The organism is Yoonia vestfoldensis SKA53 (assembly GCF_000152785.1).
In the GTDB taxonomy this organism is placed as follows: Bacteria; Pseudomonadota; Alphaproteobacteria; order Rhodobacterales; family Rhodobacteraceae; genus Yoonia; species Yoonia vestfoldensis_A.
On record NZ_CH672414.1, the window covers coordinates 2,669,350 to 2,890,318 of the forward strand.

General features: G+C 61.3%; 236 protein-coding genes, 1 tRNA gene, 1 pseudogene and 1 other annotated feature (1 of these 239 cut by a window edge). Of the genes and pseudogenes, 123 read left to right on the forward strand and 115 right to left on the reverse strand.

The genetic code is table 11. The features are described 5' to 3' along the window. The first annotated feature begins 218 nt into the window (after positions 1-218). Genes rplB through rplP form a run of 5 tightly spaced genes read left to right on the forward strand, consistent with a single transcriptional unit; the run spans position 219 to position 2,868 of the window. Complete coding sequence (rplB, locus tag SKA53_RS12930) at positions 219-1,061, forward strand: 50S ribosomal protein L2 (RefSeq protein ID WP_007206608.1); 843 nt, start codon at positions 219-221, stop codon at positions 1,059-1,061. Between the two features lie 2 nt (positions 1,062-1,063). After that, the gene (rpsS, locus tag SKA53_RS12935; protein ID WP_007206609.1) at positions 1,064-1,342 is read left to right on the forward strand and encodes a 30S ribosomal protein S19; all 279 of its coding nucleotides are present in this window, start codon (positions 1,064-1,066) and stop codon (positions 1,340-1,342) included. A gap of 3 nt (positions 1,343-1,345) precedes the next feature. After that, the gene (rplV, locus tag SKA53_RS12940; protein WP_007206610.1) at positions 1,346-1,726 is read left to right on the forward strand and encodes a 50S ribosomal protein L22; all 381 of its coding nucleotides are present in this window, start codon (positions 1,346-1,348) and stop codon (positions 1,724-1,726) included. Continuing rightward, positions 1,726-2,442, forward strand: coding sequence for a 30S ribosomal protein S3 (gene rpsC, locus SKA53_RS12945; protein WP_007206611.1), 717 nt, complete (start codon positions 1,726-1,728; stop codon positions 2,440-2,442). The genes rplV and rpsC overlap by 1 nt, the downstream gene beginning before the upstream one ends. A 12-nt stretch (positions 2,443-2,454) precedes the next feature. Continuing rightward, positions 2,455-2,868: a 50S ribosomal protein L16 gene (gene rplP, locus SKA53_RS12950; RefSeq protein ID WP_007206612.1), complete on the forward strand. Its 414-nt coding sequence runs from the start codon at positions 2,455-2,457 to the stop codon at positions 2,866-2,868. 103 nt (positions 2,869-2,971) lie between these two features. Here rplP and SKA53_RS12955 read toward each other — a convergent pair whose 3' ends face one another. Beyond that, positions 2,972-3,151 carry a hypothetical protein gene (locus tag SKA53_RS12955; RefSeq protein ID WP_007206613.1) on the reverse strand — a complete coding sequence of 60 codons (180 nt, stop codon included), beginning with the start codon at positions 3,149-3,151 and terminating at the stop codon, positions 2,972-2,974. 113 nt (positions 3,152-3,264) lie between these two features. Then, the gene (locus SKA53_RS12960) at positions 3,265-3,885 is read right to left on the reverse strand and encodes a 2OG-Fe(II) oxygenase family protein (RefSeq protein WP_007206614.1); all 621 of its coding nucleotides are present in this window, start codon (positions 3,883-3,885) and stop codon (positions 3,265-3,267) included. A 207-nt stretch (positions 3,886-4,092) separates the two neighbouring features. Here SKA53_RS12960 and rpmC point away from each other — a divergent pair, with 207 nt between their 5' ends. The 27 genes from rpmC (at position 4,093) to SKA53_RS13095 (ending at position 23,010) form a co-directional block, all read left to right on the forward strand. After that, the gene (gene rpmC, locus SKA53_RS12965) at positions 4,093-4,299 is read left to right on the forward strand and encodes a 50S ribosomal protein L29 (protein ID WP_007206615.1); all 207 of its coding nucleotides are present in this window, start codon (positions 4,093-4,095) and stop codon (positions 4,297-4,299) included. 4 nt (positions 4,300-4,303) lie between these two features. Next, positions 4,304-4,534, forward strand: a complete 231-nt coding sequence (rpsQ, locus tag SKA53_RS12970) for a 30S ribosomal protein S17 (protein ID WP_007206616.1) — start codon at positions 4,304-4,306, stop codon at positions 4,532-4,534. Between the two features lie 79 nt (positions 4,535-4,613). Continuing rightward, positions 4,614-4,982, forward strand: coding sequence for a 50S ribosomal protein L14 (rplN, locus tag SKA53_RS12975; RefSeq protein ID WP_007206617.1), 369 nt, complete (start codon positions 4,614-4,616; stop codon positions 4,980-4,982). A gap of 2 nt (positions 4,983-4,984) precedes the next feature. Then, positions 4,985-5,290, forward strand: coding sequence for a 50S ribosomal protein L24 (gene rplX, locus SKA53_RS12980; RefSeq protein ID WP_007206618.1), 306 nt, complete (start codon positions 4,985-4,987; stop codon positions 5,288-5,290). Then, on the forward strand, positions 5,290-5,853 hold the full coding sequence (gene rplE / locus SKA53_RS12985; RefSeq protein WP_007206619.1) for a 50S ribosomal protein L5: 564 nt from the start codon (positions 5,290-5,292) through the stop codon (positions 5,851-5,853). The genes rplX and rplE overlap by 1 nt, the downstream gene beginning before the upstream one ends. Positions 5,854-5,873: 20 nt before the next feature. Then, positions 5,874-6,179: a 30S ribosomal protein S14 gene (gene rpsN, locus SKA53_RS12990; protein WP_040482981.1), complete on the forward strand. Its 306-nt coding sequence runs from the start codon at positions 5,874-5,876 to the stop codon at positions 6,177-6,179. 12 nt (positions 6,180-6,191) lie between these two features. Further along, positions 6,192-6,584 (forward strand): 30S ribosomal protein S8, encoded by a 393-nt coding sequence (rpsH, locus tag SKA53_RS12995; RefSeq protein ID WP_007206621.1) that lies wholly within the window; start codon positions 6,192-6,194, stop codon positions 6,582-6,584. A gap of 9 nt (positions 6,585-6,593) precedes the next feature. Beyond that, positions 6,594-7,127 carry a 50S ribosomal protein L6 gene (rplF, locus tag SKA53_RS13000; RefSeq protein WP_007206622.1) on the forward strand — a complete coding sequence of 178 codons (534 nt, stop codon included), beginning with the start codon at positions 6,594-6,596 and terminating at the stop codon, positions 7,125-7,127. A gap of 11 nt (positions 7,128-7,138) precedes the next feature. Next, complete coding sequence (gene rplR, locus SKA53_RS13005) at positions 7,139-7,504, forward strand: 50S ribosomal protein L18 (protein ID WP_007206623.1); 366 nt, start codon at positions 7,139-7,141, stop codon at positions 7,502-7,504. Positions 7,505-7,630: 126 nt separating this feature from the next. Further along, complete coding sequence (gene rpsE, locus SKA53_RS13010; RefSeq protein WP_007206624.1) at positions 7,631-8,215, forward strand: 30S ribosomal protein S5; 585 nt, start codon at positions 7,631-7,633, stop codon at positions 8,213-8,215. A gap of 3 nt (positions 8,216-8,218) precedes the next feature. Next, complete coding sequence (gene rpmD, locus SKA53_RS13015) at positions 8,219-8,407, forward strand: 50S ribosomal protein L30 (RefSeq protein WP_007206625.1); 189 nt, start codon at positions 8,219-8,221, stop codon at positions 8,405-8,407. 267 nt (positions 8,408-8,674) lie between these two features. After that, positions 8,675-9,163 (forward strand): 50S ribosomal protein L15, encoded by a 489-nt coding sequence (gene rplO / locus SKA53_RS13020; protein WP_007206626.1) that lies wholly within the window; start codon positions 8,675-8,677, stop codon positions 9,161-9,163. A 105-nt stretch (positions 9,164-9,268) separates the two neighbouring features. Then, on the forward strand, positions 9,269-10,630 hold the full coding sequence (gene secY / locus SKA53_RS13025; RefSeq protein ID WP_040482982.1) for a preprotein translocase subunit SecY: 1,362 nt from the start codon (positions 9,269-9,271) through the stop codon (positions 10,628-10,630). Beyond that, positions 10,627-11,205, forward strand: coding sequence for an adenylate kinase (locus SKA53_RS13030; RefSeq protein ID WP_007206628.1), 579 nt, complete (start codon positions 10,627-10,629; stop codon positions 11,203-11,205). Before secY ends, SKA53_RS13030 begins: the two co-directional genes overlap by 4 nt. Positions 11,206-11,405: 200 nt before the next feature. Beyond that, positions 11,406-11,774, forward strand: a complete 369-nt coding sequence (gene rpsM / locus SKA53_RS13035) for a 30S ribosomal protein S13 (protein ID WP_040482983.1) — start codon at positions 11,406-11,408, stop codon at positions 11,772-11,774. Between the two features lie 13 nt (positions 11,775-11,787). Then, positions 11,788-12,177, forward strand: a complete 390-nt coding sequence (gene rpsK, locus SKA53_RS13040) for a 30S ribosomal protein S11 (protein WP_007206630.1) — start codon at positions 11,788-11,790, stop codon at positions 12,175-12,177. 114 nt (positions 12,178-12,291) lie between these two features. Then, positions 12,292-13,308 carry a DNA-directed RNA polymerase subunit alpha gene (locus SKA53_RS13045; RefSeq protein WP_007206631.1) on the forward strand — a complete coding sequence of 339 codons (1,017 nt, stop codon included), beginning with the start codon at positions 12,292-12,294 and terminating at the stop codon, positions 13,306-13,308. Between the two features lie 184 nt (positions 13,309-13,492). Continuing rightward, positions 13,493-13,912 carry a 50S ribosomal protein L17 gene (rplQ, locus tag SKA53_RS13050; RefSeq protein ID WP_007206632.1) on the forward strand — a complete coding sequence of 140 codons (420 nt, stop codon included), beginning with the start codon at positions 13,493-13,495 and terminating at the stop codon, positions 13,910-13,912. Between the two features lie 85 nt (positions 13,913-13,997). Then, complete coding sequence (locus SKA53_RS13055) at positions 13,998-15,308, forward strand: replication-associated recombination protein A (RefSeq protein WP_007206633.1); 1,311 nt, start codon at positions 13,998-14,000, stop codon at positions 15,306-15,308. A gap of 31 nt (positions 15,309-15,339) precedes the next feature. Beyond that, positions 15,340-15,699, forward strand: a complete 360-nt coding sequence (crcB, locus tag SKA53_RS13060) for a fluoride efflux transporter CrcB (RefSeq protein WP_007206634.1) — start codon at positions 15,340-15,342, stop codon at positions 15,697-15,699. After that, on the forward strand, positions 15,696-16,751 hold the full coding sequence (locus SKA53_RS13065; protein ID WP_007206635.1) for an RluA family pseudouridine synthase: 1,056 nt from the start codon (positions 15,696-15,698) through the stop codon (positions 16,749-16,751). Before crcB ends, SKA53_RS13065 begins: the two co-directional genes overlap by 4 nt. Continuing rightward, positions 16,744-17,421, forward strand: coding sequence for an HAD-IA family hydrolase (locus tag SKA53_RS13070; RefSeq protein ID WP_007206636.1), 678 nt, complete (start codon positions 16,744-16,746; stop codon positions 17,419-17,421). Before SKA53_RS13065 ends, SKA53_RS13070 begins: the two co-directional genes overlap by 8 nt. Then, on the forward strand, positions 17,418-18,143 hold the full coding sequence (locus tag SKA53_RS13075) for an ATP12 family chaperone protein (RefSeq protein WP_007206637.1): 726 nt from the start codon (positions 17,418-17,420) through the stop codon (positions 18,141-18,143). Before SKA53_RS13070 ends, SKA53_RS13075 begins: the two co-directional genes overlap by 4 nt. Positions 18,144-18,347: 204 nt before the next feature. Beyond that, on the forward strand, positions 18,348-19,367 hold the full coding sequence (locus SKA53_RS13080) for an amino acid ABC transporter substrate-binding protein (RefSeq protein ID WP_007206638.1): 1,020 nt from the start codon (positions 18,348-18,350) through the stop codon (positions 19,365-19,367). A 126-nt stretch (positions 19,368-19,493) separates the two neighbouring features. After that, positions 19,494-20,708 (forward strand): amino acid ABC transporter permease, encoded by a 1,215-nt coding sequence (locus SKA53_RS13085; RefSeq protein WP_007206639.1) that lies wholly within the window; start codon positions 19,494-19,496, stop codon positions 20,706-20,708. 1 nt (position 20,709) lies between these two features. Continuing rightward, positions 20,710-22,203 (forward strand): amino acid ABC transporter permease, encoded by a 1,494-nt coding sequence (locus tag SKA53_RS13090; protein WP_007206640.1) that lies wholly within the window; start codon positions 20,710-20,712, stop codon positions 22,201-22,203. A 12-nt stretch (positions 22,204-22,215) separates the two neighbouring features. Continuing rightward, positions 22,216-23,010 carry an amino acid ABC transporter ATP-binding protein gene (locus tag SKA53_RS13095; protein WP_007206641.1) on the forward strand — a complete coding sequence of 265 codons (795 nt, stop codon included), beginning with the start codon at positions 22,216-22,218 and terminating at the stop codon, positions 23,008-23,010. A gap of 40 nt (positions 23,011-23,050) precedes the next feature. On the opposite strand, the gene SKA53_RS13100 is transcribed toward SKA53_RS13095, so the two are convergent. The 11 genes from SKA53_RS13100 to SKA53_RS13145 form a co-directional block, all read right to left on the reverse strand. Beyond that, positions 23,051-23,566, reverse strand: a complete 516-nt coding sequence (locus tag SKA53_RS13100) for a SixA phosphatase family protein (protein ID WP_007206642.1) — start codon at positions 23,564-23,566, stop codon at positions 23,051-23,053. After that, entirely contained in the window at positions 23,563-24,201 is a 639-nt protein-coding gene (locus tag SKA53_RS13105; protein ID WP_007206643.1) for a hypothetical protein, read from the reverse strand. Before SKA53_RS13105 ends, SKA53_RS13100 begins: the two co-directional genes overlap by 4 nt. A gap of 2 nt (positions 24,202-24,203) precedes the next feature. Beyond that, entirely contained in the window at positions 24,204-25,058 is an 855-nt protein-coding gene (gene argB / locus SKA53_RS13110) for an acetylglutamate kinase (RefSeq protein WP_431607686.1), read from the reverse strand. A 17-nt stretch (positions 25,059-25,075) separates the two neighbouring features. Then, positions 25,076-25,723: a ribosome biogenesis GTP-binding protein YihA/YsxC gene (gene yihA, locus SKA53_RS13115; protein ID WP_007206645.1), complete on the reverse strand. Its 648-nt coding sequence runs from the start codon at positions 25,721-25,723 to the stop codon at positions 25,076-25,078. A gap of 15 nt (positions 25,724-25,738) precedes the next feature. Beyond that, on the reverse strand, positions 25,739-27,556 hold the full coding sequence (gene yidC / locus SKA53_RS13120; protein WP_007206646.1) for a membrane protein insertase YidC: 1,818 nt from the start codon (positions 27,554-27,556) through the stop codon (positions 25,739-25,741). Between the two features lie 155 nt (positions 27,557-27,711). Beyond that, on the reverse strand, positions 27,712-27,867 hold the full coding sequence (locus SKA53_RS15605; protein ID WP_007206647.1) for a hypothetical protein: 156 nt from the start codon (positions 27,865-27,867) through the stop codon (positions 27,712-27,714). Further along, positions 27,860-29,248: an amidase gene (locus SKA53_RS13125; RefSeq protein WP_007206648.1), complete on the reverse strand. Its 1,389-nt coding sequence runs from the start codon at positions 29,246-29,248 to the stop codon at positions 27,860-27,862. Before SKA53_RS13125 ends, SKA53_RS15605 begins: the two co-directional genes overlap by 8 nt. Further along, a complete protein-coding gene (locus SKA53_RS13130; protein ID WP_040482984.1) occupies positions 29,235-30,656 on the reverse strand; it encodes a TRAP transporter large permease in 1,422 nt (473 codons plus the stop codon). The genes SKA53_RS13125 and SKA53_RS13130 overlap by 14 nt, the downstream gene beginning before the upstream one ends. A gap of 43 nt (positions 30,657-30,699) precedes the next feature. Next, on the reverse strand, positions 30,700-31,281 hold the full coding sequence (locus tag SKA53_RS13135; RefSeq protein ID WP_007206650.1) for a TRAP transporter small permease subunit: 582 nt from the start codon (positions 31,279-31,281) through the stop codon (positions 30,700-30,702). A gap of 76 nt (positions 31,282-31,357) precedes the next feature. After that, positions 31,358-32,506, reverse strand: a complete 1,149-nt coding sequence (locus tag SKA53_RS13140) for a TRAP transporter substrate-binding protein (RefSeq protein WP_007206651.1) — start codon at positions 32,504-32,506, stop codon at positions 31,358-31,360. Positions 32,507-32,695: 189 nt separating this feature from the next. Beyond that, the gene (locus SKA53_RS13145) at positions 32,696-33,661 is read right to left on the reverse strand and encodes a 2-hydroxyacid dehydrogenase (RefSeq protein ID WP_007206652.1); all 966 of its coding nucleotides are present in this window, start codon (positions 33,659-33,661) and stop codon (positions 32,696-32,698) included. A 152-nt stretch (positions 33,662-33,813) separates the two neighbouring features. Then, positions 33,814-33,870, forward strand: a sequence feature (sul1 is cis-regulatory element that is thought to sense ions involved in sulfur or methionine metabolism; They are found in Alphaproteobacteria). A gap of 51 nt (positions 33,871-33,921) precedes the next feature. On the opposite strand from SKA53_RS13145, the gene SKA53_RS13150 reads away from it, so the two are divergent. The 4 genes and pseudogenes from SKA53_RS13150 to SKA53_RS13165 all read left to right on the forward strand — a co-directional run bounded on the left by SKA53_RS13150 (position 33,922) and on the right by SKA53_RS13165 (position 38,522). Then, complete coding sequence (locus SKA53_RS13150) at positions 33,922-35,412, forward strand: SulP family inorganic anion transporter (protein ID WP_007206653.1); 1,491 nt, start codon at positions 33,922-33,924, stop codon at positions 35,410-35,412. A 10-nt stretch (positions 35,413-35,422) separates the two neighbouring features. Beyond that, the gene (locus SKA53_RS13155) at positions 35,423-36,283 is read left to right on the forward strand and encodes a universal stress protein (RefSeq protein ID WP_007206654.1); all 861 of its coding nucleotides are present in this window, start codon (positions 35,423-35,425) and stop codon (positions 36,281-36,283) included. 315 nt (positions 36,284-36,598) lie between these two features. Then, positions 36,599-37,072: pseudogene (locus SKA53_RS15285) on the forward strand (SLC13 family permease); the annotation flags it as partial. Positions 37,073-37,151: 79 nt separating this feature from the next. Then, complete coding sequence (locus SKA53_RS13165; protein WP_347360064.1) at positions 37,152-38,522, forward strand: SLC13 family permease; 1,371 nt, start codon at positions 37,152-37,154, stop codon at positions 38,520-38,522. Here the strand turns inward: SKA53_RS13165 and SKA53_RS13170 are convergent. The 10 genes from SKA53_RS13170 to SKA53_RS13215 all read right to left on the reverse strand — a co-directional run bounded on the left by SKA53_RS13170 (position 38,485) and on the right by SKA53_RS13215 (position 49,140). Further along, a complete protein-coding gene (locus SKA53_RS13170) occupies positions 38,485-41,019 on the reverse strand; it encodes a cation:proton antiporter (protein ID WP_007206657.1) in 2,535 nt (844 codons plus the stop codon). The genes SKA53_RS13165 and SKA53_RS13170 overlap by 38 nt on opposite strands. A 90-nt stretch (positions 41,020-41,109) precedes the next feature. Continuing rightward, a complete protein-coding gene (locus SKA53_RS13175; protein ID WP_007206659.1) occupies positions 41,110-41,328 on the reverse strand; it encodes a DUF2805 domain-containing protein in 219 nt (72 codons plus the stop codon). Next, complete coding sequence (locus SKA53_RS13180) at positions 41,325-41,717, reverse strand: DUF4149 domain-containing protein (protein WP_007206660.1); 393 nt, start codon at positions 41,715-41,717, stop codon at positions 41,325-41,327. Before SKA53_RS13180 ends, SKA53_RS13175 begins: the two co-directional genes overlap by 4 nt. Next, a complete protein-coding gene (gene ubiG, locus SKA53_RS13185) occupies positions 41,714-42,418 on the reverse strand; it encodes a bifunctional 2-polyprenyl-6-hydroxyphenol methylase/3-demethylubiquinol 3-O-methyltransferase UbiG (RefSeq protein WP_007206661.1) in 705 nt (234 codons plus the stop codon). The genes SKA53_RS13180 and ubiG overlap by 4 nt, the downstream gene beginning before the upstream one ends. Next, positions 42,408-43,223 (reverse strand): methyltransferase family protein, encoded by an 816-nt coding sequence (locus tag SKA53_RS13190; protein WP_050752719.1) that lies wholly within the window; start codon positions 43,221-43,223, stop codon positions 42,408-42,410. The genes ubiG and SKA53_RS13190 overlap by 11 nt, the downstream gene beginning before the upstream one ends. After that, positions 43,213-44,151 (reverse strand): NAD(P)/FAD-dependent oxidoreductase, encoded by a 939-nt coding sequence (locus tag SKA53_RS13195; RefSeq protein ID WP_007206663.1) that lies wholly within the window; start codon positions 44,149-44,151, stop codon positions 43,213-43,215. Before SKA53_RS13195 ends, SKA53_RS13190 begins: the two co-directional genes overlap by 11 nt. Further along, positions 44,141-45,487 carry an ABC1 kinase family protein gene (locus SKA53_RS13200; RefSeq protein ID WP_040482986.1) on the reverse strand — a complete coding sequence of 449 codons (1,347 nt, stop codon included), beginning with the start codon at positions 45,485-45,487 and terminating at the stop codon, positions 44,141-44,143. The genes SKA53_RS13195 and SKA53_RS13200 overlap by 11 nt, the downstream gene beginning before the upstream one ends. 26 nt (positions 45,488-45,513) lie before the next feature. Then, complete coding sequence (locus SKA53_RS13205; RefSeq protein ID WP_007206665.1) at positions 45,514-46,941, reverse strand: UdgX family uracil-DNA binding protein; 1,428 nt, start codon at positions 46,939-46,941, stop codon at positions 45,514-45,516. Beyond that, positions 46,938-48,170 (reverse strand): putative DNA modification/repair radical SAM protein, encoded by a 1,233-nt coding sequence (locus SKA53_RS13210; protein WP_110549036.1) that lies wholly within the window; start codon positions 48,168-48,170, stop codon positions 46,938-46,940. The genes SKA53_RS13205 and SKA53_RS13210 overlap by 4 nt, the downstream gene beginning before the upstream one ends. A gap of 67 nt (positions 48,171-48,237) precedes the next feature. Beyond that, positions 48,238-49,140, reverse strand: a complete 903-nt coding sequence (locus SKA53_RS13215) for a LysR family transcriptional regulator (RefSeq protein WP_007206667.1) — start codon at positions 49,138-49,140, stop codon at positions 48,238-48,240. A 111-nt stretch (positions 49,141-49,251) separates the two neighbouring features. On the opposite strand from SKA53_RS13215, the gene SKA53_RS13220 reads away from it, so the two are divergent. Both SKA53_RS13220 and SKA53_RS13225 read left to right on the forward strand, forming a co-directional pair. Further along, positions 49,252-50,790 (forward strand): trimethylamine methyltransferase family protein, encoded by a 1,539-nt coding sequence (locus SKA53_RS13220; RefSeq protein ID WP_007206668.1) that lies wholly within the window; start codon positions 49,252-49,254, stop codon positions 50,788-50,790. Positions 50,791-50,800: 10 nt separating this feature from the next. Then, a complete protein-coding gene (locus SKA53_RS13225) occupies positions 50,801-51,697 on the forward strand; it encodes an NAD(P)-dependent oxidoreductase (RefSeq protein ID WP_007206669.1) in 897 nt (298 codons plus the stop codon). Between the two features lies 1 nt (position 51,698). Here the strand turns inward: SKA53_RS13225 and SKA53_RS13230 are convergent, their stop codons facing one another. The 9 genes from SKA53_RS13230 to SKA53_RS15455 all read right to left on the reverse strand — a co-directional run bounded on the left by SKA53_RS13230 (position 51,699) and on the right by SKA53_RS15455 (position 61,448). After that, complete coding sequence (locus SKA53_RS13230; protein ID WP_040482987.1) at positions 51,699-52,478, reverse strand: hypothetical protein; 780 nt, start codon at positions 52,476-52,478, stop codon at positions 51,699-51,701. A 27-nt stretch (positions 52,479-52,505) separates the two neighbouring features. Beyond that, positions 52,506-52,844, reverse strand: coding sequence for a hypothetical protein (locus SKA53_RS13235; protein WP_242601271.1), 339 nt, complete (start codon positions 52,842-52,844; stop codon positions 52,506-52,508). A 100-nt stretch (positions 52,845-52,944) separates the two neighbouring features. Then, positions 52,945-53,784 (reverse strand): dynamin family protein, encoded by an 840-nt coding sequence (locus SKA53_RS13240; protein WP_007206672.1) that lies wholly within the window; start codon positions 53,782-53,784, stop codon positions 52,945-52,947. Continuing rightward, complete coding sequence (locus SKA53_RS13245) at positions 53,781-55,868, reverse strand: dynamin family protein (RefSeq protein WP_007206673.1); 2,088 nt, start codon at positions 55,866-55,868, stop codon at positions 53,781-53,783. Before SKA53_RS13245 ends, SKA53_RS13240 begins: the two co-directional genes overlap by 4 nt. A 159-nt stretch (positions 55,869-56,027) precedes the next feature. Next, a complete protein-coding gene (locus SKA53_RS13250) occupies positions 56,028-57,293 on the reverse strand; it encodes a hypothetical protein (RefSeq protein WP_007206674.1) in 1,266 nt (421 codons plus the stop codon). Further along, a complete protein-coding gene (locus SKA53_RS13255) occupies positions 57,293-58,243 on the reverse strand; it encodes a PP2C family protein-serine/threonine phosphatase (RefSeq protein ID WP_007206675.1) in 951 nt (316 codons plus the stop codon). Before SKA53_RS13255 ends, SKA53_RS13250 begins: the two co-directional genes overlap by 1 nt. Continuing rightward, the gene (locus SKA53_RS13260; protein WP_007206676.1) at positions 58,227-59,051 is read right to left on the reverse strand and encodes an FHA domain-containing protein; all 825 of its coding nucleotides are present in this window, start codon (positions 59,049-59,051) and stop codon (positions 58,227-58,229) included. The genes SKA53_RS13255 and SKA53_RS13260 overlap by 17 nt, the downstream gene beginning before the upstream one ends. A 55-nt stretch (positions 59,052-59,106) precedes the next feature. Next, positions 59,107-61,158 carry a protein kinase domain-containing protein gene (locus tag SKA53_RS13265; RefSeq protein ID WP_007206677.1) on the reverse strand — a complete coding sequence of 684 codons (2,052 nt, stop codon included), beginning with the start codon at positions 61,156-61,158 and terminating at the stop codon, positions 59,107-59,109. Next, positions 61,143-61,448 (reverse strand): hypothetical protein, encoded by a 306-nt coding sequence (locus tag SKA53_RS15455; RefSeq protein ID WP_131494600.1) that lies wholly within the window; start codon positions 61,446-61,448, stop codon positions 61,143-61,145. The genes SKA53_RS13265 and SKA53_RS15455 overlap by 16 nt, the downstream gene beginning before the upstream one ends. 155 nt (positions 61,449-61,603) lie before the next feature. Between SKA53_RS15455 and SKA53_RS13270 the strand changes: the two genes are divergently transcribed. The 9 genes from SKA53_RS13270 (at position 61,604) to SKA53_RS13315 (ending at position 69,660) form a co-directional block, all read left to right on the forward strand. Then, entirely contained in the window at positions 61,604-62,575 is a 972-nt protein-coding gene (locus SKA53_RS13270) for a type I glyceraldehyde-3-phosphate dehydrogenase (RefSeq protein WP_040482988.1), read from the forward strand. A 108-nt stretch (positions 62,576-62,683) separates the two neighbouring features. Beyond that, positions 62,684-63,607, forward strand: coding sequence for an ABC transporter ATP-binding protein (locus tag SKA53_RS13275; protein WP_007206679.1), 924 nt, complete (start codon positions 62,684-62,686; stop codon positions 63,605-63,607). Further along, on the forward strand, positions 63,607-64,368 hold the full coding sequence (locus tag SKA53_RS13280; protein ID WP_007206680.1) for an ABC transporter permease: 762 nt from the start codon (positions 63,607-63,609) through the stop codon (positions 64,366-64,368). The genes SKA53_RS13275 and SKA53_RS13280 overlap by 1 nt, the downstream gene beginning before the upstream one ends. Before the next feature lie 48 nt (positions 64,369-64,416). Beyond that, positions 64,417-65,208, forward strand: coding sequence for a S49 family peptidase (locus tag SKA53_RS13285; protein ID WP_007206681.1), 792 nt, complete (start codon positions 64,417-64,419; stop codon positions 65,206-65,208). 160 nt (positions 65,209-65,368) lie between these two features. Beyond that, complete coding sequence (locus SKA53_RS13295) at positions 65,369-66,145, forward strand: SDR family oxidoreductase (protein ID WP_040482989.1); 777 nt, start codon at positions 65,369-65,371, stop codon at positions 66,143-66,145. A gap of 285 nt (positions 66,146-66,430) precedes the next feature. Next, entirely contained in the window at positions 66,431-68,299 is a 1,869-nt protein-coding gene (gene uvrC / locus SKA53_RS13300; protein ID WP_007206684.1) for an excinuclease ABC subunit UvrC, read from the forward strand. An 85-nt stretch (positions 68,300-68,384) separates the two neighbouring features. After that, positions 68,385-68,978: a CDP-diacylglycerol--glycerol-3-phosphate 3-phosphatidyltransferase gene (pgsA, locus tag SKA53_RS13305; RefSeq protein WP_110549038.1), complete on the forward strand. Its 594-nt coding sequence runs from the start codon at positions 68,385-68,387 to the stop codon at positions 68,976-68,978. Continuing rightward, positions 68,975-69,220 (forward strand): molybdopterin converting factor subunit 1, encoded by a 246-nt coding sequence (moaD, locus tag SKA53_RS13310; protein WP_007206686.1) that lies wholly within the window; start codon positions 68,975-68,977, stop codon positions 69,218-69,220. The genes pgsA and moaD overlap by 4 nt, the downstream gene beginning before the upstream one ends. After that, entirely contained in the window at positions 69,220-69,660 is a 441-nt protein-coding gene (locus tag SKA53_RS13315) for a molybdenum cofactor biosynthesis protein MoaE (RefSeq protein WP_007206687.1), read from the forward strand. Before moaD ends, SKA53_RS13315 begins: the two co-directional genes overlap by 1 nt. Here SKA53_RS13315 and SKA53_RS13320 read toward each other — a convergent pair. After that, positions 69,646-70,227, reverse strand: coding sequence for a DNA-3-methyladenine glycosylase I (locus SKA53_RS13320; protein WP_007206688.1), 582 nt, complete (start codon positions 70,225-70,227; stop codon positions 69,646-69,648). The genes SKA53_RS13315 and SKA53_RS13320 overlap by 15 nt on opposite strands. Positions 70,228-70,295: 68 nt before the next feature. On the opposite strand from SKA53_RS13320, the gene SKA53_RS13325 reads away from it, so the two are divergent. The 3 genes from SKA53_RS13325 to phbB all read left to right on the forward strand — a co-directional run bounded on the left by SKA53_RS13325 (position 70,296) and on the right by phbB (position 73,206). Then, positions 70,296-71,102: an EAL domain-containing protein gene (locus SKA53_RS13325; protein WP_007206689.1), complete on the forward strand. Its 807-nt coding sequence runs from the start codon at positions 70,296-70,298 to the stop codon at positions 71,100-71,102. A 143-nt stretch (positions 71,103-71,245) separates the two neighbouring features. Next, positions 71,246-72,421, forward strand: coding sequence for an acetyl-CoA C-acetyltransferase (locus SKA53_RS13330; protein WP_007206690.1), 1,176 nt, complete (start codon positions 71,246-71,248; stop codon positions 72,419-72,421). A 59-nt stretch (positions 72,422-72,480) separates the two neighbouring features. Then, positions 72,481-73,206, forward strand: a complete 726-nt coding sequence (gene phbB, locus SKA53_RS13335) for an acetoacetyl-CoA reductase (protein ID WP_007206691.1) — start codon at positions 72,481-72,483, stop codon at positions 73,204-73,206. A gap of 92 nt (positions 73,207-73,298) precedes the next feature. Here the strand turns inward: phbB and SKA53_RS15290 are convergent, their stop codons facing one another. The 3 genes from SKA53_RS15290 to SKA53_RS13345 all read right to left on the reverse strand — a co-directional run bounded on the left by SKA53_RS15290 (position 73,299) and on the right by SKA53_RS13345 (position 74,550). After that, positions 73,299-73,466 carry a DUF465 domain-containing protein gene (locus SKA53_RS15290; protein WP_007206692.1) on the reverse strand — a complete coding sequence of 56 codons (168 nt, stop codon included), beginning with the start codon at positions 73,464-73,466 and terminating at the stop codon, positions 73,299-73,301. A gap of 117 nt (positions 73,467-73,583) precedes the next feature. Beyond that, a complete protein-coding gene (locus tag SKA53_RS13340; protein ID WP_040482990.1) occupies positions 73,584-74,360 on the reverse strand; it encodes a tRNA1(Val) (adenine(37)-N6)-methyltransferase in 777 nt (258 codons plus the stop codon). Then, positions 74,332-74,550, reverse strand: a complete 219-nt coding sequence (locus SKA53_RS13345; protein WP_007206694.1) for a DUF2007 domain-containing protein — start codon at positions 74,548-74,550, stop codon at positions 74,332-74,334. Before SKA53_RS13345 ends, SKA53_RS13340 begins: the two co-directional genes overlap by 29 nt. Before the next feature lie 55 nt (positions 74,551-74,605). Here SKA53_RS13345 and SKA53_RS13350 point away from each other — a divergent pair, with 55 nt between their 5' ends. After that, entirely contained in the window at positions 74,606-75,604 is a 999-nt protein-coding gene (locus tag SKA53_RS13350) for a polyprenyl synthetase family protein (RefSeq protein ID WP_007206695.1), read from the forward strand. 79 nt (positions 75,605-75,683) lie between these two features. Here SKA53_RS13350 and SKA53_RS13355 read toward each other — a convergent pair whose 3' ends face one another. The 3 genes from SKA53_RS13355 to map form a co-directional block, all read right to left on the reverse strand. Next, positions 75,684-76,718, reverse strand: coding sequence for a TRAP transporter substrate-binding protein (locus SKA53_RS13355; protein WP_007206696.1), 1,035 nt, complete (start codon positions 76,716-76,718; stop codon positions 75,684-75,686). Positions 76,719-76,797: 79 nt separating this feature from the next. Then, positions 76,798-78,297 carry an alpha/beta hydrolase gene (locus SKA53_RS13360; RefSeq protein ID WP_007206697.1) on the reverse strand — a complete coding sequence of 500 codons (1,500 nt, stop codon included), beginning with the start codon at positions 78,295-78,297 and terminating at the stop codon, positions 76,798-76,800. A gap of 3 nt (positions 78,298-78,300) precedes the next feature. Continuing rightward, a complete protein-coding gene (map, locus tag SKA53_RS13365; RefSeq protein ID WP_424180421.1) occupies positions 78,301-79,092 on the reverse strand; it encodes a type I methionyl aminopeptidase in 792 nt (263 codons plus the stop codon). A 137-nt stretch (positions 79,093-79,229) separates the two neighbouring features. Between map and SKA53_RS13370 the strand changes: the two genes are divergently transcribed. From SKA53_RS13370 to SKA53_RS13385, 4 genes are read left to right on the forward strand one after another with little or no spacing between them, the layout of a single operon-like run. Next, on the forward strand, positions 79,230-79,952 hold the full coding sequence (locus SKA53_RS13370; protein WP_040482991.1) for a competence/damage-inducible protein A: 723 nt from the start codon (positions 79,230-79,232) through the stop codon (positions 79,950-79,952). After that, the gene (locus tag SKA53_RS13375) at positions 79,949-80,704 is read left to right on the forward strand and encodes a GNAT family N-acetyltransferase (RefSeq protein WP_007206700.1); all 756 of its coding nucleotides are present in this window, start codon (positions 79,949-79,951) and stop codon (positions 80,702-80,704) included. Before SKA53_RS13370 ends, SKA53_RS13375 begins: the two co-directional genes overlap by 4 nt. Next, positions 80,679-81,245, forward strand: a complete 567-nt coding sequence (locus tag SKA53_RS13380) for a peroxidase-related enzyme (protein WP_040482992.1) — start codon at positions 80,679-80,681, stop codon at positions 81,243-81,245. The genes SKA53_RS13375 and SKA53_RS13380 overlap by 26 nt, the downstream gene beginning before the upstream one ends. Beyond that, positions 81,242-82,165 carry an OmpA family protein gene (locus tag SKA53_RS13385; protein ID WP_007206702.1) on the forward strand — a complete coding sequence of 308 codons (924 nt, stop codon included), beginning with the start codon at positions 81,242-81,244 and terminating at the stop codon, positions 82,163-82,165. The genes SKA53_RS13380 and SKA53_RS13385 overlap by 4 nt, the downstream gene beginning before the upstream one ends. Before the next feature lie 5 nt (positions 82,166-82,170). Here the strand turns inward: SKA53_RS13385 and SKA53_RS13390 are convergent, their stop codons facing one another. The 7 genes from SKA53_RS13390 to ilvD form a co-directional block, all read right to left on the reverse strand. Then, on the reverse strand, positions 82,171-82,836 hold the full coding sequence (locus tag SKA53_RS13390; protein ID WP_242601272.1) for a GGDEF domain-containing protein: 666 nt from the start codon (positions 82,834-82,836) through the stop codon (positions 82,171-82,173). Positions 82,837-82,996: 160 nt separating this feature from the next. Then, the gene (locus SKA53_RS13395) at positions 82,997-83,902 is read right to left on the reverse strand and encodes a LysR family transcriptional regulator (RefSeq protein ID WP_007206704.1); all 906 of its coding nucleotides are present in this window, start codon (positions 83,900-83,902) and stop codon (positions 82,997-82,999) included. A 185-nt stretch (positions 83,903-84,087) separates the two neighbouring features. Beyond that, the gene (locus tag SKA53_RS13400; RefSeq protein WP_007206705.1) at positions 84,088-86,112 is read right to left on the reverse strand and encodes an NADPH-dependent 2,4-dienoyl-CoA reductase; all 2,025 of its coding nucleotides are present in this window, start codon (positions 86,110-86,112) and stop codon (positions 84,088-84,090) included. A gap of 107 nt (positions 86,113-86,219) precedes the next feature. Then, positions 86,220-86,585: a hypothetical protein gene (locus tag SKA53_RS13405; RefSeq protein ID WP_007206706.1), complete on the reverse strand. Its 366-nt coding sequence runs from the start codon at positions 86,583-86,585 to the stop codon at positions 86,220-86,222. 10 nt (positions 86,586-86,595) lie between these two features. Continuing rightward, positions 86,596-87,369 (reverse strand): DUF6478 family protein, encoded by a 774-nt coding sequence (locus SKA53_RS13410; protein WP_007206707.1) that lies wholly within the window; start codon positions 87,367-87,369, stop codon positions 86,596-86,598. A gap of 28 nt (positions 87,370-87,397) precedes the next feature. Continuing rightward, positions 87,398-87,982: a hypothetical protein gene (locus tag SKA53_RS13415; RefSeq protein WP_007206708.1), complete on the reverse strand. Its 585-nt coding sequence runs from the start codon at positions 87,980-87,982 to the stop codon at positions 87,398-87,400. A 4-nt stretch (positions 87,983-87,986) separates the two neighbouring features. Then, positions 87,987-89,720 (reverse strand): dihydroxy-acid dehydratase, encoded by a 1,734-nt coding sequence (gene ilvD, locus SKA53_RS13420; RefSeq protein WP_007206709.1) that lies wholly within the window; start codon positions 89,718-89,720, stop codon positions 87,987-87,989. A 108-nt stretch (positions 89,721-89,828) separates the two neighbouring features. Here ilvD and SKA53_RS13425 point away from each other — a divergent pair, with 108 nt between their 5' ends. The 6 genes from SKA53_RS13425 (at position 89,829) to SKA53_RS13450 (ending at position 96,275) form a co-directional block, all read left to right on the forward strand. Further along, entirely contained in the window at positions 89,829-90,734 is a 906-nt protein-coding gene (locus SKA53_RS13425) for a CPBP family intramembrane glutamic endopeptidase (protein WP_007206710.1), read from the forward strand. A 55-nt stretch (positions 90,735-90,789) separates the two neighbouring features. After that, a complete protein-coding gene (gene accD / locus SKA53_RS13430) occupies positions 90,790-91,710 on the forward strand; it encodes an acetyl-CoA carboxylase, carboxyltransferase subunit beta (protein WP_007206711.1) in 921 nt (306 codons plus the stop codon). A gap of 29 nt (positions 91,711-91,739) precedes the next feature. Next, complete coding sequence (locus tag SKA53_RS13435) at positions 91,740-92,981, forward strand: bifunctional folylpolyglutamate synthase/dihydrofolate synthase (protein WP_007206712.1); 1,242 nt, start codon at positions 91,740-91,742, stop codon at positions 92,979-92,981. Next, positions 92,978-93,484, forward strand: coding sequence for a hypothetical protein (locus SKA53_RS13440; RefSeq protein WP_007206713.1), 507 nt, complete (start codon positions 92,978-92,980; stop codon positions 93,482-93,484). Before SKA53_RS13435 ends, SKA53_RS13440 begins: the two co-directional genes overlap by 4 nt. 246 nt (positions 93,485-93,730) lie before the next feature. Further along, a complete protein-coding gene (locus tag SKA53_RS13445; protein WP_242601273.1) occupies positions 93,731-95,422 on the forward strand; it encodes a tetratricopeptide repeat protein in 1,692 nt (563 codons plus the stop codon). Then, complete coding sequence (locus SKA53_RS13450; RefSeq protein WP_007206715.1) at positions 95,409-96,275, forward strand: 4-(cytidine 5'-diphospho)-2-C-methyl-D-erythritol kinase; 867 nt, start codon at positions 95,409-95,411, stop codon at positions 96,273-96,275. Before SKA53_RS13445 ends, SKA53_RS13450 begins: the two co-directional genes overlap by 14 nt. On the opposite strand, the gene rsmD is transcribed toward SKA53_RS13450, so the two are convergent. Both rsmD and SKA53_RS13460 read right to left on the reverse strand, forming a co-directional pair. Next, complete coding sequence (rsmD, locus tag SKA53_RS13455; RefSeq protein WP_007206716.1) at positions 96,263-96,826, reverse strand: 16S rRNA (guanine(966)-N(2))-methyltransferase RsmD; 564 nt, start codon at positions 96,824-96,826, stop codon at positions 96,263-96,265. The two genes, SKA53_RS13450 and rsmD, sit on opposite strands and share 13 nt — an antisense overlap. Beyond that, on the reverse strand, positions 96,823-98,037 hold the full coding sequence (locus SKA53_RS13460) for an NAD(P)/FAD-dependent oxidoreductase (RefSeq protein ID WP_007206717.1): 1,215 nt from the start codon (positions 98,035-98,037) through the stop codon (positions 96,823-96,825). The genes rsmD and SKA53_RS13460 overlap by 4 nt, the downstream gene beginning before the upstream one ends. A gap of 88 nt (positions 98,038-98,125) precedes the next feature. Here SKA53_RS13460 and SKA53_RS13465 point away from each other — a divergent pair, with 88 nt between their 5' ends. Beyond that, entirely contained in the window at positions 98,126-98,617 is a 492-nt protein-coding gene (locus tag SKA53_RS13465) for a peroxiredoxin (protein ID WP_040482994.1), read from the forward strand. A gap of 30 nt (positions 98,618-98,647) precedes the next feature. Here SKA53_RS13465 and SKA53_RS13470 read toward each other — a convergent pair whose 3' ends face one another. From SKA53_RS13470 to SKA53_RS13500, 7 genes are read right to left on the reverse strand one after another with little or no spacing between them, the layout of a single operon-like run. Next, entirely contained in the window at positions 98,648-99,514 is an 867-nt protein-coding gene (locus SKA53_RS13470; protein WP_007206719.1) for a mechanosensitive ion channel family protein, read from the reverse strand. After that, positions 99,495-99,794 carry a 4a-hydroxytetrahydrobiopterin dehydratase gene (locus tag SKA53_RS13475; protein WP_007206720.1) on the reverse strand — a complete coding sequence of 100 codons (300 nt, stop codon included), beginning with the start codon at positions 99,792-99,794 and terminating at the stop codon, positions 99,495-99,497. The genes SKA53_RS13470 and SKA53_RS13475 overlap by 20 nt, the downstream gene beginning before the upstream one ends. Further along, a complete protein-coding gene (locus tag SKA53_RS13480) occupies positions 99,791-100,975 on the reverse strand; it encodes a GNAT family N-acetyltransferase (RefSeq protein WP_007206721.1) in 1,185 nt (394 codons plus the stop codon). Before SKA53_RS13480 ends, SKA53_RS13475 begins: the two co-directional genes overlap by 4 nt. A gap of 30 nt (positions 100,976-101,005) precedes the next feature. Then, positions 101,006-101,758 (reverse strand): glycerophosphodiester phosphodiesterase family protein, encoded by a 753-nt coding sequence (locus SKA53_RS13485; RefSeq protein ID WP_007206722.1) that lies wholly within the window; start codon positions 101,756-101,758, stop codon positions 101,006-101,008. Beyond that, on the reverse strand, positions 101,755-102,216 hold the full coding sequence (locus tag SKA53_RS13490; RefSeq protein ID WP_007206723.1) for a RidA family protein: 462 nt from the start codon (positions 102,214-102,216) through the stop codon (positions 101,755-101,757). Before SKA53_RS13490 ends, SKA53_RS13485 begins: the two co-directional genes overlap by 4 nt. Positions 102,217-102,271: 55 nt before the next feature. After that, on the reverse strand, positions 102,272-103,564 hold the full coding sequence (locus SKA53_RS13495) for an HlyD family type I secretion periplasmic adaptor subunit (RefSeq protein ID WP_007206724.1): 1,293 nt from the start codon (positions 103,562-103,564) through the stop codon (positions 102,272-102,274). Then, positions 103,561-105,300: a type I secretion system permease/ATPase gene (locus SKA53_RS13500; protein WP_040483316.1), complete on the reverse strand. Its 1,740-nt coding sequence runs from the start codon at positions 105,298-105,300 to the stop codon at positions 103,561-103,563. Before SKA53_RS13500 ends, SKA53_RS13495 begins: the two co-directional genes overlap by 4 nt. A gap of 166 nt (positions 105,301-105,466) precedes the next feature. Here SKA53_RS13500 and SKA53_RS13505 point away from each other — a divergent pair, with 166 nt between their 5' ends. Continuing rightward, positions 105,467-105,832 carry a hypothetical protein gene (locus SKA53_RS13505; RefSeq protein ID WP_007206726.1) on the forward strand — a complete coding sequence of 122 codons (366 nt, stop codon included), beginning with the start codon at positions 105,467-105,469 and terminating at the stop codon, positions 105,830-105,832. Positions 105,833-105,842: 10 nt separating this feature from the next. On the opposite strand, the gene SKA53_RS13510 is transcribed toward SKA53_RS13505, so the two are convergent. After that, positions 105,843-108,002 carry a transglycosylase domain-containing protein gene (locus tag SKA53_RS13510; RefSeq protein ID WP_007206727.1) on the reverse strand — a complete coding sequence of 720 codons (2,160 nt, stop codon included), beginning with the start codon at positions 108,000-108,002 and terminating at the stop codon, positions 105,843-105,845. A 270-nt stretch (positions 108,003-108,272) separates the two neighbouring features. Here SKA53_RS13510 and SKA53_RS13515 point away from each other — a divergent pair, with 270 nt between their 5' ends. The 5 genes from SKA53_RS13515 (at position 108,273) to SKA53_RS13535 (ending at position 113,089) form a co-directional block, all read left to right on the forward strand. Then, positions 108,273-108,611 (forward strand): P-II family nitrogen regulator, encoded by a 339-nt coding sequence (locus SKA53_RS13515; protein WP_007206728.1) that lies wholly within the window; start codon positions 108,273-108,275, stop codon positions 108,609-108,611. Positions 108,612-108,636: 25 nt separating this feature from the next. Then, positions 108,637-109,980 carry an ammonium transporter gene (locus SKA53_RS13520; RefSeq protein WP_040482995.1) on the forward strand — a complete coding sequence of 448 codons (1,344 nt, stop codon included), beginning with the start codon at positions 108,637-108,639 and terminating at the stop codon, positions 109,978-109,980. Positions 109,981-110,206: 226 nt separating this feature from the next. Further along, a complete protein-coding gene (gene dgcN, locus SKA53_RS13525) occupies positions 110,207-111,208 on the forward strand; it encodes an N-acetyltransferase DgcN (RefSeq protein WP_007206730.1) in 1,002 nt (333 codons plus the stop codon). Between the two features lie 58 nt (positions 111,209-111,266). Beyond that, positions 111,267-112,226, forward strand: coding sequence for an N-acetyl-D-Glu racemase DgcA (dgcA, locus tag SKA53_RS13530; protein ID WP_040483318.1), 960 nt, complete (start codon positions 111,267-111,269; stop codon positions 112,224-112,226). Next, the gene (locus SKA53_RS13535; RefSeq protein ID WP_007206732.1) at positions 112,223-113,089 is read left to right on the forward strand and encodes a D-amino-acid transaminase; all 867 of its coding nucleotides are present in this window, start codon (positions 112,223-112,225) and stop codon (positions 113,087-113,089) included. Before dgcA ends, SKA53_RS13535 begins: the two co-directional genes overlap by 4 nt. Here the strand turns inward: SKA53_RS13535 and SKA53_RS13540 are convergent. From SKA53_RS13540 to dapD, 3 genes are read right to left on the reverse strand one after another with little or no spacing between them, the layout of a single operon-like run. Beyond that, entirely contained in the window at positions 113,086-113,418 is a 333-nt protein-coding gene (locus SKA53_RS13540) for a hypothetical protein (RefSeq protein ID WP_007206733.1), read from the reverse strand. The genes SKA53_RS13535 and SKA53_RS13540 overlap by 4 nt on opposite strands. Beyond that, positions 113,415-113,696 (reverse strand): hypothetical protein, encoded by a 282-nt coding sequence (locus SKA53_RS13545; protein WP_040482996.1) that lies wholly within the window; start codon positions 113,694-113,696, stop codon positions 113,415-113,417. Before SKA53_RS13545 ends, SKA53_RS13540 begins: the two co-directional genes overlap by 4 nt. 1 nt (position 113,697) lies before the next feature. Then, positions 113,698-114,525, reverse strand: a complete 828-nt coding sequence (gene dapD / locus SKA53_RS13550) for a 2,3,4,5-tetrahydropyridine-2,6-dicarboxylate N-succinyltransferase (RefSeq protein WP_007206735.1) — start codon at positions 114,523-114,525, stop codon at positions 113,698-113,700. 83 nt (positions 114,526-114,608) lie between these two features. On the opposite strand from dapD, the gene SKA53_RS13555 reads away from it, so the two are divergent. Further along, positions 114,609-115,454: a TIGR00730 family Rossman fold protein gene (locus tag SKA53_RS13555; protein ID WP_040482997.1), complete on the forward strand. Its 846-nt coding sequence runs from the start codon at positions 114,609-114,611 to the stop codon at positions 115,452-115,454. A gap of 1 nt (position 115,455) precedes the next feature. After that, a complete protein-coding gene (locus tag SKA53_RS13560) occupies positions 115,456-115,941 on the forward strand; it encodes a gluconokinase (RefSeq protein WP_007206737.1) in 486 nt (161 codons plus the stop codon). 94 nt (positions 115,942-116,035) lie between these two features. On the opposite strand, the gene SKA53_RS15610 is transcribed toward SKA53_RS13560, so the two are convergent. The 3 genes from SKA53_RS15610 to SKA53_RS13570 form a co-directional block, all read right to left on the reverse strand. After that, positions 116,036-116,206, reverse strand: coding sequence for a hypothetical protein (locus tag SKA53_RS15610; RefSeq protein WP_007206738.1), 171 nt, complete (start codon positions 116,204-116,206; stop codon positions 116,036-116,038). Between the two features lie 51 nt (positions 116,207-116,257). Further along, positions 116,258-117,433: a 23S rRNA (adenine(2503)-C(2))-methyltransferase RlmN gene (gene rlmN / locus SKA53_RS13565; protein WP_040483319.1), complete on the reverse strand. Its 1,176-nt coding sequence runs from the start codon at positions 117,431-117,433 to the stop codon at positions 116,258-116,260. Positions 117,434-117,559: 126 nt separating this feature from the next. After that, positions 117,560-118,090, reverse strand: a complete 531-nt coding sequence (locus SKA53_RS13570; protein ID WP_007206740.1) for an invasion associated locus B family protein — start codon at positions 118,088-118,090, stop codon at positions 117,560-117,562. Between the two features lie 196 nt (positions 118,091-118,286). Between SKA53_RS13570 and SKA53_RS13575 the strand changes: the two genes are divergently transcribed. The 8 genes from SKA53_RS13575 (at position 118,287) to SKA53_RS13610 (ending at position 126,165) form a co-directional block, all read left to right on the forward strand. Then, a complete protein-coding gene (locus SKA53_RS13575) occupies positions 118,287-119,276 on the forward strand; it encodes an asparaginase (protein WP_007206741.1) in 990 nt (329 codons plus the stop codon). Between the two features lie 21 nt (positions 119,277-119,297). Continuing rightward, positions 119,298-120,086 (forward strand): exodeoxyribonuclease III, encoded by a 789-nt coding sequence (locus SKA53_RS13580; protein ID WP_007206742.1) that lies wholly within the window; start codon positions 119,298-119,300, stop codon positions 120,084-120,086. After that, the gene (locus SKA53_RS13585) at positions 120,083-121,108 is read left to right on the forward strand and encodes a zinc-binding dehydrogenase (protein ID WP_007206743.1); all 1,026 of its coding nucleotides are present in this window, start codon (positions 120,083-120,085) and stop codon (positions 121,106-121,108) included. The genes SKA53_RS13580 and SKA53_RS13585 overlap by 4 nt, the downstream gene beginning before the upstream one ends. 94 nt (positions 121,109-121,202) lie before the next feature. Beyond that, positions 121,203-121,658, forward strand: a complete 456-nt coding sequence (gene rsfS / locus SKA53_RS13590) for a ribosome silencing factor (RefSeq protein ID WP_007206744.1) — start codon at positions 121,203-121,205, stop codon at positions 121,656-121,658. After that, on the forward strand, positions 121,658-122,128 hold the full coding sequence (gene rlmH, locus SKA53_RS13595) for a 23S rRNA (pseudouridine(1915)-N(3))-methyltransferase RlmH (protein WP_007206745.1): 471 nt from the start codon (positions 121,658-121,660) through the stop codon (positions 122,126-122,128). Before rsfS ends, rlmH begins: the two co-directional genes overlap by 1 nt. 104 nt (positions 122,129-122,232) lie before the next feature. After that, the gene (gene gpmI, locus SKA53_RS13600) at positions 122,233-123,747 is read left to right on the forward strand and encodes a 2,3-bisphosphoglycerate-independent phosphoglycerate mutase (RefSeq protein ID WP_007206746.1); all 1,515 of its coding nucleotides are present in this window, start codon (positions 122,233-122,235) and stop codon (positions 123,745-123,747) included. Beyond that, the gene (locus tag SKA53_RS13605; RefSeq protein ID WP_007206747.1) at positions 123,744-124,811 is read left to right on the forward strand and encodes a murein hydrolase activator EnvC family protein; all 1,068 of its coding nucleotides are present in this window, start codon (positions 123,744-123,746) and stop codon (positions 124,809-124,811) included. The genes gpmI and SKA53_RS13605 overlap by 4 nt, the downstream gene beginning before the upstream one ends. A 13-nt stretch (positions 124,812-124,824) precedes the next feature. After that, positions 124,825-126,165: a S41 family peptidase gene (locus SKA53_RS13610; RefSeq protein WP_007206748.1), complete on the forward strand. Its 1,341-nt coding sequence runs from the start codon at positions 124,825-124,827 to the stop codon at positions 126,163-126,165. 63 nt (positions 126,166-126,228) lie between these two features. Here SKA53_RS13610 and SKA53_RS13615 read toward each other — a convergent pair whose 3' ends face one another. Continuing rightward, positions 126,229-127,872 carry an electron transfer flavoprotein-ubiquinone oxidoreductase gene (locus tag SKA53_RS13615; protein ID WP_007206749.1) on the reverse strand — a complete coding sequence of 548 codons (1,644 nt, stop codon included), beginning with the start codon at positions 127,870-127,872 and terminating at the stop codon, positions 126,229-126,231. 214 nt (positions 127,873-128,086) lie between these two features. On the opposite strand from SKA53_RS13615, the gene greA reads away from it, so the two are divergent. From greA to zapE, 9 genes are read left to right on the forward strand one after another with little or no spacing between them, the layout of a single operon-like run. Beyond that, positions 128,087-128,557 (forward strand): transcription elongation factor GreA, encoded by a 471-nt coding sequence (greA, locus tag SKA53_RS13620; RefSeq protein WP_007206750.1) that lies wholly within the window; start codon positions 128,087-128,089, stop codon positions 128,555-128,557. A 14-nt stretch (positions 128,558-128,571) separates the two neighbouring features. Beyond that, complete coding sequence (locus SKA53_RS13625) at positions 128,572-129,495, forward strand: hypothetical protein (protein ID WP_007206751.1); 924 nt, start codon at positions 128,572-128,574, stop codon at positions 129,493-129,495. Between the two features lie 3 nt (positions 129,496-129,498). After that, positions 129,499-130,434, forward strand: a complete 936-nt coding sequence (locus SKA53_RS13630) for an AEC family transporter (protein WP_040482999.1) — start codon at positions 129,499-129,501, stop codon at positions 130,432-130,434. Between the two features lie 9 nt (positions 130,435-130,443). Continuing rightward, on the forward strand, positions 130,444-131,274 hold the full coding sequence (gene fghA, locus SKA53_RS13635; protein WP_007206753.1) for an S-formylglutathione hydrolase: 831 nt from the start codon (positions 130,444-130,446) through the stop codon (positions 131,272-131,274). Next, positions 131,271-131,717 carry a YaiI/YqxD family protein gene (locus SKA53_RS13640; RefSeq protein ID WP_007206754.1) on the forward strand — a complete coding sequence of 149 codons (447 nt, stop codon included), beginning with the start codon at positions 131,271-131,273 and terminating at the stop codon, positions 131,715-131,717. The genes fghA and SKA53_RS13640 overlap by 4 nt, the downstream gene beginning before the upstream one ends. 14 nt (positions 131,718-131,731) lie before the next feature. Further along, positions 131,732-132,355, forward strand: coding sequence for an HAD family hydrolase (locus SKA53_RS13645; RefSeq protein WP_007206755.1), 624 nt, complete (start codon positions 131,732-131,734; stop codon positions 132,353-132,355). After that, positions 132,352-133,266: an ornithine cyclodeaminase family protein gene (locus SKA53_RS13650; protein ID WP_007206756.1), complete on the forward strand. Its 915-nt coding sequence runs from the start codon at positions 132,352-132,354 to the stop codon at positions 133,264-133,266. Before SKA53_RS13645 ends, SKA53_RS13650 begins: the two co-directional genes overlap by 4 nt. A 14-nt stretch (positions 133,267-133,280) precedes the next feature. After that, on the forward strand, positions 133,281-134,204 hold the full coding sequence (locus SKA53_RS13655) for an alpha/beta fold hydrolase (RefSeq protein WP_007206757.1): 924 nt from the start codon (positions 133,281-133,283) through the stop codon (positions 134,202-134,204). Between the two features lie 50 nt (positions 134,205-134,254). After that, positions 134,255-135,316 (forward strand): cell division protein ZapE, encoded by a 1,062-nt coding sequence (gene zapE, locus SKA53_RS13660; protein WP_007206758.1) that lies wholly within the window; start codon positions 134,255-134,257, stop codon positions 135,314-135,316. A 121-nt stretch (positions 135,317-135,437) separates the two neighbouring features. On the opposite strand, the gene SKA53_RS13665 is transcribed toward zapE, so the two are convergent. From SKA53_RS13665 to SKA53_RS13675, 3 genes are read right to left on the reverse strand one after another with little or no spacing between them, the layout of a single operon-like run. After that, positions 135,438-135,746 (reverse strand): P-II family nitrogen regulator, encoded by a 309-nt coding sequence (locus SKA53_RS13665; RefSeq protein ID WP_007206759.1) that lies wholly within the window; start codon positions 135,744-135,746, stop codon positions 135,438-135,440. Between the two features lies 1 nt (position 135,747). Continuing rightward, complete coding sequence (locus tag SKA53_RS13670; protein WP_007206760.1) at positions 135,748-136,725, reverse strand: sodium-dependent bicarbonate transport family permease; 978 nt, start codon at positions 136,723-136,725, stop codon at positions 135,748-135,750. A gap of 9 nt (positions 136,726-136,734) precedes the next feature. After that, positions 136,735-137,382 (reverse strand): carbonic anhydrase, encoded by a 648-nt coding sequence (locus SKA53_RS13675; protein ID WP_007206761.1) that lies wholly within the window; start codon positions 137,380-137,382, stop codon positions 136,735-136,737. A 112-nt stretch (positions 137,383-137,494) separates the two neighbouring features. Here SKA53_RS13675 and SKA53_RS13680 point away from each other — a divergent pair, with 112 nt between their 5' ends. From SKA53_RS13680 to SKA53_RS13690, 3 genes are all read left to right on the forward strand, one after another. Continuing rightward, positions 137,495-137,911 (forward strand): hypothetical protein, encoded by a 417-nt coding sequence (locus tag SKA53_RS13680; protein WP_131494601.1) that lies wholly within the window; start codon positions 137,495-137,497, stop codon positions 137,909-137,911. A gap of 70 nt (positions 137,912-137,981) precedes the next feature. After that, positions 137,982-139,358, forward strand: a complete 1,377-nt coding sequence (locus SKA53_RS13685) for a leucyl aminopeptidase family protein (protein ID WP_007206762.1) — start codon at positions 137,982-137,984, stop codon at positions 139,356-139,358. Beyond that, complete coding sequence (locus tag SKA53_RS13690; protein WP_007206763.1) at positions 139,355-140,170, forward strand: C40 family peptidase; 816 nt, start codon at positions 139,355-139,357, stop codon at positions 140,168-140,170. The genes SKA53_RS13685 and SKA53_RS13690 overlap by 4 nt, the downstream gene beginning before the upstream one ends. On the opposite strand, the gene SKA53_RS13695 is transcribed toward SKA53_RS13690, so the two are convergent. The 4 genes from SKA53_RS13695 to SKA53_RS13710 form a co-directional block, all read right to left on the reverse strand. Beyond that, the gene (locus SKA53_RS13695; RefSeq protein ID WP_007206764.1) at positions 140,167-140,625 is read right to left on the reverse strand and encodes a hypothetical protein; all 459 of its coding nucleotides are present in this window, start codon (positions 140,623-140,625) and stop codon (positions 140,167-140,169) included. The two genes, SKA53_RS13690 and SKA53_RS13695, sit on opposite strands and share 4 nt — an antisense overlap. Next, positions 140,622-140,789, reverse strand: a complete 168-nt coding sequence (gene hemP / locus SKA53_RS13700; RefSeq protein ID WP_081440159.1) for a hemin uptake protein HemP — start codon at positions 140,787-140,789, stop codon at positions 140,622-140,624. Before hemP ends, SKA53_RS13695 begins: the two co-directional genes overlap by 4 nt. A 124-nt stretch (positions 140,790-140,913) precedes the next feature. Beyond that, the gene (locus SKA53_RS13705; protein WP_007206766.1) at positions 140,914-141,252 is read right to left on the reverse strand and encodes a DUF2794 domain-containing protein; all 339 of its coding nucleotides are present in this window, start codon (positions 141,250-141,252) and stop codon (positions 140,914-140,916) included. 223 nt (positions 141,253-141,475) lie between these two features. Beyond that, a complete protein-coding gene (locus tag SKA53_RS13710; protein WP_040483002.1) occupies positions 141,476-141,742 on the reverse strand; it encodes an I78 family peptidase inhibitor in 267 nt (88 codons plus the stop codon). A 100-nt stretch (positions 141,743-141,842) separates the two neighbouring features. On the opposite strand from SKA53_RS13710, the gene SKA53_RS13715 reads away from it, so the two are divergent. Both SKA53_RS13715 and SKA53_RS13720 read left to right on the forward strand, forming a co-directional pair. Next, positions 141,843-142,955 (forward strand): S-(hydroxymethyl)glutathione dehydrogenase/class III alcohol dehydrogenase, encoded by a 1,113-nt coding sequence (locus SKA53_RS13715; protein WP_040483003.1) that lies wholly within the window; start codon positions 141,843-141,845, stop codon positions 142,953-142,955. Positions 142,956-142,984: 29 nt separating this feature from the next. Continuing rightward, positions 142,985-143,725 carry an NYN domain-containing protein gene (locus SKA53_RS13720; RefSeq protein ID WP_007206769.1) on the forward strand — a complete coding sequence of 247 codons (741 nt, stop codon included), beginning with the start codon at positions 142,985-142,987 and terminating at the stop codon, positions 143,723-143,725. Here SKA53_RS13720 and SKA53_RS13725 read toward each other — a convergent pair. Then, on the reverse strand, positions 143,722-144,345 hold the full coding sequence (locus SKA53_RS13725; protein ID WP_040483321.1) for a TetR/AcrR family transcriptional regulator: 624 nt from the start codon (positions 144,343-144,345) through the stop codon (positions 143,722-143,724). The two genes, SKA53_RS13720 and SKA53_RS13725, sit on opposite strands and share 4 nt — an antisense overlap. A gap of 413 nt (positions 144,346-144,758) precedes the next feature. On the opposite strand from SKA53_RS13725, the gene mbfA reads away from it, so the two are divergent. Then, positions 144,759-145,736: an iron exporter MbfA gene (mbfA, locus tag SKA53_RS13735; protein ID WP_007206772.1), complete on the forward strand. Its 978-nt coding sequence runs from the start codon at positions 144,759-144,761 to the stop codon at positions 145,734-145,736. Here the strand turns inward: mbfA and SKA53_RS13740 are convergent. The 5 genes from SKA53_RS13740 to SKA53_RS13760 all read right to left on the reverse strand — a co-directional run bounded on the left by SKA53_RS13740 (position 145,676) and on the right by SKA53_RS13760 (position 150,416). Beyond that, positions 145,676-146,311 carry a GNAT family N-acetyltransferase gene (locus SKA53_RS13740; protein WP_007206773.1) on the reverse strand — a complete coding sequence of 212 codons (636 nt, stop codon included), beginning with the start codon at positions 146,309-146,311 and terminating at the stop codon, positions 145,676-145,678. The genes mbfA and SKA53_RS13740 overlap by 61 nt on opposite strands. After that, positions 146,308-148,392 (reverse strand): molybdenum cofactor synthesis domain-containing protein, encoded by a 2,085-nt coding sequence (locus SKA53_RS13745; protein WP_007206774.1) that lies wholly within the window; start codon positions 148,390-148,392, stop codon positions 146,308-146,310. The genes SKA53_RS13740 and SKA53_RS13745 overlap by 4 nt, the downstream gene beginning before the upstream one ends. Next, positions 148,392-148,883: a molybdopterin-guanine dinucleotide biosynthesis protein B gene (mobB, locus tag SKA53_RS13750; RefSeq protein ID WP_007206775.1), complete on the reverse strand. Its 492-nt coding sequence runs from the start codon at positions 148,881-148,883 to the stop codon at positions 148,392-148,394. Before mobB ends, SKA53_RS13745 begins: the two co-directional genes overlap by 1 nt. Then, the gene (gene mobA / locus SKA53_RS13755) at positions 148,880-149,461 is read right to left on the reverse strand and encodes a molybdenum cofactor guanylyltransferase MobA (protein ID WP_040483006.1); all 582 of its coding nucleotides are present in this window, start codon (positions 149,459-149,461) and stop codon (positions 148,880-148,882) included. The genes mobB and mobA overlap by 4 nt, the downstream gene beginning before the upstream one ends. A 73-nt stretch (positions 149,462-149,534) precedes the next feature. Continuing rightward, positions 149,535-150,416 (reverse strand): formate dehydrogenase accessory sulfurtransferase FdhD, encoded by an 882-nt coding sequence (locus SKA53_RS13760; RefSeq protein WP_007206777.1) that lies wholly within the window; start codon positions 150,414-150,416, stop codon positions 149,535-149,537. A gap of 60 nt (positions 150,417-150,476) precedes the next feature. Here SKA53_RS13760 and SKA53_RS13765 point away from each other — a divergent pair, with 60 nt between their 5' ends. Both SKA53_RS13765 and SKA53_RS13770 read left to right on the forward strand, forming a co-directional pair. Then, entirely contained in the window at positions 150,477-151,199 is a 723-nt protein-coding gene (locus SKA53_RS13765) for an AzlC family ABC transporter permease (RefSeq protein WP_007206778.1), read from the forward strand. Beyond that, entirely contained in the window at positions 151,196-151,531 is a 336-nt protein-coding gene (locus SKA53_RS13770; RefSeq protein ID WP_007206779.1) for an AzlD domain-containing protein, read from the forward strand. Before SKA53_RS13765 ends, SKA53_RS13770 begins: the two co-directional genes overlap by 4 nt. On the opposite strand, the gene SKA53_RS13775 is transcribed toward SKA53_RS13770, so the two are convergent. The 3 genes from SKA53_RS13775 to SKA53_RS13780 all read right to left on the reverse strand — a co-directional run bounded on the left by SKA53_RS13775 (position 151,521) and on the right by SKA53_RS13780 (position 152,826). Then, on the reverse strand, positions 151,521-152,129 hold the full coding sequence (locus SKA53_RS13775; protein ID WP_007206780.1) for a hypothetical protein: 609 nt from the start codon (positions 152,127-152,129) through the stop codon (positions 151,521-151,523). The genes SKA53_RS13770 and SKA53_RS13775 overlap by 11 nt on opposite strands. A gap of 6 nt (positions 152,130-152,135) precedes the next feature. Beyond that, positions 152,136-152,276, reverse strand: coding sequence for an aa3-type cytochrome c oxidase subunit IV (locus SKA53_RS15295; RefSeq protein ID WP_007206781.1), 141 nt, complete (start codon positions 152,274-152,276; stop codon positions 152,136-152,138). A gap of 82 nt (positions 152,277-152,358) precedes the next feature. Beyond that, on the reverse strand, positions 152,359-152,826 hold the full coding sequence (locus SKA53_RS13780) for an Lrp/AsnC family transcriptional regulator (protein WP_007206782.1): 468 nt from the start codon (positions 152,824-152,826) through the stop codon (positions 152,359-152,361). Between the two features lie 105 nt (positions 152,827-152,931). Here SKA53_RS13780 and SKA53_RS13785 point away from each other — a divergent pair, with 105 nt between their 5' ends. Beyond that, a complete protein-coding gene (locus tag SKA53_RS13785) occupies positions 152,932-153,171 on the forward strand; it encodes a DUF6356 family protein (RefSeq protein WP_007206783.1) in 240 nt (79 codons plus the stop codon). Here the strand turns inward: SKA53_RS13785 and SKA53_RS13790 are convergent. Next, complete coding sequence (locus tag SKA53_RS13790; RefSeq protein ID WP_007206784.1) at positions 153,155-154,195, reverse strand: MBL fold metallo-hydrolase; 1,041 nt, start codon at positions 154,193-154,195, stop codon at positions 153,155-153,157. The two genes, SKA53_RS13785 and SKA53_RS13790, sit on opposite strands and share 17 nt — an antisense overlap. Next, positions 154,195-155,901, reverse strand: coding sequence for an acyl-CoA dehydrogenase (locus SKA53_RS13795; protein ID WP_007206785.1), 1,707 nt, complete (start codon positions 155,899-155,901; stop codon positions 154,195-154,197). The genes SKA53_RS13790 and SKA53_RS13795 overlap by 1 nt, the downstream gene beginning before the upstream one ends. Before the next feature lie 114 nt (positions 155,902-156,015). Here SKA53_RS13795 and SKA53_RS13800 point away from each other — a divergent pair, with 114 nt between their 5' ends. Continuing rightward, entirely contained in the window at positions 156,016-156,963 is a 948-nt protein-coding gene (locus SKA53_RS13800; protein WP_007206786.1) for an L-threonylcarbamoyladenylate synthase, read from the forward strand. 18 nt (positions 156,964-156,981) lie between these two features. Here SKA53_RS13800 and SKA53_RS13805 read toward each other — a convergent pair whose 3' ends face one another. Genes SKA53_RS13805 through ubiA form a run of 4 tightly spaced genes read right to left on the reverse strand, consistent with a single transcriptional unit; the run spans position 156,982 to position 161,004 of the window. Then, entirely contained in the window at positions 156,982-157,740 is a 759-nt protein-coding gene (locus SKA53_RS13805) for an NAD(P)H-dependent oxidoreductase (RefSeq protein WP_007206787.1), read from the reverse strand. A gap of 5 nt (positions 157,741-157,745) precedes the next feature. Beyond that, positions 157,746-158,072, reverse strand: a complete 327-nt coding sequence (locus tag SKA53_RS13810) for a hypothetical protein (RefSeq protein ID WP_007206788.1) — start codon at positions 158,070-158,072, stop codon at positions 157,746-157,748. After that, a complete protein-coding gene (locus tag SKA53_RS13815) occupies positions 158,069-159,982 on the reverse strand; it encodes an OmpA family protein (protein WP_007206789.1) in 1,914 nt (637 codons plus the stop codon). Before SKA53_RS13815 ends, SKA53_RS13810 begins: the two co-directional genes overlap by 4 nt. A gap of 56 nt (positions 159,983-160,038) precedes the next feature. Continuing rightward, positions 160,039-161,004 (reverse strand): 4-hydroxybenzoate octaprenyltransferase, encoded by a 966-nt coding sequence (gene ubiA / locus SKA53_RS13820; protein WP_007206790.1) that lies wholly within the window; start codon positions 161,002-161,004, stop codon positions 160,039-160,041. Here ubiA and SKA53_RS13825 point away from each other — a divergent pair, their 5' ends adjacent. From SKA53_RS13825 to SKA53_RS13840, 4 genes are read left to right on the forward strand one after another with little or no spacing between them, the layout of a single operon-like run. Then, positions 161,005-161,739, forward strand: coding sequence for a 16S rRNA (uracil(1498)-N(3))-methyltransferase (locus tag SKA53_RS13825; RefSeq protein ID WP_007206791.1), 735 nt, complete (start codon positions 161,005-161,007; stop codon positions 161,737-161,739). After that, on the forward strand, positions 161,736-162,575 hold the full coding sequence (locus tag SKA53_RS13830; protein ID WP_007206792.1) for a GNAT family N-acetyltransferase: 840 nt from the start codon (positions 161,736-161,738) through the stop codon (positions 162,573-162,575). The genes SKA53_RS13825 and SKA53_RS13830 overlap by 4 nt, the downstream gene beginning before the upstream one ends. After that, entirely contained in the window at positions 162,568-163,086 is a 519-nt protein-coding gene (locus SKA53_RS13835; protein WP_007206793.1) for a hypothetical protein, read from the forward strand. Before SKA53_RS13830 ends, SKA53_RS13835 begins: the two co-directional genes overlap by 8 nt. A 58-nt stretch (positions 163,087-163,144) precedes the next feature. After that, positions 163,145-164,515, forward strand: coding sequence for a glutamate--cysteine ligase (locus SKA53_RS13840; RefSeq protein ID WP_007206794.1), 1,371 nt, complete (start codon positions 163,145-163,147; stop codon positions 164,513-164,515). A gap of 58 nt (positions 164,516-164,573) precedes the next feature. Here SKA53_RS13840 and plsY read toward each other — a convergent pair whose 3' ends face one another. From plsY to SKA53_RS13860, 4 genes are read right to left on the reverse strand one after another with little or no spacing between them, the layout of a single operon-like run. Beyond that, complete coding sequence (gene plsY / locus SKA53_RS13845) at positions 164,574-165,179, reverse strand: glycerol-3-phosphate 1-O-acyltransferase PlsY (RefSeq protein WP_007206795.1); 606 nt, start codon at positions 165,177-165,179, stop codon at positions 164,574-164,576. Continuing rightward, the gene (pyrC, locus tag SKA53_RS13850; RefSeq protein ID WP_007206796.1) at positions 165,179-166,462 is read right to left on the reverse strand and encodes a dihydroorotase; all 1,284 of its coding nucleotides are present in this window, start codon (positions 166,460-166,462) and stop codon (positions 165,179-165,181) included. The genes plsY and pyrC overlap by 1 nt, the downstream gene beginning before the upstream one ends. Positions 166,463-166,484: 22 nt before the next feature. Then, the gene (locus SKA53_RS13855; RefSeq protein WP_007206797.1) at positions 166,485-166,988 is read right to left on the reverse strand and encodes a hypothetical protein; all 504 of its coding nucleotides are present in this window, start codon (positions 166,986-166,988) and stop codon (positions 166,485-166,487) included. Positions 166,989-166,991: 3 nt separating this feature from the next. Next, complete coding sequence (locus SKA53_RS13860) at positions 166,992-167,948, reverse strand: aspartate carbamoyltransferase catalytic subunit (RefSeq protein WP_040483007.1); 957 nt, start codon at positions 167,946-167,948, stop codon at positions 166,992-166,994. 104 nt (positions 167,949-168,052) lie between these two features. Between SKA53_RS13860 and SKA53_RS13865 the strand changes: the two genes are divergently transcribed. The 4 genes from SKA53_RS13865 (at position 168,053) to SKA53_RS13880 (ending at position 174,286) form a co-directional block, all read left to right on the forward strand. Next, positions 168,053-168,826 (forward strand): uracil-DNA glycosylase, encoded by a 774-nt coding sequence (locus tag SKA53_RS13865; RefSeq protein WP_007206799.1) that lies wholly within the window; start codon positions 168,053-168,055, stop codon positions 168,824-168,826. Then, positions 168,823-169,365: a molybdenum cofactor biosynthesis protein B gene (gene moaB, locus SKA53_RS13870; protein ID WP_007206800.1), complete on the forward strand. Its 543-nt coding sequence runs from the start codon at positions 168,823-168,825 to the stop codon at positions 169,363-169,365. The genes SKA53_RS13865 and moaB overlap by 4 nt, the downstream gene beginning before the upstream one ends. A gap of 71 nt (positions 169,366-169,436) precedes the next feature. Then, positions 169,437-170,891: an efflux RND transporter periplasmic adaptor subunit gene (locus SKA53_RS13875; RefSeq protein WP_040483008.1), complete on the forward strand. Its 1,455-nt coding sequence runs from the start codon at positions 169,437-169,439 to the stop codon at positions 170,889-170,891. Continuing rightward, on the forward strand, positions 170,891-174,286 hold the full coding sequence (locus SKA53_RS13880) for an efflux RND transporter permease subunit (RefSeq protein ID WP_007206802.1): 3,396 nt from the start codon (positions 170,891-170,893) through the stop codon (positions 174,284-174,286). Before SKA53_RS13875 ends, SKA53_RS13880 begins: the two co-directional genes overlap by 1 nt. Here the strand turns inward: SKA53_RS13880 and SKA53_RS13885 are convergent. Further along, positions 174,283-175,110: a protein-disulfide reductase DsbD domain-containing protein gene (locus SKA53_RS13885; protein ID WP_242601274.1), complete on the reverse strand. Its 828-nt coding sequence runs from the start codon at positions 175,108-175,110 to the stop codon at positions 174,283-174,285. The genes SKA53_RS13880 and SKA53_RS13885 overlap by 4 nt on opposite strands. Before the next feature lie 74 nt (positions 175,111-175,184). Here SKA53_RS13885 and SKA53_RS13890 point away from each other — a divergent pair, with 74 nt between their 5' ends. Beyond that, positions 175,185-175,754: a YqgE/AlgH family protein gene (locus SKA53_RS13890; protein WP_007206804.1), complete on the forward strand. Its 570-nt coding sequence runs from the start codon at positions 175,185-175,187 to the stop codon at positions 175,752-175,754. On the opposite strand, the gene SKA53_RS13895 is transcribed toward SKA53_RS13890, so the two are convergent. Next, positions 175,751-176,311: a TlpA family protein disulfide reductase gene (locus SKA53_RS13895; RefSeq protein WP_007206805.1), complete on the reverse strand. Its 561-nt coding sequence runs from the start codon at positions 176,309-176,311 to the stop codon at positions 175,751-175,753. The genes SKA53_RS13890 and SKA53_RS13895 overlap by 4 nt on opposite strands. Before the next feature lie 14 nt (positions 176,312-176,325). On the opposite strand from SKA53_RS13895, the gene argH reads away from it, so the two are divergent. The 5 genes from argH (at position 176,326) to SKA53_RS13915 (ending at position 182,153) form a co-directional block, all read left to right on the forward strand. Further along, positions 176,326-177,714: an argininosuccinate lyase gene (argH, locus tag SKA53_RS13900; RefSeq protein WP_007206806.1), complete on the forward strand. Its 1,389-nt coding sequence runs from the start codon at positions 176,326-176,328 to the stop codon at positions 177,712-177,714. After that, entirely contained in the window at positions 177,711-177,884 is a 174-nt protein-coding gene (locus SKA53_RS15615; RefSeq protein WP_007206807.1) for a hypothetical protein, read from the forward strand. The genes argH and SKA53_RS15615 overlap by 4 nt, the downstream gene beginning before the upstream one ends. A gap of 1 nt (position 177,885) precedes the next feature. Continuing rightward, a complete protein-coding gene (locus tag SKA53_RS13905) occupies positions 177,886-178,224 on the forward strand; it encodes a DUF2834 domain-containing protein (protein WP_007206808.1) in 339 nt (112 codons plus the stop codon). Positions 178,225-178,297: 73 nt separating this feature from the next. Next, on the forward strand, positions 178,298-179,566 hold the full coding sequence (gene lysA, locus SKA53_RS13910) for a diaminopimelate decarboxylase (RefSeq protein ID WP_007206809.1): 1,269 nt from the start codon (positions 178,298-178,300) through the stop codon (positions 179,564-179,566). Between the two features lie 43 nt (positions 179,567-179,609). Next, entirely contained in the window at positions 179,610-182,153 is a 2,544-nt protein-coding gene (locus SKA53_RS13915; RefSeq protein WP_007206810.1) for a TIGR02302 family protein, read from the forward strand. Here SKA53_RS13915 and SKA53_RS13920 read toward each other — a convergent pair. After that, entirely contained in the window at positions 182,144-182,950 is an 807-nt protein-coding gene (locus SKA53_RS13920) for a zinc-ribbon domain-containing protein (RefSeq protein ID WP_081440141.1), read from the reverse strand. The two genes, SKA53_RS13915 and SKA53_RS13920, sit on opposite strands and share 10 nt — an antisense overlap. Before the next feature lie 164 nt (positions 182,951-183,114). On the opposite strand from SKA53_RS13920, the gene SKA53_RS13925 reads away from it, so the two are divergent. The 3 genes from SKA53_RS13925 to SKA53_RS13935 are packed head-to-tail and all read left to right on the forward strand — an operon-like array spanning position 183,115 to position 185,413. After that, a complete protein-coding gene (locus SKA53_RS13925; RefSeq protein WP_040483325.1) occupies positions 183,115-183,789 on the forward strand; it encodes a cell division ATP-binding protein FtsE in 675 nt (224 codons plus the stop codon). Next, a complete protein-coding gene (locus tag SKA53_RS13930; RefSeq protein WP_007206813.1) occupies positions 183,786-184,679 on the forward strand; it encodes a cell division protein FtsX in 894 nt (297 codons plus the stop codon). The genes SKA53_RS13925 and SKA53_RS13930 overlap by 4 nt, the downstream gene beginning before the upstream one ends. Then, the gene (locus SKA53_RS13935) at positions 184,676-185,413 is read left to right on the forward strand and encodes a lysophospholipid acyltransferase family protein (protein WP_007206814.1); all 738 of its coding nucleotides are present in this window, start codon (positions 184,676-184,678) and stop codon (positions 185,411-185,413) included. The genes SKA53_RS13930 and SKA53_RS13935 overlap by 4 nt, the downstream gene beginning before the upstream one ends. Here SKA53_RS13935 and SKA53_RS13940 read toward each other — a convergent pair. The 6 genes from SKA53_RS13940 to dapA form a co-directional block, all read right to left on the reverse strand. Further along, entirely contained in the window at positions 185,410-186,372 is a 963-nt protein-coding gene (locus SKA53_RS13940; protein ID WP_007206815.1) for an acetyl-CoA carboxylase carboxyltransferase subunit alpha, read from the reverse strand. The genes SKA53_RS13935 and SKA53_RS13940 overlap by 4 nt on opposite strands. A gap of 75 nt (positions 186,373-186,447) precedes the next feature. Next, positions 186,448-187,407, reverse strand: a complete 960-nt coding sequence (locus tag SKA53_RS13945; protein WP_007206816.1) for an L-malyl-CoA/beta-methylmalyl-CoA lyase — start codon at positions 187,405-187,407, stop codon at positions 186,448-186,450. Between the two features lie 123 nt (positions 187,408-187,530). Continuing rightward, the gene (locus SKA53_RS13950; RefSeq protein WP_007206817.1) at positions 187,531-188,715 is read right to left on the reverse strand and encodes an aromatic amino acid transaminase; all 1,185 of its coding nucleotides are present in this window, start codon (positions 188,713-188,715) and stop codon (positions 187,531-187,533) included. Next, positions 188,715-189,581 (reverse strand): 3-mercaptopyruvate sulfurtransferase, encoded by an 867-nt coding sequence (sseA, locus tag SKA53_RS13955; RefSeq protein WP_007206818.1) that lies wholly within the window; start codon positions 189,579-189,581, stop codon positions 188,715-188,717. The genes SKA53_RS13950 and sseA overlap by 1 nt, the downstream gene beginning before the upstream one ends. 145 nt (positions 189,582-189,726) lie before the next feature. Next, positions 189,727-190,200, reverse strand: coding sequence for an SsrA-binding protein SmpB (smpB, locus tag SKA53_RS13960; RefSeq protein ID WP_007206819.1), 474 nt, complete (start codon positions 190,198-190,200; stop codon positions 189,727-189,729). Positions 190,201-190,223: 23 nt separating this feature from the next. After that, a complete protein-coding gene (gene dapA, locus SKA53_RS13965) occupies positions 190,224-191,096 on the reverse strand; it encodes a 4-hydroxy-tetrahydrodipicolinate synthase (protein ID WP_007206820.1) in 873 nt (290 codons plus the stop codon). Between the two features lie 147 nt (positions 191,097-191,243). Here dapA and SKA53_RS13970 point away from each other — a divergent pair, with 147 nt between their 5' ends. Next, positions 191,244-193,205, forward strand: a complete 1,962-nt coding sequence (locus SKA53_RS13970; RefSeq protein WP_242601288.1) for a lytic transglycosylase domain-containing protein — start codon at positions 191,244-191,246, stop codon at positions 193,203-193,205. Positions 193,206-193,234: 29 nt separating this feature from the next. On the opposite strand, the gene SKA53_RS13975 is transcribed toward SKA53_RS13970, so the two are convergent. Beyond that, positions 193,235-194,110: a DMT family transporter gene (locus SKA53_RS13975; protein ID WP_040483009.1), complete on the reverse strand. Its 876-nt coding sequence runs from the start codon at positions 194,108-194,110 to the stop codon at positions 193,235-193,237. Next, the gene (mnmD, locus tag SKA53_RS13980; RefSeq protein WP_040483010.1) at positions 194,094-194,780 is read right to left on the reverse strand and encodes a tRNA (5-methylaminomethyl-2-thiouridine)(34)-methyltransferase MnmD; all 687 of its coding nucleotides are present in this window, start codon (positions 194,778-194,780) and stop codon (positions 194,094-194,096) included. The genes SKA53_RS13975 and mnmD overlap by 17 nt, the downstream gene beginning before the upstream one ends. 47 nt (positions 194,781-194,827) lie before the next feature. On the opposite strand from mnmD, the gene SKA53_RS13985 reads away from it, so the two are divergent. Further along, entirely contained in the window at positions 194,828-195,856 is a 1,029-nt protein-coding gene (locus tag SKA53_RS13985) for an NAD(P)/FAD-dependent oxidoreductase (protein ID WP_007206824.1), read from the forward strand. A gap of 46 nt (positions 195,857-195,902) precedes the next feature. On the opposite strand, the gene SKA53_RS13990 is transcribed toward SKA53_RS13985, so the two are convergent. From SKA53_RS13990 to SKA53_RS14005, 4 genes are read right to left on the reverse strand one after another with little or no spacing between them, the layout of a single operon-like run. Continuing rightward, entirely contained in the window at positions 195,903-196,715 is an 813-nt protein-coding gene (locus SKA53_RS13990) for a bifunctional allantoicase/(S)-ureidoglycine aminohydrolase (protein WP_007206825.1), read from the reverse strand. A 13-nt stretch (positions 196,716-196,728) separates the two neighbouring features. Continuing rightward, entirely contained in the window at positions 196,729-197,487 is a 759-nt protein-coding gene (locus tag SKA53_RS13995) for a LamB/YcsF family protein (RefSeq protein WP_007206826.1), read from the reverse strand. Then, positions 197,471-198,508 (reverse strand): biotin-dependent carboxyltransferase family protein, encoded by a 1,038-nt coding sequence (locus SKA53_RS14000; RefSeq protein WP_007206827.1) that lies wholly within the window; start codon positions 198,506-198,508, stop codon positions 197,471-197,473. The genes SKA53_RS13995 and SKA53_RS14000 overlap by 17 nt, the downstream gene beginning before the upstream one ends. After that, on the reverse strand, positions 198,508-199,257 hold the full coding sequence (locus SKA53_RS14005; protein ID WP_007206828.1) for a 5-oxoprolinase subunit B family protein: 750 nt from the start codon (positions 199,255-199,257) through the stop codon (positions 198,508-198,510). The genes SKA53_RS14000 and SKA53_RS14005 overlap by 1 nt, the downstream gene beginning before the upstream one ends. A gap of 205 nt (positions 199,258-199,462) precedes the next feature. Here SKA53_RS14005 and SKA53_RS14010 point away from each other — a divergent pair, with 205 nt between their 5' ends. Together SKA53_RS14010 and SKA53_RS14015 are read left to right on the forward strand one after the other, a co-directional pair. Continuing rightward, a complete protein-coding gene (locus SKA53_RS14010) occupies positions 199,463-200,608 on the forward strand; it encodes an efflux RND transporter periplasmic adaptor subunit (RefSeq protein ID WP_007206829.1) in 1,146 nt (381 codons plus the stop codon). Continuing rightward, on the forward strand, positions 200,605-203,724 hold the full coding sequence (locus SKA53_RS14015) for an efflux RND transporter permease subunit (protein ID WP_007206830.1): 3,120 nt from the start codon (positions 200,605-200,607) through the stop codon (positions 203,722-203,724). Before SKA53_RS14010 ends, SKA53_RS14015 begins: the two co-directional genes overlap by 4 nt. Here SKA53_RS14015 and SKA53_RS14020 read toward each other — a convergent pair whose 3' ends face one another. Both SKA53_RS14020 and katG read right to left on the reverse strand, forming a co-directional pair. Next, positions 203,725-204,765 carry a flavin monoamine oxidase family protein gene (locus SKA53_RS14020; protein WP_007206831.1) on the reverse strand — a complete coding sequence of 347 codons (1,041 nt, stop codon included), beginning with the start codon at positions 204,763-204,765 and terminating at the stop codon, positions 203,725-203,727. 72 nt (positions 204,766-204,837) lie between these two features. Then, on the reverse strand, positions 204,838-207,039 hold the full coding sequence (katG, locus tag SKA53_RS14025) for a catalase/peroxidase HPI (protein WP_007206832.1): 2,202 nt from the start codon (positions 207,037-207,039) through the stop codon (positions 204,838-204,840). 139 nt (positions 207,040-207,178) lie between these two features. Between katG and SKA53_RS14030 the strand changes: the two genes are divergently transcribed. The 3 genes from SKA53_RS14030 to SKA53_RS14040 all read left to right on the forward strand — a co-directional run bounded on the left by SKA53_RS14030 (position 207,179) and on the right by SKA53_RS14040 (position 210,798). Continuing rightward, positions 207,179-208,096 (forward strand): LysR substrate-binding domain-containing protein, encoded by a 918-nt coding sequence (locus SKA53_RS14030; protein WP_007206833.1) that lies wholly within the window; start codon positions 207,179-207,181, stop codon positions 208,094-208,096. Between the two features lie 140 nt (positions 208,097-208,236). Then, positions 208,237-209,886 (forward strand): long-chain-fatty-acid--CoA ligase, encoded by a 1,650-nt coding sequence (locus tag SKA53_RS14035; protein ID WP_007206834.1) that lies wholly within the window; start codon positions 208,237-208,239, stop codon positions 209,884-209,886. A gap of 30 nt (positions 209,887-209,916) precedes the next feature. Next, positions 209,917-210,798 carry a bile acid:sodium symporter family protein gene (locus SKA53_RS14040; protein ID WP_007206835.1) on the forward strand — a complete coding sequence of 294 codons (882 nt, stop codon included), beginning with the start codon at positions 209,917-209,919 and terminating at the stop codon, positions 210,796-210,798. Positions 210,799-210,910: 112 nt separating this feature from the next. Here SKA53_RS14040 and SKA53_RS14045 read toward each other — a convergent pair. After that, positions 210,911-210,986 (reverse strand) — tRNA-Ala (locus SKA53_RS14045). A gap of 81 nt (positions 210,987-211,067) precedes the next feature. Then, a complete protein-coding gene (locus SKA53_RS14050) occupies positions 211,068-211,394 on the reverse strand; it encodes a TIGR02300 family protein (protein WP_007206836.1) in 327 nt (108 codons plus the stop codon). Positions 211,395-211,456: 62 nt separating this feature from the next. On the opposite strand from SKA53_RS14050, the gene SKA53_RS14055 reads away from it, so the two are divergent. Further along, positions 211,457-212,188, forward strand: a complete 732-nt coding sequence (locus tag SKA53_RS14055) for a M48 family metallopeptidase (protein WP_007206837.1) — start codon at positions 211,457-211,459, stop codon at positions 212,186-212,188. 31 nt (positions 212,189-212,219) lie between these two features. Next, entirely contained in the window at positions 212,220-212,870 is a 651-nt protein-coding gene (locus tag SKA53_RS14060; RefSeq protein WP_040483328.1) for a GntR family transcriptional regulator, read from the forward strand. Here the strand turns inward: SKA53_RS14060 and SKA53_RS14065 are convergent. The 7 genes from SKA53_RS14065 to sucC all read right to left on the reverse strand — a co-directional run. Further along, positions 212,867-213,349: a TerB family tellurite resistance protein gene (locus SKA53_RS14065; RefSeq protein ID WP_242601275.1), complete on the reverse strand. Its 483-nt coding sequence runs from the start codon at positions 213,347-213,349 to the stop codon at positions 212,867-212,869. The genes SKA53_RS14060 and SKA53_RS14065 overlap by 4 nt on opposite strands. 244 nt (positions 213,350-213,593) lie before the next feature. Further along, a complete protein-coding gene (gene lpdA / locus SKA53_RS14070) occupies positions 213,594-214,982 on the reverse strand; it encodes a dihydrolipoyl dehydrogenase (RefSeq protein ID WP_007206840.1) in 1,389 nt (462 codons plus the stop codon). 16 nt (positions 214,983-214,998) lie between these two features. Continuing rightward, a complete protein-coding gene (locus SKA53_RS14075) occupies positions 214,999-215,409 on the reverse strand; it encodes an MAPEG family protein (protein WP_007206841.1) in 411 nt (136 codons plus the stop codon). A 56-nt stretch (positions 215,410-215,465) separates the two neighbouring features. Then, on the reverse strand, positions 215,466-216,677 hold the full coding sequence (odhB, locus tag SKA53_RS14080; RefSeq protein ID WP_007206842.1) for a 2-oxoglutarate dehydrogenase complex dihydrolipoyllysine-residue succinyltransferase: 1,212 nt from the start codon (positions 216,675-216,677) through the stop codon (positions 215,466-215,468). Continuing rightward, positions 216,674-219,637 carry a 2-oxoglutarate dehydrogenase E1 component gene (locus SKA53_RS14085; protein WP_007206843.1) on the reverse strand — a complete coding sequence of 988 codons (2,964 nt, stop codon included), beginning with the start codon at positions 219,635-219,637 and terminating at the stop codon, positions 216,674-216,676. Before SKA53_RS14085 ends, odhB begins: the two co-directional genes overlap by 4 nt. A gap of 76 nt (positions 219,638-219,713) precedes the next feature. Further along, positions 219,714-220,595, reverse strand: a complete 882-nt coding sequence (gene sucD / locus SKA53_RS14090; RefSeq protein ID WP_007206844.1) for a succinate--CoA ligase subunit alpha — start codon at positions 220,593-220,595, stop codon at positions 219,714-219,716. Positions 220,596-220,651: 56 nt separating this feature from the next. Next, positions 220,652-220,969, reverse strand: the end of a protein-coding gene (gene sucC, locus SKA53_RS14095; RefSeq protein ID WP_007206845.1) for an ADP-forming succinate--CoA ligase subunit beta. Its footprint extends 876 nt past the window's final position; 318 of the gene's 1,194 nt are visible here — the last part of the coding sequence; its start codon lies off the right edge, out of view; the stop codon is at positions 220,652-220,654.

Consider the following 220,969-nt stretch of genomic DNA (forward strand, 5'->3'; position numbering starts at 1 on the left):
ACCCTACCTCTTGCCACCCCCCGACCTCCCCGCTATACGCCAGCAATCACGGCCTCGGATTCGTTCCGGGGCCTTGTGTCTTATGCGCAGGCCAGGGTTTACCCCGGCAAACGTAGGTCGGGGTTCACCCCGACAACCCTTCACTTGGGGACCTTCGGGGCCCTGTAAACCATAGTCCCGGACCTGTCCGGGACGCCAAGCAAACGGAAGAAGCTAACATGGCATTAAAGTCGTACAAACCGACGACGCCAGGCCAGCGCGGGCTGGTGCTGATCGACCGTTCGGAGCTTTGGAAAGGTCGCCCTGTCAAGGCCCTCACAGAGGGTCTGACGAAATCGGGCGGACGGAACAACACCGGACGGATCACAATGCGTCGCATTGGTGGGGGCGCAAAGCGTCTTTACCGCATCGTCGATTTCAAGCGCAACAAGCTGGACATGCAGGCTGTTGTCGCACGTATCGAATACGATCCGAACCGGACAGCATTCATTGCGCTGATCCAGTACGAAGACGGCACCCAGACCTATATTCTGGCGCCGCAGCGTCTGGCGATCGGTGACAAGGTCATCGCCTCGGCCAAGGCTGACATCAAGCCGGGCAACGCGATGCCTTTCTCGGGCATGCCCATCGGGACAATCGTCCACAACATCGAACTCAAGGCAGGTAAAGGCGGCCAGATCGCCCGTGCAGCCGGCACCTATGCCCAGTTCGTTGGCCGCGATGGCGGCTATGCGCAGATCCGCCTGTCTTCGGGCGAATTGCGTCTGGTCCGTCAGGAATGCATGGCCACTGTGGGCGCTGTGTCGAACCCCGACAACAGCAACCAGAACATCGGTAAGGCCGGTCGTAACCGTCACAAGGGCATCCGCCCATCTGTGCGCGGTGTCGCGATGAACCCGATCGACCACCCCCATGGTGGTGGTGAAGGCCGCACGTCCGGTGGTCGGACGCCTGTGACCCCATGGGGTAAGGATACCAAAGGTACCCGTACCCGTAACAAGAACAAAGCATCGCAGCGCCTTATCGTGCGTTCGCGTCATGCCAAGAAGAAGGGTCGGTAATAATGGCTCGTTCCGTCTGGAAAGGCCCGTTCGTCGACGCCTATGTCTTGAAAAAGGCAGAAGCGACGCGCGAAAGCGGCCGCAACGAAGTGATCAAAATCTGGTCGCGTCGTTCTACTATCCTGCCTCAGTTCGTTGGCCTGACCTTCGCGGTCTACAACGGCAAGAAGCACATTCCTGTCAACGTCACGGAAGACATGATTGGTCAGAAGTTTGGTGAATATTCGCCAACACGGACCTATTATGGTCACGCCGCCGACAAAAAAGCGAAGCGGAAATAAGCCATGAGCAAGGATAAAAATCCCCGCCGCGTGGCCGATAACGAAGCAATGGCAAAACTGCGCATGCTGCGTACTTCCCCGCAGAAACTGAACCTTGTTGCTGCGCTGATCCGTGGCAAGAAAGTTGAAAAGGCCCTGCAGGACCTGACTTTCTCGAAAAAGCGGATCTCGGACGATGTGAAGAAATGTCTTCAGTCGGCCATCGCCAATGCCGAAAACAACCATAACCTGGATGTTGACGCGCTGGTCGTAGCGGAGGCTTACGTCGGCAAGAACCTGATCATGAAGCGGGGCCGCCCCCGGGCGCGTGGCCGTTTTGGCAAGATCGTCAAGCCGTTTTCAGAACTGACCATCAAGGTGCGTCAAGTTGAGGAGCAGTCATAATGGGTAACAAAGTCAACCCAATCGGGATGCGTCTTCAGGTCAACCGCACCTGGGACAGCCGCTGGTTCGCCAATACCCGCGAATACGGCGATCTTTTGTTGGAAGACCTCAAGATCAAGGCGTTCATCCGCAAGGAATGCGCACAATCCGGCGTCAGCCGCGTGATCATCGAACGTCCGCACAAAAAGTGCCGCGTCACGATCCATGCAGCCCGTCCCGGTGTGATCATCGGCAAGAAAGGTGCAGACATCGAAGGTCTGCGTCAGAAGCTGGCAAACCTGACCAAATCGGAATTGCACCTCAACATCGTTGAAGTCCGCAAGCCTGAACTGGACGCAGCGCTGGTCGCTGAATCCATCGGTCAGCAGCTGGAACGCCGGGTCTCTTTCCGTCGTGCGATGAAACGTGCTGTGCAGAACGCTATGCGCATGGGCGCCCTGGGTATCCGGGTCAACCTTGCCGGTCGTCTGGGCGGTGCTGAAATCGCGCGGACCGAATGGTACCGTGAAGGTCGCGTGCCGCTGCACACATTGCGTGCGGACATCGACTATGCGCTTTTCGAGGCGATGACGCCCTATGGCATCATCGGCATCAAGGTCTTCATCTACAAAGGTGAGATCATGGAGCATGACCCGCAAGGCCACGACCGTAAACATGCCGAGCTTCAGGAAGGCGCCATCCCGCGCGGTCCTGGCGGCCCGCGTCGCGACAGGTAAGGAGTAGAGAAGATGCTGCAACCAAAGCGTACGAAACACCGCAAGCTGCACAAAGGCCGTATTCGTGGTGAAGCAAAGGGCGGGTCTGACCTGAACTTTGGCACCTACGGTCTGAAGGCGACCGAGCCAGAGCGGATCACCGCACGCCAGATCGAAGCCGCACGTCGCGCCATGACACGTCACATGAAGCGTCAGGGCCGCGTCTGGATCCGGATTTTCCCGGATCTGCCCGTGACCTCCAAGCCCATCGAAGTGCGTATGGGTAAAGGTAAAGGTTCGATCGACTTCTGGGCATGCAAGGTCAAACCAGGCCGTGTGATGTTCGAAATCGACGGCGTCAGCGAAGAAATCGCCCGCGAGGCCCTGCGCCTTGCAGCGATGAAGCTGCCGATCAAGACACGCACCGTGGTGCGCGAAGACTGGTAAGTTGGGTTAACCCCGATCTACGCCAAAGTTCAAAGCCCCTGCCGAGAAATCGGTGGGGGCTTTTTGGTATTGCTGGTTGGGGTGGGTGGGATCCGTTTCCGCGTCAGATGCGTGGCGTGCCGCGGTCTTGCAGGTAAGCCGCGCGCGTGCGCCTGAAGACTTGCATCAACCGTTCATCATTGCGGCAGATTTCTTGCACTTGTTTCGCAAAGGCATCGTCTGACTGCCCATAAAACGCCTCTGCGGCGCGGTCCGCTGCGGTGTTGCGGTGATCTGGTTGCATTGTCAGGCTCCTCACGCGGGCTTTTGGCGACGCATTGCGCTGACCGTCAGTCGATCATAGGCAAAACACCAAAAGATTAACGCGCGGATGTCCTGCCGCGAAGATATCTATAGTTAACCCCAAGCGTAGTTAAAGCTGACGCTGATACGCTCTTCTTCTTCGGCCATGTTCATGGGGACTTCGTGGCGCAGCCAGCTTTCCCATAACAACACGTCACCGACGGCAGGGGCGACATAGACGAACTGGCGCAATTCTTCGCGCGCGGTTTTCTGGCGGGGCGGGGCGGCCATCATCATGGCCAGACGCGGGTCTTCGAATTTGATCGCGCTGGCACCTTCGGGCATCGCCACATAGGTGGTGCCGCTGATCACCGCATGGGGATGGATATGGCCGGTGTGAATGCCACCGGGGGGCAGGATGTTGATCCAGATGTCTTCGAGCTTGAGCGTCTTGTCGCCCAGATCGAAATCGAGATCCTGCACGAAAGCCGCCACATGTTTGTCCAGCACGGCGACCAGATCCTTGAAGATCGGAAACCGCCAGGGCAGGTCGGACAGCGATGCATAGGATGTGTAACCGGGATAGCCCTGATCTTCGCACCATTGCTGGCCGGCCTCATCGTCATCTGCGATGACAAGGCAAGAATTTTCCAGCTCGCCCGGATCAATCGCGCCATGGGCGGACAGCGGGGCGTGATAAAGGCGGGTGGCGAACAGCGATTTGATATTGGTCATGCCGCTGTCTTACCCGCTTTGCCCAGAGTGGTATAGAGCAGGCGTCGCCAGCCGCACCAAGATTGCCGACATTCGCGCAAAGCGCTGTGCCACAAGGGGTTGCTTTATCACGGAATGGGGGCTAGACGGCGCACTTCTACCCCCACTCCATCGGGAATCGGGTAACGCTTTGCGCGGCCTGCCGATGATGTTGAAAAGGAAAATGGCATGGATGCCAATGAACTGCGGGCCAAAACGCCCGATCAGCTCCGTGAAGAGCTGGTGAAACTGAAAAAAGAATCGTTCAACCTGCGCTTTCAGCAGGCGACTGGCCAGTTGGAAAACACCGCCGGTTTCCGCGCTGCACGCCGCAATGCTGCACGCGTCAAAACAATTCTGAACGAAAAGGCCGCGTCTGCGGCTTCGGAGGCTTAAGAGAATGCCTAAGCGTATCCTTCAAGGTGTTGTCACAAGCAACCAGAACACCCAGACCGTGACCGTTCAGGTCGAGCGTCGTTTCAAGCACCCATTGCTGCAGAAAACCGTCCGTAAGTCCAAGAAGTACCGGGCGCACGACGAAAACAACGCATTCAACGTTGGTGACCAGGTCCGTATTCAGGAATGTGCGCCAAAATCGAAAACCAAACGCTGGGAAGTTATTGCTTCTTAAGCAGTAACCCAACAGTTCAACGAAACCCTGGGGCTCCGGTCGGAAATCGGAAATTCCCCAAAGGTCGGAAGGAAACCAAATGATCCAGATGCAGACCAATCTGGATGTAGCTGACAACAGCGGCGCTCGCCGTGTTCAGTGCATCAAGGTTCTGGGTGGTTCCCATCGTCGTTACGCAAGTGTCGGTGACATCATTGTCGTATCGGTGAAAGAAGCCATCCCGCGCGGTCGCGTGAAAAAGGGCGATGTCCGTAAGGCCGTCGTCGTGCGCACCGCCAAAGAAGTGTTCCGCGAAGATGGTACCGCCATCCGCTTTGACAGCAACGCCGCTGTCATCCTCAACAACAACAACGAGCCTGTCGGCACCCGTATCTTCGGGCCAGTTGTTCGCGAGCTGCGCGCAAAGAACTTCATGAAAATCATCTCGCTTGCTCCGGAGGTGCTGTAACCATGGCTGCGAAACTCCGTAAAGGCGACGACGTGATCGTTCTTGCCGGCAAAGACAAAGGGATGAAGGGCACGATTGCTGCCGTTGATCCAAAGTCCGGCAAAGCCGTTGTTGATGGTATCAACATGGCGATCCGTCACCAGAAACAATCCCAGACAACACAGGGTGGCCGCACGCCAAAAGCGATGCCGATCCAGCTGTCGAACCTGGCGATCGTTGACAAGAATGGCAAACCGACCCGCGTTGGTTTCCGCATGGACGGCGAAAACAAAGTGCGCTTCGCCAAGACGACAGGGGATGTGATCTGATGCTTGACGCTGCAAACTACACCCCCCGCCTGAAGGCCGATTATGTTTCCCGCATTCGCGCTGCGATGAAGGAAGAATTCGGCTACAAGAACGAAATGCAGATCCCGCGTCTGGACAAGATCGTCCTGAACATCGGCTGTGGCGCAGAAGCTGTCCGTGACAGCAAGAAAGCCAAATCCGCACAGGAAGACCTGACAACCATCGCCGGTCAAAAAGCAATGACCACGAAGGCCAAGAAATCCATCGCTGGTTTCCGCGTGCGTGAAGACATGCCATTGGGCGCGAAAGTCACCCTGCGCGGTGACCGGATGTATGAATTCCTTGATCGCCTGATCACGGTCGCCATGCCCCGTATCCGCGACTTTCGTGGTGTCTCTGGTAAGTCCTTTGATGGTCGCGGCAACTATGCCACCGGCCTGAAGGAACATATCGTATTTCCCGAAATCAACTTCGACAAGATCGATGAGATGTGGGGAATGGACATCGTTATCTGCACCACAGCGAACACTGACGCTGAAGCAAAGGCATTGTTGAAGCTCTTCAACATGCCATTCAACAGCTAAGCGTTAGGGAGATTTGACAAATGGCTAAGAAATCCATGATCGAGCGCGAGAAGAAGCGCGAAAAGCTGGTGGCGCAATATGCTGTAAAGCGTGCGGCGCTGAAGGCAATCATCAACGACCAGTCCAAGCCGGTCGAAGAGCGTTTTAAGGCGACGATGCAACTTGCAAAACTGCCGCGCAATTCCTCGGCTGTGCGTCTGCACAACCGTTGCCAGCTCACCGGGCGTCCACATGCCTATTACCGCAAACTCAAGATCAGCCGGATCGCGCTGCGGAACCTTGGTTCCAATGGCGAAATCCCCGGCATGGTCAAGTCGAGCTGGTAAGGAGAATTTGATATGAACGATCCTATCGGTGATATGCTGACACGCATCCGTAACGGCCAGATGCGCGGTAAGGCAGCGGTGGAAACACCGGCGTCGAAACTGCGCGCTTGGGTGTTGGACGTGCTGGTCGCAGAAGGCTACATCCGCGGTTACGCAAAGAAGGACGGCAAAGACGGCCATCCTGCTTTCAATATCGAACTGAAATATTACGAAGGCACACCAGTCATTCGCGAAGTGAAACGGGTTTCGAAACCTGGTCGTCGCGTATATCTGGGCGCCAATGACCTCCCTTCCGTCCGTCAGGGCCTGGGTGTGTCGATTGTCTCCACCTCCAAGGGTGTGATGACGGACGCGAATGCACGGGCGGCCAAAATTGGCGGCGAAGTGCTTTGCACAGTGTTCTAAGGGGAAAACATGTCTCGTATTGGTAAAAAACCGGTTGAGCTGCCCTCTGGCGTCACTGCGTCGGTGTCCGGTCAAACCGTGGAAGTCAAAGGCCCAAAGGGCATCCGCACCTTCAAGGCGACTGACGATGTCACCATCACCGTTGATGGCAATGTTGTCACCGTCAAGCCACGCGGCACGTCCAAGCGGGCGCGCCAGCAGTGGGGCATGTCGCGCAGCCAGGTTGAAAATCTGGTGACCGGCGTGACCAGCGGTTTCAAGAAAGAACTTGAAATCACTGGTGTGGGTTATCGCGCCACGATGCAGGGCAACACCCTGAAGCTGGCGTTGGGCTATAGCCATGATGTGAACTTCGAAGTGCCGGCCGGCGTCATTGTGACAGCCCCAAAGCAGACTGAAATCATCGTGGAAGGGATCGACCAGCAGCTTGTTGGCCAGGTCGCGGCGAATATCCGTGAATGGCGCAAACCCGAGCCGTATAAAGGCAAGGGCATCAGGTACAAAGGCGAATTCATCTTCCGCAAAGAAGGCAAGAAGAAGTAAGGAACGCACAAATGGCAAACAGCAAAAGAACACTGTTTCTGAAGCGCCGTATGCGCGTTCGGAACAAACTGCGCGGCGTGACCGCGAACCAAGGGCGCGCGCGTCTGTCGGTTCATCGCAGCAACAAGAACATCAGCGTCCAGCTGATCGACGATGTGAACGGCGTGACGCTTGCGTCGGCATCATCGCTCGAAAAAGATCTGGGCGTTGTCGGCAAGAACAATGTCGACGCCGCTGCCAAGGTGGGTGCTGCTATTGCAGCCCGCGCCAAGGCTGCAGGCATCGAACAGGCTTATTTCGACCGTGGCGGTTTTCTGTTCCACGGCAAGATCAAAGCCCTTGCCGATGCAGCCCGCGAAGCTGGGTTGAAGATCTAATGTGGTGGTGCGCAGGAATGCGCACCCTACGCAGCACGGCAGGGTGTGCCTGAGGCGCACCCTCGATGATCCGGCTCTGACCGCGATTGGACAACGCCCTCGGGCAAGAAGATAAGGACGCCAGCTATGGCAGAACGTGATAACAACCGGGGTGGCAACCGTCGCCCCCGTGAAGAACAAGCACCCGAGTTTGCCGATCGTCTGGTCGCCATCAACCGCGTGTCCAAGACCGTCAAAGGTGGTAAGCGTTTCGGCTTTGCCGCGCTTGTCGTCGTAGGTGACCAAAAAGGCCGCGTCGGTTTCGGCAAAGGCAAAGCCAAAGAAGTCCCAGAAGCGATCCGCAAGGCGACCGAACAGGCGAAACGCCAGATGATCCGCGTCGCCCTGCGTGATGGCCGTACCCTGCACCATGACATCGAAGGTCGCCATGGCGCCGGTCGCGTCGTGATGCGGTCGGCACCAGCCGGTACTGGTATCATCGCCGGTGGTCCAATGCGCGCCGTGTTCGAGATGCTGGGCGTGCAGGACGTCGTGTCCAAGTCGATCGGTTCGCAGAACCCTTACAACATGATCCGCGCTACGATGGACGGCCTGCAAAAAGAGCAATCGCCGCGCAACGTGGCTCAGCGTCGTGGTAAAAAGGTTGCTGACATTCTGCCCAAGCGGGAAGATGCAGCCGATACATCCGCACAAGTCGCCGAGGAGGCTTAAACCATGGCAAAAACCATCGTCGTCAAGCAGATCGGCTCTCCGATCCGTCGCCCTGAAAAACAGCGTGCCACGCTGATTGGTCTGGGCCTGAACAAAATGAACCGTACCAAGGAACTGGAAGACACGCCTTCCGTCCGCGGCATGGTCAACAGCATCCCCCATCTCGTCGCGATCATCGAAGAGCGCGGCTAAGACACAGGTAAGGTGGATCACGATCCACCTTACAACAGTCAAAGAACGCCCTCGGGAAACCCGGGGGCGTTTTTGTTTGGGTCTGCGCAAACTTTCATGCTGTACACCGGCCATAAGCCGATCACCGGCAAAGCCTGAACCTTCCTTGACCAACCCCGGCCCCGCGTTTATACGCCGCAAGTCGGCACCTTTGGTCCGACTCGATTGTAACGCCGTGTTTGGCCACTCCCGTCGCTGGGGGCCAGTTCCGGCAAAAGGAGAAGCGACATGAAACTGAATGAACTTTCCGACAACCCAGGCGCCACCCAGCGTAAAAAACGCATTGGCCGTGGCCCAGGTTCCGGCATGGGTAAGACCGGTGGCCGTGGTATCAAGGGTCAGAAATCCCGCTCGGGCGTGGCGATCAAGGGCTATGAAGGCGGCCAGATGCCTTTGTACCAGCGTCTGCCAAAGCGCGGCTTTAACAAGCCAAACCGCAAGGCATTCTCGGTTGTGAACCTTGGCCTGATCCAGAAATTCATCGACGAAGGCAAGATCGACATCAAGGCCGACATCACCGAAGACGCGCTGATCGCCTCCGGTCTGGTCCGTCGCAAAAAAGACGGTATCCGCGTTCTGGCCAAGGGTGAATTCACATCCAAAGCCACGATCAGCGTCACGGGCGCGTCGCAGGGTGCGGTTGATGCCGTGGCCAAGGCGGGCGGTTCACTGACCGTCAAACCATCGGCAGTCAAGACATCGGCAGCGGCTGAGTAAGACCTTGTGAGCGGCGACACCGTCGCTTAGATGATCTTGCAAGTTTTCCCAAACGCCGCTGATCGGGGAACCGTTCAGCGGCGTTTATCATGAAAAGAGACTCACATGGCTTCTGCAGCAGAGCAAATGGCAGCCAACGTCAGTTGGAGCGCCTTTGGCAAGGCAACTGAACTGCGCCAACGCATCCTTTTTACGATTGGTCTGTTAATGATCTATCGTCTGGGCACCTTTATTCCGGTTCCCGGGATTGATGGCATTGCCCTGCAGCAATTCATGGAAGATGCACAGGCCGGCATTGGCGGCATCCTGTCGATGTTCACCGGTGGTGCATTGTCGCGGATGGCGATCTTTACGCTGGGGATCATGCCTTACATCTCGGCGTCGATTGTTATGCAGTTGCTGGGCTCCATGTGGGAACCGCTGAAGAACCTCAAGAAAGAGGGCGAGGCAGGCCGCCGCAAGCTGAACCAATATACCCGTTACGGCACTGTTGTGCTGGCGACGGCGCAGGCTTACGGCCTTGCCGTCAGTCTCGAAGCAGGCGGCCTGGCCTCTGACCCGGGGTTCTTTTTCCGCGCGGCTTGCGTGATTACCATCGTCGGCGGGACCATGTTCCTGATGTGGCTGGGTGAACAGATCACCGCGCGCGGTATCGGCAACGGTATTTCGCTGATCATCTTCGTCGGGATCATTGCGGAAATTCCTGCCGCGCTTGCGCAATTCCTTAGCCAGGGCCGGACCGGCGCGATCAGCCCCTTCGTGATCATCGGTATCCTGTTGATGGTGATCGTGGTGCTGACCTTCGTGGTGTTTATGGAACGGTCATTGCGCAAGATCCATATCCAATATCCCCGCCAGCAGCGTGGTATGAAAATCTATGACGGATCATCCAGCCACCTGCCGATCAAGGTGAACCCTGCGGGCGTCATCCCGGCAATCTTTGCATCCGCCTTGCTGTTGCTGCCGACCACGATCAGCACCTTCAGCGGTGGGACCAGCGGGCCTGTCATGTCCACCATTCTGGCGCTGTTTGGTCCGGGTCAACCGCTGTACCTGATCTTTTTCGGCGGCATGATCGTGTTCTTCACCTATTTCTACACCCGCGAAGTTGCCTTCAAGACCGAGGATGTGGCCGAGAACCTCAAGAACCAGAACGGTTTTGTGCCTGGCATCCGCCCCGGCAAACGGACCGAGGAATATCTGGATTACGTGGTCACGCGCATTCTGGTGCTGGGGTCGGGGTATCTGGCGCTGGTCGCCTTGCTGCCCGAAATCATCCGCGCTGAATTGTCGATCCCGTTCTATTTCGGCGGCACATCCGTGCTGATCATCGTGTCGGTTGGCATGGATACGATCCAGCAGGTGCAGTCACATCTTGTTGCCCATCAATACGAGGGGCTTATCGAAAAATCGCAGCTGCGCGGCAAACGCAGCACGACCAAGAAAAAAGGCCCGTCGCGCCGATGAACATCATTCTGCTTGGACCACCGGGCGCTGGCAAAGGCACACAGGCCCGTAAGCTGGTAGACGATCGTAACATGATCCAGCTCAGCACCGGAGATATGCTGCGCGCGGCGCGGACCAGCGGCACCGCGATGGGTAAAACCGTCGCCGCCGTTATGGACCGGGGCGAATTGGTCACCGATGAAATCGTGATCGGTCTGATCCGCGAACAGCTTGAAACTGGCGGCGATCACGGCGGTTTCATCTTTGACGGCTTTCCGCGCACTTTGGCGCAGGCGGATGCCCTTGGCGATTTGCTGGCGGAAATGGGTCAGAGCCTTGATCACGTGATCGAATTGCAGGTCAATGATGACGTGCTGGTCGAACGTGTGCTGGGACGCGCTGCCGAAACGGTTGCATCCGGTGGCCAAGCCCGCGCTGATGATAACGCCGACAGTCTGCGCACGCGTCTGTTGGCCTATTACAAACAGACCAGCCCGCTGATCGGCTATTACCATGCCAAGGGCGATCTGACATCGCTTGACGGGCTGGCAAGCGTGGACGTGGTTGCCGACAGCATCGCAGCGGTCCTTGGCTGAACGCTTGCGGTCTATTGACGCTGCGGGCGTTGGCCCCTAAACAGCGCCATCCCGCAAGGGAATCAATGCGCAGGTGCGGGGTCGCACCCTTCATCCTGCGGTTTACCTGATATGACGCAGCCCGGTGCCTTATGCTCCGGGCTTACGTTGTGAAAAAAGGGTCTGGCATCACGGACCCGCAACGAAAAGGAATACCAAACGTGGCACGTATTGCCGGCGTCAACATCCCGACTGCAAAGCGGGTTCCAATCGCCTTGACATATATCACTGGTATTGGCCCCGCCATTGCCGAACAGATCTGCGAAGCAACCAACATCGACCGCGCCCGCCGCGTGAACGATCTGTCGGATGCAGAGATTCTGACGATCCGTGAATTCATTGACGCAAACCTCACCGTCGAAGGTGACCTGCGCCGTGAGACACAGATGAACATTAAGCGTTTGATGGACCTTGGCTGCTACCGTGGCCTGCGTCACCGTCGCAACCTGCCGGTGCGTGGTCAGCGGACCCACACCAACGCGCGCACTCGCAAAGGCCCTGCAAAGGCCATTGCTGGCAAGAAGAAATAAGGGGACCTGACAGATGGCACGCGATACCAAACGCACCAAAAAGAAGGTTTCCAAGAACATCGCCGCCGGCGTTGCTCATGTGAATTCTTCGTTCAACAACACCAAGATCCTGATTTCTGACGTGCAGGGCAATGCGATCGCATGGTCGTCCGCTGGCACGATGGGTTTCAAAGGATCGCGGAAATCGACGCCTTATGCAGCCCAGATGGCTGCTGAAGATGCGGGCAAGAAAGCACAAGACCACGGCGTCAAGACGCTGGAAGTCGAAGTGCAGGGGCCCGGTTCCGGCCGTGAATCCGCATTGCGCGCGCTGGCTGCTGCCGGTTTCAACATCACCTCGATCCGTGATGTGACCCCGATGGCGCACAACGGCTGCCGCCCGCCAAAGCGCCGCCGCGTCTAAACCACTCCGAACGCATTGGGGTCGTGCATCTTTTTGCACGGCCCCAATCCGTCATTTTGAAACCTCGGGCGTTTGCCTTTTTGGACATGAAGGCAAACAAGGATGGAGGGACATATGATCCACAAAAACTGGGCTGAATTGATCAAGCCGATGCAGTTGGACGTCAAGCCGGGCAATGACCCGATGCGTCAAGCGACGATGGTCGCCGAACCGCTGGAACGCGGCTTTGGTCTGACCTTGGGCAACGCGCTGCGCCGCATCCTGATGTCGTCGCTGCAAGGTGCTGCCATCACGGCCGTGCAGATCGACAACGTGCTGCATGAATTTTCGTCCGTGCCGGGCGTGCGTGAAGACGTCACCGACATCGTGCTGAACCTCAAGGGCGTCGCCATCCGTATGGAAGTCGAAGGACCCAAGCGTCTGTCCGTACAGGCCAAAGGCCCAGGCGTTGTGACGGCCGCTGATATTTCGGAAACTGCGGGTATCGAGATCCTGAACAAGGACCATGTGATCTGCCACCTTGATGATGGTGCCGATCTTTACATGGAACTGACGGTCAACACCGGCAAAGGCTATGTTGCCGCTGACAAGAACAAGCCTGAAGATGCCCCCATCGGCATGATCGTCATCGATGCGATTTTTTCGCCGGTGAAAAAGGTGTCTTATGATGTCCAGCCGACCCGCGAAGGTCAGGTGCTGGATTATGACAAGCTGACGATGAAGGTGGAAACCGACGGGTCGCTGTCGCCTGACGATGCTGTGGCCTATGCAGCGCGTATCCTGCAGGACCAGCTGTCGATCTTCGTCAACTTTGACGAGCCTGAATCGGCCTCTGCCGGTTCCGATGATGACGGGCTGGAATTCAACCCGCTGTTGCTCAAAAAGGTGGACGAGCTGGAACTGTCCGTGCGTTCGGCAAACTGCCTCAAGAACGACAACATCGTTTATATCGGCGATCTGATCCAGAAAACCGAAGCAGAAATGCTGCGTACCCCCAACTTTGGCCGCAAATCCTTGAACGAAATCAAGGAAGTGTTGTCGGGTATGGGTCTGCACCTTGGCATGGATGTCGAGGATTGGCCGCCGGACAATATCGAAGATCTGGCCAAGAAATTCGAGGATCAGTTTTAACTGATCTGCGTCCCGGACCTGATCCGGGACCTCGCACAAAACCGATGAGGCCCCGGATCATGTCCGGGGCGCGTCACCCCGAAATGCCCACCCGAGTGGGGAAGACCCGGGCAATTCCGCCCCAATAATACGGCTGGCACGCATCAGACCGTTGGACAAAGTATAAATCTGAAGGAGACACCAAATGCGTCACGCAAGCGGCTACCGCAAGCTGAACCGGACCCACGAACACCGCAAGGCGATGTTCGCCAACATGGCAGGGGCCCTGATCGAACACGAACAGATCAAGACGACACTGCCCAAGGCCAAAGAACTGCGCCGTATCGTCGAAAAGCTGGTCACCCTTGGCAAGCGCGGCGATCTGCATGCCCGCCGTCAGGCCGATGCCCAGCTCAAGCAGGATATCCACACAGCCAAGCTGTTTGAAATCATCGGGCCACGTTATGCCGAACGTCACGGTGGCTATGTGCGCATCATGAAAGCCGGTTTCCGCTATGGCGACATGGCCCCGATGGCGATCATCGAATTCGTCGACCGCGACGTGAATGCCAAAGGTGCTGCCGACAAGGCCCGTCTGGCCGAGTTCGAGGCGATGGAGGATTAATTTCCCCGCCACGATCTGATTTTTTGCAAAGCCCTGCCAGACTGGTGGGGCTTTCGCTTTTTCATGGAAAGCCTATCATCCGCCCATGCCCGACCTGTTCGACAGCGCCCCGAACACCGCCCCCGCAGGCCCCCGCCCGCTGGCGGATCGGCTGCGCCCAAAGCGGCTGGCAGAGGTGATCGGCCAGCAACAGGTACTTGGTACCGATGCGCCCTTGGGGACCATGCTGGCGTCGGGGTCTTTATCGTCGCTGGTGTTCTGGGGGCCGCCCGGTGTGGGCAAGACCACGATCGCGCGGTTGCTGGCGGATGAAACCGACCTGCATTTCGTCCAGATCAGCGCTATTTTCACCGGCGTGCCGGAACTGCGCAAAGTGTTCGAGGCCGCAAAGATGCGCCGCCAGAACGGCAAAGGTACCTTGCTGTTCGTCGATGAAATCCACCGGTTCAACAAGGCGCAGCAGGACGGTTTCCTGCCCTATATGGAAGACGGCACGATCCTGCTGGTCGGCGCCACGACCGAAAACCCCAGTTTCGAGCTGAACGCCGCATTGCTGAGCCGCGCGCAGGTGTTCATCCTGACCCGCCTGACGCTGGCCGATCTGGAATTGCTGGCACAACGTGCCGAACAGGAAATGGGGCGCGCGCTACCGCTGGATGGCCCTGCGCGCGAGGCGCTATTGGACATGGCCGATGGCGATGGTCGCGCGCTACTGAACCTGATCGAACAGGTCGCGGCGTGGAAGACAGAGACGAAACTGACCCGTGACGACCTGACCAAGCGGTTGATGAAACGCGCGGTGAAATATGACAAATCCGGCGATGAACATTACAACCTGATTTCCGCATTGCACAAATCGGTGCGCGGGTCGGACCCTGATGCAGCACTTTACTGGTTTGCGCGGATGCTGGCGGGGGGGGAAGACCCGCGTTACCTTGCCCGCCGCATCACGCGCATGGCGGTCGAGGATATCGGCCTTGCTGATCCGCAGGCGCAGGCGGTGTGTCTGCAAAGCTGGGAAACCTATGAACGGCTGGGATCGCCAGAGGGTGAATTGGCGCTGGCGCAGGCGGTGACCTATCTCGCGCTCGCGCCGAAATCGAATGCTGCCTATGTTGCCTACAAGGCGGCACTGGCGGCGGCAAAACAGACAGGGTCCGAACCGCCGCCTGCCCATATCATGAACGCACCGACCAAGTTGATGAAAGAACAGGGGTTCGGCGCAGGCTATGCCTATGACCACGATGCCGAGGACGGGTTCAGCGGGCAGAACTATTTCCCCGAGACGATGAAGCGCGGCATCTACTACCTGCCCGTGGATCGCGGGTTTGAACGCGAGCTGAAGAAACGCGTCGATTTCTTTGCCGGATTGCGCGCCAAGCGGGGCAAGAATTGACATCTGCGCGCCGACAGGCCAAGGCAGGCCGATGATGATACCTGTGATCTCTGTGGCTCTTGGTGGGGCAATTGGCGCTGTGCTGCGCTTCCTTGTGGGGATGGCGGTGCCATTTCCCATGGGTACGCTGGTCATCAACGTGCTGGGGTCATTTCTGATCGGGCTGGTCTGGATATTGTTGGCCGCGCGCGGATTGCAGAACTGGATACCCTTTGTGATGATGGGCCTTCTGGGCGGCTTCACCACCTTTTCGACATTCTCGCTCGACACGTTGCGCCTGATTGAAGCGGGCCGCATCATGGCAGCGAGCAGCTATGTGCTGGCGTCGGTATTTGTATCAATTGCGGCCTGCGGATTGGGCCTGTGGCTTGCCAAAGGAATGACGACATGAGCGGTGTACACACCAGAACCATCGGCCCCGACGACGGCGATCAGCGGCTGGACCGCTATCTGCGCCGCCTGTTCCCGCATCTGACCCAAGGGCGCATCGAAAAGCTGTGCCGCAAGGGCGAATTGCGCGTCGATGGCGGACGGGTGAAAACCAGCACGCGGCTCGAAGTTGGCCAGAAAGTCCGCATCCCGCCCTTGCCGACCGAGCAAGAGGCGGCAGCCGCCGCCACCCTTGCCCGCCACGGTGTGACCAAGGCGGATGCAAAGCTGATCCAGTCCTGCGTGATCTACCGCGACGATCATATCATCGCGATCAACAAACCGCATGGTTTGGCCACCCAAGGCGGCACCAACACCACCCGCCACGTCGATGGCATGGCCGAGGCGCTGATGTTCGGCTATGACGAAAAACCGCGTCTGGTGCATCGGTTGGACCGCGACACATCGGGCGTGCTGCTGCTGGCGCGCACGCGGATGATGGCCAAGCAATTGACAGAGAACCTCAAGCACCGCGAGACGCGCAAGATTTACTGGGCCGCTGTCGCCGGTGTGCCGCATCCGCGCGCAGGCACGATCAAATACGGGCTGGTCAAGGCCCCCGGCCACGGTAAGGGCGGCGAGAATGAAAAGATGCGCTGTGTGCATCCAAACGAGATTGCCAGCACCGAAGGCGCGAAACGCGCAACATCCGATTATGCCGTGATGGATACGCTGGCCAGCCGTGCCGCCTGGTGCGCGCTGGTGCCGATCACGGGGCGTACCCATCAATTGCGCGCCCATATGGCCGAAATCGGGCATCCGATCATTGGCGATGGCAAGTATGGCGGGTCGGGGCAGGAAAACCTTGGCGATGGCTGGGGTGCCAGCATGGGCAGCGAGATCGGGCGCAAGATGCATCTGCATGCCCGCAGCCTGACCATCGAACACCCCGCCACCGGCAAGACGCTGCATCTGACCGCCGATCTGCCAGAGCATATGCAGAACACGTGGGATTTCGTGGGCTGGATCGTCGGCCATGCCCCCGTTGATCCGTTCAACATGCCCGATGCGTGACCTGCGCCTTGTGATCTTTGACGTGGACGGCACGCTGGTTGACAGCCAGGCCGAGATCGTCGCCGCCATGACCGCCGCCTTTGCCGCCGAAGGGCTGGTTTTGCCCGACCGCAAGCGGCTGTTGTCGATTGTCGGCCTGTCGCTGGACGTGGCGATGCTGCGGCTTTGCCCTGATCTGCCGCCTGACAGGCACGCCCGTTTGGTTCAGGGGTATAAGGATGCATACATGCACCTTCGCGGTGCTGATGGCAAAGGCGAGCTGAGCCCGCTTTACCCCGGTGCGCGGGCGGCTCTGGACACATTGGCGGGGCAGGACCACACGCTGCTGGCCGTGGCCACCGGCAAATCGCGGCGGGGCCTCGACAAGATTTTGGAACGCCACGGGTTGCGCGGCATGTTCCACAGCGAACAGGTGGCCGATGATCACCCGTCCAAGCCGAACCCGTCGATGATTCTGACCGCGCTGAACGAGACTGGCACCGATGCCCGCGCCGCCGTAATGATTGGCGATACCACCTTTGACATGGATATGGGGCGTGCTGCGGGCGTGCACACCATCGGTGTGTCCTGGGGCTATCACGATGCCGACAGCCTGCGACCCGATCTGCTGATCGACGATTTTGCCAACCTTCTGCCTGCCATCGACCAACTGACCGGATCACACCCATGAGCGACTGGAAACCGAAACGATTCTGGAAAGCCGCCACGCCCCAGGCCTGCGACGGCGGCTTTACCGTGACTTTGGACGGCCGTCCGGTGAAAACACCGGCCAAGGCCGCATTGATCGTGCCGACCCTGCCCTTGGCCGAAGCTGTGGCGCAGGAATGGGATGCGCAGACCGGTCTTGTCGATCCGCGCACCATGCCGGTGACCCGCAGCGCCAATGCAGCGATCGATAAGGTCCGCACACAGCGGGCCGAGGTGATCGGCCTGTTGTCGGAATACGGCGGCAGCGATCTTTTGTGTTACCGCGCGCCCGCGCCGGACGGGTTGGTCATGCGCCAGCGGCAGGTTTGGGATCCGCTACTGGACTGGGCGGCGCGCGATCTTGGCGTGACGCTGACCATTGGCGAAGGCGTCGTGCCAGTGCCGCAACCCGCTGAAAGCCTTGATATTTTGCAGCGCGAACTGGACTATGTCGATGATTTCGGGCTTGCTGCGGCGCATGACCTGATCAGCCTGTCAGGGTCGCTGATTCTGGCTTTTGCCGTGATGCGCCGCCATCTGGACGCCGCCCGCGCCTGGGACGTGTCGCGCGTTGATGAGGACTGGCAGACCAGCCAATGGGGCGTTGATGAGGATGCCGCTGCGGCCGCTGCGGTCAAGCGCGCGGCCTTTTTGCATGCCGAAAGATTCTACCATCTGTCGCGCCCTGAACAGAGGTGGCACTGATCTGTGCATTTGTCCTGTGAATTGCCTGTTTTGAGGGCATTTGCGTCGCTCATGATGCGAGTTTCGCTTGACCGAGTGGTGTTTCATCGGACAATCTAGGCAAACTCGGACAAGGGCTATGCCTTTGTAAAAGTCGTCACCTGCAAAGGGTGGCTTAAAAACTGGCTGCCGAATGAATCGGCGGAAACTCAGGAAGAGGTAAAAATGACAAAAACCGTATTTATCGGCGCGTTGGCCGTCGCTGGCTTGACCGCCGGTATCGCATCGGCAGCAACGCTGGATGACGTCAAGGCGCGTGGTTCTTTGAAGTGCGGATCGAACGAAGGTCTGGCCGGTTTCGCCGCACCCGATGCGAACGGCAACTGGGAAGGTTTCGACGTGTCGCTGTGCCGCGCGATTGCAGCCGCTGTGCTGGGTGACGGGCAGGCCGTTGAGTTCGTGCCACTGACAAGCCAGACCCGCTTTACCGCGCTGGCCGCTGGCGAAGTCGATGTGCTGGTCCGCAACTCGACCTGGACCTTCACGCGCGACACCGATCTTGCGCTCGATTTCCCTGCGATCAACTATTACGATGGTCAGGGCTTCATGGTCCCACGCGCGCTGGGTGTGTCCTCGGCGGCCGAACTTGATGGTGCCACCGTCTGCATCCAGACCGGTACCACGACCGAACTGAACCTGGCCGACTATTTCCGCGCCAATGGTATCAGCTACGAGCCCGTGCCCGTTGCCACCAATGCCGAAGGTCAGCAGCAGTATCTGGCCGGTGCCTGTGACGTCTACACCACCGATATTTCGGGTCTTGCCGCGACGCGCGCAACATTCGAAGCACCCGGTGACCACGTGATTCTGCCGGAAGTCGTTTCCAAAGAACCACTGGGCCCCGCAGTGCGCCACGGTGACAATGCATGGGGTGATATCGTTCGTTGGACAACCCACGCTCTGGTCGCTGCCGAAGAATACGGCGTGACAAAAGCGAACGTGGCTGAACTGGCTGCGGCACCAACCGACAACCCAGAGGTCAACCGTCTGCTCGGCACCGAAGGTGAGCTGGGCGCGATGATCGGCCTGGACGCAGATTGGGCCGTGAAGGTGCTGTCTGTTGCTGGTAACTATGGCGAAATCTTTGAAGCGAACATCGGTGAATCCACCGCTGTTGGTCTGGCACGCGGTCTGAACGCGCAGTGGACCGACGGTGGCCTGATGTATGGCGGCCCGTTCCGTTAATCGCTGATTGCTTGGGGTCCGGCCTTGGCCGGGCCCCTTTCATCATCCTATCATCCGATATTCTGACCTTTGGCGGGCAAGATCGTTCTTGTTCCCCTGTTGTTGTATCCAGACAGAGGACTGCGCATGGCAGACATTTCTGATCACCCGCGCGAAACATTCCGCATCAGTATGTTACTTTACGATGCGCGCTACAGGTCGCTGACCATTCAGGTGGTCGCAGCCATGCTGATCATGCTGTTCCTGGCGCAACTGGTTGACAACACCGTCACCAATCTTGCTGTTCTGGGCAAGGACATCAGTTTCAGTTTCCTGTGGTCCACAGCTGGTTATGATATTAACCAGCAGATCATCCCCTTCACATCGCAGGACACGCATGCGCGCGCCGCCTTGGTGGGGATTCTCAACACGCTGCTGGTGGCAGTGTTGGGCTGTATTCTGGCGACCGTGATTGGCGTTTTCGCAGGCGTGTTGCGCCTGTCGAAGAACTGGCTCGTCGCCCGTGTGATGACCTTTTACGTCGAATGCATGCGCAACACGCCGCTGCTGATCTGGATCCTGATCGTTTTCGCCGTGATGACTGAAGCCACCCCGCAGCCGCGCGATTTCCGTGAAGGCGGGACAGCGGCCATGGTGTTTGCAGACAGTGTCGCGGTCACTAACCGCGGTGTCTTCATTCCGCGCCCGATCTGGGCCGACGGCTCTGGGATCGTTGTCGCCTTTCTGATTTTGTCGATCATCGGAATTTTCGTGCTGCGCTATGTCGCGCGCAAACGCCAAGAAGACACGGGCCAGCAGCTGCCCGTGCTGCGATTGTCGCTGGCAATGTTGATTGTGCCTGTGACGCTGGCGTTCTTTGCAGTGGGCCGTCCCATCACGCTGGAATATCCTGAATTGGGCGGTTTCAATTTTGAGGGCGGCTTGCAAGTACGCAATTCGTTCATCGCGCTGTGGCTCGCGTTGTCGCTTTATACATCCGCCTTTATCGCGGAAATCGTGCGGTCCGGTATTCTGGCCGTGTCGAAAGGCCAGACAGAGGCCGCCTTTGCGCTGGGCATGCAGCCAAATCGCACCATGCAGCTGATCATCCTGCCGCAGGCGCTGCGTGTGATCATCCCGCCGCTGATTTCACAGTTCCTGAACCTGACCAAGAACTCGTCCTTGGCGCTGGCCGTGGGGTATATGGACGCGCGGTCCACCTTGGGCGGCATCACCGTCAACCAGACCGGACGCGAATTGGAAGGGATCTTGCTGTTGGGGATATTCTATCTGATCACCAGCCTGATCATTTCATCGGCCATGAATTTCTACAATTCCGGCGTCAAGCTGAAGGAGCGCTGAGATGACCAGCACATCAAAAGTCGCCTATGTCCGCACCGACATGTTGCCCGAACAGGCACCGCCGCCCGGTGTGGCCGGTCCGGTGAAATGGCTGCGCGAGAACCTGTTTTCGGGGTGGTTCAATTCGCTGATGACGATTCTGGCGATCTATGTCGTCTGGTCGGTGCTGTCGGGCACGCTGCCTTGGGTCTTCAACGGGATCTGGGATGCAGGATCGTTGAACGAATGCCGTGAAATCCGTGATGCGCGCGGGCTGGAAAGCGCAGCATGCTGGGCGGTGATCAACGAACGCTGGTTGCAGATGCTGTTCGGTTTCTATCCGACGGATAATCCGGTACTGGCACGGCTGTTCTATGCCGAAGAACTGGCCGCCGCCGGCGGCGCAGAGGTCGTGTTCGGCGGTGGTTTCAACGCGACCCAGCAAGTCGAATTCATTTCCGCGATGAAAGACGACGTCAGCAATGCGGCGATCTTTTTCTTTGGATATTGGCGTCCGCTGGCCGCGCTGGGCTTGCTGGTCGTTGCCGTCGCACCGGTGCTGTATTCCAATCTGCCACGCAGTCTGCTGATCTTTTCGCTGGCCTATCCGTTCATTGCGTTTTTCCTGCTCTGGGGCGGGTCGGTGTGGTTGCCGGTGCTGGTGGCACTGGGCCTTTTGGCGACGGTCATGGCGGGGCGTTATGCATCTGCCTTTGTCGGCAGTCTGGGCGGGCTGATCGTGTCGCTTGTGGTCTTTGCGATCATCTTTATGAACCCGCTGGGCGCGATTGGCGTCGACGGGCTGTTCCCCTTGCTGCCACAGCTGCGCGGTGCGCTGGATGGTGTGATGCCATGGGGTCTGCCCTATACCGCATCCGAGAATTTCGGCGGCTTCATGCTGGCCATCATCATCGGGACGTCCGGCATCGTGCTGTCGTTGCCTTTGGGCATCGCGTTGGCGCTGGGGCGGCAATCGTCGATGCCGCTGATCAAATGGGTCTGCGTGTCGTTCATCGAGGTGATCCGCGGCGTGCCGTTGATTGTGTGGCTGTTCACTGCATCGACGCTGCTGAACTATTTCCTGCCACCCGGCACCACGTTCGACCTGCTGTTGCGGGTGATCATCATGGTCACGCTGTTTGCCTCTGCCTATCTGGCCGAGGTGGTGCGCGGCGGTCTGGCTGCCTTGCCCAAAGGGCAATACGAGGCGGCAGATTCACTGGGCCTGGATTACTGGAAATCCATGCGGCTGATTATCCTGCCGCAGGCGCTGAAAATATCGATCCCCGGGATCGTGAACACCTTTATCGGGCTGTTCAAGGATACCACGCTGGTGGTGTTCATCGGTCTGCGTGACCCGCTGGGCCTGACCAATGCGATCCGCGCCACCAGTGAATGGAACGGCATCTACTGGGAACTGTACATCTTTGTGGGGGGGCTGTTCTTCATGTTCTGCTTCTTCATGTCCCGTTATTCAATGTATCTGGAGCGTCGTCTCCGGACTGACCACCGCTGAGGAGAGACGATCATGGCCCAAGTTGAACTGGATAGCGTCGGGACGACCCGGCTTGCCGCGAATGTCTCTGACGAGGTGGCAATTGAAATCCGCAACATGAACAAATGGTACGGCACGTTCCATGTGTTGCGCGACATCGACCTGACGGTGCAGCGCGGCGAACGGATCGTCATTGCGGGGCCTTCGGGGTCTGGCAAATCGACGTTGATCCGCTGCATCAACGCGTTGGAAGAGCATCAAAAAGGTCAGATCACCGTGGATGGCACGGTGCTGTCGTCCGACCTCAAGAACGTGGACCGTATCCGGTCAGAGGTTGGGATGGTGTTCCAGCATTTCAACCTGTTCCCGCATCTGACCATTTTGGAAAACTGCACGTTGGCCCCGATCTGGGTCCGCAAGATCCCCAAGCGCGAAGCCGAAGAGATCGCGATGCATTTTCTGACCAAGGTCAAGATCCCCGAACAGGCGCTGAAATATCCCGGTCAGTTGTCCGGCGGCCAGCAGCAGCGCGTCGCCATCGCGCGGTCCTTGTGCATGCGCCCGCGCATCATGCTGTTTGACGAACCCACTTCGGCGCTTGACCCTGAAATGATCAAGGAAGTGCTGGATACGATGGTCAGCCTTGCCGAAGACGGCATGACCATGCTGTGTGTGACCCATGAGATGGGTTTTGCCCGTCAGGTGGCGAACCGTGTGATTTTCATGGACCAGGGGCAGATCGTCGAGCAGAACGAGCCTGAAGAGTTCTTCAACAATCCGAAGTCCGAACGGACCAAGCTGTTCCTGAGCCAGATCCTCGGGCATTGAGGGGTCGGATTAAGAAATTTCTAGCCTCCGGCGGGGATATTTAGGCTCTGAAGATGGGCAGGTCGCCGGGGGTTATGAAGGCGGTGCAGTTGCCGCTGTGGCGGGTGGCATTGCCCCAAACCGCGATGTCGAATGTGATCACGCAGGTGGCGCAGGTCGGATAATCGCCAAACCGCGGATGCGCGGGGCGCTGCTTGATCATTCCTTCCGCGAGCATGGCGATACCGGGGTTATGCCCGATCATCGCAACGCTGCGCACGGTCTGCTTGCGCAGCAGGTCCAGCATCGTGTCGGGGCTGGCGTGGTAAAGCGCAGGCACCAGTTGTAGCGCCGGTGTCGGTGTCAAATGCGGCCGGATCAGCGCCGCGGTTTCCTGCGTGCGGGCTGCATCGGAACATAGCACGACATCGGGCACATGCCCCTGTGCGGTCAGCCATGCACCGATGGCAGGTGCGGCCGCGCGCCCACGGTCGTTCAGCACCCTTGCGTGATCATCCATGAAAGGATCGTCCCAGCTGGATTTCGCATGGCGGATCAGGATCAGCGTCAGGGTCACAGGAAAGACCTCATGTGAAAGGCGGCATGGGTGGGCAGGCGTGTACCCTGGCCCACGGGGCAGGTGCGGCGTGCGGCGCAGCCTTGTGTCATGCAATCCTGTCCTGCTGGGCTGCGCAAGTGGTCCTTGCAAGCTGTGACATCATAGCCGCCGGCAAAGGCCCCCACAGGGCAGGCATTGGCGCAGGGCTGGTCTGTGCAGCTATCGCAGGGGCGTGGGCTGGTTGAAGGGCTGGCGACCCAAGGCACCAGCAGCGCCATCCGGTAGGAGATGAACAATCCACCTGTGTCATGCACCAGAAACCCGATAGGTGACGCCCAGGCCCGCCCCGACCGCAGCGCCCATGTATAAAACGGCAGGAACGGCGCACCGCCGAATGGGTAAAGCGCCAGCGCGCCGAAATCCTGTGCCAGCGCATCACCGATCCGCCGCGACCAGCGGTCCATCGGGTCGGATTGGCCGTCGTGGTATTCGGTGGTGGCGGTGAAGATTGGCCAGAACGCGGGTTCTGCGGGGCTGATCAGGATCAGTGATCCATCTTTGCGCGGCAATGCGTCATCGGCGCTGATTTGAAACGCGCCCGCGACTTGCAGCCCGTGCAAGGCGAGTGCATCGTCAAGCGCGCTGCCCGTCATCGTCAGCGCGGTTCGCGGATGATCGAGCCTGCGCCATGTTCGGTGAACAATTCCAGCAGGCTGGCATTCGGCAAGCGCCCGTCAAGGATGACCACCGCACGCACGCCCTGTTCCACCGCCATCAGCGCGGTTTCGGCCTTGGGGATCATGCCGCCGCTGATGGTGCCATCGGCGATCATCGCGCGGACCTGATCGGGGGTCAGCTGTGTGACAACTTCGCCGCTGGCATCCTTGATGCCGGGTACATCGGTCAACAACAGCAGCCGGTCCGCCTTGAGAGCGCCGGCAATAGCACCCGCCGCCGTGTCGCCGTTAACGTTGAAGGTTTCCAGCATGTCCATGCCGGTGGCCACTGGGGCCACGACGGGGATGATGCCTGCGGCGTTCAGATCGCGCAGCACCTGCACGTTCATTTCCACGGGACGGCCGACAAAGCCCAGTTCGGGGTTCAGCGCCTCGGCGACCATCAGGTCGTCGTCCTTGCCCGACAGGCCGACAGCGCGCCCGCCTTCGTCCATGATTGCCTGCACGATGCGTTTGTTGACAAGGCCGGTCAGCACCATTTCGACGACTTCGACCGTGTCCTTGTCGGTCACCCGCTGGCCGCGCACGAATTCGGTCTTGATCCCCAGCTTGTCCAGCATCTGGTTGATCATTGGGCCGCCGCCATGCACGACAACAGGGTTCATACCGACCTGTTTCATCAGCACGATATCGCGGGCGAATTCGGCCATCGCATCGGCGTCGCCCATGGCATTGCCGCCGAATTTCACCACAACGACAGCGCCGGAATAGCGTTGCAGATAGGGCAGGGCCTCGGACAGGGTGCGGGCGGTCGCGATCCAGTCACGGTTCATGTCAGGGGTCCTTTTCTTCATGATATCCCGGCGATGATGGCGCGCAATGTGGGGATGCCTTCGCCTTTTTCAGCCGAGGTCAAGATCAGCTCTGGATAGGCGGCGGGGTGTTTGACCAATGCTGCACGGGTCTTGGCCAATGATTCTGCCAAGGCATCGCCACGCAGTTTATCAACCTTGGTCATCACGACTTGGAAGGTCACCGCAGAGGCGTCAAGCAGCGACATGATTTCTTCGTCCACGGCCTTGGCGCCATGGCGCGCGTCGATCAGCACGAAAACGCGGCGCAGGGTCTGGCGGCCTTGCAGGTATTGTTTCAAAAGCCGCTGCCATTTTTCGACTACTGCGACAGGCGCATTGGCAAAACCATAGCCCGGCAAATCGACGACATAGATGTCGCCCGCGGTGAAAAAGTTGATTTCCTGTGTGCGCCCGGGGGTGTTGGACGCGCGCGCCAATCCCTTGCGGCCAGTCAGCGCATTGATGAGCGAGGATTTGCCCACGTTGGACCGGCCTGCAAAACACACCTCGATCCGGTCGGCGGGCGGCAGGCCGTCCATGGCGACGACACCTTTGACAAAGGTGGTTTCGCCCGCGAACAGCATGCGCCCAACCTCGATGCTGGCATCGTCAGGCGTGGCAGCTTCGGGAAAGCGCAGTTCCATATCGGTTCATTGATCCTATTTGTCAGGCTTGCTGTCCGCATCCGGCTTTTTGCGTTTCAGCCCGGATTTGATATTGCCGAACACATCGGGTTTTGCCCCGTGGCTGCGCATGATCGCATATTGCTGCACGAACGTGATGCAGTTGTTGGCAATCCAGTACAGCACCAGACCGGATGCAAAGCCGCCCAGCATGAACATGAAGACCCATGGCATCCAGGCAAAAATCATCTGCTGCGTCGGGTCGGTTGGGGCTGGGTTCAGTTTCTGTTGCATCCACATCGAAATGCCCAGCAGGATCGGCAGCAGACCGATAAAGATCAGCGACAGGATTGATCCCGGATCGGGTGCCGCGTAGGGCAGCAAGCCGAAAAGGTTAATAAGCGACGATGGGTCAGGCGCGCTGAGGTCGTCGATCCAGCCGATCCATGGCGCATGCCGCAATTCGATGGTCACAAAGATCACCTTGTACAGCGAAAAGAAGATCGGGATCTGCAACAGGATCGGCAGACAACCCGCCGCCGGATTGACCGTGTTTTCCTTGTAAAGCTTCATCATGCCTTGCTGCATGGCCTGCCGGTCATCGCCGGCACGTTCCTTCAGCTTTTCCATTTCGGGCTGCAGTTCTTTCATCCGCGCCATCGAAACGTAGGACTTGTAGGCCAGCGGCAGCACCAGTGCCTTGAGGATGAGCGTCAGCGCCAGAATGGACCAGCCCATGTTGCCGATGATGATGTTCAGGTTATGAAGCAGCCAGAAAATCGGTTTGGTCAGGAAAAAGAACCATCCCCAATCGATGCTGTCGATAAAGCGATCCACGCCAGTTTCGTTTTCATAATGGGTGATCGCCTCCCATTCCTTTGCGCCTGCGAACAAGCGTATGGTGACGGTGGCGGTCTCACCTGCGGGAACCACGCTGGGGGGCATCACGGCCTCGACCTGATACAGATCGCGCGCTTCGAAATATTTGGATGTGGACCGGAACGGCGTGCCTGTTGCAGGGATCAGCGTGGTCATCCAGAAATGGTCGGTATAGCCAATCCATCCGGATTGTTGCACATCGATCCGGTCAGCCAGCGTCCGTTCGCGTTCGTCGAATGTGTGATCGGTGATGTTGCTATAGCTGGTTTCTTCCAGCTCGCCGTCGGACATCCGCACCAGACCTTCGTGCAGGATGAAGAACCGTTTCGCGTCAGACGGCTCGCCATGCCGGCGCACAAGCCCGTAGGGCCGCGCGCTGACGGTCTCGGTGCCGACGTTCTGGATGCTTTGCGCAAAGCTGAACATGAATAGGTCATCGACCGAAATTTCGGTGCGGAAAATCTGGCCTGCGCCATTGTCCCAGACCAGGGTCACCGGGGTGGATGGCGTCAGTGTCTCGCCGGTTTCGACGGACCAAATCGTGTCGGGGCCGGGGACTGCGGCGGGGTCGATGCCGTCGGTCGCTGTCCAGCCGAACGCCGCGAAATAGGCGTCAAGTTCGCCGACAGGGCGCAACAGGCGCACGATTGGCGCGTCCTCATCCAGCGTTTCACGGTAATCGGTCAGCGCCAGATCGTCGATCCGGCCGCCCAGCATGGAAATCGATCCGGTCAGTTCGGGTGTCTCGATCGCGATGCGCGCCACGTCGGGTGCTGTCTGTTCGACAATGGCGGGCGAAGTGGCGTCGGGTGTTACCGGATCGGCCAGCGGCACGGTCGGATCAACGGATTGGGTTGCAACCTGAGCCGCAGGATCGACAGCAATCTCTTCGGGCGGGAACAGCAGCGTCCACGTCATGATCACCGCAAAGCTGAGAAGCGTCGCAAGGATGAGGTTACGGTTCTGCTCGTTCATCTGAAAACACCTGTTTCCCACATCAATTATCAGCGCCGTTCAACCTGTCGGGGCGACAAAGGTCAAGCGGTTTTCAGGAAAAGGCAGCCCTTTGGGGCAACAGAACACGCAAGTTTGCACAAGCATCGGCCGGACGGATCCGCCGTGCCGATGTTTCAGCTTTTCTTGCGACCCAGCACATCCCAGCCCGCAAGGGCAAGGGTGATCGCGGCGATCACTGCGATATCCAGCCTTTCCAGCTTGATAACAAGGATTGCAATGAAGCCGAAAAGCATGATGAAGGCGAAAATCGCCAAGCCGCGCTCAAACATTGGTCACTACTCCGCTCGTTTTTTTGAGTTCACTTGTCAACCACCGCGCCGTGCGCAGTAATCGGGCGTCATTGCCCCGGCGGCCCACCACCTGCAGACCCATTGGCAGGCCTGTCGAGTCCTCGAACAATGGCAGCGTCACAACCGGTACGCCGCATAACGTCCACAGCCCGTTATACACAGCACTGCCCGTCGATGACAGCCCTGCAGGGGCAGATGTGGGTGTTGCGGGGCAGATAATCGCGTCACAACGGGCAAAGATTTCGTCCAGCGCCGCGTTCAGCAGCTTTGGCCAGTCGAGCGCGGCGAGGTAGTCGCGCGCCAGCACGGTCTTGCCCGCGTCGATCGCGGCCAGCGTGATATCGGATAGCTGCTGGCGCCCGCGTCGTTCATAAGCATAATAGCATTTCGCCATTTCGGCAAAATTGATCCGCTCGCGGATCTCGGCCGCTTCGTCGAAGAGTATTGGCAGGGTCAGGGCAAAAACATCCTCGCCCAGAATATCCGACAATTCCTGCATGGCGAGCGCCATATCCTCGGAAGGGGCCGTGTCACCGGGCATGTGGGCCATAAGTGCCAGCGTCGGTCGCACCGGCACGTCCGACAAAGCGGTGGCAAGCAGGCGCGGTGGTGCCGACAGCGTGGTGGCGTGATCAGCGGGATCGTCGCCGCACAGCACATCGGCCAGCATCGCCACACCGGCCACGCTTGTCGCAAAGACCCCGACAGTGTCGAGCGATGGCGATTGCGACAAGATACCTGTGCGCGGGATCATCCCAAAGCTGGGTTTAAAGCCCACGACACCGCAATAAGCAGCGGGTCGGATGACCGATCCACCCGTTTGTGTGCCGATGGCAAGCGGCACCATGGCCGCACCGACCGCCGCCGCAGAGCCCTGCGACGATCCGCCGGGCGTGTGGTCGGGGTTAACTGGATTGCGGGTCTTTCCCGGTGCGACATAGGCCAGCTCGGTCGTGACCGTCTTGCCCATCACATAAGCACCCGCCGCCTTGAGCTTGCGCACGATCACAGCGTCTTCGGTCGGAACACGGCCTTTGTCGATGATCGTGCCGTTTTCGGTCGGTATGCCGTTGGTATCGATGATGTCTTTCAACGCCACTGGCAGGCCGTGCAACGGGCCGACCGGACGGCCCGTCTTGCGCTGGGCATCAAGCCGCCCTGCCTGCGTCATCACATGCTGTTCATCCAGCCAGGCCCAAGCCTGCACATCTGCTTCGCGTCGCTTGACCTGCTCGATACAGGCTGCCGCCAGATCAGCCGCACGCATGGCGCCCGATGCCAGCCTGTCGCGCATGTCCAGCGGATCAAGCGTGATCAAGCTGTCACCCAGCCGCGCCGGAGTGGCGTTATCGTGTGCCATAAATCGCATCCGGCAGCGCGAAGACCAGCGCAGGGAACTCATACATCAAGAACATGCAGATAAAGACCATGCCCAGATAGGGCATCACACCCTTGAAGATATGTGAAAGCTGCACCGAAGGTGGGGCGATCCCCTTGAGATAATAGGCCGACATCGCCATCGGCGGGGTCAGGAACGATGTCTGCAGGTTCAGCGCCACAAGGATGCCAAAGAACAGCGGATCAACCCCGAACAGCGGCAAAAGCGGCAGGAAGATCGGCACGAAGATGATGATGATTTCCGACCATTCCAACGGCCAGCCCAGCAAAAAGATGATCAACTGTGCAAGGATCAGGAACTGGAACGGTGTCAGATCGAACCCCATCACGAATTCCGAGATCAGGTGTTCACCACCCAGATACGAGAAGACGGACGAGAATGTGTAGGACCCGACGAACAACCAGCAGACCATCGCCGTGGTGCGCACCGTCAGATACACGCTTTCGCGCAGTTTCTGATAGCTCATCGCGCGGTAAGCGGTCGCCAGCACCATGCCACCCAAGGCACCGATCGACGCGGCCTCGGTCGGGGTGGCCAGACCGAACAAGATTGACCCCAACACGGCAAGGATCAGGAACGCCAGCGGAAAGATCGATGTCATCAGCATCCAGGCAAGCTCGCCAAACGGGACGTCAGGCACTTCTTCCTTGGTCGGTCTGGGGGCCACGCTTGGCTGCAGGATCGACCGGCCGATGATATAGGTCAGGTAAAGTCCGACCAGAACAAGGCTGGGGTAAAGCGCTGCGGCATAAAGCCGGACGATCGACACGCCGGACGCCGCCGCATAGACGATCAGCATGATCGACGGCGGGATCAGGATGCCCAACGTGCCGCCTGCGCAGATAATGCCAGACGCAAAGCTGGTGTCATAGCGTGCCTTGAGCATGGCTGGCAGCGCCAGCAGGCCCATCAACGTCACGACCGCACCCACGATGCCGGTCGATGTGGCGAACAAGGCGCAGGTCACAAGGGCTGCAACACCCATCGAGCCGGGCATGCCCTTGGCCGCGATGTTCAGCGTCGTGAACAGCCGGTCAACGATGTTGGCGCGTTCGACGACATAGCCCATGAACAAAAACAGCGGCACGGCGGTCAGAACTTCGTTCGACATGACCGTGTAGGTCTGGTTCACGAACAGATCGAAGATCCTGTTGTTGTAAAACCCCTCGATCCAGGCGGTAAAGGATGTCCATCCATCCGTATCCTCGGCCAGGCGGTTAAAGGTGCGCCACATCCGATCTGGTTCGTAATAGGCATAATAGCCAAACCCGATTCCCATCGCCATCAGCGTGAATGCGATTGGAAAACCAAGAAAGACGAGGACAATGAAGATGCCAAGCATCATCAGGGCAACTTGCGGATCAGTCACTTGCTATACTCCGTAAAATGGGGACCTGGCGCCCTGAGCGCACTCACTGGCCTTGCGCCGCTTTTTCAGCGGCTTGTTTGATCAACAGATCTTCTGTTTCCATGACGTCCTCGGCGGCGCGGCGCCAGTATCCTTCGCGGATGCAAAGAATACAGCGAAACACTTGTGCCAGACCCTGAAACAAAAGCAGGATGCCTGCGACGACGATGATGGTCTTGAATTGATAGATCGGCACGCCCGCAGGGCTGTTGATGCTGACCTCGGCATAGCTCCATGACCGCGCGGCATATTTCCAGCCTGCGAAGATCAGCGCCAGAACGCCGGGAAAGAAGAAAAGGACGTAAAGCACAAGATCGACCTTGGCTTGCGTCTGCACTTTCCAGAGCCGATAGATGAAATCGCCGCGGACATGGCCGCCGCGCGACAGGGTATAGGCCCCGCCCATCATGAACAGCGTCCCATACATGATGAATGATACATCAAGCGCCCATGGTGTCGGCTTGTTCAGGAAGTATCGCATGAACACTTCAAAGCTCATGCCGAAGGTCATCATGATGATAAGCCAGGCAAAAGCCTTGCCGAAGTAACCCGACAGCTTGTCGGCAAATTCAATATAGCGGATCATGATTATTCCCCTTCATGTCGTGACAAACCGGGGGCGCATCGCACCCCCGGTTCTATCGTGGTTGTGACCCGTAGGATCAGATTGCGAGCTTGCCGGGGAAGTAATGCTCGTAGGCAAGCGCCAGATCGGGTGCGTTCATCAGCTCGTAATAGGCGACCTTGTCGACCCATGCGCGCTGGCTGTCCATAACCCGCTTGGAGAAATCGTCCTGTTCCAGCTCGGTGATCAGACCGTCCCAGGCGTTAAGCTGCGCCTGCAGAATGTCTTTCGATGTCCGGTGAACGGTCACACCCAGCTCGTCGCGGATGCGCAGCAGGTCGTTGGAATACTGGTCCATCGCCAATGCTGTGTTCGCTGTCGAAGCGGCCTCTACGCCGTAACGCAGGATTGCCTGAAGATCGTCGTCCAGGTCGGTATAGAAGTCCTGGTTGATGATGAATTCAAAGCTTTCCGACGCCTGGTGATAGGACGACAGGTAATAGTTCTTTGCCACGTCAGGCGCGCCGAAACGCAAGTCAGACGATGGGTTGTTGAACTCGAACGCGTCGATAACGCCACGTTCCATCGCGGGGACGATTTCGCCACCAGGAAGCTGCGCCACGGACATGCCCATCGACTGCAGCAGGTCGGCAGCCAGACCAACGGTCCGGTACTTGAAGCCTTGCAGATCAGCAGCGGTGTTCACTTCTTGCTTGAACCAGCCAAATGGCTGCGCTGGCATTGGGAAGCCCATGAAGCCAACAACGTTCAGGCCCAGGATGTCCTGTGTCAGTTCGCGGTACAGTTCGGCACCGCCGCCCTGATAGAACCAGCCCAGCATGGTGTTAGCGGAACCGCCGAAGACAGGACCGGTGCCAAAGAACGAAGCGGACTTGGATTTTCCGTACCAGTACACAGGCACGGTGTGCGCCATGTCGATCACGCCATCATTGACCGCGTCCATCACCTGGAATGCGCCGACGACGGCACCAGCTGGCAGCAGATCGATCGACAGACGTCCACCGGACATCGCCTCTACACGATCAATATATTGCTGCGCAAAATCCATCCAGATGTCCGATGCGGGCCAGGATGTCTGCATCCGTACCACCAGCGGCGCTTGTGCCAGAACGGCGGGCGCGCTCAGCGCTGCACCGGCGGCGACTGTTCCACCCAAGGCACCTTTACTCAAGAATGACCGGCGCGACAGCGCACTCGTGGTCTTCGGAGCCGTTTTCTCTGTCATTGTATCCTCCCAGATATGTTTCGCTGCCTAAAGACATCGAGGTGGTCAGGTTTAATCACCAATTTTCGAAAAGCAAGTGTCGAAGCGCCCTTTGGCCATGCGTTTGCGCTAACACGTCAGAAAATTAAGATTTTATACAACTCAGGGGCGTTCGGCGGTGCGGCTGATCACACGCGACTGTCATGATGATCACACCAGACGGTCAAGCGGTGCCGCCCCGGCAAAAAATGAATCAAGGTTGTCGAGCGCACGGAATCCCATCGCATCGCGCGTCTCGAATGTGGCAGAGCCGATATGCGGCAACATAAACACGTTATCCAGCTGCGCCAGCGCGGTGTTGCCGCCCGGTTCGGTGCGAAACACATCAAGTCCCGCCGCGAACAACCGCCCGCTTGTCAGCGCCGCGACGAGCGCATCTTCGTCCACCAGCGCGCCGCGTGCGGTATTCACCAGAATCGCCCGTTCCGGCAGCAGCGCCAATGTACGGGCGTTGATCAGGCCGGTGGTATCGGCACTGGCCGGACAATGCAGCGACAACACATCCGACACTGCCAGCAGGCTGTCGATTGTGTCATGAAACACGGCGCCTTTTTCCTTGTCGGGGCTTAGGCGGCTGCGGTTGTGGTAATGGATTTCCATCCCAAAACCGCGCGCGCGGTCTGCCGTGATCTGGCCGACACGGCCCATGCCCAGCACGCCAAACCGGCGTCCGGTGACCTGCCTGCCGACCATGAAAGACGGCGACCAGAAATTCCAGCGCCCTTCGCGCACCATCCGGTCGCCCTCGGACCCGCGCCGTGCGGCACCCAGCATGCACAGCATGGCAATTTCGGCAGTGGCATCCGACAGCACATCGGGCGTGTTCGTCACAACGATCCCGCGCGCCTTGGCAGCGGGCAGATCGACATGATCGACGCCAACGGAATGGTTGGCGATGATCCGCAGCCGGTCGGGCAGGGCGGCGATGACGTCCGCGCTGAAATGTTCCGAATGGCAGGGCAGGACGGCGTCGACATTTTGGCAGGCGGCGATCAGTTCATCGCGCGTCAAGACATGATCGTCCGCGTTCAGGATCACGTCATAGCTGTCACGCGCGCGGTCCAGCACGGCATCGGCCAGTTTGCGGGGGATCAGCAGGGTGGGTTTGGTGGTCATGGCATCATCTTTCCTAAGGTTTGTCGCATTGTGAGCGGAACCCGACGGGAAAAGAAACCCCGCAAACGCAAGAGCGCGCAAATGCCCGCCGCGCCTTATCTGGTCAAGAGGGTTGGCCCGCGCGTTGTTTCGTGTATATCACGGCGGGCAAACATGGACCTGGGGGTGACCTCGGGTGGCTCTTCCGGCCGCCTATCCGCCGGACAACCTGTCAAAACCAGACGTTGCCGGCGCGCTGCTGCCGGACAGGAAAGATTTACATGATTTCTCTCGATGCGTACCGCACCCAGTGGACGGGCAATATCCGCGCTGACCTGTTGGCGGGGCTGGTCGTCGCCCTTGCCCTGATCCCCGAGGCGATCGCCTTTTCCATCATCGCAGGCGTTGACCCCAAGGTGGGGCTTTACGCCAGTTTCTCGATCGCGGTGCTGACAGCGATCACGGGCGGGCGGCCCGGCATGATTTCGGCCGCCACCGCAGCGACCGCCGTTCTGATGGTGACATTGGTGCGCGATTACGGGCTGGAATATCTGCTGGCCGCAACTGTGCTGGCCGGACTGATCCAGATCGGCGCGGGTATCCTGCGGCTGGGCTTTGTCATGCGCTATGTGTCGAAATCGGTGATGACCGGTTTTGTGAACGCGCTGGCGATCTTGATCTTCATGGCGCAATTGCCCGAGCTTGACCCCGGGGTCGTAACATGGCTGACCTATGTGCTGGTGGCCGCAGGGCTTGCGATCATCTATCTGTTTCCGCTTTTGACCAAGGCGATCCCGTCACCGCTGGTCACCATCGTGGTGCTGACAGCGCTGGTCATGGTCTTTGGCTGGGATGTGCGCACCGTGGGCGATATGGGCGCATTGCCCGATACGCTGCCGGTGTTCCTGATCCCGCAAATCCCGCTGACATTCGAGACGCTGATGATCATCCTGCCCTATTCCATCGCGGTTGCTATCGTGGGCCTGCTGGAAAGCCTGATGACACAAAACATCGTCGATGATCTGACAGACACGAAATCCAACCGTAATCAGGAATGTATTGGCCAAGGCATCGCCAACACTGCAACGGGTTTCATTGGCGGCATGGCGGGTTGCGCGATGATCGGCCAGTCGATCATCAACGTCAAATCCGGCGGGCGCGGACGGTTGTCCTGCTTCACGGCGGGTGTGGTCCTGCTCATCCTCGTGGTGTTTCTGGACGATCTGGTCAGCCAGATCCCGATGCCCGCCTTGGTGGCGATCATGATCATGGTCAGCATCGGCACGTTTTCGTGGTCCTCGATCAAATCGCTGCGGACGCATCCGCGATCATCCTCGATCGTGATGATCGCCACGGTGGTGACGGTGGTATATACCCACAACCTTGCCATCGGGGTGCTGGTGGGTGTGCTGCTTTCGGGCATCTTCTTTGCCGGCAAGATCGCGCAATTGTTCAAGGTCACAACGACCATTTCCACGGACGGGCGCGAACGGACCTATGTCGTCGAAGGCCAGCTGTTCTATGGCTCGGTCGAGGATTTCATGAACGCCTTCGATTTCAAAGAGGCGCTGGACAGGGTCATCATCGACGTCAGCGGCGCGCATATCTGGGACATCAGTTCCGTGCAGGCGCTGGACATGGCGGTGCTGAAATTCCGCCGCGATGGGGCCGAGGTGGACATCGTCGGGATGAACACAGCGTCAGAAACCATCGTGGACAAGCTTGCCATCCATGACAAGCCGGGCGCCATGGACAAGTTGATGGCGCATTAAGGAGACGGATATGACACCGACACAAAAGATCGTGGCCTTCATCGACGGGTCGATTTATTCCGAAAGCGTCTGCCACCATGCCGCCTGGATCGCCGAGCGTACGGGGGCTGCGGTGGATCTGATCCATGTGTTAGGCCCGCGCGACACATCGGGCAAGCGTGACCATTCCGGCGCGATTGCGCTGGGCGCGCGCACGGCGCTGTTGCAGGAACTGGCCGAACTCGACGCGCAACGCTCCAAACTGATGAGCCATCGTGGCCGTGCCATTTTAGATGATGCGCAGGCCATTCTGGACAAGGATGGCGTGACCGGCATCAACACCCGCCTGCGCCATGGCGACGTCGTCGAGGCGGTGGCCGAAGTTGAAGGCGATGCCCGTGTCATCATCGTCGGCAAACGTGGCGAGGATGCGGATTTTGCCAAGGGCCATCTGGGGTCCAACCTTGAACGGATCGTGCGCACCAGCACACGCCCCGTGTTCGTCGCATCGCGCGCCTTCAAGCCGATTGCACGCGTGCTGGTCGCCTATGACGGCGGCGCATCCGCGATGAAAGCGGTGGATCACATCGCGCGCAGCCCGCTGTTTCAGGGCCTGTCCATCCATGTCGTCACCGTTGGCGCGGCCTCCGCCGAGGTGGAAAAAGGCCTTGCCAATGCCAAGGCGATGCTGAAAGCCGCAGGGCTGGAGGCGGCAACATCCGTCCTGCCTGGCCAGCCCGAAAAGGCATTGGCCGATCTGGTGGACACCCAAGGTTACGACATGCTGGTGATGGGCGCCTATGGGCACAGCCGGATTCGCAGCCTTGTGATCGGGTCCACCACCACGGCGATGATCCGGGCCTGCAAGGTGCCGGTCGTGCTGATGCGCTGACGCTTTACATCTTCCGAGCCCAAATATCCCCGCCGGAGGCATCGATCTTTTGAGGAATGATGCCTTTGGCCCGCGCAGGACCAGATGATCATCTGACGCAACCGCGATGACCGCAGGGCCATTGCAGGCCTTCCCCAGCGCGCCCATGTCAAGACAAACCCGCCGACCGCGCTGCGCTGCGTGACCCGGCCGTTGCTTGTGCTGCGCCAAGAGGCGTAACTGCGGTCCAAGGGGCTGTGTTGTCTATGCCTATTCAGGAAGGTCGCCACGATGGACACACCACAATTGCTGATCATCGCGATTCTTGTCGCGACCATGGCGCTGTTTTTGTGGGGGAAGTTCCGGCATGATGTCGTGGCGCTGGCGTCGCTGATGGCCTGCGTCATCGCGGGGCTGGTCCCGGCTGATGCCGCCTTTGCCGGTTTCGCGCATCCGGCGGTGATCACCGTCGCCTGCGTGCTGATCCTCAGTCAAGGTCTGCAAACCACCGGTGCAGTCGATTGGCTGGCGCGCACGATCCTGCCGCGCGCGGCGGGGCGCACCGCCAGCCTTGCGGCGCTGATGGGGCTGGGGGCGCTGCTGTCGGGGTTTATGAACAACGTAGGCGCGATGGCGCTGCTGATGCCCGTGGCGGTGCAAGTGTCCGGCAGGTTGGATATGACGCCGGGGCAGGTGCTGATGCCGCTGGCCTTTGCGACGATCCTTGGCGGCATGACCACGCTGATCGGCACGCCGCCCAACCTGATCGTGTCGGGTTTCCGCGCGCAGGCGGGGCTGGGCCAGTTTGCCATGTTCGACTTTGCGCCCGTGGGTGTGGCTGTCGCCCTGTGCGGTGTGATCTTCATCATCTGCGACGATCCTTGGCGGCATGACCACGCTGATCGGCACGCCGCCCAACCTGATCGTGTCGGGTTTCCGCGCGCAGGCGGGGCTGGGCCAGTTTGCCATGTTCGACTTTGCGCCCGTGGGTGTGGCTGTCGCCCTGTGCGGTGTGATCTTCATCATCGTGATCGGCTGGCGGCTGGTGCCACGGCGCAAGGCGGTGGCAGACGGCGATTTTGCGACAGGTGCCTATATGACCGAGGTCCGCGTACCCGACGACAGCAAGGCGGTCGGCCTGACCCTGCGCGCCTTTGAAAGCGAGATCGCCGATAGTGACGCGCAGGTCATCGGCATGGTCCGCAATGATGTGCGGATCACCGCGCCGCATGGCAGACGGCGCATTCATGCCGGCGATATTCTGGTCATGGAAGCCGATGTCGAGGCGCTGGCGGAAACTTTGTCGGTGTTCGGTATTACGCTGGAAGAACAAAAGTCTTCTGCGCCCCAAGCAGATAAACCGGACAAGCCCGAGGACGATAGCGGCAAGTCCAAGCGCGACGGCGATGTCGTTCTGCGTGAACTGGCCGTGCTGCCGGCGTCCAGTATCGTCGGGCGGTCGGCGCGGGATCTGCGGCTGCGCACGCGCTACGGCTTGAACCTGTTGGCCGTGGCGCGGGCAGGGCATCCGCCGCGCGCGCGGCTACGCATGCTCAAGCTGAAGTCCGGTGATCTGCTGATGATGCAGGGTCCGGCCGAGGCGCTGTCGGATTTCGCCAATGAGACCGGATGTGTGCCGTTGGGCGCACGCGATCTGCGCATCCCTGATAAGCGTATGGCGCTGATCGCGGGGGCAATCATGCTGGCATCGGTCGCAATTGTCAGCTTTGGGCTGTTGCCTGCGGCGGCGGCGTTCACGCTGGGGGTGGTGGCGACGATGGTCTTTCGCACGGTGCCGCCACGCAGCATTTATACCGCGATCGACTGGCCGGTGATCGTGCTTTTGGGGGCGCTGATCCCGGTGGCGGGGGCGCTGCAATCGACGGGGGCTGCCGATGTGCTGGCGCAGTTTCTGGTCGGTACGGTTGCACAGGGCAATGCCGTCGCGGCCTTGACAGTCGTGTTGATCACCACGATGTTCCTGTCCGATGTGATGAATAACGCCGCGACAGCGGCTGTCCTTTGCCCGATTGCCATCGGGATCGCGGCGACCTTGGGCGTGAACCCCGACAGTTTCCTGATGGCAGTGGCGATTGGCGCGTCCTGCGCGTTTCTGACCCCCATCGGGCACCAGAACAACACGCTGATCCTTGGCCCGGGTGGGTTCGGTTTCGGCGATTACTGGCGTCTTGGCCTGCCGCTTGAATTGGTGGTGGTGGCGGTCAGTCTTCCGCTATTGCTGGTGGTGTGGCCGCTGTGATGTCCGCCAGCAGCCGTTCAGGCGCGATCCCGCGCTTTTCGGCGCTGGCGCGCACAGCCTGCTGCAACGTGTCGCTGCGCTTGAGCAAGCGGCGGAACCGGTCCTCGTCCAGCACCAGCAGGGTGGATGGCGCAATCGCGCGCACGAGGGCGCGGCGCGGTTTTTGCATCAAGATCGCCATCTGGCCGAACATCTCGCCCGGCCCAAGCCGCCATGTCTGGCCCGCGACCTGCAATTCCACCGCACCCGTGGCGATAAAGAACACCCGTTTGGCGGCGTTGTCCTTGCGGATCAGGATATCGTCGGCATTGGCATAGATCGTCTGGAACGCGCGGCCCAGTTGTTTCAGCGTAGCGTCATCCAGATCGGCAAAAAGCGGCAGTTGCCGGACCAGATCGGACCTTTGCGGTGCGATATCCAGCGGCGGGCGCGTTTCCGCTGCCGCCCTGCGCTGCGCCAGATCCTGTGCCAGCGTGGTATAAACCTCGGCCCCGATCAGCCCGTCGTCGCGCATCGCGGCATATTCGCGTTCTTCCAGCCGCAGCACCGTGCGCCGGATGAACCGGCGTTCCAGTTCTTCGGCATAGCCAGGATATTGCAGGCGCAGCCCTTCCAGCGCGGTTTCCACCAGGTCGATCCGGCGGGCCAGCAGTTCCTGCAACAAATCCGCCACGCGGCGGCCGTGAATGCGGCGGATACGCCCGTCGATAAACACGTCCAGATCGCGCAGGATCAGCCGTTGCGACAGCAGGAATTCGAACCTGTCCGCCGTCATCCGCGCCAGTGGTATCGACAGTTTCAGCCGGTTGTGCAGAACCACCGCCGCGCGGAATGCGCGCCCATAGGTGACCGAGCGTTTTGCGGCGCGCTGATAGCCGCTACGCCCGCCGGACCGCGCGCCTTCGATCAGACGTTCGGCATCGGCCAGCACCTGTTCGGCCATCCTCGCCGAAATTGTCCTGTCGCGCACACGGTCAAGAATCGTGTCGCGTTCGTGTCCCGCCAGCGCGATCAGCCCCAGTGTGATCCGGTCACGGTCCAGCAGATCGGCGCTTTCTTCGGCTTGTTTGACAGCATCATCCAGCCGTTCGCCGAAACGCTTTGCCTCGGAGCGGACAATCTCGCGCGAGAGTTCGTAGTTTTCGGTCGTGCGCGCCACATCTTCGCGCACGGTCTGCAATGCAACGGCCACCACCTGCCGCGACAGCGCGTCGTCGATGGGCGACAGCCGGTCAAGGCCCAGTTGGGCGATGACCCAGCGCAGGCTCGACCCTTGGACGATCAGCGTGAACAGCGTGAAGCCCGTGGCAAGGATGCCGACCACGCGCTTGACCTCGAGCGGGACACGCGTGCTTTCGGTGACGGCCAGCGCCAATGCGAGCGTCACCGCCCCGCGCAACCCGCCCCACAGGATCGCAACGCGGTAAGGCCGGTCGACGGGCGGCGAGGCCCGCAGCAGTGTCAGCAGTGGCAACAACCCGAACAGGATCACGACGCGCGCGGCGATGGCCGCCACGATGACGACGGCGATCAAGGCAAAATCGCTGGGGCGCGCTTCTTCTAGCAGACGCGGGATGAACAGGGCGGCCAGCACAAAGATCAGCGCCCCCGCCCAATGCGCGAGCAATCCCCAGACCTCGCGCAGATTGGTCCATGATTGCGGCGCCAGGCGGCTGGGGCCGGTCAGGTTCAGTGTCAGTCCCGCTGTCACGACCGCGATCACGCCTGATGCACCGATCATCTGTTCCGCACCGATATAGGCCAGATAGGGCAGTGCGACGGATACCGAGATTTGCGCCAGTTCGAACCGTGCAAACAGCGCCATCAGCCAGACAGCTATTCTTGCCACGAACCAGCCCGCCAGCGCACCGCCGAAGATCAGCACCGGAAACCGCGCAAGTGCTTCGCCCAGGTTGGGGTCGGGGACACCCAGCATGACAAAGCCCATGAACAATCCGAACAGCGCGATGGCGGCGGCATCGTTCAGCAGGCTTTCGCCTTCGATGATGCGGCTCAGGCGCTGTGGCGCGGAAATCGACCGGAAATTCGATACCACCGCCGACGGATCGGTTGTTGATACAATAGCCCCGACCAAAAGGCAGGCCGCCAGCGGCAGGGCGCTGACCATGGACAGCGCAAAGCCGACCGTGACCGTGGCCACAACCACCGCCACCACCGCCAGCACAAGGATCGGCACCCAATCATCCAGCATCCGCCGCAGGTTCATGCCCAATGTCGCCTGAAACAGCAGGGTCGGCAAAAAGACATACAGGAACACGTTGGACCGGATCGGCAGGCCAAGGATCGCCTCGGCCAACGGGTTCAGCGCATTGGTCAGGTCGGTGCGCAGGAAAAACAGCGCAGCGCTGGCGATGGCGACGCCCAGCAAGGCAAGGATCACCGTGAACGGCACGCGCAGCCGGTCGGCCAGCGGCTCTGCCACGCCGATCAGCAGGAACAGGGATGCGATCACCGTTGTGATGAGAATGATGTCCATGATCTTGAAATATCACACAGATCAGGAAACGCATGGGCAAACTTGGCTGACTGGCGCGATCAACCCGGTTTTGCGCCTTGCTTGGGCGGTTTATTTGTAATTCGCCCGCCTGTCACCGAATTGGCGCACGCGCTTGCGCCACGAACGATAGCTGCCGGGCGCAAGTTCGCTGCGCATCAGCGCCTTGACCTGATCAGGCGACAGACCGTGCAGATCGCGGATCTGGGCGAAACTGGTGTGATCGCTCAGCGCCATTTCGATGATCTCGCTGATCGTGGCGGGATCCAGATCGGCGGGTGTCCCGGTCATGCGAACCGCGCCAGTACGATGCCCGCCAGCACGATATGCGCCAGCGTCACTGCCACGCTGAACCCGTGCAGAGCCTTGAAGCGGCCCTTTGCGCCGGTGTCGGTGGCTGTGTTGATCGCAGGCATCAGGATTTGTCGCGCAGGCACCGTTGTCACAGCGATCAATGCCAGCAGTGCGGCACCGGTTTGGTCGTGCCAGACCAGAAATAACGCAGCCAGCGTCGCTGATCCGATGACAAACAGATAAAAATGCGGAAACGCCTGCCGCAATGCGGCACTTGCCACAGGGCCGGGCAGGGCGGAAAATACAAAGGCAGCAAAGCCGAAGGAATAGAGCACCATGCCGCCGAACAGCAGCGCGGTGGCAAGGATCGCAAGGGTCAGGGTCATGTCGTCTCCGGTTTGTGGGCATGGCCCATGTAAAGGATCGCCGTCAGCGGCAAGGGCCCAAAGGTCAGGTCCAGCCGCCGGTTCACCCCGCGCGGTCCCAATCCGGTAAACCGCGAAGGCACCAGCCCTGCCGTCCCCATCGCGGTGCGCAATTCAGCGGGCTTGATGAACATTGCCGGATCATGCGTGCCGCGCGGCAGCAGGCGCAGGATATCCTCGGCCACGGTGATCGTGGCCAGTCGCGCCAATGGGTTGCGATTGATCGTGTCGAACAAAAACAGCCCGCCGGGGCGCAGCACGCGGGCGACCTCAAACATCACTTTTTGCAGGTCGGTGACGTGTTCCAGCACATCGACGCAGACCACCGCATCAAAACCGGCGGCGTCATAGGGCAGCGCCTCGCCCACGCCCACGTCATAGGCGATGCGCAATCCTTCGGTCTGCGCATGCTGGCGCGCGGCGGTGATCGCATCACTGGCGGGGTCGATGCCGGTGACCTGCGCGCCGCGTTTGGCCAAAGCCTCGGCCATGAAACCACCCGCACAGCCCAGATCCAGCACGTCCTTGCCCTGCCAGTCGATCAGGGTGTCGAAATGTTTCAACCGGCCGGGGACAAGGTTTTTCAGCGTCCTCACCCAGCGGATATCATCCGACCACCATTTGTCGGCATAGGTGTCATAGATCGTCAGATCATTGCGCATGGGGTTTGTCCTTTTTCAATCGCGGTAGCGCATAGGGCACATCCGCCTTGTAGCGCGCAAAGTCCGCGCCATAGCGGCGCGCGAAGCGCCGTTCCTTCATCCGCGGGGCCAGCAGGCAATAGGCGGTATAGCTGGCCGCCAGCACCAGTTGATCTGGCGTCCAGACCGGCACGGTCCACAGCGTCAGTGCGAAAGCCACATAGATCGGCTGGCGGATCAGCGCGAACAGGCCCCGCGTCGGCATGTCGGGAAACACCGGCCTGATCCGCGCCATCAGCGACATCCAGCCCAAGGCACCCGATTGCACCTCGGCACCTGCATCAAAGCTGGCTTTCATCAGCACCAGCCAGCTGGCGGCATAGGCGGCGCTGATCGCCCAGAAAGCCGCCCCATCGGCGCGCCACCAGATGATCCCAGATGGTGTCCAAAGCGCGAAAAGCGCCAGCAATTGTGCTGATGCGATGATCGCATATGTGGTCGTGGCCAGTGTCGCGCCATGCGGTCCGGGGATCAGGCGGGTCAGAAACGTGCTACCCCGCAGGGTCAGAAAGAACGAATGCGCCAGCGGGAATTGCGCGATCAGCGCCGCATTGGCCAGTGCGGCCCAAGGCCAGGGTACGGTGCCGAAACTTGCGCTGAGCCCAAAGAACATGGCCGCGATCATCGCCAGCACGGCGGCGGCGAACAGCAGATGGCACAAAGCCCCCATCAAAAGCGCAAGCATGATCCGCCCCGTCCCCGCAGGCGGGTGCAAGGCCGCGCGGATCAAGGCGATCAGCCGTGCGATGCGCGGATCAGCCAGCATGCTGCGCCAACAGGTCATCGGCGATGGCGGTGCCGCTGGTCCATGCGTCTTCGACCTTGGGGCCAAGGCACCAGTCGCCGCCCAGATACAGCGTGCCGGTATCGTTGCGCAGGAAAGGGGCGCCCAAAGCCTGTGTGATTTGCGCATAACGCCAGCGATGCGCGGATGCATAACGGACCTGCAACGCTGTCGCCCCCAGACGGTCCAGCAGCAAGGGCAGCATCAGATCGGCGATGGCGTCCTTGTCCAGTTCCAGATGGGTTACGCTAAAGCTCGTGCTGGCTTGCGCAACCCACCCAACCGGCCCCTGCGGGCGGTCAGGTTTCGTGCTGTCCTGCGCGATCCATGCCAGATCGGCGTCAGGGTCGCGCGCGACAACAAAGGGCGCAGGCCCGTCGATCGCTGCCATCAGCGTCAGGTTTGGCGCATAGGCGACATCCGTCAGCCGTGCGACCAGTGGATGATCCGCGCCGATGATCCCTGCCACCTGCGGTGTGGGAACTGTGCAGATCACTTGAGACGCTGCCAGCACCTCATCCCCCAAACGCACCTGCCAGCCTTCGCCATCATGCGACAGGCCGGTGACCAGCGCCTCTTGCCGCACGTCCAGCCCTGCGCCGATCCCCTTGGCCAGCGCCGACATGCCGGGGGTGCCGACATGTCCGTCCTGCCATGTGCCGACATGACCGCTGAGCGTCAGTTCGCCCAAAAGTGCGGCAAAACCTGCGCCCCGCACGCTGACATATTGCGCGCCATGGTCAAAATGCAGCCCCTCGGCACGCCGTGTCGCCACACGCCCGCCGATGCCGCGGCCCTTGTCCAGCACCAGCACGGTGCGGCCAGCATCCGCCAGCCTGCGCGCGGCGGTCAGTCCGGTGATGCCTGCGCCGATCACGATCACGGCGGATTTGTCAGGGTCAGATGTCATCGTTTTGGGGTCCTGTGCGGTAGGTGTCGAGCAAGGCGCGCAGATTGACCCGCGCGCGTAATTTGGTGGCCAGCAGATACATGCCGCCGATCTTGCGATGTAAAAACAGAGTCTCGGCAGGGGGGACATGCATCAAGTCGCGGTCATTGCCGATCACCATCCCCATGTCGCGCAACCGTTCCAACAGATCCGTTGTGCCGAAATCGAACGGCGCATCCTGCCGCAAAGGCACCATCGCGGTGTCGAACATCGCTTTGATGAGGTCCTGATGCTGCGGCGGCGTGGCCGTGCCGAAATAGCCGATATCCAGCATCGCCTGCCTGATCGCCTCGCTGTCATCATCCAGCCCCGCGTTCATCAGGTTGCGGAACGTGGCCTGTTGCGCAGGATTGATCCCGCGCACCGCCCCGAAATCCAGCAGGACGATCCGGCCCGTTTCGCGGTCCACGCGGTAATTGGCAAGGTTGGGGTCGGTCTGCATCGCGCCAAAGGTGAAGAGTTCGCGCAACACCAGATTGATCAGATCGCGTGCGGCGCGGTCGCGGATATCCTGCGGCGCATCCACCAGCACATCGATGGGATCGGCCGTGATATAGGTCATCGCCAGCACCGCATCGGTGCTGAAATCCGCCTGCACCTGTGGGACCATGAAAGCCTCCGACCCGGCCAACAGGTCGCCAAAACGGCGCAAATGCGCGGCTTCGGCGCTGTAATCGGCCTCTTCGTGCAATTGCTGTTTCGCGGCGGCCAGCAGCGGGGCGATATCCATGCCGCGCGGCAACAGGCCGGGCAGGCGCATCAGCCCTGCGATATTGTCCAGATCGCTGTCGATACTGGCGCGCACGCCCGGATATTGCACCTTGATCGCCAGATCGCGGCCATCATGCGTCGTGGCGCGATGCACCTGCCCGATGGAGGCGGCGGCAAAGGGGCGCACGTCGAAGGCGGCAAAACGCTTGCGCCAGCCTTCTCCCCATTGCGTGTTCAGTGCGCCTTGGAGCTGCTTGGGTGGCATGTGGCGGGCATCATCGCGCAACCGCGCCAAGATCGCGGTCAGCTCGGGTGACAACACGACACCCGTGTCCATCGACAGCATCTGCCCCATCTTCAGCGCGGCACCGCGCATCTGTGACAGCCCATCTGTCAGCCGCAGCGCATTGGCGGGCGTCAGCAACAGATCGGCCATGCCGGGGCGCTGCCCGCTGGCCAGACGCCGCAAACCGCCTGATGCGACACCGCCCGCGATCCCCGCAGCGATCCCGCCCATACGCAAAAGGCGGTTCGCGCGGCCTGTCGGGACGGGCGTGCCGCGTAATCTGTCATCTGGTCGGGTCACTTGGCACCTTTGGTCTGCATCACGTGCTAAGTGGCGCGGCGCGCCGCTTCGTAAAGGGCGGCTGTCAGATCGGCGCGTGCTGTGGCCTGTGCCGCTGCGTCTGTCAGGCGCAGGATATAGGATGGATGCCATGTCACCAGCACCGGGCCGTTGTGCAGGCCCTGTTCGATCCTGCCCTGCCGGTCAGCCATCGGGGCGGCATTGCCCGTCAGCGCATAGGCCGCCGTTGCACCCAGTGCGACCGTCAGTTTCGGTTGCACAAACCCCAGTTCCAACCCCAACCACCAGCGGCAATGGTCGATTTCGGCGCGGTCAGGCGATTGGTGCATGCGCCTTTTTCCGCGTGCGGTAAATTTGAAATGCTTGACGGCATTGGTCAGCCAGGTGGCAGCGGGATCAACCCCCGCCGCAGCCATCGCCTGCTGCAAGATCTGCCCCGCAGGGCCGACAAAGGGCTTGCCTTCCAAATCTTCGCGGTCACCTGGTTGTTCGCCCACGATCATCAGCGCGGCACCCTGCGCACCTGTCCCCCAGACCGTCTGCGTCGCCTTTTCGCAAAGAGTGCAGCGGCGGCATTGCAGGGCGGCCTCGCGCGCCTGATCCAAGCTATCGGGTAAATTCACCGCCTGCGGCATCGCGGCACGGTAGCGGGTGGAAACCGCCGCCGCACCGGGGCGCGCAGGGGTGCTGCCAGCCGCGCGCATCCGCTGCACGCGGGCTTCGGCGTCTTTCAGCATCGCGGGGATCAGCGCGGTTTCGGGCAGGTTTTTCCAGTATTTCTTGGGCATCTCGGATCGCATCGCATCCAGCTTGATCCGTGCGGGGTTAAAGATATTGGCGAAATAAGTGGCCCAAAGGGATTCGGACGCATCATCGGGTAGATCGGGGCGGGCGGCGGCAGGGCCAAACCGTAACTTGCCGCCTTCGAAATGCGCGGTCAGGTCCGGCGTGGCGATCATCCAGTCCATATCGGCAAACCGTTTGGCAAAGAACGGCACACCGGGTTCCAAGGTATGGTGTTCAGGTTCGAACCACGCCGCGAAACGGCGGCGGGCGCTGTCGCCGGGCAATTCGCGAAACCGCACGAAAGCATGCATCTTGTGAATGTCGCGGCGCACGTTTTTGGCCAACAGTTGTAACCGCCGCCCGAGCGGATCGGCGGACGACAAAGGATCGCCATCGCGCCGGTCGATCCGCCACAACGCCTGATAAAGCAACGCCGCACGGTCGGGCGATTTGTGCCAGATCGCTGATTTCGCCATGTCGAAGAATGCGGCAGGCACCTTGGCCTGATGCGGCCCTTGCTGGTCGGGCAGGGGGCTAGCTGCAAACAATCCGCCACCCCCCGACCAGTCGATCAGATCGGGCGCGATCCGGTGCGAAATGGCGATCCGTGCCGCATTGCGCCATGCGTCCAGCGGGCCAAGATCAGGCAGTGTGACCGCATAGGTCAAATCAGCTGCAATTGTTGGGGCGGTGGCGCAAACCGCGCGCGCAAATCCACGCTGTCGGTCATTGCAGCAGGCGTCCAGCCGGGCATGGTGACGAACGCCTTGGCCTTTTTCATCAGCGCACCCATGCGCACCAGATCTTCGTAGCGCAAGGCGCCATTGCGCCGTGCCGCGATGATCCGGTCCACGATCCGCGTGCCGAAACCCGGCACACGCAGCAGCATATCGCGGCTGGCGCGGTTCACATCGACCGGAAACTGCGCGCGGTGCTGAAGCGCCCAAGCCAGTTTGGGGTCCAGTTCCAGATCAAGATGGCCGGCGTTGGTGCCTGTCGCAATCTCCTGTGCGGTGAAACCGTAGAACCGCAGCAGCCAATCTGCCTGATACAGCCGATGTTCGCGCACCAAAGGCGGCTGCACCAGCGGCAGCATGACAGACGCATCGGGGATCGGGGAGAAGGCGGAATAATAGACCCGCCGCAGTTTATAGCCGGAATAAAGCCGCGTCGCGCTGTTCAGGATCGTCACGTCATCGGTGCCATCCGCGCCGACGATCATCTGCGTGCTTTGGCCTGCGGGCGCAAAACGCGGCGGGCGTTTGCCGGTGTGGGATTTGTCCTTGGCGGCCTCGCCTTCCAGCCGCACCTGCGCCATGCTGGCGCGTATGGTTTCGGGGCGCTTTTCGGGGGCGAATTTACGCAAGGATGCATCCTGCGGCAGTTCCACGTTGATCGACAGACGATCCGCGTAGAGCCCCGCCTCCTTGATCAGTTCCGGCGCTGCATCGGGGATGGTTTTCAGATGGATATAGCCGCGAAAGCCATGATCCACCCGCAGGCTTTTCGCGATCCGCGCCATATCACCCATGGTCTGGTCTGGCGATTTGATGATGCCCGAGGATAAAAACAGCCCTTCGATGTAATTGCGCCGATAGAATTCCAACGTCAGGGTCACGACCTCTTCGACAGAAAACCTTGCCCGTTCCACGTTCGAGGACACGCGGTTGATGCAATAGGCGCAGTCGAAAATGCAAAAATTCGTCATCAGGATTTTGAGCAGCGATATGCAGCGCCCGTCCGGCGTATAGGCATGGCAAATGCCTGCCCCGCCCGATGACCCCAGCCCACCCTTGCGCGAATCCCGCCTTTCACCCCCAGACGAGGCACAGGAGGCGTCATATTTCGCGGCATCCGACAGAATCGCGAGCTTGTCTTGCAGGGTCATTTTTACCATGACCCTTTATTAATGTTCTTCTTTTGTTCGTCAATGCGTCGCGCGTTGCATGGGCGATCTGCCGCAGTCAGTGCGCGCTGCCGCGCGTCATCCGCAACGACCGGCCTGCGGTCGTTGGCGCTGATGATCCGAAATGGCCGTCCACTATCCGCACCATCCGCCGATAGGCTGCACGGTGCCGGTTGCGCAGGGTGACACCGGCAAAAACCGGCTGGGTGATGACCGGCGCATCCGTGACCAGATGGCATTGGCCTGCGGCGATCAGCGCTTGGGCAGAGGGCGCCAGCACATAGGCGCTGCCTTCGAGTGATGTGACCAAATCAACCATCGCCGCATTCTGCCCGATGGATAGCGATACATTGGTCAGGTCGGGCAGCAGGGCCGCATGGCTTTGTGCAAAGGCGGGGGCATAATTTGCAAGGATATAGCTGTCGGCGCGCACCTCGGTCAGGCGGGTGGCATGGGTGGAAACCATCAGGTAAGGCACCTCTCCCAAGGTCTGGAAATACAGATCGGGGTGGATTTTCGGGGTGTAAAGCACCGCCACATCCTGTGCGCCCGTCACCAGATCGGCGCACATTTGCGCGGAATAATCGGCCTCGAAGAAAAACACCGTATCGGGCAAAGCGGCGCGGAATTGCCCGATCAGCGCGCTGATCGCCATGCCGACAAGGTCGTGCTGCAACCCGATCCGCATCGTCACCCCCGCGATCCCGCTGTCGCGCGTGGCATTCAGCGCGGTGATCCAGCTGTGCCGCAGGCTGCGGGCATGGGGTTCGAACCGCAGACCTTCGGTGGTCAGCGCGGTGCCTGCGCGTGAACGGGTGAACAGCGGCCGGCCTATCGCCTTTTCCAGCGCCTTGATCCGGCCAGAGATCGTGGATTGCGTCACGCCCAACCGCTCGGCTGTCTGGTTGAAGCTGCGGGTTTCGCACAGATCAAGGAAGGCTTCGATCAATTCTATCTGCATGGAAATTACTCTGCCCTAATCGGTGATCCCGATCAATAACAACCGAAATGCCTGATTGCCAGATTCGTGGTTTGCGCGCAGGATCGCGGCATATCCGTTGTGGAGTTTCCCATGTCTGACACGATCCAACTGAAATCCCGCAGCGGTGGCCGCGCCGCGCGGGTCGCCTTGCGCAGCGCACCCTTGGCCGAGGACAAGCGCCCGGTGCGTGCGGGTATGCCGGGTGGCCGGCTCAAGGTTCTGACCGATGCCGAGGTGCTGCGCATCCATCACGCAGCCCTTGATGCGCTGGAACAGATCGGCCTGTCCCAAGCCCCGCAATCGGGGATCGAGATCATGACCCGCGCCGGTGCAATCCTTGGTGATGACGGGCGACTGCGGTTTCCGCGTGCCTTGGTCGAGGATATGCTGGCCAAGGCCGCGCGCGACATCACCCTGTTCGGGCGCGACCCGAAATACGACCTGCACCTGTCCGGCACGAACGTGCATTTCGGCACGGCGGGGGCGGCGGTGCATATCGTGGACCTTGCGACCAACACCTACCGTGACAGCACGGCGCAAGACCTGTTCGATGCCGCACGGATCACCCACAACCTTGAGAATGTGCATTTCTTTCAGCGGGCGATGGTCTGCCGCGATGTTCTTGATAACCTCGAGATGGATCTGAACACGATCTATGCCTGCTGTTCGGGCACCACCAAACATGTCGGCACGTCCTTCAGCGACCCATCTCATGTGGCCCCCGGTTTTGACATGATCCACCGCATCGCTGGGGGCGAGGCGGCATGGCGCGCGCGGCCATTCATTTCCAATTCCAATTGCTTTGTCGTCCCGCCGATGAAATTCGCCGAGGAAAGCTGCATGGCGATGGAAAGCTGCATTCGCGGCGGCATGCCCGTGCTGTTGCTATCGGCAGGGCAGGCGGGGGCGACGGCACCGGCACCTATCGCGCTGGCCATCGTGCAGGCGGTGGCGGAATGTCTGGCGGGTGTTGTCTATGTCAATGCCATGGCACCGGGGCATCCGGCGATTTTCGGCACATGGCCGTTTGTGTCGGACCTGCGCACGGGGGCAATGTCGGGCGGATCAGCCGAACAGGCGCTGCTGACGGCGGGCTGCGCGCAAATGCATCATTTCTATGGCCTGCCCGGGGGGGCCGCAGCGGGGATTTCCGACAGCAAATTGCCCGACATGCAGGCGGGTTGGGAACAGGGGATCACCAATGTGTTGGCGGGCCTGTCGGGGCTGAACATGGTTTACGAGGCCGTGGGGATGCATGCCTCCCTGCTCGGGTTCTGTCTGGAATCGCTGGTATTGGGCGATGATATTCTGGGGCAGGTCATGCGCTGCGTGCGCGGGATCGACGTGACCGAGGACAGCACCTCGATCGAGGCGATGAAGGCCGTCTGCCTTGATGGCGCGGGCCATTACCTTGGGTCTGACCAGACGCTGCAACTGATGCAGACGGAGTATATTTATCCCGTGCTTGGCAACCGGATGAGCCCCAAGGAATGGGTCGAGGCGGACCGGCCCATGCTGCTGGACAAGGCGATTGCGCGCAAGAATACCATTCTGGCCAAGGCGGGGCGGCAGATCGACGTGGATGTCGACGCCGCAATCCGTGCGGATTACCGCATTTATTTCGAATAAGGGGCGCGCGATGCATTACGGCTATATCGGGCTGGGCAATCTGGGCGGGCATTGCGCGGCCAGTCTGCTGCGTGCGGGCATGGAGCTGACCGTCACCGATCTGAACCGGTCTGCTGGCGATGCGGTCTGCGCCGCCGGTGCGCATTGGGCCGACACGCCAGAGGCGGTGGCGGCATCGGTTGACCATGTCATCACCTGCCTGCCGTCGCCTGCGGTCACAGCGCAGGTGCTGGCGCGCATCCTGCCCATGATGAAACCCGGCGCGCATTGGATCGAGATGTCCACGCTTGGCCGCGACGATGTGCTGGCCTTTGCGCAACAGGCGGCGGCGGCAGGCGTGCGGATGATGGAACTGCCCGTCACCGGGGGCGTGCATCTGGCGGCGGCAGGGCAGATCACCATGCTGGCAGGGGGTGACAAGGATATGTTCGATCTGCACCTGCCGGCGCTGCAGGCCATCGGCAATCAGGTGTTCCACATGGGGCCGCTTGGGTCTGCGTCGATCATCAAGGTCATCACCAATATGCTGGCCTTTATCCATCTCAAGGCCTGCGGCGAGGCGCTGATGCTGGCCAAACGCGGCGGGCTTGACCTTGGGCAGGCGTGGCATGCGATCAAGGCGTCGTCAGGCACGTCCTTTGTGCATGAAACCGAAGGGGCGCTGGTGCTGAACGGGTCCTATGACATCGCGTTCAACATTGATCTGGCGTTGAAAGATCTGGGCTTTGCACTGGATTTCGGGCGCGAATTCGGCGTGCCGCTGGATCTGGCAGGGGCGACCGAACAAACCTATGTCGCCGCGCGCGCGGCCTATGGCGGCGATGCGCAATCCCCGATGATCGTAAAGCTGCTGGAAGATTTGTTGCAGACCGATCTGCGCGCGCCGGGGTTTCCCGCGCGGCTGTGACCTAATGCGTGATCCTGTGCCACGATGTCAGGATGGTGCTGATCGCGGCAGATTCATAGGCGAACACGCTGGCCTCGTCGCCTGTCATCGCGATGGCCACGGCGCGCCCGTCATCCAACCCACCATCCAGACAAACCAAAAGCGGGCCGTCCTGATGCGCAAAGATCGCCTGTTGCCGTTTGCGGAACGCCATGAACTGGTCGCGCCAGATCGGGTCCAGCTTGGTGGTATCGCCCTGCGTGCCGGTGGTCACCCCGGCGGTTGCGTGGATGAAAGCGGTAATCATCGGGCTATTGCCCGCCAGAAACTGCGCCATCCGTGATTGTCCGGTGCCATGGTCAACCACCTGCCAAAGACCCGCAAGGCTGGCTGCGGGAATACCCGCCTCGGAGGGGTTGCCCAGCGGTTCGGCGGGGTGCGAGCGCACGGTGACCTGCTGTGCATCCTTGCACAAGCCCGCCAAAAACACGCCAAGCGTCTTTGTCGTGGCGATATCGTCTTGCGCCAATACGCGGCCTGTCAGGGCCGTGGCCGCTGGCGCGACACCGCCAATATCTATCAACCCGCGGAGGCGGCGACCCGCCACAGCCATGCGCAGCACAGCGCCGTCGATGTCGCATACTAGCGTCCGCGCTAGCACGGTAGCGTCGATTTCCGTGATGATCGCCGTCAGGGGCGCAGGCAATCCGGCCCGCGACAGGACGCGCGCGCCACCGACGAACACGCTGTCATTGGCGGCCAAAGCCATCAGTCTGGTGACAAGCAGGCTGTGGTCAGTCACGGATGGGGGGTCTCTTGCAGGTGGACATCATACGTCATGACTGATCGTTTCCAGACAGGCGCGCGCATCCTGAAGAAAGAAGTCGATGGCGGTATCGTGGGCGCAGACGCAGCATAATACATCATGGGGTTCGTGCGCAGAGCGCAGATAGATCCGCAGATGATCGCGCGTTGCAACAAACACTGTCCTGGCAGCGCCGTCGCCGATTGCAGGCTCGCGGTCTGTGCCAAAGGCCAGCGCGGCCTCGGCACACAGCGAATCCAGACCTTCGCGGCGGAATGTCGTTTTGGCATTGGTGATCAGGACCATCTGCGTCGACAAATCCGCAAAGGCGAGCGTTTCGCAGCCCGGATGTCTGTCGTGCAATCTGTCCAGCGCCTCGGCGACCATTGGTTCTGTCCATTGCTTTTGCCAAGGCCCTGATTAGGGCGATTTCCGAAGACGGGAAAGACCCGCCGCGAGGCGTTTACGAAGATGCGCGGACCTGATCGTCCGTTTCAGATGCGCGAATTTGCGGTGTGTCGTGCATCCGCTGCACGCGGCGCGGCATGATCGTTGCGCGCACGGGGTCTGGGATCGCGGTGCCATTGGCGATATTGTAAAGCGGCCGGTCGGTGCGTGCCGCGACCTTGGTCAGGTTTTCGATCATGTCGATCAGATGGGTGACAAAAGGGCCTGCACCGCTTGCGTTCCATTTGTCGTAATCATCGCCCGCCTGCAACGCCTGAACCAAAGAGATCGGGAAACTGGCCGCGAACTGCCCGTCCGTTTCAAGTCGTACCCGCTGCAACACGCGGCGACGGTCCTTATCGCTGATCAGCTTGTCATAGCGGGTGATCAGCAGGATGGAAAAATCACGCAGGGCATCGGGCATCATTGCCCAGACAGCCGCCTCTGACTGACGCCAAGCCTGGGTTGCATGGGTGCACCAGATCACGGCGTCCACCTCGGGCAGCATCCGTTCCCAGACTTCGGACGACATATTGGGGTCGGAAATTCCCGGAAAATCGATCAGATCGCAAAGGTCCAGAATATCGCATTCCATGAACAGCCGGATCACATGGGTTTGTGCGACCGGAATCGATTCAAGCCGGTCCAGCGACACCGGTTCGGTGCTGCCGTCCACCAGTACGCGGTAAGCTGGCGTGTGGCCATAAGACATCCACACCGGCGCAAGACGTGTCGCCGTTACCTTTTCCGGCAGCGGGCGCGCCCCCAGCAGCAGGTTGGACAAGGTGCTTTTGCCCGCGCTGAATTCACCCATCAGTGCGATCCGGGGTTTGCGGGGCAGGTGTGCGTCGGTCATTGGTCGGGTCCTTGCGGCGCGGCATGTGTCTGCGCGGTCAGTTCGTCGATGATATAGTCGAATATTTCGGCGCGTTCCTGCTGCGCGGTGATCCCGAAAATATCCTTCAGATCATCAAGGTGAAGGCTGGATTTTTCGCTGATGTCGGTCAGCAGGGCGCGCTGTTCGTCCAGAAATTCGCGCAATTCGCGTTCGGCCATGGCGCGGATGTCCATGGTCTGGCGATCCTTGAGTTCTGCGGTAATGGGGGCGGTTTCCGCCTCGATCAGGTCATAGAATCCACTGGCAAAGGCGCGATAGCCTTTGCGCCGTTTCCACCAGCCTTTCCACCACGACGTCTGCAGATCAAGCGCGATGGTCTGACCCAGCGTGACAGGGGCGGGAATGTCGGGGGCGGCAGGTGGCGTGATCTTGAAGTTTTCAACAGCCACCCCGAACGCCGCGCGATAGGTTTCCGACAGATCATCAGAGGCTGCGGCAAACACTTGGTCACAGGCCATTGTCGCGTTGCGCCGCATCACCTGATAGCTGGTGCGCAGCAATATCCGCAGCCCATCGGGGCTATATTGCCAGACCTCGTCTTCGCCCCTGCTTTCAAGATGTTGTAGCAAGGATTCAAGCGCACGGTCCAAAAACCGTCGATGCGATTGGTCGACCCGCGATCCAAACTGCTGGAACACGCTGTCCAGGCGGTCATTGAGCTGGTTGATCTGCGTCTGAGCGATCCTGTCCAGGCGCTGGACCAGCTGGTTATGCGGCATCACTGTGACCGTGTCACCCTCCAGACGCATCGACACGATGGACGATGACGCCCGCACGCCGCCAATAAGATTCAGCGCCCGTTTGCGCGCCGCGGTCAGGATTTCTGCACCCGGTCCGTCGGTGATGCGGTCAGATATCGCGCCGAACAATGCGGGCAAACCTGACAGATGCCAGACCAGTTCCTTGGTCCCCATGTCCGCCGTCTGCGCGCTGAGCGAGGCTTCGGCCCAGTTGAACATTGCTTCGGCGCTATCCGCGACGATGGCGTCCAGATTATCCCCCAATGCGATATTTGCCCAATAGGCGCTGCCAAAAATCAACTCAGGCGTTTCGGGGCCGTTATTGTCGATCAGCGTCTGCAAAATGCTGTCGCGGATTTCGGGGACCTGTTCGGCGGGATTGGCCAACTCGTCGATCCGGTTGACGAAAATCACGACCTCTCGGGATTTGACGTTCGAAATCAGACGGATCAGCCCCATGTCCATGGAACTCAGCGCCTGATGCGCCGATAGCACGACCACGCAGATGCGGCTGTCGCGCAATGCGTTGATGGTGATCTGTTCGCGCATCATGAAGGTGTCGTTCACGCCCGGCGTATCGCGCAGGCATAGCGGCATCGGGATTGTTGCGGCGGTCAGATAAATGTCGGCAGATTTGGTGATATCGGCAAAACGACCCTGTTGGCCTGATGCGTCAAGATCGTCAAAGTCATCGCCCATACAGACATAACGCTGCACCAAGTCGTCATTCAGTTCGGCGTAATTATGTTTTTGACCCAACAAAAGTTCGAATTTGCGACCAAGGCGGCGCTTGGTCTTGTCGCGCATTTCGGCGATTTGCAGGCGGATTTTCTCCATCTCTTCGTCGGCACCGGCCCGCGCGGATAATTCGCCGATGCGTCCGCCATTCTCGATCAGATGATCCCATTCGTCCTTGTTGAAAAACTGGAAGGTCGCGGTCGGCGCATCCGCGGGCAAAGCCGCGTTCAGGTGCAGCGACGTGACCACAGATGTCCAGGGGTTCACGTCCGCAGGCAGCAGATCAGGGCGGCCGACCATCGCATTCACCAGCGATGTCTTGCCGGCTTTGATCTGGCCGATCATCGTGATGCTGGGCTCGAATGAGCGCAATTGTTTGATCAGCTTTGCAGATTTCTTTTCACTATCCTGACCACCCAGTTTGACGACATCTTGCAATGTCGCCTCCAGGTCGGCGATTTCGGCATGAAACAGGTCCAGCTTTTCCAGACCCAAACGCATGAATGGGTGATGTGCTGCCGGGACTTTGTAGCCGCCCACTTTTGCCAGCTCTTCCATCTTCATTCGGTTCCGTCCTTGGTAACGCGGTTCTTGCACCTTTTGCGGGAGTGCGCCCCAGCCCAAAATCACGCGGCAAAGCGTGTTTTATTACTGTTATGGAAACAAAATCACACCGCTTAACTATGACGGCACCGGCGCCGGTCATTCAACATCTTGTACCGCTCAAGCTGCAAGATGATCCTGCAGCTCGCGCTTTACCTGCAACAACAGGCTGACGGCTTCGATCACGGCACTGTCGCGCCGTTCCATCTGCATAAGCTGCGCAAGGTCCGCCGCATCAAGAACGGTTGCACGCAGATTCTGCAGCAACGGGTCACTATCGCTGTCGTTGCAGGATAAGTAATTGCACAACCATAGCAATTGTTCAACGGTCTGCGCCATAACCTTGGCGTGCATATCCCGGTCGCCTGATTGTGCCAGCTGCAACAGCGCCACACCTTGTTGAGCGATATGGTCGTGCGCAGTCTGATAGGCGGCTATGCCTGCCGAAGTCGGGGGTGGGGCAGGCCGGGTGGCGGCCTGTTTTGGCGGTCGCGCTTTGCCCAAATCGTGCCGTGCGGGCGCCGCTTGTGGTGCGATCACTGGCGCAGGCGCGCGTGCTGCGGCTGCTTCGGGGTGCTGGGCCAGCAGCATGTCGGCGGCGTCCACGGCTGATTGCTTGCCAGATGCGACCTGTTTCAGGACGGCGGTGATCAGGGCCAACCCGCCACTGGCGCGCATCTTGTCCTTGTCGACTGACCCGTCAGCCCTGCGCGCGGCGATGGCGTCCTGTGTTGCGATGGCAAGGATCTGGTTGAAATCGTCGCGCGCCAAAGCGTTCGCCCGCGCCAGTACGCCGTCAAGCTGCCCGTTCGCACGTAAAATGTCGGCCTTGGTGATCATCAGAAACCCGTGATCCTTGATCAGGTCGGGCATCTGCGCCCAGACCCGCTGGTCATGCGCATCAAACGACTGGCTGCACCACAAAACCACATCGGTCCGCTTGGCAGCCCATAGGCTGGCGCGTTGCAGTGCTGCGGCATCATCGGGCGCGACGACTTCGAGCAGCGAAATTTTTCCCAGCGCAGGCAGGGGCAATTGCATTTCGACAAAGACGGGGGCAAGTGCCGTGATCCGGCGCAGGTCATCACCGTTGACCGTGGTCTTGGTCCCGTCCGCTAAGGTGCAGATGATGCAAGGTGCTGCGCCATAGGTCAGTTCCAGCGTTGGCAGGCGCAGGTCGGTCGGCACCACATCAGTTCCGACCAGCAGGTTAAGCAACAATGATTTGCCGGTTTGCGGCTGGCCCAAAAGACCAAGGCGGACAGGTTTCGTGATCCGCGCCAGCAGCGTTTCGGCGCGGGCCTGAACCTGCGCGGGCAAACGCCCCGATGCCATCGCCCGCGTCAGGTCTTGCTGCACGCGGGTGAACGGTGATTGCGTAGACATCAACTGCCTCTGGCCGCGAATTTTGCGGGTGGCGTGGTGTCATCAACGGCGGCCGTCGCTGCGGCTATGCCTGCTGCTATGTCCACGACGCGGGTCGTGGTGGGCGTGGGCGCATCCACATGGCCCGCAGGCTTGGGGCGCACGGCACGGATCACCGGCTTGTTGTGGTTCAGCTTGATCACCGAAAAGGTGCAATTGTCCTGATCGGGATCGGCCAGTGCTTCGATGGCTTCCAAAAGATAGCCTGCAATTTCGGCCGCTTTCTTGCGGCGGTATTTATGCAGGATGCGCTGGATCTGTGCATCGTCAAGATATTGCAGCCCGTCGCTGGACACCACAATGATATCACCCACATCCAGCCTGAAAGGCGTCTTGGGGCAGTCCGATTTGGCAACGCGGTCGCCAAGGATTACCGAGGTCAGGCAATTGCGATCTGGATGGTTCTTGCCCACCGCCGGATCAAGAAGACCTGATTGCACCATGAAATCAATCTGAGGTGCCAAAGAATGATCTTCGTTCAGCTGCCGCAACTGGCCATTGCGGAAATGATACAGCGGGGAATCCCCGATCGACATCCAGAACATGCGATCTTCGACAATGACAATCGACACCAGCGTGGCACCCATGCCGCGTGTTTCGGGGTGCTGGGTCACATGGTCGCGCATGACATCATTGGCGTTCACCGCCGCTGCTGTCAGGTATTGCGGGATCTCGGTTTCGAAATCGGAAAAATACGCGCTTTGGAATTTCAGCTCGCTGAATACCTCTGTCACGACGATCTTGCTGGCGACGTCACCGGCAGCATGACCACCCATGCCATCGGCTAGCACCACGACACCGCTGTCTGCGCCAAAGGGGAAATCTGTGACGATGGCGTCTTCCTGATAATCGCGGCCGCCCTGACAGATCGCCGAAGCAACGTCAAAGCGCGGTTCAGGCGATCGCCACATCGTCGCCCTCCTCGGTTGCGCCATCCGCCCAGTTGAAGGATCTGTCGCAAAGCGCCACAAACCGCAGCACGGTTTCCCCGATGCGGATCACATCACCGGTTTTGATCGTTTCGTTGCTGATCACGGGTTTGTCGTTCAGCCGCACGATGTTCGACTTGCCGCCGTGGCCGAGCAGGAATTCCTTGCCGTCGGTGTCATAGACGATGGCGGCATGGTTGCTGCGCGAAATCGCAGTATCCCCGAAATCAAGCTGGATGGCTTGGTCGTCGCCGCGTCCTATTGGGTTCATCCCCGCCATCAACGCAAAGCTTTCGCCGCGCCCGGGGCCTGCGGCGACAACAATCCAGCCCACTGGAAACTTGGCGCGCTGGGTTGCCACAACCTTTGGCGCATCGTTGAACAGATCGACAACAGACCCATCGGATTTGTCAAACCCGATCAGCCGTGTCTTGGTCCGGCGCGACCGTGCGGGCGACCGGGCCGCCGCCGCCGAGGCCAGCGCAGGCGACGGTTTTGGCAAAATGGGGGCCGTGTCCGGCAGCGCGGTTGATCCGTCGTCGTTGTCCATGTCCCAGATGTTGACCGCAGGTGCCTGCACAGATGGCGCATCTGCGGGCCGCGTCTTGGCGTTGACGTTGGTGAGCATGGCATTCACTTCTGGTGACAATTCATCGCCGCGCAGGCGCGGATCGATGGGGTCATGCTGGGGTTCTTCGATCTTTTCTTCGGGGGCTGCCGCAGTCTCTGCCGCAGTCTCGGCCTCGGCCTGTGCCTGTTTTTTGCCAATAAGATCACGAATAAACTTCATGGTTCAGACCTTTCCAATTGCCAATGCACGCCCCATCCGGGAAAGTTTCCTGCCCTCATTCCGCGGCATCGGCATAGTCGAGCGATGCCACCCACATGCTGCCACCACGTTGCACTGCGAACATGAGACGGTTTGTCCCGTTTGCGATTTCGCGGTCCAGTATCGCGATCAAAGCGTCGCGCGTGTCGAGTGTTTCCGCTGTCGGGATGTAGGATGTGACGATGTCACCTTCCTGTAACCCGCTGCGCAAAGCTGAGGGCACGTTTGTCGCCACCGTCTGCCACGTCTGATCGGTAAACCGCGTCTCAAAGATAACGCCGTTGGATAGAAACACACTCTGCACGACAGGCAGGCGCAACTGGCGCGCGATCCGTTCCTCGGTCGTGGGGTTCATTGTGCCGAAGGTCACGTCCAGATTGCCTGTTGCGCCCAACGGATCGTTGCCTGCGCGCAAGATGGCAGGAATGTCGCTGATCGCGTTCACATCCACGCCGTTCACATCGGTGATGACCAGTCCAGCTTGCGCCCAAACAGGTGCGCCCGGTGCGACCGCCGCGATGATGTTCGACGCGCCATCTGCCCCTGCAAAGGGGATAGCGACGGTCCAGCTGACCGTGACAGGGGGTGGCGAAACCTCGTTGCCTGGCACGATGGCCGCGATATCCACGACAGGGCCGGTGCCAACGGCATCAACCGTGTCGGGGGTATCGGGCAAGGTGACGGCGGCGATATCCGTTTCGGCTGCGGGGCGTTGGTCTGCGATCTCTGGCAAGGTGGCTGTTACATCTGGTTCCGGCACAGGCTGGGGCATGTCTGCGGGCACGGAAAGCGGCTCTGCCGCTGCGATGTCTGCGTCAGGCAGGACCGGCGTCGTTTCGGCGGAATCATCGCGCACAGGTGCCGCCCGGTCATCGCTGATCGTCGCGATCTGGGTATCCGCGGCAGGTGTGCTGGTTATTTGGGGCGCGCTGACCGGCGCCGTGACAGAGGCTGTAGCAGCGGTTGGTGCTGTGACAGGATCTGCACTTGGGCTGTTCAAGAAGACGCCAGCCGCCACCAACAGCGTGGCAACCGCCACGGACCCTAACAGCAGCGGCATTTTCGACTTTGGCTTGTTTGCCTGTGGCACGCCGGTTTTCGTTTGCGGCACCCCGATCTTGAGAGGTGTCACATTGTCCTGCGCGCTATCCATCATGTCGAGCCAGGCTTTGGCCGATTGTAAACGGTCCTTTGGTAAAATCTCGAGCGCCTTATCGATTGCGGCAAGGAAAGGCGCGTCATAGCCCGTGATGCGCCCGGCCAGTTTGGTATAAGGGTCCGGATCGCCCGAGGCGATTGCGGCAAGTCGGGCTTGGGAATTGGGCGGGACATCCTTGGCGATCAGATGATGGAATGTCGCTGCAAGAGCATAAAGATCACTGCTTGGCCCTTGATCGGACCCTGCGATATAAAATTCCTGCGGTGAATAGCCGTCCTTGACCACACGCAGGGCAGACAGCACGCGGCTTTGCTTGGTGGCTTCTTCGCGGGCGGCCCCGAAATCAATCAGCACCGGATGCATGTCTTTGCCGATCAGGATGTTGTCGGGCGAAATATCGCGGTGCAAGATGCCTTGGTCATGGATGAAGCCAACGGCATCCAGCATATCTTTCAGCATCGCCTTGATCTGGGCGGGGGTCAGGCCGTGTTTGGGGTCTTCGATCGTATCAAGCAGATCGCGCCCTTCGACGAAATCAAGCGCCATATAGGCCGTGTCATTGTCTTCGAACACCTGATGCACCCCGACGATATTGGGGTGGCTTAACTTGGCCAGGCTGCGCGCCTCTTGCACGAACAGGCGGACGATGGATTTCAGCTCGTTTTGATGCGCGCGTGAACGGGCCTGCACGATATAACGGCTGCGCCGACAGAACGCGCCGGGAAAACATTCCTTGATCACGATCTTGCGGTCCAGACTGTCCCGCGCCAGATAGGTGATCCCGAAACCGCCCGCATTCAGAAAGCTGTCGATGACATACTGCCCGTGCAGCAGCTTGGTGCCGGGCTTGAGCTCGTCGACAAAGCTGTCCTTGTCATCTGCATTGTCGTGCATCAGCGGTTTCGCCATTGTGATTTCCAGCCTTCGAAACGCAACGGCAGGACGCCGCGCGCCTGCCTGCGGTATGTGGTCTCATTCAATTTGGGCCAAAAAGTGACGTTAACTTGTTGTTTGGTTGCCCGTAATCCTGTCGTTTCGACCGGATTGTTCAGGGAATTCGAAACAGTATCGGCGCTATTTCCGGTGAAAAGCGGCGTTTTTACGGGAAACAGCAGCTTTTGGCACTCGGTCCCTGCCTTTGGCGGAAAGTGACGAATATTGCAGTATCTGCCACAAATTTGTGCATCATTTCCGGCCAAGCACCGCTGCCGTGCCGCGCGATTAGAATGGTGTCGGGCCGATTCCGTATAGCACCACGCGCCATCCGCATGATTCTACCCCAGATCGCAGGGCTATCGCGGCTTGTGGACCGATGCACAAAGATGCAGCATCCGATGAAAGGTCGGAGGCTTGCATGACAAAGGTTTTCATCAACGGGTTTGGCCGGATCGGGCGGACGCTGCTGCGCGCGCATGCATTGGGATATGGTCCCGCAGTGGATATCGTCGGTATCAACGACATGGCGCAAAGTGATCTTTGCGCCCATCTGTTCGCCTATGACAGCGTTTTTGGTCCCTTTCCCGGGCAGGCGGAATTGCGCGGTGATCGTCTTGTCATCAACGGCAAGGCGATCCCGATCTATCAGACCGACAATGTTGCATCGTTGGATCTGGCGAATGTCGATGTGCTGCTGGAATGCACCGGTAAGGCCGACACCCGCCCCGTGGCCGAGGCGGGTTTGCGTGCGGGCGCGTCCCGTGTTCTGATCTCTGGCCCATCGGCTGCGGCGGATATCACGATCGTGCTGGGGGCAAATGATCATCTGCTGGCGCATCAACCTATCGTGTCGAACGCATCCTGCACCACCAACGCGCTGGCGCCGCTGGTGCGGCTGATCGACGATCATTGGGGGCTGAAAACCGGCTGGATGACGACGATCCACTGCTACACCGGCAGCCAGCCCACGATTGATGCGCCGCGCGGGGATTTCCTGCGCAGCCGTGCGGCTGGCCTGTCGATGGTGCCGACAACGACATCTGCACAGCGTCTTTTGGGCGATGTCCTGCCGCAGATTGCGGGCCGGATCGAGGCGGCGGCGGTGCGTGTGCCTGTCGCGTCCGTCTCTGCCATCGACCTTGCGGTCGTGGTGCGCGATACGCCCGACCGCGCTGGCTTGCACGATCTGTTGCGCGCCCAGACCGGCGTGATCGGCCATACCGACAAGCTGCTGGTGTCATCGGATCTGCGCGCGCGGCCCGAAAGCCTGATCGTTTCCCTGCCGGAAACCCGCGTCACCCAAGGCGGGATGCTCCGTGTTTTCGGTTGGTACGACAATGAATGGGGTTTTTCCTGCCGGATGCTGGATATGGCCGCGCGGATGGGGTGACTTTGTGCGATCCGGCCCAATGCTGTCTCGGATCAGCGCACGGTACTGGGTCTTTTACTTCGGACTGTGCGGGTCTAGGTAGCCAGCAACCAACACAAAGGCTGTCCCATGACCGCAATCGTTTCCGTCAAGAACCTTCGCAAATCCTATGCTGGCGGGTTCGAGGCGTTAAAATCCGTCAATCTGGAGATCGCAGAAGGCGAGATCCTTGCCCTGCTTGGCCCCAATGGCGCGGGCAAGACCACGCTGATTTCGACGATCTGCGGGATCACGTCGCCCACATCGGGGACTGTGACAGTGGGTGGCCATGACACCCAGAAAGATTACCGCGCCGCGCGTGCCATGATCGGGCTGGTGCCACAGGAAATCAGCCTTGAACCGTTCGAGACGGTCAGAGCCTCGGTCCAGTTTTCGCGCGGCTTGTTCGGCAAACCCCGCGATGATGGCAAGGTGGATGAAATCCTTGCCCAATTGTCGCTGGACGACAAGAAGGACAGAAAGATCATGACGCTGTCCGGCGGCATGAAACGCCGCGTGCTGATCGCCAAGGCGCTGGCGCATGAACCGCGCGTCTTGTTTCTGGACGAACCCAGCGCGGGCGTCGATGTCGAATTGCGCAAGGACATGTGGGCAGTCGTCGCAGGGCTGAAAGCATCTGGCGTGACCATCATCCTGACCACGCATTATATCGAAGAGGCCGAAGCGATCGCCGACCGTGTCGGCATCATCGCCAAAGGTGAAATCCTGCTGATTCAGGACAAGGCCGAATTGATGGCGCAGATGGGCAAGAAACAGCTGCGCATCGATCTGGCGGCACCCGCAGCCGAGATACCCGCCGCGCTGGCCAAATACGCCCTGCACCGCGCACCGGACGGGCAAAGCCTGACCTATACCTATGATACCAAGGGGCCGCGCACCGGCATCACCACCTTGTTGAATGATCTGCAAAACGCCGGTTTGCAGATGAAAGATTTGCAGACGCAACAAAGCAGCCTCGAAGACATCTTTGTCGGTCTGGTAAAGGAAGAATGATGAACCTCAACGCAGTCAAGACGATCTATGTGCATGAAATGCGCCGGTTCCAGCGCACGATCATGCAGTCGCTGGTGTCGCCGGTGCTGTCCACCTCGCTGTATTTCGTGGTCTTTGGTGCCGCCATCGGCAGCCGGATCGATCAGGTCGAAGGTGTCAGCTATGGCGCCTTTATCGTGCCGGGGCTGATCATGCTGTCGGTGATGACACAGGCCACATCCAACGCCAGTTTCGGCATCTACTTTCCCAAATTCACCGGCACGATCTATGAATTGCTGTCAGCCCCCGTCAGTTTTCTGGAAATCGTGGCAGGCTATGTGGGGGCGGCGGCAACCAAGGCGCTCTTCATCGGGATCATCATTCTGGTGACGGCGTTTTTCTTTATCGACATCCAGATCGCGCATCCGTTTGCGATGCTGGCGCTGCTGGTGCTGACCTGTATCAGCTTTTCTTTGCTGGGCTTTATCATCGGCATCTGGGCGGGCAACTTTGAACAATTGCAGCTGATCCCGTTGTTGGTGATCACGCCTTTGGTATTTCTGGGTGGATCGTTTTATTCGATCACCATGCTGCCGCCGGTCTGGCAGGCGATCACCCTGTTCAATCCGGTGGTGTACCTGATCAGCGGGTTTCGGTGGTCGTTCTTTGGCGTGGCGGATGTCAGCATCGGCATGTCTATGCTGGCGATCACCGTGTTCACCACGGGCTGTCTTGCCTTCATCTGGTGGATTTTCCGCACCGGTTGGCGCATTCGGCAGTGACCATCTGTGGACCTTGCGGGGGGCGGGGATCGGTTTAAGTATATGGGCATGAAATATATCCCCTTTACCAAGTCCGCCCCGTTCGTCGCCGTGATCCGCCTGCAAGGCGCGATCAGCAATTCCGGCCGTGGGCTGGATGACCCCGGCCTTGCGCCGGTAATCGAAAAAGCATTCAGCAAGGGCAAGCCTGCCGCTGTCGCGCTGGAAATCAACTGTCCAGGCGGGTCGCCCGTGCAATCATCCTTGATTGCATCGCGCATCCGGCGGCTGGCGGATGAAAAGAAAATCCCCGTTTTTGCCTTTGTCGAGGACGTGGCAGCCTCTGGCGGGTATTGGCTGGCCTGCGCTGCGGACGAGATTTTCATCGACGCATGTTCGATCACCGGGTCCATCGGCGTCATCAGCGCGGGTTTCGGCGCGCATGAGGCGATTGACCGCTATGGGATCGAACGGCGGGTGCATACCGCGGGCAAATCCAAAAGCCTGCTGGACCCGTTCAAGCCGCAGAACCCCGCCGATGTCAAAAAGCTCAAAGGCTGGTTGGACGATCTGCACGCCACCTTCATCGCCTATGTGAAATCACGGCGCGGTCTGAAACTGTCCGACGATCCCGACCTGTTCACCGGCGAGGTGTATATCGGCCAGAAAGGTATCGACGCGGGGCTGGTGGATGGTATCGGCCATCTGGCCCCCGTTATGAAAGCGCGCTTTGGCGATAAGGTAAAGTTCCGCCGCTATGGCCAGCGCAAACCGCTGCTCGCGCGGTTTGGGGCGCAGATCGTCGATGATTCCATCGCGGTGATCGAGGAACGTGCGGCCTATGCGCGGTTCGGCCTATGATCGTCAAATCGGTTTTCCTGTTTCTGGCCTTCATGGTTGTGCTGGGCATTTTCGGCAAATGGCGGTTTCCCGGGCAAAAGACGCTTGCGGCGGCGAAATGCCCTAAATGCCGGCGGTTCCGTATCGGCAAGGGACCATGCGTATGTGAAAAGGGCAGGCCGTGAAAGCATTGGTAACAGGCGCAGGCGCGCGGCTCGGGCAGGCGATGGCGATCTATCTGGGGCAGCGCGGCTATGACGTGGCGGTGCATTATGCGGGGTCGCAGGCGGGCGCGCAGGATACTGTCGCGCAATTGCACGCGCTGGGGCGGCAGGCCGTGGCGCTGCAGGCCGATCTGCTGGATGAAGATGCGACCGCCGCATTGGTGGGCCGCGCGCGTGATGCGCTGGGCGGGCCTTTGACCTGTCTGGTCAACAATGCATCAATCTTTGAGCATGACACGATCCATTCCGCCACCAAGACCAGCTGGGACCGGCACATCGGGTCGAATCTGCGCGCACCTTTCGTGCTGACCCAATGCTTTGCGGCCCAGGCGCCCAAGGCGCAGACCGATGCCATAGGCGAACCTTTGGCGCAGGCTTTGGTCGTCAACATGATCGACCAGCGCGTGCAGAAACTGACCCCTGAATTCATGACCTATACCATCGCCAAGATGGGTCTGTGGGCGATGACGCGGACCACGGCGCAGGCGCTGGCCCCTGATGTACGGGTCAATGCCATCGGTCCGGGGCCGACCTTGCAAGGCGCGCGGCAATCGGCAGAGCATTTCACGCGCCAGCGTGCGGCGACAGTTTTGCAACGTGGCGCCAGCCCTGCAGAGATTTGCGCAGCCTTGGGATATTTCCTTGATGCGCCGGACGTGACAGGGCAAATGCTGGCCGTTGATGGGGGCCAGCATCTGGCCTGGCAGACCCCTGATGTGCTGGGCGTCGAGTAGGGCGCGCCAAAAGTTACACACCGGTATTGTCTGCGTTCACGAAAAAGTCACAATTTGCCATTTTTTCAATACGTTAAGGGATGGTTCATAAAAATTTCCAATAAAAACAAAGCCTTGAAAAATTGCCTAATTTTTAAGCAAAGCGACGAAGTGGGCTGGAAACAAGGATAATTTCCGTAAACCAGCAGTTCGTCCACCGACTTATCCACAGAAACGGTGGATGTCTTTTCTCTTGTCCCTGCCGCGTTACCATTGCAGCGCCGCTAGAATCAAAGAAGCCCGCGTATGACCGATAACGGACCCCCAACTGCGCGCACCGGATATGACGTGATCCACGGCTATCTGCGCAGCCTTGATTCCTCGCCGGGGGTGTACCGGATGCTGGATGCGGATAGCCGTGTTCTGTATGTGGGCAAGGCCCGCAACCTGCGCGCACGGGTCAGTAATTATGCGCGCCCCGGCCCGCATTCGCCGCGCATCGCGCGGATGATTTCGGAAACCGCGTCGATGATGTTTCTGACGACGCGGACGGAAACCGAAGCCCTGTTGCTCGAACAAAACCTGATCAAGCAGCTGAAGCCGCGTTACAACGTGCTTTTGCGCGACGACAAAAGCTTTCCCAATATCCTTGTGACCAAGGATCATGATTTCCCGATGATCCGCAAACACCGCGGCGCGAAAAGCCAGAAAGGGGATTATTACGGCCCCTTCGCCGGTGCCGGTGCGGTCAATCGCACGCTGTCGCAGTTGCAGCGTGTGTTTTTGCTGCGCAATTGTTCGGACAGCGATTTTGAAACCCGCACGCGCCCCTGCCTGCAATACCAGATCAAGCGGTGTTCCGGCCCCTGCTGCGGGATGATCAGCAAGCCGGATTATGCCTTGTCCGTGAAAGAGGCCGAGAATTTTCTGCAAGGCCGCACCAAGGGTATTCAAGAAGCCTTGGCCACCCAGATGCAGGCCGCCAGCGAAGAGATGCTGTTCGAACGCGCCGCGGCGCTCCGCGACCGGATCAAGGCGCTGACGCAGGTGCAATCGGCGCAGGGCATCAATCCGCAGAATACGGCAGAGGCTGATGTCATTGCGCTGCACACCGATGGCGGGCAGGCCTGTGTGCAGGTGTTCTTCATCCGCGCCAACCAGAACTGGGGCAATCACGATTATTACCCCCGCATCAGTGGCGAAGAGGATATGGCCGAAGTGATGGAGGCTTTCGTCGGCCAGTTTTACGCAGGCCGCGAACCGCCGCGCATGTTGATCCTGTCGCATGGTTTGGACAATGACGATCTGATGGCCGCCGCCTTGGCCGAAAAGGCGGGTCGCAAGATCGAGATCGTGGTCCCCCAGCGCGGCGAAAAGGCCGAATTGGTGCAGAACGCCCTGCGCAATGCCCGCGAAAGCCTGGCGCGCAAGATGTCGGAAACCGCGACGCAATCGCGCCTGTTGAAAGGGCTGGCAGAGGCGTTTGATCTGCCCAAGGTGCCGCAGCGCATCGAGGTGTACGACAACAGCCATATTCAAGGCGCGCATGCTGTCGGCGCGATGGTCGTGGCGGGGCCTGACGGGTTCGACAAGAACCAGTATCGCAAGTTCAACATCCGCGGCGAAGACCTGACCCCCGGCGATGATTTCGGAATGATGAAAGAGGTGCTGACCCGTCGTTTCCAACGCCTGATCAAGGAAGACCCTGACCGCAGCACTGGCACATGGCCTGACCTGTTGCTGATCGACGGCGGCCAAGGGCAGGTATCCGCCGTGCGCCAGATCATGGATGACATGGGCGTCAGCGACATCCCGATGGTCGGCGTGGCCAAGGGGCTGGACCGCGATGCAGGCAAAGAGGAATTCCACCGCACTGGCAAACCGGTCATGGCGCTGCGCCATAATGATCCGGTGCTGTATTTCATCCAGCGCATGCGCGACGAGGTTCACCGTTTCGCCATCGGCACCCACCGTGCGAAACGGTCCAAGGCGATCGGGGCCACACCGCTGGATGATGTACCGGGTGTCGGGGCGACACGCAAACGTGCGCTTTTGGCGCATTTCGGATCGGCCAAGGCGGTTGCCCGCGCCAATCTGGCGGATCTCAAGGCCGTGGATGGTGTGTCGGCGAATATGGCGCAGGTGATCTACGATTATTTCCACGAGCAGGGATAAAAACTTTTCTGCCTCCGGCGGGGATATTTTGGCTCGGAAGATGGGGGTGCTGGTGTCTTGTGCAAAGCCGGTTTAATGTGACGCCATCATGCTGTCTGTACCCAATATATTGACGATCCTGCGACTGGCCGCGGCACCCGGTGTTGTGATCATGTTTCTTTATTTTCATCGTCCTGCCGCCGATTGGTTCGCGCTGATCCTGTTCGTGACTGCGGCGCTGACCGATTTTCTGGACGGTTATCTGGCCCGCCGCTGGAAACAGGAAAGCAAGCTGGGTGCGATGCTGGACCCGATCGCCGACAAGGCGATGGTTGTGATCGCGCTTTTGGTCATCACCGGGTTTTCCGGCATGGACCCGTGGATCCTGTTGCCCGCCACCGTGATCATGTTCCGCGAGGTTTTCGTGTCGGGCCTGCGCGAATTTCTGGGTGATACCGCGGGCCTGCTGAAGGTCACGCAACTGGCCAAGTGGAAAACCACCGCGCAGATGGTCGCCATCGCGATCCTGTTCGCCAAGGGTGCTTTTGAGCATTATCACGGGGTCCAGGCGCTATCGACATTTGTAACCTGGTGGGTCGGGATCATCGCGCTTTGGATTGCGGCCATTCTGACCTTGCTGACGGGGTGGGATTATTTCCGCAAGGCGCAACCATATCTGGTGGGGGGACCGGTACAATGAACGTGATGTATTTCGCCTGGGTCCGCGAACGGATCGGCGTGCCGCAAGAAAACGTGCAGACCAAGGCCGCGACGGTTGCTGATCTTGTTGCCGAACTTGTCGCGCGCGAGGATCGTTATGCCGCTGCTTTTGCCGATATCAGCGCGCTGCGCGTTGCGGTGGATCAGGAACTGGCGGATTTCGATGCCCCGCTTGCCGGTGTGCGCGAGGTTGCGTTTTTTCCGCCGATGACGGGCGGCTGATGCAGGTCCGCGTGCAACAGGCCGCCTTTGACCCCGGGGCGGAATTGGCCGGTTTCGCCGTGGGGCGTCGTGATATCGGCGCAATCGTGAGTTTCACCGGCGTCGTGCGCGATACATCGGGCGATTTGCGCCATATGATGATCGAACATTACCCCGGCATGACCGAGCGCGCGATCACCGGCATTCTGGATCAGGCCGTGGCGCGTTGGTCGCTTGCCGATGCGCTGGTGATCCACCGCTTTGGCGCCTTGGAACCGGCAGCACCGATCATGATGGTGGCCACCGCCGCCGCCCACCGGGCCGAGGCCTTTGCCGCCGCTGATTTCCTGATGGATTATCTCAAATCCCGTGCGCCGTTCTGGAAAAAGGAAGTTACTTTGTCAGGTGCCGCATGGGTTGCGGCGAAAGATGCTGACGAGGCCGCGCTAAACCGCTGGTGAACGTGCAAGTGCTGCGCAGGCGGCGTGGCGTGGGCAGGGTGTGACATGGTTGTTGATCAGCCCCGTTGCTTCGAGGAAGGCATAGACGATTGTTGGCCCGCAGAATTTGAACCCTGCTTTTTTCAGGTCTTTGGACATCTGCATCGACAGGGCGGATTGCGTCGGCATTGCGCTGCGGTCGGCCAGGGTTGTCTGTAAGGGCGCGCCATCCACATAGGCCCACAGGAAGCTGGCAAAGCCTTGCGCGGCTTCGATCCGTTGCCAGGCGCGGGCATTGGTGATCGTGGCCTCGATCTTGCCGCGGTGGCGGATGATGCCGGGATCGGCCAGCAGACGGCGCACGTCATCCTCGCCCCAACCCGCGATGATGTCAGGGTCGAATCCTGCAAAGGCCGCGCGGAAATTATCGCGCTTTTTCAGGATCGTGATCCAGGACAGCCCCGCCTGAAACCCGTCCAGCACCAGTTTTTCCCACAAGGCACGGCTGTCATATTCGGGCACGCCCCATTCGGTGTCGTGATAGTCGATATAAATCGGGTCGGGTCCGGCCCAGTCGCAGCGTGCCATGATCGGCTCCCTTAAGGCTTTTTTAGCAGCATTGGTCCAAGGTGCAGCAGTCACTATGGATGAACAGGATGACGAAAGCCACGCTTTCCAGCACGGATATCGCCGATCTGCCTGTGGCCGATCCGCTGCTTTATGCCTTGGCCAGCCGGGACAGCGATGTCGTGGCGCTGGTGCGCGATGCGCTGGCGGCGGATCGGGCCAGTCTTGCGTTTCATCCGATTGTCACCACCGACCCTGTGCCGCAGATCGCCTTTCACGAAGGGCTGATCCGGCTGCATGACGACGCTGGGCGGATCATTCCGGCGGCGCATTTCATGGGGCTGGTCGAAGACACGGCCATGGGCCGCGAGATTGATTGCGTCAGCCTGACGCATGCGCTGCGGCACCTGCGGCGCAACCCCACCCTACGCCTGTCGATCAATCTGTCGGCGCGGTCGGTCGCGGATGGCGAATGGCGGCGCATTCTGGATGGGGGTTTGCGTGACCATGCCCGCCTCGGCGATAGGCTGATTTTCGAGATTAGTGAAACATCCGCCATGATGCTGCCCGATGTGATGATCCGGTTCATGGCCGAAATGCAGCCCAAGGGCGTGGCCTTTGCGCTGGACGGGTTCGGGGCCGGCATGACCGCGTTTCGCCATCTCAAGGATTTCTTTTTCGACCTTGTGAAGATCGACAAAGGCTTTGTGCGCGGCATTGACCAGAATCCCGATAATCAGGTGCTGGCCGAAGCGCTGATCACCGTGGCGCATCATTTCGAAATGTTCGCAATTGCCGATGGTGTCGAAACCGAGGAAGAGGCGGCATTTCTGCGCAGTATTGGTGCCGATTGCCTGCAAGGCTATCTTTACGGCGTGCCACGTTTCACTTTTTGACCGCAGCAGTGGCGCGCCCGAAATTGAATTGCCCTCTTTCCTGCAACCCAATAGCATGTCTGAAACGGGAGGAAGTGGGCTTGCGCCGGTCGGCGTGTAGGCCGCGCGTCCTTTCGGTGGCACAAACCTAAAGGAACTATTCCATGACCAATGTTGTTATCGCATCCGCAGCACGTACCGCTGTCGGCAGCTTCGGTGGCGCCTTTGCGACCACGCCCGCGCATGATCTTGGGGCGGCTGTCCTGTCAGAGGTTGTCTCCCGTGCAGGCATCGACAAATCCGAAGTGAGCGAGACGATCCTTGGTCAGGTCCTGACCGCAGCACAAGGCCAGAACCCCGCCCGTCAGGCGCATATCAACGCCGGTCTGCCGATCGAAGCTGCGGCCTGGAGCATTAACCAAGTTTGTGGGTCAGGTCTGCGCGCCGTTGCATTGGGCGCGCAACATATCCAGCTGGGCGATGCCGACATCGTGTTGGCGGGTGGTCAGGAAAACATGACGCTCAGCCCGCATGCTGCCTATCTGCGCGCGGGCCAGAAGATGGGCGATATGTCCTATATCGACACGATGATCCGTGACGGGCTGTGGGATGCGTTCAACAATTACCACATGGGCCAAACGGCGGAAAACGTGGCCAACCAGTGGCAAATCACCCGCGATATGCAGGATGCATTTGCCGTCGCATCCCAGAACAAGGCCGAAGCCGCGCAAAAGGCCGGCAAATTCGCGGATGAGATCATGGCGTTTACCGTCAAGACCCGCAAAGGCGATATCATCGTCGACCAGGACGAATATATCCGCCACGGTGCCACCATCGACGCGATGCAGAAACTGCGCCCCGCCTTTACCAAGGACGGGTCGGTCACGGCGGCCAACGCCTCTGGCCTCAACGACGGGGCCGCTGCAACCTTGCTCATGTCCATCGAAAACGCCGAAAAGCGCGGGATCGAACCGCTGGCGCGGATCGCGTCTTATGCCACTGCCGGGCTTGACCCGTCGATCATGGGTGTGGGGCCTGTCATGGCCAGCCGCAAAGCCTTGGCCAAGGCCGGGTGGAGCGTCGAAGACCTTGATCTGGTCGAGGCGAACGAGGCTTTTGCCGCACAAGCCTGTGCCGTGAACAAGGACATGGGCTGGGATCCTGCCATCGTCAACGTGAACGGCGGCGCCATCGCCATCGGCCATCCAATCGGCGCATCCGGCGCGCGCATCCTCAACACCCTGCTGTTCGAGATGAAGCGCCGCGATGCCAAGAAAGGTCTTGCCACGCTGTGCATCGGGGGCGGCATGGGTGTCGCGCTTTGCGTCGAACGGCTCTGATGACAGGGGCGGTCGGTTAACGGCCGCCCTGACGACAATAACAACAGGGAGGAGAAACTATGGGACGTGTGGCACTGGTCACGGGGGGGTCGCGCGGTATTGGCGCGGCGATTTCAACAGCTTTGAAGGATGCAGGCTATACCGTTGCCGCGACCTATGCGGGCAATGACGAAAAGGCAGCCGCCTTTACCGCCGAAACCGGCATCAAGACCTACAAATGGGATGTCGGCAATTACGAGGCTTGCGCCGCAGGCATCGCCGAGGTCGAGGCTGATCTGGGGCCGGTCGAAGTGCTGGTCAACAACGCGGGCATCACCCGTGACGCGCCATTCCACAAGATGACGCCGCAGCAATGGCAAGAGGTGATCAATACCAACCTGTCGGGCGTGTTCAACATGACCCATCCGGTCTGGCCCGGTATGCGCGACCGTAAATTTGGCCGGATCATCACGATTTCGTCGATCAACGGGCAAAAGGGCCAGTTCGCGCAGGCTAATTATGCCGCTGCCAAGGCCGGTGACATCGGTTTCACCAAGGCGCTGGCACAAGAAGGCGCGCGCGCGGGCATCACTGTCAACGTCATCGCTCCCGGCTATATCAACACCGAAATGATGAGCACGATCCCCGAAAAAGTCATGAACGAGGTGATTCTGCCGCAGATCCCCGTGGGCCGTCTGGGCGAGGCATCCGAAATCGCGCGCGCGGTGGTGTTTCTGGCCTCCGATGATGCGGGTTTCGTCACCGGGTCGACGATTTCGGCCAATGGCGGGCAATATATGTGCTGACCACAGTCAGTGCAGAATGATGAAAGGCCGCGCCATCATTGCGCGGCCTTTTTGTTTACGCTGGCAGCCCGTGGGCCGGCATCAGCGTCTATTCAATGGGTTGCAAGACGGGTGATCTCCTCCTTGATCTGCAACTTTTTCTTCTTGAGTTTTGCCAGCTCAAGATCATCAACGCCGGGCGCGCGTTGCATCACCTCGACATGGTCGGAGAGGGTTTGGTGCTTTTTCTTCAGTTCCTGCAAATGCGAACTCAAGCTCATGATCTTCCTCCTGCTGGTTAAACGTAACGGAATTGCAACACGTTTCCGCCTGTCTGTCACGCGGCAGTGCAGCAATTCCCCCTATTTGCATTTCACCAGCCAGAACTTGCCAAAACATTAACGGCCCATAGGCAGATCGGCGCCGCTGCGTAAAATAGCGCCGACCAGCGGGGTATAGCTGTCCTTGTCGCCGTCATGCGCGATGCCTATGTGCGTTTCCAGCGCGGGCAGCAGGCAGAACGGTGCGCGCCCTTCCTGCCTTGCGCGCAGGATGAATAGCCCCGGCGCCCGCGCGGTGCGCCCCGCGATGGGCAAAACCACCACTGAGCCCAGCCGTCCTTGCAGGGCTGACAGAACCTCGGGCAGGCGTTCGATACGCTGGATCAGGGTCAAATAGCCTTTGGGCGCAAGCCGGCGCGCGCCAATGTCCAGCCAATCCGCCAAGGGCGTGTCGCCCCCCAGCGCGGTATCGCGGCCGGGATCGCTGGCCGCTGTGCCACTGTCACGGTCGAAATAGGGCGGGTTCATGATGACATGATCGAATCGTCTCTGGCGCAGACCCGCAGGCAGCGTGCGCAGATCGGCGGTGATCACCTCCAGCGGCAGATCATTTGCAGCGGCATTGCGCCGCGCAAGATCCGCATATTCGGTCTGCACTTCGACGCCAGTCAGCGCCAGCCCCGGCACCCGCCGCCCCAGACACAAGGCCGCCGTGCCCACCCCACACCCGAGTTCCAGCACCGATTGGCCGGCGCGCGCGGCGATACTGGCGGCCAGCAGCACAGGATCGACGCCTGCACGATAGCCGTGGCGCGGCTGCAAAATCTGCAAACGCCCGCCCAAAAAGGCGTCACAGGTCACATCCTCAGCCACGCCCCAGATCAATCTCGCCATCGCGCATCACGGCTTCGGCCATGAACAAGTCGCGGTCATGCACCATCAGGCGGCGCGGCATGATGCCGATACTGCCTTCCATGATGCTCATATTGTCGTCGAAGGTGAACCAGTCTATACCTTCCGCGTCTAACAGGGCGGTTGCAAAGGCGATGACGGTCACGTCATTGGTGCGTAAAAGCTCTTTCATACCCAAGGATTACGGCGGCGCTCCGCCCTTGTCCATTCACATGACGGAACCTTGTATGAGCCTCGATCACGCCGCCACCAAACCCCATGAACAATTGGCGGCCGCCTTGGCGGATGACCTGACAGCGGTCAATGCGATGATCCGCGACCGCATGGCCTCTGAACATGCACCACGCATCCCACAGGTCACCGCCCATCTGGTCGAGGCGGGCGGCAAACGCCTGCGCCCGATGCTGACCTTGGCTGCTGCGCGGATGTGTGGCTATGACGGGCCTTACCATATCCATCTGGCGGCAACGGTGGAATTCATCCACACCGCCACCCTGCTGCATGATGATGTGGTCGACGAAAGCAGCCAGCGGCGCGGTCGCCCCACGGCGAACCTGCTCTGGGACAATACATCCAGCGTGCTGGTCGGCGATTACCTGTTCGCGCGATCGTTCCAGTTGATGGTGGAAACAGGCTCATTGCGGGTACTCGATATCCTTGCCAACGCCTCGGCCACGATCGCCGAAGGCGAGGTGCTGCAATTGACCGCCGCCGCCGATCTGGCCACGACCGAAGACATCTACATCAAGGTCGTGCGCGGCAAGACCGCCGCCCTGTTTTCCGCCGCGATGGAAGTCGGCGGCGAGATTGCAGGACAAGACCCTGCCATCAAACAGGCTTTGTTCGATTACGGCGATGCCTTGGGCATATCGTTCCAGATCGTCGATGACCTACTGGATTACGGCGGCACCAAGGCCACCGGCAAGAATGTAGGCGACGATTTCCGCGAACGCAAACTGACCCTGCCGGTGATCCGCGCGGTTGCGGCTGCGGATGCCGATGAACGCGCCTTTTGGGAACGGACGATTCAAAAGGGCCGTCAGCAAGACGGTGATCTGGATCATGCGATTGCCCTGCTGCACCGGCACGGCACGCTGGAAAGCACCCGTCAGGATGCGATTCTCTGGGCGGCCAAGGCCAAGGAGGCGCTGGGCGTCATCCCCGACCATGCGCTGAAAACCATGCTGGTCGATCTGGCCGATTATGTCGTCGCCCGGCTGACCTGACACCGCGCATTTCTTATTTCCAAAAATACTCCGGGGTGAACCCCGGATCTAATCCGGGGGAGGGGCAGAGCCCCTTTCTTTATTGCCCGATATTTGCCTCCACCGCGAATTGTGCCGCCGCGACCAGCGCCGCACCGTCATAGCCTTTGGCGTCCATCTCCGCGATCCAGCGGCTGGTGACACCGGCACCAACAGCCATGATTTCTGCGGTCTGCGCCGCCGAAAGTTCGGCAATCGTGTTGCCGCTGGCAGCCATCACATCGCGGCCTACGGCATCGCCCGTATCATGCGCGCGCCCGGCCCAGCGGCTGGCCATCAGGCCGGAATTGGCGTCGATCACCGCGCGCAGATCATCGGGCAGCGCGTCATAGGTCGCCTTGTTCATCGCCCACAGGAAATACAGGTTATACAGCGACCGGTCGCCCGCCACATCGGTATGGCTGTCGGTCAATTCATCCAGCTTCAGCGACGGGGCCTGTTCCCAAGGGATCACGCCGCCATCGACGACACCGCGTGCAATCGCCTCGGGGAATTGCGGCACGGGCATGCCGACGGGCGATGCGCCCAGTTCTTCCAGCAACAATGTCGCGGTGCGCGACGGGCCGCGCAGTTTCAGCCCGGCGAAATCTTCTATCGTCGCGGGCGCGTCCCCGCGTTTGTGTAAAATACCGGGGCCATGCATATGGGCGGCGATGATATGGATGTCGGCGAAGTCATCCATCAGGTAATCCTGCGTGAATTCCCACGCCGCCGCACTCGCCTCTTGTGCCGATTTGGTGGTCATGAAGGGCAGTTCCAGCGCCTCGGCCTCGGGAAAGCGGTTGGGCTGATAGCCGGGGATTACCCAGCCGCCATCAATCGCACCGTCGCGGATCAGGTCATATTGGTTGGTGGCGGACCCGCCCAATTGCATAAAAGGGTATATTTCGACCTTGATCCGCCCGCCGGATTGTTCGGCAATCGCGTCGGCCCAAGGCTGCATGAAATAGGTCGGGTTGGCACTGGCGGGCGCAACAAAGTGCTGGAACCGCAATGTGACCTCTTGGGCAAAGGCGGGTGTCGTCAGCACCAGCAAAGCCAGCGTGGCATGGGAGAGCAGGTGCATCGCGTGCATCCTTTCATGATAATGGGGGGGGAAAGGTGTCGCCGCTAGCAACGGCACAAAGATAACGAAGCGCCCCGCGATTGCAAGATCACACTGCGAAAAGCGGAAATGTCATGCCCAAAGCCCAGCCTAGAAACACGCCAAGGCCCACGCCCGCCGCGATCGGCCGCTGCGTCGCCCGCCCGATCCAGCCGCCCAATGTGCCGAACAGCACAAAGAACAACAAGATGATCGGCAGGATCAGCAGCAGGAAAAACAGCCCCTCGATATCCAGCGCCGTGGCGATGCCAAGCGAGACCAGCGCATTGGTGCGCACCACCAGCACCCGCCACAAAGGCGCGCGGCCTGCTTCGGTCAGATAGGCATCGGCCAGCATGAACGGCACCGCCCCCGCCGCGATGGCAAGCACGATCCATATCCGCGCACCGATGGCGAAAAAGGAGGCCACATAGATGTCCAGCATGCTTCCGAAAACGCCGATGCAGAACACCGCGATCGGCAGCGCCAGCAGCAATCCTGTCGCGTCCCAGCGCAAGGCCCCCGCGCGGGCAAGAAACGAAAGTCCAATCAGCCCGAACAGCGCGAAATGCAAGGCAAGGTAATCCGCGACCAGCACAGGCAGAAATCCGATCTCGAACGGCCACAGGATCAGCGGCGTCAGGATCGTCGGCACCAAGCTCGCAGCCCAGAACGCGCCCCGCGGCAACCGCTTGGGTGGTTTGGCCGCACGCAAAGGCCGCGCCAGCTGCGCCAAGGGCCATGCGAGGGCGGTCACACTGACGATCAGCAGCGCGATCCAGCCACCGCGTGCGGCGACGGGCGTATCGTGCGGGCGGGCGAACACCGCGTTCAGCCAGTCGCGTGTCTCAACCATGCTGGTCGGAGCATAGAGCACGCCGACATGTTCCACCGACGGGGCCAGCACCGCGCGCCGCCCTGTCCCTGCCGCCGGATCGCCCAAGGTCTGCGCGAAACGCGCGTCAGGGTCGCTCAAGCGTAGGACGCGCAGCCCCTCGGCCGCCAGTGCGGTTTCCCATGCGCCGTTGATGACCAGCAGATTGGCGGGCGCATCCGCCGTCACTGCGGTCGAGAACATGGATACCGCCACGGTCGCATCCACGCGGCTGTCAGCGATGGCTTGGCGTACAATGATGTCGGACGCCATCGAATGACCCAGCAGCGCCAATTGCCCGTTCGCACCGTGTAGGCCCAAGCTTGCGTCAATCACGCGGCCCAATTCCGCGACCAAGAGCCGCGTGGTGCCGTCGACCGATGCCACATCGCCCGACATTGGCACCGGATTGCGCCCATGCCCTTCCAGATCATAGCTGGCAACGATGTAACCTGCCTGCGCCAGCGTCTGTGCAAAACCGATCATCAACTGGCGCGATCCGGCAAAGCCATGGGCGATCACGACCACGGGGGCGTCGGTGACATCGGGCCGCGATACCACGGTCACAGGGGTTTCGCCCACGGCCAGGTCGGATGTGACCAGCCCCGCGCCTGCCTGTTCCAGCCGGAATATCGACAGGCCCGCAAGGGCCAGTGACACGATCAGGACAAGCCAAGGCCAGAAGCGGTGCCCCATCGCTCAGGCGGGATAGGTCGGGTGGAACAGCCCCTTGGGCGAAGTGGTAAAGATCTCGCACCCGTCGGCGGTAATCCCCACCGAATGTTCAAACTGCGCCGAAAGCGATTTGTCGCGTGTCACAGCGGTCCAGTCATCGGCCAGGACCTTGGTTTCAGGGCGGCCAAGGTTGATCATCGGCTCGATGGTAAAGAACATGCCTTCTTCCAGCACGGCCCCGGTACCGGCGCGCCCGTAATGCAGCACATTGGGCGGCGCATGAAACACGCGGCCCAAGCCATGCCCGCAGAAATCGCGCACAACCGACATCCGGTGGCTTTCGGCATAGGCCTGGATCGCATGGCCGATATCGCCAAAGGTATTGCCGGGCTTGGCGGCGGCGATCCCTTTCATCAAGGCGGCATGGGTCACGTCGATCAGCCGTTCGGCCTTGCGCGATACGCTGCCCGCAACATACATCCGGCTGGTGTCGCCATACCATCCATCCACGATGACAGTGACGTCGATGTTCAGAATATCGCCATCCTTTAACACCTTGTCGCCGGGGATGCCGTGGCAGACGACGTGATTGACCGAAATGCAGCTGGCGTGCTGATAACCCTTATAGCCGATGGTCGCGGAGATCGCACCGGCGTCGGCGACCATCTGGGTGATCAGGCGGTCCAGCTCACCCGTGGTCTGGCCAGGGGTCACATGCCCTGCTATCTCGTCAAGGATCATGGCCGCCAGCGCGCCGGCCTTGGCCATGCCGTCGAAATCGGCGGGTTCATAAATCCGGATGCCGTCTTTGGTCATGCGGCCTTTGTTGGTGTCCACGTCGCGTATCCTTTGCCATATGCGGGTCGATATATGGGAAGTCGTGCCAAAGTTCTAGGGCATGGCAAAGCGCGTGCCACGATCTATAAAGCAGGTGACTTCACAGGAGACGACACATGCCCAACCCTACTGCCGCCATGCTGGTGATCGGCGACGAAATTCTTTCGGGCCGGACCCGCGATGCCAATATGCACCATCTGGCGGGGCGGCTGACTGAGATCGGCATCGATCTGTGCGAGGTTCGCATCGTCAGTGACCATGCCCCCGCGATCATCGCCGCCGTGCAGGCGCTGTCGGTAGAGTATGATCATGTGTTCACCAGCGGTGGCATCGGGCCGACGCATGATGATATCACCGCCGATTGCATTGCCGCCGCCTTTGGCGACACGATTGACGTGCGCGATGATGCGCGCGCCTTGTTGCAGGCGCATTACGACCGGTCGGGGCAGGAGTTGAACGAGGCCCGTTTGCGCATGGCCCGTATCCCCGCGCGTGCCACGCTGATCGACAATCCCGTCAGCACCGCACCTGGGTTCAGCATCCGCAATGTGCATGTGATGGCGGGCGTGCCGATGGTGTTTCAGGCGATGGTCGCCAGCGTTCTGCCGACCCTGACAGGCGGCGCGCCGCTTTTGTCCCGCACGCTCGAGGTGATCCGCGGCGAGGGCGATATCGCCGGGCCTTTGGGTGCGTTTGCCGCCGATCATCCCGATCTGTCGGTGGGGTCCTATCCGTTTCAACGCAACGGTGTTTACGGCGCGAACCTTGTGATCCGGGGCGCGGATCAGGCCGCGGTCGAAGCCGCCTTTGCGCGTCTGCAAGACCTGTTCGCCGCATGAGCCTGCCATCTGCGCAATATTGCTATCAGGTGATCGCAGGCACATGGCCACCCGCAGCGCAGCGCAATATCGGGCCTTGGACGATCCGGCTTGATGCCAGCAACAGCAGCCGCGTTTGCGCCGCTACGGCGCAGGGGCCGTGGACCGCCAATGACATCACGCTGGCCGCCACCACCATGCGCGCGGCAGGGCAGACGCCGCTGTTCATGATTCGCGCAAGCGAGGGCGCGCTTGATGACGCGCTGGCGCAGCGCGGCTATGTGATCAAGGACCCCGTCAATATCCATGCCGCCGCCTTGGATCAGATCGCCACCCAGCGCCCGCCCCCTGTGACGACCTTCGAGGTCTGGCCACCGCTTGCGGCACAGGAAGAGATTTGGGCCGCAGGGGGGATCACCGCAGGCAGGCTTGCCATCATGGACCGTGCGCCGATGCCGAAAACCACGATCCTTGGGCGGATCAACGACCGGCCCGCAGGCACCTTGTTCGCAGCTATCCACGGGGATTGCGTCATGGTGCATGCCGTCGAAATCGCGGCGGCGCATCGCAGGCAAGGATTGGCCCGGCATATGATGGTCGCCAGCGCCTTCTGGGCGCGGGGGCAGGGTGCGCGCTGGCTGACGCTGGTCGCGACGCAGGCGAATACTGCCGCCAATGCGCTCTATGCTTCCCTCGGGATGGAGGTTGTGGGACAGTATCATTATCGTATCATGCCGGAGAACAGCCTTGACCGACCAACCCACCGCCCTTGACTTGCCGATGGTCGATCCGCTGCCGGAGCCGACCCAGAAATACTTTGACATCTGTCAGGAAAAGCTGGGGTTCGTGCCGAATGTCCTGCGCGCCTATGCTTTTGATATCGACAAGCTGAACGCGTTTACCGCGCTGTATAACGATGTGATGCTGGCCCCATCTGGCCTGTCCAAGCTGGACCGCGAAATGATCGCGGTCGCGGTGTCGTCGGCCAATAAATGTTACTATTGCCTGACGGCGCATGGGGCTGCGGTGCGGCAATTGTCAGGCGATCCGGCCTTGGGCGAAATGCTGGTGATGAACTGGCGGGTGGCCCCGCTGGATGCGCGCCAGGCGGCGATGCTGCTATTTGCCGAAACCATGACACTGGCCAGCGCGACGATCACCGAAAAAGACCGTGACGCGCTGCGGCAGGTCGGGTTTTCGGATCGTGACATCTGGGATATCGCCGCTGTCGCAGGGTTTTTCAACATGACCAACCGGATCGCATCAGCGACCGATATGCGCCCGAACGACGCCTATCACGCGCAGGCCCGATGATCAGACTTGCTGCAGGTTTGCTTGCGCTTTGGGGCATGTCAGCGCAGGCGCAAGTGCTGGAGCTTCCGGCGGACGCCGTGTTGCAGGCCGCAGGTGATCTTCATCTGGACAGCTATGCCTTGCCAACGGGTATTTGGGCCGATGGGGCGGTGCCTTTCCTGCCGGTCGAAGGGTATGTGACGCAGCAGGCTTGGCGGATTGCGACGCAGTCTTTGACCACGTTGGCATTGTTGCGCCCATTGCGCGACCAATTGCGCGATGCGCGTTTCCGCATCCTGTTCGAATGCCAGACAGAGGCCTGCGGCGGGTTCGACTTTCGCTTTGCGATCGATACCTTGCCGCCACCGGAAATGCAGGTGAATATTGGCGATTTCAGGTATCTGGCGGCGGAACGCACGACAGCGGACGGGCTGGAATATCTGACGCTCGTCATCAGTCGGATGGCTGACGCCAGCTTTGTGCAGATCACGCAGATCACACCCACGGGCTTGGATATGCAGCCTTTGGCCACGGCGACAGCTGCGCCGGTCGGGCAGGCCAATGGCAGCCTTGCGCAGCAATTGGATGATCTGGGGCATGCGATCCTGCGTGATCTGGATTTCACGATAGGCTCTGCCCAATTAAGCGAGGCCGCATTCGCATCGCTGGCCGAACTGGCAGCCTATCTTGCCGCCTATCCCGACAGGTCGGTTGCCTTGGTCGGCCATACCGATTCCGCCGGTGCGCTGGACATTAACATCGCGCTGTCACAGCGCCGTGCAAGGGCCGTTCTGGACCGGCTTGTCACCAGGCACGGCGTTAACAGGCGCCAGCTGGCGGCCGAAGGTATGGGTTATCTTGCGCCGATTGCGTCTAATCAGACGGAAACGGGACGCGATGCCAACCGGCGGGTCGAAGTCATCGTCACATCGACCGATTAGCGCGATCACAGAGCCAGCCGAATCTGGCCGCTGTCAAAAACAGGCTCTGCAAATACCACGCGCGCGCGGCCTTCTGATTTGGCCTGATACAACGCCTTGTCCGCAAGGCTGAGCGAAACCTCCAATGGCGTCTCGGGCGAGGTAATGACAGCACCGATTGATAGCGTGATAGTCAGATGCGCAGGTCCGACGCGAAACGGAATGGGTTTGGTCGGGCGTTCACTAATCACGCGGGCGTGGTCGGGCTTTGCATCAGCCAGCAGGATGGCAAATTCCTCGCCCCCAATCCGACCGCTGACATCGCCCACACGCAGGTTGCGTGAAAGCATGTAAGAAATTGCTTTCAAACAGATATCACCAGCCTGATGGCCATACGTGTCATTGATCTGCTTGAAGTGATCTGCGTCAAGCATCAACAAGATGCCTGTTTTACATTGTTGGCTTCGCGTGCTGGCCAGGTCGAAGAAGGTCCGCCTGTTGTTCATCCCGGTCAGCCAATCCTTGCGCGACATGAATGACAGCCGGCGTTGCAGCTGTGCCTGATACATCATCACCCCGAACAGCAAACATAACAACGGCATAGCGACAAAGACCGCCCTTGCAATACCATAGAGGAACGGGACATCCGGCAGAAGCGGCGCAATAATGACGGAAAACACGATATTGGCCAAGGACAGCGCAGCGGTAAACAAAAGCACACGCGTGACCACGCCCAGCCGGCTGCGGGGCGCAAGAAGCTTGATCATCTTTTCCATAAACGCCCCTCGATCGACAGGCGCAGCTTATCCGGCACGGATTAACAGATCGTTGCTCACATCAAGCTTGGCGCTGCTACCAGCGATCGGGGCCTTTGCCGGCAAATGTGCGTGACAGAAAATCGACGAAAGCACGGACTTTTGGCTGTGTGAAATGCCCTTGCGGGTAAACGGCAAAAATCCCCTGGGTTTCAATTGGCAAGTCTGGGATCGCCTCTGCGACCAGACCTTTGCGCATGGCGTCGGCGTAGAGAAAACTGGGCAGATAGGCGATGCCAAGCCCACCGATGCAGGCGTTCAGCAGCGATTGCCCGTCATTCACCGTCAGCCAGCCTGCCGTGCGGACCTGCCGCTTTTCGCCCGATGGCGCGGTCAGTTTCCAGACCGCGGAATTGGACTGGTTGGAATAATGCAGCAGCTTGTGATTATTCAGGTCGTCGATTTTGTTGGGGCGGCCGTATTGTGTGAAATAGCCGGGGCTTGCGATCATGCGCCGTGTGGTTTCGGTCAGTTTGTGCGCGCGCAAGGTGCTGTCTTCAAGCTCGCCAATCCGCACCGCCATGTCGAACCCTTCCGAGATCAGTTCGACATAGCGGTTGTTCAGCACCATGTTCACGGTGATATCGGGATATGCGCCCAGAAATGCGCCTAGAACCTGCGACAGGTGATTCACCCCGAAATCGGTGGCCACGCTGATCCGCAACAACCCCGAAGGTGCTGTCTGCATGGATGTGACCAGCGCATCGGCTTCGCCCGCATCGTTCAGCACACGGCGCGCGCGGTCGTAATAGGCCAGCCCGATTTCCGTGGGGCTGACGCGGCGGGTGGTCCGGTTCAAAAGCCGCGCACCCAGCCGCGCCTCTAGCGCGGACACATGTTTGGACACGGCCGATTTGGAAATCCCCATCCTTTTCGCCGCATCGGTAAAGCCACCCTGATCAACAACCGTTGCAAAGGCTTCCATTTCCGTGAGGCGATCCATTCCCGACTTCCAACTTACTTGTGCCATTCAGACAATCCTGCCGCCTAATTCAGGCAGGAATGGGACAAATGCCTGACAATATGGGGGAAGAGATCGGCTTTGGTGACAATCTGGAAACAGAAAATGGCAAACACCCCTGCGGATTTAGGGGTATTCACCACAGGCTTGGCTGTGGCTCTGCGGCGCTAGAGCGTTGCCGCCAGCCGTGTGCCTTGGTCGATGGCGCGTTTTGCGTCTAGTTCAGCCGCTACATCCGCGCCGCCGATCACATGCACGTTTTGCCCTGCTGCGATCAGCTGGTCGGCAAGGCCGCGTTCGGGCAACTGACCGGCGCAAAGCACGATCGTATCGGCCGCGATAAGCTTGGGATCGCTGCGATCCGCGCCATGGCTGATATGCAATCCCGCTGCGTCGATCTTTTCGTAATTCACGCCGCCAATCATCTGCACATTCTTCATCTGCAGGCCCGCACGGTGAATCCAGCCTGTTGTCTTGCCCAGCCGCTTGCCCAGCTTTTCGGCCTTGCGCTGCAACAGCGTCACTTGCCGCACTGGTGCATCGGGCTGTGGGCCTTCTGCGCGCAGGCCGCCGCGCACCTCGGCGGGGTCGCCCACGCCCCATTCCTGCAACCAGTCGGGCAGGTGGTCTGTTGGGCTGTGGTCGGTCACCAGAAATTCCGCCACATCGAACCCGATCCCGCCCGCCCCGATGATGGCGACCTTGTCGCCGACCGTTGCCGCGCCGCGCAGCACGTCGATATAGGACACGACATTGGGGCCATCCTGCCCCGGTATTGCGGGATCACGCGGCAGCACGCCTGTTGCGATGATGATTTCGTCAAAACCGGCCAGATCATCTGGTGTCGCGACACGGCCCAGCGCCAGTGTGACGCCTGCCTTGGCGACCATTGTGTCGTAGTAATCAACAAGGCCCCAGAATTCCTCTTTGCCGGGCACCTGTTTGGCAAGGTTCAGCTGCCCGCCGATCCGGTCTGATTTGTCGAACAGCGTGACATGATGCCCGCGCTCTGCGGCGGTCAGGGCGGCGGACAGGCCCGCAGGGCCAGCGCCGATGACAGCGATCGTTTTGCAGGTTGTCGCGGGCGCTATGGTCAGTTCGGTTTCATGGCAGGCGCGTGGATTGACCAGACAGGACGACAGTTTGCCGCTGAAGGTGTGATCAAGGCAGGCCTGATTGCAGGCGATGCAGGGCGTGATCTCGGCGGCCTTGCCCGCAGCGGCCTTGGCCACGAAATCGGGATCGGCAAGGAAAGGCCGCGCCATGCTGACCATATTGGCGCAGCCTTCGGCCAGCACCTGTTCAGCCACGTCGGGGGTGTTGATCCGGTTCGATGTGATGATCGGGATCGACACTTCGCCCATCAATTTCTGCGTGACCCATGCAAAGGCGCGGCGCGGCACGGATGTGGCGATGGTGGGAATCCGCGCCTCGTGCCAGCCGATGCCGGTGTTGAGGATGGTCGCCCCTGCTTCCTCGATCGCCTTTGCAAGCTGAACGACCTCTTCCCAAGTCGATCCGTTGGGGATCAGGTCGATCATCGACAGCCGGTAGATCACGATGAAATCGAGGCCCACGGCGGCACGCACGCGGCGCATGATTTCGACCGGCAAGCGCATCCGGTTTTCATAAGACCCGCCCCAGCGGTCGGTGCGTTTGTTGGTATGGGTGACCAGAAACTGGTTGATGAAATAGCCTTCGGACCCCATCACCTCGACCCCGTCATAGCCTGCTTCGCGGGCGCGGGTGGCGGCGGTGACAATATCGCTGATCTGCTTTTCGATCCCGTCCTCGTCCAATTCCTGCGGCGCGAAGGGCGAGATCGGGGATTTGATTGCAGAAGGCGCCACGCATTTGGGACCATAAGCATAGCGGCCTGCATGCAATATCTGCATCGCTATCTTGCCGCCTGCATCATGGACGCGGGTTGTGACGATGCGGTGGTTGGCAATGTCTTTATCGGTATAAAGCCCTGCCGCACCCGGGAAAACGCCGCCTTCGGGGTTGGGGGCCATCCCGCCGGTGACCATCAGCGCGACACCGCCGCGCGCGCGGGTGGCATAGAATGCGGCAACGCGGTTCCAATCGCCGGTTTCTTCCAGACCGGTATGCATTGACCCCATCAGCACGCGGTTCTTGAGCGTGGTAAACCCCAGATCAAGCGGTGCAAGAAGATGTGGATATTGCGTCATGGCGGGCCTCTCTGGTTATGCAAAGAATGGCCAAAGCTGCCCGCCGCGTCACGCCCAACGTGGCGTCACATCACCAGATGGATCACCAGCGGGAAACCGCAGGCAGCCTAATCCGTTTTGGGATGATGTTGCTGGCGGAATGCAGCTTTCAGCAGGTCAAGTTCGCAGCGCAAAAGGTCGATTTCCGCGCGGATATCATCGGCCAGCGCTGCACCCGACAGGATGGCCAGACTGCCGATGGTGATGCCGTCCGCGCTGCGGATCACGATGGTTTGCAATCCGTCGTGCAAGATCGCGGCTGGCACCGGCAGGCTGCATCGCCAGCTGTCTGGCCCTGACCCTTGGGTGCAGCGCAGATCGGGCAAAACCTGTCCTTCATGGCTGGCGATCAGGTCGGGTGTCGCCGTGCAGGTAACGGTGAACTCCCAGATGCCTGCGCGCAATTGCGATTGTGTCAAAACCGGATGGGACATGAAGCACCTTTCAAACTTGCGCGCGCGGATAGCGGCAGATGGTCAGATCGCGCAGGGTGACGCAGTTCATCGCCGGATTTTCGAACATCAGGTCGATCCAGATATGCTCTGCCCGCTGTTCGTTTAGCTGGGTATAGGCAAGATCGAAGGCGACCGTCGATGGCGCGCCGGTCTGCGGCAGTGGCAGCAATATCTGTTCGGTATTGGGGCCATTGCGCAGGTTCAGCCGCGCAAAGATGCTGATGGGCTGCTCCGCCTCGACCATGGCCGTGAGCGCGATGACATGCTGCTTGCGCAAGCCCGCGCAACTGGCCGCGGGCAGGTCAAGGGCCAGCGACAGATAGCTGCCATCAAAATGGAAAACTTCTATGCGCAAACTAAACGGTGAAATATCAATATCACGCAGGTTTCGGGTTTGGCGGACAGTGATTTGTGATCGCGGGCAATCGTGAAAGATGCCAATTTCTTCTCCGATCCGCGTTGTGTTACGCACCGGTGCGCGCCCGGCTGTATCCAGCTTCCGCCGCCAGACCGCGGGCCGCCATGCCCAATCCGTCCCGACCGGCCGGGCAAAGCTGTCGGACCCGATCAGGGGCAGGGCCAGCCTGTCGTCGGCTTGGTGGCACAGATCCAGCAAGGTGGTTTTCAACTGCCGTGCCTGATAGCGTTGCGCACGCAGGGCGATCAGGTCTGTCTTGTCTGCGCGCCTTGCGGCCGCGCGCCACCGCGCCAGCGCGCCTTTGTGAAACAGTCGGCCCAGCAAACCCTGTGGCGTGATTGGCATCGCTTTGTGGTCCTTTCGGGTGGTCCGTTTATGGCGTGCCTTGCGGCGCTGACAAGCCGCGCAGGACCTGATCCAGCAAGGCGTCACCGCGCGCTGCCGACAATGGCGCGTCATCCAGCCCGCGCACCGACACTGTAACAAGCCGGCCATTTATATCGGTAAAGGCGCGCCATTCGTCAGGGCCAAGCCCGTCCATTGGGGGCGCAGCCGTATCGCGGAAATGGACGGTCACGCGCCCGCCTGACGCTTGCGCGGAAATGACGCTGATCGTCGCACCGCTGCCGTTGCTCAGCAGCCCTGCGCCTTGCGGGCTGGTCAGCAAATCGTGGAGGCTGGTTTCCGCGCCTGTGACCATGGCAGAACCCATGTCCCCGGCCTGCACAATCGCCACGCCAATAATGGATGGCACGGGCGCATCGGTGCCCAGCGTGACACAGGGCGCAAAAACCGCGAAACCGGCGCGCAGGCGGCTGGACACCGGATCAGCACAATAGCCCGCTGGCGGCGTGACCACCAGATCACCGGTCAGCAGCGCCACAGGTTGCGCCACGCCGACAGGATTGCAGGCAGCAAGTGCCGCGATCCCGACCAAGGCGATGGCGCGTCTGAACATGCCCTTACAGGTCCATATAGATGTGTTTTTCGCCCTTGGCACCTGGATGGGTCAATGCGCCCAGACGGGTCGATCCGACCAGCTGTGCATATTTCCACAAGGCTCCCGAGGCATAGATAGTTTCGCGCGGGCCAGCCCAGGTTTTGCGCCGTTCGGCCAGTTCTGCATCGGTCAGCGCCACCGACAATTCGCCGGTGCGCGCGTTCAGCGTGATCATGTCGCCGTCTTTCAACAGCGCGATGGGGCCGCCCTGCGCGGCCTCTGGGCCGACGTGACCCACGCAGAACCCGCGTGTCGCACCTGAAAAGCGGCCGTCGGTGATCAGCGCGACCTTTTTGCCCATGCCTTGGCCCGACAAAGCGGCGGTGGTGGACAGCATTTCGCGCATACCGGGGCCGCCTGCAGGGCCTTCGTTGCGGATAACGATGACTTCGCCTTCTTCATATTGGCGGGCTTTTACGGCCTCGAACGCGTCTTCTTCGCATTCGAACACGCGGGCAGGGCCGGTAAATATCTGTTCTTCCTCGGACATGCCCGCGACCTTGACGATGGCGCCTTCGGGGGCAAGGTTGCCTTTCAGGCCGACAACACCGCCGGTTTTCGTGATCGGATTGGCGACGGAATAGATGACGCGGTTATCCGCCTCACCCTTGATCATGTCCAGTTCTTCACCGATCACGCGGCCTGTCGCTGTCATGCAATCTTCGTGGATCAGACCGGCCTTGCGCAGTTCTTTCAGCACGACAGGCACGCCGCCTGCCTCGTAAAGATCCTTGGCCACATATTTGCCGCCCGGTTTGAGATCGACGAAATAGGGCGTATCGCGGAAAATCTCGCAGACATCGGACAGATCAAAATCAATGCCAGCCTCGGCGGCGATCGCAGGCAGGTGCAGACCGGCATTGGTGGACCCGCCGGTGCAGGCCACGATCCGTGCCGCGTTTTCCAGTGATTTGCGCGTGACGATATCGCGCGCGCGGATGTTCTTGGCGATCAGGTTCATCACGGCCTCGCCCGAAGCGACACCATATTGATCGCGCGATTCGTAGGGCGCAGGCGCGCCAGAGGAATTGAGCAGCGCCAGACCGATTGCTTCGGACACGCAGGCCATGGTGTTGGCGGTGAATTGTCCACCACAAGCCCCAGCAGAGGGGCAGGCGACGCGTTCAAGGATTTCGAGCTCCGCATCGGTCATATTACCGGCCTGATGCTTGCCCACCGCTTCGAACACGTCTTGGACGGTCACGTCCTGCCCGTTTAACCGGCCCGGCAGGATTGAGCCGCCATAGATGAACACCGACGGCACGTTCAGCCGCACCATCGCCATCATCATCCCGGGCAAGGATTTGTCGCAACCGGCCAGACCGACCAGCGCGTCATAGCAATGGCCGCGCATCGTCAGTTCAACGGTATCGGCAATCGCTTCGCGTGATGCGAGTGACGACCGCATCCCTTCATGGCCCATGGCGATGCCATCGGTGACGGTGATTGTGGTAAATTCGCGCGGCGTGCCTTTGGCGTTCTTGACGCCGACCTTGACGGCTTGGGCCTGCCGGTTCAGCGTGATGTTGCAGGGGGCTGCTTCGTTCCAGCAGGTGGCGACACCGACCCAAGGCTGTGCGATCTCATGTTCGTCCAGGCCCATCGCATAAAAATAGGACCGGTGCGGCGCGCGAGACGGGCCTTCAGTCACGTGGCGGCTGGGCAATTTGGATTTGTCGACACGGTTGCTGGGCATGAAATCTCTCTCCGAAAAACTGTTGGATTTGGTCTAAATAACGGGCGTCAGTGACACAAGCGCGAAACCGCCATTGCGGGCCGTGTGGCTGGGCGTGTAATCAGGGGTATGAATGATCCCTACCGCGCCCATGCCGCGTTCATCCGCCCTGCATGGCCGGTGCGGGACATCTGGCGCGTGTTGACCATGATCTTGCTGGTCGAACTGATTTTCGTGCTGTCCCCTGTCGGTCTGGTCCTGCTTTTGCCGGACGCCGCGCGCGATGCCTATGTCGCAGGGACGAGCGCATTTGGCACGCTGCTGCAATTCTTCAGCTTTGGTGTCGCGGGGCTTGGCCTTGTGGGTTTGTTGCCTGTTTTGCACCGGCGCGGGTTCTGGTCGCTGGTTGGTGGTCGCAGTGCTGCCTGGGCGAAGCTGATACAGGTTGTCTGGGCTGTCGGGTTGGTCCTGCTGGTGGTCGAAATGTTGCCGCCCCGCCCCTTTGCCGATGAAGCGGTGATGATGCGCGATGTCGGTACTTGGCTTTTGCTGCTGCCTGTCGGTCTGTTGGCGCTTTTGGTGCAGGTCGGCACCGAAGAGCTGTTCTTTCGCGGTTATTTGCAACAGCAATTGGCCTGCCTGTCGCAATCGCGCTGGGCGTGGATGGTGTTTCCCTCGGTCCTGTTCGGGGCGTTGCATTATGCGAACGGCTATGGTCCCGCCGACGGGCTGATCTGGGCGGTTTGGGCAGCCTTGCTGGGGTTGGCCTGCGCCGATCTGACCGCGCGGACTGGCAATCTGGGTGCCGCCATCGGGCTGCATCTGGCCAATAACGCCTTTGCGCTGCTGCTTTACGCGGTCGCGGATTGGCCGGCCTCGGGCCTTGCTTTGTTCGTTTATCCCTATGAAGACCCCGCAGTCCTTGATTACAGCCTTGCGACCTTGCTTGATCCGTCGGTGATTGTTCAGGCCCTGACCTTGGGCTTTTGGGTGCTAGTGATGTGGCTGGCCGCACGGATAGCGATCAAGCGCTGATTGCATTTTCACCCGCAGGGTCATATCTGTTTTTGGTCAAGTAGAAGGCCCGCCCATGAACTGGATCACCAATTACGTTCGCCCAACGATCAATTCGTTGTTTTCGCGCCGCGAAGTGCCCGAGAATCTATGGACCAAATGTCCCGAATGCGGGACCATGCTGTTCCACCGCGAACTTGCCGACAACCTGAATGTCTGCACAAATTGCGATCACCACATGGCGATCGTCGCGCGCGACCGGCTGCGGGCCTTGTTCGACGGCGGCGTCTTTGTCGAGGTGGCTGTGCCTGAACCTGTCGCCGACCCGCTGCATTTCCGCGACCAGAAGAAATACACCGACCGCATCAAGGAAGCCCGCAAGAAAACCGGCGAAAAAGACGCGATGCTGGTCGCCGAGGGTGACATGGGCCGCACCGGCGTTGTCGTCGCCGTGCAGGACTTTTCCTTCATGGGGGGGTCAATGTCGATGTATGTCGGCAATGCTATCGTTGCTGCCGCCGAACGCGCGATTGCGCTCAAGCGCCCTCTGATCCTGTTTTCCGCCGCCGGTGGCGCGCGGATGCAAGAAGGCATCCTTGGCCTGATGCAGATGCCACGCACCACCATCGCGGTGCAGATGCTCAAAGAGGCGGGGCTGCCCTATATCGTCGTGCTGACCCATCCGACCACGGGGGGTGTCACCGCGTCCTATGCGATGCTGGGTGATATCCAGATCGCCGAACCCAATGCGCTGATCGGCTTTGCCGGTGCGCGAGTGATCGAGCAGACCATCGGGGAAAAACTGCCCGAAGGGTTCCAGCGCGCCGAATATCTGCTGGATCACGGGATGCTGGACCGGGTGACGAAACGCACCGATCTGAAAGATGAACTGGTCACCATCGTGCGCCTGCTGACCAGACAGGCCCCGGCGATCAAGGGCGATCTGCCAGCCCCTGACATCACCCCCACGCCCGCAATGGTGGACGCGGACAAGTGACACCAGGCTCTGACGCAATCCTGCAAAGGATGATGGCTTTGCACCCCAAGGTCATTGACCTGACGCTGGATCGCGTCTGGCGGCTGTTGTCTGCCGTGGGCGATCCGCAAGACCGTTTGCCCCCCGTCATCCATGTCGCGGGCACCAATGGTAAAGGGTCCACGCAGGCGATGATCCGTGCGGGGCTGGAACAGGGCGGCAGCGTTGTGCATGCCTATACGTCACCGCATCTGGCACGGTTTCACGAACGCATCAGGCTCGCGGGTGATCTGATCACAGAACCCGCGCTGAGCGATGTGCTGGACCGCTGCTATCAGGCCAATGGCACTGACCCGATCACCTATTTCGAGATCACGACTGTCGCCGCCCTGATGGCCTTTGCCGAAACGCGGGCTGATTACACGCTGCTCGAGGTCGGGCTTGGCGGGCGGCTCGATGCCACGAATGTGGTGGCACGCCCGGCGCTGACGATCATCACGCCGGTCGATCTGGATCATCAGCAATATCTGGGCAATACGCTGGCCGCCATCGCAGGTGAAAAGGCGGGGATCATCAAACGCGGTGTGCCATGTGTTGTCGGCCCGCAGCACCCCGAAAGCATGGATGTGATAGAGGCCGTCGCCGCGCGCAACGGCGCGCCGTTGCTGGCTTATGGCCAACATTGGCATGTCAGCACCGAGCGCGACCGGCTGATCTATCAGGATGACCGCGGCCTGCTGGACCTGCCGCTGCCCAACCTGCCCGGTCCGCATCAGGTGATGAATGCCGGTGCCGCCATTGCAGCACTGCGCCATCTGGGCTGTAACGAGGCGGCTTGCGAGGCTGCGATCACCCGCGCCTATTGGCCCGCGCGGATGGAAAAACTGACCAAGGGCGCGCTGGTCGATCTGGCAGCCCCTGCCGAATTGTGGCTGGATGGCGGGCATAACCCGGCCGCTGGCGTCGCCCTTGCCGCGACGCTGCGCGCGCAATCGCCGCGCCCCACGCATCTGATCTGCGGGATGCTGAACACCAAGGATATCGCAGGCTATCTGCGCCCTTTGGCCGGTATCGCCCAAAGCCTGACCGCCGTGTCCATCCCCGGCGAGGCAGCGACGATCCCCGCCGAAGATACCGCCCGCTTTGCCGCGGATGTGGGCCTGCCCGCCAGCACCGCCGCCAGCGTGCAGGATGCGATCACCGCGATCAGGGCGGCGCATCCGCAGGCGCGCATCCTGATCTGCGGGTCGCTCTATCTGGCGGGTCATGTGATGCGGGAAAACGGGGCATGATCGCCAGACTTGCCGCCGCCGCCGCATTGATCGGCACGCAGGCGCAGGCGGTTGATTTCTATTTCTGCTGGGAAGGTGCGAACGGTTATACCATGACCGGCCAGATGACGGTGAACCCTGCTGCCCTGTCGCAGCCGCTGCTGACCGAGGCTGACGTCACCCAGTTTCGCATCGCGGGCTATCTTGACGGTCTGCTGATCGGCAAATGGGACATGCAGACGCGCGACGCGGACGCCACATGGCAGCTGCATTTCGATCCGTTGCGCGGTGCCTTTCTGACGCCGGATGAACTGGGGCTGGGGGTCAGTCAGGCATGGAATGCCAATGGCGATGCCGATGATTGCGGCAATCCGGGTTTCGGGTTCAACCTTGGCAATTATGCGCAGGATTTCTGCCTCAACGGCGTCTGGATTGAACAAAGCGGGATGCCGCCCGAAACACCGTTTCTGGTCAGCCCAACCCCTGTCAGCCCGATCTGCGAAATCTACGCGCCGACCAGTTAAGCGAATCAGTCACTTGACGGCGAATCACTTCATCGCATAGGATTCGCTTAACGCAAAGCGCCGCAAAAACGGGCGCTGCCGGGCAGTGGGGCGGGACGAGACGGCAGGCTTTCGGGCCTGCCTCTTTGTTTGCGGGCATATCTGTGGTTGATCCGCGACTTATTGCTGCCCGACCGGCCCGCAGATTTGCAAGACGTCCGATGAAAGGCTAGCGTCAAGGCATAAGCCCGAAAGGTAGGCGTGACCGTGCGAAAACAAACACTGATTGCTGGCATGATCGCCGGTCTGTGCGCGCAGGCCGTGCCGGCGCTGGCGCAGGCCGAGCTTGGGGCCTATCTGGCCGGGCGGCAGGCGGCAGGCGCCAATGATTTTGCACAGGGCGCGCGGTATTTTGGCACCGCTCTTCGAGCTGATCCGGGCGATCCGGTGCTGTTGGAAAGCACGCTGACATCTTTCGTGGCGCTTGGCGATTTCGACAAGGCCGAGGTGATTGCACGCGACATGGTGCGCCGTGGCCTGCCCAGCCAGATTGCCGATCTTGTCGTCAATGTCGCTGACGCCAAGGCGGGCAATTGGTACGGAATATTCGAATCGCTGGAAAGCGGACGGTCCGTTGGCCCGCTTGTCGATGGGTTGACGCAAGGCTGGGCGCATCTGGGCAATGGCAATATCCGCCGCGCGCTTGCCCAGTTTGATCAGGTCATCGAAACCGACAATATGACGACATACGGGGTCACCCACAAAGCCTACGCCCTTGCATCGGTTGGTGATTTCGATGGGGCCGAGGCGTTGTTTTCGGCCCGCTCCGATATGCAATACAGCCGCAAAAGCGCCATTGCCCATATCGAGATCCTCAGCCAGCTTGGCCGCAATCCGCAGGCGCTGGCCTTGCTTGACGATATCTTCGGCAGGCAGCCCGATGCAGCGGTCGCCGCGCTGCGCGCCGCATTGGTATCGGGCCAAGCCGTGCCTTTTGCCGCCGTGCCGACCCCGCAGGCCGGGCTGGCAGAGGTTTATATCACCGTGGCGGGGTTGATACAGACTGATACGCCTGACACCTTTACCCTGCTGTTCGCGCGCGCCGCGACAGCGCTTGCACCCGAAGACACGCCAGCGGTGCTGATGACCGCTGGCTTGCTGGAAGATCTGGGGCAATATGATCTGGCCAATGCCGCTTATACCGGGGTCGCGCGCGACGATCCGGCGTTTGCATCGGCAGAGCTGGGGCGCGCCGATGTGCTGCGCGCCGCCGGCAAGCGCGACGCCGCGCTGGAGGTCCTTGAAGCCTTGGCGCGCGCATATCCCGACATGCCGCGCGTCTTTGCCGCCAAAGGCAACCTGCTGCGCGAGGCTGGCCGTCCTGAAGATGCCAAAGCAGCCTATACCGGCGCGCTGTCGCTATATGACGACAGCGCGCCCGCCAAATGGGTGGTTTTTTATGCGCGCGGCATTGCCAACCACCAGCTGGATCTCTGGCCCGAGGCCGAAGCGGATTTTCGTGCTGCCCTCGCCTTGCAGCCCGGCAATCCACAGGTTCTCAATTATCTGGGCTATTCACTGGTCGAACGCGGCGAAAAACTTGACGAGGCGCTGGCGATGATCGAACGCGCCGTCGCGGCCATGCCCGACAATGGCGCGATCGTCGATTCACTGGGCTGGGTGTTGTTCCGGCTTGGTCAATATGACGATGCGGTCGAAATCCTTGAACGCGCGACGACGCTGGAGGCTGTCGACCCGGTCATCAATGACCATCTGGGCGATGCGTATTGGGCCGTTGGGCGCAGCATCGAAGCGCGGTTTCAATGGCAGCGCGCCTTGTCGTTCAACCCCACCGAGGCCGATGCGCAACGCATTCGCGACAAGCTGGATCGTGGGCTTGACCTCGTGTTGATCGACGAAGGCAAAGATCCGATCAGGCTGGCCCGTGGCAACGATTAAGGCCACAGCCCCGGCCAAGGTCAACCTGACCCTGCATGTCACCGGCCGCCGCGATGACGGCTATCACTTGCTGGATTCCCTGGTGGTGTTTGCCGATGTCTGCGACCAGTTGAGCGCGACGAGTTCGGCCGACCTGCGGATCAGCGTCAGCGGCCCGTTTTCGCCCGGTGTGCCGACTGATGACAGCAACCTGATGATGCGGGCGGCCATGGCGCTGAAACGGGTGCGCGGGGTCGAAATGGGTGCTGCGCTGACGCTAGAAAAGCGTCTGCCGCATGCGGCAGGCATTGGCAGCGGGTCGTCGGATGCGGCACTGACCCTTGCGATGCTGGCGGAACTCTGGGGCGTGCCGCCTTTGCCCGCCAATGGGCCAGAGGTGGTCGCCTTGGGGGCCGATGTCCCTGTTTGCCTGCAAGCCCCTGCACCCACGCGGATGACAGGGATCGGCGAAACCCTGTTGGATGTGCCGCGCCTGCCCGATTGCGCGCTGGTTTTGGTCCGCCCGCCCGTCGATGTCGCGACCTCGGCCGTGTTTCAGGCGCTGACCAGCCGTGATGGCAGCGGCATGGATGATCTGCCCCATGGTCTTGATTATGACAGTTTCGCGCAATGGCTGTCGGCACAGCGCAATGACCTGCAAGCCCCCGCCGAAAGCATCGCGCCCGAAATTGCCCAAGCTATCGCCGCATTGCGCGCGCTGCCAGCCGTCAGTTTCGCAGGTATGTCGGGGTCGGGGGCGACATGTTACGGGCTTGTCAAGGATATGGCCACCGCCACTCAGGTCGCGCGCCGGATGCAGGTGGCGCATATGAACTGGTGGGTCGCCCCTGCTGCGGTGCTTCAGCCCGCCTGATCGCGGCGCATCAGCGTCACGAAAGTATCGCCGTAGCGGCGCTGATCTGCCACGGTTAACCCTTGTGGGGCGACTTGTCCGCGCGCTTCTTCCCAGACGATCAAGGCACCAGGCGCGATCCAGCCCTGGCGCAGCGCTGCATCAAGCGCGGTATGACCCAGTGCCATACCGTAAGGCGGGTCAAGAAACACCAGATCGCAAGGCTGGCCCGCTGGTATCGCCACCGCACTGGTCAGGATCAACCGCGTGTCCCGTTCGCGCCGCAGCTTGGCGATATTGGCGCGGATCAGGGTCTGTGCCGCACCGCCGTTATCGACAAAGGTCGCATGGACCGCCCCGCGCGACAAAGCCTCTAGCCCCAAGGCACCTGTGCCTGCAAACAGGTCCAGCACGCGCGCCCCGCGCACAGCATCGCCGAAACGGCCGCCTTGCAACACGTTGAACAGGCTTTCGCGCACGCGGTCGCTGGTCGGGCGCAGATGGGCGGCTTCGTCACCCGCGCCGACATCGGCCAGACGCGTGCCGCGATGGGTGCCTGCAATGATCCTCATGCAGTCAGCAGCGCCTTCATGTCGGTGGCAGGGGCGATGATCAGCGCGGGATCAGGGCTGCGCCCGGCCTCGATCAGGCGCTTGCCGATCATGTAATTGCGCGGGTCGTTCATCGCATCGACAGCCAGCAGGTCCGCGCCGCGATAATACCAGTGCGACTGGCTGCCGGGGGTTTCACCCTTGCGCAGATGCACATGGGTATAGCCCGTATTCAGCCCCGCGATTTGCAATTTGCAATCATATTGATCCGACCAGAACCAGGGTTTGGGCAGGTAAGGCAGGTCGCGGCCCATGATGTTCAGCGCCACGGCCTCGGCCTGATCAATCGCGTTGCCAACGCTTTCGAGCCGGATACGATTGCCGTGAAACAGGCAGGACGCGCAATCACCCGCCGCCCAGATATGCGGATCGGACGTGCGGCCATGGCTGTCGGTGGTGATCCCGTTGCCCACATGCAGGCCCGCGCTATCGGCAAGCACCGTCGCAGGCGTGACCCCCGCGCCGACAATGGCGAAATCAATGCTCAGTTCGGTGCCATCGGTCAGCCGCGCGCCTGTCACGCGGGTATCGCCCAGCAGACGGTCCAGCCCCACAGATTCGCGGATCGTCACGCCATGGGCGCGGTGCAGGGCGCGAAAGTAATCCGATGTCTGCGGTGCCGCCACCCGTTGCAGGATACGGTCCGCCATTTCCACCAGTGTCACGCGCAGCCCGCGTTTGGCCGCGACCGCCGCCGCCTCCAGCCCGATATAGCCGCCACCGACGATCAAAACCTGACGCCCTGCCACCAGTTCGGGGGCCAGCGCATCGGCATCGGCCAGATCGCGCATCGCGTAAACACCGTCCAGCGTGCCGCCAATCGCGGCGGGCAGGGTGCGTGGATGCGCGCCGGTGGCCAGCACAAGATGGTCATAGCGCAGCGTTTCATCGCCGGTCAGCGTGATGGTCTGTGCCGCCGGATCAATCGCCACGACCCGTGTGTCCAGCCGCAGGGCGATGTCCTGATCGGCGTAAAACCCCGCTGGCCGCAGATACAGCCGTTCCTGCGCCATATCGCCCAGCAGATAGGCCTTGGACAACGGCGGACGCTGATAGGGTGGTACCTTTTCCGCGCCGATCAGGGTGATCGTGCCTGCGAATCCTTCGGCGCGCAATTTTGCGACAACTGAGGCTCCGGCTTGTCCGGCACCGACGACGACAACATCCGTCATGAAACTGTTCCCTTGGTGACACCACTTGTTTTGCAGCACTCTATATGGGAAGCAATCGGTGATACAACGCGAACAGGGGGCGAAAGCCATGACAATCAAGACAGGCGATGCACTGCCAGATGCGACTTTTCTGGTGATGGGCGACAACGGGCCAGAATCCGTGGCATTGGCCGACAAGATCAAGGGCCGCAAGGTTGTGATCTTTGGCCTGCCCGGCGCCTATACCGGCACCTGCACCACGGCCCATGTGCCCAGCTTCATGGTCACCTATGATGCCTTCATGGCCAAAGGCGTGGATGAAATCATCTGCGTGTCGGTCAATGATCCTTTCGTGATGAAGGCCTGGGGCGAAAGCACCCGCGCGATCGAGACCGGCATTACCATGCTGGCCGATGCCGAAAGCGCCTTTACCACAGCAATCGGCATGGATTTCAGCGCGGCCCCCGTGGGATTTGTCAACCGGTCCAAGCGGTACGCGATGCTGGTCGAGGATGGCGTGGTCAAGATCCTCAACGAAGAAGCAGGCCCCGGCCAGTGCGAGATTTCGGCAGGCGAAACCCTGCTGGCGGAACTGGGCTAAGATAACGGGCGGTCCTTTGGGCCGCCCTTTTCATTCCGCCGTGTTCAGCACCTTGCGCGTGGGGAACGGGATTTCCACACCTGCCGCATCCAGCGCCTCTTTCACCTGCCGTTTCATATCGGCCTGATATTGAAAGAAATCGGCGCTGGAACACCAGACGCGCACCAGAAAATCGACCGAAAAATCACCAAGGTTGTTAACCTGAATGAATGGTTCCGGCTCGGTTCGTGACCGTGAGTCCGACAGGATCGTTGTACGAATCGTTTCCTCGGCCAGTTTCAGGTCCGCGCCATAGCCGACGCCGAACACCCATTCCGCGCGGCGGCTGTCATAGGCGGAATAATTGACGATCGTGTTGCCCCAGACCTGAGAGTTGGGAATGATGATCTGCACATTCGCCACTGACGCCAGTTCGATGAAATTCAGGTTGATTTCCTTCACCGTGCCCATCTGGCCGTTCACCTCGACGAAATCGCCCAGTTTCACGGGGCGGAAGAACACGATCATCACACCCGCCGCGATATTGGACAACGTCCCCTGCAAGGCCAGACCAATGGCCAGACCGGCAGCACCGATAACGGCGACAAAGGATGTCGTCTGCACCCCGAAGGTGTTCAGCACGAACAGGAAGGCAAAGCCGATAACGACATAGCGGATGATATTGCCCAGAAAGCTGAACAGCGTCGCGTCCAGATGCCGGTTCATCTGGCCAACCCGGATTAACCGCCCGCGGAGCCAACCACCGATGATGAACCCCGCAACAAGGATCAGGATCGCGGCCAGAACGCTGCCAAAGACAGAGATCACGAATTCCAGCGTCAAAAGATCGGCCAGCGTCCGCCCGTTGATAATCTCGGTCGTTAGCAAATCGTCCAAATCAGCCCCCGGCAAGCGCATCCATCTTGGCGCCCAGTTTGGTATCCAGCGCCGACAATCCGCCCGCGTCATGGGTCGTCAATGTCACCTCGACGGTTTTATAGACATTCGACCATTCGGGGTGGTGATTCCATTTTTCGGCCCAAAGGGCAACCTTTGTCATGAATCCAAAGGCTTCGATGAAGTTGCGGAACACGAATTGTTTATGGATCGCGTCGCGCCCTTCGACCATGTGCCAGCCATTGGCCAAAAGGGGGGCAAGGTCGCTGTCGCGTTCGGCTTTTGTCAGTGCGTCGGTCATTGTTGTTCTTCCCTGTCGGTTTTGCGGAACGGACCGTAGCTGGTCAGCACCTCGATTTCCTGATCCACCGCGTCGCGTTCGGCCACCAGATAGCGGGCAATCGCATCGCGAAAGCCGGCATCCGCGAACCAGTGCAGCGAATGCACCGGCACTGGCAGATAGCCGCGCGCCAGCTTGTGTTCGCCCTGCGCCCCGGCCTCGACCCGTGCCAAACCCTGCGCGATGGCAAAGTCGATGGCCTGATAATAGCACAGTTCGAAATGCAGGCAGGCGTGGTGTTCGGTACAGCCCCAGTACCGGCCATATAAAGTGTCGCGCCCGATAAAGTTCAGCGCGCCCGCGACAGGCACACCATCACGGATCGCGAGGACCATCAGCATGTCATCGCGCAGGGTCTGATGCGCGAAGTGAAAGAAATTGCGCGTCAGATACGGCGTGCCCCATTTGCGGTTGCCGGTGTCCTGATAAAATTGCCAGAACGCATCCCAATGCGCAGGCTGGATCTGGTCGCCGGTCAGCGCGACGATCTGCCCGCCGAACCCGTGCGCAGTCTCGCGTTCCTTGCGGATGTTCTTGCGCTTGCGGCTGGACAGGCTGGCAAGAAAATCGTCGAATCCGCCATAGCCTTCGTTGACCCAGTGAAACTGCTGCCCGATCCGTGGTTGCAGGCCCATTTCGGCGCCTGCCAGCGCCTCTGCCTCGGTGCAGAAGGTGGCGTGCAGTGACGACAGGTTGTTGTCGGCGGCGATCTGGACCGCCCCCTGGATCAGCGCGGCCATGCCCACGGCCTCATACCCCGGACGGGTCAGGAACCGCCGCCCGGTGGCTGGCGTGAACGGCACCGCGATCTGTAGTTTCGGGTAATATCGCCCGCCTGCGTTTTCATAGGCATGCGCCCAGTTGTGGTCAAAGATGTATTCGCCTTGACTATGCCCCTTTGCAAAAAGCGGGGCCGCGGCGATGATCTGCCCGTCTTGTTGCGCGGTCAGATACCGCGGCTGCCAGCCGGTCCCAGCACCAACGGAATAGCTGTCCTCCAGCGCCTTGAGAAACCGATGCGTCGTGAACGGATCGATCGGGCGGCCATCCGCGGCCTCTGGGCAGGCGCAAGCATCCCAGTCGGCGGGGGTAATGCCTTTGATGCTGGCATGTGTGGTGATTTCGATTGCTGATCCGTCCATCTTCTTTAACTGGAGGGCGCGCGCCGCGCGTCAAGCAAGATAACCCTCGAACGTCACATTATCCGCAATTTCGCGTGCCTTTGCCGCGTCTGGCGCCGACCGGATGGTCCAGCACAGGACCGGCGCGCCCGTCGCCTTGATCTGCGCGACGCGGGGGCGGGCCAGATCAAGCGCCTCGTGGCTGATAAAACAGGCACCAACGCGGTCATAATCGGGGATGTCGCGCAGATGGTCGCGCACCGCAGGGGGCAGTTCGGGCCAGAACACCGGATCATAGGCCGATGTCACCAGACCGCGTGCAATGGCGGGGGCGATACTCTGGCAGGCGGCCATGCTGTGCGGGTTGAACGACATCAGCGCGACATCGCCCGTGTAATCGGCCAATGCGGCGCAGGTCGCTGTTTCCAGCGGTCCGACATCCGGCCCCATATTGCCGTCCTGATCCTTGATCTCGATCAGCAGCGGGACCTGACCCGCGACCAGCGCCAGAACATCCTCCAGCGCGGGGATCGTGCCGGTGTCGTCTTTCAGCGCGATCTGTTCCAGTGCGGCACGGCTGCGCGCGCGCACAGGGCCGGTTTGCGCGGTCAGCCGGTCCAGCCTGTCGTCGTGAAACACCATCGCATGGCCATCGCTGGACAATTGCACGTCAATCTCGATCCCGTAACCGGCGGCAATTGCGGCCTTGATCGCGGCCATCGAATTTTCCACGCGCCCCGCCTTGCGGTCATGCAAGGCGCGGTGCGCGATAGGGCGGGCAAGCAAAGATGCAGGCAGCATCATGCGATCTCGAAAATGCCTTCGATTTCGACTGCGACGCCAAAGGGCAGGCTGGCGGCACTGACGGCAGAGCGTGCATGCCGACCCTTGTCGCCAAGAGCTGCAACCATGAAATCTGATGCGCCGTTGATCACCTTGGGCTGGTCGCCGAAATCGGCGGTCGAATTGACGAAACCCACCAGTTTGACCACCCGCACCAGCCGGTCGATGTCACCGCCACAGGCCGCCTTGAGCTGCGCCAGCAGGCTGACTGCACAGGCACGCGCGGCGGCTGCACCGGCGTCAATATCCATGTCTGCGCCCAGCTTGCCTTTGATCATTCCATCCGCATTGGCCGAGATTTGCCCCGACACATGCACCAGATTGCCGGTCTGCACGAAGGGGACATAATTCGCCGCGGGGGCCGGGGCGTCGGGCAGGGTCACGCCCAGTTCGGCCAGACGGGTTTCGATCACGCTCATGTCACACTCCTTGGCTGTTTGGCCGGACGCTAGCGGGCAATGCTGTGGCGTGCAATCATGTGTCGCGCAAAGCGCGGGTGAAATAATCCGCCAATGGCTTGATCAGGTAATCCATCGGGCTGCGGTCGTCGGTGCGCATAAACGCCTCGACCGGCATGCCGGGCATCAGGGTCAGATCAATAGGCAAGCGCCGCATTTCACCGGCGTTCACCTGCACTTGCGCGCGGTAATACGACTGGCCCGTCACTTCGTCCGCAAAGGCATCTGCCGACAATCGCGTCACGCGCCCCGCCAGTTCCGGCGTGCGCCGCTGGTCAAAGGCGGAAAACCGCAAGGTCACGTCCTGCCCGACAAAGACCTGATCGATATCCGTGCTCTGGACCTGTGTCGCGATGATCAGGGGCCGGTCCTGCGGGATCAGGAACAGCAGCGGATCAGCAGGCCGGATCACCGAACGCGGCGCAAAGACCTGTATCGCGTAGACAACCCCCGACACCGGCGCGCGGATATCCAGCCGGTCCAGCTGGCGCAGCAAGGTCTGGCGCCGTTCGGCCAGTTCCAGCTGGTTGAATTGCAGGTCGCGCAGGCGGCTGATCGCCTGTTCGCGGCGGGTGGATGCAAGGCCCAGCACCTGAATCTCGATCTCGGTCATCCGTTCGGCGGCCTGTGCGGCCATGGCTGTCAATTCTCCGACGCGACCTTGCAGGCTGGCCTCTTCCCGTTGCAAGGCCAGCACCCGACCGGCCTGCGCCAGCCCGCGGTCCAGCAGGCTTTGCTGGTCGGCCAACTCGCGCGTGATCAGGCGTTGTTGGGTTTGCAGCGCGGTTTGTTGCGCGGTGATCCCCGTGATCTGGCTGGCGATCTGCGCGCGTTGCTGGGTCAGTTGATGGATGGATTGCAGGCTGGTTTCCAGCCGTGCGGCAAACAGGCGTTCTTGTCCCTGCATCAGCTCTGCCGCTGCGGGCGTGCCGGCATCCCGCAGGATCGGGTCAAATGTCAGCGCGGCTGCATCGTCGCGTTCAGCCTCCAGCCGCGCGCGGTGGGCAAGGATGTCGAAATACTGTCCTTCGACGATGGCCAGTTCCGATTGCAGATCGGACGGATCAAGCCGGATCAGCAGGTCACCATTGGCAACAGTATCGCCTTCGACAACAAGGATATCTGTCACCACCCCGCCGAACGGGTGCTGCACGACCTGCCGGTTGCGGTCCACCTCGATCTGGCCGCTGGTGATCACCGCGCCGTTGATCTGCGCCAGCACCGCCCATGTGCCAAAACCACCGACCAGCACAGCCAGCGTGGCGGCACCAATGATCAGATAGCGCCGCACGGGCCATGGTGCGGTCATGACGTCCCCCCCGACTGCGCGGCGGCGCGTTTGATCTGGGCATGGTTCTGGACCATGTCGGCCAGCACCTTATCCTTTGGCCCGAACGCGCCGCGCATCCCGTTGTCGATGACCAGCAACAGGTCACATTCCTGTATCGCGGCAGGCCGATGCGCCATGATGAACACGATGCCCCCCGCCGCCTTGAACGCGCGGATCGCGGCGTTCAGCGCCAGTGATCCGTCATTGTCGAGGTTGGAATTAGGCTCGTCCAGCACCAGCACGACAGGGTCGCCATAAAGCGCGCGGGCCAGCCCGATCCGCTGGATCTGTCCGCCCGACAACCGGCCCATGGTGGCGCTGACGTTTGTGTCATAGCCATCGGGCAGTTTCAGGATCATGTCATGTGCCGCCGCCTTTTGCGCGGCCAGCACGACCGCCGCATCGTCGGGGGCCATCGCCATGCGGGCGATGTTGTCCTTGATCGTGCCGTCGCACAATTGCACGCGCTGCGGCAGATAGCCGATATGCTGGCCCAGCACGTCCGCATCGTATTGATCCAGTGCCGCACCATCCAGCCTGATCTGCCCGCCCGCCGGTTGCCAGACACCGGTCAGCGCCCGCGCCAGCGTGGATTTGCCCGCGCCCGACGTGCCGATGACCCCCACGGCCTGTCCCGCGCGCACATCAAAGCTGACCATGCGCAAGGCCGCGACACCCTGACCTGGCGGAACGACCGTGATCTGTTCCGCGCTCAGCCGCGCCTTGGGCCGTGGCAAGTGGATGCGGGGCGCATCGGGCGTTACTTGCCCCAGCAGAATCGCCAGATTGCCCCAGCCTTCGCACCCGCGCTGGAACACGGCCCATTGGGCCACGATCATCTCGATCGGGGCCAGCGCACGGCCCAGCAGGATCGACGCCGCAATCATCGCACCGGGGGACAGCTGGCCGTGCAGGACCAGATAGGCCCCCAGCCCCAGCATCGCCGATTGCACGAACAGCCGGAACGCCTTGGTCAGCGCAGCATAGCTGCCTGCCGCATCCGAGGCCCCGATACTGGCCCCCAGCGCGGTGTCGCGCGCCACCTGCCAACGGTCAAAGGCCGCGTTGCGCATGCCCAGCGCATGGATAATCTCGCTTTCCTGCCGGATCTGGCTGCCCATCTGATCCGCGGCAAAGCTGGCCGCATTGGCCTGCGCCAAAGGTGCGCTGGTGGTGATCTGGTTCAGCACGGCGACAAAGACCAGCACCAGCGCGCCGCAGATGGCCAGCAGCCCCATCAGCGGATGAAAGATGAAGATGCCAAAGAAAAACAACGGCGCCCAAGGCAGATCAAACACCGCCATCAGCGCGGGCGCGGTGATCAGCTGCTGCACGGCTTGCAGATCGCGCAGGCCGGTGGCGGCCTGCCGTGGCGCGCGTTGCAGGGTCGTGGCGCGCATGACGGCGGCAAACACGCGCCGGTCCAGCCGTGCCTGAAACCGCGCGCCGACCCGCGCCATCACGCGGCCACGGACGTAATCCAGCACCGCCATCATCGCGTAAAGAAACGCCACCAGCACGGTCAGCGCGATCAGCGTTTCCACCGACCGCGCGTTCAGCACGCGGTCATAGACGTTGAGCATGTAAAGCGGGCCGGTCAGCATCAGCAGGTTGACGAAAAAGCTAAAGACGCCAACGATCCAGTACAACGGCGCGCTTTCGCGTCTTGCCGCGCGCAGTTCGGCCCGTCCCTGTGCCGTTGCACCCTGTGTCATCTTGCCCATTTGTCCCGCTGATCCGGTCATGCCGGCCTCTGGCCCTGATCAAAGCACGGATGGGTTAACAAGCTTGCCAATTGAGGGGCGTGAAACGACATGACATCCACAGGCACAGCATCCAGAAGCTGTTGATTACGCGCAGGACTTGCCGCATGAATGGAATATGAACCGATTTTTGTGCCAATCCGCCGTGCTGATCGCCCTTGTGCCTGCCATGGCGGCGGCGGCACCTTATGATGGCATTTACCGGCAGACCGTCGATGCCGATTGCGCGCTGATCGGTGACGATGGCACCTCTGTGCGGATTGCGGATGGGGTGTTTCACGGGGTCGAAACGCAGTGCCAGATGACCCGTCCGGTGGATGTCAACGGTATGAACGCCACGCTTTACACGATGGAATGTGCCGCCGACGGCCAGAAATGGACCGAACGCGCGATGCTGATGCCCACCGCCGATGGTGAGGGGCTGTATATCCTGTGGGACGGCTATGTCTTTGTCTACGGCCTTTGCCCTGCGGTCGCGCCCTAGCGGGCTGTTGTCAGTTTGCCTCGCCGCCGACCAGCAGGTCCAGCAGGTTGACGATGTCGTCGTCCACAACCTCACCACCCTGGCTTTCCAGAATACCCGCGGGGGCCGCCGTCTGTGGCATCGTCATCGGCAGTGGCGTGGGCATCCGCCCTTCCAGCACACGCACCATGGTTTCGCGCCAGATTTCGGCGGGCAGGCCGCCACCCGTCACGCCGCTTAACGGGGTGTTGTTGTCATAGCCCATCCAGACGCCGGTGACATAATCGCCGGTAAAGCCGATGAACCAGGCATCGCGCGCCGAATTGGTCGTGCCGGTCTTGGCCGCGATTTCCCAGCCGTCGATGCGCGCGCGCCGTCCCGTGCCTTCCTCGACAACGCGGGTCATCATCCATGTCAGCTGGCGCGCGGCCTGTTCGCTGATGATCCGGTTGCCGATGCCCACACCTTGCGAATCCATCAATACCGCAGGGTCGCCCTGAATGCGCAGATCGAGCAGACCATAAGGCGTCACCTGCGACCCGCCGTTCAGGATGCCGGCATAGGCACCCGTGATGTTCAAGAGCGTGCTTTCCGACACACCCAGCGCCAGCGCGGGCCCTTCGGCCAGTTCGCCTTGCAGGCCAAAGCCGTTGGCGACGTTGCGCACATATTCGCGGCCTACATCCTCGGACAGGACGATGGCGGGCAGATTGCGGCTTTCGGCCAATGCTTGTGTCAGGGTCACCGGGCCCTTGAATTCGCGGTCATAGTTTTCGGGGCACCATTCACGCGATCCGCGGATCGACCAGCATTGCGGCGCGTCATCGACCATCGCATAGGGCGACACGCCCAGATCAAGTGCTGCCGCATAGATGAAAGGTTTGAACGCCGATCCGGTCTGGCGCAGCGCCTGTGTCGCACGGTTGAACGCGCCTGTGGCCCGCAGGTTGCGCCCGCCGACCATGGCGCGCACAGCCCCGTCTGCGGACATGACCACGATGGCGGCCTGCGCCTCTGACCCGTCAGCGACCAGGTTTTCGAATACCGACACCAGCGCCTCTTCGGCGGCGCGCTGGATGCGCTGGTCAAGCGTGGTGCGGATGATCACGTCTTCGGTGGTGTTGCGGGTAAAAAATTCCGGCCCGCTTTCCATCACCCAATCGGCAAAGAACCCGCCTGACCGCGCCTCGGCGGCACGCGACAGGGCGGCGGGGTTGGTGATCGCCTCTTGCGCTTGGGCGGCGGTCAGATAGCCCTGTCCCTCCATCAAGCGCACGACCACGGCGGCGCGTTCGCGCGAGCGTTCGATATTCGCGGTGGGGGCAAGGGTGGACGGTGCTTTGAGCAATCCCGCCAGCATCGCCGCCTGTGCGGGGTTCACCTCGGCTGCCGAAATCCCGAAATAGCGTTGGGCCGCAGCCTCGAACCCGCGACTGCCCGCACCCAGATAGGCCCGGTTCAGATAGAGCGTCAGGATTTCTTCTTTGGTATAGGCGATTTCCATGCCCATGGCGTAAAATGCCTCTCGGACCTTGCGGGCCAGCGTTGTGCGGCGGCAATCGGCCTCGTAATCGGCTTCGGATTCCCAAGCGCTGGACTCATAAGGCACGCCCAGGCACAGCAGTTTGGCGGTTTGCTGGGTGATCGTGGACCCGCCGTTGCCGGACAAAGGGCCACGCCCTTCGCTCAGGTTGATGCGGATGGCCGAGGCGATGCCGCGCGGCGACAGGCCGAAATGGGCATAGAACCGGCGGTCTTCGACCGCGATGACCGCATTATGCAGATGTGGTGACACGGTGCGCGCTGTCACCATGCCACCGAACTGATCGCCGCGCCAGGCAAAGACCTCGCCGGTCAGGTCGGCCATCGTGACAGAGCCGCGCGCGCGCTGGTCGATCAGCGTTTGAACGGGCGGCATCTGTTGGGCGAAATAAATCGAAACACCCGTGATGATCAGCGCTGCGACAAGCCCGGCACGCCAGCTGATCGCCCAGATGATCCGCAGCAGGATGCGGAACGGCCAGAACAGCCACCCCAGCAATGTGGTCGGACGACCGCGACGCGCAGTTTTACGGGTGCGGGGCTTGCGCGCGGGCGCCGGTTTCTTGGCGGCAGGCTTTTTCGGGGTCGCCTTGCCCTGATAGCGTTTGTCGGCCACCAGCGGTGTCCGTCTTTTGCCGTTACTGCTCATGATCCGCCCGACTGCTTATGCGTGTGTTTTGACACATCTTAAACGGATCGAAAGGAATTGTAGAGACGCGATGAGTCGCGCTCTTCGCTTTTTGATCTGCCTATTAATCAGGCAAAGCGATTAAATTGTACAATAATTGTGCAAAGTCACCCGATCTTAACCTATCCCCGCACCGGCAAATCCTTGCCGATGCTGCACTGCCGCGTTCTTTGTTGCGTGCAAGCGGACGCCGGGCTGGGTGTTGCCGCAATCCATTGCGAGGGGAAGAACGTGAAACTCATTATTGCAACAATCAAGCCGTTCAAGCTCGAGGAGGTCCGCGAAGCGCTGACCACCGTCGGCGTGCGCGGCATGATGGTGTCAGAAATCAAGGGGTTCGGATCGCAGTCGGGCCATACGGAAATCTATCGCGGCGCGGAATATGCCGTGAATTTCGTGCCCAAGGTGAAGCTCGAGATTGTCGTGCCTGACAGCATGGCCGATCAGGTCGTATCCACCATCACCACCACCGCCAAGACCGACAAGATCGGCGACGGCAAGGTTTTCGTACTCGACGTGCAAAGCGCTGTGCGCGTGCGCACCGGCGAGACAAATGATGACGCGCTGTGATCGCGGCGTAACGAGGAACAAACCCATGAATATGAAAAAACTGATTACACTTGGGGCGGGGCTTGCGCTGCTTCCGGTCATCGGCTTCGCGCAGGAAGCTGCCGGGGCTGTCGAAGAGATGGCCGAAGTTGCGCCGACATTCGACGAAATCGGCCCCTATCTTATGACCACCCTGCTGTTCCTTGTGGGCGGCTTTCTGGTGTTCTGGATGGCGGCAGGATTCACCATGCTGGAGGCCGGTCTGGTCCGGTCCAAGAACGTGACAACGCAGCTGACCAAGAACATCGCGCTGTTTTCAATTGCTGGCATCATGTACTGGCTGGTGGGCTTTAACCTGATGTACCCGGGTGATTTCAACGGCTATGTCGGTGGTTTCTTCAATGTCACCGTGTTGGAACCTGTTGGTCTGGCTGCTGCCGATGCGTCGCTGGATTACGCATCTGTCGCGTCCGACTTTTTCTTTCAGCTGATGTTCGTTGCGGCCACTGCATCCATCGTGTCAGGTGCGCTGGCTGAGCGGATCAAGCTCTGGCCGTTCCTTGCCTTCGTCGTTGTGCTGACCGGCTTCATGTATCCGATTTCGGGGTCGTGGCAGTGGGGTGGCGGCTGGCTGTCCGAACTGGGCTTTTCCGACTTTGCCGGTTCGACCATCGTGCATTCGGTCGGTGGCTGGGCTGCTTTGGCTGGTGCCATTGTGCTGGGTCCGCGTCTGGGCAAATACAAGGATGGCCGCGTCAACCCGATGCCCGGTTCCAACCTTGCGCTGGCGACATTGGGGACGTTCATCCTGTGGATGGGCTGGTTCGGTTTCAACGGCGGGTCGCAGCTGGCGGCTGGCACCGTGGGTGACATCACCGATGTGGGCCGGATCTTTGCGAACACCAACATGGCAGCCTCTGCCGGTGCCGTGGCCGCGCTGTTCCTGACGCAGATCCTGTACAAGAAGATCGACCTGACCATGGTGCTGAACGGCGCGCTGGCCGGTCTGGTCGCGATCACCGCAGAACCGCTTTATCCGTCGCTGTTTGGCGCGCTTTGGATTGGTGCTGTTGGTGGTGCGATCGTGGTCTTCGCCGTGCCGCTGCTGGACAAGCTGAAGATCGACGACGTTGTCGGTGCAATTCCTGTCCACCTGTTCGCCGGTATCTGGGGCACCATCGCCGTTGTCTTCTACAACGATGGCACCAGCCTGATGACGCAGCTGACGGGTATCGCAGCCTATGGTGTGTTCACCTTCTTTGTCTCCTTGATCGTGTGGTACATCTTCAAGATGACGATCGGCATCCGCGTCAGCCAGGAAGCAGAAATCACTGGTCTCGACCTGAGCGAGCTGGGTATGGAAGCCTACCCCGAGTTCTCGAAAAGCTGATCCACGCTTTCGTGACGACACAAAGCCCGGGCGTTCGCGTCCGGGCTTTTTTGTTCGCGGATTGATTGGCATTTTGGTTTATTATCGTGGGAATTTCTGCGACATTTTTTGATTATGGCGCAAGAAGCTGCGAATAATATGTGAATTTGCAACGTATTTGCAAAGATCATTCCGTGTTTTCCGCGATATGCTGCACAAGACGTTAACCGATTGACCGGAGCTTGCGATGATCCAGACCCCTTACCTTTTGTTTCTTGGCGATGCGCCTGACCAGCTGGCCGCAAAGGTAGCGCAGGGGATCAAGGATTGGCGGCCAGATAATGCTGTCGGCCAGTACCGGATGCCGGGGTGCGGCGCGGATGTCGGCATCGCTGACATGACGCTGCAAGAGGCCAGGGCCGCCGGTGCAAAGACGCTGGTTATCGGTGTCGCCAATCGTGGTGGCGTGATCTCTGTCGCGTGGAAAGAGGTGCTGTTGCAGGCGCTGGCGCTGGGGTTCGATCTGGCGTCCGGCCTGCACAACCTGCTGCGTGACGAGGCCGATCTGGTAGCCGCCGCCAAGACGCATGGTCGGTCGTTGTTCGACGTGCGTGTGCCATCGGTCGCCTATCCGATTGCCAATGGCGTCAAACGCACCGGCAAGCGCTGTCTGGCCGTTGGCACGGATTGTTCGGTGGGCAAGATGTATACCGGCCTTGCCATGGATATCGAGATGCGCAAGCGCGGCATGAAATCGACCTTCCGCCCCACCGGCCAGACCGGCATTCTGATCACCGGTGGCGGCGTGCCGCTGGATGCAGTGGTTGCGGATTTCATGGCGGGTGCGGTCGAATACCTGACCCCCGACAACGACCCCGACCATTGGGATCATATCGAAGGGCAGGGCAGCCTGTTCCATGTGTCCTATTCCGGCGTGACCATGGCGTTGATCCATGGCGGCCAGCCCGACGCGCTGGTGCTGGCGCATGAACCGACGCGCAAGCATATGCGCGGATTGCCCGACTATGCCCTGCCGCGCCTTGAGGCGTTGCGCGACATGGTCCTGCCGATTGCCCGTATCGCCAACCCCGCCTGTCAGATCGTGGGTGTCTCGGTCAACACACAGCATATGTCCCAGGATGCGGCTTTGGCCTATCTGGCGGAGGTCGAAGGCCGGATGGATCTGCCGACAGTCGATACGTTCCGGCAGGGGGCGGCGCGGCTGGTTGATGCGCTGGAGGGGATCTGATGCCGGATTTCTGGCGAAATCCGACGCCTCCGGCGGGGATATTTGGGCTCGGAAGATGATGACGGTCGATATAAAACGCGATGTGTTTCGTTTGGCGCAAGTCTTTACCATCAGTCGCGGGTCGCGGACCGCGGCGGAGGTTTTGACCGTGACCATGGCGCGGCAGGGGGTGGCGGGGCGCGGTGAATGTGTGCCTTATGCCCGTTACGGCGAGACATTGGACAATGTGACGGCACAGATTGCCGGATTTACAGGGGGCTGGGCGGATTTGCCGGAGGCCTTGCCCGCAGGGGCCGCACGCAATGCGCTGGATTGCGCGTTCTGGGATCACGCGGCCAAGCAGGCGGGCAAACGTGTCTGGGACCTGCTGGGTCTGCCTGCGCCGCGCCCTGCGATCACCGCCTACACCCTGTCGCTCGATACACCCGAGGCGATGCAGGCGCAGGCGGCGCAAAACGCGCATCGCCCGCTGTTGAAGATCAAGCTCGGCACGCCCGATGACATGGCCCGGCTGGAGGCGGTGCGCCGTGGCGCGCCCGCTGCCCGCATCATCGTCGATGCCAATGAAGGCTGGACGGCGGAGGTTTACGCCGATCTGGCGCCCCATCTGATCCGGCTTGGCGTGCAGATGGTCGAACAACCGCTGCCTGCGGGGGCCGATGACATGCTGGCCGAAATCGCGCGGCCCTTGCCGGTTTGCGCCGATGAAAGCTGCCATGATCGTGCCAGCCTGCCCGCCCTGCGCGGCAAGTACGACATGGTGAACATCAAGCTCGACAAGACCGGCGGGCTGACCGAGGCGCTGGCGCTGAAGGCGCAGGCGCAGGCCGAAGGATATGCGATCATGGTCGGCTGCATGGTCGGATCATCGCTGGCGATGGCCCCTGCGACGATTCTGGCGCAGGGCGTTGCATTCACGGACCTTGACGGGCCGCTGTTATTGGCCGAAGACCGTGCTGCACCTTTGCACTTTGACGACAACGGCGTGCATCCGCCCGCCGCCGACCTTTGGGGATGAATATGCGCACAGTCTATGTCAACGGCACCTATCTGCCCGAAAACGAAGCCACGATTTCGATCTTTGACCGCGGCTTTTTGATGGCCGATGGCGTGTATGAGGTCACATCGGTGCTGGACGGCAAGCTGATCGATTTTGCGGGCCACGCCAAACGGCTGGAACGGTCCTTGAACGAACTCGACATGCCGCACCCCGATTGCCTGCCTGATCTGCTGGACATCCACCGCGAATTGGTGCGCCTGAACGGGATCGAGGAAGGTATGATCTATCTGCAAATCACCCGCGGTGCGCCCGGTGACCGTGATTTCGCTTTTCCTGATCCGGCAACCTGTACGCCGACGGTTGTGCTGTTCACCCAGAACAAGCCGGGCCTTGCCAACAGTCCTGTCGCCAAGACCGGGATCAAGGTCATTTCCGTCGCCGACCAGCGCTGGGCGCGCCGCGACATCAAGACGGTGCAATTGCTGTATCCCTCGATGGGCAAGATGATGGCCAAGGCCGCAGGCGTTGATGACGCATGGATGGTCGAGGACGGGATGGTGACCGAAGGCACATCCAACAACGCCTATATCGTCAAGGGCAACACGATCATCACCCGCCATCTGGGCAATGAGATCCTGCATGGAATCACCCGCGCCGCCGTACTGCGCTTTGCCCACGAGGCGCAGATGCAGGTCGAGGAACGCAGCTTTTCCATCGCCGAAGCGCAGGCCGCGGACGAGGCTTTCATCACATCGGCCAGCATGTTTGTCATGCCGGTGGTGGAAATCGACGGGGCTGCTGTTGGGACTGGTACGCCCGGACCTGTCGCCGCGCGCTTGCGCGAGATTTATCTGGATGAAAGCCGGAAAGTCGCGGTTTAATCCGCCTTGTCGTAGAACGGCGTCATCTGGGCCACGATGACGCTGTTTTCATCCAGCGCGCGCTGCATCAATGCGCGTTCCTCATCGGGAATGTCATGCCCTTCGGCCAGCCGTTCATCCAGCGTGCCATAGCCTGATACGTCCAGTGGTGCGAGATCGGCCTGTTTCAGGATAGCAACCGTTTCGCGTACGGCCTCTGCCTCGTCCACGCCGGAGGCATAGCACATCAGCGCGGCACCCGTGGCCCCGTCGGGCAACCCGTCACCGGCGTTGCGGCCCACCTCGACCAGCAGGGTAAACACCTTTTGGCGGCTTTCTTTTGCGGTCATTTGCTGTCTTCCTCGATCCAGCGGGATTTCACGGCCCAGAGCGTCGATATCACGACGACGATGTGAAAGGGCAGGTAGATGGTGATCAACAGGACGAATATCGTCCCGATCAGCGGCAAACCCGCAATATAGACTGCGGTCAGGATCGGCTGCCACAGCAGTGCCAGCAGCAGCACGATCATCGCGATATCGGCGGCGACCGGACCCCAGGCCATGATGAACGTCGGCTGTTGGCCCGCCGCCATCCGCCTGCGCGCAAGGGTCCGGCTGAGGATCATGTCAATCGCGCAGCAATTCGTTGATGCCGGTCTTGGACCGTGTCTTTTCATCGACGCGTTTGACGATCACGGCGCAGTAAAGGTTGATCCCGTTGGTAGATGGCATCGAGCCTGCAACGACGACCGAATAGGGCGGCACTTCGCCATACATGACCTCGCCAGTGGCGCGGTCCACGATTTTCGTCGATTGGCCGATAAACACGCCCATGCCCAGCACCGACCCTTCGCGGATGATGCAGCCTTCGACCACTTCGGACCGTGCGCCGATGAAACAATTATCCTCGATGATCGTTGGCCCGGCCTGCATCGGTTCCAGCACCCCGCCGATGCCGACGCCGCCCGACAGATGGACGTTCTTGCCGATCTGCGCGCAGGACCCGACGGTTGCCCAGCCATCGACCATGCTGCCTTCATCGACATAGGCACCAAGGTTTACAAAGGATGGCATCAGCACGACGCCCTTGCCGATGAACGCGGACCGGCGCACAATCGACCCCGGCACAGCGCGGAAACCGGCGGCGCGCCAGTCGGCCTCGGTCCAGCCGTCGAATTTCGATGGCACCTTGTCCCACCATGTGCTGCCGCCATTGCCGCCGGAGATCGGTTCCATATCGTTCAGGCGGAACGACAGCAGAACGGCTTTCTTGGCCCATTGGTTGACATGCCAGGACCCGTCGCCTTGCTTTTCCGCCACGCGCAACGTGCCGCTGTCCAGCGCGTTCAGCGTGGTTTCGATCGCGTCGCGGACCTCGCCTTTGGTGGCGGGCGTGATGGTGTCGCGCGCATCCCATGCGGCTTCGATGGCGGTTTCCAGGGCGGCGTTTGACATGGGTTTCTCCGGTTTTGCTGTGGCTCGCGGTTGCAAGGGGCTATAGACCGGAACAGCCCAAGGGCGCAATCAAGGAAGATGCCATGAAAGACGACCGTCGCCATCCGTTTCGTGACAGCCAGCAGGACCGCGAGGCCGCAACGCATATCCCCGACACGCCGCAGACGCGCGCGCCGTCCTATGCGCTGGCCTTTGCCGATCAGGATTTTCTGCTGCGCGAGGAATTGCGCCCCGTGCGGTTGCAGTTGGAACTGCTCAAACCCGAACTGATGATGAACGAGGCGGGAGTAAATTCGACCGTGGTCCTGTTCGGCGGCGCGCGCATTCCCGAACCGGCGCAAAAGCACAAAGCCAAGACCGCAACGCTGGCGGGTCTGTCGGCCTATTACGACGAAGCGCGCACATTCGCGCGGCTGGTCACCGAACGGTCCTTGCAGACGGGCGGCACCGAAAATGTCATCGTCACTGGCGGCGGGCCGGGCGTGATGGAGGCCGGCAATCGCGGTGCGCAGGATGCGGGCGGGCGGTCTATCGGGCTCAACATCGTGCTGCCGCATGAACAGGCGCCGAATATCTATGTCACGCCGGAATTGTGTTTCAACTTTCACTATTTCGCCATCCGCAAGATGCATTTCCTGATGCGGGCTGCGGCGATCTGCGTGTTTCCGGGCGGGTTCGGCACGCTCGACGAAACCTTCGAGGCGTTGACCCTGATCCAGACCGGCCGCATGGGGCGGGTGCCATTCTTGCTGTTTGGCCGCGCGTTTTGGGAAAAGATCATCAACTGGGATGCTTTGGCCGAGGCTGGCACGATTTCCGCCGATGACCTTGATCTGTTCCGTTTTGTCGAAACCGCACAGGAGGCGCTGGAGGCAATGGATACATGGCAAGGCACTGGCACCAAGCGCAGCGCGATCCCCGGACGCTGACATGCATCCCGCGATGATGGTCATGGGCGTGTCGGGCTGTGGCAAATCCACGGTCGGCGCCGGTCTGGCCACAGCCATCGGCGGCACCTTTCTTGATGGCGACGATTACCATCCGCCGCAGAACGTGGCGCATATGGCGGCAGGCCAGCCTTTGACCGATGCGATGCGCTGGCCGTGGCTGGATGCGCTGGCGCAGGCGGCGCAGGCGGCGCGCCAGAACGGGCCGGTGGTCTTTGCCTGTTCGGCGCTGCGCAAATCCTATCGTGACCATCTGCGCGCCGCTGTTCCCGACCTGCGCATCGCCTATCTGGATGCGCCGCGTGACGTGGTGCTGGCGCGTCTGGCGCAGCGGCAAGGGCATTTCATGCCCGCCAGCCTGCTTGACAGCCAATATGCAACGCTGGAGATCCCGCAGAACCCGACAATTGCCGTGCGGATCGACCAGCAGGTCGCCGCGATCATCGCAGCGATCCAGCGATGCGTCTGAAACGCCAGCTTGGCCTCAAACGCGCCTACGGCGTCGATTCGCTGCCGCCGTCCGCATGTTGATCTGACCAGATGATGGCCTGTTGCCGCCAGTTTCAGGCGGCAACAGGTTTATGCCCGCGGTCGCGCGCCATTCTGGCACGGCGATGAAAATCGTTGCGCGGGGCCGCGCAGATGATCTTTTGAATCTCTGCATCGTTGCGACCACCCAGATGTTCCAGGGTATCGATGATTTCGAATGGCAAACCTGGGGTGACGTACTTCATGCAACGCTTTCACCATGAATTGGTGAAAAAACCGTTAGCTATGACAGAAAATCACAGCCCCGCCTCTTGCGCGATCTGGGCTTTGGATTTGCGCGCGCGTTCGGTTGCGGATTTCAGCTGTCCGCAGGCGGCCATGATATCCTCGCCGCGCGGGGTGCGGATCGGCGAGGCATAGCCCGCCTTGTAAATGATATCGGCAAAGGCGCGGATGCGGTTGTTGGACGAGCGTTTATAGGGCGCGCCGGGCCATTCGTTGAACGGGATCAGGTTGATCTTGGCGGGGATCCCGTCAATCAGCTTGATCAGGCGGTGGGCATCTGCGTCGCTGTCGTTGACGCCGTCCAGCATCACGTATTCAAAGGTAATCCGTTCCGAATTGCTGACCTTGGGATAGGTCCGCAGGGCGTCCAGCAGATCGGCCAAAGGCCAGCGTTTGTTGATCGGAACCAGCTTGTCGCGGACCTCATCGGTGGTCGCATGGAACGAAATTGCCAATTGGCAGCCGATTTCTTGTGCCGTGCGCGCGATTTCCGGCACCACGCCGGACGTCGACAGGGTGATCCGGCGGCGCGATAATTGAATGCCATCAGGGTCCATCGCAATTTTCATCGCGTCGCGGACGTTTTCGAAATTATACAACGGCTCGCCCATGCCCATCAGCACGATATTTGACAACAACCGTACTTCATCCTTGGGCGTGCCCTGCACCGGCCATTCGCCCAGATCGTCACGGGCAACCAACACCTGACCGATAATTTCCGCGGCAGTCAGATTGCGCACCAGTTTCTGTGTGCCCGTATGACAGAACGAGCACGTCAGCGTGCAGCCCACTTGGCTGGAAATGCACAAGGTGCCACGGTCGGTTTCGGGGATATAAACCACCTCGACCTCATGCCCGCCCGCGATGCGCACCAGATATTTCCGCGTCCCATCACCGCTGACCTGCCGGGTAACGACCTCCGGCAGAGCCACAACGAAATTGTCGGCCAGCATGGCGCGGTAATCCTTTGCCAGATTGGTCATCTTGGCGAAATCGCGCACGCCCCAATGATAAACCCACTGCCAGATCTGGCCAACGCGCATTTTGGCCTGCTTTTCCGGCGTGCCAGCGGCGATCAATGCATCGCGCATCCCATCGCGGGTCATGCCGACAAGGTTTGGCAACCCTTCGGCGGCCTTGCGCGGAATGGTCAGCACGTCTTGCGTGATCGGGGCTTGGGCGTCCATCATAGGTCTTTCTGGAGGGATATCCCCGCCATATAGGCGAAAGAGCCGGATTCCACAAGAAAACCGCCCCCATCTTCCGAGTATAAATATCCCCGCCGGAGGCAGAGAAGTTTTCTTACAAATCCATCAACCCGCGCAGCGGTTTGCAGCTTCGTCCACAGCGGCGGTGAAACCGATCAGGCTAAACTTGTCGCTGGTTTGCGTCCCGCGTGCCGACCGGCCAACGATTGTTGCATCGGCGCCCCGCTTCATCGCGGCAACCAGGCGCGCATCGTCTTCGGGCGTGGGGAGCCAGGCGAAATTGCCTTGGGTGAAGAACTCGTAGGTCGCATCCCCGATCCGCGCTGTCACGACTGAATCGGGTGCAAAAGGATAGCCGCCCGCGAACATGACCTGCCCCATGATCGTGTCACCGGGGCGGTAAAAGATAATCAGCTGGATATCACCACGGTTCACATCGACGGTGTTGCCGTCGCGGGTGTTGATCGTCTCGACGGGGGCCGATACGGCCCAGCATTCACGCGGGCTTGCCTCGACATAGACGGACCAGTCGGATGTTGCCGTCACGCGGTTTTCGCTCTGCTCTTGGGCGCTGACCATCCCTGACAGGGTTATCGCTGCCAAAAGCCCCGCTGTTTTCATTGTCTTCAAGATCATCCTGTTGTCTCCAAACCGTCGTTGCCTCGGCACGTCCGCACCAGCCTGGACGCGTCTTTCGGCATCCTTTGCACTGGCAGGCACGTCTGTAACCCGTTAACTTGCTTGCTATCAAGAAAAAGCGCCTCGGGGAAACCCCCGAAAAATTCACTCGGCAGGTTACTGCAGTGACGGCAACAAACCAAGAAGGCATCACATGACAAATCCCGTTGATCTGGTCGAAGTCTGGCGCGGCGACCTGTGCGAAAGCCTGCATCAGGGCCATGCGGTCGTCTGCGATCACAATGGCGCGATCGTGCAGGCCTGGGGCAACCCGCAGGCGGTCATTTATCCGCGATCATCGTGCAAGATGTTGCAGGCGCTGCCCCTGCTTGAAAGCGGCGCAGGCGCGCATCTGAAGGGCGAACAGCTGGCATTGGCCTGTGCCTCGCATGAAGGCGCGCCTTTGCATGTGGCGATGGTGGGCGATTGGCTGGCCGACATGGGGCTGGGGGATGACGATTTCCGCTGTGGCCCGCAGGCGTCGCGCGACAAGGACCTGTATCTGTCGATGATCCGGGCGCATCGCGAACCCTGCCGTATCCATAACAATTGTTCGGGCAAACATGCCGGCTTCCTGACCTTGACCAAGCATCTGCACGCAGGGCCGGATTATACACAGATCGACCATCCCGTGCAGGTCGCCTGCAAATCCGCCTTCGAGGAAGTCACGCAGGAAACCAGCCCCGGCTATGGCATCGACGGTTGCACCGCCCCCAACCATGCCTGCACGGTGCATGGTCTGGCGCGCGCGATGGCGTTTTTCGCCTCGGCGCGGGATCGCAGTGACACCCGCAGCGTGGCAGCGCAAAACCTGACCGAGGCGATGATGGCCTTTCCCGAACTGGTCGCAGGGCAGGGCCGCGCCTGTACCGAATTGATGCGCGCGATGGGTGGCAAGGTCGCGGTGAAAACCGGTGCTGAAGGCGTGTTTATCGCGATCATCCCTGAAAAGCGGTTGGGTGTCGCGCTCAAGATCACCGATGGTGCGACGCGGGCCAGCGAATGTGCGATGGCTGCTATTCTGGTCAAGCTGGGTGTGCTGAACGCGGATCACCCCGCTGCCCGCGCACGGATGACCCCGCCCGTGCTGAACTGGGATGGCCGCGTGACCGGCCACATCACACCAACCGCCGCCCTTCTTTGATTTGCCGATAGAAAGCCCGCCATGCCCTTTACCCTTGCCACATGGAACATCAACTCTGTCCGCCTGCGCGAAGAACTGGTGTTGCAGATGCTGCGCGAAGAACAGCCCGATATCCTGTGCCTGCAGGAATGCAAAAGCCCCGTTGACCTGATCCCCGTCGCGCAGTTTCACGCCTTGGGTTACACCCATATGGTCGCGCGCGGGCAAAAAGGGTATAACGGGGTCGCCATCATCTCGAAACTGCCGTTGCAGGAAGCCGGGGCCGAGGATTACGCCGCATTGGGCCATGCCCGCCACGTCGCGGCACGGCTGGAAAACGGCGTGACGATCCACAATCACTATGTTCCCGCCGGTGGCGATATCCCCGACCGCGCGGTCAATGCCAAATTCGGCAACAAGCTCGATTACCTGACCGATATGCGCGATGCCTATCACGCATCGCGTCCGCAAAAATCCATCCTTGTCGGCGATCTGAACATCGCACCCCGCGAAGATGACGTCTGGAACCACAAGGCGCTGCTGAAAGTCGTCAGCCACACGCCGATCGAAGTCGATCATTTCGGGCAGGTCATGGATGCGGGCGGATGGGTCGATGTCACCCGTCAGGACATCCCGCAAGGCAATCTTTACAGCTGGTGGTCCTACCGATCACCAGATTGGGATGCGGCAGACAAGGGCCGCAGGCTTGATCATGTCTGGGCGACACCCGACATCAGTGGGGCAGCACACGGGTCGCGTGTGTTGCGCCATGTGCGTGGCTGGGACAAACCCAGCGACCACGCCCCTGTATTTGCGAGCTTTGATTTATGACACTTCCCAAAACGATGCGCGCCCTTGTGCAATTGCATGATGGCTATGCCGGCACCCAAACCGGCCCCGATCTTGCCGATCCTTCCCCTTTCGTGGCCTTGCGCGACATTCCGGTGCCGACACCGGGCAAAGGGCAGGCGGTGATCAAGGTGCAACTGGCCGCCGTGAACCCGTCAGATATCCATTTCATCAAGGGCGAATATGGCCAGCCGCGCGTTGCAGGCCAGCCCGCCGGTTTCGAAGGTGTGGGCGAGGTTGTCGCCGGTGATACCCCGCTGCTGGGCCAGCGCGTCAGTTTCTTTGCCGGCGCATCCGGCACATGGGCCGAATATGCGATGACCGATATCAGCGGGCTGATCCCCTGCCGGCCCGATCTGTCGGATGTGGATGCGGCGGGGCAGCTGGTGAACCCGCTGACCGCGATCGCAATGTTCGATATCGTCAAGGAAAGTGGCGCTGACAGCTTCGTGCTGAACGCGGCTGGTTCGCAACTGGGCAAGTTGCTGATCGCATTGGGCCGTGACCATGGAATCGCCCCCATCGCCGTGGTGCGCCGCGCCGCACAGGCCGATGCACTGCGCGCGCTGGGTGCTGCGGATGTGATCGTGACGGGCGAGGCTGATCCGCTGGCGCAGGCGCATGCCGCGTTCAAGGCGCATAAACCCCGCATCCTGCTGGATGCTGTCGGTGACCAATTCACCGCCGATCTGTTTTTCGCCATGCCCAATGGCGCGCGCTGGGTCAATTACGGCAAGCTGTCAACCGATGCGCCAAAACTCGCCGAGCTTGGGCAGTTGATCTTTCAAAGCAAAAGGATCGAAGGATTCTGGCTGACGCGCTGGATGAAAGAGGTGGACCCCGCCCGCGTGCCGCAGGCCTTTGCCACCATTCAAGAACGTTTCGTTACAGGCAGTTGGACAACTGATGTTGCAGGAATTGTGCCGCTGTCAGCGACGATGACAGGCTTGGCGCAGGTGCTGGCGAAGCCTGATGGCAAGGCTTTCATCGACCCCACCGCCTGATCGGGCATTGCCAAGGCGCGTGAATTGCGCCACAGGGGCGCGTTGGCCTCTCGGATTTGTTGAAAAACGGCAGGGCGATTGCTAGTTTATAGCTATGCCCTGCGCCGAGGCTTTGTCGGCGCCAACCCAGGAGGACAATGCACTGTCTCTTTCCCAATCGGCTGCACCGGCGGCCACCATCGGAGCCTATGCCATGCAGGCTCTGAATATCGTGAATAGCGAAACCATTCTGGCGGCTGTTCTGCAATCCCTTGATGATGACAAAGGCGAAGACATCGTGCAGATCAATCTGCGCGGCAAGTCGGAAATGGGTGACTATATGGTCATCGCCTCCGGCCGGTCCACGCGTCAGGTCAGCGCCATGGCGGAAAAGCTGGCGGATAAGCTCAAGCAAGAGCTGGGCATCATTTCCAAGACCGAAGGCAAGGAAACCGGCGATTGGGTGCTGGTGGATACTGGCGATGTGATCGTCCATATCTTCCGCCCCGAAGTGCGCGAGTTCTATCAGCTTGAAAAGATGTGGCAGCCGGGCAAAGTCGCCGCTGGCTGATGCGTGTCCAGATTTGCGCCGTGGGCCGGCTGCGGCAAGGCCCGGAGCGTGATTTATACGATGATTACCTGACCCGGTTTGACCGCACGGGGCGCGCGCTGGCGCTTGGCCCCGCGCAGATGATTGAGGTCGAGGACAAGAAGGGCGGCGGCATGGCAGCCGAGGCTGCATTGCTGCGCCGTGCGGTGCCGGATGGCGCGCTGATCTGCAGCTTGGATGAGCGCGGCAAGATTATATCATCGCCGCAATTTGCCGATATGTTGGGTGGATGGCGCGATCAGGGGCGGCAGGACGTGGCCTTTGTCATTGGTGGCGCGGATGGGATCGACCCTGCCCTGCGCGCGGATGCGGATGCCAGCTTGAGTTTCGGGGCGATGGTCTGGCCGCATATGCTGGTGCGGGTGATGTTGGCCGAGCAGTTATACCGCGCGGCGTCGATCCTGTCGGGTGGGCCGTATCACAGACTTTGATGCGCTCCGCGCGGGGAGTATTTGTGGAAAAAAGAAGTTGCCGGTCGGGTTGGCGCTGGGCTGATCCGGCGGTATGACACGCAGGCAAGTGAAGGAGTTTCGCTATGTCCGCACCCAAACCTGTCGTGTTGTGCATCCTTGATGGCTGGGGCCTGCGCCAGGGTGCCGAGGGCAATGCGCCCAAGCTTGCCCATACCCCGCATTTTGACGCGATCATGCAAGGGCCGCATGCCAGGCTTTTGACGCATGGCAATGATGCGGGCCTTCCGACCGGCCAGATGGGCAATTCCGAGGTCGGCCATACCAATATCGGCGCGGGACGTGTCGTGGCGATGGATCTTGGCCAGATCGATCTGGCGATCGAGGATGGGTCGTTCTTTCATAATGCCGCGCTGGCGGGTTTCATTGCAAAGCTGCGCGCCAGCGGTGGGACAGCGCATCTGATGGGGCTGGTGTCGGATGGCGGCGTGCACGGCCATCTGGTGCATATCGCCGCCGCCGCGCGCGCGATCACGGATGCGGGTGTGCCGTTGGTCGTGCATGCCGTCACCGACGGGCGCGATGTGGCCCCATCCTCGGCCCGCCATTTCATGCGTGCTTTGATGGACATATTGCCGTCACAGGCGCGCATTGCCACTGTGACGGGCCGCTATTTCACGATGGACCGCGACAATCGCTGGGAACGGGTGCAAACCGCCTATCGCGCCATGGTGCTGGGGCAGGGGCTGGTGGCGCCTGATCCGCTGGCGGCGGTGGCGGCGGCCCAAGAGGCGGGCCAGACCGATGAATTTATCCCCGCCCATGTGATCGGTGATTATGCCGGTTTTGCGGCCGGTGACGGGCTTTTCTGCCTGAACTTCCGGTCCGACCGCGCGCGCGAGATTTTGGCCGCCATTGCTGACCCGGATTTCGATGGCTTTGCGCGGGACAAACCCGCGCTTGCAGCGCTTTTGGGCATGGTGTCCTATTCGGATCGGCATGATGGCTGGTTCGAGACCGTTTTTCCCAAGCGCGACATCCAGAACACGTTGGGGGCTTGGGTCGCGCAGCACGGTCTGCGCCAGTTTCGGCTGGCCGAGACCGAGAAATATCCGCATGTGACGTTTTTCCTTAATGGCGGGGTCGAGGCCCCCTATCCGGGCGAGGACCGCCATATGCCGCAATCGCCAAAGGTTGCGACCTATGATCTGCAGCCTGAAATGTCTGCAGCCGAGGTAACACAGGCCTTCGTGCAGGCGATTGGCGCGGGCTATGACCTGATCGTCACAAATTACGCCAATCCCGATATGGTCGGCCATACCGGCGATATCGGGGCCGCTGTCAAAGCCTGCGAGGCTGTGGATGCGGGGCTGGGTGCGGTGCTGGTCGCATTGCAGGCCGCGGGCGGTGCGATGATCGTCACGGCGGATCATGGCAATTGCGAAACCATGGTTGATCCCATCACCGGCGGGCCGCATACCGCGCATACGCTGAACCCTGTGCCTGTGGCCTTGGTTGGCGGGCCAGCGGGGGTGCGTTTGCGCGATGGGCGGTTGGCCGATCTGGCGCCGACGGTGCTGGACCTGATGGGGCTGGACCTGCCGCCGGAAATGACCGGCCGGACCTTGATCCAGCGATGAGATTTGCGGCCCTCCTGATCCTGTTGGCGCTGCCCCTTGCCGCCCAACAAACGGCGGATGATGCGGCCCAACAACTGCTGGCTGCCAACGCGCAGTTGGGTGCGGCGGAAGGTGCTGATGATCAGGTCACCGCCCTGACCCAGACGGTGCAGGCCTATGAGACAGGGCTGATTGCGATGCGCCAGAGCCTGCGCGAGATCACCGAGCGTGAGGCAGCGGTGGCCAGCGCACTGGCTGCGCGCCGTGACGAGGTTGCAGGGCTGTTGATGGTGCTGGCCAGTATCGGCCAAAGCCCGCAGCCTGTGATGTTCGCCAATCCCGCAGGGCCGGTGGGCGCGTTGCGCGCGGGCATGATGATTGCCGATCTGACGCCTGCCTTGCGCGATGATGTGGTCCGGCTTCAGCGAGAACTTGACGCGTTGCGTGACCTGCGCGACCGGCGGATCGCGGCGGCGGATATGTTGCGCGACGGGCTGGATTCTGCCCAGACCGCACGGGCTGCCTTGGGCCGCGCGATTTCGGAACGTCAGGATGTGCCGCGCCGTTTTGTCGAAGATCCGGCGCAGACAGCCCAGCGTGTCGCCACGGCGCAGACGCTGGCTGCGCTGGCATCCGAATTGGCGGGGTTGAGCATGCCCGAGGGCGCAACGCTGGCACCCGCCGCCGATCTGCCGTTGCCGGTTGCGGGGATCATCCGCACCGGCACCCGTGACCGCCCCGGAATCACGATTGCCGCGGCCCCCCGTGCGCTGGTTACATCGCCGGTGCGCGCGACGCTATTGTTTCGCGGCCCCTTGCTTGACTATGGCAATGTGATCATTTTGGAACCGGCGCAGGATGTGCTGTTCGTGATCGCCGGCATGGCCGAAGCCTTTGGCCAGCCCGGCGAGATCATCGAAGCCGGTGCGCCACTTGGTCTCATGGGGGGGGATATCGGGATGGATGACGCTACTTCTCGTCACAATCAGGCGATTGACGCAGGTCAGACTACGCAGCCCCTTTATCTTGAGGTCAGAGGCGGGCAAGGTCCGGTCAATCCGGATGCATGGTTCGCGCTGGAATAGAATGGGAAAACCGATGAAAAAGCTGATGATGGCCGCGACAGGCGGTGCCTTGCTAGGGCTTCTGGTGACAAGTCAGGTGGCGGGTCCGCTGCTGGCGCAGGAACAGGGCCAGCAGGCCAACGTCTATGAACAGCTGGATCTGTTCGGCGATATCTTCGAGCGGATCCGCGCGGGCTATGTCGAAGAGGTTGACGACCGCGAGCTGATCGAGGCTGCGATCAATGGCATGCTGACCTCGCTTGACCCGCATTCCAGCTATCTGTCCGCCGAAGACGCCGCCGCGATGCGGGTGCAGACATCCGGCGAATTCGGCGGTCTGGGGATCGAGGTCACGCAGGAAGAGGGCTGGGTCAAGGTCGTGTCGCCGATGGATGGTACGCCTGCGGATGCAGCGGGCATCATGGCAGGCGATTTCATCACCGCCGTGAATGGCGAAAGCATGATGGGCCTGACGCTGGATGATGCCGTGAACCTGATGCGCGGCCCTGTCGGGTCGGAAATCGTGATCACCGTTGTGCGCGAAGGCGAGGTGGAACCTTTCGACGTGTCGATCATCCGCGACACGATCAAGCTGACTGCGGTGCGCACGCGGACCGAAGGCAATGCCGTCGTCCTGCGCGTGTCCACCTTCAATGAACAGACATTCCCCAACCTGCGCGATGGCATGGCCGAACAGGTCGCCGCCGCCGGCGGGTTGGACAATATCGACGGGATCGTCCTGGACCTGCGCAACAACCCCGGTGGCTTGCTCAATCAGGCGATTTTTGTGGCTGATGCGTTTCTTGACGCAGGCGAGATCACATCGACCCGCGGGCGCAACCCCGAGGATGGCGAACGCTTTAACGCCGCCGCCGGCGATCTGGCCGAAGGCAAGCCGATCGTGGTGTTGATCAATGGCGGGTCTGCCTCGGCGTCTGAAATCGTGGCGGGGGCCTTGCAGGACCATCGCAGGGCGATCATCGTGGGCACCAATTCCTTTGGCAAAGGGTCGGTGCAGACTGTTGTGCCACTGCGCGGTGAGGGGGCAATGCGCCTGACCACGTCGCGCTATTACACGCCGTCGGGCCGGTCTATTCAGGCTTTGGGTATTTCCCCCGATATCATCGTGGAACAGCCGCGCCCGCAACCCGCCACCGAAGAGCAAGACGACGCGCCCGCGACGCGGTCCGAAGCTGACTTGCGCGGTGCCTTGAAGAACGGCCTGTCCGAAGACCAGCTGCTTCAGATCGAGCAAGAGCGCGCCCGCGCCGAGACCGCGGCGCAATTGCGCGAACAGGATTACCAGCTGGCCTATGCGATTGACATCCTCAAGGGGTTGAATGCGCTGGGGCCGCTGGCCAATGGCGCGAACTGATCCCGCCTTTTTGTCCTGAACCCACAGACCCTGCCGCATGTCATTGCGGCAGGGCATATGCGATTACATATTAGGGTAATTCGGCCCGTCGCCGCCCTGCGGGACCGTCCAGACAATGTTCTGGCTGGGGTCTTTGATGTCGCAGGTCTTGCAATGCACGCAGTTCTGGAAATTGATCTGGAACCGCATGTCATCGCCGGTGCCGACAAATTCATAGACCCCTGCCGGACAATAGCGTGCCGATGGCCCTGCGAATTTCGGCAGGTTCACAGCCACCGGAATGGCGGGGTCTTTCAATTGCAGATGCGCAGGTTGGCTTTCTGCGTGATTGGTAAAGCTGAAGGCGACATTGGTCAGCCGGTCGAACGACAATTTGCCGTCGGGCTTGGGATAGTCGATCTGCTTGTGCTTGGCGGCGGGTTCGGTCGCCAAGGCATCGGATTTGCCGTGCTTGAGCGTGCCAAGCCGGATCCCGAATGTATTCAGCCACATATCCGCGCCACCCAGGCTGAGCGACGCCGCCAGCCCATAGCGTGACCACAATGGTTTGACATTGCGCACCTTGCGCAGGTCGCGCCCGATCAGGCCGCTGCGCACCTCGGTTTCATAATCCTCCAGCAGATCGGCGCTGCGGCCTGCCTTGATCGCGGCGCAGGCGGCCTCGGCGGCGGCAATACCTGACAGCATGGCATTATGGTTGCCCTTGATACGCGGCACGTTGACCATGCCTGCGGCACAGCCCAGCAGCGCGCCGCCCGGAAACGCCAGCTGTGGCAGCGATTGGTACCCGCCTTCGGAAATCGCGCGCGCGCCATAAGCCACGCGTTTGCCGCCTTTCAGCAATTCCGCCACCATCGGGTGATGCTTGAACCGCTGGAATTCCATGTAAGGAAAAACATAAGGGTTTTTATAGTTCAGATGGACAACAAAGCCGACATAAACCTGATTATTATCAAGGTGATAGATGAATGACCCGCCGCCTGCATTGGCATCCAGCGGCCAGCCCATCGTATGTGTCACGGTGCCGGGGCGGTGTTTTTCGGGGTCGATTTCCCAGATTTCCTTCATGCCAAGGCCATATTTCTGCACGTCGGAATGCGCGTCCAGCGCATATTTCGCGATCACCTGCTTGGACAATGATCCGCGCACGCCTTCGCCAAGGAAAACATATTTGCCGTGCAATTCCATGCCGGGTTCATAGTTGGGCCCTTGGGTGCCATCGGGGTTCTTGCCGAATTCACCGGCGACCACGCCTTTGACCTCGCCATCCGCGCCATAGACAACTTCGGAACAGGACATGCCGGGGAAAATCTCGACCCCCAGTTCTTCGGCCTGTTCGGCCAGCCAGCGGCAGACATTGCCCATCGACACGATGTAATTGCCGTGGTTGTTCATCAAGGGCGGCATCACAGCATTGGGGATGCGGATTTGTCCGGCCTGCCCCAGCATATAGAAATTGTCCTGCGTTACAGGCACGTTCAGCGGCGCGCCTTTTGCTTTCCAGTCGGGGATCAGCTGGTTCAGCCCGACTGGGTCCAGCACGGCCCCCGACAGGATATGCGCGCCGACCTCTGACCCTTTTTCAAGAACGACAACGTTCAGATCGGCATCAAGCTGTTTCAGGCGGATCGCGGCGGACAGACCTGCGGGGCCTGCGCCGACGATGACGACATCATATTCCATCGCTTCGCGTTCGATCTGGGTCATTGTCTATCCTCTGGCAAACGGGCCTCTAAAGATCGGGGGCAGCCCCTTTCATCCTGTCGCACCAAGCGTTACCTGATGCTTTCACAGGGGGCAATCAGGACACGGCGTGAAAATGCGCCGGTGCGCCCACATATCGCGGCAGGCCTTGACTTTGCTCTGCCCTGATAGGCTATGAACGTCGGACTGACACTTTTCGCCCGGGAGGGCCTGCCGAATGGAAAAGATTCCACTAACCCGTGCGGGTTTCGACAAGATCGATGCAGAGCTGAAGCATCTGAAATCCGTGGAGCGCCCTGCGATCATCCGTGCCATTTCCGAGGCGCGCGAACATGGTGACCTGTCGGAAAATGCCGAATACCATTCCGCCAAGGAAAAACAATCCTTTATCGAAGGGCGGGTCAAGGAACTCGAAGGCGTGATTTCGCTGGCCGATGTCATCGACCCGTCGAAATTTTCAGGTCCGGTGAAATTTGGCGCAACCGTCCTGTTGGTCGATGAAGATACCGACGAGGAAAAAACCTATCTGATCGTCGGCGAATACGAGGCTGATATCGAAAGCGGCAAGCTGAACATGAAATCGCCACTTGCGCGGGCCTTGATCGGCAAGGACGAAGGCGACAGTATCGAGGTCAGCACCCCGGGCGGTGTGCGCAGCTACGAGATATTGAAAATCACCTACAAATAGAAAGTGCGCAGGCGATGCCGAAAAGGCCGCACACCGATGATCTGCAGGGCGTGACGCAGACCGAAACACTGGCAGCCGCGCTGTCCGTTTTCTGGGTCGTGGGCATGGGCCTTTTCTTCTGGTTTCTGCCAGCGGATTCCGGTGGTTTGCGTCATGTCGTGATGCTGCTGGCGATGTGCGTGCCGGTCGGTATGGCGTGGATCGCGTTGGTCTCGGCGCGTTCAGCGCGCCGGATGGTCGCGCAAACACAAAGCCTGCAAGGCGCGCTTGATGCCTTGCGACAAGCCTTGATCGACACCAGAATGGCCCCCACAGCGCCGGTGGCAGAACCAGTCCCCGATGCTGCCGCGTCGCATTTTGCATCCCGCCGCGAGATGTCGCGCCAGATCGCGCCGCGCGTCCCCGCGCAACGGCAGGCTGACCAGCCGACGCTGGCGCTGGGGCCAGGCCCCGAGGATGACGATCCGCCGTTGCAACGCCCCGATCTGGTGCGCGCCTTGAACTTTCCAGAAAATCAGGATGATACCGATGGTTTCGCCGCATTGCGCCGGGCCTTGCGTGACCGGCAGGCGCGCCGTCTGGTGCAGGCCAGTCAGGATGTGCTGACGCTGTTGTCGCAAGATGGTATCTATATGGACGACCTGCGCCCCGACCCCGCGAGTGCCGATCTGTGGCGCCGTTTCGCCACGGGTGAACGCGGACGCGGCATCGACGGATTGGGTGCCGTGCGCGATGGTGCCACGCTGGCGGTTGTGGCGGCGCGGATGCGCGAAGACACGATTTTTCGCGATGCGGTGCATCATTTCATGCGCCGTTTCGACGAAATCCTTGTGACATTTGCGCAAGACGCTACAGATACCGACCTGCTTGCGCTGGCAGAGACGCGCACGGCACGCGCCTTTATGTTGCTTGGGCGCGCGACACGGACCTTTGATTAGGCGATGTGGGACATTTTTCTTAAGACTTTGCCGTTCTTCATGCTGATCGCGCTTGGCTACGGTTCTGGCCGAACCAAGTTCTTTTCCGCCGAAGCCACCGCCTATCTGACGAAATTCGTCTTTTACTTTGCGCTTTCGGCCATGCTGTTCCGGTTTTCGGCCAATCTGTCGCTGGATGCGATCCTCGACTGGCAATTCGTCTTTGCCTATCTGGCGGGCACAAGCGTGGTCTATGTGCTGGCTACATTGGTCGCCCTGCGCCGCAACCGCCCGATGACCGAAGCCGCGGTCGAGGCGCAATGCGCCGTGATCGGCAATGTCGGTTTCCTTGGCATCCCGATGCTGGTGCTGCTGCTGGGTGAACCAGCCATTGGCCCGATCATGCTGGTGCTGGCGGTTGACCTGATCGTTTTTGGCAGCCTGATCGTGATCCTGATCACCGGATCGCGCGACGGGCGTATGTCGCCTGTGATCCTTGTTACCGTGTTCACGGGGCTGATCAAGAACCCGATGATCGTGTCGATCACCTTGGGGCTGACGGTGTCGTCGCTTGGCTGGACCGTGCCGGTGCCGGTCAATGAATTCATGGTCCTGCTGGGCGCTGCCGCGACACCGGGGGCCTTGTTCGCCATCGGCGCATCGCTGGCCACCAAATCGGCCGAACGCGTCGCGGTCGCAGGCTGGCTGACATTCTGCAAGCTGGTGCTGCACCCTGCGGCTGTGGCCATTGCCGCGCTTTTGGTGTTTACACTCGACCCATATGCCGCCGGTGTGATGATCGCTGCGGCCGCCCTGCCGGTGGCGGGCAATGTGTTCATTCTGGCGCAGCATTACCGCGTTGCGCCCTCGCGCGTGTCGGCGTCGATCCTGCTGTCCACCGCGGGCAGCGTAGTGACGGTATCGTTGGTGATCGGTTGGGTCACGGGTTTCATGGGATAGGACGAACAGATGAAGACTTTATCGCAAAACCGCTGCTTTGGCGGCACACAGGGCGTCTATAGCCATGCATCGGACGCCTGTGGTGTCGATATGACCTTTGGCCTGTTTGTGCCCGAAGAGGCCGCCCTCGGCCCTGTGCCGGTCTTGTGGTTCCTGTCGGGCCTGACCTGCACCCATGAAAACGCGATGATCAAGGCCGGGATGCAGGGCTGGGCCGCTGAACAGGGGATCGCTGTCGTGTTCCCCGACACATCGCCGCGCGGTGAAGGCGTTGCCAATGATGACGCCTTTGATCTGGGGCAGGGGGCGGGGTTCTATGTGAACGCGACCCAAGCCCCTTGGGCGCCGCATTTCCGGATGTGGGATTACATCAGCCGTGAATTGCCCGACCTGATCGGGGCCAATTTCGCGCTCGACATGGACCGCCAAGCGATCACTGGCCATTCGATGGGTGGGCATGGCGCACTGACGCTGGCGATGGGCCTGCCGGGGCGGTTCCGGTCGGTATCGGCCTTTGCGCCGATCTGCCATCCGACGCAGAGCGATTGGGGCCGCAAGCAATTCACCGCCTATCTGGGCGCGGACGAGAGTGCATGGGCCGCGCATGACGCCACGCTGCTGATGAAGGACAAAGGTTTCGATGGCCCCGTCCTGATCGACACCGGCACGGCGGACCAGTTTGGCGATCTTTTGGGCACCGAACATCTGGCCGCCGCCATGGCCGCGCGCCGGCAGGACGGGGTGTTGCGCCTGCAAAAAGGCTATGACCATTCCTATTTCTTCATCGCGACCTTCATGGAAGATCACGTCGATTTCCATGCGCAGGCGCTTTACGCATGATCTACATCGACGCCGATGCCTGTCCGGTCAAGGCAGAGGTGGAACGTGTCGGTACCCGACATGGGCTAAAAATGTTCGTCGTCTCGAACGGCGGCATCCGGCCTTCGGCCAATCCTTTGGTGCAAACCGTGGTGGTGCCGGATGGTCCTGATATCGCCGACATCTGGATCGCGGATCGCGCAACCAAGGGCGATGTGGTGATCACGGGCGACATCCCGCTTGCCGCGCGCTGCATCGCCAATGGCGCCTTGGTGCTGAAACATAACGGTGAGCCGCTGACGCAGGCCAATATCGGCAATGTGCTGGCGACGCGCGACCTGATGGCCGATATGCGCGCCGCCGACCCGTTTCGGCAAGGCGGCGGCAAACCGTTCAGCAAGGCCGACCGCGCGCGGTTTCTGGATGCGTTGGAACGGATGGTGCGCGCGGCGGCGCGCCCGTAAGCAAAGGAACAAAGATGGCAGATGTCCAAGCCGTGGTGTTCGATATCGGCAATGTGCTGATCGAATGGCAACCCGAACGGTTTTTCGACAGCGTGATCGGGCCGGACCGCCGCGCTGCGATGTTCGCCGCGATTGACCTGCACGGGATCAATGATGCCGTGGATCGCGGCAGCAATTTCCGCGACACGATCCATGCCGCCGCCGAGGCCAACCCCGACTGGCGCGCCGAGGTGCTGATGTGGCACGACCGCTGGATCGACATGGCCTCCCCCGCCATCGACCATTCGGTGCGCCTGCTGCGGGCGCTGCGCGCCAACGGCGTGCAGGTCTTTGCGCTGACCAATTTCGGCATCCAGACGTTCCAGATCGCCGAACCTGTCTATCCGTTCCTGTCCGAGTTCGACCGGCGCTATATTTCCGGCCATATGGCGGTGATCAAACCCGACCCCGAGATTTACGCGATGGTCGAAGACGATTGCGGGCTGGACCCTGCGACGCTGTTGTTTGCGGATGACCGGATCGACAATATCACCGCCGCCGCTGCGCGCGGTTGGCAGACCCATCTTTTCACCCATCCCCAAGGCTGGGCCGACCGATTGGTGGCCGCAGGTCTGTTGTCAGAAAGCCAAGCCCGATGACCGTGATGATCCCCTTTGCCGCGGCTGACGCCATGCTGGACTGGCTGGCCCTGACCGATGCTTTGGCCGCAGGCCATGACGGGCCAAAGGCTGATGTCGCCGATGTGTTCTTGTACGAAGGTCAAAATACCTTGCTCAACCGGTCCGCCTGGATCGCGGGGCTGGGGCTGGCGGTGAAATGCGCCACGATCTTTCCCGCCAACAAGGCGCTGGGCAAACCCGCGATCGGCGGGGCGGTGAACCTGTTTTCCGCGCAGGATGGCGCGCTGGAGGCGATCCTTGATTTCCATCTGGTGACCAAGTGGAAAACCGCCGGTGACAGCCTGCTGGCCGCACGTCTGCTGGCGCGGCCCGACAGCCGCAACATCCTGATCGTGGGGGCGGGCACCGTGGGGCAGTCGCTGCGGCAGGCCTATGCAGCGGCCTTTCCCGACGCGCGGTTCACCATCTGGAACCGGTCGGCCGAGGGGGCAGAGGTGTTCCGCCAAGCCTTTCGCGATGTCACGGTCGCGGGTGATCTTGAACAGGCGGTGCGCGGCGCGGATATCGTGACCTGTGCCACCATGTCCACCGCCCCGCTGATCATGGGCGATTGGCTGCAACCTGGCACCCATGTCGATCTGATCGGTGCCTACCGCCCCGACATGCGCGAGGTCGATGACGCGGCCCTGCAAAAGGCGCGGATCTTCGTGGACAGCCGCGACACCACGATCCACCATATCGGCGAACTGAAGATACCCATCGCAGCCGGGGCGATTGCGCCACACGATATCATCGCCGATTTCTATGCGCTGGATCACTTCAAGCGCCATAATCCCGACGAGATTACCCTGTTCAAGAATGGCGGTGGTGCGCACCTTGATCTGATGACCTGCCGTCATATTCTGGACGTCTGGCAAGCGCGCGGCTGATAGGATGCGGGCTGATGTGGTATCTGGCGATCTTTGTGCTGGCCCTTGCGGGCATTGCAGCGTTGCCTTGGTGGCTGGACCGGCGGCGCGCCCGGATCGGGCCAAAGGAACGGCAAAAGGCCAAGGGTGATTTCGCGATCCTGTCGCAGGGTGTGACCTGTTACCGCTGGCTGGGGCCTGCGCGCGGGCCTGTCGCGGTGCTGATCAACGGGATCGCAACGCCGTCCATTTGCATGGTTGATCTGGCCAAAGGGCTGGGCCGGCTGGGGTACCGTGTTTTGGTCTATGATCTCTATGGGCGGGGCCTGTCCGATGCACCGCGCGGGCGACAGGATGGCGCGTTTTTTCTGCGGCAATTGTCGGATCTGCTGGATCATCAGAACGTCGCCGAAGATGTGACACTGGTCGGTTACGACATGGGCGGTGCCATCGCCACGCTGTTCACCGCGCAACACCCGCACCGCGTAACGCGGCTGATGCTGTTTGCCAGCGCAGGGATCATCGGGTCCGAGGATCGTTTCACCCGTTTTTGCCGCCGCTGCCCTGTCATCGGTGATTGGGTACATGGCATATTCGCGCGCCGCCGCTTGCTTGCGGCGATCCCGGCGGATGGGTCGAACCTGACGCTGAATATCCTGCAGGCCGCGCAACGCGCCCAATTGGATCGCAGTGGCTATCTGCGCGCGATCCTGTCCAGCAGGCGGGGCATCCTGTCCGAACGGCTGGAACAAGAACATCGCAAGATCGCAGGTCTGGCATTGCCCGTGGTCGCGATCTGGGCCGAGAAGGACGAGGTCATTGCGCTGTCTGCCTTGGGGCGGTTGGCCCAATGGAACCGCAACGCGCGCCAAGAGGTGGTGCCGAGCGCGGGCCATGCCATGCCCTACAGCCACCCGATCGGAGCGATCAAGGCGCTGCGGACCGCCCTGCGCGGCTGAGGCTGACGGCGGTCCTTTTCAAGGCTGGATGGTCACGCTATGCAACGCACATGACACTACATCAGGCATATGAAACCGCCGTCGCCGCGGGCAAGCTGACGCCCGATCCGGCGCAGGTCGCGGCCCTGCCGGAATTGGAACGGATCAGGGCGGCGCTAGCCGCCCCCGTCAAATCGGGCTTTTTGCGCAAAGCTCCGCCGCCGGTGCAGGGGCTTTATCTGTGGGGCGGGGTCGGGCGTGGCAAATCCATGCTGATGGACATGCTGTTTGCCGCCGTGGACGCGCCCAAGGAACGCCGCCATTTCCATGCCTTCATGCAATGGGTCCATGCCGAAATTGCCCTTGCGCGCAAGGACGGCGTCGATGACGCGATCCGGCCTGTTGCTGCGAAATTGGCCGGGCGCGTGCGGTTTTTGGCCTTTGACGAAATGCAGATCAGCGACATCACCGATGCGATGATCGTGGGGCGGCTGTTTACCGCGCTGATGGCGGCGGGTGTCGTGGTGGTGACGACATCGAACCGCCCGCCGGATGACCTGTATCTGCATGGGCTGAACCGGCAGCTTTTCCTGCCGTTCATCGCGCTTCTCAAGGACCGGATGGTCGTGCATGAACTGGCCAGTGCGACCGATTACCGGCAGGACCGGCTGGCCGGCAGCCCCAGCTATTTCACCCCGATTGATGCCGCGTCCCGTACCGCGATCAACGCCATCTGGAATGATTTCAGCCAGGGCCAGTCCGAGGCGCTGGTGCTACATGTGAACGGACGGCAGGTCACGCTGCCGTGGTTTCACAACGGGGTCGCGCGGGCGACATTCTATGATCTTTGTGGCCGCCCGCTTGGCCCTGCGGATTACCTGACGCTGGCGGATGCCGTGCGTGTCCTGATCCTCGAGGATATCCCCGCGTTGTCGCGCAGCAATTTCAACGAGGCGAAACGCTTTGTCACGCTGATCGACGCGCTTTACGAGGCGAAGGTGCAGCTGATCTGTTCCGCCGCCGCCGGCCCCGAGATGCTGTATCTTGAAGGCGAAGGCACGTTCGAATTCGCCCGTACCGCCAGCCGCTTGCGCGAAATGCAATCGGCGGGATGGGGGCAGGCGGCAGGATAGAAACTTTCGGGCCTCCGGCGGGGATATTTCCACTCCAACGATAAAAGGACCAAACCCCCATCGTTCGAGCCCAAATATCCCCGCCGGAGGCCTCGAAGTTTTTCCGCGCGGCCCGCGCGGATCAGAACCGTTCGGCGCGCAGCACATGCGCGTCTGTCACGCTGACGACGCCGATATGTTTTTTGACCACCGCAAAGATCGCATCCAGCAGCCCGTCCAGCCGGTCTGGCTTGATCAGGCAAACCACAGTGACCATGCCCGCGCGCCCGATCTGTCCGTCGCGCGACCATTGGCCTGACCGTCCTGAGCCACCGAGCACCGGCAGCACGGTATAACCGGTGACACCCGCCGCGGTCAGCGCTTCGGTCAGGCGGCGTTCCAGCGGGGCTTCGATGACGATTTCGACACGTTTGGCGATGTGGGTCTGCATGTCAGGCTCCGGTCACGGCTTGGGCGATGGCAAGATAAAGCGGGATGCCCAGCGTCAGGTTGAAAGGGAAAGTCACGCCCAGCGAGAGGGTCAGGTAAATCGCCGGATTGGCCTCTGGCAAGGCGACGCGCATCGCGGCGGGTACGGCAATATAGCTGGCCGAGGCACAGAGCACCATCATCAGCACGACACCACCCAGCGACAGCCCGATCAGCGTGCCGACGCTAAGGCCGATCATCGCACTGACCAGCGGCATCGCGATGGCGAAACCGACAGCACCGAGGCCCAGCACCCCGCGCGACTGGCGCAATCCACGCCCCGCGATCAGCCCCATATCCAGCAGGAACAGGCACAAAACGCCTTTGAACGGCGCGTCGATAAAGGCGCTGATTTCGGCAAAGCCCTTTTCGCCGGTGATGGCACCGATAAAGAACGCCCCCACCAGCAGCACGATCGACCCGTTCAGCAGTAATTCGCGGATCAGCCCGGGTTCCATCCGTGCGTCGCCACCGCTGCGCGCTACAAGCCAGAGTGCGGACAGGATGGCGGGGGCTTCCATCACGGCGGCGACCGCGACCATATAGCCTTCGGGGGAAATCATCCGCCCTTCCAGCACCGATGTGGCTGCAACGAAGGTCACGATACTGATCGAGCCGTAATGGGCCGCGACCGCCGCGGCATCCACCGCCGACAGCCCCGTCATCACCCGCAGCAACGCAAAGGCCAGCAGCGGCAGCGCAAAAGACAGCACAAGCCCGGCCAGCAGCGCCAGCACGAGTGTCTGGTCGATGCCATGCGCGCTGACCGCGACCCCGCCCTTGAACCCGATTGCGAACAGCAGATAGATCGACATGCCCTTGGCCACCGCTTCGGGGATGGTCAGATCAGACCGCGCCAAGGCTGCCAAAAGCCCCAGCGCAAAGCTCAGGATGATCGGCGAGATCAGGTTCGCGCCGGCAAGGGACAAGATTTCAGTCATATCAGGCTTTCACAATGGGACAAAGCAATCGTCAATCGGGTCATAGATTTCCAGCAGGCCTTCGCCGATGTTTTTCCACAGCCCATGCAGGCTGATGCTGCCATCAAGAACGGCGCTGCGGATGAAGGGAAAGGTCATCAGGTTTTGCAAGGAAACGAGGATGGATGCCTTTTCCAGCGCCTCTTTGCGGCTGGAATCATCGCCCGGCGGTAACCCGTCATAGGCGGGGCGCATGATGTCGAGCCAGCGGCCGACAAAGCTTGTCTTTTCGTTCAGGTCGGGGGCATGTCCGGCGCACATGTTATAGCAGCCTTCGACGCCACCGCAGCCCGAATGGCCGAGCACGATCAGATGCTGCACCTTCAACGTGCATACCCCGTATTCCACCGCCGCCGATGTGCCGTGATGCAGCCCATCGGGTTCATATTGCGGGATCAGATTGGCGATATTGCGATGAATGAACAATTCGCCAAGGTCGGCGCCAAAGATGGATGTGGCATGCACGCGGCTATCGCAGCAGGACACGATCATGACCCTTGGTTGTTGTCCCTGCGCCGCAAGCTCACCGTAAGTGGTTTTATTGCTCTCGAAAACGGTCGCTTTCCAGCCGTTATACCGGTCGACCAGATAGGCCGGAAGCGGGTGGACATAGTGCATGCATCAATCCTTGCGATCTGTGGACGGAATACGTCGCATTTTCCTGAATTTCGAGCGATTTTTACTTTTTCCGTCAACCTTCTGGGAACTTCGGCATCGTAAGGCTTGGGTCATGGACAAGACAATGCAATTCCACATGGCCAGACCCCGCCCCGCCGGCGAGGTTGTTTTCCTGCGTCAGCATGGTGGCGCGCGGCGCGATCCAGACCTGCTGGCGCAGGTGTTGGCGGGTCATCCCCAGCGCGCGGCTGAAGACATGCTGTGCGATATTCTGGAAGGGATGGCCAATTGGCTGGACCGGTTGCAGCAGGGGCTGGCAGCAGGCGCATATGCGGCCATGGGTAAACCCGCAGCCCGTATCGCGCTGGTGGCGGGGCAGATCGGGTTGACCGATGTTGCTGTTGCCGCTGATCATCTGGCGCAGGCGGCGGTCGTGGGTGACCCTCACGCGCTTGCCGCGATTCTGGGACGGTTGGAACGTGCCTTTGACGTTGCCGTGACCGAACTGTGGGATTTCCGCGATCTGTGATACCCGATGGCGCTTGCAGCCTGCATGGCGGCGGTTACTCTGGCAAGTAACTGACCTGACTGGATGACCCATGCCCCTTGCCTTTGCCACTGCCGACACTGCCGCGATTCCCGTTCATGTTCTGCAAGCAGACCAGGCCCCCGGATTTATTGCAGCCTTGCCCGACCCTGCGCAGGCCTGGGCGGGGCATCAAGGGTTCACGGGCGCGCTGGGGCAGGTTCTGATTCTGCCCGATGCGCAGGGTGGCATTGCGCAGGTGCTGGTCGGTTATGGCACGGCGCAGGCCCGCGCACGCGGGCGGTTTCATCTGGGCGCCGTCGCGCGGCAATTGCCCAAGGGCGTCTATCGCATCGCATCCGGCCTGACCGGTCTTGATCTGGAAGAGGCGGCGCTTGCATGGGTGCTGGCGGGCTATCAATTCGTCCGCTACCGCAAACCGGCCGAGCCGATCGCGGGGCTGGTCGCCCCCGACGGGATCGATGCCGCACGGGTCCAGATCATCGCGCAGGCCGAGGCGCTGACGCGCGATCTGATCAACACGCCCGCCTCTGACATGGGGCCGCAAGAGCTGGAAACGGCGGCCCGTGCGCTGGCTGATGCGCATGGCGCCGCGATCACCGTCACCACAGGTGATGATCTGATCGCGGGGTTCCCGCTGATCCATGCGGTCGGTCGCGCCAGCCCGCGCGCGCCGCGCCTGATCGACATGCGTTGGGGTGATACCGGGCCAACCCTGACGCTGGTGGGCAAGGGCGTATGTTTCGACACCGGTGGGCTGAATATCAAGCCCGGTGCCTCCATGGGACTGATGAAAAAGGATATGGGCGGTGCCGCCACCGTGCTGGGGCTGGCGCAGATGATCATGGCGCTGGGCATCAGGCTGCGGTTGCGGGTGCTTATTCCGGCGGTGGAAAACAGCATCGCGGGCAATGCGTTCCGCCCGCAGGATATTCTGACCTCGCGCAAGGGGCTGACGGTCGAAATCAACAACACCGATGCCGAAGGGCGGTTGGTGCTGGCCGATGCGCTGGCGCTGGCGGATGAGGAAACGCCCGATCTGGTGATTTCCATGGCGACCCTGACGGGCGCGGCGCGGGTTGCGGTGGGGCCGGACCTGTCGCCGTTCTTTACCGACAGTGACGATCATGCCGCCGCCATCACAAGCGCCGCGCGGCAGGTGGCCGACCCTGTCTGGCGGATGCCGTTTCATGACCCTTACGAGGCGCTGATCGAACCCGGCATTGCCGATCTGGACAACGCGCCGGGCGGTGGCATGGCGGGCAGCATCACCGCGGCGCTGTTCCTGCGGCGCTTCGTGCAAAGCCCCTATGTGCATTTCGACATCTATGGCTGGCAGCCATCCGCGGCCCCGTCACGCCCCAAAGGCGGCGTCGGCATGGGCGCGCGTGCGCTGCTGGCGGCCTTGCCAAGCCTTCTGAAACTGTGACCGACCGCCGCCTGACGCCTGCGAATGGCCGTGTTGCCGCCTTGCATCTGGCAGGGCAGGTCACGGCGGACCGCTATCTGGCAGGGCAGCCGATGATGCTGGCCCGTCCGGTCAGTGACCTGTGCGCCGCACCTGCGCAGGCGCGAGACAGGCAATTGCTGCTGGGTGCCGTTGTCACGGTGTTCGAGGATCGGGATGGCTGGTCCTTTGTGCAGGCGGTGGATGGCTATGTTGGCTATGTCGCCTCGGACCGGCTGGGCGCGGTGCAAGAGGCGACTCATATGGTCGGGACCATGGCGACCCATGCCTATCTGGCCGAGGATATGAAATCGCGCGATGTCATGGCGCTGCCGTTCGGGGCGCGTGTCACCGTGCTGGACGAGAGGGCCAAGTTTTTCGAAACAACGCTGGGCTATATCCCGAAAAAGCACCTGCGCCCGCTGGACCGGCCTTTCACCGATCCGGCCACCGTCGCGCAGTTGCATTTCGGCGTGCCTTATCTGTGGGGCGGCAATTCCACGCGCGGGATCGATTGTTCGGGGCTGGTGGCGGCAGCATTCGGGGCCTGCGCCATCCTCTGTCCGGCGGACAGTGATCTGCAATGCGCGGGGCTGGGGGCTGATTTCAACGGCGCGGCGCGGCGGGGCGATCTGATTTTCTGGCAGGGCCATGTGGCGATGATGGTGGATGATGCGACGCTGATCCATGCCAATGCGCATCACATGGCGACCGCCTATGAACCGCTGGAGGCTGCGCGCCTGCGCATCGCCGCACAGGGCGGCGGGCCGGTCACCGCGCGCCGCCGGATTTAGTGCAGACAGGTTGCCTGATCGGGCCGCTGCACCAGCATCTGCCGGATCCGCAGGCCGAAATCTGCTGCCACCGCCGTCAGTTGCGGGGCCAGATCGGCGCGTACCATCAGCATTGCCAGCCAAAGCGCGTCTTCGCGGTCACCACTGGCTGCATTGGCCACGAAGCGCGCGAAATTTGCTTCGTCCGGATGCAGGCAGGCGGAATTCAGCGCGTGATGGTGCAAGGGCCGACGGCGGTGCAGGGCCAGCAGATCGACCATCGCGGCAAAAGCCTTGGTCGTCAGGTCGGCGCGGGATTTGCCCAGACCATTGGTCAGATCGCTGCGCATGGCGCAACGCCCCTGTGGCCCCGCGCACCAAAGCCGCAGATAGATCACGACGCAGGCTTCCAGATCATCAAGCTGGGACAGACGAAACGCCGCCTGACTGCCAAGCGCCGGGTCATGAACGGTCATTTCGTCAAGATCAGCTTGCCCGCGCGGGTGATTCGCAAAGTGTAGGTCTGATCGCCCAACACGATATGGGCCTGATCGCCGCCTTCGGTCAGACGGGATGCTTCATGTGCCGGAAGCACGCGGCTCGCCGATGTTGCCGACGTTGGAAGTGTGTGAACTGTCATTTGCCATGAACCTTTCAAAGATTTGATCGGGCTTGCTTGCACGGGGAACAGGCTGGCTGGACACGGCATCATCATCCCGCTGGCGCAGCGAAATGTCAACCTGAGTTTTTTAGTCAGGTATAAATTATTTCTCGATCAGCCGGATCAGCTTGCGTTCGAGAACCTGCAATACGGATTTGAGATCGTTGCCGCGCTTGAGCACCTGCCCATCCATGCCGACAACGGCATATTGCCCCTGCCGCAGCCGCAGGCGGGGATTTTTTTCGATTCGGTAAAGCGGGTTTTCCGCCGTGCGCCGGAAGATCGAAAAAACCGCCATATCGCGCAGGTTGGAAATGCCATAGTCGCGCCATTCGCCCGCCGCGACCATGCGGCCGTAAAGCCCCAGGATCAGCGCCAGTTCGGTACGGTGAAAAGCGACCTGCGCGGGCGCGTCAAACGGGGAAGGGGTCTGGATAGTCATTATGAATGGTCGCGCCACCTGCCCGTGAAATCAAGCCCCATTGAAATCCATCTATCCATGGCGCGCGGCCTTTGTTCCGCCGCAATATTAACGCTGCAATGCCCATCGCGCAGCCAAATTGGAACACACAGGTTGGCAATAGTTAACACATAGCGAAATGCTACCTCGATGCTGCGGCCCAAAGCCCCCACCCAAACCGCGGCATCGAGGACTTTCGTTTTCCCTAGCCGCAGCTGACATCCGCAATCATGTCCTGATCGCTGATCTTGAAATTGATCCGGCCAGCGCGGTAATCCATCGTGACCATCGTCCAGGGCCGGATAACACGGACCTCTTGCATGATCAGGACTCGTTCCAGCGCGGTGGCGGGCTGGCCGACTAGATAGGTGTATGCGTCCACACCGCAGGTATCGGGAAACGACGGGGCGGCGGGCGGGTCCTGCGTGCTGGCGCAGGCGGCAAGAAACAGCAAAGGGATCAGATGGCGCATAACCCCAGCTTTTCCACGATCAGCGGCTTTGGCAAGTGCGTGGTTGAAATCCGTGCCGGTTTCGCAGATCAACGCCCTATCGCAGCAAGGAGAGTTTGACATGCGCACAAGAGCAGCAGTGGCAATGGCGGCAGGGCAGCCGTTGCAGGTGATGGAAGTCAATCTGGACGGCCCTCGTGCCGGCGAGGTTCTGGTCGAAATCAAGGCGACGGGCATCTGCCACACCGATGAATTCACGCGCTCCGGTGCCGATCCCGAAGGCCTGTTTCCTGCCATCCTTGGCCATGAAGGCGCGGGCGTTGTGATCGAGGTTGGTGAAGGTGTCACATCCTTGCAGCCCGGTGATCATGTGATCCCGCTATACACGCCCGAATGCCGCGAATGCGAATATTGCCTGAACCCTAAAACCAACCTGTGCCAGAAAATCCGCAGCACCCAAGGGGCGGGTGTCATGCCTGATGGGACCAGCCGGTTTTCGATGCTCGATGGTACGCCGATTTTGCATTACATGGGCTGTTCGACCTTTGCCAATCACACCGTCCTGCCGGAAATCGCGCTGGCCAAGGTCCGCAAGGATGCGCCTTTCGACAAGATCTGCTATATTGGCTGCGGTGTCACCACTGGTATCGGCGCTGTCATCAACACCGCCAAGGTCGAGATCGGCAGCCGCGCGATTGTCTTTGGTCTGGGCGGGATCGGGCTGAACGTGATCCAGGGCCTGCGGCTTGCCGGGGCTGATCAGATCGTCGGCGTGGACCTGAACGACAGCAAGTTTGATATGGCCACCCGTTTCGGCATGACCGATTTCGTGAACCCGTCGAAAGTGTCGGGCGATCTGGTCGCGCATCTCGTCGCCTTGACCAAGGGCGGGGCCGATTACACATTCGATGCGACTGGCAATGTCGGCGTAATGCGCACCGCACTGGAATCCGCGCACAAAGGTTGGGGCGAAAGCATCATCATCGGCGTGGCCCCTTCTGGTGCCGAAATCTCGACCCGGCCGTTCCAGCTGGTGACCGGCCGTAGCTGGCGCGGCACTGCATTTGGTGGCGCGCGTGGCCGCACCGATGTGCCAAAGATCGTCGATTGGTATATGCAGGGCAAGATCGAGATCGACCCGATGATCACCCACAAGCTGAAGCTTGAGGATATCAACAAAGGCTTCGATCTGATGCATGAAGGCAAAAGCATCCGCGCGGTTGTCGAATTTTAAGCCGCGGTAAAACCACAGAAAGGGCAGACATGGCCAAGGATCGTATGTTGTTGGCCGTGTTGATCGACGCGGACAATATCCCCGCCAAATACGCAGGCCCGATCCTGCGCGAGGTCACGACCTATGGCGAGCCGGCCCTGCGCCGCGTCTATGGCGACTGGTCCAGCCCGGCCTTGGGCGGCTGGAAAAAGGAAGTCGTCGACCTGGGGCTGGTCGCCAATCAGGAGACTGCCAATACCCGTGGCAAGAATGCCAGCGACATCGGGCTGGTGATCGACGCGATGGATATCCTGCATTCGGGGCGGTTCGACGGGTTCGTTCTGGTCAGTTCGGACAGTGATTTCACTGCCCTTGCCAACCGGCTGCGCGAAAACGGCGTTGTCGTGATCGGCATCGGCGAAGGCAAGGCACCCGTCAGCCTGCGCAATGTCTGTAACCGGTTTATCCTGATCGAAAACCTTGTGGATCAGGAAAAGGAACAGCCCGTTGCGGCAAAAGGCGATATTGCCAAACCCGCACCCTCGGGCGCGCCGTTGCGTAATCCGCCTTCGGCCGCGATTCCGATGGTGATCAAGGCGATGGACAGCATCGACGCCGAAGGCGAATGGTATTCGCTGGGCCAGTTGGGCCAGTATATCACCCGTGCTGCCCCCGATTTCGACCCGCGCACCTATGGCAGCGCGAAACTGTCGGATCTTTTGGTCAAATCGGGCCGGTTCGAGGTGCGCAAAGGCCAGGGCAACCACCTTGAGGCCCGCAGGCTGGATTAGGGTTTCACCCCGTAACGGGCCATGAACATTTCCACTGCGCCATTGATCACGCGGTCCTTTTCGGCGCGGGTAAAGCTGTCGGACATGCTGAAGACCATCCGCGGGAACAGGTCCGCCTTGCACAGTTCATGGAACTGGTCAGCGGCCAGCAGCACGTCATCAATCCGCAATTCGCCACGCTCCATCGCAATGCGAAAGAAATCCACCATGCGCGCGCGGATCAGCATCGGGGCGCATTCATAGAATTCACGCGCCAGTTCAGGGAACCGCCCGCTTTCGGCAACGCAGATGCGAAACACGCGGGTGCCGAATTCAGAGGTAATGAAATCGACCATCTCGGTTGCGATCGTGCGCAACACCACTGTCGCGGGCGCGTTGAAATCAATGGTTTCGATCACATTCTTGGTCTGGCGGTGGCAGGCCATTTTCGCGACCTGCATGAACAGCAGCTTCTTGTCCGGAAAATAGCTGTACAGCGTCGCCTTGGACACGCCTGCCGCACGTGCGATGTCGTCAACCGACGCGCCCTCATATCCGTCTGACATGAATACTTGGCGCGCACCGTCCAGAACCTGATCGAGTTTGCGGCCCTTTTTCGGCTCTGGCGCACCATCTGGCATCATAGTCTCCTCTTGGATTTTACCATAAACTGATCAGTTTACTTCGGGCAAGACGATAACGGTCGCTGTCTGTCCCTAAGGCTGTCTGGGCCTATCCAAGGGCAACGCGCAGATCTCGATCACTGCGTCTGTGACGCTGCATGATTGCGGGTTTTCCGCGTTGGGCGTCATCAGGGGCGGATTGGTCAGCGACGGTCGGCTGATAATCAATGACGCGACAGGTGCTGCGAAAGCGGCGCAAAACACGGATATGACGATCAGGCGGGTCATGCAGGCTCCGGTTCTGAATGTCATGACAACTAAACTGTTTGGTTTACTTTGCAAGACAAAAGTGAACTGTACGGTTCATTTTATACACTTGTCAGATCGTTACAGGCGCGTAGATTAGAATCATTCTAAATAAAGGACACGCAATGATTCCCGGTTTCGCCGACCGCCGCCGTTTCAACGACCTGTCAGAACAGGAAATTCTTGCGCTCGCCATTTCATCAGAAGAGGATGACGCGCGGATCTACCGGGCCTATGCGGACAAGCTGCGCCCCGAATATCCCGCATCCGCAGCGGTTTTCGATGGCATGGTGGTCGAGGAAAGCGAACACCGCCGTCGCCTGATCGACCTGCATGTGGCACGTTTCGGTGACGTCATCCCCCTGATCCGGCGCGAACATGTGGCAGGGTTCTATGCCCGCCGTCCGGTCTGGCTGGTGGAAAATCTGGGTCTGGAGCGTATCCGCGACGAGGCCACGCGCATGGAACGCGACGCGCAGCGGTTTTATGAACTGGCCGCAAGTCATGCGCGCGATGCCGCGACCCGCAAATTGCTGGGCGATCTGGCTGCGGCCGAGGCTGGCCATTCCGACAAGGCTGCGTCTTTGGCCGTGACCCATCTGGACGGCGATGCCAAATCAACCGAGGAATCCGCCGCCTATCGCCAATTCGTGCTGACATGGGTGCAGCCGGGGCTGGCGGGGTTGATGGATGGATCGGTGTCCACGCTTGCGCCGATTTTCGCGGTGGCCTTTGCGACGCAGGATACCTGGACGACGTTTCTTGTCGGGCTGGCGGCGTCTGTTGGGGCGGGTATCTCGATGGGGTTCACCGAGGCGGCATCGGATGACGGCAAGATTTCGGGCAGGGGCTCGCCCTATAAACGCGGGCTGGCGGCGGGGGTGATGACCACCCTTGGCGGTCTGGGGCATGCGCTGCCCTATCTGATCACCGATTTCTGGACAGCGACGAGCGTTGCGCTGATCGTCGTTGTCGTCGAACTCTGGGCGATTGCGTGGATTCAGAACAAATATATGCAGACGCCTTGGGGGCGCGCGATTTTTCAGGTGGTGCTGGGCGGGGCCTTGGTTTTTGCGGCAGGCGCGCTGATCGGGTCGGGATAGATGTCGCGCACCATGGTCGTGACGGCGCGAAAGCCAAAGATGTACCGCCAAAGCCCCATCTGATAGGTCTGCGTATCAACAAAGCCCTGTTGCAGATATAGCGCCCGCGCCCGTCGGTTCGTGTCGATCACATCCAGCCGGACCTGCCGGTAACCGCGCGTCTTGGCCTCTGCGGTGATCGCATCCAGCAGGGCAGTGCCCACGCCGCGCCCGCGATATGCGGGGGCGACGAAAATCCCGTCCATCAGGAAACGGTCATTGTCGGTGTCGCGTTCCAGCGCCGCCAACAGGCTCGTCCGCATTGCCGCGCCGGTCCAGCCATAGACCCGCCGCAGGTCGGTAAAATTGCCGCTGACCAGCGCGCCGCGCTGCGTCTTGAACCCAACCACCCCCAGCAGGCGACCGTTAGCATCATGCGCGCAAATCCCGTGATCTGACCGCAGGACCTGGCCGATGAACACCAGCGCGCGGTCTTTCGGCCCCATGACGAAACCCAGCTTCTTGCCAAAAGCCTCCCAATAAAGTGCTGCAACTTCGGCACGGTCTGCATCGGGGATGCCGATGGTGATCTTCATCTGAAACTGTCAAAAGGGATATAGGTGACCGGATCGCCGGGGCTGATCGTCATGGCTGCGTCGGGCAGCATGACCAGCCCGTCGGCCCAAGCCAGCCCGCTGACCCGCCCCGATCCTTCGGAGGCGAAAACCTCGGCCTTCCCATCCCTGATCCGCGCGCGCAGATATTCGCGCCGCCCGGCCTTTTTGGTCTTTGCAAAGGCGGCGGGCACGGTGAACCCCTGCGGTTCCGGCCAGTCGCCGCCTGCCATCACGGCCAGTGCCGGATGCGCAAAGACCAGCGCGCAGACCATCGCCGCGACCGGATTGCCGGGCAGGCCCAAGACCGGCTTGCCGTCCCAGACGCCCATTGCCAAAGGCCGCCCCGGTTTCATTGCCACCCGCCACAATGCCAGCGACCCCGTGCCTGCCAGCAAGGCGGACATATGGTCTTCGTCCCCCGCCGAGGCCCCGCCAGATGTCAGGATCACATCGCAGGTCGCGGCACCCTGATCCAGTATCCCGCGCAGGATGTTGCGGTCATCGGGCGCGCGCCCCAGATCGACAGCTTCATGCCCCCATTGACGCACAAGTGCGGCCAGCATCGGGCGGTTGGCGTCGAAAATCTGCCCTTCGGCAATCGCGCTGCCGGGATCGCGCAATTCATCGCCGGTGGACAGGATGCCCACGCGCAACGGGCGATAGACGCGGACGTCCCCGATGCCAGCGGCGGCGCACATGCCCAGATCGGCAGGGGTCAGCCTGCGCCCTTGCCGCGCGATGATCTGGCCTGCGGTCATGTCTTCGCCTGCGGCGCGCGCATTGGCCCCTTGTTTCAGCGGCCCTTGAAAGGTGATGGCCGTATCGGTGGCCTGTACATCCTCTTGCATCACGACCGTATCGACCCCCTGCGGCAGGTTTGCACCGGTCAGGATGCGGATCGCATGGCCTGCGGGGACAACCCCGGCAAAAGGCTGGCCCGCCGCCGCGCGCCCCTGCACCAGTGTCAAGCTTTGCGCGCCGGGGCCGGCCGGTCCGGCAAAACCGTAGCCATCGACCGCCGCATTGGGGCTGGGCGGATGGGCGCGCAGGGCGCTGACATCCTGTGCCAGATAATGCCCTGCTGCTGCGCCAAGGGGCTGGGGTTGCACCCCAGCAACGGGTGGCAGGTGCTGACGCAGATGCGCCAGCGCCTGATCGACCGGCGTCCAATGCACGCCTTGGGGCAGCGCAAAGCAATCGTTGCGCAGCACCGGCGCGCTGGCCGCCTGTTCCAGCAAGGCGACGTGATCCAGCCCAAGGATCGTGCCTTCGGCCGTCGCAGGCACGTCGAGCATGCGGGCCAGATCCTCTGGCGCCAGCGCCGAGAGCGCGCGCGCCAGAACGCGCACCTGATGCGCATCCTTGATCGCACCGGGCGGGCAGGTGGCGGCGATTGTCTTGGCGATCAGCGAAGGCCAGACTTCGACCAGCGCAATCGGCGGCGTCAGCGGCTGGAACGGCCAGACCGCCAGATCCGCGCCAAAGCGGTGCCGCAGCCGCGCCAGCACCGGCAATCCCATGATGACCTGACTGCCGACAGCCCCTGCGCCCGCCAGTTGCCAGACCGCAAAGGCCCCCTTGGCCTGCTGTTCGGCGGCGCGCTTTTCGGGCAGGCCATGCCCCTGTCGGGCCAGCCCCTTGCGCGGCAGATCGGGGATGTCGCGCGCCAGCCCGTTGCCCCAAAACGGCCCGATCCCGGGGAAACGCGCGTTGATCTGTCCTGCCAGATCGAACCGGTTGTTGGTGCTTGGGCTGTCGTGCACATGGGTGGCAAACCAGTCCCAGATTGCGAAAGGATCGTCGGTGCCAGTCAGCCCCCGACCAAAGCCCGCAGGATAGCCAAAGGCGAAATCGAACCCTGCCAGCACGCGCCGTCCGGCGGCCTGTTCGGCGGCAAGAAACCGGCTGATCCAGTCTTCGGCCAGCTGTCGGTTGCGGTGGTAAACGGGATCTTCGGCCAGACCTGCGCGGGCGATGCCTGTCCAGATCGCGTCTTTCTTGGGGCTGGTGCCACGGTCGTTGCCGCCTGACCAATCGACGATCAGCACCGTGTCGAACATCACAAACCGACCTCGGACAGGATGAAATCGGCGATGGCGGCTGTGTCGTTCAGATCGAAGACAGGCCGGTCCAGTGTCAGCGTCGTATCGCTGGCCACTGCACGTACGGTCGGATCATCGAGCGCGATCAGCGGGTTACCTGTCACGGCGCGGAAGGCTTCGACCTTGCGGTGGGCGTCGCGTTTATAGCCTTCGATGAGCACCAGATCGACCGGCGACAACAGGCGCAACAGATCGGCCAATGGCGGTTCCGCTGCGCCGCGCAATTCGCTCATCAAGGCCCAGCGATCGCGCGAGGCAAGCAGCACCTGCTGCGCCCCTGCCTGCCTGTGGCGATGGGAATCCTTGCCGGGGTGATCGACGTCGAAAGAATGATGCGCGTGTTTGAGGGTCGAGACAGAGATCCCGCGGCCTGTGATCTCTGTCACCAGCCGTTCCATCAGCCCGGTCTTGCCCGCGTTTTTATAGCCGACGATGCCATATATTTTCATAGCATTCCCTGCGCGCGGGCCAGATCATCCGGCGTGTTGACGTTGAAAAAGGCGATGTCATCGGGGAATTCCGCCGTGCCTGCGCCATGGCCATTGGTCCAAAGCACGACTTTGCGCAATCCGCCCAGCAAGGCTGCGCGCAGATCCTCGCGCAGGGCCACCGGCCAGAGTCCAAAGGTTGGCTGTCGGCCCCCCGGGCTTGCCGCCAGCGCCAGCCCCTGATCGCCCCCCGCCAGTTGCAGGCGCGGCACCAGATCACAGGGCAAAAACGGCGTGTCGGCAGCGGCGGTGACGATATGGCTGGCACCGCGTGCCGCCGCCCAGTCCAGCCCCGCCAGCACCCCCGACAAAGGCCCTGCGAAATCCGCGATACTGTCTGCGATCACCGGCAGGCCGACCGCGGCAAAGCGCGCGGGATCGCCGTTGGCATTGAGCGCCAGCCCCGCCACCTGCGGCTGCAGCCGGTCGATCACATGCCCCAGGATCGTGCTGTCGCCCAAGGGCAACAGCCCTTTGTCGCCGCCCCCCATCCGCGTCGCAAGCCCGCCCGCGAGGATCACCCCAAGCGGCGCGTTCACGCAGGCACCTGCAGGTGTTGCCGGTTTGGGAGCCTCCGGCGGGAGTATTTTTGGAAAAGAGAAGCGGAAAGGATCATGTGGCGGCCTTTCGCCCGGCGCGGGCCGGCTCGTCGGGGATCGACGTCGGGTCGGCGTCGCGGATCAGGCGCTGTTCGCCGGCCAGGCAGACGAACCGCTGGCCTTTCATCCGCCCGATCAGGGTCAGCCCGATGTCACGCGCAATTTCCACCCCCCAGGCGGTGAAACCCGACCGCGAGGCGAGGGCAGGTATGCCCATCAAGGCCGTCTTGATCACCATTTCCGAGGTCAGCCGGCCGGTGGTGTAGAGCAGTTTGTCGGCGGCGTCGATGTTGTGGTGGTGCATCCAGCCTGCGATCTTGTCCACGGCGTTATGGCGCCCCACGTCTTCCATATAGACCAGCGGGCGCGCGCCCTGGCACAGCACCGTGCCGTGGATCGCGCCTGCCGAAAGATAGAGCGAGGGGGTCCGGTTGATCGTTGCCGCCAGTGCGTAAAGATCGGAGGTGCGCAGCGGCATGTCAGGCAGTGTGACGCCTGCCAGCCCTTCCATCATGTCGCCAAAGACAGTGCCGACCGCGCAGCCGCTGGTGCGGGTCTTTTTGCGCAGCTTGTCTTCGAAGGTGGTTTTTGAGGCCGTGCGCACGACCACGGTTTCCAGTTCTTCGTCGTAATCGATGCCGGTCACGGTATCATCCGCGCGCAGCATGCCCTGATTGCGCAGAAAGCCTAGTGCCAGATACTGCGGATAATCCCCGATCGTCATCGCAGTGACGATTTCCTGACTGTTCAGATAGATCGTCAGGGGGCGTTCCTCGATCACGCGCAGGTCGATGGGCGCGCCGGTCTGGTCAGTGCCGGTGACCGCGCGCGTCAACCTGTCCGCTGCCGGATCGGGGGCGATCAGATAGGACGAAAGATCATCAAGTCGTGCCAATTGTCATTTCCATTTCGCGGGTTTAAGCCTGCCGTACCGCAGCCAAGCTAGGCCATAGCCATGACAAGTTCCACCGTCAAATCCCCTGCGACTTCTGCCTATTGGGCGGGGGTGCGCGATGGCAGCCCTTTCGTGCTGATGGCTGTGCCTTTCGCCACATTGTTTGGCGTGGTGGCGACGGATGCGGGGCTGACGGTGGCGCAGGCGATGGGGTTCACCGTTCTGGTTATCGCGGGGGCTGCGCAATTCGCCGCCGTGCAGATGATGATGGAAGATGCCGGTATCGCCTTTGTGTTGTTGGCCGCATTGGCGGTCAATCTGCGCATGGCGATGTATTCGGCGTCCTTGGTGCCCTATCTGGGGGCCGCCCCTTTGTGGCAGCGCGCGCTGGTGGCCTATCTGAATTTTGACCAGACCTATATCACCTCGGTCGCCCGGTACGAGGCGCGCCCCGACATGCGCTTGCAGGACCGTGTCGCCTATTTTCTGGGGGTGGCCACGCCGATCACGCCTTTGTGGTTTGTCATGACTTTGGTCGGGATCCTCGTTGGGTCCGCCATTCCAGAGGCCTGGGCGCTCGATTTCATCGTGCCGATCATGTTTCTGGCGATGGTGTCACCGATGCTGAAATCGCTGGCCCATGTGGCTGCGGCTGCGGTGTCGGTCAGTGTGGCGCTCGCATTCGTCGGCCTGCCGTCCGGCACTGGTTTGCTGGTCGCGGCGGCGGCGGCGATGGTCACCGGTGCAATCGTCGAGACGTGGATCGAAAGGCGCAAGGCATGACCTATTCCACGGGTGAGATCTGGCTGATCATCGCGGTTCTTGGGGCGGGGACGTTTCTGATCCGGTTTTCGTTTCTTGGGTTGATTGGCGACAGGCCGATGCCGCCATTGGTGCTGAAACTGCTGCGCTTCACGCCTGTTGCGGTGCTGCCGGGGATGGTCGCACCGCTGGTCTTGTGGCCAGCGGCGACGGGTGGCGCGCCTGACCCTGCGCGCATGATTGCGGCCATCGTGACGGTGGCTGTCGGAATCCGGGCGCGCAGCGCGATCTGGGGGATCGCTGCGGGGATCGGGACGTTGTATCTGGCGTTGTGGGTTTTTGCTATTCGCTGAGGGCGGCGTTGATCCGGGCTGCGGCGATGGATTTGTCGTCTGCATCGTCTTCGCGGTATGCGTGGGTTTCAACGCCTGGCAGGGTGGCAAAATCATCTGACAGCCGGTTGGGTGACCAGGTTTGCCTGATCCCTGCAAACCCCGACAATTGCCGCAACAGCCGCGAGGTCGCGCGTGCGCAATGTGCTTGTGGCACTGGGCCATTCGCCAGCGCCAGTTGCAGCGCGCGTTCGGCAATTTCAGGCGCGACCTGCACGGTTTGACCTATGACGTGATAGGTCACACGCGCGTGGAAGCTGACGTAGAATTGTTCAAGCTCAGGTGTCACCCCGAACAGCACATCATTGCGTTCCGGCATCCGGTTTTGCACGAAAGACCCTGCCGGATCGAACAGCACCCGCTGGCTTGCGTTGATCAACAGCGAGGAATGGGCCCCGTTGCCGGAGCCGTTGTTTTTCATCGTGTACAGCGTCAGATAGCTGTTGTCGGGGTCACGAAAGATGGCCCGTGCGACAATGTCGTCGGGTGCCCACACCTGTTGGGCGGCGCAGGCCGACAAGGCGAGCGGCGCGCCGACCAAGAAAAAGCGGCGCTGCACTGATAATCAGGCGTTCAAAAGCGCAAGCAGGATCAGCACGGCGATGCTGATCATGGCACCTTTCGCGGACAGGCTGACGAAACCATCAAAGGTGCGTTCCTGTTCGCTAATGTCCATCTTTCCGGGCTCATGGTCATTGTTGGCCATTGTAGGCTCCTCTTTTTGGATGATTTGCTTTCGCTTACCCGATTTGCACAAGGCTGTCACGCGGTCAGGTGGTCACGTTTTGTCATAGTGACAGCGGCACTGCCGTGGTTTCCTTGATTTCCTCCATCACGAAACTGGCCGAGATGTCAGAGACCGAAATCCGCGCGGTCAACCGTTTGTAAAACGCGTCATAGGCAGGGACATCCGCGACCCGCACGCGCAGGACGTAATCCAGATCGCCGGTCATCCGGTAGGCGCCCACGACCTCGGGCAAGGCGCGCAGGGCGGTCTGGAATTGATCCATCCATTGCGCGTCATGCGCGTTCGTGCGGATCAGGACCATCGCCATCAGCGGCACACCGACCTTGGCCGGATCGACCAGCGCCACACGCGCGCGGATCACGCCTGCCTGTTCCAGCGCCTTGATCCGCCGCCAGCAGGCATTGCGCGACAGATGCACAGCGGCGCTGATGTCATCGACAGACAGGCTGGCGTCTGTTTGCAGCACTTGCAGGATACGGTGATCTGTTTCGTCGATATTTTGGGTCATAATGTGGATAATATCCCATGATCTGCCTGAATGACAATGAAATTTGGGACCGGATTTGGCGGCTGATGGGCTAGCCTGGCCGAAATCCCACCAACAGAGGTTTTCATGTCAGACGCATCCCAAGACACCGCCCGCAGCAATTTGGTCGCCACGCTGTTCCTTGATCATCCGGCCAGCGTGAATGAAACCTATCTCGGGCATATGCGCTTTGCCTTGGGGTTTTCGTTCTGGCTGGGTGTGGCGTCACTGGCGGCGCTGGTCCATGCCGTGATCCCCGCGCTGTGCGAGACAACAGCAAGCCGGATATTAAAGCGCCTGCATGCGCGGATTATGGCACGGCACTGAACATATAGGCCCCGTCATCGCGCAGATGGCGGCTGGCGCGTCCGGTCTGGTGCAGGTGGTTCAGATGCGCCACCGCCTCGACCAGCGCCAGCCCGTATTCGGCGGTGCCGATCTGGCGTTTGAACAGCGGCACGAAACACGCGCCCGCCGCGCGTGGCTGGTCCAGATGGGCGACCAGCCGGTCCAGCGCGCCGTGATGATTGTCGATCATCTGCCGCAGCCGCAGCGGCAGGCCGGTAAAGGGCAGTTTATGCCCCCCAAGGACCAGTTGGTCGGGCTGCGCAAAGGATTGGAAACCTGTGCAGCTGGCCATCCAGTCGCCCACGGGGTCGGCATCGGGTTCGGTCGGATAGACCCCCAGATTGGCGCTGATCGAGGGCAGCAACTGATCACCGCCCAGCACCACCGCATCATCGCGCGACCAGAAGGTCGCATGTTCGGGCGCGTGCCCATCGCCCATGCGGATGTCCCAGATCCGACCGCCCATCTGCATCGTGCCACCGTGTTGCAACCGCTGATACCCCAGCGGCAAGGGTGCCACGCAATCGGCAAAGTTGAACGGGCGTTCGGTCTTGCGCCGTGCCAGTTCATCCGCCGCCATGCCGGCGCGTTCGTAAAAGGCGATGGTTTCCGGCGCGGGCCGGTCCTGCACATCAAGCGTCAACATTCGCGCCATCAACCAGCCGGTGCGCGGCATATGCAGCTCTGCACCCTGTGCGACAAACCACCCCGCCAGCCCCACATGATCGGGGTGGTGATGGGTCACGATCACACGGGTGACGGGCTTGCCCGCCAGCGGGCCGTCCAGCAATCTTTGCCAGATTGCCTTTGATGTGACGCTGGCAAAGCCGGTATCCACAACCGTCCAGCCATCGCCATCATCCAGCGCATAGACATTCACATGATCGAGCGCCATCGGCAGCGGCAGCCGCATCCACAGGATGCCGTCGGCAACGCGGACAGCCTCGCCCGCAGTGGGCGGATCGGGAAAAGGATACCGGATGCCAGCGCCGCCATCGGGCATCAGGCGGCGGCCAGATCGTCGGCTGTGATTGCCGCCAGATCGGCGGCCCCTTCACGCACATGGATCAAAAGGCCCAGATATTCGGGCAGCATCCGCTTGATATAGAATGTCGCAAGCCGCAGATGGCCCGTATCGCCCGCCATGGCGCTGGCCAGATGGACATGCCCGCCCAGCACCCGCGCAAAGGCGCGCAGATAAGGTACGGCACCGGCGAAACGGTCATTCAGATCAGGGCGGCCAACCAGCCATTCGGTCGCTTCGCGCAGCGTTTCAGCAGCTTCCCAGACCGCATGGGCCAGATCGGGGTGGGTCGCCTTGGCGGCCTCTGCCCCGCGGACAACATCATCCAGCAGGCGGAACGCGGCATCGCCACCATCCATCAGCTTGCGCGCGACAAGGTCCATCGCCTGAATGCCATTCGTGCCTTCGTAGATCGTGCTGACGCGGACATCGCGGACGAATTGGGCGGCGCCGGTTTCTTCGATAAAGCCCATGCCGCCATGGATTTGCACGCCGGTATTGGTGGCCTCGACCCCGACATCGGTGCCGAAGGCCTTGGTGATCGGCGTCAGAAACGCCGCGCGCGCGGTCCAGGCGGGATCATGCGTCGCTGTCGCCATGTCGATGGCCACGGCATTCATCAGCGCGATGGCGCGCGCAGCATAGATATCGGCGCGCATCGTGGTCAGCATCCGGCGCACATCGGCATGTTCGATGATCGCACCCGTGCCGTCAGCGCGCCCCTGCTTGCGATCCTGCGCATAGGCCAGCGCGTGTTGCAGCGCGCGTTCGGCGGTCCCGATCCCTTGCATGCCGACACCCAGACGAGCGTTGTTCATCATGGTAAACATCGCGGCCATGCCACCATGTTCCGGCCCGACCAGCCAGCCGGTCGCACCCGCATATTCCATCACTGCGGTCGGTGATCCATGCAGGCCCATCTTGTGTTCGAGGCTGACGACACGCAGATCGTTTTTGCGGCCCGGATTGCCATCCGCATCGGGGATCAGCTTGGGGACCATGAACAGGCTGATCCCCTTGGTGCCGGGATTGGCGCCCGGCAGACGGGCCAGCACCAGATGGCACACATTGGCAGTAAAATCATTATCTGCCCAAGAAATATAGATTTTCTGTCCGGTGATCGCATAGGTGCCGTCGCCGTTTGGTTCGGCCTTGGTGCGCAAGGCACCAACATCGGACCCCGCCTGCGGCTCGGTCAGGTTCATCGTGCCGCACCATTCGCCGGAAATCAGTTTCGGCAGGTAAACCGATTTGATCGCGTCCGAGGCATGGTGTTCCAACGCCTCGATCTGGCCTTGGGTCATCAGCGGGTTCAGTTGCAGCGCAAGGCAGGCGCCAGACATCATCTCATTGACGATGGTGGTCAACGTCATTGGCAAACCCATCCCGCCGTGTTCCGTCGCGGCCGACATGCCGATCCAGCCGCCAGTTGCGATGGCGCGATAGCCGTCTGGGAATCCGGGGGGGGTCCGTACGATGCCGTTGTCCAGATGCGCGGGGTTCTTGTCACCGATCTGGTTCAACGGCGCGAGGATATCTGCGCACATCTTGCCGGCCTCGGTCAGGATCGCGCCCGTCATATCGGGTGTGGCATCCGCAAACCGGTCGGTGCCTGCGACCTCTGCAAACCCCACGACATGATCCAGCAGGAACCGGAAGTCACGGATCGGGGCGCGATAGGGCATTTGAACATCTCCGACTGAATGGTCTGCTTGGCAAGGGCGGATGCCGCGGCTATGCAGAGGATCAAATGTCAAAGTTATCCATCCCATGTCACCCTTCAACCTGAACGCTACGTCATGAGCACGCGAGGCGCGGCCCTTTTGCAGCCCGATGCCGCAGGTCTGGCGCGCGCGGCAGAGATCCTGACGCAAGGCGGGCTGGTGTCGTTTCCGACCGAAACCGTTTACGGTCTGGGGGCTGATGCGCGCAATGACCGGGCAGTCGCCGCGATATTCGCGGCCAAGGGGCGGCCATCGTTCAATCCGCTGATCGTGCATCTGGGGGATATCACCGCCGCCAACGAAATCTGCGATTTCAATGATGATGCGCGGTGTCTGGCCGCGGCCTTCTGGCCCGGCGCGCTGACCTTGGTGCTTCCTTTGCGACCGCAGGCGGGCATATCGCGGCTGGTGACGGCAGGGCTGGACAGTATCGCGGTCAGGGTGCCGGACCATAAGGTGGCGCAGGGTTTGCTGGCTGCCTTCGGCGGGCCGGTGGCTGCACCTTCAGCCAACGCGTCAGGTCGGATCAGCCCCACAACAGCCGCCCATGTGCGCGACAGTCTGGGTGACCGGATCGACGCGCTGGTCGACGGTGGGCCTTGCTTTGTGGGTCTGGAATCCACAATCGTCGCCTGCCTTGGCACGCCCACATTGCTGCGCGCGGGCGGCATCCCGTCCGAGGCGATTGCGGCCTGTCTGGGGCGGCCGTTGGCCATATCGGAAAACCCCGATGCGCCCGTGTCACCCGGTCAGCTTTTGTCGCATTACGCGCCGATTGGACAGGTCCGGCTGAATGCGACCGCGCGGCAGGACGGCGAGGTGATGCTGGGTTTCGGATTGATGGATGCTGATCTGAACCTGTCACCCGCAGGCGATCTGACCGAGGCCGCAGCACGCCTGTTCGACTGCTTGCACCAGCTGGATGCGATGGGGGCTGCACGCATCGCGGTGGCCCCCATCCCCGATCACGGGTTGGGTCGCGCGATCAACGACAGGTTGAAACGGGCAGCAGCGCCTAGGTAAAGTGGGCTTAAGCCCACCCTACGGATCATGCCGGATAAAAGGTGTCACGCTGGGCCTGCCCGCGCGCAGCCGGCCCTTGGCATCAAAATCAGCATCGGCGTTGAAGGCGATTTCAGGCAAGGCATCGAACCCCGCGATCAGCGCCGCCTGCCGTTCCAGCACCTGTCCCAGCTTGTCCGTCAGGGCCATGGCAGGTTCGCCCCGATGATAGCCATGCACACCATGCACACAGACCGGCTGCAATACCGTCATCCCGACATAGCGCAGCGTATAGGCAAGCGGCCACAGCAGCAGGTTCACATCACCTTCCTTGCCGTTGTAGGCGCTTTCATCAGTGCTGGATCCGGTGGTCACGCAGAAAAGCGCCTTTTTGCCTTTCAGGATTCCGGTGTCGAACCGCTGGTCGGTGGTATGCAGCGCGCCATGGGCCAGCGCACGGTCGCACCAGCCTTTGAGCATGGCAGGCGGTGAAAACCACCACAGCGGAAAGTGAAAGACGATCCGGTCAGCCCGGTGCAGTTTGGCGACCTCGGCGGCGACATCGGCGGGCAGGGCGGTTGCGGTGGCATGGGCTTGCGCCTTGAGCGGATCGAAAGGGATACCGGCGGGGTGGTCGTAATGCGCGGCCCGTTCGGCAGGGTCAAATCCAAGCGCATAAAGATCGGACCAGATTACTTCATGGCCAAGATCGGCGCTGGCCGTGGCGCTGGCCTGCGCCCATTGCGCGTTGAAAGACCGCTGTTCGGGATGGGCCAGAACGACCAGGGTGGCAGCCATCCGGCCTAGCCCGCGTGCTGGCGTTCGATGTAGCTGCGCAATTCCTCGGCCTCGCGGCGGGCCTCGCGCAGGCCATCCATTGCGGCGCGCAATTCAGCCTCGGTCTGGGACAGCTGGTTGGTCATCTCGGCTTCGCGCTGTTGCAGATAGGTGATCGCCTGATCGCGGGTTTCTTCGGCCTCGTGCAGGGCTTGCGCCATCTTGTCCAATTCGCCGATTTCGGATGTGGTCACGCGGGTAAAGCGGTTGACAAGCCAGCTGGCGAACCACCCCAGCGCGAAGGCCACGAACAGGATGACTGCCGTCGCGATGATGAATTCGGTTCTGTTCACTGTGTCGCCTCTGCCGCGTCGTCCCCTGCACCGTCTTGGGCGGTTTCGGCGTCGGTTTCAAGCGCCTCGGGCAGGGTTTCGTCGGTGACGGCGTCTGCGTCCTCAGGCACGATCAGGCTAAACTCGATCCGGCGGTTCGCCTCGCGGCCTGCTTCGGTGGCATTATCGGCAATCGGATCGGCGATGCCGTAGCCCACGGCCTCGAATGTGGACACTGGCACGCGGCGGGCGCGCAGGGCGGTCAGCACGGCATCGGCGCGGTCTTGCGACAGACGCAGGTTCATTGCCTCGCGGCCTTGGCTGTCGGTGTAACCGGCCACGCGGATGCGCAGGTCACCGCAAAGGCGCAAGACCTCTGCGATATCGTCGATCACCGGCTGGGCGGCGGCCGTGATGCTGGCGGACCCTGGATCAAAGGTGATCTTGCGCCCGTCAGTCATGGCAATGATCTGGGCGATGCATTGGTCTGGCGTCGGCAGGGCGGCGATCGGGTCCAGCGCCTCGACATAGCCGATGTCCAGGTCGAAATCGGCCGATTGTCCCAGCTTGTCGATCATCAGTCGCGATATTTCTGCTGTGGCGGTTTCGTTGCCCGTGTTGCCGCGAACCGTAATTGTCTGCGGCTCGACGACGACAATGCCATTGGACAGTTCCGACAGCGCCTCGATCCCGGCAAGGACGCGGACAGACCACCCGACGGGCAAGTCGTCGACCACGCGGGTGCGCATGGTGATATTGCGCTGCCCGAATTTGGCCGTTGCAAAATTTTCGGCCACCATATTGGTCAGGTCGTCGGGCATCCGCCCGCGCAGCTGGACATGGCCTTCGGGGCTGAGCGTGGCGGTGAATTGCGGTGGGCCAGCGGCTTGATCATCCGGCAGCTTGGGCAATTCGGCGGTCAGGGCAAAGACATCGGGCAAGCTGTTTTCAAGCTCGCCTATGGCGTTGTCAAAAATGCCCTGTTCCGTCCCGGGCAGGGCGACCAGAATCACGTCGGTGTCGGTCAGCGTTACGGTGCCGCCTCCGACATCATGCAGGGCGTCAATGGCCAGGGCGACCGCCTGGCCCCAATCCTGCGACGGTGCGCCAAGGGCCAGCGTGCAGGTCACGCGGCCTTCCAGCCCGGCGCTGGTGGCCGCGTCCAGGATCAGTTCGCGGGCGTCGACGGTATCGACAGCGCAGGCATCGAACCGCGCCCCGTCTGCGTCCAGAATGAACCGCGCCGTGAAGGGCGATATCACCGGCCGCGGCGCGTTGATTTCCAGCGCCAGGCGCACGCCATCGGGCCGGCTACGGGCAAGGGCGGCCTCCAATCGGCGTTTATCGGTCAGATTGTCGGCGATACCGCTGATGGTGATCCGGTCCGCGGTGACCGAAATCTTGGAACGGGGCAGCATTTCCAGCGCCACAATCGCGAAATCAACGGCGGCGCGCCATGTCGGGGGCGTTGGGTAATCGCCGGTTTCCAGCAGGTCCGCCACGCCTTGCCCGTCTGCTATTCGCGTGATGCGGCGCGCCAATGCGTCACGGTTGGTGCTGGCAGGGATCAGGCCGATCAGCGACACACCGCTGTCATTGCGCAGGATTTCGATCTTGAATTCGGGTGGCGCGAAATCTGCGGCATCCGCGACCGACAAATTGTCGATCACACGGCTTGCATCGACGACCCCGCCAGCCGCTGATATTGCGCGAAAGCGCCCAGCCTCGGTGGGGGCGGTGCCTTCGAGAATCACCTGCAACCCGTCGCCCAAGACGTTTGTCCACTCATGGCCGTTTTCGGCCAGTGTCTGGCGCACGGCATCGACCGACCGGTCTTCGACCGTGGCGACCGTCAGCTGTGCGGCGGCGACCGATCCGGCGGCTGCGACACTGAAGGCGATGATCCGTATGAAAATGGCAGAAAGGCGCATTCAATCCCGTTTCTTTTGTCCCGGTCCTGCATAGGCCCTGTGGTCGGGGTGTTCAATCATACCAGAAAGGCCATGGCAAAAAACGGCAAAGGGATCAGGCCGGCATCGCGGTTTGACCGGAAAATACGCAAAAGCCCTTCGTTGTCATCTGCATCGAAGCGGTGCAACTGCCATGCCAGATGCCCGCCCATCGCCAAAGGCCCGCCCAATGCCACGACCAGCGACAGGATCGACCTGTCCTGCGTGGCGAGCACCACCGCCGCCCCAAACAGAATCACCGTCAGCGCCAGAAACAGCCGCAACCACCAGCGCGCGGTATCGCCAAACAGCCGCGCGGTGGATTTCACGCCGATCAGCGCGTCATCCTCGGCATCCTGATAGGCATAGACCGTGTCGTAAAACAGCGTCCACGCAATCCCTGCCAGATAGAGCACGAAAGGCGCAGGCCCGATGCTGCCGGTATGCGCGGCCCAGGCCAGCAACGCACCCCAGTTGAATGCCAGCCCCAGAAATACTTGTGGCCACCATGTGAACCGTTTGGCGAAAGGATAGACCGCCACCGGCAGCAGCGCGAGGATGCCCAGCACAATCGCTGCAGGCGGAAAGGTAATCAGGATGCCAAAGGCCACCAATGCCTGTGCGATCATCCAGATCACCGCCGCTTTCACGCTGGTCTGGCCAGAGGGAATCGGCCGCGATCTTGTGCGCGCCACCGATCCGTCGATGTCGCGGTCGGTGATATCGTTCCATGTACACCCCGCACCGCGCATCAAAAACGCTCCGATCCCGCAGCCTGCGATGATCCAGATTGCAAAGCTGTCGAAACGCCCCGTCGCTATCACCGCCAGCCCCAGCGCCCACAGGCAGGGCAGATAAAGCAGCCAAGTGCCGATCGGCCGGTCCGCGCGCGACAGCCGCAGATAGGGCCGTGTGGGCGCGGGCGCCAACCGGTCCACCCAGTTGCCACGCACGGCGTCGGCGACACGGCCCGCAGGCTCTGGCATCCGGGGATTTTGGGTCATATGATCCGCTTCATGGCATCCAAGGTCCGGCTTTATGTAGATCACCCCTTGGGGGTAGGGCAATCGGTTCCACTGAACCGTGATCAGGCGCATTACCTGTTCGGGGTCATGCGGCTGGGGGCGGGTGACGTGCTGTCATTGATCAACAGCCGTGACGGCGAATGGGACGCGGTGGTCGAAAAGGCAGGCAACAAGGGCGGCGTGCTGGCCTGTCAGGCGCAGACGCGCCCCTTGCAGACCCCACCTGATCTGTGGCTGGTCTTTGCCCCGATTCGCAAGGAACGCACCGCTTTTATCGTGGAAAAGGCGGTGGAGCTGGGGGCGGCGCGGATTATCCCCGTGCAGACCGCGTTTACCCAAGCCGCCAATCGCATCCGGCAGGATAAGCTACAGGCCCATGCGGTCGAGGCGTCTGAACAATGCGGCGGCACCTTTGTGCCCCCTGTCGATGATCTGGCGAAACTTGACCGGCTGCTGGCGGATTGGCCCAAGGACCGGCAGTTGATGTTTTGTGATGAAGCAGCCATCGGCGCGCCGGTGCGCCTGCCCGCAATTCCCGGCCCTTGGGCCATCCTGATCGGCCCCGAAGGCGGGTTTTCCCCCGCCGAGCGCGACAAGTTGCGCGCCTTGCCCTTTGCCCATGCCGTCAGCCTTGGCCCCCGCATCCTGCGGGCCGATACCGCGGCGGTGGCGGCGCTGACATTGTGGCAGCAAGCGCTGGGCGATTGGGGATGATCCGTGCGACGCTGGCCGACAGGGCCGAGGTCGCAGGATTCCTGCGCCGGCATCTGCCGATTGCGATGTTTCCATTGGCGAACCTGCACAGGCACGGCATGGCGGGTGGCCATCCGCGCGCGATGTCGTTCTGGCTGCGCAAGGATCGCGGCGCGATCACCGATATCGCCGCGATCAGCGATGGTGGTTCCCTGTTTCCCGTCTGCCCGACCCACCCTTGGGCCGACCTGCGCGCTGCCATGCAGGGCAGCGCGGTTTGCGCGATTCTGGGCGATGCCGCACAAGTGACCGGCCTGCGCGCCGCACTGGGTCTGGAACAGGCGGCAGGCTATGCAACGACAGAGCCGCATTACGACCTGCCCCTGACCGATCTGGTCATGCCTGATACCGACGGTTTTACCCTGCGCCCACTGGTCGATGCGCCGCGCGATCTGGTGATCGGCTGGCGGCGTGCCTATCTGTCAGAGACGATGCTGGGCCAGGAGAATGACATGGACGCAACGGCGATCAAGGATATCGACAGCTATCTTGCGGTGGACAGCCACAGGGTGCTGTTTGATGGCGATACGCCTGTGGCGATGACAGGGTTTAACGCGGTCCTGCCCGATGCGGTGCAGATTGGCGGGGTCTTTACGCCGCCCGGTTTGCGGTCGCGCGGTCTGGCGCGGCGGGCGGTGGCGCTGCATCTGGCGCAGGCGCGCGCTGTGGGTGTCAGCCGAGCAATCCTGTTCGCGGCCTCTGTCGCTGCCAGCACAGCGTATCAGGCGATCGGGTTCCGCCGGATCGGGGCCTTCGCCATCGTGCTGCACGCAGAACCGCAGGTGGTACATGGCTGACTTTTTCCGCCCCGAAGCGCGCGCCTTTTTCTGGCGCTGGCGCGAGGTGCTGGCTGCCGCCGGATTGGCCTTGTTCGGCCTGTGGTGGGGGCTGAATGCGGCAGGTGTCACGGTCTGGCTGGGCTATCTGGTGGGGGTCATCGGGCTGGGCTGGGGCTTTGCCGCTGTGCAGCGCGCGCGCTTTGCGCAGGATGGTGAAGGGCCGGGTGTGGTGCAGCTGCGCGAACGCAGGCTGGCCTATTTCGGCCCGCTTGATGGGGGTATCCTTGATCTGGACGATTTGACCGAGGTCGCACTTGACCCTCGCAGCTATCCCGACCCCAGCTGGATATTGACCGGTATCGGTGGCCAGCGGATCGCCATTCCGATCAACGCCGCTGGCGCGGATACGCTGTTCGATGTCTTTGCGGCGCTGCCCGGGATCAAGACAGGCAAGGTGCTGGATGTGCTTTCGCGCACACCGGATGCGCTTGTTGTGATCTGGTCGCGTGCGCGTCCTCTCTTGCATTGACGGATGCGCTGGTGCAGGTCACGGATATGACCATTGATCTTTGAACGGAGCCTTCCCGATGTCCATCCCACAAACCGGCGGCGGCCCGATCGAACATCACGACCAATTGGCTGAATTGCTGGCCAAGGGCTGCAAACCCAAAGACGAATGGCGCATCGGCACCGAGCATGAAAAATTCGGGTATTGCGCCGATACGCTGCAACCCTTGCCCTATGACGGCGCGCGGTCGATCAAGGCGGTGCTGGAGGCATTGCATAGCCGGTTCGCCTGGGACCGTGTGGAAGAGGACGGCAAGATCATCGGCCTGACCAAGGACGGGGCCAATGTCAGCCTTGAGCCGGGCGGCGCGCTGGAATTGTCGGGCGCACCGCTCGAGACCATCCACCAGACCTGCGACGAGGTGAACAGCCATCTGGCCGAGGTCAAGGCCGTGTCCGACGAGATCGGCGTGAAATTCATCGGTCTGGGCGCCGCCCCCGTCTGGACCCATGACGAAATGCCGCTGATGCCCAAGGGGCGCTATCAGCTGATGGACCGTTACATGCAATCGGTCGGCACCATGGGCACGGCGATGATGCGCCGGACCTGCACGGTGCAGGTGAACCTCGATTTCGGGTCGGAATCGGACATGGTGCAGAAAATGCGCGTCGGCGTGGCCTTGCAGCCTGTGGCAACCGCGCTTTTTGCCAATTCGCCGTTCTTTGAAGGCAAGCCCAACGGCCATAAATCATGGCGCGCCCGTATCTGGCGCGATCTGGATGCGGCGCGCACCGGTATGGTGCCATTCATCTTTGACGAAGGTTTCGGCTTTGAGGCCTGGGTGCAATGGGTTCTCGATGTGCCGATGTATTTCGTCTATCGCGACGGTAAATATATCGACGCTTTGGGCATGTCGTTCCGCGATTTCCTGCGCGGTGAATTGCCTGCATTGCCCGGTGAAAAGCCCCGCATGTCCGATTGGGCCGACCATCTGACCACCGTTTTCCCCGAAGCCCGCATGAAGCAATATATCGAAATGCGCGGTGCGGATGGCGGCCCGTGGCGCAGGCTGTGTGCGTTGCCCGCGTTCTGGACCGGGTTGCTTTATGATCAGACTGCGCTCGATGCCGCATGGGACCTGTGCAAGAACTGGACCGCTGAACAGCGTGATGCCTTGCGCGTTGCTGCATCGGTGGACGGCTTGCAAGCGCAGGTCGAAGGGATCGACATGCATGCGCTGGCGCGCGAGGTCGTGGCGATTTCAGAGGCTGGCCTGAAAGCCCGCGCCCTGCCCGGTGCCGGTGGATTGGTTCCTGATGAGACCCATTTCCTCAATGCGCTGAAAGAAACTGTCGAGACCGGCAAGACACCTGCGGATGATCTACTGGACCATTATCATGGCGATTGGGCCGGTGATCTGGACCGGATTTATACGCAATATAGCTATTAGGGCTGCGCGCTGCGCGCTTGCTGCCTCCGGCGGGGATATTTCGGCTCGGACGATGGGGTTATTTCGCCCCGATCTTGCCTTCTGTTCCCGCGCGCAGCCGCGCGATATTGCCCCAGTGGCGGGCATAGATCAGCAGGCCAAGGCAGGCGGCCAGACCGGTGGCCGCGCCATAGCCCGCAAAGGCCATCACCACTGGAATCCAGCCAGCCGCGACCAGTGCCGCCAGTGACGAATAGCGCGTGATCACCGCCACAGCGAGCCAGATGCCGCAGGCCGCAAGGCCCATCGGCCAGGCCAGTGCCAGCAAGATCCCAAGATAGGTCGCCACCCCCTTGCCGCCCTTGAAGCCCAGCCAGACCGGAAAGCAATGGCCGATAAAGGCCATGAGCGCCGCCATTTGCACCGCATCTTCGGGTGCTGCGGCGCGCGCGGCCAGCACAGCGATAGCGCCTTTGCCTGCATCGAAGATCAAGGTCAGTGCGGCGGCTTTCTTGTTGCCGGTGCGCAGCACGTTTGTCGCCCCGATATTGCCCGACCCGATGTTGCGCAGATTGCCCAAGCCCATCAGTCGCGCCATGATCACCCCGCCGGGGATCGACCCCAGCAGATAGCCTGTGGCACCCCAGAGTGCCAGCATGGCAAGGCTGCTTTCGATGATGGGCATTATGCATTCTCCCAAATGCGGGTGCCGTCCACCCATGTGCCGATCACGCGGCCTTGCAGGCGCGCGCCGTCAAAGGGGGTGTTTTTCGACTTGGATTGCAATGTCGTGCGGTCCAGCTGGAACGGTGCGTCCGGATCGAACAGCACCAGATCGGCGGGCGCACCGGCCAGCATGCGGCCCGCGGCCAGCCCCAAAATGCGCGCGGGGTTCAGCGCCAATGCACGGAACAGGCGCGGCAGGTCGATCTGGCCTGCATGGTACAGTCGCATCGCGGCTGGCAGCAGGGTTTCAAGGCCGACGGCCCCGCTGGCGGCCTCTTCAAATGGGAGGCGTTTGCTTTCCTCGTCCTGCGGCGTGTGCATCGAACAGATCACGTCGATCAGCCCTTCGGCCACGGCCTGCACCACGGCGGCGCGGTCGTCTTCGGACCGCAAGGGCGGCGTCAGTTTGAAAAACGTCCGGTAATCCGCGATATCCATATCGTTCAGCGTCAGATGGTGGATGCTGACACCCGCCGTGATCCGCAGCCCGTTGCGTTTGGCGCGTTCCAGCGCGGGCAGGGCGCGGGCGGTGGTGATCTGGTCGATGTGATAACGCGCACCGGTCATTTCCAGCAGGCTGATATCACGGTCCAGCGCCATGCGTTCGGCCATCGCCGACACGCCCGGCAGGCCGCGCAAGGACGCGAATTTGCCGGTCGTGACCACGGCCCCTTCGGACAGGCCGGGGTCTTGGGTATGCCCGATCACCAAAGCATCCAGCGAACGCGCATAGCTGAGCGCGCGGGCCAGCACCTTGGTCTTTGTGACCACATGGTCGCAATCGGTAAAGGCTACCGCACCGGCATCGGACAACAGCCCGATTTCGGTCATTTCCTGACCGTCACGCCCCTTGGTCAGCGCCGCCATCGGCAAAACATGCACGGGTGCGTCCAGCTGCGCGCGGCGCGCGACGAATTCGAGTTTTTCGGGGGTATCTATGGCGGGGTCGGTGTCGGGGCGGGTCACCATCGTCGTGACACCTCCCGCCGCCGCGGCACGGCCCGCAGAGCGAAAGGATTCCTTGTGCCGCTCACCTGGTTCAGAGACTTTGACGCCAATGTCGATGATCCCCGGCGCCAGACACATGCCGCCGCAATCCACGATCTTTGCCCCGACAGGCGGCGTGGCGTCGATGCCCGTCACGTCATGGATCAGCCCGTCCACGACCAGCACACAGCCCGGCGCATCGGTCAGCGCGACGGGGTCGATGATGCGGGCATTGGCGAAAAAGGTTGCGGTCATGGGTTGGTTTCCTTGCAAAGCGTCATCCACCGACCCAGACCACCAGCCCGACCAGCGCAAACATGATCAGCAGGGCGGCGGTGGCGACCATCCCGCTCATCCGTGCGTCTGATTTGCGGGGTTTGGCGGGCGGGCCGGTCAGTTCACCTGCCCCGGAGGCCGAGGTCAGCTTTTCAGATGGTGTCATCGTCGGTGTTTCGCGCAGGATTGTGACCAGCGTGCTGCTTGCAGGCAGGGTGATCTGCTGCGCCTGTCCGCCAAAGGCGCGCGACATCACCAGCAGGACCGTGCCCTGCACATCGCGCAAGATGGCATCCTGTGCGGGTGTCAATGGCAGGTCATAGCCTTGCCGGATCAGGTCGGGCAGCGGCACGGTGGCGCGCTGGTCCGGTGTGATCAAGTCGACGAAATCCATGTTCAGCGCGACCGGCCCGATGATCGTTGCAACGCGCACGCCATCGGGTGCGGGGCCATTATAGGCAATCACATAAAGTGCGCCGTGGTCATTGGCGGGGATATCCAGCATCGCCTACACCATCACATTGTTGTCTTGGCGCGCCGCGCGCAGGTTGCGGGCCAGCAGGTCCATTGCCGCCATGCGCACCGCGACACCCATTTCCACCTGTTTCTGGATCACCGAGCGGTTGATGTCATCGGCGATGGTCCCGTCGATTTCGACACCGCGGTTCATCGGGCCGGGGTGCATGACAATGGCGTCGGGTTTGGCATGCGCCAGTTTCGCGGCATCCAGCCCGTAGCGGTGGAAATATTCGCGCTCAGACGGGATGAAACCGCCGTCCATCCGTTCTTTTTGCAGGCGCAGCATCATGACAACATCGACGTCCTGCAGGCCTTTGACCATGTCGTCGTAAACCTCGACCCCGAAATCAGTGATCCCCGCAGGCATCAGCGTCGGTGGCCCGATCAGACGGATGCGGTTTTCCATCTTGCCCAAGAGCATGATATTGGACCGCGCCACACGGCTATGGGCGATGTCACCGCAGATTGCGATATTCAGCCTGTGCAACCGGCCCTTGGCGCGGCGGATGGTCAGCGCGTCCAGCAGCGCCTGTGTCGGGTGTTCGTGCCGCCCGTCGCCTGCGTTCAGCACCGCGCAATTGACTTTTTGTGCCAGCAGATCGACAGCCCCCGATTGCGGGTGGCGCACCACCAACAGATCAGGGCGCATCGCGTTCAGTGTCAGCGCGGTGTCGATCAGGGTTTCGCCCTTTTTGATCGACGAGGCCTGCATCCCCATGTTCATCACATCGGCCCCCAGCCGTTTGCCTGCCAGCTCGAAACTGGCCTGCGTGCGGGTGGAGTTTTCAAAGAACATGTTGATCTGTGTCAGACCGGCCAGCACCTCGCGGTGGGCAAGGCCACGGGTGTTGTGGTCGGCATAGGTATCGGCAAGGTCCAGAAGTGTGGTGATTTCCAGCGGATGCAGCTGTTCGATCCCCAAAAGATGCCTTGCGCGAAATGTCATGCCCTGATCCTTTGCCGCCGTGTGCTGGGTTATAGGCTGCGCGCCCGCGGGCTTCAATGCCGCAGGCCCTGCACAAATGCTACGATTGCGCCTAATGTCACGTCATGGATTCGCAAGACACATATTGGCAGGACCGCGCGGCGCTGGAATGGCAGGTCGAACTTGGCGTGACAGATGCGATTCTTGATGCGCCGGTGGACCGCTATGCGCTTGATCCGGTGCCGGTCAGGGCCGCACCGGTGGCCGATGTGCCGCCGCCTGCGATTGCCCGCGAACTTGACCCTGTCGCCATTGCCCGCGCTGCGGCCGCCGCTGCCCCCGATTTGCCCGCCCTTGCCGCCGCGATGGCCGCGTTTGAGCATTGCGAGATCAAGCGTGGCGCGCGCAATGCTGTTTTTGCCGATGGCCAGCCCGGCGCGCGGGTGATGATCGTGGGCGAGGCACCCGGGCGCGAGGAAGACCGCGCAGGCAAGCCTTTTGTCGGGCAGGCGGGCCAGATGCTGGACCGGATGCTGGCCGCGATCGACCTGGGCCGCGCGCATGAAAATACCGACCGTGCGGTCTACATTACCAATGTCATGCCATGGCGCCCGCCATCGAACCGCACGCCTGACGCCGATGAAATCGCGATGATGCTGCCGTTTCTGGAACGCCATATCGCGCTTGCCGATCCGCAGATCATCGTGCTGATGGGCAATACGCCCTGTCAGGCGCTGCTGGGCCAGACAGGCATCACCGCCCTGCGCGGCACATGGACCGAAGTGTTGGGCAAGCCCTGCCTGCCGATGTTTCACCCCGCCTATCTGCTGCGCAACCCCGCCGCCAAGCGCGAGGCTTGGGCGGACCTGTTGACCCTGAATGCTAGGTTAAAGACATGAGCCGTATCGACGACACCCGCGATTTTATCCCCGTGCGCATCGCCGTGCTGACGGTCAGCGACACCCGCGTGCTGGCGGATGACAAATCCGGCCAGACCCTTGTGGACCGGATCGCAGCGGCGGGCCATCACCTTGCCCACCGCATGATCCTGCCCGATGAACGCGACCAGATCGCCGATCAGCTGCGGGTCTGGTGCGCCGATACGCATGTCGATGTGATCATCACGACAGGTGGCACCGGCCTGACCGGGCGCGATGTCACAGTCGAGGCGCATCGCGATGTCTATGAAAAGGAAATCCACGCTTTCGGCACGATTTTTACCATCGTGTCGATGCAAAAGATCGGCACAAGCGCGGTCCAAAGCCGTGCAACCGCGGGTGTGGCGCAGGGAACGTATATGTTCGCCTTGCCCGGCAGCCCCGGGGCCTGCCGCGACGCCTGGGATGAAATTCTGGGCAAACAGCTCGATTTTCGGCACCGCCCTTGTAACTTTGTCGAGATTTTGCCCCGTCTGGACGAACATTTGCGACGGAAATAGCGCGTTTGCGCGTATCACTGGACACAACGCCGCGCAGCACCAGTTCTTTGTGCGACAAGATGGGATGAAGAATGCGATTTCTAAGACGAAGCCTGACGGGTGTTTTTCTGATGTCCATGACGCTGGTGCTTTTGGCATGGGCGGGAAATACTGTGCGCACTGCGGTCGAGGCGCGGCTGGGTCAGGAACCGCGCAGCTTTCCACAGCGGGAACGTGAATTCAGCGTCAATGTCCTGACGCTGACACCGCAGACCATCGTGCCGGAACTGACGGTCTATGGCGAATTGCGCAGCCAGCGTATGCTGGATCTGCGGTCAGCCACCGGCGGTATCGTCAGGGATGCCTCCGCTGCGCTGGTCGAAGGCGGTGCTGTGAGCGCGGGCCAGTTTTTGCTGCGGATCGATCCTGTCGAGGCAGAGGCCGCATTGGCGCGCATCCGTGCCGATGTGCAGGATGCGCAGGCCGAGTTGCGCGATGCCGAACGGGCGCTGGTGCTGGGGCAGGACGAATTGGCCGCCGCGCGCGCGCAGGCCGCCTTGCGCGATCAGGCACTGGCGCGCGCCGATGATTTACAGGCGCGCGGTGTCGGGACCACGGCAGCGGTCGAGGATGCCGAATTGGCCGCATCAAGCGCGGCGGCGTCCGTGTTGACGCGCCGTCAGTCCATTGCCAGTGCCGAGGCGCGGATTGATCAAGCCACGACCCGTCTTGCGCGTGTGCAGATCGATCTGGCCGAGGCCGAACGCAACCTTGCCGAAACCGAGATCAGTGCCGCCTTTGATGGCACCCTGTCTGACGTCACGATCAGCCCGGGGGGGCGGGTCACGGCCAATGAATTGTTCGCACGGCTGGTGGACCCGACCGCGCTCGAGGTTGCGTTTCGGGTCTCAACCTCGCAATATGCGCGGCTGTTGGATCCGGCAGGCAATCTGACCGATGCGCCTGTGACAGTGGCACTGGATGCGTCAGGCGTGAACCTGACCGCCCTTGGCCGGATCACCCGCGAAGGTGCCAGTGTCGGCACCGGCCAGACTGGCCGACAGCTGTTTGCGCAGATCGACAGCGCACCAGGCTTTCGCCCCGGCGATTTCGTTACCGTGCGCATTGCCGAACCTGCGCTGGATAACGTGGCGCTGTTGCCTGCCACCGCGGTTGGATCGGATCAGATGCTCCTGACCGTCGATGAGGGTGACCGGCTACAACCCGTGCCTGTCGACGTGCTGCGCCGGCAGGGGGATGATGTGATCATCGCCGCTGCAGGGCTTGCGGGGCTGACCGTGGTGATGGAACGTTCGCCCTTGCTGGGGGCGGGGATCAAGGTCCGCCCGATCCGCCCCGGCGTGCTGGCAGAGCAAGCCGTGCCACAGATGATCAGTCTGGATGCGGACCGGCGCGCGCGGCTGATCGCCTATGTGTCCGAAGGGCGGATGCCTGATGACGTCAAGGCGCGGATCATTGCGCAGTTGGAACAGGACCAAGTATCGTCCGAAACCGTGGAACGGCTGGAAAGCCGGATGGGCAGCTGATGGCAACGGGTGGTGACAGGCTGACGGCGGGCGCTGGCGGTATCTTGTCCTATTTCACGCGGCACCGGACGGCGGCGAACCTGCTGTTGGTGTTGATGCTGGCGGCAGGTGTGTTGGCGGTTCCCAATATGCGCGCGCAGTTCTTTCCCGATGTAGTCGTGGACAACATCACCGTCAGTGTCGGCTGGTCCGGTGCCGGGGCAGAGGATGTGGACGCCGCTATCGTGCAGGTGCTTGAACCTGTGCTGCTGGCGGTCGAAGGGGTGGCGTCGTCATCGTCGCGGTCAACCGAAGGCAGCGCACGGATCACGCTTGAATTTGAACCCGGCTATGACATCGACCGCGCCGCCGAGGATGTGCAGCTGGCCGTGGATAGCGCCAGCAACCTGCCCGACGATGCCGATGACCCCAACGTGCGGCGCGGCGGCTGGTCTGACCGTGTCACCGATGTGGTGATTTCCGGGCCGGTCGGTGTGGACCAGCTCGGGCGTTTCGCCGATGAATTCGCCACACGGCTGTTTGCCGAAGGTGTCACCCGCGTATCGGTGCAAGGTGTCGCGGCCCCGTCTATCCTGGTCGAGGTGCCGTCGCTGTCGCTGATCGAACATGACATCGGCATGGCCGATATTGCCCAGCGGATCGCCGAAGAAACCGCCGCATCCCCCGCCGGTGATGTTTCTGCCAATGCACGCCTGCGCACTGGTGCCGAACGCCGCAGCGCCGAGGACATCGGCGCCATCGCGCTGCGCGCCAATCCTGACGGATCGTTCCTGACCATCGCCGATGTCGCCATCCTGCGCGTCGAAGGTATCGACCGCGACCGCGCCTATTTCGTTGGCAGCGATCCTGCGATCAATGTCGTCGTGCAAAGGTCCGCCAGCGGCGACGCCATCGGCTTGCAGCGCAGCGTCGAACAGGTCGCCGCCGAGATGGAGGCGTCATTGCCCGCAGGTGTGACGATCCGGCTGACCAACGCACGCGCTGAACAGATCACGGGCCGTCTGAATATCCTTTTGACCAACGGGGCGACCGGTCTGGCCTTGGTTGTCGCGCTGCTGTTTTTGTTCCTGAATGCGCGCACGGCGTTTTGGGTGGCGGCGGGTATTCCGGTGGCGATGCTGGCGGCGGTGGCGCTGATGTGGGCGGCGGGGATCACGTTCAACATGATCTCGCTATTCGCGCTGATCATCACGCTGGGCATTGTGGTGGATGATGCGATTGTCGTGGGCGAACACGCCGATTTCCGCGTCAGGCACTTAAAGGAATCCCCCGTTGTCGCCGCCGAAAACGCCGCGCGGCGTATGTTCAGCCCGGTCTTTTCCGCCAGCGTGACCACGATCGTCGCGTTTTTCGGGCTGGTCGCGATTGGCGGGCGGTTCGGTGACCTGATCGCCGATATCCCCTTTACCGTGATCGTGGTGCTGATCGCGAGCCTGGTCGAATGTTTCCTGATCCTGCCAAACCATTTGTCCCATGCCATCGCCCATTCCGCCAAGGATCATTGGTATGACAGACCGTCGAAAGCCGTCAATCGCGGCTTTGACTGGTTCCGTTTCACCTTGTTCCGGCCCTTCATGGCGTGGGTGATCACGGCGCGCTATCCGGTTCTGGCGCTGGCGCTGGTGGCGCTTGCTTCCTCGGCGGCACTGGTGATCCGCGGCGATGTGGCTTGGCGGTTCTTCAACGCGCCCGAACAAAGCCAGGTCACCGGCAATTTCGCCATGCTGCCAGGGGCCACCCGCGACGATACGCTGGCGATGATGCGCGAGATGCAGCGCGCAACCGAGGCGCTGGGTGCTGAATACGAGGCCGAACACGGCATCAACCCCGTGCTGATCGCCATCGCAGAAATCGGCGGCAATTCCGGCAGGCCGATTGCAGGGTCCGAAACCAAGACTGCCGATCAACTGGGCGCGATCACCATCGAATTGATCGATGCCGACAGCCGCCCCTATGGCAGCAATGCCTTTGTTTCTGCCTTGCAAGAGGCGATCGTCCAGCACCCGATGGCCGAAACCGTCAGTTTCCGCAGCTGGGGGTCGGGGCCAAGTGCGGATGGTCTGGATATCCAGCTGTTCGGTGCGGATAGCGACACGCTCAAGGCGGCCGCCGAGGCGCTGAAAACCGAACTTTTGCAATTTGGCGAGATTTCCGCGCTCGAGGATTCGCTGGCCTACGACAAAGAAGAGCTGTTGCTGCAACTGACCCCGCAGGGTCAAGCGTTGGGGTTGAGCATCGAGGCTTTGGGTCGCGTGCTGCGCAATACGCTGGGCGGGATCGAGGCTGCGACCTTCCCCGATGGTAACCGGTCCGCTGCGATCCGCGTGCAATTGCCCGATGCCGAACTGACCGCGGATTTTCTGGACCGCACGCAGGTGCGCACGGGCGACGGCGTCTATGTGGCGCTTGCCGATGTCGTCACCACCCAAAGCCGCACCGGTTTTTCCACCGTGCGCCGTGAAAACGGTATCCAGCTGATTTCTGTCACAGGCGAGCTTGACGCGGATGACGCGGCCCGCGCGACCGAGATCGAGCAGATCATCACCGGTGACATCCTGCCCCGCCTGCAATCAGATTTCGGAATTGAAACGCAATTGTCAGGGCAAAACGAACAGGAAAACAGGTTCCTTGCGGATGCGCAGGTCGGTTTGGTGCTGGTGCTGTTGGGCATCTACCTGACGCTGGCGTGGATATTTAGCAGCTGGACACGGCCATTGGTGGTGATGTCGATCATCCCCTTCGCGCTGGTTGGCACGATTTACGGGCATTATTTCTGGGGTATCCCGATGAGCCTGTTCACCGTGGTGGGCCTGATCGGGATGGTGGGAATCATCATCAACGACAGTATCGTTCTGGTCACGACGGTGGATGAATATGCGCAGGACCGTGGGCTGGTGCCTGCGATCATTGATGGTACGGTGGACCGGCTGCGCGCCGTACTGCTGACCACGCTGACCACGGTGCTGGGTCTTGCGCCGTTGCTTTACGAAGGATCGACGCAGGCCGAATTCCTCAAGCCGACGGTGGTTACTTTGGTGTTCGGATTGGCATTCGGGATGCTCTTGGTGCTGCTGGTTGTACCGTCGATCATGGCGATGCAGGCCGATATCGCGCGGCAGGTGCAATCGGCCAAGCGTGCGTTGCGGGGGCGGAGCTGGGCGATGCTGCTGCCTGCGGCAGTCGGGGCTGTCACGGCGGCGCTGCTGTTTGCGGTGCTGGTGCTGCCCTTGGTGCTGACCGGCGCGCCGTGGGTGCCTGTGGTGGCGGCGCTGCCGTTTTTGGCGGGCGGATTTGCACCTGCGCTGGGGCTGTTCTTGCTGGTTCTGGTTGCGGTGTTGTTGGCGATCTATGGGATCGCATCGGTGCGGTTTGTCGCGCGGCGGATGCGGGCCTAATCCGCAGCACAGCCTGTGATATCGACGGCCTGACCGTCGCCCAGCACGGTGATCCGCACGGTCGAGCGATCCAACGCAAATGGCTGGCCGGACAGATGGACCATATCAACGACGGCGCTCAACGTGTTGCCAACGCGGCTGATGCTGGGTTCCGACACCCAGACCTGTGGATCGCCAACCTCGATCACCACGATCTCTTGCGCTGCCTTGGAAGCCATGGTGATCTGCGCAGTCATCTGCAACCCGTCGCTGATCGGGTCCAGTGTGCAGGTCACGGCACTGACCTGCGCTTCGGCTTTGGTCAGGGGGCGGTCCTGCAATGCAGCCATGATCGCCGGATCAGACACGCCACCAGGTGGCAGCAAGGCCGCGAAATCAAGCGTGACGGGAATGCAGATTTCGTCGCAGACACCGATTTCGATCTGCCCTGCCATGCTGACGACCGCCCCATCCTGCGGCACCGTCAGGCGCAGCGGAAAGATCACGCTGTCTTCATACCCGATCGAGCGGATACCGAAATCTTCGTAAACGTCAGGCACCGGAAAATGCGGCTGCACCGCTGTGATATCGCCGTCCGAAAAGGCAAAGCTGGGCGGGATGCCAGTGTCGCCCGGAGCGCGCCAATAGGTTTTCCACCCTTCGGCCAGATCAATGCGCAGCGCCGTGACATGGGTGCCATCTGCATCGCGCCAGCCCGGCAGAATGGTGACAGATGCGAGGTCTTCGACCGATTGGCCAAAGCCGGTCGCAGGCAGGCCACACAGGGCGAGAGGGATCAGCAGGAACTTGCGCATGCCCTGTATCTGGGTGATTTCTACTGACATGAAAAGTCACGTTTGGGCGAGTGTCTGACATGATGTGACTTGCACGAAACACCGCTCGCCCGCATTCTGGCTTTATGGAGCAAAACATCACACAACTGGCCGGAAAGCTGCTGATCGCCATGCCCGATATGGCCGACCCGCGCTTTGCCAAAAGCGTGATCTATCTGTGCGCCCATTCGGACCAAGGCGGCATGGGCCTGATCGTCAACAAACCGCAGATACAGATTCGGTTCACCGAACTTCTGGACCAGATGCAATTGCCGCATGGCGCCGATACGCCGGATATCCGGGTCCATACCGGTGGTCCTGTCGAAACGGGGCGCGGTTTCGTGCTGCATTCGACCGATTACACATCCGGTCTGGGCACGCTGGAGCCGGGTGGCGGAATAGGCATGACCGCAACGCTGGACGTGCTCGAAGACATTGCCGCCGGGCGCGGCCCCGCGCAGGCGCTGCTGGCGCTGGGCTATGCGGGCTGGGGGCCGGGGCAGCTGGAACAGGAAATCCGGCAGAATGGCTGGCTGACCTGCGATCCGCGCGATGACATCATCTTTGGCCGCGCCAATGACCATAAATGGTCTGGCGCGCTGAAACTGCTGGGAATCGATCCGCTTTTGTTGTCTGCAACGGCGGGTCACGCCTAGCCCGCATCATCCAGCAGCGCGGTGATAATGGCCAAAGCACTTTCGCTCGACCAATCCGCCTCGCCCTGCATGCGGGCGATTTCCATACCCTCGGGGTTCAGGATCAGCGTCACAGGCAGGCCCAGCACGCCCATGCTGCGCGCGAACCGCTGGCGGGCATCGGTATGCAGCGGCAGGTTATCGACGCCGATCTCATCGAAAAAGCGTTGCATCGCGGGCAGGGGGTTGGGGCCGACGGCCACGGTCACTACCTCGAAATCATCCCCGCCAAGCGCGGTTTGCAGCGCCGACAGATGCGGCATTTCGATCCGGCAGGGCGCGCACCATGTCGCCCAGAAGTTCAGCACGACATAACGCCCCTGCAGATCGGCCAGCACCATTTCGCTGCCGTCCTCATGGGTAAAGGGCGCGTCAGATGCCGCGACAGGCGCGGCATGAAACACCAGCTTGCGCATATCGCCGGTGCGCAGGTCAGCAATATCGGCAGGTTGGGCCGCGCCAAGGTTTGCAACACCCAGCAGGGCCGTATAAAGCAGGGCTGACATCAATTGACGCATGGGCGCATTCCTTCATGACCAAAAACGCAAACACGATGTGGGGCGGACGCTTTGCCGCCGGACCGGACGCGATCATGGAGGCGATCAACGCCTCAATCGGGTTCGACCGCCGTCTGGCACCCCAAGACATCGCCGGTTCGCGTGCCCATGCCGCCATGTTGGCCGCCTGTGGCATTATCTCAGATACAGATGCAGAGGCGATCGGGAAAGGCCTTCTCACCGTATTGTCAGAGATTGAAACGGGGGATTTTCCGTTCTCGACCGCGCTCGAAGATATTCACATGAACGTGGAATCCCGTCTGCGCGAATTGATCGGCGAACCGGCAGGAAGGTTGCACACCGCAAGGTCGCGCAATGATCAGGTGGCGGTGGATTTCCGGCTTTGGGTGCGCGATCAATGCGATCAGGTCGATGTGGCACTGGAAGCTTTGCAGCTGTCCTTGCTGGGTCAGGCAGAGGCGGGCGCCGATTGGGTCATGCCCGGTTTCACCCATCTGCAAACCGCGCAGCCGGTGACATGGGGCCATCACATGCTGGCCTATGTCGAAATGCTGGCGCGCGACCGTGGCCGTTTCGCCGATGCACGCAAGCGCATGAACCTGTCGCCATTGGGCGCCGCGGCGCTGGCGGGCACATCCTTTCCCATCAACCGGCATATGACGGCCGAAGCTTTGGGGTTCGACGGCCCGATGGCCAATTCGCTGGATGCCGTCAGCGACCGCGATTTCGCGCTGGAATTTCTGGCCGCCGCCAGCATCTGTGCCATGCATCTCAGCCGTCTGGCCGAAGAACTGGTGATCTGGTCTTCTGCGCAATTCCGCTTTGTGAAGATGTCGGACAAATGGTCCACCGGGTCATCCATCATGCCGCAGAAACGCAACCCCGACGCAGCCGAGTTGATCCGCGCCAAGATCGGGCGGATTTTCGGGGCCAATGTCGCGCTGATGACAGTGATGAAAGGTCTGCCGCTGACCTATTCCAAGGATATGCAGGAAGACAAGGAACAGACATTCGACGCCGCCGACAGCCTGATGCTGGCGCTGGCCGCGATGGCCGGCATGGTGGCCGACATGACCGCCAACCGCGATGTGCTCAAATCTGCCGCCAGCAGCGGGTTTTCCACGGCCACCGATCTGGCCGACTGGCTGGTGCGCGAACTGGGTCTGCCTTTCCGTGAAGCGCATCACGTCACCGGATCGTTGGTCGCATTGGCCGAATCCAAAGGCTGCGACCTGCCTGACCTGACCCTTGCGGATATGCAAAGCGTCCATGCAGGCATCAGGCCGGACGTGTTCGACGTCTTGGGGGTTGAAAATTCAGTAGCGTCGCGCACAAGCTATGGTGGCACGGCCCCTGCACAGGTCCGCGCACGGATCGCGGGCTGGAAAGAGGTTCTGACATGACACGCCTTGCCCTGATTGGGGCCTTTGTCGCTTTGGCTGCTTGCGGCGCCGATGGCCCGCCGATGACCCCCAATGCCAATGTCGGCCTGAGCCTTGGCACCGGTGGGCTGTCCACCAGTGCCAGCGTCGGCGCCAGCAACGGGATGTTTTCCGTCGGGTTGGGTTTGTAGGATGCGCTATTTCTGGCTGGTACTGGCAGTTTGGGGTGCGATCCACCCGATGTATTACTTCGTCTCGTGGTTCAACGCGAATACATGGGACATTATGGCAATGGTGGATGCATGGCATGCCAATGCCGCAAGCAGCGGTCTGGTCTGGGATCTGACCATCGCTGCTGTGACACTGACGGTCTGGGTGGTCTACGAGTCCTGGTCCAACCGCAACTTTTGGGGTCTGCTGGCGATCCCCGCGACCTTCATGATCGGGGTCAGCTGTGGGTTGCCGCTGTACCTTTATCTGCGCAGCCGCGTTGTTTACACGCCTGACAAACACATGGTGCGTAACTATTGATTTGTTTTGCGGGCTTGGTCTTTGCCGCGGCTCTGCTATGTCCCGACATGACGCTGGATAAGGGCCGCAAGGCATGGATCATTTTCTCTATCGCAACGGAGCGCTATACGCCGAGGATGTCGCCATCGCCGACATCGCCGCCGCTGTTGGCACGCCGTTTTATGTCTATTCCACCGCGACCCTGACGCGGCATTTCCAGCTGTTCGACGAGGCGCTGGGCTTTGCTGATCATCTGGTCTGTTTCGCGATGAAATCTTTGTCCAATATTGCTGTGCTGCGCGTGTTGGCGCAGGCGGGGGCGGGGATGGATGTGGTGTCAGGCGGTGAATACCTGCGCGCCAAGGCCGCTGGCGTGCCGGGCGACAGAATCGTGTTTTCCGGCGTGGGCAAGACAGCGGATGAAATGCGCATGGCCCTGCAAGGCGGCATCCGCCAGTTCAACGTCGAAAGCGAACCCGAGATGGTGGCGTTGGACGCGGTGGCGCGGTCGCTGGGCAAGATCGCCCCGATCACCCTGCGCATCAACCCTGATGTCGATGCAAAGACCCATGCGAAAATCGCCACCGGCAAATCCGAAAACAAATTCGGGATTCCGATTTCGCGTGCGCGCGAAGTCTATGCGCTGGCCGCCACCCTGAAGGGGCTGAAGGTTGTCGGTATCGACGTGCATATCGGGTCGCAACTGACCGAACTGGCCCCGTTCGAGGCGGCCTATGCCAAGGTCGCGGAACTGACCGAGGTTCTGCGTGCCGACGGGCATCAGATCACCCGCCTTGATCTGGGTGGCGGTCTGGGCATTCCCTATGAACGCTCCAACGCGGCACCGCCGCTGCCGTCCGATTACGGCGCGATGATCGAACGGACCTTGGGCCATCTGGGTTGCGAGATCGAGATTGAACCGGGTCGGCTGATTTCGGGCAATGCGGGGCTGATGGTGTCGCAGGTCATTTATGTCAAATCCGGCGAGGATCGCGATTTCCTGATCCTTGACGGCGCGATGAACGACCTGATCCGCCCTGCGATGTATGACGCATGGCATGACATCATCCCCGTCGTCGAACCCGCCCCCGGTACCGAACCGGCGCGTTACGATATCGTGGGTCCCGTTTGCGAAAGCGGCGACACCTTTGCCAAGGCCCGCGAAGTTGCGCCGATGCAACCCGGCGATCTTGTCGCATTCCGGTCGGCGGGGGCTTATGGTGCTGTCATGGCATCGGAATACAATTCTCGCCCCCTGATCCCCGAAGTGCTGGTTCACGGCGATCAATTTGCAGTTATCCGCAAGCGTCCTAGCTATGAAGAGATGATCGCACGCGATAGCCTGCCAGAATGGCTGGACTGAGCCACCAAAAGCGGAGAGTACGCTGACACAAATCCCCGACCAGATGCGCCACCTGCGCCTGCCTGTCCGCCTGACGCGGATCGGGATGGCGGCGGAAAATGCGGTGCGCTGTTTCTGGCCGGTCTGGACCATCGGGTTTGTGTGTCTCGCGCCATTGATGATGGGCTGGCAGGATTTGCTGCCGAGCGGGCCTGTCTGGGCCTTTGCTGGCGCCGGTAGCGTGGCGTTTCTTGCCGCGCTGCTGTGGGGCTTGCGCCGTTTCCGGATGCCGACAATGGCCGCGGCGCTGGCCCGCGTCGATGCGGCCATGCCCGGCCGTCCGATTGCGGCTGTGGCGGATGTGCAGGCCATCGGGGCATCCGATCCGGCATCCATCGCTGTCTGGCAGGCGCATGTCGCGCGCATGGCCGAACGCACGAAATCCGCCCGTGCGGTCGAACCGGACCTGCGGGTCGCAGATCGTGACCCTTATGGTCTGCGGTTCATCGCGGTTTTGTTCTTTGTCACCGCGCTGTTGTTCGGGTCGTTTCTGCGGGTCGCATCCGTGGGGGATATGGTCACGGGTCCGTCTGCGGCGATGGCCTCAGGCCCGGTCTGGGAAGGCTGGGTCGAACCGCCGGCCTACACGGGCCGTCCGTCATTATACCTCAATGACATCCCCGCAGGGCCGCTGCGCGTGCCTGCGGGCAGCAAGGTCACGTTGCGGGTCTATGGTGATGATGGCGGGTTGAGCCTGATCGAAGACGTCTCTGGCCGTGGGGAACAGGCGACAGCTCTTGCCGATGGCCAGCAGCAATTCGACATCGTCTATTCTGGCACCTTGGCGCTGGATGGTGAAAACGGGCGGCGCTGGCAGGTGACGGCGATGGCGGATGAGCCACCTTTCGTGACGCTGACCGACCCGATCACGGCTGACGCGATGGGCGAGATGTCACAACCGTTCCGCGCCACTGATGATTATGGCATCGAAAGCGGCACCGCGACGATCACGCTGGATCTGGTGGCGGTGGACCGCGCCTATGGGCTGACGGTGGACCCTGATCCGATCGACCCGCTTGTTCTGGACCTGCCGATGCCGTTCACCGGCGATCGGTCGGTATTCGATGCTTTCCTTGTCGAAAACCTGAGCGAGCATCCCTTGGCCAATCTGCCGGTCACGCTGCAGCTGGCGGTGACGGATGCGGCAGGCCAGACCACAACGACCGCGCCGGAACCCCTGATCCTGCCGGGGCGGCGGTTCTTTCAGCCCTTCGCGCGCGCCGTTATCGAACAGCGCCGTGACCTGATGTGGTCGCGGGGCAATGCGCGGCGCGTGGGGCAGATCCTGCGCGCGCTGTCACACCGCCCCGAGGATATCTTGACCTCTGAAACCATGTATCTGCGTCTGCGCACGATCATCCGGCGCATGGACAATATCGCGCTTGTCGGCATGGACGATGCGGCACAGGCCGAGATTGTGACAGCCCTGTGGGATCTGGCGATCCAGTTGGAGGATGGCCGCCTTGCGGATGCCCGCGAACGACTGCGCCGCGCGCAGGAACGGCTGGAACAGGCGATGCGCAACGGCGCATCGGACGCCGAGATCGCGGAATTGATGCAGGAATTGCGTGAAGCGACGAATGATTACATGCGCATGCTGGCCGAACAGGCTGAACCGGGCGATGGCACCGATCAGGCCGACAACAGCGAAAACAGCATGGAAATGTCGATGAACGATCTGCAAGCCATGATGGACCGGATCGAAGAACTGATGCAGCAAGGCCGGATGGAAGAAGCACAGGCCCTGATGGAAGAGCTGAACCGCCTGATGGAAAACATGCGCGTCACGCAGGGCGAGGGGGGCGATGGCCCATCGACGCCCGGCCAGCAATCGATGCAGGATCTGGCCGAAACCCTGCGCGACCAGCAGGACCTGTCCGACGATGCGTTCCGCGAGCTTCAGGAAGGTTTCAATCAGGGCCAGCAAGGCGAACAGCCCGGACAACAGCCCGGACAACAGCCTGGACAGCAGCCAGGCGAGGGCGGCCAGCAGGATGGCCAGCAAGGCCAAGGTGGCCAACAGGGCGAAGGTGGGCAAGGGTCCGGCGGTAACCAGCAAAGCCTTGACCAGCGCCAGCAGGCGCTGCGGCAGGAATTGCAGCGCCAGCGCGATGGCTTGCCCAACCTGTCCGGCGATGCAGGCGAGGCGGCGCGCGATTCGCTCGACCGTGCCGAAGGTGCGATGGAAGGTGCCGAAGATGCTTTGCGCGGTGGTGATCTGTCCGGCGCAATCGACCAGCAGGCCGAGGCGCTGGATGCGCTGCGCAACGGGATGCGCGCCTTGGGGCAGGCCATGGCCGAAGACCAGTCCGGCGCACAAGGCGAACAGGGGCAGGCGGCGGGGCGAGCAGAGCCCGGTCAGCGCGACCCGCTGGGCCGTGACACCGGTACGACTGGCCAGATGGGCACCGATCAGAACCTTTTGGGCGGGCTGGATATCAACCGCCGCGCGGCAGAATTGCTTGATGAAATCCGCCGCCGGTCATCCGAACAGGACCGCCCCGAGGTAGAACGCGATTACCTGCGGCGGCTGCTGGGTCAGTTCTGATCCGGCTGGCTGTTGGGGCCTGCGGTGACGTCTGCGATCATGTCACCCACTGCGCCCGCCGTCTCGTTCAGCGTCAGGCGCCATCCATCAACCATAGTGACATAGCTTGCCATCGCACCTGTGGTCTGCGGGATGCTCGTCGTGATTTGATCTGCAAAGACATAAGGCCCAAAAAGAACCGCAAAGATCACCAGCACAAAGACAAAGCCACGCCGAAATCCGCGCCGCGTGATGGCCTCGGCCTGTTCGGTGGGGGTCAGTTCAGGCTCTGGCGCTTGCGCGCGCGTGCGCAGGCTGGTGTTGATATCGTTCATGCTGGGCATGTCACGCGGGGTGGTATCGGGGTCTTTGGATGGGTCCGGGGCGATGGCGCTTGGCCGTTCAGGTGCGGGACTGGCCGCTGTCACACGGCTGGCTTTGACAGGTTTGGGTGCAGGCGCTGTGCTGCCATCACCCGCAGCTTCGGTCATCTCGGCAATCCGGCGACGGGTTTCTTCGGCATCGGGGGCTGGTTTGGGCGTTTTATCTTCTTGGGTCTGGCGCGGCGTCTTGGTGCCTGATGTGCGCAATTGCTTTTCGCGGGCCGCCTCTTGGCGCAGGATATCGCTGACCGCAGGATCAATGGGTTTGCGCGCCTGCTGTGCCGCAGGTGCGACTGTCGGCGCAGGCGCCGATGTCTTTTCAATATGGAACCAGCTGTGATTGCAGTTCGAACATTGCACGTCGCGCCCGCCTTCGGGGATCACGTCATCAGCAACATCATATTTCGCGCCGCAGCTAGGACAACTCAAACGCATTCTACTCTATCCTCTGATCCGGCCGCTTCGGTTTGGTGTTGTGACCCGCGTCAATCTAGCGATGAGGCCACCAAACGCAAGGATTTGCGCAAGACCCATCGTGGTGATCATTGAACCTTGGCATGGTTTTGGGCAATACATCGACGGCAGGCAAAGGACAGATCGTGATAGAACTCGACAACGTATCGTATGGATATGGCAGAACGGCGCTGTTTTCAGGGCTGTCGCTAAAACTTGTGCCGGGGTCGTTTCATTTTCTGACAGGCCCGTCGGGTGCGGGGAAAACCACGCTGTTGCGGCTGTGCTATGCCGATCTGCGCGCAAATAGCGGCAAAGTCCGGCTGTTCGGGCAGGATGCCGGCAATCTGACGCGCGACGAGGTGGCGATGGTCCGCCGCCGGATCGGGGTTGTGCATCAGGATTGCCAATTCCTTGATCATCTGTCGATTGCAGAAAATATTGCTCTGCCGCTGACCGTCGCCGACCGGATCGCAGAAGCGCAGAACAATCTGGCCGAATTGCTGGCCTGGGTCAGCCTTGGGCCGCAAGCCGGGCAGCGCCCGCCGGAATTGTCGGGCGGCGAAAGGCAGCGCGCCGCACTGGCGCGTGCGGTCATCATGTCGCCTGACGTGGTGATTGCCGATGAACCCACCGGCAACGTGGATTGGGAGATGTCGCAGCGGCTGCTGTCGCTGCTGATCGAGCTGAACCGGATGGGCAAGACGATCCTGATTGCCACCCATGATCTGGCGATGATCCGGTCGGTCAAGGCCGATGTCAACGCACGCGTGTTGCGTCTGACGGGCGGGCAGTTGATGCAGGCGGGGGCAGATTTGTGAAAACGATCCTTGCTTTCATCATCGGTGATCCGCTGGCCGATGGGGCCGTGCCGTCAACTGGCGTTTCCGCGCGGCTGACGGTCTTTGTCGCGGGGGCGATGGCGTTTCTGGCGGTCTTTGCGCTGGCTCTATCGCTGACAGCCGGAAGGCTGGCCGACAGCTGGGCCGACGATCTGGCGCAATCCGCGACCCTGCGCTTGCCCGCCGATCTGGACCAGACGAACGCGGCATTGCGCGCTGCCGTCAACGTCTTGCAGACAACGACCGGCGTCGCCTCGGCCCGCGTGCTGGATGCGGATGAACAGCGCACCTTGTTGGCCCCGTGGTTCGGGCCGGATATTCCGGTGGAATCCTTGCCGTTGCCACAATTGATCGAGATTTTGCCCGATGACACCGGCTATGACGTTGCCGGCCTGCGCGCGCGCCTGCAGGCTGAGGTGCCGGGTGCTGTGCTGGATGATCACGGCGCGTGGCGCGAACCCTTGCTTGCGGCCGCACAGCGGCTGCGCCTGCTGGGGTGGAGCGTGCTGGCGCTGATCGGGGCGGTGATGGCGGCGATGATCACGCTGGCGGCCTATGCTGCGCTGGCCGCCAATGCGCAGATCATCCGCGTGTTGCGGCTGGTCGGTGCGCGGGACGATTATATCGCGCGGGCCTTTGTGCGCCGGTTCACGCTGCGGGCGGGGTTGGGGGCGGCTGTCGGGACAGGGCTTGCGCTCTTGGTCTTGCAATCCATGCCAGTGGCTGACGTGGTCAGTGGTACAATCACGCATTTCGGTTTCATCGGGCTGGACTGGATTTGGCCGCTGGCGATTCCGGTCTTGTCGGCTATCGTCGCCTTTGCGGCGACCCGTATGGCCGCGTCGCGCCGGTTGAAGGATCAGACATGAGTTACGCAATCCAATGGCTGCGGTCGTTGCTGTTCAATGCGCAGATGTATGTGGCGATGCTGGTCGTTGGCATCCTGTATCTGCCTGCCGCGGTCTGGTCGCGCGAAGGTGCGATTGCCGGCTGCCATGCTTATTGCCGCTGGGTCCGCTGGACAGCGGGCTGGATGATCGGGCTGAAGGTCGAAATCCGAGGCACCCCCCCGACGGATGAGGTGATGGTCGCCCCCAAGCATCAGTCGTTTCTGGATGTGCTGATGATCTATGGTGCGATGCCGCGCGGCAAATTTATCTTTAAGGCGATCCTGAAGTATGCGCCTGTGATTGGCCAGTTCGGCCTGCGGATTGGCTGCATCCCCGTTGATCGTGGCAAGCGCGGGCAGGCGATCAAACAGATGCTTGCTGATGTGCAGGCAGGCCGCGCACTGCCCGGCCAGCTGATCATCTATCCCCAAGGCACGCGCATCGCGCCCGGGGTCAAGGCGCCCTACAAGATCGGGACAGGGGCGCTTTACCGTGAACTGGGTCAGCCCGTCGTGCCGGTCGCGACCAATGTCGGTGTGTTCTGGCCCAAGCGCGGTGTGTATCGCCATCAAGGCACGGCGGTGTTCGAATTCCTGCCCCGGATCGCACCGGGGCTGGAAATTGCGGATTTCATGCGCAGGCTGGAAACTGCGGTTGAAACCGCATCCGACAAGCTGGCTGCCGAGGCGAGATTTCCGCTGCGCGGCCTTTAGGCCGCCAGCCCCTTGCTGCCAAGGGCGAGGTATTTGTCGCGGCGGTCCTTGCGCAGCTTGTCACCGGATTTGCCGCCCAATTCGGCCAGCATGGATTTCAGCGCCTCGCCCACGGCGTTCACGGCAAAGTCAGGATCACGATGCGCGCCGCCCTTGGGCTCGGCGATGATTTTGTCGCAGATGCCCAGCTCTTGCAGGTCCTTGGCCGTCAGGCGCAGGGCTTCGGCGGCTTCGCGCATCTTTTCGGAATCTTTCCACAGGATCGAGGCGCAGCCTTCGGGGCTGATCACCGAATAGACCGAATGTTCCAGCATCGCGACACGGTTGGCCGAAGCAAAGGCGACAGCCCCGCCTGACCCGCCTTCGCCGATGATCACGCTGATCAACGGCACCTTCAGCGCCAAACATTTTTCCGTGGATCGGGCAATCGCTTCGGACTGGCCACGTTCTTCGGCACCTTTGCCGGGATAGGCGCCGGGGGTGTCCACCAGCGTGATGACCGGCAGGCCGAACCGGTCGGCCAGATCCATCAGGCGGATCGCCTTGCGATAACCTTCGGGGCGGGCCATGCCGAAATTGCGCGCGATGCGCGATTTGGTGTCATTACCCTTTTCATGGCCGATGACCATTACAGGCATGTCGTTGAACCGCGCCATGCCACCCATGACGGAATGGTCGTCGGCGAAATTCCGGTCGCCTGCCAGTGGCGTGAATTCGGTGAACAAAGCCGCGATATAATCAATGCAATGCGGCCGTTCGGGATGGCGCGCCACCTGGCATTTGCGCCAGGGCGCAAGGTTGGCGTACAGCGAGGTCAGTAATTCGCCCGCTTTCTTGTCCAGCGCTGCCGCCTCTTTCGCGACATCCATTTCGGGATTGTCCCGCGCCATGGCGCGCAGTTCTTCGGCCTTGCCTTCAATCTCGGCGAGCGGTTTTTCAAAGTCGAGGTAAAGGGTCATTAGATCGCGCGCCTCATTACTGAAAGTCACGGTGTTATGGCGCAACCCTGATGCGTTGGCAACGGCACGGGCGCATTACGCGCCGCTGATCATCTCTGATTGGCGCACGACCACCTCGGCTTGCTTGATCGAGGCGATGTCCACAAGGCGACCCTTGTACACGGTCGCGCCTTCGCCACGGGCCTTGGCCTGCTCCATCGCGGCCAGAATCTCGCGCGCCTCGGACACGGCGGCATCGGAGGGGGTGAATACCTCGTTGGCAAGGGCGATCTGCTTGGGGTGGATCGCCCATTTGCCGACCATACCCAATGTGGCCGACCGGCGCGCCTGCGCGCGATAGCCTTCGTCATCACTGAAATCGCCAAACGGACCATCGACGGGCAACACGCCATGCGTCCGGCAGGCCGCAACAATCGCCGTCTGCGCCCAATGCCAGGGGTCGGCATAGTGCCGTGTGTCGCCATGCAGCATGTAGTAATTTTCTTGCGTCCCGCCAATGCCGGTGGTCTGCATCCCCATCGAGGCCGCGAAATCCGCAGCGCCCAGCGACATGGCCGCCATGCGCGGCGAAGACGCAGCGATTTCCTCCACATGGGCGATACCGGCGGCCGATTCGATGATGACCTCGAAACTGATCGGCTTGGTGCGGCCCTTGGCGCGTTCAATCGCGGTGACCAGCGCATCCACGGCATAGACATCTGCCGCACAGCCGACCTTGGGGATCATGATCTGGTCCAGCCTGTCGCCCGCCTGTTCCAGCACATCCACGACATCGCGGTACCAATAGGGTGTGTCCAGCCCGTTGATCCGCACGGACAGCGTCTTGCTGCCCCAATCCACCGTATTGATCGCCTCGATCACATTGGCCCGCGCGCTGTCCTTGTCGGAAGGTGCCACACTATCTTCCAGATCAAGGTTGATCACATCCGCCGCAGAGGCCGCCATTTTTGCAAAAAGCTTGGTGTTCGAACCGGGTCCAAACAACTGGCACCGGTTCGGACGGGCGGGCGGGGCGGGTTGCAGACGGAATGACATGGCGATCCTTTGGGTAGCAAAATTGCGCAACGGGTTTCCCGTTGGGTATTATATTGCGCTGCGGGTCACAAGAGGCGTTTGCAACCGCAGCATTGCGGTTGCACGCCTGTCATCGGTTCGGGTTCAAACCCCTGCGGTCACAATCGCCTGCGCCAGTACCGGCACGCTGTGCGCATTCAGGCCTGCGACATTGAACCGGCTGTCACCCACCATGTAGATCCCATGCGCTGCGCGCATCGCGGCGACTTGATCGGGCGTCGCGCCCAACCGGCTGAACATCCCGCGATGATGGGCAAGGAAATCGAAACGGTCGGTATTGGTCAGGCGTTTCAATTCATCGGCCAATTGCTGACGCAGCCCCAGCATGGACAGGCGTGTTTCTTCCAGTTCCGCCTCCCACTCTGCACGCAGGGCGGGGTCGGTCAGGATCGTGGTGACGACCCGCGCGCCGTGATCGGGCGGAAAGGAATAGTTCTGCCGGTTCAGAAAATTCAGGTTCTGTTGCGCGAGCGCCTGCTGGTCGGCGTCCTTGGCAATCGCCATCAGCGCGCCGGTGCGTTCACGGTAGATGCCGAAGTTCTTAGAACAACTGGCGGCAATCAGGCAATTGTCGAAACCGGCTGCGATCTGGCGGGTGATCTGCGCATCCGCCTCCAGCCCGTCGCCAAAGCCCTGATAGGCGATATCGACGAACGGCACAGCACCACGGTCCTGCATCAAGGCGATGACCTGCGCCATCTGCTCTGCCGTCAGGTTTGCCCCCGTCGGATTGTGGCAGCAGCCGTGCAGCAGCACCACATCGCCTGCCTTGAGCGCGCCCAGATCAGCCATCAGCCCATCGAAATCCACACCGCGCGTGGTGTTGTCGAAATAGCGGTATTCGGCCATTTTCATGCCAAGATACTTGATGATCGACGGATGGTTCGGCCATGTCGGGTTCGACAGCCAGACGGTGGCATCGGGCGATGCCATGCGGATAAGCTCCAGCGCCTGCCGGATCGCACCTGTGCCGCCGGGGGTTGCGACACAGGCCACGCGGTCTGCCGCGATACTGTCGCCCAACACCAGATCGCGGATCGCCGCGCCAAAGGCGGGATCACCGGCCAGCCCGGTATAGGCCTTGGTCGTCTGATCCGCCAAAATCCGGCGCTCAGCCTCTTTGACCGCGCGCATCACCGGCGTATTGCCGGTTGCGTCCTTGTAAACGCCGACGCCAAGGTCGATTTTATCGGTGCGCGGATCGGCGCGGTATTCGGCCATCAGCATGAGGATCTTGTCGGCGGGTTGCGGGTGCAGATTGTGCAGCATCAGGCGGCTCCGGTTGCAAGTGGAAGATCGGCATACATGCCCCATTCGGACCAAGAGCCATCGTAAAGTGCGTGATCGGTCTTGCCGATCCGTTCAAGGGCCAGCGACAGCACAGCCGCCGTGACCCCCGACCCGCAGGTCGTGATCGCGGGCTTGCTCAGATCGACGCCAGCATCGGTGAAAACGGCGCGCAGGGCGGCAGGCGGTTTCATCGTGCCATCGCCATCCAGCAAGTCCTGATAAAACACGTTGCGCGATCCCGGAATATGGCCCGAGCGCAACCCCGCGCGGGGTTCAGGCACTTCGCCACGAAACCGTGCCGGAGCGCGGGCATCGATGATCGCGTGATCACCCAGCTTTGCCGCGCGCGCGACATCGGTCACATCGCGCAGCATCTGCGCGCGCCGCTGCACGGTCATGTGGCGGTCGCGGATGACAGGCGGGGCGGTGGTGACAGTCTTGCCCTCGGCCAGCCATTTGGGCAGGCCACCATCCAGCACCGCGACAGCATCATGGCCCATCAGCCGGAACAGCCACCAGACGCGTGCGGCCGAAAACAGCCCCGCCCCGTCATAGACCACGACCTGATGACCATCGCCCACACCCATCGCGCGCATCCGCGACATGAATTTCTCGACTGGGGGTGCCATATGCGGCAGTTCCGAGCGTAGATCGCTGATCTCGTCGATATCAAAGAACCGCGCACCGGGGATATGGCCGACCTCATATTCCGCCAGCCCGGACCGGCCCGCATCGGGCAGATACCAGCTCGCATCCAGAAGCCGCAGGTCGGGGTCTTTCAGATGCGCGGCCAGCCAGTCAGTGCTGACAAGCGTTTTGGGATCATCTGGCACCATGTTGGTCATCGCATTGCCCTTTGGTCAATTACCCCGTCACTATCGCGCAGGGGATATGGAAACAAGGCACCAGATATCGCGTGACAGACAGCAGCTTCTTTTTTCCAAAAATACTCCGGGGTGAGGGCCGGTCAGGCCCGAGGGGCAGCGCCCCTTACTCCCCCTGCCGCAAAAGCCGCTGTTTCTGACGGCCCCAGTCGCGGGCGGCTTCGGTCGCGCGTTTGTCGTGGTTCTTTTTGCCCTTGGCGGTGGCGATCTTCAGCTTCACCAACCCGCGATCGTTGAAATACAACACCAGCGGCACCAGCGTCATGCCTTCGCGCTTGGTGGCGTTCCACAGGCGGGACAATTCCTTGCGGCTGACCAAAAGCTTGCGCTTGCGGCGTTCCTCGTGGCTGAACATCGCGCGCTCATAGGGCGCGATATAGGCATTGGTCAGCCACAATTCACCATCATCGACAGAGGCATAGCTGTCGGCGATATTCGACTGACCGACGCGCAAGGATTTCACCTCGGACCCGGTCAGGATGATCCCGACTTCGATATCATCCTCGATGGCAAAATCATAGCGCGCGCGCCGGTTCTCGGCGACGACCTTGTAATTCGTCTTTTCGGTCTTTTTGGACATCTGCCCCAGATAGGCGCTTGGCCTCAGCTCAGCAAGCCCGCATGCACCATCGCAGCGCGCATCTTGGCCTTGGTGGCATCTGTCAGCGCGGTCAGCGGGCTGCGGACATCCTCGCTGCAAAGCCCCAAAAGCGACATGCCGTATTTGGCCCCTGCAACCCCCGGTTCGGTAAAGATCGCCTCGTGCAGCGGCATCAGGCGGTCCAGCTGCGTCAGAGCCTTGGCATAATCGCCTGCCAATGTGCTTTGCTGAAACGCGGCACAAAGTGCTGGTGCGACATTGGCGGTGACCGAAATGCAGCCCACCCCGCCATGCGCGTTGAAACCAAGGGCCGTCGCATCTTCGCCCGACAATTGCATGAAATCAGCCCCGCAGCGCAGCCGCTGCTTGGGCACGCGGGCCAGATCGCCGGTCGCATCCTTGACCCCGATGATCATCGGGTGGCGCGCCAACTCGCCCATCGTGTCGGGCATCATATCCACGGCGGACCGGCCTGGAATATTGTAGATGATTACCGGCAGGCCACAATCGGCAGCAGCGGTGAAATGGGCGATCAATCCGGCTTGCGTCGGTTTGTTGTAATAGGGGGTGACGACAAGCGCGGCATCGGCACCGGCTTTTTGGGCGGCCTGCACCAGACGCACGGTTTCGATCGTATTATTCGATCCGGCACCGGCGATCACGGGGATACGGCCTGCGGCCTCTTGCACGACGATTTGCACGACCATGTCATGTTCTTCATGGGTCAGCGTCGGGCTTTCGCCGGTGGTGCCGACAGGGACCAACCCGTGGCTGCCCTGCTCCACATGCCAGTTCACCAATTTTTTCAGCGTCGCGACATCCACCTGACCGTTTGCAAACGGTGTGACCAGCGCGGGAATGGAACCCTTGAACATGCGACGTTTCCTTGTGTGCGGGACGATTCCCGTCTTGGCGAAATCGCGCGGACCCTAGACGCCTTTGCGCCTGTTGCCAAGTTTGTCAGTTGCCTTGGCGCTTGGCTGCTTTACCCTGCCAAAAAACAAACAAGAGCGGTGATCCTGATGCGTCTTTTGGCAGTCTGCCTTTTATCGTTCGTCGCGGCCATGCCGGCTGTGGCGCAGCCTGTGGACCAGCGCGCCGTTGCCGCCGTGGCGCTGGCGGGTGATGATTGGAACGCAGCCTATCTGCTGGCGGCAGACACCGATCCGGTGGCGCGCGATGTGCTGACATGGCTGCGCTTGCGCGCGGGTGACGCCAATTTCGCGGATTACCTTGCCTTTGTCGCAGACCACCCCGGCTGGCCGGGCCTGTCCCAGCTGCGCCGCGCTGCCGAGGCGGTGATCCCCGCGGACGCCGACCCGCAGAAAGTCATCGCGTGGTTCGACGCGGCACCCCCCGCGACCGGCGCGGGTGTTGTCCGGCTGGTCGCGGCCCTGACTGCCACAGGTCAGGTCGAGGCGGCCGAAACCGCCTTGCGCACCGCATGGCTGACGCTGGGGCTGGACGAAGACGGCCATGCCGTGATGATGGCCAGCTTTGCGGACAGGCTTGCCCCTCATCACGCCGCCCGCGCGGATGCGCTGCTGTGGCGCGGGCGCACCAGCGATGCCGCGCGCCTGCTGCCGGTGCTGCCCGCAGATCAGCGCGCTCTGACCGCCGCGCGCATCGGCTATGCCACCGGCACCGAAAACATGCTGCCGTTGTTCACTGCCGTGCCAGCGGCGCTGCGCGACACCCCCGGCCTGCATTATGCCCGCTACAGCTGGTTGGCGGCGCGTGGTGACTGGACCGAGGCAACCGATGTGCTGCGCGCGCAATCGACCAGCCCTGCCGCCTTGCAGGAACCCTTCCGCTGGTCGGGCTACCGGCAGGTGCTGGCGCGCTGGCACATGCGCGAAGGGCGCGCCGAACTGGCTTATGCGTTGGCCGCCAATCATTTCCTGACCGAAGGCGAGGCTTTTGCCGATCTTGAATGGCTGGCGGGCTATATCGCGCTGATCTATCAGGGCGATCCGGTGCAGGCGCTGATGCATTTCGACAAGGCAGCGGCGCGTGTATCCGGCCCGATTTCGGTGGCGCGGATGCATTATTGGATCGGACGTGCGCAGGATGTGAAGGGCAATACAGACCTTGCCGCGGCCGCCTATGCGCGCGCGGCGGACCACCAGACGACGTTCTATGGCCTCTTGGCCTCGGAAAGGACAGGCCAGCCGCTGGATGCAGCCTTGGTCGGGGCGGATGTCGCATGGCAGGGGGCTGCCGTGTTCGACGATGACCTGACCCGCGCCGCGCTGATCTTGCTCGAAGGGGGCGAACGCGGGGCTGCGGTGACCTTTTTCGCAGCCTTGGGTGAACGGCTGGAGCCTGACGCCCTGCGCGCGCTGGGGGCGTATCTGTCGTCTATCGGCGAGGATTATTATACCCTTCTGCTGGGCAAGACCGCCGCGACGCGTGGCATTGTCTTACCTGAAATCTATTACCCCGTGCATGATCTGGCGCAGATGGATTTGCCTGTTGATCCCGCCCTTGCCCTGTCGATCGCGCGGCGCGAAAGCGAATTCAACACCGGTATCGCCAGCCCCGTGGGTGCGCTGGGCCTGATGCAGGTCATGCCCGCCACGGCGCAGGAGGTCGCAGGCTGGCTGAACCTGCCTTATTCCCGCGCGCGGCTGACCAGCGACTGGCCGTATAATGCGACCTTGGGGGCGGCCTATTTGGCCTATCTGCAGGATGAATTCGGCCCCAGCCCCGTGATGATCGCCGCAGGCTATAACGCAGGCCCCAGCCGCCCGCGCGCATGGATACGCGAACGCGGTGATCCGCGCCTGCGGCAGATGGATGTGGTGGACTGGATCGAACATATCCCCTTTGTCGAGACCCGCAATTACGTCCAACGCGTCACCGAAAGCCTGCCGGTCTATCAGGCGCGGCTGACCGGGCAGGCGGGGCCTGTGCGGTTCACGGCGCTGCTGATCGGGCAGAAACCGGTGTTGCGGCCGGTGGCGCGGCCGGTGCGGGATTAAGAACTTTTATGCCTCCGGCGGGGATATTTTTACTCTAACGATGTGGCTTTCTGGCGGGCGCGCCAGAGCGTGAACAGCCCCGCACCGACGACGATGGCGGCACCGATGGCGACGTTGGGGCGGATCGTCTCGCCCAGCACGCCGACGCCGATGACGCTGGCGAAGACCAGTTGCAGATAGGCGAAGGGTTGGACCGCGCTTGCCTCGGCGACCTCATAGGTCTTGATCAGCAGCCAGTGCGCCGTCACCCCCGTGATGCACAAGGTGATCATCCAGCGCCAGTCTGCTGCCGACATCGGTTCCCAGAACCAGACGCCAACCACGGTCATCACCACAGCCCCCGATGTGCCGGTCCAGAAAAAAGATGTCGTCGTATTGTCGAGCCGTGCCGCATAGCGCGTGAGCAGGCCGTAGAGTGCGAACATGAAGGCCGAGGCCAGCGGGATCGCGGCAGCAGGCGAAAATACCGCAAAGCCCGGTTGCAAGATCACCAGCACGCCCACAAAACCGATCCCGATTGCGGCCCAGCGCCGCCAGCCCACAGCCTCGCCCAGCACAGGGCCGGACAGCGCCGCGATCAGCAGCGGATAGCAGGCAAAGATCGCATGGCTTTCCACCAGCCCCAGATAGACGAAGGCCGTGACCATGACGCAGATTTCCAGCGCCAGCAACGTGCCGCGCGCGATCTGCAACAAGGGTTGTTTCGTGCGTGCGGCCGCCCGGATCGACCCCGATTGCCGCCGGGCGATGGCGATCACGAAAGCAGCAAAGAACCAGTAGCGGATCATCACGATCATCACGACGTTGTTGTTCACTGCAAGATGCTGCGAAATCCCGTCCTGGATCGCGAAGATGAAGGTCGTGAGGATCATCAGCATGATCCCGAGCCTAGTATTCGTCTGCATTTTGCATCCTTGCGCGGGTCATGTGCCGCTTGCGTCCGTATCCGGGGTGGCGGGTGACGGTAAACCCGGCCTCGGCCAATGCGCGGCGGATATGCCCTGCCGCGCTATAAGTCGCTGCCGTCCCACCCACGCTTGTATGCGCCGCCACCGCCTGCAGCAGCGCGGGTTCCCAAAGCTCGGGGTTCTTGGCGGGGGAAAACCCGTCGAGATACCAGATATCCGCCGCCCCTTGCCAATCGGGCAGCGTCTGGCGTGCATCACCGATGATGACCTGCAGCGTCATTGTGTCGTCCAACACGACGCGTCCCGCGCCCGCCGTCCAAGTCTCCAGCAACTTTGCGCCATAGCCTGCCAGCGTCGGGAAATGCGCAAGCGCCGTCGCCATATCCGCCTGTGCCATCGGGAAAGCCTCGAATGATGTGAAATCCAGCCGGCCGCGCTTGCCCGCCCGCACCCAGGCGTCCCATGTGACCAGCAGGTTCAGCCCCGTGCCAAAGCCCAGTTCGCCGATCCGCAAATCGCCATCAAACCGCGCCGGCAGGTCGTTGCCGTCCAGAAATACATGCTGCGTTTCGGCCAGACCATCATCGAACGAAAAATAAGGGTCGTCGAAATCCCGCGCAATCGGCACGCCATCCCGCCAATCGAGTTTTGCTGTCTGGTCTGTCATGCCTGTCTGCCTTAGGTCTGGGGCATCTTTGGGCATTGGGGCGCGGAATGGCAATTGCTGATATCACGGTGATGGGGGCGGGGGTGTTTGGCCTGTCGGTCGCCTATGCCTGCGCGCGGCGCGGCGCGAAAGTGCAGGTGATCGACCCTGCGGGTGTGGCGGCAGGGGCCAGCGGCGGGCTGGTCGGGGCGCTTGCCCCGCATGTCCCCGAACAGTGGAACGACAAAAAGGCGTTTCAATTCGACAGCCTGATCATGGCCGAAACGTTCTGGGCGGATGTCGCCGGATTGACGGGGGTCGAAACCGGCTATGCCCGTAGCGGGCGATTGCAGCCCCTGGCAGATGAAAACGCCGTGGCGCTGGCGCGCGCGCGGGCGATATCTGCAGCCAATCTGTGGCAGGGGCTGGCGACATGGCAGGTCGAACCTGTCACGGATGCACCGTGGATGCCGCCTTCGCCCAGCGGTTACGTGGTGCGCGACACGCTGTCTGCGCTGGTCCATCCCCGCCGTGCAACGCATGCCTTGGCCGATGCGGTTACCGCCTTGGGCGGCAGCATCCAGCCCCAAGGTGCGGCACAGGGCAAGGTCGTCTGGGCCACAGGCTGGACGGGGATGCAAGACATCGGCGGCAACGGCGTGAAAGGGCAGGCGGCGCTTCTACGTCTTGATGCGGCAGGCAGCCCGCAACTCTTTGCAGACGCGCTGCATATCATCCCGCATCTGGACGGCACCGTCGCCATCGGCTCTACATCAGAGCGTGATTTCACTGATCCTTCCAGCACCGATGTGGGCCTTGATGACGTGATCGCGCGGGCCATCGCCGCCTTTCCGGTCCTGCAAGGGGCCGAAGTCATCGCCCGCTGGGCCGGGGTGCGGCCCCGCGCGCCCAGCCGCGCGCCGGTGCTGGGCCATCACCCGACGCGGGCGGGGGAGTATATCGCCAATGGTGGATTCAAGATCGGTTTCGGCATGGCGCCCAAAGGCGGGCAGGTCATGGCTGATCTGCTGCTCGATGGGATCGACACGATCCCTGACGGATTTCGCGCCACTCCCCCCATCTTGCGGGCGCGATGAATTGTTGCACAATTCACCGTGATCCCCGCCGGAGGCATAAAAGTTCTTAAAGCGGCATATGCCGGTTCACATCCTTATAAAGCAGATAGCGGAAAGGCCCCGGCCCGCCTGCATAACAGGCCTGCGGGCAGAACGCGCGCAGCCACATGAAATCGCCTGCCTCGACCTCGACCCAATCCTGGTTCAGCCGATAAACCGCCTTGCCTTGCAGCACATAAAGCCCGTGTTCCATCACATGGGTTTCGGCAAAGGGGATCACGCCACCGGGCTGGAGTGTTACGATGTTCACATGCATGTCGTGGCGCATGTCGGCGGGGTCCACGAAACGGGTCGTGGCCCATGCGCCGTTGGTGTCGGGCATGGCGATGGTGGTTGCGGCTGTCTCGTCCGTGACGAAAGCCTCTGGTGCCGCAATGCCATCGACCGCGCGATAGGTTTTGCGGACCCAGTGGAACGTCGCGGGCGCATCGGTGCTGTTGCGCAGCTGCCAGTCGCAGCCCGCAGGCAGATAGGCATAGCTGCCCGGGCGCATCGCGTGATCCACCCCCGCGATGGTCAGGGTAAAGCCGCCTTTGACCACGAAGATCACGCCTTGCGCGGCTTTGTCGGTCTCGGGCCGCATGCTGCCGCCGCCTGCCGCGACCTCCATGATGTACTGGCTGAAGGTTTCGGCAAACCCCGATAAAGGCCGTGCCAGCACCCAGGCGCGGGTCTTGTCCCAGAACGGCAGGTTGCTGGTGACGATATCGGTCATCACCCCCTTGGGGATCACGGCATAGGCGGTGGTGAACACCGCGCGCCCTGTCAGCAGGTCGGTTTGCGGTGGCAGGCCGCCTGTGGGGGCATAATAATCGGTCATGGCAGGCTCCGTTTCAAAAGGCGGCAAGCGTGATCCCCGCCTGTGTCAGGTGATCGCGCAAGCCGCGCGCGATGGCAACAGCGCCCGGCGTGTCGCCGTGCAGGCAGATTGTGTCGATCCGGCAGGGCAGGTGTTTGCCGCTGTCCGCGATGATCGCCCCCGCCCGCAACATCGCAAGGATGCGCGGCCCGACCGCCGCCGGATCATGCAGCACCGCCCCCGGCAGACGGCGATCAACCAGCGTGGCATCGTCGTTATAGGCGCGGTCGGCGAAAATCTCGCCCGCCCAATGACAGTCCAGTTCACGCGCGGCACTTTCCTGGGCGGTCGCGGCCAGCACCATGATCACCAGATCGGGATCAACGTCGAGCGCGGCCTGATAACATGCCTTTGCCAGCCCAGCATCGACCGAGGCCATATTGGCAAGTGCGCCGTGCAGTTTGAGATGTCGGATCCGTCCGCCCGCGCGCCGCGCCATCGCTTGCGCTGCACCCAGTTGATAGGCAACGGCATTGGCGATTTCCGCGGCAGGGATCGGCAGGTTGTGCCGCCCAAACCCTTTGAGATCGGCAAAACCCGGATGCGCACCCAGTCCCACACCGCATGCGATGGCCTGCCGCATCGTGCGGTCCATCACATCGGGATCGCCTGCGTGAAACCCGCAGGCCACATTGGCCGAGGTGACGATATCGAGCAATGCTGCGTCATCCCCCATCGTCCAGGCGCCGAAACTTTCGCCCATGTCAGCGTTCAGATCAACCTTGAGTGCCATCACCGTCCTGTTCCAGATCGTCGCCCGCGGTCACCCCGCTGACAAGTTGGTAGCGCAACAGATCGGCGATGTCATGCGGATCGCGGATCAGGGGTTGGCAGGCCTGCCGCAGGGTGCGCAGCAGGTCAGCATCCGATTGCGCGGTCGCGTCGGCCTGCGCGATATCCAGCAGGGTGAATTGCAGCACCGTGCCGGGGGCTGCCTGTGCTGTGCGCGCCAGATCGGCGGGGATGACGGTGCCGATGCGCGGATACCCCCCGATGGTCTGACATTCTGCAAGCAGCACATAAGGCACGCCGTCGCCGGTCAGTTGCACATCACCCGCCACGATCAGGTCCGATGTGATGCTCAGCCCGCTGGCCACCCCGAAGGGCGCGCCGTCATGGTCCAGCCGCACGCCCTGCCGGTTGCCGCGCGGATCGCGGCGAAAGGACGTGGACAGGAACCGTGCCAGCGTGGCGTCGTCGAACAGGTCTGTCTGCGGGCCGGGCATCAGGCGGATCAGGCCGCCACTGTACCTGTCGGTGCTATCCAGCCGCCTGGGCGGCGTATCCGGCGCAGGATCGCCACCCAAGGGCAGGATGTCATCCGCCACCAGCGCCCGCCCCAGCCCAGCGGTCAGATGCGCGGCACGGCTGCCCATGACAGGCGTGGTCACGATCCCACCCGCAAAGGCGAGATAGCCGTAAACACCCGCCCGCGCGCCGCCGATGGTCAGTTTCGCACCCGCCGCTAACAGCTGGCTGGTGTTTGGTGGCACTGGCACGCCGTCGATGCTGGCCTGCATCAGCGCGCCGGTCAGGGCGATGCGCAGGGGACGGTCGGTGCTGAACACCCCGCCGAACCCCGCCATTTCAAGAACCGCCAGCCCCGTGTCGTGATCCAGCAATGCCGCCGCTTCCAGCAGGGCCAGCCTGTCAGCGGCACCGCCGCGCGACAGGCCCTGCGCGGTCCAACCCGGGCGGCCAAGGTCTTGGACCGTGACACCGGGACCCGCGCTATGAACCGTTAACACCGGCATCAGCGCAACACCTCGCAGGTTGCGCCGCCGTTGCTGTCGGGATTGGCTTGCAGGTCGCGCAGGGTATCGTCGGACACGGCCACGAATTGCACCGCGTCGCCCGGGTCCAGCGCGAAGGGTCTGTCGCTGTCAGGCCGCCAGACCGAAAAGGCGCTTTGCCCGATCTGCCGCCAGCCGGTGGGTGTATCGGCGGCAAAGATGATCAACTGGCGCACCGCCGTGACCAGCGCGCCGCGTGGGACCTTTGGCGTCAGCTCGGATTGGCGCGGGATGTCCCAATGCGGCGGCATCATCCCCAGATAGGGCTGACCGGGCGCAAAACCGATGGCCAGAACGCGCAATTGCAGTGCCGTGATCTGCGCGACGGCCAGATCGGGGGTCAGCCCTGCAAGCTTTGCCGCTTCGGCCAGTTGCGGGGCGTGGTCAGGGCCAAAGGCCACCGGAATGCGCCACAGGCGACGCGGCGAGGTATCGGCGTCGCGCAACAGCGCCAGCAGATCGCGCAAGGCGTGGGTCAGGTTGTGACGGTCGGTTTTGGCCGGGTCGAACCCGACCCGCACCGATGTCAGCGAGGGGGCCACTTCGGTCACGCCGGGCAGACCGGCTGCGATGACCGCATCGCAAAAGGCATGCGCCGCGCCATTGGCTTGTGGTGACAGCGCCCGCGAAAACCGCACCAGCACACCATCCAGCCCTAAAGGGCAGATGGCCAGGTCGCCGGTGCTGTCGTTGATAGCGATGTCGGGCAAAGGGCGGCTCCTGTGGTTGGTTGGCTGAATTAGTCATGTGGTCTGGGCAAATGTCCAGACGGCCGCGCGTGGCCCGCGCGGCATCATCATGCCGTGAAGCCATGGCAGTAACTGGTCTGCTGCATCTGGTAACGCAAACGCAGGCATACTACCTAAACACGACTTGGCCGATGCTTTATGCTGGCCGGACGAAAAAGGAAAACCGATGGCTGGCGCGACCCCACCCGATCAGACGGGAAAACTGCAGTTCGATACTGACAAAGGTGCCGGGCGGTCCAAGTGGATCGCGGGGCTGTTTGCGCTGGCGCTCATCGGCTGGATGGGCAGCGGGGTGATCCTGCCCTCTGGTGACCCCGATGCAGGTGTCGTTGCGGATGCGCCGGACCGTGCTGTCAGCGTTGCGGTGATGGATTCGGTCGCACAGAACGTGCCGCTGGTCCTGACTGCCGAAGGCCAGTCTATCCCCGACCGCGCCGCCACACTGCGGGCCAAGGCGGACGGACAGATCGCCAGCGTTGCCGTATCGCGCGGCGATCTGGTGAGCGCAGGGCAGGAAATCGCCCGTATCGACGCAAGCATCGCCGAGGCACAGCTGCTACAGGCGCAGACCCAGCTGGCACAAGCCCAGCGTGATTACGACAACGCCTTGGCCTTGCAGGACCGTGGCATCGCGACCGAAGACCGCGTATCGCAAGCGCGCGCAGCCCGCGCCGCAGCCGAGGCTGCCGTCACATCGGCGCAGGACCAGTTGGACAATACAATCGTGACCGCCCCCTTTGCCGGTCGGTTGAATGATCTGACCGTGAATACCGGCGAATCTGTCGAAAACGGCATGGTCTTGGCCGAAGTGCTGGACAATGACCCGCTGACCGTCGTCGTGCAGGTGCCGCAACAGGCGCTATCGCGTCTGCAAACCGGACAGGATGCGCAGGTGTCATTTATCACTGGCGAGCAAAAGGCAGGCACCATTGCCTTTATCGGGGCCAATGCCGACCGGCAGACCCGTACCTTTCGGGTCGAGATCATCGTCGACAACCCCGACAGCGTGATGCCTGCGGGGCTCAGCGCGCGTGTATCCATGCCGACAGGGCAGGCGCGCGGGCATTTCGTGTCGCCTGCGGTCTTGTCGCTGGGCACGAACGGCGAACTGGGGGTCAAGACTGTGGATGCCGACAATCGCGTCGTGTTTTCGACCGTGCAGATCGTGCGGGCGCAGACCGATGGTATCTGGATTGCGGGGCTGCCCGAACAGGCGCGGATCATCACCGTGGGTCAGGGTTTCGTCAATCAGGGCGATCATGTTGAACCGCGCGCGCCGGCGCAGGACCAGACTGCCTTGGTGCAGCCATGAACGGGCTGATCGACGCCGCCTTTGGGCGTGGCAAGGTTGTCACGCTGGTCTTTGCCTTCCTGTTGCTGGTGGGCGGCTTTGCCTATCTGGCGATCCCCAAGGAAAGCAACCCGGAGGTCACTATTCCGGTTGTCTATGTATCCACATCGCTGGACGGGATTTCGCCGCAGGATGCCGAAGATGTGCTGGTGCGCCCGATGGAAACCGAATTCGCGTCATTGACGGGCCTCAGCACGATGACCGCAAAAGCGGGCGAAGGGTTTGCCACCGTGCAGCTGGAATTCGAGCCGGGCTATGACGCGGGTCAGGCGCTGGACGATGTCCGTCAGGCCGCCGACCGTGCCGAAAACGACCTGCCCGACAGCGTCAATCTGACCGTGACCGAGATTAACACAGCCCTGTTCCCGATCCTGACGGTAATCCTGTCCGGGCCGGTGCCTGAACGGACGCTGAACGCCATCGCCGACAATCTGCAGGACGAGATCGAGGCGCTGGGCGGCGTGCTCGAGGTGGATGTGGCGGGCAAGCGCGACGAATTGCTTGAGGTGCTGATCGACCCTACCGTGTTCGAGACCTATAATCTGTCGTTTGACGAATTGATCGGGTCGATCACGCGCAACAACCAGCTGATCGCCGCCGGTGCCATCGAAAGCGAGGCGGGGCGCATCGTTCTCAAGGTGCCGGGTCTGATCGAAAACGTGCAGGATGTGATGGACCTGCCGATCATCACGCGCGGCCAGACCGTCGTGACATTTGCCGATGTCGCCACGATCCGCCGCACCTTCGAAGATCCTTTGGGCTATGCCCGCATCGACGGCCAGCCCGCGCTGGCGCTGGAGATCAAGAAACGCGCAGGCGCCAACATTATCGACACGGTGGACGACGTGCGCAGCGTCATCGACCGTGTGCGCGCCGATTGGCCCGAGACGGTCGAGATCAGCTATACGCTGGACGAAAGCGAAACCGTCAAGACCATGCTGTCCGACTTGGAGGCGAACGTGATCGCGGCGATCATGCTTGTGATGATCGTTGTCGTCTATGCGCTGGGCCTGCGGTCGTCGGTGCTGGTCGGGCTGGCCATTCCCGGCGCGTTCCTGACGGGTGTCGCGGCTTTGTATTTCATGGGGCTGACGATGAATATCGTCGTGCTGTTCTCATTGATCCTTGTCGTGGGGATGCTGGTGGACGGGGCCATTGTCACGGTCGAACTTGCCGACCGCTACCTGCACGAAGGCGACAGCCCGCGCCTGGCCTATGCCCGCGCGGCCAAACGCATGGCCTGGCCGATCATCGCCTCGACCGCGACCACGCTTTGTGTGTTCTTTCCGCTGTTGTTCTGGACGGGCGTCGTGGGCGAATTCATGAAATTCCTGCCGATCACGGTGATCGTCACGCTGTCGGCGTCGTTGTTCATGGCGCTGATCTTTATCCCCGTTGTCGGCGGCATGATCGGCAAGCGGCAGGGCCAGACAGCCAAGGCCAAGGCGCAGCTTTACGCCGCCGAAAAAGGCGATCCGCGCCAGATGACGGGTTTCATGGGCGGCTATATCCGCGTGCTGGAATGGTCGATCCTGCGGCCCTGGACCACGCTGTCCTTTGCCATGATCGCGCTGGTCGCATCCTTTGTGGCTTATGGTCATTTCGGCAATGGTCTGACCTTTTTTCCCGATGTCGAACCCGATTATGCGCAGGTCGAAATCCTCGCCAAGGATAATTTTTCGGTCTACGAACAAGACGCCTTGGTCCGGCAGGTCGAGGCACGGATCGCCGCTTATGATGAAATCGCCAGCGTTTATGCCAATTCCGGCGCATCGCAGGAAAGCGGCGATGTCATCGGGTCGCTGCAACTGGAACTGACCGATTGGGATACCCGTCGCCCCGTCGCCCTGATCGCCGAGGATATCCGCGCCGATATGGCTCAGATTCCAGGGATCGAGGTGCAGGTGCAGACCGCATCTGGCGGTCCGGGCGGCGGCAAGCCGATCAATCTGGAGATTTTCAGCGCCAATGATGCCGACCAGAATATCGCCATGGCGGCGGTTCTGGCTGAAATGGACCGGCTTGGCGGGTTTATCGACATCATCGATTCGCGCCCCAGCCCCGGCGTGGAATGGCAGATCAGCGTTGACCGGTCCGAGGCTGCGCGCAGCGGTGCCGATGTCGCCCTGCTGGGGCAGGCGGTGCAATTGCTGACGCGCGGGATCAATGTCGCCACCTACCGGCCAGAGGATGGTGACGGCGAGGTTGATATCGTGGTGCGCTTTCCTGCCGACAGCCGCACGCTGGAAGAGTTGGAGGCGCTGCGCGTGCCCACCTCGGTCGGTCTGGTGCCGATTTCGAATTTCGTGTCGTTCAATCCGGCCCCGCGGTCGGGTGTGATCACACGCATCGACCAAGCCCGCGTGCTGACAATTTCCGCCGATGTAGCCCCTGGCATTCTGCCCAATGACCAGACGCTGGCGCTGCAAGCGACGATCGAAGGGCTTGATCTGCCCGACAGCGTCAGCATCAAATTCGGTGGCGAGGCGGAAGACCAGGCTGAATCCATGATCTTTCTGGCGGGCGCATTCCTGTCGGCTATCGGGCTGATGTTCCTGATCCTGCTCGCGCAGTTCAATTCGTTCTGGCAAGCCTTTGTCGTGATGTCGGCGATCGTCTTTTCGGTCGCGGGGGTGCTGTTGGGCCTGATGATCACGGGTCGCCCCTTTGGTGTGGTGATGGGCGGGATCGGGGTGATCGCGCTGGCGGGGATCGTGGTCAACAACAACATCGTGCTGATTGACACCTACAACGAATTGCGCGCCGCAGGGCTATCCTCGCTCGAGGCGGCTTTGCGCACGGGGGCGCAGCGTCTGCGGCCCGTGGTGTTGACGTCTGTGACGACGGCGCTGGGGCTGATGCCGATGGTGATTGGCCTGAACATCAACTTTTTCACGCGCGAGATCGTCTATGGCGCGCCGTCGACGCAATGGTGGACAGAATTGTCCAGCGCGATTGCAGGCGGGCTGGTTTTTGCCACGGTGCTGACCCTGCTGGTCACGCCGGCGATGCTGATGCTGGGCGAAAAGCGCGCCAAACGTGATGTGCCGAACACGGCGCTGGCCCCTGCGGAATGATCAGGCGGGCAGGATGATCCGCGCCGCCCGTTCTGCGGCGGCCAGCGCCCCTTCGATCAGGCCGCCGTTGTCGGTGGTCAGTTCCGCGCAGGCGAAAATGATCCGGTCATCCGCGACCTGCCGCAAGGCCGCTGGCAGCAGATAGGCCGGATGCCCCGCTGGTGGCGTCGTATCTGCAGGGGTGGCGGTGAAGGTTTCGCGCGACCAATCCATGATCTGCAACCTGCGCGGTGAGGCGGCCTGCGGCCCAAACAGGTTGACCAGTTGGGCGATCACCGGCGCGCGCAGATCGACCTGCGCGCGTTGGTCTGCCGGCACACCGACAAACCCGAACAAGGCGCCAAGCGGGCCTTGCGCGGGGCTGGCATCATGGATTTCGGCCAAGGGGCCGCGCCTGCTGGCGGCATCGCCGGACAGGGCGTCATCGCGCCAGAATGGCGTGTCGTAAACCGCGACGCATTTTGCATGGGCGCCCATCCAGACCGGAACAGCCGCCAGCGCCTGCTGCACATCCACGGGCAGGGCAGGAGTAAAGGCCAGCCCTGCGGCCAGCCGTGGCGGGATGGCGATCACCACCCTGTCGGCGGTGATGGTGCGACCGTCCTGCAAGCTCGCGCCGCTGTCCGATACCTGTTGCACCGCCGCGCCCGTGATCAGCCGCGCGGGGTCCAGCCGCGCGACAAGGGCCGCCACCAGCGCGCCGGTCCCGCCCGAAATCCGCAGAGATCCGGCCATCGACATGAAGCCTTGGTCGCGGATCACGCGCCCGTCGGGTTGTTCGTAAAGCTGCGCACCCTGTGCGTGCTGGGCAAACAAAGGCAGATCCAGCAGATCGCACAGGGCCGCGATCCGTGCCTGCCCGGGCCAGACCCAAGACGGCCCCAGATCGAACCCTTCGCCGTCCAGATGCAAGGATGCAATCCGCCCGCCAAAGCGGTTGCGCGCCTCGACAAGCAGAAAATCCTGCCCCGCCATTTGCAGGCGATGGGCCAGAGAAAGGCCCGTCAGGCCACCACCGATGATCAGGGTTGTTGTTTTCATCTGCGGCCCCCTTGCCGTGCAATGGCCGCGAAAAAGGGGCGCAGCCGATGAACCGGCTGCGCCCTGTCTGGCTTATTTCAGATCGAAACGGTCCAGTTCCATGACCTTGGTCCATGCCTGCACGAAGCGCCCGACGAAACGATCCGCCTGATCGTTCTGGGCATACACTTCGGCGATGGCGCGCAGCTGCGAGTTGGAACCGAACACCAGATCGACGCGCGTGCCGGTCCATTTCACTGCACCGGTCGCACGATCACGGCCTTCGAACGCATTTTCGTCACCGGCGACCGGGGTCCAGTCATTGGCGATATCGGTCAGGTTGACGAAAAAGTCGTTGCTCAGCGTGCCGGGCTTGTCGGTCAGCACACCGTGGCTGGTGTTGCCATAGTTTGCACCCAGAACACGCAAGCCACCGACCAGCGCGGTCATTTCCGGTGCCGACAGACCCAGAAGTTGCGCACGATCCACCAGCAGCTTTTCGGCAGCAACCGACAGGCCAGGCTTGAGATAGTTGCGGAAACCATCGGCAATCGGTTCCATCACTTCAAAGCTTTCGGCATCGGTCTGTTCGGCTGTCGCATCGGTCCGGCCCGGCGTGAAAGGCACCGACACGTCATGGCCACCGGCCTTTGCCGCAGCTTCGATCGCGGCAGAGCCACCCAGCACGATCAGATCGGCCAGCGACACGCGCTTGTTGCCGCTCTGGGCTGCGTTGAACGCGCTTTGCACGCCTTCGAGTGCTGCCAACACCTTAGCCAGTTCAGCAGGCGCGTTGACGGTCCAGTCCTTTTGCGGGGCCAGACGGATGCGTGCGCCATTGGCACCGCCCCGGTTGTCCGACCCGCGGAAGGTCGAGGCCGACGCCCAAGCTGTGCGCACCAGTTCCTGCACCGACAGACCCGTCGCCATGATCTGCGCCTTGAGCGCGGTCACATCGGCGGAGGAGATCAGGTCATGATCGACGGCGGGGATCGGGTCCTGCCAGATCAGGTCTTCGGCGGGGACTTCGTTGCCAAGATACAGCGCCTTTGGCCCCATGTCGCGGTGGGTCAGTTTGAACCACGCACGGGCATAGGCATCGGCGAAAATCTCTGGGTTTTCGTGGTAATGCTTGGAAATCTTCGCATAAGCAGGGTCGAGTTTCAGTGCCAGATCGGCAGTGGTCATCATTGGCGCATGGCGGCGTGCGGGGTCATGGGCATCTAGCACCGCATCCGACATCGCGCCATTTGCAGGGCGCCATTGATGTGCGCCAGCGGGGCTTTTCGTCAGTTCCCAATCATTGCCGAGCAGGGTGTCAAAATAGCTCATGTCCCAAGTGGTCGGCGTTGCGGTCCAGGCACCTTCGATGCCGCTGGTCGTGGTATGCACGCCCTTGCCTGTGCCAAAACCGTTCTTCCAGCCAAAACCCATCTGGTGGATCGGCGCGCCTTCGGGCTCGGGGCCGACGAGTGCTGCGTCACCGGCACCATGCGATTTGCCGAATGTGTGGCCACCGGCGACCAAGGCGACTGTTTCTTCGTCGTTCATTGCCATCCGTGCGAATGTTTCGCGGATGTCATGGGCCGATGCCAGCGGGTCAGGGTTGGCGTTGGGGCCTTCGGGGTTGACGTAGATCAGGCCCATCTGCACGGCGGCCAGCGGGTTTTCCAGCTCGCGCTCGCCCCTGTAGCGGTTATCGCCGAGCCATGTGTCTTCGGTGCCCCAATAGATGTCTTCTTCGGGTTCCCAAATGTCGGCGCGACCGCCGCCAAAGCCAAAGGTTTCGAACCCCATCGATTCCATCGCCACGTTGCCGGCAAGGATCATCAGATCGGCCCAGGAAATCTGGTTGCCATATTTCTGCTTGAGCGGCCAAAGCAACCGGCGCGCCTTGTCCAGATTGCCATTGTCAGGCCAGCTGTTCAGCGGCGCGAAACGCTGCGTGCCAGACCGCGACCCGCCGCGTCCATCAGCGGTGCGGTAGGTGCCTGCACTGTGCCATGCCATGCGCACGAAGAACGGGCCATAATGGCCGTAATCGGCAGGCCACCAATCCTGGCTGTCAGTCATCAGCGCGGTCAGGTCTTGTTTCAGCGCCTGCAGGTCCAGCTTCTTGAATTCTTCGGCATAGTTGAAATCTTCGCCCATCGGGTCAAGCGCGGGGGCGTTCTGGTGCAGGATGCGCAGGTTCAGCTGGTTTGGCCACCAATCGCGGTTACCGCGTGTACCAGTGGTGGTGTTCAGGCCGACCCCGTGCATGACAGGGCATTTTCCAACATCATTTCCGTCCATGATTCTCTCTCCGATCGTGTTGTGGCTATGCGTGATTGCGGCGCTGCCGTTTGGCCGGCAAGCGCGCTTAGAATCCTTCTAACATAAGATTGTCATTTGTTTAAGTTGCAATTTATAATAGTTTCGATAACTTAAAGTTATGAATATCACGCTCAAACAACTGCGCTATTTCGAGGCTTTGGCCCGCCACGGCCATTTCGGCCGTGCGGCGGATGCCTGCGCCATTTCGCAACCCGCCCTGTCGGTGCAGATCAAAGAGCTTGAGGGCGCGCTTGGCACGCCCCTGTTCGAACGCGGCGCGCGGCAGGTGCGGTTGACCGCCTTTGGCGAAAATTGGGCGCAGCGCGTGCGCGACATTTTGCAAGCGGTGGATGAACTGGGCGATATGGCGCGCGCCGCGCAATCGGGGCTGGCGGGACGGTTGCGGATCGGGGTGATCCCGACCATCGCCCCCTATCTTTTGCCGGGCCTGATCGGTGCGCTGGGGCGCAGCTTTCCCGATCTGGACGTGCATGTGCGCGAAACCGTGACCCAACGCCTGATCGAGGAATTGCACGACGGGCAGATTGATACCGCGATTGTCGCACTTCCGGTTGCCGAACCGGGGCTGGCGGAATTGGCCCTGTTCGATGAAAAGCTGCTATTGGTCAGGTCCGAAAAGGATGGGGCCGCGCCAGTGCCGCAGGCGTCGGACTTGCGCCACCTGCGGCTGTTGCTGCTGGAAGAAGGCCATTGTTTCCGCGATCAGGCGCTGTCTTTCTGCAACCTGCAATCGGCGATGGCCCGCGACGGTCTGGACGGCAGTTCACTGTCCACGCTGGTGCAGATGGTGGGTGCGGGCATTGGTGTCACGCTGATCCCGCAGATGGCTGTCGCGGTCGAAACCCGGTCTGCCCCCGTCAGCATCAGCCGCTTTGCAGACCCGCAACCGGCGCGCACGGTGGGCATGATCTGGCGCAAAACCAATCCGATGGCCGCGCAATTTCAGCAGGTCGGTGATGTCGTGCGCCAGACAGCGGATGCCCTGATGCCAGAGGTCGCGTCTGTCGCGACGTAACGTCCGCTTGTAAACTGTGGCTTCACAAAGCCATCAATCCGGCTACGTTCGGTGAAACGCTTTTGGGAGGAAGCACTTTGGCAAACGACCGTCCGTGGACGGCCTTTTACGGCCCGTCCGTTCCAAGCAGTATTGATGATATGCCCTACCGCAGCCTTGGTGATTTCATTACCTCGATCGCGGCTGTCTATGGCGACCTGCCTGCCTTCACCACGGTGTTGCCGAACGGGATGAACGGCACGCTGACATTCCGGCAGGCCGATGAAATGTCCGACGCTTTGGCTGTCTATCTGCGCGATATTGCGGGATTGCAGGCGGGCGACCGGGTGGCGGTGCAGGTGCCAAATTGCCTGTCCTATCCGGTGGCGGCGATGGCGGTGTTCAAGGCGGGCTGCGTGCTGGTCAACGTCAACCCGCTCTATACCGCGGATGAAATGGCCAAGCAGTTCATCGACGCCGAACCTGCCGCCGTGATCGTGGTGGACATGTTCGCCGACAAGCTGGCCGAGGCGGTGAAAACCTATCCGGTCAAGCATGTGATCGTCACCCGCGTGGCCGAATACCTGCCGCGCCTGCCCAAGATGATCGTCGGGATGGTGCAGAAACATTGGGATAAATCGGTCCTACCGATCAGCATCCCACATATCCGCCTGCCCGATGCCGTTGCGGCGGGACGTGCCAAGCATGACAGCCTGCACAATGCGATCGAGGCTTACCGCAGCACGATCAGCCCCGATGATGTCGCCTGCCTGCAATATACTGGTGGCACGACCGGCGTGTCCAAGGGCGCGATGCTGTCACATGCCAATATCCTGATGAACATGGCGCAGACGATGTCGCTGATCACCAATCTCGAAAAGGGCAGGGAGGTCGCGCTGACGGCGCTGCCGCTCTATCATATCTTTGCCTTTACGGTGAATTTTCTGGGATTTTACTCCATCGGTGCGCGCAACATCCTAATCCCGAACCCGCGCCCTTTGTCCAACCTCAAACGCGCCTTCGAGAATTACAAGATCACTTGGATGAGTGGGGTGAATACCCTGTTCAACGGGCTGAACAATGAAGTCTGGTTTCTGGACACGCCGCCCAAATATCTCAAATTCGCCTCGGCGGGGGGGATGGCCTTGCAGACATCGGTGGCCGAACGGTGGGAACAGGTGACGGGCAAACCCGTGCTCGAAGGCTACGGGCTGACCGAATCCTCACCCGTGCTGACATTCAACCCCTTTGGGCAGGTCCGGCATGGCAGCATCGGTGTCCCGATCCCGTCCACGGATGTCCGCTGCGTCGATGACGACGGGGTGGATGTGCCACAGGGCCAGCCCGGCGAAGTTATCGCCAAGGGGCCGCAGATCATGCTGGGCTATTGGCGCAAACCCGAAGAGACGGCCAAGACAATCCAGAATGGCTGGCTTTTGACCGGCGATATCGGGACAATGGACGCCGACGGCTATTTCCGCATCGTGGACCGCAAGAAGGACATGATCCTTGTGTCCGGTTTTAACGTCTATCCCAACGAGATCGAGGATATCATCGCCGCCCACCCCGATGTCACCGAGGTCGCCGTGATCGGTGTGCCTGACGGGGCGGCGGGCGAGGCGGTGAAAGCCTATGTCGTAGCCCGCAACGAGGGTCTGAGCAAAGACGATCTGCGCGCCTACTGCAAAGAGCATCTGACCGGCTATAAAGTACCGAAATTCGTGGAATTCCGCGATGAATTGCCGAAATCCAACGTCGGAAAAATCCTGCGCAAGGATCTACGCGCGCAGGAACAGGCGCAGGCCGCGTGATGCGGATGTCGTTGAAAGGGAAGATGTAAGATGGTTGGACCACTCGAACAGGCCATTTTGGCGCTGATGATTTTCGTGATCATGTTGGGGATGGGCGCGTCACTGACCCCGCGCGATTTTGCGCTGGCGCTCAAGCGGCCTTATGGGTTGGGGGTCGGTGTGGTGGCGCAATTCGGTTTCATGCCGCTGATCGGTTTCGCGTTGGCCACGACGCTGCCGGTGTCGGACACGATCAAGATTGGTATCCTGATCATGGCCTGTATGCCGGGCGGGACCACGTCGAATATCTTTACCTATTTTTCCAAGGGTAATCTGGCGCTGTCGGTCCTGATGACAGTGACATCGACAGTGTTCGGGGTGATCCTGATTCCCGTTGTGCTGCTGGTCTATGCCGGTGCGCTTGATCTGGATATCCCGCGCGAGAATATCGTCGTGACGCTGGTCTTGTTGCTGGTGCCGGTCGCGATCGGGATGGTCTTGCGTAAGGTCAGCGCCAATGTGGGCGCCGTGACCGAATTTTTCGGGTCGCTGCTGGCGCTGTTCTTTATCCTGTTCCTGATCGTGTCGTGGATTCCGCGCAATTGGGAATTTCTGCTGGCCACGACATGGGGCACCTATTTCGCGTCGATCATGCTGGGGCTGTTCGGCTTTGGCATCGGCTATGGCTTTGCCAAGCTGTTGCGGCTGCATCCGCGCAATGCGCGCACCGTGGCGCTGGAGACCGGTATCCAGAACGGCCCGCTGGCCATTGCGATCATCGCCTTCACCTTCAGCGGCAGCGAGGCACAGGCGGTCATGGCCGTTCCGGTGCTGTATTCATTGTTTATCGTGATGAGTTCGGCCGCGTTGACGCTGTGGTTCCGGCGGATCAATACGGCAGCTGAACAGCCGCTGCCGAACGGGTTGTTGTAAACGCGGCGCCAAAAAGGCCGGATGCCTCCGGCGGGGATATTTAGGCTCGGAAGATGGGGGCGGGCGCAGGACGCCGTCTGCCCCTGTTCAAAACATGTTTTGTTTTGGAAAGTGGTGGAGCCAAGGGGAATCGAACCCCTGACCTCTTGCATGCCATGCAAGCGCTCTCCCATCTGAGCTATGGCCCCAATTGCAACCTGCGTTGCGTGTTGCTGTCTATGCAGCAGACCGGGCGAGATCAAGTGCAAATCGCGCCCGGTGATCAGCTTTTAATCGTCGTCGGGCTTGGCCGCGACATCACCCAGATCGTCGAAAGACACGGTGTCTTCGTCGTCGTCGTCTTCCAGAACATCATCGCCCAGATCAACATCGTCTTCTTCCTCGTCGTCGAGGATCAGATCGTCTTCGTCATCCACGTCGCGCGACTTCTTGGACTGCAGGTCTTCGGCATCCGCGACCATGGTGCGGGTCTTGGATGTGTCGATTGTGACCTCTTTGCCCGTGTAGGGGCTGATGATCGGTGTCGCGTTCAGGTCGTAAAAGCGTTTGCCGGTTTCGGGGCAAAGGCGCTTTGTGCCCCATTCTTCCTTAGGCATAGGCTATCCCTTCAAAAACTTGGTCGCCCCTTGCGGGGGATCGCTGCCAACTGCCATAAGCATTGACAGGTGTCAAAGGCTTTGGCGCAGGCATTTACAGAAAGCTGGATATGGGCCGTCACACGTTGCATGGCAACCCCCCGATTGATGTGACATTGCGCAAATCGGCACAGGCGCGACGGTTATCGTTGCGGGTGTCGCGGCTGGACGGGCGCGTGACGCTGACAATGCCGTCAGACCTGCCTGATCGCGAGGGGCTTGCTTTCCTGCGCGACAAGGAAGATTGGCTGCGCGGCCATCTGGGCCGCCTTGGTCCGGCAGAATCTGTGAAGATCGGATCCATGGTGCCGGTGCAGGGCAGGGCCTTGCCCGTGGTGGCGGGGCCGCGTTTGCGGGTGCTTGACGATCGGATCGAGGTACCGCCCAGTCGTGCGGCTGCAGGGCCGATCCGTGCGCGACTGCGGGCGATGGCGCGCGATGCGCTGGCTGCGGCGTCCGACCGGCATGCCGCTGCACTGGGGGTTGGCTATGACAAGCTGGCAATCCGGGACACGCGGTCGCGCTGGGGGTCTTGTTCCAGCAAGGGCGTGCTGATGTATTCCTGGCGGCTGATCATGGCCCCGCCGGCGGTGCTGGATTATGTTGCCGCCCATGAAGTCGCGCATCTGCGCGAGATGAACCATGCGCCCGCGTTCTGGGCTGTTGTGACGCAGCTTTGCCCCGATTACGCGACCCACCGGCAATGGCTGCGCGATCATGGCGAAAGCCTGCACCGCCTGCGGTTCGACGATTGACGGGCGCGCGTTTTGTGATCACATATCTGCCATGCTGATCCAACCCCGCCCTGTCGATTCAACCACCTCTGCGCATGAACGCGTTTACCGCGCCTTGCGTACCCAGATCATGCATGGCGAATTGGCACCCGGTGCGGCGCTGACCCTGCGCGGCATCGGCAAGAGCTATGGCGTGTCGATGACCCCCGCGCGCGAGGCTGTCCGCAGGCTGGTCGCGGAAGGGGCCTTGTTTTTGTCCTCATCGGGCCGCGTGTCCACGCCTGCGCTGACCAACGAACGGATCGAGGAACTGGCGACGCTGCGCGCTATGCTGGAACCGGAGCTGGCATCGCGCGCTTTGCCGCGCGCGCATTTCGCGCTGATCGACCGGCTGGAGGCGATCAATCAGGGTGTCAGCCAGATGGTCGCGCGGCAGGATGCGACGGGCTATATCCGCATGAACCTTGAATTTCACCGGATGTTGTATCTGCGTGCGCAGGCCCCCGCGATGCTGGCCATGACCGAAACGGTCTGGTTGCAGTTGGGGCCGACGATGCGCGCGCTTTACGGGCGGTTGAACCGCAAGGAGCCGCCCTATCATCATAAACTGATCCTGAGCGCGCTAAAGGCCGGGGATGAACCGGGGCTGCGACTGGCGATCCGCACCGATGTGACGCAGGGCTTGCGGATGCTCAAAGGCTAGGCACCGCGCGCGTTCATATCCGCGATGGCCAGTCCGAGCATGCGGCGGAAATCTGTGCCATGCATGCCAAGGCCATGCGCGAGCGTCGTCACAAAAACGTATTCGGCCGGAAAGATCCGCCCGCTTGAAATCGCGATCGACAGCACGCCGTGGATCATCACAGCTTTTTCTTCGGCGCGCAGGCCCGTTCCGAAGGCGATGTAATCCTGCGGTTCCAAGTTTGGTCGGGTTTGATCGGCCATCTGCATGATTTCGGTTGGCGCAAAGCTGCGCCCCGTCAGCCGCTGGATCGTGTCACTGATCAGCGCGACCTCGGCTGCGGCAATAATGCCGTCGCATTTGCCGACATGACACATCGCCGATAGCACGCGGGCCGCTGCCTTTTTGCGCAATGGCTTTTCCGGATCGAACCCGAGGAACGATGCGATGCGCCTGATCATCGTCAGGCCGACAGCGGTTCTAGGGAAGAAAATACGCAAGACGTGTTGCGGATTGTGGTGGTCAACCGACGCGGTGGTGTGAGTGCAGGCACAGCCCGTCCAATCGACACCAAACCCGCAAGGACCACCCGCTTCATCTTTTACCGCAGACTAACGCCACACACTGAAATCATGGTTAATGATAGATTGTGGCGCAGATATGGTCGACCAGGTCCAGCAACGGGTTATTGCTGCCGCGCAGGGTGCGGCGATAATCCGATGGATCACCGCCGCATCGCGCAGATCAGGCGTGTATTGCCCCGTCGCCACAAGCCAGCGCGGCCTCGCGCACAGCCTCGGAATAGGTCGGGTGGGCGTGGCAGGTGCGCGCAAGGTCTTCGGCTGCGGCGCCAAATTCCATTGCGACGCAGATTTCGTGGATCAGATCGCCCGCCATCGGGCCGATGATATGCGCACCCAAAATCCGGTCGGTTTCCTTGTCGGCAAGGATTTTGACGAAACCGTCAGCGGCATGGTTCGCCTTGGCCCGCGCATTGCCCATGAAGGGGAATTTGCCGACCTTATAGGCGCGCCCTGCTGCTTTCAGCGATTCTTCGGTTTCGCCGACATTGGCGACCTCGGGGTGGGTATAGATCACGCCGGGGATCACGCCGTAATTCACATGGCCGTGCTGGCCTGCAAGGATTTCGGCGACAGCCATGCCTTCGTCTTCGGCCTTGTGGGCCAACATCGGGCCGGTGATCGTGTCACCGATGGCATAGATGCCCGCCACATTGGTCGCAAAGCTGCCGTTGGTCTTGATCTGGCCACGCTCGGTCATCTCGACGCCCAGATCGGCCAGCCCCAGCCCGTCGGTGTATGGCTTGCGGCCAGTTGCCACCAGCACGGTGTCGGCGGTCATTTCATGGGTGCTGTCATCCTTGCGCAGCTTGTAGGACACTGTTGCCTTGGCTCCCTTGACCGTCACACCCTGTACGGCCGCGCCAAGGGTGAATTTCAGCCCCTGTTTGGTCAGTACTTTCTGGAACTGGCGCGCAACCTCGGCATCCATGCCGGGGGTGATCGCATCCAGATATTCGATGACGTTCACATCCGCGCCAAGCCGGGCAAAGACCGACCCCAGCTCCAGCCCGATGACACCGGCACCGATCACGACCATCGTCTTGGGGATCTTGCCCAGTTCCAGCGCGCCGGTCGATGTGACGACGATCTTTTCGTCAACCTCGACACCCGGCAGGCTGGCGGCCTGTGACCCGGTGGCGATGACGATATGCTTGGCGTCATGCGTCTCATCACCGACCTTGACCTTGCCCGCTGCGGGGATGGTGGCCCAGCCCTTGATCCAGTCGACCTTGTTCTTTTTGAACAGAAATTCGATGCCACCAGTGTTCTGGGCGATGGTTTCGTCCTTGTAGGTCAGCATCTGTGTCCAGTCGACCGTCGGTGCCTTGCCCTTTAGCCCCATGCCAGCGAAATTATGTTCTGCCTCGTGCAGCATATGGGTCGCGTGCAGCAGCGCCTTGGACGGGATGCAGCCGACGTTCAGGCAGGTGCCGCCCAATGTGGCGCGCCCTTCGACACAAGCGACCTTGAGGCCCAGTTGCGCCGCACGGATCGCGCCGACATAGCCGCCGGGGCCGGACCCGATAAAGATGACATCATAGCTGGACATGGAAACTCCTTCAGATTCAGATCAGGGCCGAGACGATCATCAGCATGGTGGCGCCAAAGCCCACCATCCAGATCACCGAACGCCAAGGCGTCAGGCCGAAATAATAAGCGGGGATATAAAGCACCCGCGCGCCAAGATAGGTCCAGGCGCAGACCGCCGACAGACCCGTCGCCTTGTCGCCCAGCGTCACCACGACCACCGCCAGTGTGAACAGGATCAAACCTTCAAAATGGTTATTCAGCGCCCGAAACAGGCGGCCTGTCGCGGGGCTGACCTGTTCGATCAGCGGCTTGCCAAGGCGGTCGGGATCACGCGGCCCCGCGGTTTTGCCCATGCCAAGTTCAAGGTTCGCAGGCACCGACATCAGCACGAATTGCAGCCCTTGCAACAGGCCCGCAAGGGCAAGGACGGTCAGTTCGGGGGTCATTGTGTTGGCCTTTCAAGGTGCGCAAATATGCGCACCCTACGGGGTGAGAGTGCCGGTTACAAATCCATCAACAAGCGGCGCGGGTCTTCCAGGGCTTCTTTCACGCGCACAAGGAAGGTCACGGCGCCTTTGCCGTCCACGATCCGGTGGTCATAGGACAAAGCCAGATACATCATCGGCCGGATCACGACCTGCCCGTTGATCGCCATCGGGCGGTCCTGGATCTTGTGCATGCCCAGAATACCCGATTGCGGGGGGTTCAGGATCGGCGAGGACATGAGCGAGCCGTAGACACCACCGTTGGAAATGGTGAAGGTGCCGCCCTGCATTTCTGCCATCGACAATTTGCCGTCGCGGGCTTTGGCACCCATTGCGGCAATCGCCTTTTCGATATCGGCAAAGCTCATCTGGTCGGCATCGCGGATCACCGGCACCACAAGACCCGTGGGCGTACCAGCGGCGATCCCCATATGGACGTAGTTTTTATAGACCACGTCAGTGCCGTCGATTTCGGCGTTCACTTCGGGGACTTCGTGCAAGGCGTGGATGCAGGCCTTGGTAAAGAACGACATAAAGCCCAGCTTGACGCCGTGTTTCTTGAAGAACAGGTCCTTGTAGGCGTCGCGCAGTGCCATCACCTCGGTCATGTCGACCTCGTTATAGGTGGTCAGCATGGCGGCGGTGTTCTGGCTGTCTTTCAGGCGCTTGGCGATGGTCTGGCGCAGGCGGGTCATCTTGACGCGCTCTTCGCGGGCCTCGTCGCTGGCCGCCACTGGCGCGCGGGGGGCGGAGGCAGGGGCAGCGGCGTCGGATTTCGCGGTCAGCGCCTTCAGCACATCCTCTTTCATCACGCGGCCATCCTTGCCGGTGCCGGTGACATCGGAAATGCCGCTGTCGGCCATCAGTTTCTTGGCCGATGGGGCATCTTCGGGATCACGCGGTTTCGTCTCTTCCGGGGCGGCATTGGTCTGGGTCGCGGCAGCATCGGGCGCTGGGGCTGCTTTTGGTGCCTCTTTCACGGGGGCAGAGGCGCCTTCGGCGATCTGCGCCAGCAGCGCATCGACGCCAACGGTTTCACCTTCGGCGGCAACGATTTCGGACAGGGTGCCGGCGACGGGGCTTGGCACTTCGACCGTGACCTTGTCGGTTTCCAGTTCGCACAGCATTTCGTCGACGGCGACGGCATCGCCGGGTTTCTTGAACCATGTGGCGACAGTGGCCTCGGTCACGGATTCACCAAGCGTGGGGACGCGGACTTCGGTGCTCATTTCTTTGTTCCTTTGATGGTCAGCGCATCGTCAACCAGCGCTGCTTGTTCTGCTTTATGCTTGCTTGCGAGGCCGGTGGCAGGGCTCGCCGCGGCGGCGCGTCCGGCATAGGTGGGGCGTGCATGTCGCGCTTTGATCCGGGTCAGTACCCATTCAAGGTTGGGTTCCATAAAGGCCCACGCGCCCTGATTTTTCGGTTCTTCCTGACACCAGACCATTTCCGCGTTCTGGAACCGTTCCAGCTCCTTCATCGCGGATTGCGCCGGGAAGGGATAGAATTGTTCGAACCGCAGGATATAGACATCGTCGATCCCGCGTGCATCGCGTTCTTCCAGCAGGTCATAATAGACCTTGCCCGAACACATGACCACGCGCTTGATCTTGTCGTCATCCACCAGCTTGATTTCGGAATTGCCGTATTGCGCATCGTCCCACAGCACGCGGTGGAAGCTGGACCCTGTCGTGAATTCCTCTTTCTTGGACACGGCCAGTTTGTGGCGCAGCAAGGATTTCGGCGTCATCAGGATCAGCGGTTTGCGATAGGTGCGGTGCAGCTGGCGGCGCAGCAGGTGGAAATAATTGGCCGGCGTGGTGCAATTGGCCACGATCCAGTTGTCACCGCCACACATGGTCAGGAACCGTTCCAGACGCGCGCTGGAATGTTCCGGCCCTTGGCCTTCGTACCCATGCGGCAGCAGGCAGACGAGGCCGGACATCCGCAACCATTTGCTTTCGCCCGAGGAGATGAACTGATCGAACATGATCTGCGCACCATTGGCGAAATCGCCGAACTGTGCCTCCCACAGGGTCAGCGCATTGGGTTCGGCCAGCGAATAGCCGTATTCGAACCCCAAAACCGCATATTCCGACAGCATCGAATCGATGACCTCGTAGCGGGCCTGACCTTCGCGGATATTGTTCAGCGGGTAATAGCGGTCTTCGTTTTCCTGGTTGATAAAGGCCGAATGCCGCTGGCTGAACGTGCCGCGCGTGCTGTCCTGACCGGACAGTCGTACGGGAAACCCTTCAAGCACGAGAGAGCCGAACGCCAACGCCTCGCCCGTGGCCCAGTCGATGCCGGTGCCGCTTTCGAACATCTGCACCTTTGCTTCGCGCAAACGGTCGATGGTCTTATGCGTCGGGAAATTATCCGGCACCGTGGTCAGCGCCTTGCCGATTGCCGCAAAGTCGCCATCGGAAATGGCGGTCTTGCCACGCTGGTATTTCTTTTCCTTCATCCGGTCGAGATGCGACCAGCGCCCGTCCAGCCAGTCGGCCTTGTTGGGTTTATAGTTTTTGCCAGCCTCGAATTCCTCGTTCAGATGGGCCTGAAACGCGGCTTTCATATCCTCGATTTCGCCTTCGGGGATCAGGCCGTCCTTGACCAGCCGTTCTGTGTACAGCGTCAGCGTGGTCTTTTGTTTCTTGATTTTTGTGTACATCACCGGGTTGGTGAACATCGGCTCGTCGCCTTCGTTGTGACCAAAGCGGCGGTAGCAGATGATATCCAGCACCACATCCTTGTGGAATTTCTGGCGGAATTCGGTGGCGACGCGTGCGGCATGGACCACAGCCTCTGGATCGTCGCCGTTGACGTGGAAAATCGGGGCTTCGACCATCAGCGCGATATCGGTGGGATAGGGGCTGGACCGGCTGAAATGCGGGGCGGTTGTGAAACCGATCTGGTTATTGACCACGATATGCATCGTACCACCAGTGCGATGCCCGCGCAGACCCGACAGACCAAAGCCTTCGGCGACGACGCCTTGGCCCGCGAAGGCCGCATCACCATGCAGCAGGATCGCCATGACCTTGGTCTTGTCGGTATCGTTCTTTTGGTCCTGCTTGGCGCGGACCTTGCCCAGAACGACGGGGTTCACCGCCTCGAGGTGGCTGGGGTTGGCGGTCAGCGACAAATGGACGGTGTTGTCGTCAAAGCTACGGTCGTTGGAGGCACCAAGGTGGTATTTCACATCACCCGACCCATCGACATCCTCTGGCTTGAACGAGCCGCCCTGAAATTCGTTGAAAATCGCGCGGTAGGGTTTTTGCATCACGTTCGCCAGCACCGACAACCGGCCCCGGTGCGGCATGCCGATCACGATATCTTCCAGCCCCAGCTGGCCGCCGCGCTTGATGATCTGTTCCATCGCAGGGATCAGGCTTTCGCCGCCATCAAGGCCGAACCGCTTGGTCCCCATGTATTTGACATGCAGGAATTTTTCAAAACCTTCCGCCTGCACAAGGCTGTTCAGGATTGCCTTGCGCCCGTTCTGGGTAAAGGTAATTTCCTTGCCATAGCCTTCGATGCGTTCTTTCAGCCAGCCCGCTTCTTCGGGGTTGGAAATATGCATGTATTGCAGCGCGAATGTGCCGCAATAGGTGCGTTTCACGATGGCCATGATCTCGGCCATGGTGGCGACCTCGAGCCCCAGCACGTTGTCGATGAAAATCGGACGGTCCATGTCCTTGGCGGTAAAGCCGTAATTGGCGGGGTCCAGTTCCGGGTGCGGCACGGTTTCGCGCATGCCCAGCGGGTCCAGATCGGCGATCAGGTGGCCGCGAATACGGTAGGCGCGGATGATCATCAACGCGCGCAAGCTGTCCAGCACGGCATTGCGGACCTGTGCTTCGGACAGGCCCACGCCTTTTTCAGCGGCTTTCGCCTTGATCTTGTCGGCGGCGGCGGCAGGTTCTGCTGGCCATTGGCCATCCAAGGCGGCGGTCAGGTCGTCATTGGGCACCGGCGGCCAGTCGCGGCGCGCCCAGGATGGGCCGGCAGCCTCGGCCTGCGCATCGGCGGGAGTGTCGCCAAGGCTGCGGAAAAACGCCTGCCAGCTTTCATCGACCGCCCCCGGATTGTCGGCATAGCGCGCATAAAGCTGTTCGACATAACCCGCGTTATGGCCTTGCAAAAAGCTTGACGCGTGGAAGACATCGTTGGGGGAGTGGTCGTTCATGACTGGGGACCTTTGTTGAATATCGTAGGGCGGGGCTAGCCCCGCCGCTGTTGTGGGTGTCGGGGTGAACCCCGACCTACCCGATGGCTTTCAGCACAGCCTCGCCCAGCGTGGCGGGGCTGTCGGCGACGATGATGCCAGCGGATTTCATTGCCTCGATCTTGCTTTCAGCGTCGCCTTTGCCGCCTGCGACGATCGCACCGGCATGACCCATGCGACGGCCCGGAGGCGCTGTGCGGCCTGCGATGAAACCGGCGGTGGGTTTCCAGCGGCCTTTCTTGCGTTCGTCGGCAAGGAATTGCGCGGCTTCTTCTTCGGCGGACCCGCCGATTTCACCAATCATGATGATCGAATGTGTTTCGTCATCGGCCAGGAACATTTCGAGAATGTCGATATGTTCGGACCCTTTGATCGGATCGCCGCCGATGCCCACGGCGGTGGACTGGCCCAGACCGCTGTCAGATGTCTGTTTCACAGCCTCATAGGTCAACGTGCCAGAGCGTGACACAACACCAACCGACCCGCGCCGGTGGATATGGCCGGGCATGATACCAATCTTGCAGGCGTCGGGCGTGATGACACCGGGGCAGTTCGGCCCGATCAGGCGGGATTTGGACCCTTCCAGCGCGCGCTTGACCTTCATCATGTCCAGCACGGGGATGCCTTCGGTGATGCAGATGATCAGCTCCATTTCAGCGTCGATCGCCTCGAGGATGGAATCAGCCGCAAAGGGTGGCGGTACATAGATCACGGATGCATTGGCTTGGGTGACGTGGCGCGCTTCGTGGACCGAGTTGAAGACGGGCAGGTCAAGATGGGTGCTGCCGCCCTTGCCGGGGGTGACACCGCCGACCATCTTGGTGCCATAGGCGATGGCCTGTTCGGAATGGAACGTGCCTTGCGAACCGGTCAGGCCCTGGCAGATCACGCGGGTATTTTCGTTAACGAGAATGGCCATATGGTGGCTCCTTGGGAAATCTGGGGGGTAAGGTGGGTCTTGACCCACCCTACGGGTTAACCTTTGACGGCTTTCACGATTTTCTGCGCGCCGTCTTTCAGGTCGTCGGCGGCGATCACGTCAAGGCCGGAATTACGGATGATTTCCTTGCCCTTCTCGACGTTGGTGCCCTCAAGCCGGACGACCAGCGGCACTTTCAGCCCGACTTCTTTCACCGCGGCGATGACACCTTCGGCGATGACATCGCAGCGCATGATGCCCCCAAAGATGTTGACCAAGATGCCTTTGACATTGGGGTCAGAGGTGATGATCTTGAACGCTTCGGTCACTTTTTCCTTGGTCGCACCACCGCCCACGTCGAGGAAGTTGGCAGG

What these genes read in the sequence shown, in the direction of transcription:
- rplB (WP_007206608.1), top strand. Translation starts at nt 219, where the DNA reads ATGGCATTAAAGTCGTACAAACCGACGACGCCAGGCCAGCGCGGGCTG.
- rpsS (WP_007206609.1), top strand. Translation starts at nt 1,064, where the DNA reads ATGGCTCGTTCCGTCTGGAAAGGCCCGTTCGTCGACGCCTATGTCTTG.
- rplV (WP_007206610.1), top strand. Translation starts at nt 1,346, where the DNA reads ATGAGCAAGGATAAAAATCCCCGCCGCGTGGCCGATAACGAAGCAATG.
- rpsC (WP_007206611.1), top strand. Translation starts at nt 1,726, where the DNA reads ATGGGTAACAAAGTCAACCCAATCGGGATGCGTCTTCAGGTCAACCGC.
- rplP (WP_007206612.1), top strand. Translation starts at nt 2,455, where the DNA reads ATGCTGCAACCAAAGCGTACGAAACACCGCAAGCTGCACAAAGGCCGT.
- SKA53_RS12955 (WP_007206613.1), bottom strand. Translation starts at nt 3,151, where the DNA reads ATGCAACCAGATCACCGCAACACCGCAGCGGACCGCGCCGCAGAGGCG.
- SKA53_RS12960 (WP_007206614.1), bottom strand. Translation starts at nt 3,885, where the DNA reads ATGACCAATATCAAATCGCTGTTCGCCACCCGCCTTTATCACGCCCCG.
- rpmC (WP_007206615.1), top strand. Translation starts at nt 4,093, where the DNA reads ATGGATGCCAATGAACTGCGGGCCAAAACGCCCGATCAGCTCCGTGAA.
- rpsQ (WP_007206616.1), top strand. Translation starts at nt 4,304, where the DNA reads ATGCCTAAGCGTATCCTTCAAGGTGTTGTCACAAGCAACCAGAACACC.
- rplN (WP_007206617.1), top strand. Translation starts at nt 4,614, where the DNA reads ATGATCCAGATGCAGACCAATCTGGATGTAGCTGACAACAGCGGCGCT.
- rplX (WP_007206618.1), top strand. Translation starts at nt 4,985, where the DNA reads ATGGCTGCGAAACTCCGTAAAGGCGACGACGTGATCGTTCTTGCCGGC.
- rplE (WP_007206619.1), top strand. Translation starts at nt 5,290, where the DNA reads ATGCTTGACGCTGCAAACTACACCCCCCGCCTGAAGGCCGATTATGTT.
- rpsN (WP_040482981.1), top strand. Translation starts at nt 5,874, where the DNA reads ATGGCTAAGAAATCCATGATCGAGCGCGAGAAGAAGCGCGAAAAGCTG.
- rpsH (WP_007206621.1), top strand. Translation starts at nt 6,192, where the DNA reads ATGAACGATCCTATCGGTGATATGCTGACACGCATCCGTAACGGCCAG.
- rplF (WP_007206622.1), top strand. Translation starts at nt 6,594, where the DNA reads ATGTCTCGTATTGGTAAAAAACCGGTTGAGCTGCCCTCTGGCGTCACT.
- rplR (WP_007206623.1), top strand. Translation starts at nt 7,139, where the DNA reads ATGGCAAACAGCAAAAGAACACTGTTTCTGAAGCGCCGTATGCGCGTT.
- rpsE (WP_007206624.1), top strand. Translation starts at nt 7,631, where the DNA reads ATGGCAGAACGTGATAACAACCGGGGTGGCAACCGTCGCCCCCGTGAA.
- rpmD (WP_007206625.1), top strand. Translation starts at nt 8,219, where the DNA reads ATGGCAAAAACCATCGTCGTCAAGCAGATCGGCTCTCCGATCCGTCGC.
- rplO (WP_007206626.1), top strand. Translation starts at nt 8,675, where the DNA reads ATGAAACTGAATGAACTTTCCGACAACCCAGGCGCCACCCAGCGTAAA.
- secY (WP_040482982.1), top strand. Translation starts at nt 9,269, where the DNA reads ATGGCTTCTGCAGCAGAGCAAATGGCAGCCAACGTCAGTTGGAGCGCC.
- SKA53_RS13030 (WP_007206628.1), top strand. Translation starts at nt 10,627, where the DNA reads ATGAACATCATTCTGCTTGGACCACCGGGCGCTGGCAAAGGCACACAG.
- rpsK (WP_007206630.1), top strand. Translation starts at nt 11,788, where the DNA reads ATGGCACGCGATACCAAACGCACCAAAAAGAAGGTTTCCAAGAACATC.
- SKA53_RS13045 (WP_007206631.1), top strand. Translation starts at nt 12,292, where the DNA reads ATGATCCACAAAAACTGGGCTGAATTGATCAAGCCGATGCAGTTGGAC.
- rplQ (WP_007206632.1), top strand. Translation starts at nt 13,493, where the DNA reads ATGCGTCACGCAAGCGGCTACCGCAAGCTGAACCGGACCCACGAACAC.
- SKA53_RS13055 (WP_007206633.1), top strand. Translation starts at nt 13,998, where the DNA reads ATGCCCGACCTGTTCGACAGCGCCCCGAACACCGCCCCCGCAGGCCCC.
- crcB (WP_007206634.1), top strand. Translation starts at nt 15,340, where the DNA reads ATGATGATACCTGTGATCTCTGTGGCTCTTGGTGGGGCAATTGGCGCT.
- SKA53_RS13065 (WP_007206635.1), top strand. Translation starts at nt 15,696, where the DNA reads ATGAGCGGTGTACACACCAGAACCATCGGCCCCGACGACGGCGATCAG.
- SKA53_RS13070 (WP_007206636.1), top strand. Translation starts at nt 16,744, where the DNA reads ATGCGTGACCTGCGCCTTGTGATCTTTGACGTGGACGGCACGCTGGTT.
- SKA53_RS13075 (WP_007206637.1), top strand. Translation starts at nt 17,418, where the DNA reads ATGAGCGACTGGAAACCGAAACGATTCTGGAAAGCCGCCACGCCCCAG.
- SKA53_RS13080 (WP_007206638.1), top strand. Translation starts at nt 18,348, where the DNA reads ATGACAAAAACCGTATTTATCGGCGCGTTGGCCGTCGCTGGCTTGACC.
- SKA53_RS13085 (WP_007206639.1), top strand. Translation starts at nt 19,494, where the DNA reads ATGGCAGACATTTCTGATCACCCGCGCGAAACATTCCGCATCAGTATG.
- SKA53_RS13090 (WP_007206640.1), top strand. Translation starts at nt 20,710, where the DNA reads ATGACCAGCACATCAAAAGTCGCCTATGTCCGCACCGACATGTTGCCC.
- SKA53_RS13095 (WP_007206641.1), top strand. Translation starts at nt 22,216, where the DNA reads ATGGCCCAAGTTGAACTGGATAGCGTCGGGACGACCCGGCTTGCCGCG.
- SKA53_RS13105 (WP_007206643.1), bottom strand. Translation starts at nt 24,201, where the DNA reads ATGACGGGCAGCGCGCTTGACGATGCACTCGCCTTGCACGGGCTGCAA.
- argB (WP_431607686.1), bottom strand. Translation starts at nt 25,058, where the DNA reads ATGAACCGTGACTGGATCGCGACCGCCCGCACCCTGTCCGAGGCCCTG.
- yihA (WP_007206645.1), bottom strand. Translation starts at nt 25,723, where the DNA reads ATGGAACTGCGCTTTCCCGAAGCTGCCACGCCTGACGATGCCAGCATC.
- yidC (WP_007206646.1), bottom strand. Translation starts at nt 27,556, where the DNA reads ATGAACGAGCAGAACCGTAACCTCATCCTTGCGACGCTTCTCAGCTTT.
- SKA53_RS15605 (WP_007206647.1), bottom strand. Translation starts at nt 27,867, where the DNA reads ATGTTTGAGCGCGGCTTGGCGATTTTCGCCTTCATCATGCTTTTCGGC.
- SKA53_RS13125 (WP_007206648.1), bottom strand. Translation starts at nt 29,248, where the DNA reads ATGGCACACGATAACGCCACTCCGGCGCGGCTGGGTGACAGCTTGATC.
- SKA53_RS13135 (WP_007206650.1), bottom strand. Translation starts at nt 31,281, where the DNA reads ATGATCCGCTATATTGAATTTGCCGACAAGCTGTCGGGTTACTTCGGC.
- SKA53_RS13140 (WP_007206651.1), bottom strand. Translation starts at nt 32,506, where the DNA reads ATGACAGAGAAAACGGCTCCGAAGACCACGAGTGCGCTGTCGCGCCGG.
- SKA53_RS13145 (WP_007206652.1), bottom strand. Translation starts at nt 33,661, where the DNA reads ATGACCACCAAACCCACCCTGCTGATCCCCCGCAAACTGGCCGATGCC.
- SKA53_RS13150 (WP_007206653.1), top strand. Translation starts at nt 33,922, where the DNA reads ATGATTTCTCTCGATGCGTACCGCACCCAGTGGACGGGCAATATCCGC.
- SKA53_RS13155 (WP_007206654.1), top strand. Translation starts at nt 35,423, where the DNA reads ATGACACCGACACAAAAGATCGTGGCCTTCATCGACGGGTCGATTTAT.
- SKA53_RS13165 (WP_347360064.1), top strand. Translation starts at nt 37,152, where the DNA reads ATGACCACGCTGATCGGCACGCCGCCCAACCTGATCGTGTCGGGTTTC.
- SKA53_RS13170 (WP_007206657.1), bottom strand. Translation starts at nt 41,019, where the DNA reads ATGGACATCATTCTCATCACAACGGTGATCGCATCCCTGTTCCTGCTG.
- SKA53_RS13175 (WP_007206659.1), bottom strand. Translation starts at nt 41,328, where the DNA reads ATGACCGGGACACCCGCCGATCTGGATCCCGCCACGATCAGCGAGATC.
- SKA53_RS13180 (WP_007206660.1), bottom strand. Translation starts at nt 41,717, where the DNA reads ATGACCCTGACCCTTGCGATCCTTGCCACCGCGCTGCTGTTCGGCGGC.
- ubiG (WP_007206661.1), bottom strand. Translation starts at nt 42,418, where the DNA reads ATGCGCAATGATCTGACGATCTATGACACCTATGCCGACAAATGGTGG.
- SKA53_RS13190 (WP_050752719.1), bottom strand. Translation starts at nt 43,223, where the DNA reads ATGCTGGCTGATCCGCGCATCGCACGGCTGATCGCCTTGATCCGCGCG.
- SKA53_RS13195 (WP_007206663.1), bottom strand. Translation starts at nt 44,151, where the DNA reads ATGACATCTGACCCTGACAAATCCGCCGTGATCGTGATCGGCGCAGGC.
- SKA53_RS13210 (WP_110549036.1), bottom strand. Translation starts at nt 48,170, where the DNA reads ATGGTAAAAATGACCCTGCAAGACAAGCTCGCGATTCTGTCGGATGCC.
- SKA53_RS13215 (WP_007206667.1), bottom strand. Translation starts at nt 49,140, where the DNA reads ATGCAGATAGAATTGATCGAAGCCTTCCTTGATCTGTGCGAAACCCGC.
- SKA53_RS13220 (WP_007206668.1), top strand. Translation starts at nt 49,252, where the DNA reads ATGTCTGACACGATCCAACTGAAATCCCGCAGCGGTGGCCGCGCCGCG.
- SKA53_RS13225 (WP_007206669.1), top strand. Translation starts at nt 50,801, where the DNA reads ATGCATTACGGCTATATCGGGCTGGGCAATCTGGGCGGGCATTGCGCG.
- SKA53_RS13240 (WP_007206672.1), bottom strand. Translation starts at nt 53,784, where the DNA reads ATGACCGACGCACACCTGCCCCGCAAACCCCGGATCGCACTGATGGGT.
- SKA53_RS13245 (WP_007206673.1), bottom strand. Translation starts at nt 55,868, where the DNA reads ATGAAGATGGAAGAGCTGGCAAAAGTGGGCGGCTACAAAGTCCCGGCA.
- SKA53_RS13250 (WP_007206674.1), bottom strand. Translation starts at nt 57,293, where the DNA reads ATGTCTACGCAATCACCGTTCACCCGCGTGCAGCAAGACCTGACGCGG.
- SKA53_RS13255 (WP_007206675.1), bottom strand. Translation starts at nt 58,243, where the DNA reads ATGTGGCGATCGCCTGAACCGCGCTTTGACGTTGCTTCGGCGATCTGT.
- SKA53_RS13260 (WP_007206676.1), bottom strand. Translation starts at nt 59,051, where the DNA reads ATGAAGTTTATTCGTGATCTTATTGGCAAAAAACAGGCACAGGCCGAG.
- SKA53_RS13265 (WP_007206677.1), bottom strand. Translation starts at nt 61,158, where the DNA reads ATGGCGAAACCGCTGATGCACGACAATGCAGATGACAAGGACAGCTTT.
- SKA53_RS13270 (WP_040482988.1), top strand. Translation starts at nt 61,604, where the DNA reads ATGACAAAGGTTTTCATCAACGGGTTTGGCCGGATCGGGCGGACGCTG.
- SKA53_RS13275 (WP_007206679.1), top strand. Translation starts at nt 62,684, where the DNA reads ATGACCGCAATCGTTTCCGTCAAGAACCTTCGCAAATCCTATGCTGGC.
- SKA53_RS13280 (WP_007206680.1), top strand. Translation starts at nt 63,607, where the DNA reads ATGAACCTCAACGCAGTCAAGACGATCTATGTGCATGAAATGCGCCGG.
- SKA53_RS13285 (WP_007206681.1), top strand. Translation starts at nt 64,417, where the DNA reads ATGAAATATATCCCCTTTACCAAGTCCGCCCCGTTCGTCGCCGTGATC.
- uvrC (WP_007206684.1), top strand. Translation starts at nt 66,431, where the DNA reads ATGACCGATAACGGACCCCCAACTGCGCGCACCGGATATGACGTGATC.
- moaD (WP_007206686.1), top strand. Translation starts at nt 68,975, where the DNA reads ATGAACGTGATGTATTTCGCCTGGGTCCGCGAACGGATCGGCGTGCCG.
- SKA53_RS13315 (WP_007206687.1), top strand. Translation starts at nt 69,220, where the DNA reads ATGCAGGTCCGCGTGCAACAGGCCGCCTTTGACCCCGGGGCGGAATTG.
- SKA53_RS13320 (WP_007206688.1), bottom strand. Translation starts at nt 70,227, where the DNA reads ATGGCACGCTGCGACTGGGCCGGACCCGACCCGATTTATATCGACTAT.
- SKA53_RS13325 (WP_007206689.1), top strand. Translation starts at nt 70,296, where the DNA reads ATGACGAAAGCCACGCTTTCCAGCACGGATATCGCCGATCTGCCTGTG.
- SKA53_RS13330 (WP_007206690.1), top strand. Translation starts at nt 71,246, where the DNA reads ATGACCAATGTTGTTATCGCATCCGCAGCACGTACCGCTGTCGGCAGC.
- phbB (WP_007206691.1), top strand. Translation starts at nt 72,481, where the DNA reads ATGGGACGTGTGGCACTGGTCACGGGGGGGTCGCGCGGTATTGGCGCG.
- SKA53_RS15290 (WP_007206692.1), bottom strand. Translation starts at nt 73,466, where the DNA reads ATGAGCTTGAGTTCGCATTTGCAGGAACTGAAGAAAAAGCACCAAACC.
- SKA53_RS13340 (WP_040482990.1), bottom strand. Translation starts at nt 74,360, where the DNA reads ATGGCGAGATTGATCTGGGGCGTGGCTGAGGATGTGACCTGTGACGCC.
- SKA53_RS13345 (WP_007206694.1), bottom strand. Translation starts at nt 74,550, where the DNA reads ATGAAAGAGCTTTTACGCACCAATGACGTGACCGTCATCGCCTTTGCA.
- SKA53_RS13350 (WP_007206695.1), top strand. Translation starts at nt 74,606, where the DNA reads ATGAGCCTCGATCACGCCGCCACCAAACCCCATGAACAATTGGCGGCC.
- SKA53_RS13355 (WP_007206696.1), bottom strand. Translation starts at nt 76,718, where the DNA reads ATGCACGCGATGCACCTGCTCTCCCATGCCACGCTGGCTTTGCTGGTG.
- SKA53_RS13360 (WP_007206697.1), bottom strand. Translation starts at nt 78,297, where the DNA reads ATGGGGCACCGCTTCTGGCCTTGGCTTGTCCTGATCGTGTCACTGGCC.
- map (WP_424180421.1), bottom strand. Translation starts at nt 79,092, where the DNA reads ATGACCAAAGACGGCATCCGGATTTATGAACCCGCCGATTTCGACGGC.
- SKA53_RS13370 (WP_040482991.1), top strand. Translation starts at nt 79,230, where the DNA reads ATGCCCAACCCTACTGCCGCCATGCTGGTGATCGGCGACGAAATTCTT.
- SKA53_RS13375 (WP_007206700.1), top strand. Translation starts at nt 79,949, where the DNA reads ATGAGCCTGCCATCTGCGCAATATTGCTATCAGGTGATCGCAGGCACA.
- SKA53_RS13385 (WP_007206702.1), top strand. Translation starts at nt 81,242, where the DNA reads ATGATCAGACTTGCTGCAGGTTTGCTTGCGCTTTGGGGCATGTCAGCG.
- SKA53_RS13395 (WP_007206704.1), bottom strand. Translation starts at nt 83,902, where the DNA reads ATGGATCGCCTCACGGAAATGGAAGCCTTTGCAACGGTTGTTGATCAG.
- SKA53_RS13400 (WP_007206705.1), bottom strand. Translation starts at nt 86,112, where the DNA reads ATGACGCAATATCCACATCTTCTTGCACCGCTTGATCTGGGGTTTACC.
- SKA53_RS13405 (WP_007206706.1), bottom strand. Translation starts at nt 86,585, where the DNA reads ATGTCCCATCCGGTTTTGACACAATCGCAATTGCGCGCAGGCATCTGG.
- SKA53_RS13410 (WP_007206707.1), bottom strand. Translation starts at nt 87,369, where the DNA reads ATGCCAATCACGCCACAGGGTTTGCTGGGCCGACTGTTTCACAAAGGC.
- SKA53_RS13415 (WP_007206708.1), bottom strand. Translation starts at nt 87,982, where the DNA reads ATGTTCAGACGCGCCATCGCCTTGGTCGGGATCGCGGCACTTGCTGCC.
- ilvD (WP_007206709.1), bottom strand. Translation starts at nt 89,720, where the DNA reads ATGCCCAGCAACCGTGTCGACAAATCCAAATTGCCCAGCCGCCACGTG.
- SKA53_RS13425 (WP_007206710.1), top strand. Translation starts at nt 89,829, where the DNA reads ATGAATGATCCCTACCGCGCCCATGCCGCGTTCATCCGCCCTGCATGG.
- accD (WP_007206711.1), top strand. Translation starts at nt 90,790, where the DNA reads ATGAACTGGATCACCAATTACGTTCGCCCAACGATCAATTCGTTGTTT.
- SKA53_RS13435 (WP_007206712.1), top strand. Translation starts at nt 91,740, where the DNA reads ATGATGGCTTTGCACCCCAAGGTCATTGACCTGACGCTGGATCGCGTC.
- SKA53_RS13440 (WP_007206713.1), top strand. Translation starts at nt 92,978, where the DNA reads ATGATCGCCAGACTTGCCGCCGCCGCCGCATTGATCGGCACGCAGGCG.
- rsmD (WP_007206716.1), bottom strand. Translation starts at nt 96,826, where the DNA reads ATGAGGATCATTGCAGGCACCCATCGCGGCACGCGTCTGGCCGATGTC.
- SKA53_RS13460 (WP_007206717.1), bottom strand. Translation starts at nt 98,037, where the DNA reads ATGACGGATGTTGTCGTCGTCGGTGCCGGACAAGCCGGAGCCTCAGTT.
- SKA53_RS13465 (WP_040482994.1), top strand. Translation starts at nt 98,126, where the DNA reads ATGACAATCAAGACAGGCGATGCACTGCCAGATGCGACTTTTCTGGTG.
- SKA53_RS13470 (WP_007206719.1), bottom strand. Translation starts at nt 99,514, where the DNA reads ATGCGCTTGCCGGGGGCTGATTTGGACGATTTGCTAACGACCGAGATT.
- SKA53_RS13475 (WP_007206720.1), bottom strand. Translation starts at nt 99,794, where the DNA reads ATGACCGACGCACTGACAAAAGCCGAACGCGACAGCGACCTTGCCCCC.
- SKA53_RS13480 (WP_007206721.1), bottom strand. Translation starts at nt 100,975, where the DNA reads ATGGACGGATCAGCAATCGAAATCACCACACATGCCAGCATCAAAGGC.
- SKA53_RS13485 (WP_007206722.1), bottom strand. Translation starts at nt 101,758, where the DNA reads ATGATGCTGCCTGCATCTTTGCTTGCCCGCCCTATCGCGCACCGCGCC.
- SKA53_RS13490 (WP_007206723.1), bottom strand. Translation starts at nt 102,216, where the DNA reads ATGAGCGTGATCGAAACCCGTCTGGCCGAACTGGGCGTGACCCTGCCC.
- SKA53_RS13495 (WP_007206724.1), bottom strand. Translation starts at nt 103,564, where the DNA reads ATGACCGCACCATGGCCCGTGCGGCGCTATCTGATCATTGGTGCCGCC.
- SKA53_RS13500 (WP_040483316.1), bottom strand. Translation starts at nt 105,300, where the DNA reads ATGACACAGGGTGCAACGGCACAGGGACGGGCCGAACTGCGCGCGGCA.
- SKA53_RS13505 (WP_007206726.1), top strand. Translation starts at nt 105,467, where the DNA reads ATGAACCGATTTTTGTGCCAATCCGCCGTGCTGATCGCCCTTGTGCCT.
- SKA53_RS13510 (WP_007206727.1), bottom strand. Translation starts at nt 108,002, where the DNA reads ATGAGCAGTAACGGCAAAAGACGGACACCGCTGGTGGCCGACAAACGC.
- SKA53_RS13520 (WP_040482995.1), top strand. Translation starts at nt 108,637, where the DNA reads ATGAATATGAAAAAACTGATTACACTTGGGGCGGGGCTTGCGCTGCTT.
- dgcN (WP_007206730.1), top strand. Translation starts at nt 110,207, where the DNA reads ATGATCCAGACCCCTTACCTTTTGTTTCTTGGCGATGCGCCTGACCAG.
- dgcA (WP_040483318.1), top strand. Translation starts at nt 111,267, where the DNA reads ATGACGGTCGATATAAAACGCGATGTGTTTCGTTTGGCGCAAGTCTTT.
- SKA53_RS13535 (WP_007206732.1), top strand. Translation starts at nt 112,223, where the DNA reads ATGAATATGCGCACAGTCTATGTCAACGGCACCTATCTGCCCGAAAAC.
- SKA53_RS13540 (WP_007206733.1), bottom strand. Translation starts at nt 113,418, where the DNA reads ATGACCGCAAAAGAAAGCCGCCAAAAGGTGTTTACCCTGCTGGTCGAG.
- SKA53_RS13545 (WP_040482996.1), bottom strand. Translation starts at nt 113,696, where the DNA reads ATGATCCTCAGCCGGACCCTTGCGCGCAGGCGGATGGCGGCGGGCCAA.
- dapD (WP_007206735.1), bottom strand. Translation starts at nt 114,525, where the DNA reads ATGTCAAACGCCGCCCTGGAAACCGCCATCGAAGCCGCATGGGATGCG.
- SKA53_RS13555 (WP_040482997.1), top strand. Translation starts at nt 114,609, where the DNA reads ATGAAAGACGACCGTCGCCATCCGTTTCGTGACAGCCAGCAGGACCGC.
- SKA53_RS13560 (WP_007206737.1), top strand. Translation starts at nt 115,456, where the DNA reads ATGCATCCCGCGATGATGGTCATGGGCGTGTCGGGCTGTGGCAAATCC.
- SKA53_RS15610 (WP_007206738.1), bottom strand. Translation starts at nt 116,206, where the DNA reads ATGAAGTACGTCACCCCAGGTTTGCCATTCGAAATCATCGATACCCTG.
- rlmN (WP_040483319.1), bottom strand. Translation starts at nt 117,433, where the DNA reads ATGGACGCCCAAGCCCCGATCACGCAAGACGTGCTGACCATTCCGCGC.
- SKA53_RS13570 (WP_007206740.1), bottom strand. Translation starts at nt 118,090, where the DNA reads ATGATCTTGAAGACAATGAAAACAGCGGGGCTTTTGGCAGCGATAACC.
- SKA53_RS13575 (WP_007206741.1), top strand. Translation starts at nt 118,287, where the DNA reads ATGACAAATCCCGTTGATCTGGTCGAAGTCTGGCGCGGCGACCTGTGC.
- SKA53_RS13580 (WP_007206742.1), top strand. Translation starts at nt 119,298, where the DNA reads ATGCCCTTTACCCTTGCCACATGGAACATCAACTCTGTCCGCCTGCGC.
- SKA53_RS13585 (WP_007206743.1), top strand. Translation starts at nt 120,083, where the DNA reads ATGACACTTCCCAAAACGATGCGCGCCCTTGTGCAATTGCATGATGGC.
- rsfS (WP_007206744.1), top strand. Translation starts at nt 121,203, where the DNA reads ATGCCCTGCGCCGAGGCTTTGTCGGCGCCAACCCAGGAGGACAATGCA.
- rlmH (WP_007206745.1), top strand. Translation starts at nt 121,658, where the DNA reads ATGCGTGTCCAGATTTGCGCCGTGGGCCGGCTGCGGCAAGGCCCGGAG.
- gpmI (WP_007206746.1), top strand. Translation starts at nt 122,233, where the DNA reads ATGTCCGCACCCAAACCTGTCGTGTTGTGCATCCTTGATGGCTGGGGC.
- SKA53_RS13605 (WP_007206747.1), top strand. Translation starts at nt 123,744, where the DNA reads ATGAGATTTGCGGCCCTCCTGATCCTGTTGGCGCTGCCCCTTGCCGCC.
- SKA53_RS13610 (WP_007206748.1), top strand. Translation starts at nt 124,825, where the DNA reads ATGAAAAAGCTGATGATGGCCGCGACAGGCGGTGCCTTGCTAGGGCTT.
- SKA53_RS13615 (WP_007206749.1), bottom strand. Translation starts at nt 127,872, where the DNA reads ATGACCCAGATCGAACGCGAAGCGATGGAATATGATGTCGTCATCGTC.
- greA (WP_007206750.1), top strand. Translation starts at nt 128,087, where the DNA reads ATGGAAAAGATTCCACTAACCCGTGCGGGTTTCGACAAGATCGATGCA.
- SKA53_RS13625 (WP_007206751.1), top strand. Translation starts at nt 128,572, where the DNA reads ATGCCGAAAAGGCCGCACACCGATGATCTGCAGGGCGTGACGCAGACC.
- SKA53_RS13630 (WP_040482999.1), top strand. Translation starts at nt 129,499, where the DNA reads ATGTGGGACATTTTTCTTAAGACTTTGCCGTTCTTCATGCTGATCGCG.
- fghA (WP_007206753.1), top strand. Translation starts at nt 130,444, where the DNA reads ATGAAGACTTTATCGCAAAACCGCTGCTTTGGCGGCACACAGGGCGTC.
- SKA53_RS13640 (WP_007206754.1), top strand. Translation starts at nt 131,271, where the DNA reads ATGATCTACATCGACGCCGATGCCTGTCCGGTCAAGGCAGAGGTGGAA.
- SKA53_RS13645 (WP_007206755.1), top strand. Translation starts at nt 131,732, where the DNA reads ATGGCAGATGTCCAAGCCGTGGTGTTCGATATCGGCAATGTGCTGATC.
- SKA53_RS13650 (WP_007206756.1), top strand. Translation starts at nt 132,352, where the DNA reads ATGACCGTGATGATCCCCTTTGCCGCGGCTGACGCCATGCTGGACTGG.
- SKA53_RS13655 (WP_007206757.1), top strand. Translation starts at nt 133,281, where the DNA reads ATGTGGTATCTGGCGATCTTTGTGCTGGCCCTTGCGGGCATTGCAGCG.
- zapE (WP_007206758.1), top strand. Translation starts at nt 134,255, where the DNA reads ATGACACTACATCAGGCATATGAAACCGCCGTCGCCGCGGGCAAGCTG.
- SKA53_RS13665 (WP_007206759.1), bottom strand. Translation starts at nt 135,746, where the DNA reads ATGCAGACCCACATCGCCAAACGTGTCGAAATCGTCATCGAAGCCCCG.
- SKA53_RS13670 (WP_007206760.1), bottom strand. Translation starts at nt 136,725, where the DNA reads ATGACTGAAATCTTGTCCCTTGCCGGCGCGAACCTGATCTCGCCGATC.
- SKA53_RS13675 (WP_007206761.1), bottom strand. Translation starts at nt 137,382, where the DNA reads ATGCACTATGTCCACCCGCTTCCGGCCTATCTGGTCGACCGGTATAAC.
- SKA53_RS13680 (WP_131494601.1), top strand. Translation starts at nt 137,495, where the DNA reads ATGGACAAGACAATGCAATTCCACATGGCCAGACCCCGCCCCGCCGGC.
- SKA53_RS13685 (WP_007206762.1), top strand. Translation starts at nt 137,982, where the DNA reads ATGCCCCTTGCCTTTGCCACTGCCGACACTGCCGCGATTCCCGTTCAT.
- SKA53_RS13695 (WP_007206764.1), bottom strand. Translation starts at nt 140,625, where the DNA reads ATGACCGTTCATGACCCGGCGCTTGGCAGTCAGGCGGCGTTTCGTCTG.
- hemP (WP_081440159.1), bottom strand. Translation starts at nt 140,789, where the DNA reads ATGACAGTTCACACACTTCCAACGTCGGCAACATCGGCGAGCCGCGTG.
- SKA53_RS13705 (WP_007206766.1), bottom strand. Translation starts at nt 141,252, where the DNA reads ATGACTATCCAGACCCCTTCCCCGTTTGACGCGCCCGCGCAGGTCGCT.
- SKA53_RS13710 (WP_040483002.1), bottom strand. Translation starts at nt 141,742, where the DNA reads ATGCGCCATCTGATCCCTTTGCTGTTTCTTGCCGCCTGCGCCAGCACG.
- SKA53_RS13715 (WP_040483003.1), top strand. Translation starts at nt 141,843, where the DNA reads ATGCGCACAAGAGCAGCAGTGGCAATGGCGGCAGGGCAGCCGTTGCAG.
- SKA53_RS13720 (WP_007206769.1), top strand. Translation starts at nt 142,985, where the DNA reads ATGGCCAAGGATCGTATGTTGTTGGCCGTGTTGATCGACGCGGACAAT.
- SKA53_RS13725 (WP_040483321.1), bottom strand. Translation starts at nt 144,345, where the DNA reads ATGCCAGATGGTGCGCCAGAGCCGAAAAAGGGCCGCAAACTCGATCAG.
- mbfA (WP_007206772.1), top strand. Translation starts at nt 144,759, where the DNA reads ATGATTCCCGGTTTCGCCGACCGCCGCCGTTTCAACGACCTGTCAGAA.
- SKA53_RS13740 (WP_007206773.1), bottom strand. Translation starts at nt 146,311, where the DNA reads ATGAAGATCACCATCGGCATCCCCGATGCAGACCGTGCCGAAGTTGCA.
- SKA53_RS13745 (WP_007206774.1), bottom strand. Translation starts at nt 148,392, where the DNA reads ATGTTCGACACGGTGCTGATCGTCGATTGGTCAGGCGGCAACGACCGT.
- mobB (WP_007206775.1), bottom strand. Translation starts at nt 148,883, where the DNA reads ATGAAAATATATGGCATCGTCGGCTATAAAAACGCGGGCAAGACCGGG.
- SKA53_RS13765 (WP_007206778.1), top strand. Translation starts at nt 150,477, where the DNA reads ATGACAAGTTCCACCGTCAAATCCCCTGCGACTTCTGCCTATTGGGCG.
- SKA53_RS13770 (WP_007206779.1), top strand. Translation starts at nt 151,196, where the DNA reads ATGACCTATTCCACGGGTGAGATCTGGCTGATCATCGCGGTTCTTGGG.
- SKA53_RS15295 (WP_007206781.1), bottom strand. Translation starts at nt 152,276, where the DNA reads ATGGCCAACAATGACCATGAGCCCGGAAAGATGGACATTAGCGAACAG.
- SKA53_RS13780 (WP_007206782.1), bottom strand. Translation starts at nt 152,826, where the DNA reads ATGACCCAAAATATCGACGAAACAGATCACCGTATCCTGCAAGTGCTG.
- SKA53_RS13785 (WP_007206783.1), top strand. Translation starts at nt 152,932, where the DNA reads ATGTCAGACGCATCCCAAGACACCGCCCGCAGCAATTTGGTCGCCACG.
- SKA53_RS13790 (WP_007206784.1), bottom strand. Translation starts at nt 154,195, where the DNA reads ATGCCCGATGGCGGCGCTGGCATCCGGTATCCTTTTCCCGATCCGCCC.
- SKA53_RS13795 (WP_007206785.1), bottom strand. Translation starts at nt 155,901, where the DNA reads ATGCCCTATCGCGCCCCGATCCGTGACTTCCGGTTCCTGCTGGATCAT.
- SKA53_RS13800 (WP_007206786.1), top strand. Translation starts at nt 156,016, where the DNA reads ATGAGCACGCGAGGCGCGGCCCTTTTGCAGCCCGATGCCGCAGGTCTG.
- SKA53_RS13805 (WP_007206787.1), bottom strand. Translation starts at nt 157,740, where the DNA reads ATGGCTGCCACCCTGGTCGTTCTGGCCCATCCCGAACAGCGGTCTTTC.
- SKA53_RS13815 (WP_007206789.1), bottom strand. Translation starts at nt 159,982, where the DNA reads ATGCGCCTTTCTGCCATTTTCATACGGATCATCGCCTTCAGTGTCGCA.
- ubiA (WP_007206790.1), bottom strand. Translation starts at nt 161,004, where the DNA reads ATGACCCAAAATCCCCGGATGCCAGAGCCTGCGGGCCGTGTCGCCGAC.
- SKA53_RS13825 (WP_007206791.1), top strand. Translation starts at nt 161,005, where the DNA reads ATGATCCGCTTCATGGCATCCAAGGTCCGGCTTTATGTAGATCACCCC.
- SKA53_RS13830 (WP_007206792.1), top strand. Translation starts at nt 161,736, where the DNA reads ATGATCCGTGCGACGCTGGCCGACAGGGCCGAGGTCGCAGGATTCCTG.
- SKA53_RS13835 (WP_007206793.1), top strand. Translation starts at nt 162,568, where the DNA reads ATGGCTGACTTTTTCCGCCCCGAAGCGCGCGCCTTTTTCTGGCGCTGG.
- SKA53_RS13840 (WP_007206794.1), top strand. Translation starts at nt 163,145, where the DNA reads ATGTCCATCCCACAAACCGGCGGCGGCCCGATCGAACATCACGACCAA.
- plsY (WP_007206795.1), bottom strand. Translation starts at nt 165,179, where the DNA reads ATGCCCATCATCGAAAGCAGCCTTGCCATGCTGGCACTCTGGGGTGCC.
- pyrC (WP_007206796.1), bottom strand. Translation starts at nt 166,462, where the DNA reads ATGACCGCAACCTTTTTCGCCAATGCCCGCATCATCGACCCCGTCGCG.
- SKA53_RS13855 (WP_007206797.1), bottom strand. Translation starts at nt 166,988, where the DNA reads ATGCTGGATATCCCCGCCAATGACCACGGCGCACTTTATGTGATTGCC.
- SKA53_RS13860 (WP_040483007.1), bottom strand. Translation starts at nt 167,948, where the DNA reads ATGACATTTCGCGCAAGGCATCTTTTGGGGATCGAACAGCTGCATCCG.
- SKA53_RS13865 (WP_007206799.1), top strand. Translation starts at nt 168,053, where the DNA reads ATGGATTCGCAAGACACATATTGGCAGGACCGCGCGGCGCTGGAATGG.
- moaB (WP_007206800.1), top strand. Translation starts at nt 168,823, where the DNA reads ATGAGCCGTATCGACGACACCCGCGATTTTATCCCCGTGCGCATCGCC.
- SKA53_RS13875 (WP_040483008.1), top strand. Translation starts at nt 169,437, where the DNA reads ATGCGATTTCTAAGACGAAGCCTGACGGGTGTTTTTCTGATGTCCATG.
- SKA53_RS13880 (WP_007206802.1), top strand. Translation starts at nt 170,891, where the DNA reads ATGGCAACGGGTGGTGACAGGCTGACGGCGGGCGCTGGCGGTATCTTG.
- SKA53_RS13885 (WP_242601274.1), bottom strand. Translation starts at nt 175,110, where the DNA reads ATGTCAGTAGAAATCACCCAGATACAGGGCATGCGCAAGTTCCTGCTG.
- SKA53_RS13890 (WP_007206804.1), top strand. Translation starts at nt 175,185, where the DNA reads ATGGAGCAAAACATCACACAACTGGCCGGAAAGCTGCTGATCGCCATG.
- SKA53_RS13895 (WP_007206805.1), bottom strand. Translation starts at nt 176,311, where the DNA reads ATGCGTCAATTGATGTCAGCCCTGCTTTATACGGCCCTGCTGGGTGTT.
- argH (WP_007206806.1), top strand. Translation starts at nt 176,326, where the DNA reads ATGACCAAAAACGCAAACACGATGTGGGGCGGACGCTTTGCCGCCGGA.
- SKA53_RS15615 (WP_007206807.1), top strand. Translation starts at nt 177,711, where the DNA reads ATGACACGCCTTGCCCTGATTGGGGCCTTTGTCGCTTTGGCTGCTTGC.
- SKA53_RS13905 (WP_007206808.1), top strand. Translation starts at nt 177,886, where the DNA reads ATGCGCTATTTCTGGCTGGTACTGGCAGTTTGGGGTGCGATCCACCCG.
- lysA (WP_007206809.1), top strand. Translation starts at nt 178,298, where the DNA reads ATGGATCATTTTCTCTATCGCAACGGAGCGCTATACGCCGAGGATGTC.
- SKA53_RS13915 (WP_007206810.1), top strand. Translation starts at nt 179,610, where the DNA reads ATGCGCCACCTGCGCCTGCCTGTCCGCCTGACGCGGATCGGGATGGCG.
- SKA53_RS13920 (WP_081440141.1), bottom strand. Translation starts at nt 182,950, where the DNA reads ATGCGTTTGAGTTGTCCTAGCTGCGGCGCGAAATATGATGTTGCTGAT.
- SKA53_RS13935 (WP_007206814.1), top strand. Translation starts at nt 184,676, where the DNA reads ATGAGTTACGCAATCCAATGGCTGCGGTCGTTGCTGTTCAATGCGCAG.
- SKA53_RS13940 (WP_007206815.1), bottom strand. Translation starts at nt 186,372, where the DNA reads ATGACCCTTTACCTCGACTTTGAAAAACCGCTCGCCGAGATTGAAGGC.
- SKA53_RS13945 (WP_007206816.1), bottom strand. Translation starts at nt 187,407, where the DNA reads ATGTCATTCCGTCTGCAACCCGCCCCGCCCGCCCGTCCGAACCGGTGC.
- SKA53_RS13950 (WP_007206817.1), bottom strand. Translation starts at nt 188,715, where the DNA reads ATGCTGCACAATCTGCACCCGCAACCCGCCGACAAGATCCTCATGCTG.
- sseA (WP_007206818.1), bottom strand. Translation starts at nt 189,581, where the DNA reads ATGACCAACATGGTGCCAGATGATCCCAAAACGCTTGTCAGCACTGAC.
- smpB (WP_007206819.1), bottom strand. Translation starts at nt 190,200, where the DNA reads ATGTCCAAAAAGACCGAAAAGACGAATTACAAGGTCGTCGCCGAGAAC.
- dapA (WP_007206820.1), bottom strand. Translation starts at nt 191,096, where the DNA reads ATGTTCAAGGGTTCCATTCCCGCGCTGGTCACACCGTTTGCAAACGGT.
- SKA53_RS13970 (WP_242601288.1), top strand. Translation starts at nt 191,244, where the DNA reads ATGCGTCTTTTGGCAGTCTGCCTTTTATCGTTCGTCGCGGCCATGCCG.
- SKA53_RS13975 (WP_040483009.1), bottom strand. Translation starts at nt 194,110, where the DNA reads ATGCAGACGAATACTAGGCTCGGGATCATGCTGATGATCCTCACGACC.
- mnmD (WP_040483010.1), bottom strand. Translation starts at nt 194,780, where the DNA reads ATGACAGACCAGACAGCAAAACTCGATTGGCGGGATGGCGTGCCGATT.
- SKA53_RS13985 (WP_007206824.1), top strand. Translation starts at nt 194,828, where the DNA reads ATGGCAATTGCTGATATCACGGTGATGGGGGCGGGGGTGTTTGGCCTG.
- SKA53_RS13990 (WP_007206825.1), bottom strand. Translation starts at nt 196,715, where the DNA reads ATGACCGATTATTATGCCCCCACAGGCGGCCTGCCACCGCAAACCGAC.
- SKA53_RS13995 (WP_007206826.1), bottom strand. Translation starts at nt 197,487, where the DNA reads ATGGCACTCAAGGTTGATCTGAACGCTGACATGGGCGAAAGTTTCGGC.
- SKA53_RS14000 (WP_007206827.1), bottom strand. Translation starts at nt 198,508, where the DNA reads ATGCCGGTGTTAACGGTTCATAGCGCGGGTCCCGGTGTCACGGTCCAA.
- SKA53_RS14010 (WP_007206829.1), top strand. Translation starts at nt 199,463, where the DNA reads ATGGCTGGCGCGACCCCACCCGATCAGACGGGAAAACTGCAGTTCGAT.
- SKA53_RS14015 (WP_007206830.1), top strand. Translation starts at nt 200,605, where the DNA reads ATGAACGGGCTGATCGACGCCGCCTTTGGGCGTGGCAAGGTTGTCACG.
- SKA53_RS14020 (WP_007206831.1), bottom strand. Translation starts at nt 204,765, where the DNA reads ATGAAAACAACAACCCTGATCATCGGTGGTGGCCTGACGGGCCTTTCT.
- katG (WP_007206832.1), bottom strand. Translation starts at nt 207,039, where the DNA reads ATGGACGGAAATGATGTTGGAAAATGCCCTGTCATGCACGGGGTCGGC.
- SKA53_RS14030 (WP_007206833.1), top strand. Translation starts at nt 207,179, where the DNA reads ATGAATATCACGCTCAAACAACTGCGCTATTTCGAGGCTTTGGCCCGC.
- SKA53_RS14035 (WP_007206834.1), top strand. Translation starts at nt 208,237, where the DNA reads ATGCCCTACCGCAGCCTTGGTGATTTCATTACCTCGATCGCGGCTGTC.
- SKA53_RS14040 (WP_007206835.1), top strand. Translation starts at nt 209,917, where the DNA reads ATGGTTGGACCACTCGAACAGGCCATTTTGGCGCTGATGATTTTCGTG.
- SKA53_RS14050 (WP_007206836.1), bottom strand. Translation starts at nt 211,394, where the DNA reads ATGCCTAAGGAAGAATGGGGCACAAAGCGCCTTTGCCCCGAAACCGGC.
- SKA53_RS14060 (WP_040483328.1), top strand. Translation starts at nt 212,220, where the DNA reads ATGCTGATCCAACCCCGCCCTGTCGATTCAACCACCTCTGCGCATGAA.
- lpdA (WP_007206840.1), bottom strand. Translation starts at nt 214,982, where the DNA reads ATGTCCAGCTATGATGTCATCTTTATCGGGTCCGGCCCCGGCGGCTAT.
- SKA53_RS14075 (WP_007206841.1), bottom strand. Translation starts at nt 215,409, where the DNA reads ATGACCCCCGAACTGACCGTCCTTGCCCTTGCGGGCCTGTTGCAAGGG.
- odhB (WP_007206842.1), bottom strand. Translation starts at nt 216,677, where the DNA reads ATGAGCACCGAAGTCCGCGTCCCCACGCTTGGTGAATCCGTGACCGAG.
- SKA53_RS14085 (WP_007206843.1), bottom strand. Translation starts at nt 219,637, where the DNA reads ATGAACGACCACTCCCCCAACGATGTCTTCCACGCGTCAAGCTTTTTG.
- sucD (WP_007206844.1), bottom strand. Translation starts at nt 220,595, where the DNA reads ATGGCCATTCTCGTTAACGAAAATACCCGCGTGATCTGCCAGGGCCTG.